The organism is Rhodonellum psychrophilum GCM71 = DSM 17998, assembly GCF_000381545.1.
GTDB lineage: Bacteria > Bacteroidota > Bacteroidia > Cytophagales > Cyclobacteriaceae > Rhodonellum > Rhodonellum psychrophilum.
The window spans coordinates 1-230686 of record NZ_KB906678.1 but is presented as its reverse complement, the minus strand read 5'-3'; the positions used below and the strand labels follow the sequence as shown (position 1 = coordinate 230686).

The following is a 230686-nucleotide window of genomic DNA, read 5'->3' as shown; positions in this document are numbered from 1 at the left end:
CCATTCCTGTGGTGCTCAGGCAAACAGTCCTCAAAGGGTCTTGTGGATCAGAAACTGCCGCGTGTAGCGCGTCCCAAATTTCATTTTCAAGCGAAATCAAAGATTTTTCAATCATTTTAATTCAAGGGGTTTTCCTGGTTGACCAAAGGGGTATAAGCCCTTTGGTTCTTGGAGCTATTTGGTTTCCGCATATCCTTTTGAGGGATGACAGCTATATTGATCCGATTTACAATCGCGTGATGTTTTCCTTTTTCACGTAGCCGATTTTATCTCCCCATTTGATTTCATACCAAATGTCCTTGGAGGACTTGATGATCACTCTATGGCCGGGATCTACATTCACAATCAAATTGCCACCTGCGGTCGGCCTGTCCATTATCAGGGTGGGGCTTCCCGTCACAATTCCCCTTGGTTTTCCCACGAGAAAATTGTTGGACACAAAAACCAGGATCAAAAGGACAGCTGTTGGAAGGTAATATTTAGGTTTATTGGCTTTGCTTTTGAAAATTACCAAAAGTATCAGGGAGATAATCAGCAACAGAGCCAAAGCCGCAGTGATTTCTTCTCGTAGGTCTGTCAGGAATTTAAAAAAGCGATCCCTATCACTGAGATCATAGCCAACCAGATTGGTTTGTTGTGTCAATGATTTGATTTTGGTGATGACTCTTGGGTTGGGATTGACATCATAATATTTGGTCAAAAAGAAACTTGCTTTTGCAAAATCGCCCTTCCCTTCTGAGATAAAAGCCATCTTCAGTAGCATCGCAGAAGAGAAAGATTCGTCTTTTTCAAGGATCTCCTCGTAACCAATCATCGCTTCTTGGTAATTCTTGCTGCTAAACAAAGAATCCGCGTTTTGAAGCTTGGATATATTGGCTTGACAATTAAAGCTTTGTGAAAAAGCGAATAAAAATATTGTAAATTTTGTAAGAAAGATTCGATTTAGGTTTGGCATTTTGAAAATGTAGGCTTAAATTTGCAGTCCAATAACGACAAAGATTAGAAAAAAAACAAGCCTTGTCAAGAAAGAGTATTGGATTGAAAAGTCACCTGAATTAATTTGGAAGGCCTTTTAAGAATGTTAAACTTGAAAATCGAAAGGGTTTTCGCATCGAAATTTCTACTTGATTCCGTAGCTCAGCTGGTAGAGCAATACACTTTTAATGTATGGGTCCTGGGTTCGAATCCCAGCGGGATCACTACAAACTCATAAGGAGTTTGCTCAAAGTATTGGAAAGTAATTGCTCGGGGTGTAGCGTAGCCCGGTATCGCGCCTCGTTTGGGACGAGGAGGTCGTAGGTTCGAATCCTGCCACCCCGACAAAACAATGGCATGGTCCTGTAGCTCAATTGGATAGAGCAACTGCCTTCTAAGCAGTAGGTTTCAGGTTCGATCCCTGACAGGATCACAATTCTTGATCCCCAAATCAAAGAATTTGTATTCCAAACTCTTGTTGAAATACCAAGCACAAATCTATTATAACGATTTGTTTCCAGTTGTCCAATTCAATTGTGAACAATGTTGTAGAATTACAGTTTTTGTTTGGGACGCCAAAAACAATTTTGCCCTAGGCATGTTGTGAGAAGCCAAAGAGTGATTGAAAATCAAAAGGATTTTCAAGTAAATTAATAACTATGATTCCGTAGCTCAGCTGGTAGAGCAATACACTTTTAATGTATGGGTCCTGGGTTCGAATCCCAGCGGGATCACACAAATGAAACGGATGGTTTCAATCACCTATTTCTCCAGATTTTAAAAATCTGGTAATTCATTCAAGTTCAAAAACAAAAAAGCCTTTGATTCGTCAAAGGCTTTTTTGTTTTGCTTTTTTTATTGATTTCATTCCCTCATTTACATTTTTAAATTTGTAATTCTTGATTACTTTCACTTTATTCAATTTTTGAATTTCGGAATAAAATACGAGTGACTGAACGCTAACAAATCCAACAATAAAAGATGAGTTCCCCAAAATCCGTTAACAACAAACTTAAATTCGCCATAGCGCTCACTTTTATTCTAATGCTGATTTTCGGAAAAAATTTTCTGGAGCGCAGGTATTTCAATGAACTTGGAGAAGCTTTTGTGTCCGTCTATGAGGACAGGTTGGTGGTAGAGAGCTATATTTTTTCCATTTCGGAAAATCTTTTTAGGATCAAATTGCTTGTAAATCATTGCCAACAGGAAAGTGATTACAGCAACGTCCTTGCCGAGATTGTGGCATACGAAGAAAACATTCTTAAAACTGTCGATACATTTGAAAAAACAAACCTCACTAAACCTGAGGATGAGTTTTTGACTAGTTTTAGAAGTATTATTGAAAATAACCTAAGAATATCTGATTATAATTTTTTGTATTCAGAAGAGACAGGAATCAACCAGAAAAAAGTGGAGGAATACAATTCCGCTATTGAAAGAGCAATTCTTGACTTGGAAAAGCTATCCCAAATCCAAATTGAAGAAGGAAGGAAATTGGCGATGAATTCATCCAAAGTTGTAAATAAATCGAGGATATGGGCTCAATTTGAAGTGGCTGCTTTGGTTATTCTTTTGATCTTGATCTACCTTCTCATCTATACCACCCGTAAAATCAAGTCCGCCATAGAGGATGAGGAAGAGGAATATTAAGATTTTTAAGGAAGCTGTGAGAAGGTCGCCATTTCGGCCCTAGATATAATAGTCCAGTTGGAATCACCAATGTGTCTCAAAAAGCTTGAGTTTTCCCGACTTCAAGCCCGGGAATGACTGAGAATCCTTAATCAGGAAGAAAAGCTTAGAGTCAGATTTCTAATTTAAAATCCCGCTGACCAAAGTGGCCTTTTGTTCCTTTCCATATGCATGGAGAATAGGGGTTTTTGGACCAAGTATGTCAGCGGGATCTTTGTATCTAAAGAATTCTAGAAAACGAGCGCTTTCATATAATTTGCATTTTTTTCAGCAGCTTCCATTGGATTTGTTCCCTCAAATCGTTCTTGTTCCACGATGAAATATTTCATTCCATTGTCCATGCCTTTTCTCAGGATGTTTGAAAAATCCAAGGTTCCAGTGCCGATGAGCGTGGATCCGTTTGGTGCTGTTAGATCAATACTTCCGTCTTTGTCCTTTACATGTCCCAGAGTAAACCGGTTTGGGTATTTTTGTAAGTACTGGATGGGGTCATAGCCGGCAGTCTTAACCCAATAAATATCCATTTCAAAATCCACCAATTCAGGGTCTGTGTTTTCCAGTAAATAATCCTGAGGAACCTGCCCTTCAAGATCCATAAAGGTGTAGCCATGATTATGGTAAGCGAATCTCAACCCATTGTCCTTGCAGACTTGGCCTATTCTGTTAAAGTCATCCGCGAATTTCTTGAAATCATCCATCTTTTTCTGCGGACCGATGTAGGGACAGATGAGGTACTTCATGCCGATGGCACCAGCTTCTGCGGCTTGTTTTTCCAGGTTTTCAAAGGTGTTCGCATGAGAAGCTATAAAATCCAAGCCAAGGGAATCGGTCATGCTCTTGAACTCGGTGTTTTTCATGCCCCAAAAGATTCCTTTTCCCCCATCGAATCCTTCGATCTGTTTGTATCCATATCCTGCGATGGATTTGATGGTTTCCACGGCATTCTCCGCCATGTTCTCTTTGACCGAATAGAGTTGAAGGCCGAATGCTGACAAGGTCCCCTTTGCCGCACCAATCGCCGGTGTTACTGCGGTGCCCTCATTTTCTTTTTTGGGGGTGCAAAATTGGAAAGGAAGGAAAGCTCCCACACCCAGGGCAGTGCTCAATTGAATGAATTTTCTTCTGTTTTTCATGTTGGGTTAAATTAAAAGAGACTGCTGGAAAAGCAGTCTCTTGATTTTTAAGTTAGCATTAGAGGGCATATGCGCGGTCACCTTTTTTGTAGTCGGCACATCCATCAAACCTGCCAGGCGCTTCCACGTAGCGAAGTTGTTGGGTGGCGCCAATTTCAGAGGTGAAATAACCCAAGATCGTCAGGTCTTTCAACATCCCAATCACTTTTGGCTCATTGTCCTCACTGGTCATCGCTTTTTGGTTAAGCTCATTCAGGTATGCAGTTCTTTCTTCCTGAGTGGCTTCCATGAATTTACTCCCGTTTACTTTTTTGAAGTCGGTTTTGATCATGTTCAATCCAGAGACGAAGGATTCCTGTTGTTCACCGCTGTAGGTTTCTTTTACCATCATCACCATGAATTGACCGATACCAACAGCTTTGGCTCCTGGAGTATCTGTTGCGGGAATGATGGCTTCTCCGACCTCATCCAGGAACGATATGTCCTCTGGGGAGAATTCAAGGCCTACGATTTGATTCTCAGGGGAGCAGCCTGTCAAAAGGACATTTGCACCGACCATCGTTCCGCCCATCATCAAGACAAAGCTTTTCAATGCATCTCTTCTATTCATTGCCATAATAAATTCCTTTTAAGATTATAAATTGCCTTTTTTCATTTCTTCCACAGCAAAGCTTACTGCCCTTGCTGTCAAAGCCATATAAGTCAATGACGGATTCTGTGCTGCCGCAGAAGTCATTGCGGCACCATCTGTCACGAACACGTTCTTGGCGTCCCAAACCTGGTTGTTGCCATTCAACACAGAAGTTTTTGGATCCCTACCCATTCTGGCGGTTCCCATTTCATGGATTCCTTGACCAAAAGTGTAGCCGGCATCAAAGCCCTTCACATTTTTCATTCCAGCAGCTTCCAGCATTTCCACTGCATCGTTCATCATGTCCACACGCATTTTCTTTTCGTTGTCCTTGATTTCCGCATCCATTTCCAAGATGGATAAACCCCATTTGTCCTTTTCTGTAGCACTGAGTTTGATGGTGTTTTCATGGTAAGGTAGGATCTCACCAAATGCAGTTATGCCCATGCTCCAAGGTCCTGGCTCGCTGAGCGCCTCTTTCATAGGGGCTCCAAAGTTGATTTCTGCAACGTTTCTGCTCCATCCGCTTCTGCTGGCGCCACCTTGATAACCAAAACCTCTGATGTAGTCTCGGGGCTGCTCGCCTTCCACATTTCGGAATCTTGGAATGTAGATCCCGTTTGGCCTTCTGCCAAAAAGATATTTATCCTCATAACCTTCCATGGTTCCGTTGGCTCCCAATCTGAAATGGTGATCCATTACATTGTGGCCCAATTCTCCGGAACTACTTCCCAAACCTTCTGGCCAGATGTCTGTGGCAGTCCGCATGAGGATGGCAGTGGAGTTAAAAGCGGAAGCGCAAAGGAATACGATTTTTGCATCGTACTCTACGGTCTGGTTGGTTTCTGAATCCAAAACCTCAACTCCCGTAGCTTTTTTGCTGTCTTTGTCATAGATCAATCTGGTGACAATGGACATTGGTCTTAAAGTCAGATTGCCCGTTTTCATCGCTGCAGGAAGCGTAGAGGATTGGGTGCTGAAATATCCCCCAAATGGGCAGCCTAACCAGCATTTGTTTCTGTATTGACATTGAACCCTTCCTTCCAGGGGTTGGGTCAAATTGGCAACCCTACCGATGGTCATCAGTCTGGCACCTTTGTAATAGTTTTTGATTCTTTCGGCTACATCCTTTTCTACACAGTTCAAGTCCATTGGCGGTTGGAATTCTCCGTCTGGAAGAAGGGCTAGGCCATCCTTGTTTCCGGAAATACCTGCAAATTTCTCCACGTAACTGTACCAGGGAGCCAAATCCTTATATCTCACAGGCCAATCTACGGCAATTCCCTCCTTCAAATTGGCATTGAAGTCAATGTCTGACAAGCGATAGCTTTGGCGTCCCCAAAGCAGGGATCTTCCACCGACTTGGTATCCTCTAAACCAAGTGAATGGCTTTTTTTCAATGTAGGGGGAGTCTGATTCGTGTGCCCACCAGTCCAGATTCAGTTCATTCAAAACATAATCCCTTTTCAGATTGGGATGATTTTCTATCATTTCCACTGTCCTTCTGCCTCTGTGGGGGATTTCCCAAGGGGGAGTGGTGGCTGTCTTGTAATCTTTGACATGCTCCACGTTTGGTCCTCTTTCCAACAATAAGACCTTGAGTCCTTTTTCCGTCAATTCTTTTGCCGCCCAACCTCCACTGATTCCGGAACCGACAACGATTGCATCATACGATTGATTTGCCATAATTATATGTTTGTCTACTTCAAATTAATTTTTATGTTGTTTTAAGAAGGATTTCATTTCTCCATGAAGTCCCATTTGCTGTTTCTGTTGGGAAAGGGTAGGTAAATTATTTCCTTTTTCTCCAAAATCCAAATAGATTTGGATGGAATGACTTAGAGGTGAAAGAAACTTTGGATTTCCTTTTGTCATAGTCAAAGAGGTTTGATTTTTTTGGGATCTTTTTTCAATCCATTCAATCATCCCACGCCTTTTTCTTTAAATGGAGGAACGATCTTGTTTTCCCGGAATAGAAAGAAGAAAAACAGAACGGCCAATACTGCAATGCCAGAAGGAATCATCCAAATCGATTTCCAATCATGAAGTCCATCAACGCCCAGGTATAAGTCAGAAACCTCTCCGGCAATGGCAAAACCAATCAGCATACCCACTCCGTATGTAGCAAGTGTGATCAGCCCTTGGGCCGATGACCTGAATTGAACTCCTGCTTTTGAGTTGGTGTAAATTTGTCCTGCCACAAAGAAAAAATCGTAGCAAAGGCCATGAAGGGCAATCCCGATGATGAGTAAGAACAAGCCTCCTTCTGCATCTCCGATGGCAAACAATGCATAGCGGATTACCCAAGCAATCATGCCTGCCAACAGTGTCTTTTTAAAGCCAAAGCGGCTAAAAAACAAGGGAAGCAGAAGAAGGAACAAAGCCTCTGATATTTGACCGATTGTCATCTTGCCTGTTGGATCGGAAACACCAATCTCGGCAAGGAAAGGATTTGCATTTTGGTAATAGAATGCCAGAGGAATACAGATCAGTATGGATGACACAAAGAATACAGCAAAATTCCTGTCTTTCAGCATTTTTAAGGCATCCAGTCCCAAAAGGGTGGAAAGAGAAACTTTCTCCCCTTTTTTTGCTTTTGGAGGGGTGTTTGGCAGGGAAAAGCTAAACAAGCCCAGCACCAAAGACGCTATGGAAGCCATCAAAAAGGTGTTTTTGAGCATTCCAGAGGCCATGTTGTCAGCACTGTCCCAATAAAAAAGGTAGCTTATCGCCAAACCGGCGGTGATCCAACCAATCGTTCCCCAAACCCGGATTGGAGAAAATTCCTTTTCCGGATCCTTCATCTGGTTGAAAGAGACAGAATTGACCAATGCCAAAGTGGGCATGTACAAAACCATGTAAGTGAACACAAGGGGATAGAAGCTGCCAAAATCAGTGGATTGGTACATCAGATACATGAGTACTGCACCGGATAAATGGAGCAAGCCGAGTATTTTTTCCGCATTGAAATAGCGGTCTGCAATCAAACCTATAATAAAAGGAGCGATGATGGCACCAAAGGATTGGGTCGAGAATGCAGCTCCTGTTTGTGATCCAGTGGCTTGTAAATTGGTTCCTAAAAAAGTCCCTAAAGTAACGAACCAAGCCCCCCAGATAAAAAATTCAAGAAACATCATTAGGGAAAGACGGAATTTGATTCCAAAATTCATTCAAGCAGTTGGTTATAGGGTTAAAATAGGTTTTGAGGTAATCAGAAAGCCAAACTAATTGATTTTAAATTCAATATTAAAGGTTTTTCTATTAAATTTATTTTTTGCAAAATCGCCTGCCAAAACATGCCAAAATATCGCTAGGGTCTTTACCGCTCATAACTGAATACCGCAGTAGGTAAAGTAATCTATTTCGTTTTACAGGGAAATCAAACGATAAATTATCTTTCAGGAAATTTAAGGCGAAATAATAGACTTTTAAACCATTATACCGACAATAAAAATGACAATACACAAAAAACTCAAAATGGGAATGGTGGGAGGAGGTCCGGGATCTTTTATAGGAGCCATCCACAGGAGTGCTTCCCAGATGGATGGGCTTATTGAGCTGTGTGCTGGAGCTTTTAGCAGTTCACCCGAAAAATCCCGACAAAGCGGAGAGGAATTGATGCTGGACCCTTCCAGGGTTTATTCTTCTTACGATGAAATGTTCGAAAAGGAACTGGCTCTTCCTGAATCCGAACGGATAGATATCGTGAGTATCGTGACACCTAACAATGTCCATTTTGATCCCACCAAGAAAGCGTTGGAAAAAGGCTTTCATGTTGTACTGGACAAACCCATGACACTGAATTATGAGGAGGCAATGGAGTTGCATCAAATCATCAAATCCAGTGATAAGCTTTTTTGCCTTACACACACGTATACAGGGTATCCGATGATCAAGCAGGCCAAGCAAATGGTGGCCGATGGAGCGATTGGTGAAATCAGAAAAGTGTACGTAGAGTACCCCCAGGGTTGGTTGTGGAAACTCCTGGAACACGAAGACAACAAACAGGCGGAATGGAGAACTGATCCTTTGAGGAATGGCAAAGCCGGATGCTTTGGAGATATCGGGACCCATGCTTTCAATTTGGCAGAGTACGTGTCCGGGTTGAAAGTGGCCAAAATCTGTGCAGACCTTTCCATTAAGATTCCAGGGAGAATGATCGATGATGACGGAGCCATCCTAATGCGTTTTGAAAATGATGCGTCGGGGATTTTGACCGCTTCACAAGTAGACACGGGGGTGGAGAACAATCTTAAAATTAGGATTTATGGCGACAAAGGGGGCTTGGAATGGCAACAGGAGGATTGTAACTCCCTGATCGCAAGATGGCCGAATCAGCCCAGCCAGATTTTTAGGGCGGGAACAGGCTATCTCACGGCTCTTGCGAATGAAAACATCAGGACTCCAGCTGGACATCCGGAAGGATACATGGAAGCATTTGCCAATATTTACAGGAATTTTGCAAGATGCATTTATGCATTGGAAAAAGGGGAGGAGCCAAAACCAGAATGGAAGGATTTTCCTGGAGCAGAGGATGGAATCAGAGGGATGGCATTCATTGACCATGTCTTGGCATCAAATGTGTCGGAAATGAAATGGACACCCTTGGTGGTGAAATACTGAGACCGAAATTCTATTGAATCCGGGAGGCTCTCAATCAAATAAACATGAAAAAGAAATTCAAATAATAAACCAAATCAACCTATGAAAACCATTAAAGGACCAGCGATATTTTTGGCCCAGTTTGCAGATGACAAAGCACCTTTCAACAGCCTAAAAAGTATTTGCGAGTGGATGGCAGAAATCGGCTATTACGGCGTACAAATCCCCTCTTGGGATGGACGCCTGATCGATCTTCAAAAAGCGGCCGAGAGTCAAACTTATGCAGATGAAATCAAGGGGATAGTAAACGAAGCGGGACTGGAAATCACAGAGCTTTCCACTCACTTACAAGGCCAATTGGTAGCGGTTCATCCTGCTTACAATGAACTGTTTGATGGATTTGCGCCTGCATCACTCAAAGGAGATATCAAAGGCAAGTCCGAATGGGCCACCCAACAACTGAAGTATGCCGCAAAAGCCTCTTCCAACCTAGGATTGACTGCCCACGCGACGTTCAGTGGCGCTTTGATGTGGCAGACGGTCTATCCATGGCCTCAGCGACCTGCTGGATTGGTGGAGACTGGATTTAAAGAATTGGCCAGAAGATGGTTGCCCATTTTGGATACTTTTGAGGACAATGGAGTTGATTTATGTTACGAACTTCATCCAGGAGAAGATTTGCACGATGGCATTACCTTTGAAATGTTTCTGGAGAAAGTCAACAACCATAAAAGAGCGAATATTCTATATGATCCAAGCCATTTCATCCTTCAGTGCCTTGACTATCTCCAATTCATTGACTTATACCATGAAAGGATAAAAATGTTCCATGTAAAAGATGCGGAATTCAACCCCACAGGCAAACAAGGTGTTTACGGAGGCTATCAAAATTGGATAGACCGAGCCGGAAGATTCCGATCCTTAGGTGATGGTCAAGTTGATTTTAGTGGTATCTTTAGCAAACTTTCTCAGTACGATTATGACGGTTGGGCAGTGCTGGAGTGGGAATGTGCGATCAAGCATCCAGAACAGGGAGCAATAGAAGGTGCCCAGTTTATTTCCGACCATATCATCAGGGTAACGGAAAAAGCATTTGACGATTTCGCTTCCGCAGGATCAGATGAGGCTTTCAACAAAAAAATATTAGGAATTTAAACCATCAAACATAAACGAACAACACAAATGAAATTATTAAAAACCTTATCCATCGGCGTAATCGCTTTGTCTGCTTTGACCTATTCCTGCGGTGGCGGTACGGAAAAAACTTCCGAAACCACTGTCTCTACCCCAGCAGCGGCCCCAGCCAAAGTTAGTTTGGAAGACAAACACAAGGATAATCCCATTTATATCAAGGGATTGGCCAAACTTAAAGAATCAGATTGTCTAAGCTGTCACATGGTGGAGCGAAAAATCGTTGGGCCATCTTATGCTGAAGTTGCAGCAAAATATGAGAATACAGAAGAGAATGTGAAAATGTTGGCTGGAACTGTGATCAATGGGAATGTTGGCAACTGGGGTGAAGTGCCTATGCCTGCCCATCCGGCCTTAAGTCAAGAAGATGCGGAAGACATGATCCGTTATGTTTTATTGTTGAAATAAACCAAAATGTACAAACCTTTATATACAATCCTAACCGCATCGGTACTTGCATTTTCTTGCGGAGGCAATCAACAGGAAATCGTGGTCGATGACTCTGAATTTGAAGTTGTGGAAAGTGAATGGATCAGTTTGTTTGATGGTTCGACATTAAACGGTTGGGCCAAATATGGTGGAGGGGAAGTAGGAAAAGCTTGGAAAGTCCAAGATGGATCCATTTACCTCGATGCTACCAACAAAGCGGATTGGCAAACCGGAGACGGTGGAGATATTGTAACGACGGAAGAATTTGACAATTTTCACCTGAAATATGAGTGGAGAATAGCGCCAAATGGAAACAGTGGTTTGATCTTTTTTGTCCATGAAGCCCCTGAGTTCAGTTATCCTTGGCAGACCGGTTTGGAGATGCAAGTCTTGGACAATGATGGTCATCCTGACGCCAAAATCCCTACCCACCGTGCGGGAGATCTTTATGATCTGATCGAATCCAGTGAAGAGACGGTAAAACCTGTTGGTGAATGGAACTTGGCTGAAATCATTGCAGATAATGGAGAATTAGAACTGTATCTAAACGGAGTGATGGTTGTTTCCACCACGATGTGGACTCCGGAATGGGAGGCATTGGTAGCCAAAAGCAAGTTTAAGGACATGCCTGGATTCAGTAAATTCAAAAAGGGTAAAATTTCTTTGCAAGATCATGGTGACGAAGTTTGGTTCAGAAACATAGAAATCAAAAAACTTTAAAAGTACAATAAAGTGAATAGGAGGTAAGTCAGGTTTTGTAAAAAAACCTTTCAATACCGACCAAACCAAAAAAAACACCAAAAGCCATCGGTTTTTGGTGTTTTTTTGGTTTGGGGTGTTGCTCAAACCGAGAAATGAACGTTAATCATAGCGGTTTTTAAAATTCACATCATTTTTATATCCTGAGATTCAGGTTTTGCCAAATGTCACCAATGGAAAAAAAACAGTCGTTTTGTCGTGTTTTTTTATTTCTATTAAGTTTGAAAAATGCAAATAAATATTGTAATTAGAATTGAAAATTGAGATGATCCTTCAATCCATGCGATGATTTAGGACAAAGTTATTGCAGACTTGTTTTCTGTTTGATAAGGAATGTTTTTACCTGACATAATGGATATTGGTTTTTTGAAGGGTCTTTTTGATTTGATTTTTGTGTTCGGATTTATTTAAACTAAAAACTATGCGAAAAATCTACAAATTTCCATTGATTCTGGCGTTGCTGATGATCGTTTCCGGAGTCTCCATGGCGCAGTACACCGTGACCGGTGTGGTGAAAGATGATCGGCGGGGAGAGCCCCTGCTTGGTGCCAACATCCTTGTGAGAAACACGACCAGGGGAACCATTACTGATTTAGAGGGCAGATTTACCATCAGCTTCGACAACAATCAGTCTGCAGTATTGGTGATTTCCTCTTTGGGCTTCCTTAGCCAGACTTTTGCGGTAAGTCCAAGCAATAACAATCTTCAGGTGAGTCTAATCGAAGATGCGACCAGCCTGGAAGAGGTAGTGATCACCGGTTTGGCCTCCTCTGTGAAAAGGTCCAACTTGGCAAACGCCGTTTCTTCCGTGTCCTCAAAAGACCTGATGGGAACGACAACTGTTCAGACCACCGATGGAGCACTGTACGGAAAAGTGGCCGGTGCTACGATCCGGTCAAATGGAGGTGCACCCGGAGGAGGAATTTCCATCCAATTGAGAGGAATTTCCAGCTTGTCGGGGGCATCGCAGCCACTGATCATTCTAGATGGGGTTTATATCAACAACTCTTTTCAAAGAAGTGGAAGAGCAACGGTTTCCGGAGCGGGTGGGGCAAATCAAGATGATGGTGCCAACAGGCTTGCCGATTTGAATCCATCGGATATTGAATCCATAGAGGTATTGAAAGGACCCTCGGCAGCAGCGATTTATGGGACCCGGGCCAATGCAGGGGTAATCATCATTACCACCAAAAGAGGCGCCGAAGGGAAAACAAAAGTCTCCTTCTCCCAGGATATTGGATTTGCACAACCCCTTAGACTATTGGGAGTAGATGACTGGAGTGAGGAGAAAATAAATTTCTTTTTTCCGGAAGCCAGAAGACCTGTGGAATTGGAAAGATTCAGACAAGGGACAAAGATTGATTATGAGGATTATTTCTACAACAACACAGCGCTGCTTTCCAATTCAAGGATTACGATCTCTGGAGGTACTGATAAAACCAAATTCTTTGTTTCCGGAAATATCAATACAGAGGATGGAACGGTGAGAAAAACAGGCTTTGACCGCTACTCCATCAGAACCAACATTGACCATAAAATCTCGGACAAGATCAAATTGGGGGTTTCCTCCAATTATATCAAATCCAATACAGATAGGGGATTCACGGGTAATCAAAACAATTCGGGAGCAAGTATCGGTTACAGCATCGCCTACGTCCCCAATTATTTTGACTTGAGACCCGATGCAAATGGGATATATCCAGTCAATCCCTATTTTTCGGAAAACCCCATTGCGGTCACCGACAATGCCGTCAACAATTCAGAAGTCAACAGATTTATCCAAGCTTTCAACTTGGATATCGATTTGTTGAAAACCAATACCAGTTTTTTGAAGGCATCATTTGCCGGAGGATTGGATTTTCTGCAGAATTCCACCTTGGTGTATTTACCGGAATTTCTCCAATTCCAAAGGGGGCAGGCCAATCCAGGAGATGCTTTTTGGGGAAAGCAGGAAAGTTTCAACACGAATTTTCAGGCAGCTTTGGTTTACAATTGGAATCTGGGAAAAGTGAACATGAACTCTCAGGCAGGCCTGGTTAGATTGGATTTCAAAAACAGCTCTCTTTTCACTAGAGGGCGTGGGCTTACCCCGGGTCAAAGAAATTTGCAGCAGGCCACAGTTCAGGAAATCAACGAACAGTTCAACAGCGAAATACAAGAAGCAGGCGTCTTTTTGCAACAGGAAGCCAATTTTGATGATAAAATCATAGGTACCGTTGGGATCCGTTGGGATAAATCTACCTTAAATGGCAATCCAAATGAGTTTTATGCTTTTCCAAGGGCATCATTGGCTGTAAACATCGCCAATTTTGATTTTTGGAATTCGACAGTGGTCAATCAGCTGAAGCCAAGGATTGCCTATGGTGAGACAGCGGGTCCGGTTGCTTTTGGAAGCACTTTTACGCCACTTGGAGGAGCCAATATTGGAGGATTGCTGGGTTCTGTTGTTTCCACGCAAATAGGGAATACCCAAATAAGACCAGAAACAGCCAAAGAACTTGAATTTGGAGTGGATGTAGGGTTTTTCAGGAACAGGGTTTCCTTAGAAGCTACCTATTACATCAAGACCACCCAAAACAATATCCAAAGCCTTAACCTTGCCCCTTCCACCGGAGTGAACACAACGCCCAGCAATGAAGCGGAACTGGAGAATAAGGGTTTTGAATTTGGCCTTTCAGGAAATGTGATCGACAAGTCCAACTTTAGGTGGTTTTCCAGGGTTTTGTACTGGCAAAACAGAGTAAATTTGACAAGGTTGGGGATTCCGACTTACATTGCCGGTGCATTCGGATCGGGATTGGGTACTTTTTTATATGCACAGGGATATGCGCCGACCACTATCGTTGGTTCTCCAGCTGACCCCAGCAATCCAGGAGGTTTTACCTTCTGGGGCAATGCCCAGCCTAAATTCAACCTCTCCTTTTACAATACCGTCAGCATCGCCAGAAATCTGGAACTCTCCTTCCTTTTGGATTGGAGGCAAGGCGGTGACAATATTAACTTGACTTCTTTTCTGACCGATGGAGGTGGTACGACCAATGGATGGTTCGATGACGATGATGGAGACGGGATTCCAAATGGCAGACAAAGGCCTCCGGCTCCATTCAACAATGCTGGTCGCTGGGTACAAGATGCCTCATTTATGAAAGTACGGGAAATAGGACTTTACTATACTATCCCAAAAACAGCCATTACCAATACATTTGGTAGCTCAGTTGAGAACATCAAAATAGGTGCATCAGCGAACAATGTTTTTCTGTTTACCAAGTATAAGGGATATGACCCAGAGACCTCCACTTTTGGTGCACAGTCCGTGGCAAACAACGTAGATATCGCACCCTACCCAACCCCTAGAAGAATCTTTTTTCATCTAACGGTTGATTTTTAATCACTTAAACCTGATAAGTCATGAAAAGAATAAATATAAATATAGCAATAGCGATACTGTTGGCTTCCGTCGTTTTGTCCTGTAACCCCTTGGATCTGGACCAAATCGATGACCCCAACAATCCTTCAGTATCCAGTGTGACTAACAATGCCTCCAAAGAGCAAATCCAGTTTTTGCTTACAGGATTGGAATCGAGGCACAGAGGATATGTGACCAATATTTCACAAGCTTGGAATACCTTTGGTCGAGAAACCTGGTATTTGAATGCCTCTGATCCTCGGTTTCAAACGGATTGGCTTGGACAAGCAGGAAGGGTGCCGGACAGATCCTATTTTGGTTTTGGGAATACGGGAGGTGGCTCTTGGGCAGCCCCGTACCAAGCCATCAAACAAGCGGATGTTTTGGTGACTTCCGCCGAAAATGCCAGTGTCCTCACAGATGCTGAACGACGGGCAGTATCCGGTTTTGCCAAAATGATCCAAGGTTTCCAATTTATGATACCTGCCAATTTTGTTTATCAAAATGGGATCAGGATAGATGTCAAGGACCCACTTAATCCCGGCCCATTTGTTGGTTATGAAGCAGCAATGGATCACGTGAAGAGTTTGTTGGACCAGGCAGATCAGGAGCTATCCAGCGCAGGGACTGGTAATTTCCCCTTTAGATTGACGCCAGGATTCAGTGGCTTTAACACAGTGGAGGGAATTAGGCAAGTCAACAAGGCAATCACCGCCCGCGCAAATGCTTATAGGGCAGATTGGCAGGGGGTTTTGACTGCCCTTGACGGGTCATTTATAAACTTGACTGGGAATTTAAACGCTGGACCGTCACATCCTTATAACGGGCCGCCAGATGCTTTCAATCCGCTTTTCTATGTCCCAAATGCAGCCATCAATACCATTGTTGTAGTGCATCCGTCCGTCCTGGATGATGCAACCCCGGGTGATTTGCGGGTTGCCAGGAAGTTCTTGCAGAGAACCACTGCGGTCACCATCACCACGGATGCCACACCTTTGGTGGGTACCCATCAGGACGCAAGGTGGGCCAGTAATACAACTCCGATACCCTTTATCAAAAACGAAGAGTTGATTTTGCTGAAAGCCGAAGCCCATGCGAATCTGAACCAAACCGCCCAGGCAGTGGAAGCAATCAATATTATCCGTAGTGCAGCTGGAATAGGGGTTTATTCGGGAAGTACTGCCCAGGCAGCACTGATAGATGAAATCCTGTACCAAAGAAGGTATTCCCTTTGGGCAGAACCTTGGGGCCATCGATGGATAGATGCTAGGCGGTATAACAAACTCAATGAAATCCCAACTTCTTATGATCAAGGCACCATATTCACCCAGTTTCCACATCCACAGGCGGAATTGAGTTGGGATCAATACGTTGGGAATTGATTTTAAATTGAAAGATTAGTCGCGATTGATTTTTTTACCGAGGCTTTCGAATGGGATTTCCCATTCGAAAGCCTCGGTTTTTTTTGCCTATTCGTGGGTCAAAATCATGGCCTCCAGTCTTGAATAGCATTTTTCTGACAAATGCTCCACTGGGTTTTCAGCCTTCAAAGAGGAAGGCAGGATAGGGGCGGAAAAGTAAATTTCGATCACTCCTGGGCGGAGCAATAAAGATCCTTTGGGCAGCAATTTGTCTGCCCCGATCACAGCCATTGGAAGGATGGGTGTTTGGGTGTCGATGGCCAAGCGGAAAGCACCTTTCTGAAAAGGCAGCAAGGTCTTATCGGTGTCATTTCGGGTTCCTTCCGGTGCCACGATGATGGAAATTCCTTGCTGAAGTATTTCCTGCATCTTTGTCAAAGATGCCTTTCTCGATTGGCTGTCTTTGCGGTCCACCCACACAGCGACCCTTGAGATGATCAGTCCAAAAATCGGAATCTTGGAGAGCTCTTTTTTTCCCAGTCCCCGAAGCTCCTGTTTGATGGCCATCGGGATGAGGGGCGCATCCAAAAATGAGCGGTGATTGAAGATGTAGATATAGGCTTGATTGAGATCAATGTGCGCTGTCCCAAAAGTGCGGAATCGAATGCCAATCAAAAATGACCAGAGGATGGCCCAAACCCTTAAGAAAAAAAAGGAGATTTTTCCTCCTCTGGGACTGATCAAAAGTGGAAGGACAATGAACAATCCGAAAACCAACATCAGCAATATAAACAGCAGGACGGCGTACAAAGTGTAAATGGACCTGATTATTTTCATTTTTGAATCTCTTTTGTTATTTTTGAGTAATTTAAATCAATTTACTCACTCTTTGCTTGCAAACAACCCCTGAAAGCGATTTCAGGGGTTTCGTTTTTTGAGGAGGTTGGGGTGGGAATGAGAATTTTTATATAGGTTTCCCTTTAAGATTCGTTTCAAGAGATAAAATAAAATGAACTGCAAATTAAAAATATTATATCTGATTAGGTAAAGCTAATAATCCTAAAATCTAAAAACATCTTTCTTTTTTTTAAAAATGTTGCGAATATTTTGCAGTTCGTTTTTTTTTATTTTTAGTGAACTAATTTATTTTTAACAATTAATAATTAATCTTATGAAAAAGTTCATTTTATCCACCACCTTAGGTTTTGCAATGGTGGTAATGTTGTTTTCTTCAGGGAATGTGCAAAGTCAAGCAGCTTTGCCTGAAGAAGGCTATGAACCAAAACTTGAACCGTGTAGCTATCCTGTAGTTGCTGTTACACTTTGGGTGGTAAAATGCAGGCCAATGGAATATGCATCATGTACAGTTTCTTCTCAAATTTCATGTGGGGAAGGTTTATTTTCTCAAAAATTGTAATATGAAAACAAATTTCTTTTGCATTATATTGTTCGTTTTTCTTAGTTGTACAAAAGAATTCGATAAAGAAAAAATTTCAATTAATTTGAACGATACCAAAGAGTTAAAGTATTCGGATATTTTTGAAAGTTTTGAGTATATTTTTCTCCAAATACCTGATAGTGTACCGCTTATAAATCCATCCAAATTAACAGCAAATGAATTTGGGGTTTTTGTTCAGGATAGAGAACTAAATAATCTATTAATATTTAATAGTTCGGGAAAATTTGAAAAGATAATTAAATCTTCCGGGCCTGGACCAGGTGAATTCTTAAATCTGGAAGATTTCCAAATACTCCAAGGTGAAATTTTAATATTGGACAATAATTTAAAGAAATTAATAAAGTTTGATTTGTTGGGAGCATTCAAAGAGGAAAATAAAATTGAATTTCACCCTTACAACATTCATCAATCAAGCAATCAACTTTTAATGTATTTTGCGAATAGACCTGAGTACGAGAACTTTTCTATTGTAGGAAAAAATAGAAATGATCTTTTAGGGATGAAAAAAGTACAAGAAGAGTTCATAGGGATTAATTATTCTTCAACTTCTGGTTTCATAAAAGATGATCTAAGTAAAAAGATTTTTTTGAAGCTTGACACATCTTACGAAGTTGTTGTATTTGATGAAACTGGGAATATCGAAAATGAGATTGAATTCGATTTTGGACGGTATAATTTTCCAAATCAAAAGAGAATGGAATTTGGACTTTCTCCTGAAAGATATACCTACCTTAGGGAGAACAATATGGTAGAAAATTTATTTTCATTTCTTCCTCTTAAGAATAATTTCTTGGCAACAATTGTTCAAATAGGATTAAAAACCAAATACATTCTTTTAGATGAAGACTTAAAAAGATATACCGTTATTTCAAAATTCATAAATGATTTTGATCATTTTGAAGGAGATTTTTCGCCAATTTCCCAATTCAATGGGAATATTATTTTATTCAAAGATTCAAGAAGTTTTCAAAAAGAGTATCTCAAAAGTTTTGGGGGAAAATCAATCAGTTCCAATATTTTTAATAAACCGGATGGAATTCATCAGTTTTATAAAATAAATGAACATGATTTTCAAAATGATAACTTTGTTGTAATTAAAGCTATTGTGAGAGAATGAACTGTTTTTTGATTTGCAAATAGCTGAATAAACTTATCACCCGTTATTCTCCTTTTCCAAAAATTCCCTACCTTTGCAATCCATTCGATTGAATGGGGTCTCTTTGGCTGACAGTCAGGGACTTTGTTATTTACTAAAAACCTCAACCCGATGATCCTAGGGTGGTTGAAAATCAGGATTGACTTACAATATGTCGAATAAAGAAGAATTTAACTGGGACAATTTTGCCACCAAAGGTTTTGGCGAAGGTTACTCCAAGGAAAAAAGAGCCGAAATGGAGGCCCTTTACACTGGAACCCTGAACGAAATCACAGAAAAGGAAGTCATCAAAGGTACCGTAGTAGGCATCAATGATAAGGACGTGATCATCAATATCGGTTTCAAATCCGATGGATTGGTGCCCGTAAGTGAATTCCGCGATCTTCCAGATCTGAAAATCGGAGATGTAGTGGATTTGTTCATCGAAGAACAAGAAAACTCTCTTGGCCAATTGGTCCTTTCCAGAAAGAAAGCCAGAATGGTTCGTGCATGGCAAGACATCGAAGATGCGCTTGAAAACGACAAGGTGATCGAAGGATTGGTGAAGAGAAGGACAAAAGGTGGATTGATCGTGGATATCTACGGTGTTGAAGCTTTCTTGCCAGGTTCTCAAATCGATGTGAAACCTATCAGGGATTTTGATATCTATGTAGGTAAGAAAATGGAAGTAAAAGTGGTTAAAATCAACCACGCTAACGATAACGTTGTCGTTTCTCATAAAATCCTCATCGAGAAGGATTTGGAGAAACAAAAAGCAGAAATCCTCAACAACCTAGAGAAAGGTCAGATTTTGGAAGGTGTGATCAAAAACATGACCAATTTCGGTGTATTCATCGACTTGGGTGGTGTAGATGGTCTACTTCACATTACAGATATCTCTTGGGGACGTATCAATCATCCGGAAGAAGTGCTTAACCTGGACGACAAAGTTCAGATCGTTGTGCTTGACTTTGATGATGACAAGAAAAGAATTTCTTTGGGCATGAAGCAATTGACTCCACATCCATGGGATTCTCTTTCTGCTAACCTTGAAATCGGTTCTAGAGTCAAAGGTAGGATTGTAAACGTAGCAGATTACGGTGCATTCCTTGAATTGGCTCCAGGTGTTGAAGGTTTGATCCACGTTTCTGAAATGAGCTGGTCTCAGCATTTGAGAAATCCAGCGGATTTCGTAAAAGTAAACGACGAGATCGAAGCAGTTGTCTTGACTTTGGACAAAGACGAAAGAAAAATGTCTTTGGGTATCAAACAATTGACTGAAGATCCTTGGACTAAAGGTGATATGGCTACTAAATACGCCGTAGGTACCAAGCACAAGGGAGTGGTAAGAAACTTGACCAACTTTGGTTTGTTCCTTGAATTGGAAGAAGGAATTGACGGATTGGTTCACGTATCTGATCTTTCTTGGACCAAGAAAATCAAACATCCATCTGAGTTTGTAAAAGTCGGTGATGAATTGAGTGTTGCGGTATTGGAACTTGACGTTGACAACAGAAGGTTGGCATTGGGTCACAAGCAATTGGAAGAAAATCCTTGGGATACTTTCGAAACCGTATTCCCAATCGGTTCTGACCACAAGTGTACCGTTGTTTCCAAAAATGACAAAGGTGCGGTTCTTGAATTGCCATACGGCTTGGAAGGATTCGCAACGATCAAAAACCTTGAAAAAGAAGACGGTTCTTCTGTAGAAGTTGGTGAATCATTGGATTTCAAAGTATCCGAATTCTCCAAAGAAGACAAGAGAATAGTACTTTCCCATACTGCTACTTTCAGAGAGGAAGCAAAAGCTCCAAAGAAAGCCAAGAAGAAAGAAGATGCTCCTTCATCCGCTGCTCCAGCTGAAAAATCCACCCTTGGTGATTTGGATGCTTTGGCAGAATTGAAAGAGAAAATGGAAGGCGGAAAGAAATAAGACACCAGGCGCGAGATGCGTGAGTATCTTATGTCGAAGTGGAAATTTCAAATTTCTTATCCAATACAAAAAGTGGCTGTCGCGAGATGGCCACTTTTTTTATGCCTTGCTTCATCCTATGCTTTGATAGGAGCAGCGAAAGAGTCTATAAATGGGCAAATTTTTTTAAAAAAATGAACTAATAACTCATTATTTAGAGCCAAAAGTTTTTTATATTGGACAATGAAACATCTTCAACTGTGCCTATTCGCAACCCTATTTTTTTATTCCTGTGCGGATCCCAAAGAAAAGGGACAGGAAATTCCAACCGCTTATTCCTTTCAGATTGTAGATTCATTGGATTTGAAGATTTTGGGAAATCCCATGATCACCGATGTCAGTCCAAAGGCAGATCGATTTGCTTTCCATGATTTTGCCAACAAAGAATTTATCATCACCGATAATTCAGGTAGTATTGTCAGCCGATTTTCGAAAAAAGAGGATACACCTGATTCTTATGGGTTTCTTATGGAATTTCCAGGTTTCGTCAATGAAAATCAACTCGCTCTAGTCGGAATGAAGGGGGTTTTTATCTATGATTTGGAAGGCAATATGGTTAAAAGGCTAGCGCATCCTGAGTCTATGGGAGGAGCGGGTTTTATGAGTTTTTCTGGTAAGGGAATTGAAATTGTGTCACTTAATGGAAAGCAGTATTTGCTTAGTAAATCGGTCCGAACACGGGATTCTTTCGCGGGAGAACAAAGATTTTATGACAACTTCAAGGCTCTGGAACTTATCGATATTGAGGAAGAAAAATTCATTGAGATTGTACCCTTTGAGCAGGGAAGCCATTTTTTGGATGGGGGTGGTTATTTTGAAAGTGATTATGCGCCGGCACTAGAGGCTACAGACGAGAAACTTTACATCGCTTTGGGTGCGGAGCAGCGACTGAATGTCTATGACCTAAGTTCTGAAGGAGTTAAGTTGGATACCATTGTCCAACTGAGTATACCTGGTTTTGAGAAATTACCGGTAACTCCAAGAGCAGAATTTTCCAAAGGTTCAATTACGATTAAAGGCAATACTCCAGCCATCAGAAATATTCATATCGTAGATGGAAAGCTACTGATTCATTACTATGGAGGTGTTCCGGAGGAAAAAATGAAAGAATTAGAAGCCCTTTGGATCTCCGGAGATAAAGAAGAATCGGAGAAACTTTACAATCAAGTGGAAAATGAAGTAAAACAGGGTATTTTGATTTTAGATCAAAACACCCTAAATATCATTGGAAATCTTGATTTTCCTGACAAAGTGAATAAGAGTGGTTTTGCTTCAGCAGGAGGGTTTCTATGGATGGAAAAAGCTCCAAATGATGAAGTGGAAGAGGATTTTTTAAGAATTTACAAAGTAAAATTAGTTGAGAAATGATCAGATTTAAAATAATAATACTCGTGATTGGAGCATTGATTTTTGGGTGTTCAGAGCGAAACAAAGATTCCCAAGATATAGCAGATTCAAACGAATGGGAACTTGTGATTTTGGATTCAATTCAAGTGGGTTTTTTAGCTGATATAAGAGAGGGTACATTTTCTAATGGAATAGGTCTAATTAAAGATATTTCAAGTAGCACATTGATTAAGTTTGATTCTTTGGGTAATATCTTGGTGAAGAAGGAATTTCCAAAAGAAGGCCCAGGGTCAGTAACGATGTTAGAGACTTTACTGGAACATAACGGGGGATTCTTTGGAACGACTTCATTTAAAAACATTTATCATTTCGATGCCGATCTTAATTTAAAAGAAAGCTTGGAAATGCCTTTTTTGGGTGAAGCGAGAGGCGGAGCCTACAACAGAAGGAATATAGCAGTTTGGGATGAGAAAATTCTTCTTTGGTATCCCGGCCGTAATGGGATCAGTCCTTATTTAGATTATTTTTATCGAGATTACACGCTTTTGGAATTATATGATCTTAAGACAAAATCATCAATACCAGTTGTTAGAACACCTCCATCTTCTAAATTTAGTGGTGATGACTTTTTTGGTCGACCTTATATAAATTTTACCATAGAAAACGACAGCTTGTACCTTACCTTTTCAAATGAGCCCATTTTGCATATTTATGCCTTAGGAGATAGTGTTTTATGGGAAAGGAGTATTGATATCAATCCTATCGATTTTAAATTATTGCCTGGACAAAAAACTCCTGTGACGTACGAAGAATCAATGAAAATGAATGAAGCCCAGATTCACGGCATTTATTCAGATTCGAACAATATCATTGTCACCTATTATGGCGGAATAGATGAGGATACTTTTGTGAATAACAACTTAAAGGAAAGAGAAAATTTTTTCAGATATCCAGAATTCCGCAAGAATTATCTCAAAATTTACAGGGTTGGAAAAGGTTGGTCAAACGAGGTGATTCTTCCTTCAAAGATTAAATTAATACTCAATATCGAGTCTGTGGATAAATCATTCTATGCCCTCAGAGATGATGATTACCTCGGGGAAGAGCAGGATTACATTACCTTTTACAAACTTCAATTGGTTAAAAAATGAAAATCCATGCAGTTGATGCTTTTTAGTTTATTCAGATTGAAGTTTCGCGTTTTGGAAATGTTTAGCGTTGTCGCATTTCATGTTCATTTTTCGTACAGGTAGAAAGATGATAAATTCCATCAAAATGACTAAAAAACTTCTATTTTTTGCAGGGCTGTTGCTGATCAGTTTTGGAGCTTTTGCTCAAAATGAGAATGAGATTAAAGTGTATGCCGGCACTTCAAAGGCTTTTATACAAAGACAAATCCCGTGGTTTGGAGAAGGGAGTATTGAAGCCAGTAATTTCCGGGAATTGGGAATAGGGTATTCAAGAACTCTTTTAGGAAATCTTGGTGTAAGTTCTGGATTTAATTTCTCTCGGTCAGATATATTGCTCAAGCCTGCCCCTGGAGTGGAAATTCCTACAAGAGATGAAAAATTTGAAATGCTTTCAATCCCCTTGATTTTTGAATATACTTTTTTTAAATATGGATTTCTGGCTGCTGGACCATTGTTGGATTTTCAACTGACAGAAAACAACTTTTCGGACCAAAGTGGAATTGGATATCTGTTGGGTCTGGGAGGGAAATATGAAACAGGGAATCTATCATTTTCCCTTTTCCCAAATCTTAAAAGACATTCGGCCATTCCTTTTAACGGAACAGAGAACTCTAAATATATCCTGACAGAACTGGGTATACAGCTTGGTGTTGGGGTTAAATTTTAAACCATGAAAATGCGATACTTTCCTCTACTGCTAATCTTTGCATTATTAAGTTGTGAAAAGCAATACGAAGATGCCATTCCTGAAGGCGCAATTCTTGGATTCCCCAATTTGGTCGCAAACCTCAATGAGGAAGGAAGGGTTATGTTAATTTGGGATATTTCAAGATTTTGTGCGGGCTGGTCCTGCGATCCAATTGTGGAGGGAAGCAGCTATGAGGTTTTTGTGAAATTACCTGATGAAAGTAATTTTGTCAGAATAGAGCGACTAGGGGAAGAGGAAAATGAATATATGGTTCCCAATACTGAGTATGGTAAGGCTTACGAATTTTATGTGACCTCACGTCGGGCTGGACAAATAGCGACCTCAAATACAGTGATGATAGTTCCCAATCCTTTTCCTGAGTTTGAAACTGTAATGGAATTGGAGAGTTGGAATGCTATGTATTTTCCAAAAGTCAATATTCAAGGGGATAAGGTGGCTTATATTTCAGACTACCGATGGACTCAATCAGGTCAAGAATATGGTGTTTCAAGTCTTTTTCTAAAAGATTTAATAACCGGAGATACTGAGATGATTCGAAAGCGCTGTTATCATCCACAATGGTCAAGGGATGGAAGCCAATTAATATATGGAACTACTGAAGGGATAAGCCAAATAACCCAAGGATATACTCCAATTCATCTTGAAATGTATGATTTGGAGAGCAAGGAAATTAGCTTGTTGAAAGGAGGTATGCATCATAATTATTTCCCAACCTTTGCTAAAGACAATGAATCAATTTTGTTTTTGTCAGATTCCTTGGAGAGAGGAGAATTTGGATTGTGGAGGCTAAACAAAAATGGGAATTCTGAAGTGCTCTTACCACAAATTAAACAAGGTGGCCAAATATCTACTTTGGCATATTTTACCAGTATGGATGCATCCTCTCAAACTGGCTTGGTGTCAATAGATATTCTTAAGGAGGTTGGGAATAGGTTTATTTACAACATATATGGTTTTGATTTGAATTTTGGTGCGCAAATGCGTGACCTTGTGATTTCTCCTTGGAACGATATTTCTCCATTGTTCTCACCTTCTGGAGAAAACTTGTTGGCGTTTGTTTCTGATAGATCAGGGAGACGGCAAGTTTGGGTTTTGGATATTTCTAGCGGTAAACTCAAGCAGGTTTCTTTCCTTAAGGATGATTTGTATATTTCTTCTAATGGAAGTATTAGTTGGGTGGATCAAGGGCGAAGTCTTGCGTTTCCCGTTTCCAGTCCAACAGGAGATCAAAAACTAATTAAAATTCCAAATTGAATATTTGAGTAGGGGGAGGGCTTTTGAAAAAAATAGCATGGAATTCAGAATTCAAAACATGAAAAAATCGCTAGCAATTCTTATAATTACAGTTTTCGTTTTTGGCTGTATTGATGATGATGTAAAGATAGATTTGGATGTAAATCAGGAATTGGCCTTTGATGGAACCTTTCGAACGAGAGGATCTGATGAGAATCTTTCAGAGAAAGTAACCTTGAAAATATCCAATGGATTTTATGAATGCACCACAAGTTTACCCGCTGGGTATGGTGCCGGAAAGCTAGGGGTTTCCGGAAAATCAATATATTTTATAGATACTTTATTTTTTCCAATACCAGCCATATTTGGTCCTTCTTATGTTTTGAGTGGAGAACATCACTATGAGTATAATGGCAAAGAATTGAAAATTTTGCGCAACAAAAACGTTGGAGCTATTGAGTATAATTTAAGTTTAAAGGAGTGAGAAATTGATTTTTATTACACTTCTCTAATTCATACAAAATAATCCTTCAAAGGCAATTCATATACCCTTTTATCTAGAAGTGAAGACAACGCATTGACAATCGCTGCTGCGACAGGACCTTGGGCAGCCTCGCCGGCGCCAAGTGGTTTTTCTTTCGGCCGGTCAATGATATGCACTTCCACTTCAGGGACATCATTTGTCCGCATGATGGGGTAGGAGTTCCAGTCTTTGCTCGTGATTCCATTTGCATCGTATTGCACCGCTTCCATGATCGTCCAACTTGCAGATTGGATCATACCTCCTTCCGTTTGGTTTTTTAAACCATCAGGATTGATGCACTGACCGGAATCGATGACTCCTGTGAGTTTGTGCAACCTGAATTTGCCTCCTGTCGGACTTTTATGGATTTCCGCAACTACAGCAAAATAAGACGCTGAGTTTTTGTATTGGGCAAATGCTAAGCCATAGCCTACACGTCCACTTTGATCTCGATTTTCCCAATTACATTTACTTTTCAGCGTTTTGATAACTTCAATGGCTCTTGGATTATCGAGGTTTTTGATTCTAAACTCGAAAGGATCGATAGCTGCGAGATTGGCCAATTCATCCATGAATGACTCCAAAGCAAAAATATTCCCATAAGCCCCCAATCCACGGAGCGCAGAAGTTCTGAGTGGACCCTTGTAATTGTGGAGGACAATATTTTTGGATGGAATGTTGTAGAGGGGAGATGAATTCCGATAACTTCCGCCCGAAAATCCTCCTGGCTGAAATTCAAATGGTTTTTCCAGATGCCTTGCGGCAATAAAATGTCCTGCTTTTCCTCCAGGCCTTGTGCTATGGGTGTCAGACCAGATTCCACAATCCCATCCCGTGATTTTTCCCGATGCATCCAAGCCTGCTTTGAGCTTTAGGAGCATTGCAGATCCATAAGGTTCCCAAGCATGTTCATCCTCTCGCATCCATTGAACGCGGACCGGCTTTCCCGGAAATGATCTGGCAATGAATGCAGCATCTGCCGAAACGTCGTCGGCACCATTGTGCCCGTAACAGCCAGATCCGGGAAGGCCGATACAGCGAATGTCTTTGGTGTCAATTCCCAAAAAATCCGAGAGGGTGGATCTAAGGGGATACACTCCCTGTGTGGGTGTCCACACGGTCAATTTTCCGTCTTTCCACTCGGCCACCGCACAGGATGGTCCAGCGGAAGCATGCATTTGATAGGGTCTTAGATAGGTAGCTTCAAGGATTTGTGGGGAATTGCCGATGATGGTATTGATATGTTTCGCTTCTTCCACTTGCTGCGGTGGGAGGGATTTTTTTTTCATTTCGGAGAAAAGATCCGCCTGTTGGGGAGAAAGTGGTTCCGTTTGCCATTTTGCGGCTGATTTCAAGAATTCCAATGCCTTGATTGCCTGGTATTCTCTTTTTGCAATTACCGCTATAAATCTGCCATCTACCACCAGTTTCAATACTCCGGGTAGGGCAAGGACACTTTCTTTGTCCAGATCAATTAAAATAGATCCGTAACTGGGTGGTCTCAAAACGCGAGCATGCACCATTTCGGGCAAACGGAGATCATGGACAAAAAATGCCTCTCCCTGTGCCATTTTTCTAATGTCTTCTCTAAGGATACCCTTGCCCACCAATGTATGATCTTTTGGGTTTTTGAGCGGGGCATTTCCTGTGACTTTTCCTTCCAGGAATTTTCCATCCAGTAATTCCCAATAGGAGATTTTGTGTTTTCCATTCTTCGATTGGATCAGCCCGTTTTTTACGGAAAGGTTTTCAGGAGATTCATCCCATTTTTCACTGGCCATATTGACCATGAAAAACTTTGCCTCCGCGGCAGCTTTTCTGATTGATGCCCCACTTCTTTCAATCGTCCCGCTTCCTGCTGTGTATCCTTCATCAGCCGTTTGCCCGGTATCTCCATTGATAATGGTGACGATGTCCATATTGACGTCCAGCTCCTCTGCAGCCATCTGCATCAGTGCAGTTCGGATCCCTTGACCCAGCTCCATTTTCCCGGTCAATACCGTCACCTTTCCCTCAGCATCCAACCGGATCCAAGAATCAATGATGTCAGACCCCATACTTGACCTGACTTGACTTCCAGAGGAAATTCCACCATCAAGGATTTCAGATTTTGATTGACAAAAGGTGAGTGGCAGCAAATTGAAACCGATCAATAATTGTCCGGTATTTTTGAGAAATGATCTCCTGCTGGAATTTGGGGAGTTTGGGGAAGTCATGGATTAGGCGTTTTGGGATTTTTCGGAAGCCAGTTGAACAGCTTTGATAAATCTGGAATGGGTGCCACAGCGGCAAAGTACGCGGTTGAGCGCTTCCTTGATCTCCGATATGGAAGGACTTGGGTTTTCTTCCAAAAGGGAAACTGCCGAAATAAGCATTCCATTGAGGCAATATCCGCACTGGGCAGCCTGAACTTCAAAAAATGCCTCCTGAAGTGGATGGGGATTCCCGTTTTTGGCCAATCCCTCAATGGTTTTGATTTTGGCTTCGTGTAGATTTCCGCATGTCAGCAGACAAGAAGGTTGAGCCCTTCCGTCCACGAGCACCATGCAGGCTCCACACTGTCCCATTCCACATCCATATTTTGGGCCATAAAGGTTGGCGTCTTCTCTAAGGATATAAAGAAGTGGTTCTTCCAAATCGACTTCGAATTCTCGTTTTTTATCGTTTATCAGCAGTTTTATTTTTTCAATCATAGCCAATGGAGTGGGGGAGTTCAATATTCAATCAAAAAAATAAGATACCCATTCAGGCCCAAAAAACCAATCAAACTTATCTTAACGGTTTTGGTTGGATGCTAAATAAGGAGGAGGTCAATTGAGATGTTTTATTCTCAAAGCCTATTATTAAAACGGATATGGGCAAACATAAAAATCCGAAAAATAGATTTTCGCAATGAACAATTAAAAATTTATACCGAACGACTAAAAAAAAATACCATCTCTTTTAGGGAGATGGTATTTATGTAAAGAGAGGTCGAGAGCGGATTCGAACCGCTGTAGAAGGTTTTGCAGACCTCTGCCTAGCCACTCGGCCACTCGACCATTAGTTAACGGAACGCAAATGTAGGGATTATCTAAACTTTACCAAAACCAAAGTTTTAATTTTTTTGATTTTTATTCTTCGAAGTTGGTCTTGTTTGAGATGAAACGAATTGTGCAACATGACTATTCATTTCTTTTTTGGCTGTTTATTATGCCTTTAATCGGAGAAAAATATTGTCTTCAGAAAACAACTGAGGTTGGGAGCGGATTCGAACCACTCTGAAAGATTTTGCGAAACTTTGCCTATCATTCGGCCACTCGACCTTTATTAAATGTATACTTAAATTAAAATAAATTTGGAACGGTTTCAAAAGCGCAAAACGAGATTTCTTGAAATGTTAAAAAAATGGACGTTTTTTTTAACTTAGAGGAATTAATAGGGGCAAGTTTTGAGTGCAAATTTTATTTAGGTTTGATTAATGTCTATAAAGTTTTATTTATAAAGATTCTAAATTAATTATGATTCATTTTAAATGTATTTAAATTCCTGTATTATAGAGTCTTACAATAAAATGCGGTCTGTTTACTGATCTCTGTCCTATATTTTAGTCAAGTTTGAAATATAGAATTGGGGTAGTACATTTGCAGTGTTTATTAAAAACCTCGAAGTAAAACTGTTTAATAAGTAATAAATATATGTCGATCAAACGCTCATTATTAAGTGTTCCCCTGAGAATAAGCACATTGGCTATGGTGTTTTTCCTAATGTTGGGATCACAAGCCTTTGCAGCCAATCCAGATGTTTCTGATAGCGATGAAGCAGTTGCGGCCGGAAAGACCATTTTCAATGCCAATTGTAAATCATGTCACAAGCTGGATCAAAAATATACAGGACCTGCCTTGAGGGGAGTTTCTGACCGAAGATCCATTGATTGGGCAAAAAGCTTTATTAAGAATTCTCAGGCCCTCATCGCCACCGGAGATGCCCAAGCGAACGCGCTTTACAAGGAATACAACAATTTGGCCATGCCTGCCCATGAGTTTTTGTCTGATGATGATGTCATGAATCTGCTTTCTTACATAGAATACGGAGACAAGGCAGAGGCGGTTGTCGAAGGTGCTGCTGGTGAAGGTGCTCAAGTAGGTGGTGGATCGGGTGTTCCAAGTGAATATCTGACAATTATCGTTGCTGTTTTGGTGGTGGTATTGTTGCTGATTCTGATCGTGTTGGGATTGATTATTTCGGTTCTGACCAAATACCTCAACAATCAAAAACTTGATGAGGAAGACGATGAATTCATCAATCAAAAATTCGATGTCAAAAAACTGTTCAAAAGTGATGCTTTTCTAATCATCGTAACGGCCTTGGTCATTGCGTTGGTTGCCAAAACGGCGATTGATGGTTTGTATTCAGTAGGTATTCAGCAAGGTTACCAGCCAAGTCAGCCAATCGCTTTTTCCCATGAGCTTCATGCCGGACAGTATGAAATAGAATGTCAATATTGCCATACAGGCGTTGAAATTGGGAAATCAGCAAATATTCCTTCTGCAAACATTTGTATGAATTGCCACACACATATCCAAAATGTGGGTGGAAAAGAAGGGATCTCTACTGAAATTGCTAAGATATATGCGGCAGTTGACAACAATCAACCCATAGAGTGGGTGAGGGTGCACAATCTTCCCGACCTTGCTTATTTCAATCACTCCCAACACGTGGCTGTAGGGGGTATCGAATGCCAAACCTGTCATGGACCGATACAGGAAATGGAAGTGGTGTATCAACACAGCACCCTGACCATGGGATGGTGTATTGACTGTCACAGACAGACTGAAATAGCCGCACAAGGAAATGAATACTATGACAAATTGATGCAGCTGCATGCTGGATCCAAGGATGCTTTGAAAGTGAAGGATATTGGTGGATTGGAGTGCGCAAAGTGTCATTATTAATTATAAATCAATTAAGAAACTACTTTTCTTGAATATAAAATGAAGGAAAATAAAAAGACATACTGGAAAGGATTGGAGCAATTGACAAACGATCCCGAGTTTGTGAAGCATGCCGATAAAGAATTCCCTGGTTACTTACCAACCAACAATTCTGAAGAAACCGGATCTACCAGAAGGGATTTCCTTAAATTGATGGGATTTAGTCTTGCAGCAGCCTCTTTGGCCTCCTGCGAAGCTCCTATCAGGAAAGCGATCCCATATGTGAACAAGCCGGTGGACATCAATCCATCCATTCCTAATTTCTACGCATCTACATTTTCCTCAGGAGGTGATTATGCTTCCATTGTGGTGAAAACAAGAGAAGGAAGGCCTATCAAAATTGATGGAAATAAGCTCTCGCCCATCAATCAAGGTGGTGTAAATGCGATCGTAGAATCCTCAGTACTTACTTTATACGATAAAGAGCGTCTTTCCGGACCTCATATCAATGGAGAAAAAACCGATTGGACAACATTGGATGCCCAGTTGAAAGCTAAACTTGCCGGTGCTGGTGTAGTCAAAATAGTAACCAATACAGTTCTTTCCCCTTCCACTGAAAAGTCCCTGAAACTATTTTCAGACGCTTTTGGTGGGGCCGAGGTAATTGCCTATGATCCGCTTTCTAGCTATGGCATCACCAAAGCAGCGGAAATAGTTTATGGTACTGCCATTTTGCCTACTTACAATTTTGAGAAAGCAAGTGTTATCGTGAATTTTGGAGCGGACTTTTTGGGAACATGGATTTCTCCAATCGAATTCGCCAAACAATACAGTAAAGGCAGGAAAATAACCAAGGAGAAGCCTGTAATGTCCAGGCATTTTCAGTTTGAGTCCAACCTTTCTTTGACTGGTGCAAATGCTGATTATAGAACTGCTATCAAACCATCCCAAAGTGGATTGGCTATTATGGCTTTATACAATGCAATTGCAAAATCTGCAGGAGCCACCACTTATGCTGCTGCTCCAGTAGCGATCGATCATTTGGAAAAAGCTGCTCAGGAACTTTGGGCCAATAGAGGCAAATCAATCGTGATCTCTGGATCAAATGATCCAAACGTGCAGGTAGTAGTCAACGGAATCAATGATCTTCTCGGAAACAACGGAGTAACCGTTGATTTTTCAAGACCTTCGAATTTTAGAAAAGGCGATGATGCCAAAATGAACCAATTGCTTTTGGATCTTAATGCAGGAAGAGTTGGCGGGATTGTTTTCTACAACTGTAATCCAGTATATGACTTTGCCAATGGAGCCGTCCTTGCAGATGGTATTGCCAAAGCAAAAGTTTCAGTATCTACGAGTGAAACCTTGAACGAAACTGCATCCTTGGTGCAGTATTTGGCACCAGATCATCATTATTTGGAGTCTTGGAATGATTTCAATCCTAGAAAAGGTGAATATAGCTTGGCCCAGCCAACTATTTCCCCACTTTTCGATACCAGACAAGCCCAAGATTCTTTCCTCGCCTGGGCTGGGGCAGCAACGAATTATTATGATTTCTTACAGGCAAACTGGAGAACATCCTTCTTCGAAACACAATCCGAAGTTTCCGATTTCCAGCAGTTTTGGGATGGATCATTGCACAATGGGGTCCTCACTATTGAGACTGAATCTGCACCTATTGCAGGTGTAGCAGACATCTCCTCAGCGGCTTCGGCTGTTGCGGCCGCTTACAAAGGCGATAATGCAGGAACTGAATTGGCGATGTATGCCAAAGTAGGGATTGGAAATGGCGTATTCGCCAACAATCCTTGGCTTCAGGAAATGTCAGATCCAATATCAAAGGCTACTTGGGACAACTACCTGACCGTTTCTCAGAAATGGGCGGTTGAAAACGGACTTAAAATGTCCGAAGGAGCTACCAAAACTGCAAATATTGTCATTGGAGGAAAAACATTGACAGTTCCGGTATTGGTTCAGCCAGGCCAAGCAAACGGCACAGTAGGATTGGCATTGGGTTATGGTCGTACCAAAGGTGGACGTGTAGCCAATGGAATTGGAGTCAATGCATATGAATTGTTAGATGCTTCCAAAGGCTTCGTGAATTTTGACATTACCGAAGGGGTCAGCATTGAGTTGACTTCAGGTTCTTATAAAATAGCACAGACCCAAACGCACCAAACCTATATGGACAGGTCGTTTGTTGTTCAGGAATCAACACTTGGGGAATACAAGGAAGATGCCTTCGCAGGCAGATACCAACCAAAAGTGTACAAAGATGGTGAATTTGTGAAGCCATCTAAAATTTCCCTTTGGAAAGGACACCAATACAGCCAGCACCACTGGGGACTAGCCATTGACATGAATTCTTGTATCGGCTGTGGCGCATGTACAGTCGCTTGTCAGGTGGAAAACAACGTCGCAGTGGTAGGCAAGCAAGAAGTCTTGAACCGACGAGAAATGGCATGGATCAGGATCGACAGATACTATAGCTCCGATGCCGAAGCTGGTGACAACAAAGCATTGGAAATCGCCGCAGAAAATCCTGAGGTTGTTTTCCAGCCCATGATGTGTCAGCATTGTAACAATGCACCTTGTGAGACGGTTTGCCCAGTTTCTGCGACAACCCACTCTTCCGAAGGTCTCAATCAAATGACCTACAACAGGTGTATCGGTACAAGGTATTGTGCAAACAACTGTCCGTATAAAGTGAGGAGATTCAACTGGTTTAAATACCACGACAATAAAGATTTTGCAACCGTAAACGTTGCCCAAAACAATGATTTGGGTAAAATGGTATTGAATCCAGATGTGACCGTAAGGGCAAGAGGTGTGATGGAAAAATGTACAATGTGTGTGCAAAGAATCCAATCAGGTAAACTGACAGCCAAACGTGAAAGCAGAAAAATCGTGGATGGTGAGATCAATGTGGCTTGTGCTGTAGCTTGTCCAACGGATGCACTCGTATTCGGTGACATGAACGACATGGAAAGTAAAGTCTCTCAGATGCTGAAAATTCAGGAAGATTCAATTTCTGCCATAAAGGAGGTCAATGAAGAAAGGGCTTTCCACGTTTTGGAAGAAATCAATGTGAGCCCTAACGTTTGGTATTTTACCAAGATCAGAAATAAGGACAAAAAAGAAGCGTAAATAACAATTTTATAAGATATGCAGGTTACTTCATCCATACGCGAGCCCCTAATTACGGGCGGTAAAACCTTAAAAGACGTTACTCATGATGTTTCGAGACAGGTGGAAGGGAAGCCCAGTTTAGGCTGGATTCTTGGACTTTTGTTTTCGGTGGGTATATTGTTGTTAGGAAGCATTGCGCTTGTTGCCACCCTTTGGGAAGGTATAGGCATGTGGGGACTCAATAAAACCGTAGGTTGGGCTTGGGATATCACCAACTTCGTTTGGTGGGTAGGTATCGGTCACGCCGGAACCCTGATCTCAGCAGTTTTATTGTTGTTCAGACAAAAATGGAGAATGGCCATCAATAGGGCAGCGGAAGCAATGACAATTTTTGCTGTTATTTGTGCCGCCATGTTCCCGGTCATTCACATGGGAAGACCTTGGTTGGGTGCTTATTGGGCACTTCCTCTTCCAAATACTTTCGGTTCACTTTGGGTGAATTTCAATTCACCGCTCCTCTGGGACGTTTTTGCGATCTCTACCTACTTTTCCGTTTCATTGGTTTTCTGGTATATTGGTCTAATTCCTGACTTTGCAACCATCAGAGACAGAGCAAGTGGTTTGAGAAGAACCATTTATGGAGCCTTGGCTTTTGGATGGGATGGAGCTGCCAAAACTTGGTCAAGGTACGAATCTGTGGCTTTGATTCTTGCGGGTCTTGCAACACCATTGGTGCTTTCTGTTCACACGATTGTATCCTTTGATTTTGCAACTTCCGTGATACCTGGATGGCATACGACGATCTTCCCCCCATATTTCGTGGCGGGAGCGATTTTCTCTGGCTTTGCGATGGTGTTGACACTGATGATTGTCACCAGAAAGATGTTCCATTTGGAAGACTACATTACCATCGGGCATATTGAATTGATGAATATTGTCATCATCATCACGGGTTCAATCGTGGGTGTTGCATACATTACTGAGTTTTTCATAGCCTGGTATTCAGGAGTAGCAGCAGAGCAATACGCTTTCATCAACCGAGCAACTGGTCCTTATTGGTGGGCTTATTGGTCCATGATGACTTGTAATGTGATTTCCCCTCAGCTTTTCTGGTTCAAAAAAATCAGAACTTCTATTGTCGCTACTTTCATTTTGTCTTTGGTAGTAAATATCGGGATGTGGTTTGAGCGTTTCGTGATTATTGTAACCTCCTTACATAGGGATTACCTGCCTTCTTCATGGGCAATGTTTTATCCAACTTGGGCGGATGTGGGAATCTACCTCTTTACTTTTGGATTGTTTTTTACCTTGTTCTTGCTGTTTGCCAAGTTCTTCCCGGTAATCAACATGGCAGAGGTTAAATCTATCGTGAAGTCTTCATCACAAAAAGCTAATAAATAATGGAAAGAGATAAGAATTTTGTCCTCGGTGTTTATGATGATGAGGATGTGTTGTTGGATGCTGTTACCAGAGTGAGAGAAAGTGGCGTTAAAATCCACGAAGTTTATTCGCCATTCCCAGTTCACGGTTTGGATGATGTACTTGGCTACAAGAGAAGTAGATTGCCGATAGCTGCCTTTTTCTTTGGGTTATTGGGGACTACTTTGGCCTTGGTGATGCAATTTTATATGATGAAAATTGACTGGCCGATGATTATCGGAGGTAAGGATTATGCTGCAATACCGGATTTTGTTCCTGTGACTTTCGAATTGACGGTCTTATTGGCAGCATTCGGTATGGTTGGCGTATTTATGATCAGTAGTAATTTAAAGCCTTGGGGTCAAGCGAGAATCTTTGATTTGAGAATCACAGATGACAAGCATGTGATGGCCATCGATATTGCCAACAATGCTGGCTTTGGAGAAGAGGCGATTGGAGATGTCCTGAAAGCTACAGGAGCTACTGAAGTGAATAAAAAAAGTTTTGAATAGGTAATATTGAAAATATGAAATTTACACATTCTATAAATTTAGTTGCTTCTTTTGGTTTGGCCTTTGGTCTTTCCTCTTGTGGGGCATCGGGCGAAAAGCCAGGCTATGAATTTGCGCCTCAAATGTATCATTCAATCGCTTACGAGCCACTTTCCCAAATCCGAAATGAAGAAGAAGGAGGTTGGTTGAGTACGAGAGAAGATGAAAAAGGCGAGTTTTACAACAGTAATCCAAACAATCCTCATGGAATGACGATGAGAGAGCCTGTTGCCAATACAGTCCCAAGAAGCAATAATGGAACACTCCCTTACCGTTTAAAGGCATTTGAATTGGAAAAAGCGGCCTTGATTGAAAATCCTGTGGAATTCAATGATCAGGTTTTGGCTGAAGGGCAGCAACTGTATATTCAATATTGTTCCACTTGCCATGGTTTAGGTGGAGAGGGTGATGGCAAAGCCGGTGAGGTGATTGGAGGAGTGGCAAATCTAAAAGGTGGTGCTTACATCAATCTTCCAGAAGGCCATATATTCCACGTAATCACGGCAGGAAAAGGAAGAATGCTTCCTCATGGATCCCAGATTTCCCAAGAAAGAAGATGGAAAATCGTTCACTATGTTAAACAAGAAATCCAGAAGCAATAATCATGGCGCACGTTACAAACTATAACTTAAATCAAAAATTCGATTTCACATCGGCTTTTAAGAAATCCATACTCACCGTCATGGTGATTGGAGCGGTATTGCTTGCCATTGGCGTTGTTTTGGCAATTTTTGGAGGTGGACACGATTCTGCCGAAGAGGGAGCAGGCCATGCCTTTCATTGGTATCAAAGGTTATATGCCAACCTTTGGATCAATAATGTTTATTTTACTGGTATCGCCATCATCGGTGTTTTCTTCTTTGCGCTTCAGTATGCCGCGCAGGCAGGATGGTCTACCGGTTTTTTGAGGGTTCCACTTTCTTTTGGATATTGGCTTCCCTATGCTGGTGTCTTGATGATCGTGACTTTCTTCATTGCCAATCATGATTTGTTTCATTGGACACATAGTTATCTATTCGATAAAAATGATGCTCAATATGATAAAATAATCGATGGAAAAGGCAGCTTCTTTTATTGGCCAATGGACAAGGGAACTTTCCCTGTTTTTTACATTGTAAGGATGTTCTTGTTCTTTGGATTCTGGATCTTTTTCTTCAATAAATTGAAAAATCTATCCTACGCAGAAGATCTGAATGGTGGAAACGATTATTGGTACAACATCAGAAAATGGTCTGCATTTTTCATCATTTTCTTCGCTGTTTCTTCTTCGGTTTCTGCTTGGGATTGGGTAATGTCAATTGATACACATTGGTTTTCCACCATGTTTGGTTGGTATGTATTCTCTTCTTGGTTTGTTTCTGGTCTTGCTGCGATTACCTTGATTACCATTTTCCTGAAAGAAAAGGGATATCTGCCGATGGTCAATGAAAACCATATACATGACCTTGGCAAATTTATATTCGGATTTTCGATCTTCTGGGCTTACATCTGGTTTTCCCAGTTCTTGTTGATCTATTATGCCAACATTCCCGAAGAGTCTGTTTACTTTATTGAGAGACTGTCCAGCGATGTATATGGACCGTTCATTTTTGTAAACCTAGGGTTAAACTTTGTTCTTCCTTTCCTTGTTTTAATGACAAGAGATTCAAAGAGACACGGGATATTTCTGAAACTGATTTGTTCTCTTATTCTATTTGGTCATTGGATGGATTTCTTCTTAATGGTACAACCGGGAACTTTGGGACACAATGGAGGGATTGGATTTATTGAAATTGGAATGCTGTTGGTATATGTTTCAGGTGCTGCTTATGTAGTGTTTGGAGGATTAGCCAAAGCCAATCTGGTTCCAAAAAATCACCCCATGTTGGAGGAAAGTTATCATCATCACATTTAATATTTATCTGATAAAACGATCATTATGTACGGTTTTCTCATCGCAATAGGCATTCTTTTATTACTCTCCATTGTTTGGATGGTATATAGAATCCAAACCCTGGTCACGGTAGTGAAGGGCTCGGATAAAAAAATCGCATCTGGCAGCAATAAAGTTAACGCTTTCTTATTTGTTGCCTTTATGGTGGTATTTGGAGCGTTAATGACTTGGTATTCAATCAAGGAGTTTGACAATTATCAGCTTCCAATTGGTTCTGAACATGGTGTTATCACAGACAGATTGTTTTGGATTACCATGGCAGTCACTGGTGTAGTTTTCATTATTACACACATTCTTTTGTTCTGGTTTCCTTACAAATACCAATACGATGAAAAAAGAAAAGCTGCCTTTTTCCCCCATAACAATAGACTTGAGGTAATATGGACAGTAGTTCCTGCAGTAGTTTTGGCATTGTTGGTCATCAGTGGATGGAAAGCATGGTCTGATATCACTGGCCCAGCGCCAGAAAATGCACACGTTGTTGAAATCATGGGTTATCAGTTTGCTTGGGAGGTTAGATACCCTGGTATGGATAATGTTTTGGGTGAATATGATTATAGGCTGATCAATGCCACTAACGTTTCGGGTGTGGATTTCTCCGATAAAAATTCATTTGATGATTTCAATACGCCGATTGTGGTTATCCCAAAAGGGGAGCCTGTTATTTTCAAAATCAGGGCGCGTGATGTGCTGCATTCTGTTTTTGCCCCTCACATGAGGCTGAAAATGGATGCGGTTCCAGGTATGCCAACCAGATTCTGGTTTACAGCTACCAAAACAACTGAGGAGATGCGTGCAGAACTCAATGATCCAGAATTTGAATATGAGATCGCTTGTACTGAAGTTTGTGGAAGAGGTCATTTTTCTATGAGAAAAGTTATCACGGTGGTAGAGCCGGCAGAATATAAAAAGTGGTTGGCTGAACAGAAGCCTTATATTGTCAACAACCCTTCTTTGGTCGCCGATTTACCTACAGAATTAAAAGAATTGGCTGAAATATCGATCAGCGAAAACAAATAAATAAATTATTAAAATTATGGCAACAGCTCAATCCGCTTTACACAGTGCTACCGCCCATGATGATCATGAGCACCATGATAATTTCATAACGAAATACATCTTTAGTACTGATCATAAAATGATTGGTAAGCAGTTTTTGGTCACCGGTATTTTCTGGGCTTTGATTGGAGGTTTCTTATCTGTTCTTTTCAGGCTTCAGCTAGGGTTTCCAGAGATGGACATGTCCTTCTTAAAACCAATTTTAGGAGGTTGGATAGATGATACCGGAGCATTGAATCCGGAATTCTATCTTGCTTTGGTGACAATGCACGGGACGATCATGGTCTTCTTTGTATTGACAGCTGGCTTGAGTGGGACATTCTCCAATTTCCTTATTCCTCTTCAGATTGGAGCAAGAGATATGGCCTCGGGATTCATGAATATGTTATCCTATTGGTTCTTCTTCATTTCCGGAGTTATCATGTTTATTTCTCTTTTTCTGGAAACAGGTCCAGCAGCAGGTGGATGGGTGGTTTATCCACCTTTGTCCGCACTTGAGCAAGCAATACCTGGTTCAGGAATGGGAATGACACTTTGGTTGATTGCAATGACTTTCTTTATTGCTTCCTCTCTATTGGGTGGTATCAATTACATTACGACTGTGATCAACTTGAGAACAAAGGGAATGTCTTTTTCAAAGCTTCCTTTAACGATATGGTCATTTTTCTTGACTGCAGTGATTGGTTTATTGTCTTTCCCTGTTTTGTTTGCCGCCGCTTTACTGTTGGTGTTTGACAGAAGTTTTGGTACAAGTTTCTACTTATCTGACATCTACATCGGTGGAGAAGCCCTTTCAAACACGGGTGGTAGTGCTGTGCTTTATCAGCATTTATTCTGGTTCTTAGGCCATCCTGAGGTATACATCGTTTTGTTGCCTGCTTTGGGTATCACTTCAGAAGTAATTGCAACCAATTCAAGGAAGCCGATTTTTGGTTACAAAGCCATGATTATTTCCATGTTGGGGATTACTATACTGTCTTTCGTTGTTTGGGCGCATCATATGTTCGTGTCAGGATTAAATCCTTTCTTGGGCTCGATTTTTATGTTCTTGACCTTGATTATTGCGATTCCATCAGCGGTGAAAGTATTCAACTATTTGACTACACTTTGGAGGGGTAACTTGATTTTCACTCCTGCCATGTTGTTCTCAATTGGTCTTGTTTCTTTCTTTATCTCTGGTGGCTTGACGGGTATTTTCTTGGGAAATTCTGCCATTGATATTCAATTGCACGATACTTATTTCGTAGTTGCACATTTTCACTTGGTGATGGGCTCGGCCTCCTTCTTTGGATTGATGGCGGGTGTGTATCATTGGTTCCCGAAAATGTTTGGTAGGATGATGGATGCGAAATTGGGTTATATCCACTTTTGGTTGACTTTCATCGGTGTTTATTTAGTCTTCTTCCCAATGCACTACATTGGTATAGCTGGTTTTCCAAGAAGATATTACACTTGGACCAACTTTGAATTCTCTAGTATGTACACTGACTTGAACATGTTCATTTCCATTGCTGCTATTCTTACCTTTGTCGCTCAATTTATCTTCTTGTTCAACTTCTTCTACAGCATGTACAGAGGAAGAAAAGCTTCCCTTAATCCATGGAGATCCAATACTTTGGAGTGGACTACTCCTTTGCATCCAGGGCATGGTAACTGGCCAGGTGAAATCCCTTCTGTTTACAGATGGCCTTATGATTATTCCAAACCTGGAGCGAAAGAAGACTTTATCATGCAAACTGTTCCATTGTCTGCCACGCCTGAATCCAATCTTCCTCATGAGCAGGAATTGGTGAAGCTTGAAAAAGAAATCATTTCGGAAGAAGAGGAGGTTTTGATAGCGAATGAATCAAGAGAATCTTAAAATCATAAACAGCTTTCGCAGGATCAGTTTGATCACTGTGATTGCTGTTTATTTTCTTATTCTGGTCGGTGGAGTTGTACGCAGTACGGGCTCAGGAATGGGTTGTCCCGATTGGCCAAAATGCTTTGGGAGTTGGGTGCCACCTACAAGTGTTGACCAACTTCCATTAAATTACCAAGAGATCTATTTAGCCAAAAGAGCAGAAAAAAACGAGAATTTCGTTTCAATGCTCCAGAATCTTGGCTTCTCCCAAAAAGCGACTGAAATACAACAAGATAAATCCATCCTGGTAGAAGAGGAATTCAATCCCGTCAAAACTTGGATAGAATACTTGAATAGACTGTTGGGTGCTGTCATAGGACTATTTGTTTTGCTTACACTTTACAGATCCATCAGACTTTGGAATCTTGACAAAGTCATTCCCATATTAGCTGGTTTCAATTTGTTGTTGGTCCTGTTCCAAGCATGGATTGGATCCATTGTTGTCTCCACGAATTTACTGACTTGGATGATCACCCTTCACATGGTGTTGGCACTGGTGATAGTTTGTTTGTTGCTTTACATCCATTATAGGTCCCATAGATTGGCTTACGCTGTTAGGTTCAGTACTGAAAAACCAAACAGGTTATTTCTTGTTTTGGGTTTGGGATTTGTGCTCACCATTATTCAAATCGTTCTGGGTACGCAAGTGAGAGAGGAATTGGACATGGTTGCCTTTACGTTCGGGAATATGCTAAGAGGAGAATGGATTGATCATTTGGGGCTTACCTTTGCTATTCACAGATCATATTCCATATTGCTATTGGCCATCCATTTGTTGTTTATTTATAAGATTTATAAGTATTCACTTAGGCACGCAAGTGTTTTCAAATGGTCTCAAATTTTGGTTATTGTGATCTTGTTTGAAATTATATCAGGAGTAGGGATGGCTTATTTTGGGATTCCGGCTTTTCTTCAACCGATTCATTTACTTCTTGGATCTGTAGTCATAGGTATCCAATTCGTAATTTTGCTTCAATTGAACGATCAAAAAAAAATCACCACTGAAAATTCTGGTTCATGAGAACTGTAGATACAATTGACTATTCCTTCATGTTTGCATTGTCTGTTAGGGCGAAGGCTTATTATGAATTGATTAAATTTAGGCTTTCCGCCTTGGTTACTTTCTCCGCGGTTTTTGGGTTTATATTGGGAGACTCCGGAGCGATGTTTTCTTGGGGAAAGTTTTTTGCGCTGATGGTTGGTGGTTTTTTGATCAGTGGTGCTTCTGGCGCGGCCAACGAAATATGGGAGCGGGATTATGACAAGCTGATGAAGCGGACTCAAAACAGACCCCTTCCATTGAATATCATTTCTTTGACGGAAGCCTATTGGTTTACGTCCATAATAGCCGTTATAGGGATAAGCATACTCTGGATTTTCACGAATCCCTTGACCACTGGATTGGGGATTTTGAGTATGATATTGTATGTTTTCGTCTACACACCCTTGAAGCGTGTCGGTCCTATTGCGGTGTTTGTAGGAGCGATTCCCGGTGCAATGCCTCCTTTATTGGGCTGGACTGCTGCCACTGGAGCGATTTCCTATGAAGCCATGATCATTTTTGGCATCCAGTTTATTTGGCAATTCCCACACTTCTGGGCCATTGCCTGGGTAAGTGATGAAGATTATAAAAAGGCCGGCTTCAAGTTGTTGCCGAGTGGAGGAGGAAAAGATCTCAATACTGCCATTCAAATCATGATTTATACCCTGTTTTTATTGCCATTGGGATTGTTGCCTACTTATTTTGGTTTGACCGGATTGAATTCGGGGATTGTGGCAACTGTTTGTGGCGTCTTGTTTTTGGCACAGACTTTTTCTTTAATGAGGGATTGTTCCAGGAAATCAGCATTGAGAATCATGTTCGGTTCATTCCTTTATCTCCCCATTGTACAGATTTCCTATTTATTGGATAAAATATCGTAATGGAAGAAAAACTCAATTATATCGAGGCGGCTGAGCAGCCCATCGCCATGCACCCTAAGAAATTTGCCCTGTGGCTTTTTATTGTGACTGTGGTGATGATATTTGCGGCGCTTACCAGTGCTTATATTGTCAGACAATCGGAGGGAAATTGGTTGGAATTTGACCTTCCCGAAATTTTCTGGTATTCTTCTGGTATTATTGTCCTGAGTAGTTTAACCTTTCATTGGGCTTATATTTCAGCAAAAAAGGACAATCTTCAGAATTTGAGGATCGGAATGGTCATCACATCTGTTTTGGGAGTCGTTTTTTTGGTGAGTCAATGGTATGGTTGGATCGCCCTAGTGGAAAGAGATGTATACTTCGTAGGTAACCCTGCTGGATCATTTTTGTACGTTTTTACAGGATTACATGGATTACACTTGGTGAGTGGTGTGATATTTCTAATTATTGTACTAATTTCGTCCTTTAGATACAAAGTGCATTCAAAGCAATTGGCTACCTTGGAAATGTGTGTCACTTTCTGGCATTTTCTTGGCGGACTTTGGTTATATTTGTTTATGTTCCTACTTCTTAATCATTAATAATTAATTAAAATATACTTATGTCGACGACTGCTACTGCTGTTGGAGTAAGCTCCAAAAGAGGGATCTGGGGAGGCGGTAATGAGCCGCTAAAAGCTAGTTATGGTAAACTCATGATGTGGTTTTTCCTGCTTTCAGATATCTTTACCTTCGCTGCTTTTTTGATCACCTACGCAGCCATTAGGGTAAGTTACCCTGCATACACCGGTTCTGCGGATAATTTTGTTGGTTCAAATGAATATTGGCCAATTCCTGAATTGGTTTTTGAGGCGATTCCGTTTGTCCATGGCCTGCATGCCCCATTGGTTTTTGTCGGGATAATGACTTTTATTTTGATCTTAAGTTCAGTTACTATGGTGCTGGCTGTTGAAGCTGGTCATAGAAATGATAGAAATGACGTGGTCAAATGGATGCTTTGGACGATCCTCGGTGGTGCTACGTTTTTGAGTTGCCAAGCGTGGGAATGGGGACACTTTATTCATGGAACCGATTCCGGGACAGTTTTGACATATGTAAACAGCCTCAATCAATTGGTCACTGAGACCGTTTTTGGCGCCAATATGTACGTCAATGAATATGGACCAGCTCCTTTCGCACAATTGTTTTTCTTCATTACAGGATTTCACGGTTTTCACGTGACATTGGGAGTGGCTTTGCTGTTCATGGTGTTTTACCAAGCGGCTGTTGGTACCTATGAAGAAAGGGGTCACTACGAAATGGTTGAAAAAATTGGTTTGTATTGGCATTTTGTGGATTTGGTTTGGGTATTTGTTTTTACTTTTTTCTACTTAATTTGAGACTCTAACGTATTAAAGATATGTCATTACAAGAAAATAAATCCGCACTCGAAGTGCTTCCTAGAGATGAGGCGAAGATTAAAAAAATATGGAAGACTGCATTCATCTTATTGGCCATTACGGCAGTTGAGTTTCTTCTTGCTTTCACCATGGATAGGGGCTTGTTTCTCTATTTCATCTTCATTGCACTGACAATTTGGAAAGCCAAATACATCATGATGGAATTTATGCACTTGGGTGAAGAAGCTAAACCTCTGTTTTATTCGATCATTGTTCCGCTGATTTTCTTGGTATGGTTGGTGATCGCCTTGGTAAAAGAGGGGACTGAAATTTTCATCATGAGGTGGTAGTCAATAATTTCAATAAAATTTGAAAAAAGTAGGTTGGAGTTAAGATCTTCAACCTATTTTTTTGTTATAGTGACAAAGGAAAAACATGAGAGGTATCAGATTACTTCAGGGCTTGGTATTGCTGTGCATCCTAATGGTGCCAATTTTGATTATTTTATTTCTGAAAACTTTCGGAAACAACCAGTATGAAATTCCGGTTTTATTTGAAAACGGAATAGACAATCAATTCATGGAATGTGACGTAGAGGAAAATGTTCAACACACCATTCCTGAATTTTCCTTTACTTCCCAAGATGGTCTTCCTATGGGGCGCGCGGAGATGGAGGGAAAAATCACCATAGTAGATTTCTTCTTTACCTCTTGCCCTAGCATTTGTCCAGTGATGTCTACCGAAATGGAAAGAGTCGATGATGTATTTCGGGGAGAAGATCGTGTACAGATTTATTCCATCAGCATTGATCCGGAATATGACAGCCCTGAGGTACTCAAAGAATACGCAGAGAGGCACAATGCCAGTCCAGGGAAGTGGTTTTTCCTAACGGGTGACCAACAGGAAACCTTCAACCTTGCAAGATGCGGTTTTCTTCTTCCAGCTCTTGATGGAAAAGGTGTTCCTGATGATTTTGTGCATTCGGATAAGTTTGTGATCGTTGATGAGCAAGGAAGGATCAGAGGTTTTTACAGTGGTACCACTAGAGAAGATGTTGATTTGTTGATATTGGAAACAAAGATATTATTGTATGGAAAAAAGTAACCCGATTTTAGTGCAGCAGGATTCAGGGATGATCAAATGGATCATAGGAATATCAATCGTGGTCCCGATAGTAGTGGCCATCCTTATTTTCATGCCTGCAAAACTCGATCTCGCCAGTGATTGGGTGTATTTCCTTCCGCATTTGAATGCGGTTATAAATTCTGCTGCCACCGTGGCATTGATTATGGGTTTGGTTTTTATCAAGAAAGGAAATGTCCAGCTTCACAGGGCGGCCATGACCTCTGCTTTCGGCTTGGGAGCAGTCTTTTTGGTTTCTTATATTATTTATCATGCATCTGCAGAAAGCGCTGTTTTTGGTGGCGAGGGTTGGATAAGACCTGTTTATTATTTTATTCTGATCTCGCATATCATTTTGGCGGCAGTTGCTTTGTTCCCCATTTTGCTGGCCTATTATTATGGGCATACTGATCAGTTAGTAAAGCATAGGAAAATCGTGAAATTTGCATTTCCAATATGGTTGTATGTAACCGTTACTGGGGTAGTGGTTTATTTGATGATCAGTCCTTATTACAATTTCTAAACTTATTCTTCGAGACCTTCGTTTTGTCTACTATGAGATATACTGCTAAAATATCGCTCCTCACCCTAGGTTTTCTTTTGTTGCATTTACAATCCTTTGCGCAATGTGCAATGTGTAGAGCCACGATCGAAACCAATGTGAGTAATGGTGATACTTCCATTGGCGCTGGTTTGAATTTAGGCATCATGTATCTATTGGTAATGCCATATTTGATCGCTGCGGTGATTGGATTTTTCTGGTACAGAAATTCAAAAAAAAGAAAGGCGAAATTCACTTTTCAAGGTGAAAAATTTTAAAAAGGGAAAGCAAAGTTGATATTCAAACTTTGCTTTTTTACTTTTATCACCAACATGTTAAAGAAAAGACGTTTTATTCTATTATTGGCTGTTTTAGGAATCGGTATCCTACTTTCGCTAAACTATTTTTTAAACGAGAAAGGTGGCAATGAAAAGTACTTGAAACCCATTGTCAATAAAATTCAAGTAGTTGATAATAATTTCGATCAGGATTTTGTGGAAATCCTGATGAGGAATCGTCCAGATGAACCTCTTTCTTTTACCAAGCTCACGATCGAAGGAAGCCAACCCTATTATATCTATGATGAAGGGGGTAATATTGTTTACTGGTCAGATTTCACCTGGTTACCGGATTTTGATCTCATCAATCCCTTTAAAACTTACCAGCTTTTGGAGGATCAAAAAGGGATCTATTTTACTAAGGTTCGGCGGCTAACCAGAAACGAGAAGGAGTTTTGGTTGCTTCAATTGTATCCACTGTCTTACAAAAGGGATATCAACAATGAATTCCTTATTTCGGGCTTGAATCCTGAATTGTTCGGGAAGGGCAAAGTGAATTTTTCTGAAGAAAAGCAGGAAAAATTCTTTGATGTGGAGAATGTGAAAGGCGAATTCCTTTTTTCAATTGACTTTGAAGCCGGTTACGAACCTGCAGGACAGTCTACTGATGTGACGATTTTAGTGTTTTTCTTTTCACTTTTATTACTCGTATTGATCATAGGTTACGATTTCATCTCCATTATCTGGCGCAAAGGGAAATTTAAAACCGCGATTGTTTATGCGGCGCTTATCCTTGCTTCCATAAGGGGGTTTATGATTTTTTTTAGATTCCCGCAAGACTATTTTGATTTCGAACTGTTTGATGCAAGCAAGTATGCTTCTTCGTGGTTAAATCCCAGCCTCGGAGATCTTCTATTGAACGTATTGTGTTCTCTGATCATTTTCTCGATGTTATTGGGCGTTTTGGGGGGAAAAGTGTTTCATGAAAAATTTAAGGGCTTTAGGGAAAAATATCCGGATTGGCTCTTTTTCCTTTTGGCTTATGTATTGTCAACGGTGCTTTTGTCCCTGTTTTATGGACTATATATCAATATCCTGAGCAATTCTCAGTGGGACTTGAATATTTTCTCCATTCCGACTTTCGATTATTTCAAAGGGATTAGCCTTTTCATCATATTCTTGGGAGGTGCTGGGTATCTGCTGTTTTCAATTCTTGGGATTAGCTTGATTTTAGACAGCAATTCTCCAAAGAAAACCTATGCATTAAAGCTGCTGATTTATTTTTCTTTGCCTGTAATTTTGGTGTTAAGTTTTTTCAATTGGATTTTGTTGCTGGTTTACTTGGCTCATTTCATCATGCTGGTATCCATCGTTAGTTTTGAGCTCTATCGCAATGTTTTTCGCCTGGGGCTGAATACTTTTCTTACCTTCTTCTTTGGTTGCCTTATCGGGGCGATTATCACTGGGATAGCTTCTTACCAAGTTTTACTGCAGCGGCAGCATCAATCCAAAATCCGCTTTGGCACCCAGCAATTGGTGGAAAATGACGTCATGGGAGAGTTTTTCCTGTCCGATGCCATGGACAGGATTCGCAATGATATTTTTGTGAAAAACACGCTTTTGGATCCCTTGCTTTCAAATGAAGCGATCGAGCGCAAAATCCGCAAGATTCACTTGATTAATTATTTCGACCAGTTTTCTCAACAGATCAAGGTCTTCAATCCAGCAGGTGAAAATATCTTGGACCGAAACGACCCAGTACAATTGCAGGACCTTCGGTTCAATTACGTGAAAAGTGATTATGCTACCTCGGTTAGGGATTTATATTTCATTAAGGGAGTAGATGAGGGAAAAGGGAATAGTTTCTTCTCCTTTATTCCGCTTTACAGGGACGATGTTCTTCTGGGAACGGTGTATTTGGAGCTAAGGCAATTGCGGGTACAACCTGGTTCTGTATTCCCCAAATTATTATTGGACAGTAAGTACATGGCCAATTTCAATGAAAAAGATTTCGATTACGCCGTCTACGGAGATAGTGGATTGCTTTATAGCGTTGGGATTTTTAATTATAGGGCAGAGGATATGGAGGGGTTGATAGAAAATCCCAATCTATTTGATTCCGGAGTAAACAGGAAAAAATACCATCATTTAGGTGTCAAAAACCAAGATCAAGTGGTCATTGTGTCCTCGCCTATTTATTCCGTTTACTATATTCTTGCTGATATCTCCTTGTTTTTTGTAGCGTTTATTTTACTCACACTTTTGAGCATTTTATGCTATACCTTGGCAAAAGGGTTTGGGAAATTTAATTTCAACTATGCCGCAAAACTCCAAATGTACTTGAATTTCGCGTTTTTCTTTCCCATTGTGACCATCAGTGTGATCATCATTGGTCTCTTGACCAATTCCTACAGAGAAGAACTTCATCGCCAATATTTTCAAAAGGCTTCCATCATAGGGGGGAATCTCTCGGTGATGTTAGAGCAACAATCCACAGCCGAATTGGGGAGGGAGGATTTTGTGGAGTCCGTGAATATTTTGGCAGGGACCACGAACTCAGACATCAACGTATACAGCCCAGAAGGGGCATTGATCGCCACTTCTCAACCCAATATTTTTGACAAACGGGTATTGGCAAAAATAATCAACCCCAATGCCATCGTTGAGATCGTGGAAGGCCAAAACAATCTGGCTCTGTTGGAGGAAGTGGTGGATAATTTGACCTACAAAACAGTGTATATGGCCATTCGGTCATCGGATAGCCAAAAAATATTGGCCATCGTGTCCATACCCTTCTTTGAATCCCAGACCGAGTTGGATCTATTGATCGCCGATGTATTCAGTAATATCATCAATATTTTTGTACTGATCTTCATCCTCTTTTTGTTTGTTTCCTATTTTGTTTCTCGAAAATTGACCTTACCCTTTAAGTTGCTCACGCAAAAACTCAAGGCGACCAATCTTGACAACAATGAGCTTATGTACTGGCCATCAAATGATGAAATAGGCCTGCTGGTCAATGAATACAACAACATGCTCTTCAAGCTGGAATCAAGTAAAAAGATATTGGCAAACACTGAAAAGGAAACAGCTTGGAGAGAAATGGCCAAGCAGGTTGCCCATGAGATCAAAAATCCTTTGACACCCATGAAACTGACACTCCAGCATCTGCTCAGGTTGCAGTCGGAAGGAAAACTTGATGATCCCCAAATGCTTAAAAAACCGTTGGGGACTTTGATCCAGCAAGTGGATACACTCAGTGACATAGCGACTTCCTTTTCGACTTTTGCAAAAATGCCACTTCCGAAAAACAAACTGATGGATTTCCGAGAGGTCGTCCAAGCTTCCCTGGAGCTTTTCCAAAACAGGGAAAAGGAGAAAATTGTCTTTGAGGACCATACCAAAAGTGTTTCCCTGATGGTAATGGGTGATGATCAACTGTTTGGTCGGGTGATTTCCAATCTCATTATCAATGGGATTCAGGCAAAAGAAAGGGGCAGACAGACAATTATAAATATATCCCTTCGGGAAATTGATAACCAAGTGATTTTGGAAATCCATGATAACGGAAAGGGAATCCCCGAGGATTTATCCGATAAGATTTTCATTCCGAATTTCAGTACCAAATCCGAAGGTTCCGGACTCGGACTTGCTATAGCCAAAAGAGGAGTCGAAACGGCTGGCGGAAAAATTTGGTTTGAAACCGAACTGGGAAAGGGGACTTCCTTTTTTCTTGCATTCGATCTGGTCAAATAAATATCTGAAAGGTTTTTTATTACCTTAGTGATGGCTTGATCGGTAAGTATGCTTTTGTTTCGGTGTTTTCTTTTTATCCTTCTGTTTTCCATTGCGTTTTCCAATATGTCTTTTGCACAATCGGAATCCTGTAAATGGTTGCCTATAGAAAAAACCAAAAGTGATTTTTTGCTTGATTCGCTCAGTGTCTTTTCAGAGAGTATCCAAGTGCGGGATAGGTTCGATAGTGTTTATACCTTTTCCTATCAGCTCAATACCGGTAGGATCAAAATCGATTTGGGAAGGGAAACTTTGCCTGACTCTTTAATTATCTGCTACAAGACCTTCCCTTATAGCCTCCATCATGAGGTGGCCAAAAGAACACTGATGACAGACTACGATTCAGGGGCGATCTTCAAGGACAATAGGGTGAAAGCAATGCCCACTTTTGATTTTCGCGAAGAACTTTTTCCCAGCACCAATCTGTCTAAATCCGGAAATCTTACCCGAGGTGTTTCATTTGGGAATACACAGAACGTTTTTGTCAACTCTTCATTGAATCTTCAAATGAACGGTCAGCTTGCCGAAAACCTCAATATCAGGGCAAGCATCACGGATCAAAATGTGCCCTTCCAACCAGAGGGAAATACCCAACAACTTCAGGATTTTGACAATGTGCTGGTGGAATTGTACAATGACAAATTCAGTTTGTCGGCAGGGGATGTGGTCTTGCAGCAACGCCAATCCGAATTTCTGCGCTATTACAAAAATGTCCAGGGAGCCCAATTGACCACAAATTATAAAATTGGCAAGAAATGGAAGGCATCCACCCAACTTTCTGCATCGGTAGCCAAAGGTAAATTCGCATCCATTCAGCTGGAAATTGCTGAAGGCACTTTGGGTCCCTATCGGATTCAAGGACCTCAAAATGAACGGTTTGTTATCATTATGGCCAATTCAGAGCGTGTTTTCTTGGATGGGAGACTGTTGCAGCGGGGATTTAACTATGATTATGTGATTGATTACAATCAAGGGGAGATCACCTTTACCCCCAAAGTGCTTATTACCCAATATTCAAGAGTACGCATTGATTATGAATATGCCGAGAGGAATTTTTCGAGATCCATTTTGACTGCCAACCATATTCAGGAATCCGACAAAGTCTCCTTTTTCATGAATTTCTATCGGGAAAAGGACAATAGAAACAGACCTCTCTTTTTTGAGTTTTCGGATGCCGATAAAGTATTGCTTTCTTCAGTCGGGGATGACTTGAATGCGGCATCCATTCCCCGGGTGGACAGTGTGTCCTTTGATCCCAACAGGGTTTTGTATCAAAAAATAAATGCAATCGATGATTTTGGAAATCCCATCCAATATTTTGAGTATTCAACTGACCCAGAATTGGCCCGATTTGCGATAGGTTTCAGTGAAGTGGGACAGGGGAATGGAGATTATGTCCGCCAACAGCAATTGACAAATGGACCTGTTTTTGTCTATAGGCCGCAGGTGAATGGTTTGGCCCAGGGAAATTTCTCCATTTCAACACCTTTGCCAGCACCAAATCAAAAGCAAATGTTCACCACAGGTGCGCGTTTAAAAATCAGCCCCTACGAACATGTTTATACTGAAATTGCTTTGTCCAATACAGATCTCAACCTTTTTTCCCCACTGGACAATGAGGACAACAAAGGTTTTGCGATCAAATCAGGGGTTATTTCCGAAAACAGGGTTATTGAAAAGCTGAAGGGCTACAAGTTCAAGGCCTTGACAGAAATGGAATACAACTCCAGCCAATTTTCATTTATCGATCGATTGCGGTATGTTGAGTTTGATCGGGATTGGAGTTTGGGTGCCAAGGAACTATTGGAGTCTGGCAATGAGAGGATTTTTACCGCCCAAGTGGAATTGGAAAAGGATCGGGACAACGGATTGAAATACCGTTTCAATCTCCGGAATCGGGGAGATGTTCTCGCCGGAACCCAGCATTCGGGGAATTGGAACCAGCAGTTCGGCAAAAGATTTTTCCTGAAAAATGATCTTTTTTTGCTCAATGCCGATGTAAATGAACTCAACTCCGATTGGTTGCGGTACACAGGAGATTTCAATTACCGGTCAAAAGTCCTCGTGCCCGGATATCGTTTGATGATGGACAGAAATGCGGTCAGGGATATCGAGCGGGATTCAGTGGTCAGTACTGCGATGAACTTTTTGGAACAGATGGTTTACCTCAAATCCAATGATACTTTGCCCTATTCCTTCTTTGCCGAGGCTTCTTGGCGTCAGGATCAATTTGCGGTCAATGGACTATTGGTTCCCGATACGGAAGCATTTGCAACCAATTTTGGATTGCAGCGCCGATTTGGCAATCATGATTTCAAAGGGACGTTTACCTACCGGAAATTGGAGTTTGTCAGAACCGATCAAAATGCAGAAACCACTGTTTTGGGGAAAATCGATTATCTCAATACGCTGGCAAAAGGAAATGTCAGGAATGAACTCAGCTATGCATTGGGAAATGGGAGGGAGTTTAGACGGGAATATGTGTTCCTGCCCGTACCCGCAGGTGAAGGCACCCACGCTTGGAGAGATGATAACGGAGACGGAATTCAACAACTCAATGAGTTCAATCTCGCCATTAATCCTGAGGAAAAAAGTTATATAAAAGTATTTGTCCCCACTACCGAGTTTATTCAGGCCTATTCTACGATTTTTAATTACCGTTTGAATGCGAAATTTCCGGAGGATTGGAAAAAGCAAAACAAGACACTTCAGTTTCTCCAAAAATTTTCGAATACGACCAGTTTGAGCATTGAGAAAAAAATTACCGCAAATGATTTTTGGGAAAGAATCAATCCCTTTACCGGTGGATTTGCCGATGAGGATTTGGTCTCCGTCCGACAGGTCATTCGATCTTCTTTCTTCTTCAATCGGTCTTCCTCCAAATATGGATTTGACCTTTCGGTTTTCGACAGCCAAAACAAACAGCTCCTGGCTGGTGGATTCGATGATTTGGTCCAAAAAGATTGGCGCCTAAATACCCGATTCAATTTCAGTCCCAACCTCAACTTTCGTTTTGTTCTACAAACAGGGAACCGAGCGGCATCTTCTGATTTTTTAGACAATAGGAATTACGATATCAGCCAGTATGGTTTAGGACCAGAATTGGCATGGCAGCCAAGTAGCCTTTTCCGATCAACTGCCACTTACCAGTTTACTGATAAGCAAAACATAGCCAACCAAGAGGTTCGGGAAACAGCGGTCCTCCACCAAATGGGTTTGGATTTTCGTTTTGCCAGGGTGATCAAGACCACGTTGAATGTCAATCTCAAATACACTTATATTGACTATTCAGGCAATACAAATACACCCGTAGGCTATGAAATGTTACAGGCTTTGACCCCGGGAAGCAATTTGACATGGACAGTCAATTGGCTCCAAAAAATCGGGGAAGGTCTCCAAATGAATATGGTGTATGAAGGTAGAAACTCGGAGGGCTTGGGAAGATTGGTGCACATTGGCAGGATGCAGGTGACGGCTCTTTTTTAAGGTCTTGATTCTGGGATTTGAGAAAAAGAAATGAATTCAATAAAGGGAGAGGATTCAATTCAATTGTGTCAATTCCACTTTCCTGAATTCCACTTCAGCACCTTCCGCTTGCAGGGCTATTTGTCCTTTTTTGGCCGTGGCGGCATATCCTTTGTTGACAAGGTCTCCATTGAGCCAAACAGTGATGTTGTCAGCTTTGCATTCGATCACCATGTGGTTCCATTGGCCCAAAGGCTTTTCTGAATCATCAGTCAGATTTTTGATTCTTCTTTCCTTGCCCTCCGTGATCCCCCAATCTTCTTTTGGCCCACGTCTGACCTCCATATCAGGCACTTGGATATCCTCTACAATACACCAGAAATCCCCAGCGTTTTGATGCATCATTTGTACCTCTATGGATTTTGGGAACATGCCATAAAGTGATCTTGGTGTGGAGGCATGCACCAACACACCGCAATTTCCAGGTTTTCCCGGAAATCTGTACTCTACCTCCAATCGGTAGTTTTCATACTCTTTCTCCGAAATAAGGTGTCCTTGGGGATTGCCCAGACTCACGAGCATCCCTTCCCTGACGATAAAGGGAATTCTAAGACTGCTGTCTTTTTCAAGATCGGGGATATCCATGTACCAGCCTTTTAGGGTTTTCCCGTCGAAAAGTGAGGTGGTCTGGGCGAATCCCTGGAGGGATAGAAAAGAAAAGAATAGAAGAGGAAGAAAGAAATGAGGTTTCATCACGGCTGTTTAGGTGTTTTTGTTATTTGAAGTTACAATAAATAAAGAGTTTCCAAAAATCCATAGGGATAATGGACAAATGTTGAAAGGTCACCTTTTATTGTGTTGATTGTTTCTATGTCCATTAAAAAATTACAGAAGAACCATAAGAGCATCCCCATATTTAAAGATAAAGGCAATATAGAACAGGAGCCAAAATAGAAACATGATTATTATCATATTCCAAGCTTTCCAAAGTCACAGACCGGCATTCCTGCATAGATTAAATTTACAGAAATGTTTGATGCCATGCAGGGGAAAATTGAGAATAGGGTAAACATGTTGATTCCACAAGAAATCATTTTACAACACTATTGTAATAAGCTGCCATTGGGTTTTCCCGAAAACCTGATCAGTGGAAACGCTGGGCTAATCTGCAGCCCCCAAAAAGGACCTACCTTGATTACCGCTCACCTACCAAAGGTTTTGGATTGGTTGCATGAACAAGATAAACCACTTGTTTTGGAGCAGGAACCATGCGGTGTCCCTGTTTTGCTTTATGATCAGGAATTTTCGACCGAAAGGATTTTGTTTCATTATGACGGAACCCCTGCTTCCGCAAATTTGATTCGGAATTTCATTTCACTTTTTTCGGAAAATATCAAAAGAAGTAAAGCCACCATAATCTCACCAAGTTTTATCCCCAAATCCAAGCAAAGAGAGGAACAGGAGCTTATCCAACTTGTCAGCAATGCTACTGCCGAGACTTCCTTTATCAAATTCAATTTCAACAGAATTGGGGATTTTTGGTCCTATGCAGTCAAGAATGAATGTACATTGTTGGTAACCACTAAAAATCACCAGGCGGAATTGGCGAAGGTGCTTTTTCATTTTTACAAGGGCGGGATGTGGTACGATCGATTGTCTTTTTACATCTCTCTTTAAATCATGCTTTTTAATGATATATATCATGTTTTCGCCTATTGATCCTCATTAACTTGCATGAAATGCCCAAACCGCATAAAATATTGACCGATCACGACACTAAACCTTGTTACCATTGTGGGGAGTTTTGTGTGGATGAGATCATACACCATCAGGAGAAGGGTTTTTGCTGCACAGGCTGTAAATTGGTCTATGATGTTCTTTCAGAAAATGACCTTTGTGCCTACTATGACATTGCGGAAAGACCGGGCCAAAGTCAAAAAAAGGCCTCCAAAAAGGAGAATCGATTTGATTATTTATTGGATAGAGACATCATCCGCAAGCTGGTGGATTTCCAAAATGAGGAGGAGACCCACATCACTTTCACCATCCCCCTGATCCATTGTGCTTCTTGTATTTGGCTATTGGAAAACCTACATCATTTGGATACCAATATCATTTCTGGAAGGGTGGATTTTATAAGGAAGAAAGTTCAGGTAAAGTTTAAACATGGTCAGCTCAGCCTCAGGGATTTGGTACTTCTTCTTTCCAAAATAGGCTATGAGCCGAGGTTAAACCTGTCGGATGTGGACAGGAAGCCCATTGCCAAAACTGATAAAAAACTCATCTATAAATTGGCCGTGGCAGGGTTCTGCTTCGGAAACATGATGTTCTTTAGCTTGCCAGAATACTTCTCGGGAGCTGAGCTTCTTGGGGAAAATTTTAAGTGGGCATTCAATTACCTGAACATTTTACTTTCACTTCCGGTGTTTTTTTATTCGGCAACGGACTATTACCGTTCGGCTTGGCTTTCTCTTAAAAACAGAGCCGTGAATATGGACGTGCCAATAGCCATTGGGATATTCACGCTCTTTTTTTACAGTCTTTATGAAATCCTGATTGCTGGGCAGGAGGGATACATGGATACCTTGGGCGGTCTGTTATTCTTTCTGTTGATCGGGAAATTATACCAGCAAAAGACATATGATACCCTTTCATTCGATAGGGATTACAAAGCTTATTTCCCAGTTGCAGTGACCAAATTAACCAAGGATGCGGAAGAGGTGATCCCTCTTACCAAATTGGGGGTTGGGGATATCATTAAAGTAAGGGACCAAGAGTTGGTGCCTGCTGACAGCATACTTTTGGAGGGAGAAGCCTATATAGACTATAGTTTTGTGACAGGTGAGGAAGTACCTGTGGTCAAAAAAAGAGGCGAACTTATTTATGCTGGCGGACGGCAGAAAGGAAAAGCCATTACTCTTACTGTTCAGAAATCTGCTTCTCAAGGATATTTGACCGATTTATGGAACAACGAGGCTTTCCAAAAGGAAAAAGGAACCTCTTTGGAATCCCTGTCAAACCGCATTAGCGGAAAATTCACAGCAGTAGTGCTTTTGATTGCCTTTGCCGCATTGACCTACTGGGCTTTTACAGATTTTTCGGTTGGGATTAAAGCTTTTACAGCAGTGTTGATCATTACCTGTCCTTGTGCTTTGGCCATGTCCACGCCCTTTACCTTGGGCAATACCTTGCGGGTTTTTGGGCAAGGGAAATTTTACTTGAAAAATGCTGGAGTCATCGAGAAATTGGCTTTCATAGATACGGTTGTTTTTGATAAGACTGGCACATTGACCGCAACATCTGATGCATCCTTGGAATATTACCATGTGATGGATGAAAAAGGTGCGGTATCCATGGCTTACTCAATGCCAGGGGAGCTTGATACACTCACCGAAGAAACCAAGTCCGTGATCAAATCTATGGTGAACCAATCCACCCATCCACTGAGCAACAGGATCAATTCCTGGCTGGAGGGTGTAAAGGGAGCCAATATAGGAGACGTAGAAGAGATTCAGGGGAGTGGCTTGAGACTGATTTACAAATCACAGGAAATCAAATTGGGATCGGCGGAATATTCAGGCGCTAAATTCCAGTATATCAAAAAAGGTGGGAATCAGGTTTTTCTGTCTTTGGAGGGGGTTCTATTGGGTTATTTCTTTATCCAAAGTGGCTTGAGAAAAGGCATTGAAACGGTAGTCGATGAAATCGGGAAAACCCGAGAAGTTCATTTTCTCTCAGGAGACCATGACCACGAAAGGGACAATCTGCGCAAAGTTTTCGGTCCGAGGATTCAAATGAATTTTAGCCAAGGGCCAACGGATAAGCTCCTCTATATTCAAAAACTCAGCCGTAATAAAGCCAATATACTGATGGTTGGCGATGGATTGAATGATGCAGGAGCTTTGAGAGAAAGTCAGGTGGGAATCGCGTTGACGGATAGGGTTACCAATTTCTCTCCTGCAAGTGATGCGATAATGGATGCAGCGGTGATCCATAAATTGCCCGCTTACCTGGAGTTTGCCAAGACCAGCAGGAAAATCATCAAGGCGAGTTTTGGATTGAGTTTTACATATAACCTCATCGGGATATTTTTCGCGGTCCAGGGATTGGTCAGCCCAGTTTTCTGTGCCATCCTCATGCCGCTGAGCAGCCTATCCGTGGTGATTTTCACTACGGTCTCGACAAATTATCTCGCTTACAAAAAAGGACTTAAAGACCAAATATTCTAATTATGGAAGTACTCTTCATTCTTATCGGAGTCAGCTTAATCATGGCAGGAGGTTTTTTATTCCTGTTTTTCAGGGCGATGAAAGGCGGTCAGTTTGATGACAACTACACCCCTTCGGTTCGGATCTTATTTGACCAAAAAATAAAAACAAAAGAAAAACAATTACCATCAACTAAATCAAAGTAAAATATGTCAGGAGCAATACTGGAAAAGTTCAGTTACGACAATAAAATCGTAAAGTACTTCGGCGCAGCGACCATGATCTGGGGGCTGGCCGGCATGCTGATCGGGCTGTTAGCAGCACTTCAGCTCTTTCTTCCCGAGGCCAATTTGGGAAATCCATACACCACCTATGGGCGGATCAGGCCATTGCATACCAATGCGGTGATTTTTGCCTTTGTGGGCAATGCCATCTTTGCAGGGATTTACTATTCCATGCCGAGGTTGTTGAAAACCCCCATGTGGAACAAAACCATGAGCTGGTTCCATTTCTGGGGTTGGCAGATCATCATTCTTTCTGCTGTTATTACCCTTCCTTTGGGTCTGACCAGTTCCAAAGAATACGCAGAATTGGAATGGCCGATTGATATCGCCATCACCATCGTATGGTTGGCTTTTGGAGCCAACATGATCGGAACACTTCTTAAAAGAAGAGAAAAACACATGTATGTGGCCATCTGGTTTTACCTGGCTTCGTTCATCACCGTTGCGGTGCTCCATGTTTTCAATTCTTTGGCACTTCCAGTTTCCTTTTTCAAAAGCTATTCAGCTTATGCAGGGGTTCAGGATGCTTTGGTTCAATGGTGGTATGGACACAATGCGGTTGCATTTTTCCTAACGACTCCATTTTTGGGATTGATGTATTACTTCCTTCCCAAAGCTGCCAATCGACCTGTCTATTCCTATAAACTGTCTATTGTCCATTTCTGGTCATTGATTTTCCTTTACATCTGGGCAGGACCTCACCATTTGCTGTATACGGCATTGCCCGAATGGGCACAGATCATTGGCGTCGCTTTCTCGGTGATGTTGATCGCTCCTTCATGGGGTGGTATGGTCAACGGTTTGTTGACACTGAGAGGCGCATGGGATAAAGTTCGGGTGGATCCTGTACTGAAATTCATGGTCGTGGCCGTGACTGCCTATGGCATGTCCACCTTCGAGGGGCCATTGCTTTCACTGAAAAACGTAAATGCGATCGCTCACTATACTGACTGGATAGTCGCCCACGTGCACATTGGCGCATTGGGATGGAATGGTTTCTTGACATTCTCTATGCTGTATTGGCTATGGCCAAGAATGTGGAGAACGGACCTTTATTCTACCAAAATGGCCAATACCCACTTTTGGTTGGGAACCTTGGGTATTTTGTTCTATGCCTTACCGCTTTACGTAGCGGCATTGACGCAAAGTTTGATGTGGAAAGAATTCAGTGAAGCGGGAAGATTGGCTTATCCAAACTTCTTGGAGACTGTGATTCAGATCATTCCGATGTACATGCTGCGTGCTTTTGGTGGCTTCCTTTACTTAAGTGGAGCGATTTTAATGTGTTATAACCTTATCAAAACAGCCAAACAAGGTTCCTTCCTGAAAGAAGAGGCCGATGAAGCGCCAGCCTTGGCCAAGCATGTTGAGGTGAAAGGTGAGTTTTGGCACAGGTCATGGGAGAGAAAACCAGTTTTCTTTTCTGTAATGGCCACTGTTGCAATTCTGATCGGTGGGCTTGTGGAAATCGTCCCAACCATTTTGGTGAAATCAAATGTACCGACCATTTCAAGTGTGATGCCTTATAGCGCACTGGAATTACAAGGCAGGGATTTATACATTTCCCATGGTTGTGTGGGTTGTCACTCCCAAATGATCAGGCCATTTAGATCCGAAACGGAGCGATATGGAGAATATTCCAAAGCGGGTGAATTTGTCTACGACAGGCCATTCCTGTGGGGATCAAAAAGAACCGGTCCTGATTTGCATCGAGAAGGAGGGAAATATCCAGATAGTTGGCATTATCACCACATGATAGATCCCCAAAGCATGTCTCCAGGTTCTGTGATGCCTCCATATTCTTGGATGAACACCACCATGATGGATCATGGCGATGTTCCAGCCAAAATCAGGACGATGCAAAGACTGGGCGTGCCTTATCCAGAAGGATATGACCAACTGGCACTTGGGGACCTAAAGATCCAAGCGGATATGATCGTGGCCAACCTGAAAGAATCAGGGATTGAAGTCCTGCCGGATACTGAGATTGTCGCCATGATCGCTTATCTGCAGCGCCTTGGAACCGATATCAAAAAAACCACAGCTACCAACCCTTAATCACCGAAAATCATGAAAGGAGAAATATTAAGCTCGATAGAAAACATCGAAATCTATCCAATTATCTCACTGACCATCTTTTTCCTGTTTTTTATAGGGATGTTTTGGTGGGTGGTAAGGGTGGATAAAAATTATGTCGATCACATGAAAGAAATGCCTTTGAAAGATGGACCTCAAAATGAGAACAGCTATGAAAAAGTTTAAGTCGTTGCTATTGCTGCTGGGAGGTTTGTTTTTGACCTTTCCAGGATTTGCCCAGAATGCAGATGGAAATTGGATGGAAGCACTCGGTAATATGGAGAGCAGTCAATTGACATTGTTGATCATTTTGGTGGTTGTTTTGGGTGTGATCGTACTGCTGCTTATTTTGATGGTTTATCTGATGTCTTTTTTGTCGTCAGTCTTGAAAAAACAAAACCCAAAATTTGCCTTGTCAGAAGAGCAGGCACCTTCTTGGTTGGAAAGTTTCAAGGTGAAGTATGTGACTGGAAAACGCAAATCCATTGAGGAAGAAAAAGACATTATGCTCGACCACAGCTATGACGGTATCGTAGAGCTGGATAATTTCATGCCGCCCTGGTTGAAGTACGTCTTTTATTTCAGCATTGCCTTCGCCTTTATCTATGTTGGGAACTATCTCGTATTGGGCATCGGGAAAACCCAGTATGAGGAATACGATGAGGAGTTGAGGCTTGCCAGTATCCAAAAAGAGAAGTATCAGGCATTGGCCTTGGGAAGCATTGATGAAACCAACGTGCTTTTTGATAAATCGGGACCTGCTATCAAAAGTGGACAGACGATTTATGAAAACAATTGTGTCGCTTGCCATGCCTCTGATGGAGGTGGTGGAGTAGGACCAAACTTAACGGACGACTATTGGATCCATGGGGGTTCTATTCAAGATGTGTTTAAGGTGATCAAATACGGGGTTCCCGAAAAGGGAATGATCCCTTGGCAGGATCAGCTGAGCCCGGAAGAAATGCAGCAGGTATCAAGTTTTATCTTGACACTTGTAGGCAACACGTCAGCAAACCCCAAAGAACCACAGGGCGAATTGTATGAAGCTGTCATAGAAAAACCCATCGATGCTTTGACAGAAGAGGGTCTTGGGGTCGAAATAGTTGAACAAGATACGGTAGGCAATTAAATCAGACCATTAAAGTATTGTCCGGAAAGTGGGGAAGGCTTATCAAAGCCTCCCCGCATTTTGGATGCTGGTTTTGAATTGCGATTAAAATTTTAGTGAAAGTCAAATATTGACAACCGAGGCGAAGCAATGAAATCCAAATGAGCAAGCAAAATCCGCATATAGATCCTACCAAATTCCGGGATGCATTGGGAACCGTGAAGGAGGATGGAAAAAGGAACTGGGTTTTCCCAAAAAAAGTATCGGGCAAATTCTATCAATGGAGAAGTTACCTTTCTTATCTTTTATTGGGAATCTTGTTTTTGGGTCCTTTTATCAAGGTGAATGGAAAACCCTGGCTGCTCTTCAATATTTTCGAAAGAAAATTCATCATCTTTGGAGCCGTTTTTTGGCCACAGGATACCCATTTGCTCATCTTTCTTCTGCTGATTTTCTTTGTCTTTGTCATTCTGTTTACGGTGGTCTTTGGGCGGGTTTTCTGCGGATGGGCATGTCCACAAACCTTGTTTATGGAAATGGTCTTTCGCAAAATAGAGTATTGGATAGAGGGCGATGCCAACCAACAAAGGCAGCTTGAGGCAATGCCTTGGAACGGGGAGAAGCTCAGAAAGAAAGGTCTGAAAATGACTATTTTCATCCTGATTTCCTTCATGATTTCCCATATCACGATGGCTTATCTCATCGGAATCGACAATGTAAAAGAGATTGTCACCCAGCCACCTGGCGAAAACATGGCTGGATTCATTGGATTGATGGCCTTCACCGGGATCTTCTTGTTTGTCTTTTCCTGGTTTAGGGAGCAAGCATGTATCGTCGTCTGCCCTTATGGAAGATTGCAGGGGGTTTTGCTGGATAACAACTCCATCAACGTCACCTATGATTATGTGAGAGGTGAGCCGAGAGGGCCCATTCGAAAAAATAAGGTGGAGGAAACTCCAAAAGGGGATTGTGTAGAATGTAGTCTTTGCGTACAGGTTTGCCCTACCGGGATCGATATCCGGAATGGTATTCAAATGGAATGTGTCAATTGCACTGCTTGTATTGATGCCTGTGATGAAGTCATGTTGAAAGTGGATAGGCCTGTCGGATTGATTCGATACGCTTCAGAAAACAGTATACAGGAAGGACGACAAAAATTATTGACTGGAAGGGTAAAGGGATATTCCGCAGTGCTTTTGGTTTTGGTCATGGCATTTATAGGTCTTCTGGCCACGAGAGATGATCTTGGGGCAACCATCACCAGATTTAGAGGGATGACCTTTCAGGAAAGGGAAGGGGGATTGGTAAGCAATCTTTATGAAGTCACTTTTATCAACAAGACCTTTGATCAGCAATTGGTGGAGATCAAAGCTGAAGATGACCGGTATAGAATAGAAGTGGTAGGGGATCAAAATTGGTTGTTGGAAGGTCAAACCAAATTTGACGGTCGGTTTTTCATCGTCAAGGATCAAAACGACATCCAAACCAATCAGGAAAACATTACCTTATTGCTCCTTCAAAACGGAGAGGTGATCGATAAAATCAAGACGAGTTTTATGGGGCCGGTCAAGAATTAGCGGGATTTGAAAAGCTGAGTTTTGGTCATTACTCGATTGATGAAATCAGTGAGGAGGCCATTTTCCAAAATATCAATATCGATTTGGGTCTAATTTTAATTAGTTTAACCCGAAAGATGCATTAGGCTTGTTAATGAAGTTGTAAAGGCACGGAAATCAGTCTATTTGGAGAATAAAATTATGTATGGTCCAATAGGGGGAGATTAAAAAAAAAATATTGCAACCTACTGATTGTCAATTTATTTCAGGCTGGGATAGGGTTCATATTGTATAAAACGGGTTTAACAACCTTTAAAAGAAAAATAAAAATGGATTGGGGAAAAGGAATAGTACTCGTATTAATATCTTTTGGAATCTTGATGGGAACGCTGGTGACCATCTGTGTCAGACAAGACGACATGCATTTGGTGACTCAAAATTATTATGCAGAAGAAATCAAATACCAAGAGCATATCGATCGCGTGATCAACACCCATTTGTTAGAACATGAGATTTTGATCTTCGACAGCCAAATGAAAACCGTGGACCTCCATTTGCCAGTAGGAGCCAAAGGAACGCTTCATTTCTTCCGGCCTTCAGATGCGCGCTTGGATAAAAAGCTGGAAGTGAACATCACGGATTCCAAATCAAATGCGATCGATGTCAAAGATCTGAAAGCGGGATACTGGAAAGTAAAACTCACTTGGAGCGAGTCAGGAAAAGATTATTACCAAGAGAAAAACATTACGATCTAAACGCCATGCTCTGGACTGCCTTTTTGCTTGGTTTTTTGGGTTCATTCCACTGTTTGGGAATGTGCGGACCAATTGCTTTGGCCATTTCTGCAAAAGACAACAGCAGGTTTCTGGGAAATAAAATACTTTACAATTTCGGAAGAACAGCGACCTATTCCTTGCTAGGTGCATTGATTGGTTTGGTCGGCTTTTCCTTGGCATTGGCAGGTATTCAGCAGTGGATATCGATAGTGATGGGCATCATTATTTTAGTAATGGCATTTTTTTACAAACGATCCGAACGAATGATTACCCAATCAGGATTGTTTGGCTTGGTGTATAAAGTGAAAAATTCACTTGGGCACTTTCTGAAAAAGGGGGGTCGATTCGCCTTTTTTGGCTCTGGTTTGATCAATGGCTTGTTGCCTTGTGGAATGGTATACATCGCTTTGATCGCCTCACTCGCCCTTCAGAGTCCTTTGCAGGGCGCCTTGTACATGTTCTTTTTTGGAATCGGGACCATTCCCATGCTCCTGGTACTGATGGTCTCAGGGAAAATATTTTCTGTTTCCTTAAGGCAAAAAATGGTGAAAGGGATGCCTTATCTCGCGATGTTTATCGGAATTCTGTTTATCGTAAGAGGCTTGGGTTTGGGGGGGCACTTTGGAAGCCCAAAACTTCACCTTTTTGATTATGGAGCCGAAAAGGTGGAAATCACCATGTGCAAATAAGGGTTGTCCCAGATTTCTTTTGGGATTTAAAAAGACACATTTTAACTGAGATTTTAACCCGTTTTATGCATTACGGACTCAACTCAATAATGTGATTGACTGACAATCTATTTTTGATTTCACCCTGTTGGTGTCAGGAATTATTCTCCCATACTTTGATTTTCTTTCAGTTTCAATCCCATCTGGAAACCTATTGCATATTTCGGGTTGAGTTAGGTGAAACGCATTCCAATTTCCGAAGAATTGAATGCTTTAAGAGGCATGCGAAATGACTGGTCAGATTCAATACCAATTATTTCCAGAAGTGGTTTTCAGATCGCTTTGCTAAAAGTGAATTTTTTCTCGTTTCTAGTCTTCATTCTTTTGTCGAATACCACGCATATATTTCTGATAAAGGGAATTCCCTCCTCTAAGATTTCCATTCCGGAAGTGTCAAATTGAATTAGGCCTTCAAATTGAAATTCTTTCAGTTTTTCCCAAATATCTTTCCCAAGCAAGGTGTAGAAACAAAGGTTCCAGGTGGTTTTTTGATTGCAGATCAATTCCAGAATCAGTTTTTTTATTTGTATGTCCTCTTCAGTCTGCCCATGGGATTTGCTCAAGGCTAGATAGCCAAGTCCCATCTGTTCCTTGTAAAGGTCGATTTCTTTGGTGTTTTGTCCGTAGGCGTAATGCACATCGCTGATGGAACTATTGCCCAATCCCAAAAGGATTTTTGAGGGTGAAGTCGTGTATCCCATGAAATTTCTGTGCAAACTTTTTTCAATCTTTGCCACGTATAAAGCATCCCCAGGGAGTGCAAAATGGTCCATCCCGATTTCCAGATAACCCATTTGGTTTAAAAGTTCCTTTCCTTTTTCGTAGAGGTATCTTTTTTCGGATTCTTTGGGAAGGAATTTTTCAAAACTTTTCTGGGAAGGGAAAGCGGAGGGCAAGTGGGCATAGCTGTAGAAGGCTATTCGGTCAGGTCTCAAGTTGCCCACCTCTCGAAAGGTTTCCTCCATGGTTTCCAAAGTTTGGTGTGGCAGGCCGTAGATCAGGTCAAAATTGACCGATTCATAGCCGATTTCTCTTGCCATATCGCAGGCTTGCTTTACTTTCTCCAATGGTTGAATCCTATGAATGGCTTTTTGTACGGCAAGATCAAAATCCTGAACCCCGTAGCTGACCCTTCGGAATCCTAGATCGAAAAGAGTTTGCAGGTGTTCCCGGGTGGTATTGTTGGGGTGACCCTCAAAACTGAATTCGGCTTCGGGCAATACTTCAGTGCTTTCGTTGATGAATACGAGCATTTCACGAAGGGATTCCGGAGAAAAAAAAGTGGGCGTACCACCACCCAGGTGAATTCCAGCCAGTTTGGGTTTTTCGGGTAAGATGTCCAAATAGGTTTGCCATTCCTTCATTACGGCCATGATGTAGGGCATTTCCACCGCGTGGTTTTTGGTGATGCGCTTGTTGCAGCCGCAATAGGTGCATAGGCTTTCACAATAAGGAAGGTGGATGTACAGCGTGATTCCTTCTTGGTCGCCAAATTCATGATACGCTTTTTTGACCAAACTGATCCATTGATTGCTTTCCAGATTGATTTCCCAAAAAGGTACCGTAGGGTAACTGGTATACCGGGGTGCGGGAACATTGTATTTCTGTAAGAGTTCAGCGGAAATAGGTCTCATCGTATTGCGTTTATGAAACAAAATTCCTCAATCAAGCCCTTAAATAACATGACATCTGTTTTTTGGAAAACTGATAAAAGTCAGTACTTTCCACTTATCCTTTATATGAGGGATTAATCCAAATGAAAAATGGTTTTTTAGTGATTAATTGATATTTTGTAGATCAATTAACCCAAAACCTATGAAAGCCGATAACCATAATCCCTCCAGAAGAAATTTTATTGCAAAAACAGGATCACTCGCCATGGGCTCCATTTTTTTGAATGGAATAGCCGAAGCATTGACGATTTGGGAGAAACCTGACCAAAAGATGAAACTTGCACTTGTAGGGACCGGTGTCAGAGGGGTCAACATGTTTGGAAAAGATGTGACGAGTGTCTATCCGGATAAGATAACCTTCGTGGGCTTGTGTGACAAGAATATTGGTCGTTTGAATTTTGCCAAAGAATATGTCGGGGTGAATTGCCCGGTTTTCACCGATTTTGACAAAATGCTGAAGGAAACCAAGCCTGATGTGGTGATCGTGACAACCATGGACAGTACCCACCATGAATTCATCATCAAAGCACTCGAATTTGGAGCCAATGTGATCACCGAAAAACCAATGACCACGGATGAGTTTAAATGCCAAGCCATCCTCGACGCAGAAAGAAAATCAGGTAAAAGTGTCATCGTCACCTTCAATTACCGCTATTCTCCCCATAGACAAAAAATGTTCGAAATGTTAAGAAACGGGGAGATTGGGGAATTGACTTCGGTTGATTTCCATTGGTACCTGAATACCTCCCATGGAGCGGATTATTTCCGGAGATGGCATGGGTTCAAGGATAAGGGTGGGACACTTTTGGTCCACAAGTCCACCCATCATTTTGACCTGCTCAACTGGTGGATAGATTCCGATCCGGAAGAAGTTTTTGCTTACGGCAAACTGGAGTTTTACGGAAAAAACGGACCTTTTCGATCCACGAACTGCCGACCATGTACGCACAAAAACAATTGTGATTTTTATTGGGACATCACCAAAAGCAAGCACATGGTGGACTTGTATGTCAACAATGAACACCACGATGGCTACCTCCGTGATGGCTGTGTCTTCAGGGAGGAAATCGATATTTATGACAAAATGGCTGTGCAGATCCGTTATATGAATGGGGTTCAGGTCAGTTATTCACTTACGACTTATTCTCCCTATGAGGGTTACAGGATTGCTTTCAACGGGACCAAAGGCCGGATGGAGGCTTGGATCAAGGAAAGTCAGCCATGGGAAGAGGCAAATCAGGATGAAATCAGATTAACCAAAAACTTTGCGGAAACCCAAATCATCATCATTCCCCAAGGCGGGGGAGGTCATGGTGGAGGAGATACCCGTCTCAAGGACAAACTCTTCAAAGATCCCACTCTTGCGGACCCATACAGGCAATCCGCAGGTACTCGGGATGGCGCCATGTCGATTCTAGTCGGGATTGCAGCCAGAAACAGCATTGAAACAGGGAAACCGATCAAGATCCAAGAGCTGACAGACATTGAGCTGAAGGAAAGTGGTAGGGGAGCTTGAGAGCGAAAATCAGGTAAGAACATCCTTTCTTTTTAAATCATCTGGATGGATTTTATTTCGGTAATGATGAAAATTTCCAAAATCCTTTGAAACCTGATGATTGATAAACCAAAAAAACCACCTGCGAAAGGTGGTTTTTTTGGTTTATCTCGATGGCATTCTATGTACATGAAGAGCGTTAAATCCTTATTTTTTATCCAGAAATGACTTTTTACGTACTTGAATATACTGTGAATTTCTGTTTTTTGATATTCCTGGATCAAATCCTCCCATCAAAATCATCCCTGTCCTTTTCGGGAAGCAGTGGAAATTTAATCACAGCATTGTCCCTTGTGGACCGATAGATGGCGGTAAACAATTCGACGGTTTTACGAGCTTGTTCTCCAGTCACCAACGGATCTCTTCCCTTGGAAAGCGCTTCGAGAAAATCTTCAATCTGTCTTTCTATATAATAAACAGTTGGATCGATGGTGTGGAAAAAATCGGTGTCCGCCTTTATCCAATCTTTGAGCATGGCTTCCTCTCCGGGAATGGTCCAAAGTTCATTGACCGGAGGTTCGGCGATGCCAGAAACGCCGGCGATAAACATCGCGCCGCCTTCAGGTTGCACGCCCACGGAAGCGCCGTTGCTGCCATGGATTTGGACTTTTCCGTAGATCCCTGGTTTTTGGGAATTGCTGACAATGATATTCCCAAGGCCTCCATTTTTGAATTTGACGATGGCCAATGCCGTGTCCTCCACTTCGATAAAGGGATGGTTGAGATTGGCCCAAGTGCCATAAACCTCTTGCACATCTCCCATCATCCAAAGCAACAGATCCAATTGATGGGGGGCTTGATTGACCAATACGCCTCCCCCTTCATGTTTCCATGAACCTCTCCAGGGATCGGATTGGTAGTATTTTTCATCTCGCCAGCCCAGCATGTTGATCGTTCCCAATATAGGCTTGCCGATCTTTCCGGCATCAATGGCTTTTTTTACTCTTTGCACGGGAGCATAAAACCTCCTTTGGCTGATCACCGCCAATTTCTTCTGATGGGCTTCCGCAGCATGGATCATGGCATCACAATCTGCCAATGAAGCGGCCAGAGGTTTTTCTACGAGTACGTGGGCACCTGCTTTGAGTGCTTCCAATGTTGGGTCACGGTGATTTGGGTGGGGAGTACAAATGACCACCATGTCCAGTTTTTCATTTTTCACCATTTCGGTGATATTGTCATAGGCTTTTACACCATAGGACGCAGAAAATGAATTGGCCTTGTCGAGGGTTCTGCTAAACACGGCCCTGAAATCCGAATGTGGCAAATGTTGAAGTGCTTTGGCATGCAAATGAGCCACTTTTCCGCAGCCAATGATTCCTGTTTTGTACATGGGATTTTAAGGTTGGAGGACTACTTTATTCAAACCGGGTTCTTTGTCATACAGCCTTTTGAACCATGATGCGCCTTCACTTAGCGGTACTTTGGCACTCAACAATGAATCCACATCAATCAATCCTTTTTCCATCATTTCCAAGACCTTGGCATATTCTCCCGCAATCGCACAACTTCCTTGCAGTCGAATTTCCCTCGTGACCACGGCTTGCAAGGGGAAATCCACTTGCTGGGCAAGATTCCCGACCAAGGTGACAACCCCACCTTTTCGCACATTTTCGATGGCCAATTTTACGGTGGCACTGATTCCGACAGCTTCGAAAACCACGTCTGCACCCCGATTATGGGTCAGTGCCAAGATGGATTCTTGAATATCCTCTGTTTTAGAGTTGAATGTATGATCTGCCCCGAATTTCTTCGCCAGTTCCAGTTTTTTGTCATCCAAATCCACTGCAATGATTTTGCCGGCATTGGAAAGCTTCAGCACCTGAATCAGGAAAAGTCCGATCATGCCGGTTCCAACTACCAATACCGTGTCCCGCAAACTTATGGGAGTCAAATCAATTGCATGTGTCGCTACTGCAACGGGTTCGACCATGGCTGCCTGTTCAAAAGAAACAGAATCCGGCAAACGGTAGAGGATATGTTCCGGTACGACCACATATTCGGCAAATGCGCCGTGCTGCCGATATTCTTTGGGTGATACGCCCAATACTTTTCTGTTGTCACTCAAGTTGTATTTTCCACGCAAGGTGTACCAATCATTGAGGGCATAAATGGTGGAGTCAAAAGTTACCCGATCCCCTTTTGCAAAAGATTGGACCTCATTTCCAACTTCCACAATCAGCCCTGATGCTTCATGGCCCATGATCAAGGGTGGGTTTCTGCGGCCTGTGCTGCCATCCATTCCATGCACATCGCTTCCACAGATTCCGCAGGCTTTTACCTGTACCAACACCTCATTGTTTTTGAAATCTGGTTTGGGTACATCTTTATAGACCAGGTTGTTGTAGGATTCCAAGACGAGTGCTTTCATGGTTGTTTGTTTTTGGGTTACAAACAAAAATACATTGATTTTCGTGAAATGGAAATCAAATTGTGTAGGAAGGCTAAAACGGATATTTGAGGGAAAATCACTAGTTTTGGTTTATTGAACCATTGGTTGATGTTCCAAAAAAAATATTCATGAATTGATACTTTACTACCGCTATTGAAAGCTGCGAAAGCCAGTTGATGCACCATACACCAAGAGTAGGAGGTTTCAGTTTCACATTTAAAACCCCTCCAATTCCGTTTTTATTTCTTGTTTTGATGAGTGGGTGATAGGATCAAAGCTTTTGTTTCTTTTGAAATAATCTCCGCCATCTTACCGTGCTCATCTTCGGGCAGCTGCAGTCTGCGACAATATATTTGGTTCCTCTTTTTGCGCCCACTCGAAGGGTTCTAAATGACGTCCCCAGATTATAATACTCCTCCATTCCATCTTTTGTGTTTATGGGTATTTCGCTATCAGAAGTGTTGATATGAATTTTGTACACCACCTCACCGGAACTGGTTTCTACAAGCGCATAATTCAACAAAGAAGAATTGAGCATTGGTGTTCTGGGAATCGGATAAATGGATGAATTGGGATCTACCTGGTCATAGCCTTCCGATTCTCTCATTTCAGAGACATTGGCTTTGAGAATGTATTTGATGTCCAGATTAAGATTTAGGGCTTTCATGTCCTCAAGCTTATCAATGTTCTTTATTCCGTACTTGAAATATTCGTAATCAAGCTCGTATTTATCAAAAACATTGTTGATTCCCATGTTTTTAAATTCTTTTTGAATAATCTCCTTGACATAATCGTTTTGCGAATTGCTCAGCAAAGCACTTTCAGTATCCAGAATAATACCGTCAGCGGTTTCCAGACAGATTTTACAATATTGGCTTTTGGTGATCCTGGTGGTATGGCATGAACTAAGAAAAATCAACAAAATAAGAGTTGAAGGAATGAGTCTTTTCATATGGATCAAAAATATAAAAAAATAGAAGCCACGCAAAGGCATGTATAGAATCAGCCGCTATTTGTTTAGGTGAATTTCCAGGCCCAATTCAAGCCATAAAGGCGATCATTCAGTTTGATCTGAACTGTCAAAATAAGAATAGGGTCCTAGGACCCTATTTCAAATAATAAAACGGCAATGAGATCAAACCTCCTTCACCCTATCCACAGCATATTCGTCTACCAATGCCACCGCCCCGTGGATGGCTGTTTCGTCCAGTTCGGAAATCAGGATTTTTAAGTTTTGACTAAGGGAGGGGTACTTAAATGTTGCAAGATTGGCATATAAGCTTTCCTTGAAATAGGGGAATGCTTTCCGGATGGATCCACCCAATACGATGGCTTCAGGAGCAAGGGTATAGAGAATGTTTTTGATCAATTCCCCAAGATGGTTGCCATATTCGGCAAAGGCTTTTAGGGCTTCTGGATCACCCGCATGGGCAAGTTTTGAAAGGGATTTGGGCTTTTTTTGATAGTGGTTGAGAAAGAATTTTCCGCTACAATAGTATTCAAAATCTTGGTCAAGATAAGGAACGGAACACCATTCCCCCGCGGCACAGTTGAATCCGCAATAGAGGTGGCGGTTGACGATGATGCCGCAACCCAAACCTGTACCCAAGGTAATGCCGACAATATGTTTGTGTATTTTTGCTTCGCCAAATTTATATTCCCCCAAGGCAAAACAATTGGCATCATTGTTTATAAAAACCGGTTTCCCAAACCTTGCCTGAAGAAATTCCCGGAGATGTACCTTTCGGAAAGAGGGAATGTTTCCCAGATTGAGCACAATTCCATTTTCGGTATCGATCAATCCAGGAATTCCAATGCCGATGGCTTGGATGTCATGATGCAGGTAAGATGCGATCATTTCGGCAATGGCCTCTAAAATAAACTCCTGGCTTTCTTGTGATGGGGTCGGAATGCTCCGGATATCCTGAAGAACATTGCCGATCATCACACCTGCCTTGATGTTGGTTCCCCCGATATCCATTCCCAAAATTGCCTTTTCCGGATTACTCATGTTTGTATTGCTTGGTTAGAGGTTTGTGGAGGTTAAATTGATAAAGAGGAAGGATTAGTTCCCTTCTTCTTTATCAAAGTTGAATTATTTTTAATATTAAATCATTCCCTCGATTGATTTTTCCAAATCCCTTGCATGGGCCAGAAATTCTTCCACATTCATGTCCTTGAAGAAAATCAAACCATGACTGGAACGAACGGTTGCTGTTTCGTGGAGATAGAAGTGGTTTTTCCCAAGTAACAATTGAATGTCATCCAACTGACTCACCCAAATCCTCTTGGCCACGGTGCTGAATTTCCCGTTGTGGGAATAGCTCGGAAAGGAGGCGTTCACCTGACTGAGATAGCAATTGGAGAAGGAATCTTCCATGACAGACATATCTCCCAAGGAAACCGGAACGATGACATTGGCCTCATGGGGCTCAAATTTAAACCAAACATTTCGGTAACCAATGATGCGGAGCTTGCTCAAATCTTTTTCTTCAGCCCATTGGCGGACGGCTTCCGCAGTGGCTTGGAGTACCTTGTAATGCGTATCTGGACCGGAACCTTCCGGATCAAGGGTCAAGCTGAGTTTCGTGGGGTTGATTTTTCTCAGCATTTCCAAAATTGGCTCTACATCCCTTTTTTTCTCAGGTTGCTCTGTAAAGATATCGCCGGTATAAAAGCCAAGACGAAGGTGGTGGACATTTTTCACCTGCACACCGAAATGCGCCCAGACCAACTCCTCCTCAAATTCACGGATCATGCCCTTCAGTTTTTGGATTTTGGAAGGATTTTTTTCACCATCATAGGAATTTTTCAATATACTGATAATGTCATTGATGGTGTCCCGGAGTTCTTGTCTATTTCTAACTTGATGGATGATCACGATCGCCCGCACTACTCTATGACAAAGACCACGCATTCTTTGGTCAGGATCCTCCGAGGCGACATTGGTCAGATAGTGGTACACGTCCTTGTCTGTTTTCAGCTTGTATCCCACAGAAAAGAAATCTTCGTATCTCACCATTTGTATTTGCCCCTCATCCAGGAGTCTCTTGGTGTGCAAAAGTGTGTCAATCACAAAAATATTCGTGACTGCAGTAAATCCCGAAGTCAGCACAGAAAAGTGGGCCTCATTGCTGTTTTCCTGTAATTGGTTCGTGACGTGGGGCAATATTCCCAAAGAAATATCGTCATGGTGGGGCCCCGTATGGAGCAGCACCTCATTTTTTTCTTTGGTTGTCCCCCTCTTTATTTTTTTCAAAACACTTTCCATGACCTGGTTCACGGTATTTTCTGACAAATCCGGAATCAGAGAGGTGTATTTATCATTTTTGAGGTCATCTATTTTTAAACGATGGCCATATTTTTTCAGTTTTTTGCAGAGGTCCATAATGGAACGCTCTGTTTTTTCCCATGTCCAATCCCCATTGGCATAGTAGCTGTCCATGGAATCTGTCAACTTCACAGCAGCTCCTTTTGTCAGATAAAACCGACCGTTTTTTAGTTTTTGAAGGACCGTTGCAGGATAGACATTGTTCATCGGGGTTTCAAGTGAATCTTTTACAATTGGGGCTTTGGCTTCACCTGCTGCGATGATGATGCCGACAGCATCGGGGTTGTAGGTGATCGTTTCCAATCCGATCGTAATGACCAATCGGTTGGCCGATACCTCGATTCCGCCCAAATCCCCAGCGGCGACGGCCTGGGTTTCGAAGTTGGTTTCGGTCAGTCGGGTGACGGAAAACAAATGTGACCCTCTTGTATTGAAGGCGATATGGCCATCAGGACCAATTCCCCCAAGGAAGAAGCCAATGCCTCCTTTGTCTCTGATCTTTTGTTCATACTCCCCGCACCACTGATCGATTTTGTAGATAGATTGCTGTTGGAGTTTTTCCAAAGGGTTTTTTGGGTCCCTAAATCTAAGGGTAAGATCCACTTTCAAATCCGGGAATATTTCTTTGAAATGCTTTCCCTCGGCAAGTATGATTTCATCTGAATTGATCAGAATCGCATTTTCCTTGCTTAAGCCAAAACCCTCCAGATAGAATTTGTTTACATAGTGGAAAAAACTGTTGTTTTGCTGCGAGGAAATGGGGTAAAACTCATCGATCTGAACAAATGTCAGGTCTTTCAGGACCGGTTTCTTTGTTTCCGACATACCGTATTTTGCCCGGATTTCCTTTCCTTTTTTAGAGTCCCAGTTTTCCAAAAGGTATTGAGTCCATTTGATAAAAAATTCAGGGGTTTTTCCCGTCGGAAGACTGATTACCCCTTTTGGGTTTTCGGAAACCCACTCAAGAAACCTACAAGCAGTGATCAATCCCAGTTTTGGGAAATTGTCCACCATAAGGTAGGGAATCAAAGTGCTGATTTTCTGAACTCCTGACTCTTTTAGAAAAGCTTTTTCGACTTCTGAAAGTGGGTATTGTTGAAGCATAATGGTCTTGCGTATAGTGTTAGGTTTTTTTTCTTTTTTGCTGAACTGAACGTTCTCAGTTTTCTAAGAATTTCAAAACCGAATAATCATTTGACAACCCTGATTGGGGAACAACCAAAACTGGAGGCTTCCATCAGTAAGGAAGGGGTCAATTCGATTTTTATTTCCAATACAAAATAAAAAAACTTTTACTATAAATCATATACTTTTATAAAAAAATTAAAAAAGATATTTCGATTCGTTAAAATATGTTCTTTGTAAATTCTATCTTAATTTTTAGTTGAAAGTCTTTGATCACCTTGAAAATCTCCACCAAGGTCACCATTTGTACTTTGGTCAATTGATGCAGACTGATGTGATTCTCAGGCGTTTTGTGGTCTTTGATGATCTGTAAGGATTGGATTTCCAACCTCAAGGCCATCAGGTAGTAATAGGCATGGATAAGTTCTTGGGCCTCCTTACTCGAAAAGACCCCTTTTTCTTGAAGATGTTTGATTCGTTTCCCGGTATTGGTTTCAAAAACCCTGTTTTTGAGGGAGAAAATCCGAACTAAATCCACGATGGGTGTCATGGTCTTTTTGAGGTCAAAAAACTTTTCCCCATCTATTTTGAATGTTCGGATGTTCTTGAAAAAAGTCAGCGGTGGTTCATATTGGAGGGCATTTGTTCCCATATTGATGTAAAACCGTTCGGTTGGGTTTTGGAGCTGGAGATCCATAAATGATTTCAATTCCTCCAATAGGGAAAAATCCCCATATATTCCCCTGCAATCAAAAAATGTGGAATATTTGAGGACCGTTTCTTGGGTGGATTCACGGATCCAGCTCTCATAATTTCTTTTCCAGTGGGAAAGGGAATGGGTCCATTTAGGGTTTTTGGCCATAAATCCGCCCAGACAGAAGCTAAACCCGATGGTGTCCAGAGCCGAGGATATCCTATCGGCAAAATCAAGAAAGTATTCACGGGTTTCCTCCCGGTGTTCGTTGGCTTTGTCTTCGTAAATGATGGCATTGTCTTGGTCCGTTTTTAGTGTCTGTTCGGATCTTCCTTCGCTGCCCAAGACAAAAAATATAAATTTGGCAGGAGGGGAACCGATTTCCGAAATCGTGTTTTCAATTACCCGCAATGTGATCGTATCTGCAATGGTGGTGATGATCTGATTGATGATTTCGGCTTTTAAACCACGGGTGACCAACTGGTGTACGATTTCGGGGACTTGAAGCCATTTTTCCTTCAATTCGTCAATGTCTAACGCTTGTTTTACCGATTGGATGAAAATAAACGGACTTTGGGATTGTTCGGTCAGGATTTTGGTCCGGCTGATCCAACCGACATACTCCGAGCCGTCTTTGACCAATAGATACCGCGTTTTGGTTTGGAACATCATCAACAATGCTTCGTACAGATAAGCGTCTTTGCGAATGTAGATGATATTTCTATCCATGATTTCCCCAATGGCGATATCGTGATTTCGCTTTTTTGCCAATACCTGATCCCGAAGAGTGATGTCGGTCACAAAACCTTTTATTTGCTGGTTGGAGTCGCCTACGAAAAGACATGAAATTTTCTCTTGGGACATCCATTGTGCTGCCTGAAAGATTGGGGTGTTTTCAGGACAGGTACGGAGATTTCTGAAATGGAGATCACCTACCTTTTTTGAATAGAAATGATCGGTGCTGATTTCACTGGTTTGTATCATGGTCGCTCGGCTTCTGATGGTGAAAATAATTAAATTTATTAACTTGGGCTATGATTATAATCGTGACGGGAGTATCTGGCAGTGGAAAAACGACCATAGGTTCGCTTTTGGCCAAAAGATTAAATTTGCCTTTTTATGATGCGGATGATTTTCATCCCGCCGTGAATGTTGAAAAGATGCAACAAGGTATTCCGTTGACCGATCATGATCGGGAACCATGGTTGAATCACCTTGCTGAAAAAATCGAAGAATGGAATTCCAAACAAGGAGCGATCTTGGCCTGTTCTGCCTTGAAAGAAGAATATAGAGAAATTCTTCAGGTAGTCCCTCATATCCATTGGATACATTTAAAAGGAGAAAAACAACTTTTGGCAGCACGCCTTAGCAACCGGAAAAACCATTATATGAACCCTGATTTGCTCACTTCACAAATGGAAACATGGGAAGATCCTTCCTATGGACTTCATTTGGATGTGAAGGAAGATCCAGGGGAGTTGGTGGAGCAAGCCTTTAAATACCTGACATCCAATCCATTTTTGTCTAAAATGGGTGTGATCGGTATGGGGGTGATGGGGAAAAGCCTGGCACTCAACCTGGCCGAAAAAGGTGTTCCCGTATCCGTTTTCAACAGACATGTTCCCCAAAAAGAAGAAAAAATAGCATCAGCATTTGCGTCGGTACATTCCGAATTACATTTGCTGGAAGGATTTGACGAGATGGAAGGGTTTCTGGGGAGTTTAGAAAAGCCCAGAAATATACTGCTGATGATTCCAGCGGGTGCTGCCATTGACCAACAGATTGAACAGCTCATTCCGCTTCTGGAAGAAGGGGATTTGATCATCGATGGAGGAAATTCTTTTTACGAGGATTCCTCAAGACGAAGCCAATACCTCAGGGGGAAAGGATTCCATTTCTTACCGATGGGCGTTTCAGGAGGGGAGGAAGGCGCGAGAAAAGGTCCTTCCATGATGCCCGGTGGTGATCGGGAAGGCTATGTTAGGATCGCCCCATTTTTGGAAAAGATCGGGGCCAAAGACAAGCATGGGAAGCCTTGTGTTACCTATGTTGGTCCAGATGGTTCAGGACACTTTGTCAAGATGGTGCACAACAGCATTGAATATGCAGAAATGCAGGCTTTGGCGGAAACCGTCCACTTAATGAGATATGGATTGAAAATCAATCCCATTGAGATTTCCCAGGTATTGAAAGGGTGGGCTGAAGAAGGGTTGAAAAGTTATTTGTTGGAAATCACGGCAAATATTCTTTTGTTCAAGGAGAATTCAGAGTTCCTGCTTGACCGGATTTTGGATGTGGCGGGTCAGAAGGGAACGGGTGCATGGTCGCTGACCACTGCCTTGAAATACAATGTCCCCTATAGTCCTTTGTCCGAAGCAGTGGCGGCCCGAAATTTATCTGGGTTCAAAAAGGAAAGGGAGGAGCTCGGGGCGGTTTTTGGACATAAATTTTTGGCTTTCAGAGAAGACAAGAATCTCCTGTTGGAGTCTTTAAAAAATGCTTATGCCCTGACACGCATCATCAATCATGAGGTTGGATTTTCATTGATGTCAAAGGTTTCTGAAGATGAAAACTGGGATCTGAACCTCAGTGAAATTGCTAGGATTTGGACGAATGGTTGCATCATCAGGTCAGGTTTGATGGAAGATTTGGTCTTTGTTTTTGAGACAGACCAAGCCATCTTCAGAAACAACAAAATGGTGTTGAAAATCAGAGGTCTGAAAAAAGATCTTACCAGCATGATTGGCTTGGGTTTACAGCATGATTTTGCATTGCCGGTCATGTCTGCGGCCGCAAATTATCTCTTTGGCAGAATCACGGCGAATTCTTCGGCCAACCTTCTCCAAGCGCAGCGAGATTATTTTGGGGCCCATACCTACCAAATCAAAGGGGATCCTTCGGGGGCTTATTTCCACACCGATTGGCTGTTGGCACAGAAAAAAACCAGATGAAATCACAGGTAGACCTTTTAACCCTTTAAAACCTAAAAAACCCGAAATGAAAACCTTGAAAAAAAGAATGCTAACCTTTATTTTGCTTCTTTTGGCGGCTTTTTCCACTGACCTCTTTGCTCAGCAATATGCTGTGACCAATGTCCATATCATCAGCATGGAATCCGATCAAGTCTTGAGTGATCATTTCATCCATGTAAAATCCGGAAAAATCCAAGGCCTATTTCCAATTGCAAAGGGAATTCCCCTTGATGAGGATTTGAAAGTTATTGACGGGAATGGGGCTTATGTTTTTCCGGGACTTGCGGAGATGCATTCTCATATTCCTATTACCGAAACGGATGATTTTTCCTATGTCCAAGATGTCATGTGGCTTTATCTGGCGAATGGGATCTTGAATGTCAGGGGCATGATAGGCCATCCATCCCATCTGGTCTTAAAAAGGAAGATTGCATCAGGTGAAATAAAAGGACCAAGAATTTTTGCAGCAGGCCCTTCCCTGAACGGGACTTCTGTACAAAGCCCTGAAAAAGCCGCCCAAATGGTGAAAGATCAAAAACTTGCTGGGTACGACCATCTCAAGCTTCACCCGGGATTGGATTTGCCAAAATTTCTTGCCATTTCTAAAACAGCAAAGGAAGTAGGGATCATGTTTGGGGGACACATTTCCCTCGATGTGGGATTGCAAAACTCGCTGAACAATGGATACCGTTCAGTGGAGCACATGGATGGCTATATCGAGGCTTTGGTTGCGGATAAGTCTCGGCTGGACCCACAGATCGCCGGCCCTTTCAGTATGCTTTTGGTAGGGGAGGCCGATAAATCAAAAATCCCAGAACTGGTGCAATTGACCTTGGAAAAGAAAGCATGGATTGCCCCAACTCTGACGCTTTTCGAAAGATTTTTCGGGTATGTTCCGGCCGACGAATTCAGGTTGGCTCCCGAAATGAAATACATGCCTGGACTTCAAGTACAGCAATGGGTAAATCAAAAAAAGATGTTGGAAAACCAGGGGCTGCTAAGTGAAGAGAAGGTGGTGCCTTATCTGGAGTTTAGAAAAGAAATGTTGCTGGCATTGCATGAAGGTGGAGTTCCCTTGGTCATGAGCTCCGATTCACCTCAGGTTTTCAATGTGCCGGGATTCTCCATCCACCACGAAATAGCCTCGATGCATGATGCGGGTGTCAGTCCATTCGAAATCCTGAAATCTGGCTCCATCAATGTAGCTGCATATTTTGAAAAGATTGGAGAATTTGGTTCTATAAGGAAAGGAGCAGCAGCGGACTTTGTTCTGGTCAATGGCAACCCGCTGGAGGATTTGAATGCCCTGAAAAATCTTCATGGCATTATGGTCCGTGGAGAGTGGATCCCACGTGAGGAACTGGATACTGAACTTAACCGGATTGAGGAAAAAAACAGGAGGAAATAAAAACGCTATCATTGTTTGAAGACTAAGCGCCGTTCTGCAATGATTGATCATCGTCGGGTTGTTAATTGGGGAAGGAAGTTGAAAAAGTCAAAAACCTTTATAAAAGGCGGCATTTAATTTGAAAAATAAGGGCGGATTTTTAAAGGTATTTGGTTCAATCCAAAAGAAAACAAGCCTATCGAATGAAGGGCTTGTTTTCTTTTGGATATTTTTAAATACTAATTGTATTTTTTGACATTTACCGCATTTGGTCCTTTTTTTCCTTCTTTTAACTCAAACGTAACGTTATCGTTCTGTCCAACTTTGTCTATCAAGCCCGTGGCATGGACAAAAACCTCACTTTGTGATTGATCGTCAACGATAAAACCAAATCCTTTGGCATCATTGTAAAATTTAACTTTTCCAGTAAGCATAATGATTGAATTTAAATGAATATGTGGTTATCTGAATAATAAATGTAAATATTTAATAACTTAAATCAAATAAAAAATTCACTAAATTGGAACCATGAAAAAGCTTGTCATTATTCGCCACGCAAAATCTTCTTGGGAGAGTCCTTATCTTGATGATCATTCTAGACCATTGGCGGAAAGGGGCTTAAGAGATGCACCAAAAATGGCAAAGAGATTGAAAAAGAAGGATATTATTCCAGATGCAATGCTTTCCTCGGATGCAGAAAGGGCAAAAAATACGGCATTGATCACGGCGGAAATCCTGGATTTCCCAAAAGCTAAAATTCATTTTACGTCCAGGCTTTTCCATTCCTTGGCCGATACGATATTCGACGAAATCAAAAAAACTGAGAACAAAGTTCAGACGCTATTTCTTTTTGGGCACAATCCAGGACTCAATGACTTGATCGAGAAGTTCGGAGGGAAAATCGACAATCTTCCTACATGTGGGCAATTCGGGTTGACTTTTGATGTGAATTCTTGGAAAGAAATCAGTCCTCAAAACGCCAAATTATGGTTTTTTGATTTCCCGAAGAATGATTAAAAATCCCTGACATCTTGAAGTACTTCTCCAAATTTTGAGGGATTCTCGATAAGGAACATTATTTTTTCTGCGGTTTGTTTGGGAGTACTCAACTCCTTATTGGCCTTTAATCCTTGGAATTTTGGAAGCGAGGTAAATCCTTCCAGCGGGGCAGAACGGATGTCTTCCTGCATTTTGGTGTCCACCACACCTGGCGATAGGGCAAAAAATAGGATCCCCGAGGATTGGATAAGCGCTTCTTTTTGGGCGATTTCCGTGAGCATGTTCAAGGCTGCTTTGGAGGCGCAATATCCTGACCAACCATCGACAGGCTTTTTAGCTGCTCCCGAACTGATATTGACTACAATTCTTTCAGCTTCTTTGGAACCTCCATATCTTTTGATAAATTCATTCATCAATAGGGCAGGAGCAAGCGTATTGATATTAAAAATATCCAGGATATTTTTTGGATCAAGTTTACCAAAATGATCTACTTGACCAATCCAACCCGCATTGTTGATCATGATGATTTTCTCAAATGTCCCAGCAGGAAAAAATTCATCCCATCGATCACCAAGCACTTCCAAATTCCCAAGATCTAAAACAATGGGATGGTAATTTGGTGAATCCATTTTCATTTCGGACCTGGAAATTCCAATAATTTGGTTTTTCTTATCTTGGGAAAGCATTTCCACCAATGCTTTTCCAATTCCCTTGCTAGACCCAGTGATAATGTATAAATTTGTTGGTTTCATATTGCCTTAGGTTTTGAGTTTAAAGATTCTCATTCATGTTGAGCTGTGATTTAACCCGGGTGATTGATTTCCAATTTTAATACAGCCTTAAATGGTTTAATAATCATTCAGTTACCCATAATTTTTTACATCACCCTGTCGGTACGCTACCTTATACCCCAAATAGTCTGATTTTCTTACAATTTCAATCCCATTTGAGAATCTTTTGCATATTTCGGTTTTAAAAAATAGAAGTTACAACTGTAATGAAATAAAAGAGGGGCATTTTAGCCCCTCTTTTATCAAAGAATATATTGTGATAAATCCCTGTTTTTGACCAAGGAACTCAGCTTTTCCTGAACCATTTCTCTGGTGATCATGATTTTGGAATTGGCTTCTATGGTGTCCGGTACGTCGAAAAGGTAGTCATTGAGCAGGTGACTCATCACGGTATGCAATCTTCTTGCTCCGATGTTTTCCACATCTTCGTTGATTTTAAAGGCAAGTTTGGCAATTTCTTGCAGAGACTCATCATTGAAATCCAGATATACTTCTTCGGCCTCAAAAAGCGCTTGGTATTGTTTGGTCAAGGCATTTTTGGGTTCTTTCAGGATGCGATAAAAATCCTCCTCCGTCAAGCTGCTCAATTCAACGCGAATCGGGAATCTACCCTGCAATTCCGGGATCAGGTCTGAAGGTTTGCTGACATGAAAAGCTCCGGCTGCAATAAATAGCACGTGATCCGTGTTGAGTATGCCGTATTTGGTGCTTACTGCACTTCCTTCCACGATAGGCAACAAATCCCTTTGCACGCCTTCTCGGCTTACATCTGGACCTCCGCCGCCCTTTCCACTTTTGGACGCGATTTTATCAATTTCATCGATGAAGATGATGCCATTGTTTTCAGCCAAACGAATGGCTTCTTCCTTAACCTCATCAAAATCAATCAGTTTTCCGGCTTCCTCTTCCATCAGTACCTTTCTGGCTTCGCCAATGGTAAGCTTGCGTTTCTTGGTGCGTTTGGGCATCATGCCGCTGATCATTTCCTGTATTCCTGCCATACTGGCATCGTCCATCATGCCGTTGCCCATCATCCCAATACCCACTGGGGCAGATTGCTTCACGTTGATTTCTATCTTTCTGTCTTCCAGTTCTCCGTTTTTCAATTTCTCCCGGAAACGTTCTCGGGTTCTTTCGTTCAATTCATCCTCTGATGCATTTTCGGGATTGAAATCACTCGGATTAGAAAGCGTTTGTCGATTGAAGCCCGCAGAAGCTTTTACGGGAGGAATCAAAATATCCAAGATGATTTCCTCTACCGAATGGGCAGCTTTTTCCTTGACCTCTTCATTTTTCTTTTCCCTGACCAAGTGAATGGCTTGCTCAGCCAAATCCCTGACCATGCTTTCTACATCACGGCCCACATAACCCACTTCGGTGAATTTTGAAGCTTCCACTTTTGTGAAGGGTGCATTTGCGACTTTGGCCAACCTTCGGGCAATTTCGGTTTTACCGACACCGGTCGATCCGATCATCAGGATGTTGTTGGGAACGATATCCTTTTGGATGTCTGTTTTGACATTCATCCTCCGGATCCTGTTTCGAAGCGCGATCGCTACATTTCTTTTGGCATCGTGCTGTCCGATAATGTATTTATCCAATTCAGCCACGATTTGCCTTGGTGTCAAATCATTGATTTCGTTTCTCATATCTTATAACGTTAAAACGTTCGTTTTTCATTAATGGTAGTGGACACGCCGAAAATATTCGAACCGCCCGGTACATTGTAAAACATCCTAGAATAGGATAGTTCAAATTTCTTAACCCTAAAAGCAAAACCTCCCGAAAAACCACCTGCACCGGCGCCTGAGGATGTTTCAAACTCTTTTCGAATCAAGTGATTATAACCCAGTCGCAAAGTGAAATGTTCACTGGGCAAAACCTCCATTCCTATTACCACCCTCCTGAAGAATTTGTCCGCCGTACTGACACCTTCCCCATTCAGGAATGGGTCGGGAACAAAAAAATCTACTTCCCTGCTTTGTAAATTTCTCAGCGTCAAATGAAATCGAAATGGGGCAAACTCAGGTTTGTAACTCCCTCCGATCCTTAGATCTGTTGGAAGCTGCATTTTTTCTCCTTCAAAATAGGGGATTACCGTAAATCCGATATTCCGAGCATTGATTCCCAATACAATATCTTGATCGGGATGGACAAAATTGACACCGAAATCCAGTGCAATTGCATAGGCCTGATAACTTTCCAGAATTGAGCCCAATAGTTTGAAATTGGCTCCGTATCGGAATACGCCCTGTCCCATGCCATAGCCAATGGTCAATGCGAATTCACGTGCATTGAAATCTCCAGTCGGTATTCCAGATGGATCAAAACCATCAAATTTACCATAATCAAAATATTGCAAGCCGATCCCAATGGTTCCTTTTTCGTCGTGGTTGAAATTGAATCCTACTGTTGCAACATGTATTCCTTCGGGGAAATTCAGGTAGTGAAAGGCCGGCATTCCTGTAGATCCACTATCGAGCAGTGCTGGATTGGCTAAGAACATCAAAGGATCATTTCCGGCAGTCAGATTTACACCTCCCAAGCCTGCCAATTTGGTGAATGTGGGATTTTCAATGAAATTAAAGGAACGCCTATTGGCTTGTCCCCAGGAAAGATGTTGGGCTGCCATGTAGCAGCCCAACACCATCAGGTAGAGATATGGTTTTGTGTACTTCAAAATGCATTCATTTTGCCGTGCAGATTAGTGCTGGGAAATAATCCCCAAGGGATTTATTCGTTCACGACGGCAACTCTATTGGGACTGTCGAAGGTGAATTTCATTGGGTCATCCACTTTGGTCTTTAAAAGTGCAATTTCCAGAACCTCCTCTACTTTGTCCACAAAATGGAACGTAATTCCCTTGACGTATTGCTCATCAATCTCATCAATATCCCTTTTGTTTTTATGACAAAGCACGATTTCTTTCAATCCGGCTCTCCGGGCAGCAAGGATTTTTTCCTTGATACCTCCCACGGGCATCACTTTTCCGCGGAGGGTGATTTCACCAGTCATGGCCAATTTGGCTTTGACTTTTCTTTGGGAAAATACGGAGGCCATGGCCGTCAGCATCGTGATTCCAGCCGAAGGTCCATCTTTTGGGACAGCACCTGCCGGCACGTGAATGTGAAGGTCGTATTGGTCAAATACCCTATAATCGATTCCGAATTTCTCGGCTTTGGATTTCAGGTAGGAAAGTGCCGTCACTGCAGATTCTTTCATCACTTCCCCAAGCTGACCGGATAGGGTCAACTTGCCTTTTCCCTTGCTCAGCGAGGTTTCGATAAAGAGAATTTCTCCTCCCACAGGTGTCCAGGCAAGGCCCGTGACCACGCCTGCAACGGTATTGTCCTGATACATTTCTTTGTCAAAAATCTCCCCGCCCAAAACTTTTCGGACCTGATCCGGGGTGATTTTCTTGGTGTATTCTTCCTCCATTGCGATGGATTTCGCGACGTTTCGGATCACTTTTCCAACCACCCTTTCGAGACTTCTCACACCGGATTCCCGGGTATAATCTTCAATGAGTTTTACAATGGCACTTCTTTCAAAAGTCACGTCCTTCCCTGTGATCCCATGCTCCTTCCGTTGCTTGGGAATAAGGTGTTTTTTGGCTATTTCAACCTTTTCATCCAAAGTATACCCTGTCACTTCGATGATTTCCATCCTGTCTCTAAGCGCAGGCTGTATGGTGTCTAGCGAATTTGCAGTGGCGATGAAAAGGACTTTGGACAAGTCATACTCCACCTCCAGATAGTTGTCAGTGAAGGTGCTGTTTTGTTCTGGGTCCAACACCTCAAGGAAAGCAGAGGAAGGATCTCCCCTGAAATCGGAACTCAATTTATCGATCTCATCCAATACATAAACAGGATTGGATGTCTTTACTTTTTTCATGTTTTGGATAATCTTACCCGGCATTGCGCCTACGTAAGTCTTCCTGTGTCCTCTGATTTCGGCTTCGTCGTGAAGACCACCAAGGGACATTCTGATGTACTTTCTTCCCAATGCTGTGGCAATGGATTTTCCCAAGGAAGTCTTTCCAACACCTGGAGGTCCATAAAGACAGAGAATCGGACCTTTAAGGTCATTTTTTAATTTCAAAACGGCCAAATACTCAATGATCCGCTCCTTTACTTTCTCCAAACCGTGATGGTCCTTGTCCAAGATGGTTTTGGCTCTTTTGAGGTCAAAATTGTCTTTCGTGAATTCATTCCAAGGCAATTCCACCATAGTCTCTGCATAGTTCAAGGATATTGGATATTCGGCAGCAGATGGATTGATGCGCATGATTTTGTCCAGTTCCTTTGCAAAGTGTATGGCGACTTCTTTTGGCCACTTCTTCTTAGCGGCTTTTTTGCGAAGCTCATCCACTTCCTTTTCGGATCCTTCCTCGCCGAGTTCGGTTTGAAGGACCTTCATTTGTTGCCTCAGGAAGTAATCTCTTTGTTGTTGATCAATATCAGTATGGACCTTCTTCTGGATTTCGCTTTTCAGCTCCAGCATCTGAATGTCTTTCATCATAAATTCGAGCAAAAGCGTTGCCCGCTCGATACCGTCATTGATTTCCAAAAGCCGCTGTTTTGCTTCTACTGGAGCATTGATGTTAGAGGAAAGGAAATGGGTGAGAAATGCCGTGTTGTCGATATTGTCCAAGGCAACCTGGGCTTCCCTTGGTATTTCTGGATTGAGGTGAAGAATTTTTGCCGCAGCATCTTTTAAGGATTCTTCCAAAGCCTGTATTTTCTTGCTGTTTTTCGGGAAATTTTCTTCCAAATAATCTACTTTGGCAATAAAATAGGGATCATCGGTGATGGTTTCCTTGATTTTAAAGCGCTTTTTGCCTTGGATGATGATCGTCGTGTTGCCATCAGGCAATACGATCATCTTGATGATCTTGGCGACTGTACCCACCTGATGGATGTCTTCCCATGAGGGATCATCGTTGTTGGGGTTGATTTGGGCACAAACACCGATATATTTATCTCCCTTTTGGGCTTTTTTGACCAATCTTATGGAGCGTTGCCTTCCCAAAGTGATGGGAATGACCACGCCGGGAAAAAGAACGGTATTTCTTACTGTTAGGATTGGGATTTCTTCTTGGTATTTTTCCAGTTGCAGAGGACTATCATCATCTTCATCCGTAATGAGTTGGATGAGTTCCCCCTCTCCTGAGTAATCCCCTACCATAAGCGCTTGATATAATTGATTTCCGAAATTGTTCATATAGACAATATGACAGTACAAATGTCATGTTAATTTTTATAGAATAGATAATCCCTCAATTTAAGAAGGTTTTTCATTTAATTTCAATGTATATGCCAATGTTGTTTTAGTAACAAATTGGCAGGGTTAGTTGATATTGTTTTATAATTAATCCAGAAGTTGTGTTTTTGTTTTCCAGAGGCCTCATTGCTTCCAATCTATAAGTTTTGTAGATGTCCTTAACTTTCCCATTAGTCCCATTTCGCCAGTAAAAAAATCCATAAAACCGAGAATTTTGGATCTCTTTGGCCTTCAAGCCCGATAGCGAGAAAATTCGTCAAGGGGCAAAAACGGATAGTCAGAGTAGCATTAAAGGAAATGTTTTCCCCAAAATCTCCTTGGTTTTTTGGAAGGAGGGTGGGGTTGGGTCTGATAGGCTACGGGTCACATCAGGAATCCTGTTTACATTCCACCCGAAATATGCATTCGGTATCCAAATGAGAGCGAAACTGCAGGAAAACCAGACTATCGGGAGACTAATTCCTGATACCAATAGGGTGAAGTCAAAATCAATCAACACCTAATTGAATATCAGTTAATTACAATATTGAAATGAGTTCGTAATGCATAAAACGGGTTCAATTTCCCAAAGTGTTTTGGGATAGATCCCCCCTTGATTTTATAGAATCAGGATTAAAACCTGTTTTATGCCTTTCCAATTCCATTGCACCCTGAAATTGATGATTAATCAATCAGTTGTTTGCTGTTTTTGACTTCACCATTTCGGGACCAGGCCTTATTTCCCAAATGGTCTGATTTCCTTGCAGTTTCAACCCCTTTAAGAAACGGAATGCATATTTCCATCTAACTTGATTCAAGTTAGATGCGCTACGTTACTTTTCCAATGTCTTAGAATTCGGATTAAATCTACTTGTGAAACCAACCTCTATTCATGTATTGGATAGAGGGTTTATAAATGAATTCCTGGAAAGCTTTGTTACTCGGAATCGGGACAAATTAAAAAAAGCCGTTGGGATCTACTTCCCAACGGCTTTTTTTAATTATTTGATCAGTTTCTTTTCAAAGATTAAGACCCGGTAAACAATTTTAAAATATCGTTTCCGATGGCGAAGACCATCAAGGCAAGCAATAGGACCATTCCTACTTTTTGGGCATTTTCAAGGAACTTATCGGAAGGCGATCTGCCTGAAATCATTTCATACAAAAGGAACATTACATGCCCGCCATCCAAAGCGGGGATTGGCAAGAGGTTCATAAAGGCGAGGATCATGGAGATCAAACCTGTGATTGTCCAAAATTTGACCCAATCCCACTGATTTCCATAGATTTGAGCCATTCCAATAGGGCCACTGACATTCTTGGCGGAGACTTCTCCTGTAAACATTTTGCCCAGGGCTTTTGCATTCACGATGACCACACCGAAGGCCCTTTGGGTTCCTTTTGCAATCGATTCACCGATTGCATATTTTTTCACAACGGGGGAGAGCAAAGAATTGATCGCAATCCCAATGGTTCCTTCCGCCGAAACGTCTGCGGTTTTCGATAGAATTTCACCGTTTCTTTGGATGGTCAATTCTGCTTTTTCACCTTTCAATTCACCCAATGAAGTTTGGAGTTCATTGAAGTATTCTATCGGACGATCGTTGACCGCAATGATTTTATCGCCTTTTTGAAGTCCGATAGCCTCAGCGGCACTTTTGGGAGCCACCTCTTGAATTTCAAAAGGAAACCTGATGTTGATGAATTTGGACATGCTCTCCTCGTTGGAAAACGAGTTGATGAAGCCTCTTGGAATATCGATTTTGACGACTTCTCCTCCACGATCCACAGAGTAATATCCACCGCTGCTCAATAATGCTTCGCCACCGCTCAGCTCATTGATGCTCACATACGGTTGCCCGTTGATGTCCAATACTTTGTCACCATCTTGGAAGCCAATTTGTTGTCCGATTTCATAGGCGACAATTCCGTTCTCAATCACTTGATCCCTGGAATAGTAGGTTTCTCCTCTTTGGTGAACCAGCACTACAAAGATGATGATACCTGTCACTACGTTGACAATAATACCACCCAGCATGACAATCAATCGCTGCCAAGCTGGTTTTGAGCGGAACTCCCAGGGTTGGGGTTCTGCTGAAAGCTGATCTTTGTCCATGGATTCATCCACCATTCCGGAGATTTTGACAAATCCGCCCAGAGGGATGGCTCCTATGGAATATTCCGTTTCTCCCCATTGGAATCCGATGATTTTTGGAGGGAATCCAATGGAAAATTTTTCTACTCTCATGCCAAACATCTTGGCGGTAAGAAGGTGGCCCAACTCATGCAAGCCGACCAAAATTGACAAACCCAGTAACAACTGGCCCACCATAATCAATGTATCCATTATACTTTACTCTTTATAAATTTCTGTGTGATGATTCTGGACATTTTGTCCGTTTCTATGAAATCTTCCAAGGAAGGTTTCGGTATAAAATCCATCTTTACCATCGTTTCTGCGATAAGATCGGACATTTCCAAGAACCCAACCTCTTCCCTCAAAAATGCGGCCACAGCGATTTCGTTCGCAGCGTTCAAGATGCAAGGTGCATTTCCGCCTTTTTCCATGGCATCAAATGCAAGTTGAAGGTTTTGGAAGGTCTCAAAGTCAGGTTGTTCGAAGGTCAAATTGGGGTATTGGGCAAAATTGAATCGCGGGAAATCCGCCTTCAATCTCTCTGGATAACTCAATGCAAACTGAATGGGAATACGCATATCCGGCAATCCAAGTTGTGCTTTAATGGATCCATCCTCAAATTGGATCAAGGAATGGACGATGGATTGCGGGTGAACGATCACCTCAATCTGCTCGGATCTCAATCCGAAAAGCCATTTGGCCTCTATCACCTCTAGACCCTTGTTCATCATGGATGCCGAATCAATGGTGATTTTGGCGCCCATATCCCAGTTGGGATGTTTGAGGGCTTGAGCCTTCGTGACGGTTTCCAGGAATTTCCGGTCCTTGCCGCGGAAGGGGCCGCCGGAGGCTGTAAGAATGATTTTTTCTATTGGGTTGTGGAATTCCCCCACCAGACATTGAAAAATTGCAGAATGCTCAGAATCAACCGGATAAATATTGACGGCATATTCTTTGGCAAGTTTCGTGATCATTTCGCCGGCGACCACCAAGGTTTCTTTGTTGGCCAAGGCGATTTGTTTGCCGCTTTTGATGGCATGTATGGTCGGGATCAATCCGGAATATCCCACCAAAGCCGTGAGGACCACATCGATGGTGTCCATTTCCACTACCTGATTCAGTGCCTTTTCACCTGTGTAAACCTTTATGTTTATGGGAAGAAGCGCTTCTTTTACCTTTGGATAATGGTCTTCATTGACAATGACCACACAATTGGGGAGAAATTCCCTCGCTTGGGCGATCAGCAAATCCGCATTGTTTTGGGCCGTTAGGACTTCAACCTCAAATTTATCCAGGTGGTTTTTGATCACCTCCAAGGTTTGGGTTCCGATGCTGCCTGTTGAGCCAAGAATGGCAATTCGTTTTTTTTCTGACATGAAATCCTATTGTGTCGATTTGGGCTTATTCTTGAAGGAAAGTGTTTTGAATCCTAAATGTTTTATGCTTTCAAAATGACAAAATTACAACGATCAAAGACTTTTCCTTGCTATTTCCCCTATCATTTCGAAATATCGTATTTTCGGATCAGAAATTTCCCTATTTCGTGTTAACATCAAAATTTAAATTTCGTTATGAAAATTATGATGAAAAATTTAAAATTTGCCATTTTGGCATTTATGTCCGGATTATTGGGTGCTTGGGCTTTCCACCAATTCGCAGATGAATTTTCAGGAAACACCAATATTTCACAAGATCAATTTCCCCAAGCAGAAAATTTCCAGGTAAATTATGCAGATCAAATCCAGCCGAACATTTCAACCATTCCTGTTTCCTTCGTGGAAGCTTCACTGAAAAGCACCCCTTCGGTGGTTTTTATCAAGAATTTTTCGGGCTCGGATACAAGAAGGTATAGTATTTTCGACTATTTTTTTGGGACTGGTCCCACCCAAAGGGTGAGCACTGGTTCCGGTGTGATCATCAGTAAGGATGGATATATCATCACAAATAACCACGTAATAGAACGTGCAGAAACCATTGAAGTGGTACATCAAAAAAGGACGTATCCTGCCAAACTGATAGGGACCGATAAAAACACGGACATAGCAGTACTGAAAGTCGAAACCCAAGACCTGCCAGCCATCACCTTGGGCAGTAGCCGAGAACTCAAAATTGGGGAGTGGGTGATCGCCGTGGGGAATCCATTTAACCTGACGTCCACAGTGACTGCAGGGATTGTCTCGGCGAAGGAAAGACAAATCAACATATTGGGAGGAGAATTTCCTTTGGAATCCTTTATCCAGACAGATGCCCCGATCAATCCGGGAAATTCCGGTGGTGCGCTTGTAAACATCAGGGGAGAATTGGTGGGGATCAACACTGCCATTTTGTCTCGAACAGGGTCTTATACAGGATATGGGTTTGCAGTTCCCGGCGATATTGCGATGAAGATCGCGAATGATCTGATCAAGTTCGGCGAGGTTCAAAAAGCATTTTTGGGAGCGGATGTGGTTGAATTGACTCCGGAACTTGCCGAAGAAATGAAACTTAAGACTTTGGATGGAGTGATTGCCGTTCATGTTTTGGGTGGCGGCTCTGCCGAAAAAGCGGGTATCCGAAAGAATGATTTGATTACCCAAATTGAAAGTGTACCCATCACGGGGAAAGGGAGTTTTGAGGAAGTGCTTTCCTATTACTATCCGGGTAATCAGATAAATGTAAAATTGATTCGAAACAATGAGGTCAAAAATGTATCATTGACTTTGCAGAATTTGGAGGGAGGAACGGGGGTTTTGATCAGGGAGTTTTATACCTCAGAACTTCTCGGTGCAAGGCTTGAATCGGTGAATGCCATTGACCGGGACAGATTGAAAATCAGCTTTGGCATCAAAATCACGGGTTTGACAAGGGGATATTTAAGGGAGTTGGGTTTGAATGAAGGTTTTGTCATTACTAAGGTCAATGGCGAACAAGCCCGTGATCCCAAGGACGTGGGTGTGTTTCTGGAGAAATTCAGTGGCCGATTGCTTTTGGAAGGATTTGCGCCAAATGGACAGCCATTTATGCAGTCGTATAGTGTGAGATAGGTATATTCAGATGATTTATTGTGTTTATAAGCTTGTTTTAGAAAGTGTTTTCTGCCTAATCCCTTGGAATTGGAGGGGTATTTCGTTAAACTCGAAATATGCAACAGGTTTTCAATGAGGTTGAAACGGCAAGAAAATCAAGCTGTTTGGAGGATATGGGATAGTACCGATGTGGTGAAATCAAAAATAGAAAACAGCCCACTGATGAGGAGGTGATTACAGGCTGAAATGGAATTGGAAATGCATTACAGGGGTTGAATTTTATAAAACAAAGAAAAGATGAAGGTATTGCCCAGAAGTGTCGAAAAATGCCTAGCCGATTATAAAGATTCCTTGGAGGAATTAAAGGACATCCGTGATCTGGCAAAATCCAAGGGCTTAAATGAGAAATTGGAACAAAAAATCATCAGGGTTTTTGAAATCACCCATGAATTGGCGCTCACTACAATAGGTGAATATTTCAAAAAAGAAGGGAGAAAGCCATTTTCCGGATCCAGGGATGCGACCGTTGATGCATTTCATGAAGATTTGATCGATGATGGGGAAGGTTGGTTGGATATGATCATCTGTAGGATCAAATACAATCCAATTTACCCAGAGGATTATCAGCCTGTCTTGGTCCAAAACATCCTTGGGAGATACATTAAATTGTTCGAAAATTTTGAGAGAAAGATGTCTGCTAAATTGGGTGATTGAATGGTATCCCATGATTTATTCAGGAGATAATTTTTTTTTCAATTAATTTACAATTGTTTGTAGCGGAATGACAAAATCTTGCGTCATGAATACATAAGCTTTTTATTTTTGAAATTTGACATGCCACAAACTATGAAAAAGACGCTACTTCCTCTCTTCAATTGGCCATTGGGAATTGTTTTTTCCTTGATGCTGATTCTGACCCTTCCCTCCTGTCAAGATCAGGTAGACAGTACATATACTTATCGGACCCAATATCCGGTTTTTATGCAAATGAGCACTTTTCGGGAAGCGGATATCATTATCGGGCCTGGAAAACAACTTGAAAATCCAGGGAAAATTTACATTTATGGCGATTTTCTTCTGATCAATGAACCCCAAAAAGGCATTCATGTCATTGACAACACCAATCCTTCCAACCCGATAGGGATGAATTTTATCAATATTCCCGGAAACGTGGATCTAGCCGTCAATGCCAATATTTTGTATGCGGACAGTTATGTGGATTTATTGGCTTTCGACATCACCAACCCACGGGACATCAAAAAGATCAAAAGGGTGGAGGACGTTTTTGAACACATGTACACTGATTTGGCCACCAGTACTTTTATGACATTCAAGGATACGGTCATGACTTACGAATCAGGATTTATGAGAGGCTGGGGAGGAGGCTGGGGAGCTATGAATGATTCGAGAGCTTTTAGTTCTTCCTCCGGAGGAGGCGAAAGTTATGGGCAGGGTGGATCAATGGCCAGATTTACACTCATGAGTGGACATCTTTATGCCGTGGACGAAACCAAGCTTCGGGTGTTTGATGTCCAAACTGCGACGGATCCAAAATATTTGGAAAACTTTCAGTTGGGTTGGGGAATAGAAACGATTTTCCCTTTCAAAGGAAATCTTTTTATCGGATCCACCACAGGAATGCATATTTATGATGCAAGTGTTCCCTCCAAGCCCAAATTGATGTCGGTATATGCACATCTCACCGCGTGCGACCCCGTTGTGGTCAACGATCAATATGCATTTGTGACTTTAAGATCAGGAATGACCTGCAGACAAGGAGTAGACCAACTCCAGGTTCTCGATATTACAGATCTTTATAATCCTCAATTATTGAAGGCCTATCCGATGGAAAACCCGCATGGATTGGCACTGTCGGGAGATTATCTATATTTGGCAGAAGGTAATTCGGGTTTAAAAAGTTTTCAGGTGGCTGATGTTTTCAAAATTGCCGAGAATCAATTGGAACACCTCAGGTCCATGAAGTCCGTGGATATTATTCCGGGACCCAAATCCCTGATCGTCATCGGTCCGGATGGTGTTTGCCAGTTTGATTATTCCAATCCAAAGAAATTGAAAAGCCTGAGTTGCATCCAAGTCAAAAATCAAATCGTAGTTTAATAAATTTATAAACCCCTTTTGGACAATTCGTTCGAAAGGGGCTTGTTTTTTCAGGTCAAAAACCCCATGGTTAGATATTTCATCCTTACGATTTTTGTCGTTTTTATAGCCTTTGGAGCCCAATCCCAATCACCCGTATATGTCAATCATACCGAGATTGGACCTATGTTCGGGAAAAGCAACGATTACGATTACCGGGTCAATTTTTCCATCCAGACCTTCAATGGTGTAAAAATCAACCCTAACCATGAAGTGGGTTTTTTGGTCGGTTTGGATACTTATTCGGGTTTGAACTTGATGCCTGTAGCACTGGGTTGGCGGGGAATCCGGGAAAAGGGAAAAAGAACATCTCCCTATCTGAGTTTGGATTTGGGTTATGGGTCTGCGTTGTTGGAAAAAAGAGATAGACAGGGCCAAAGGGAATCTTGGTACGAAGGTGGTTCCTTATTTAGCCCAGCGATAGGTCTTAGACGGAAATCAAGAGGTGGGAAATCCGCCTTTTCATGGAGTTTGGGTTTCAAGCGCCAAGGTGCTTCTTTTTATGAGGGCGTCAGAGGGGGAGGGCTTTCCACTGGATTTTCAGAGGGCAGACTTCCGCCGGGATTTATTTCTGTTCGTGAAGAAAATTATGTATTCAACAGTCTTTTGCTGAAGTGGGGTCTCGTTTTTTGAATTTTGGATTTTTTTAACCGTCTGATGCATTGCCAATTCTATTCCAGTCTGAAATTAATTACCAGTCATTTAGTTATTTATAATTTTTGAATTCACGACATCGGTCATTCACGTTATTCCCCAAACAGCCTGATTTTCTTGCGATTTCAATCGAATTAGATTTCCTAATGCCTGTTTCGGATTTAAACCTACACACAAAAGACTTTTTTATATCAATCAAAAAATGGAGAGGGTAAACCATTTCGGCGAACCATTGGATCAAGCCACATTTATGAAAACCAAACATCGAAAAATCATTTGTCCTGGGTGAATAAAAAGAAAAGATCCAACCTTAGTTACATTTTTCTATGTTATTTTTGGTTTCGATAAAAAAGAAAATGCTCGAAGTAAACGGATTGATCAAAAAATACGACAAGCAAAATGCCGTCAACAACATCACTTTTTCCTTGCAAGGCGGGGAAGTCGTAGGGCTTCTTGGTCCCAATGGAGCAGGAAAGAGTACCACGATGAAATGCATCGTCGGTCTTTTGAGAAAGACAGCAGGAGAGGTTTCCATCGGTGGTCATGACCATCTTTCCGTGGAAGCCAAGAAATTGTTTTCTTATATCCCCGAGACCCCAAATATTTATGACTTGCTGACTGTTCGGGAGCATATGCAATTTATCGCCCAAGCATACGGCGTTAAGGATTGGAAGGAGCGAGCGGAGGTCTATTTTGAAATGTATGATCTGGCTGACAAGCAGGACAAACTCGGCAGGGATTTGTCCAAGGGCATGAAGCAGAAGGTTTCCATTTGTTGTGCCTTGCTCCCTGATCCCCGGATTTTGTTTTTTGACGAACCGATGATCGGTTTGGATCCGAAAGCCATCAAAAACACCAAAAAGATTTTTAAAACACTCAAAGAGGAGGGGAAGACCATCCTGGTAAGTACCCATCTGATGGAAAGTGTGGAGGCCATCGCCGACAGGATCATGATCATGAAGGAAGGCAATATTATCGGGAATGATACTTTGTCGAATTTGAAAGCAAATTTTAATGGCGGAAATGATTCCACTTTGGAGGATCTATTTTTAGAATTGACAAAAGATGAATGAGTTCAAATTACTGTTGAGAAAGGATCTCTTTATCCTGATCAACAATCTCAAACTGATCCTGAAAAACCCGGTTAGGCTTTTGCCCTATGCAGCTTTTGTGGGCTATGTTAGTTTTATTTACATTTCACGAAGCCGCAATAGGGTTGAAAATGAATCCGTGAATATGGATGAAGTGAATGATGCTTTGGCCGGTTCGGAGAAGGTGGATTATATCTTCCAGAGTATTACGGGGGGAATCACGCTTTTGGTGCTTGCCTTCTTTATTTTTCAATTGTTCAGGGCGACAAAGAAAAATGTCAGTTTTTTCACCATGGCAGACGTCAACCTCCTCTTTACTTCACCTGTTTCCCCTTCCAATATTTTGATTTATTACATGGTCAGGTCCTTGCTCCCGGCCATCGGTGGAAGTTTGATTTTCTTGGCCTATGGCGGGAGTCAATTGGCTGGGACCTTTGATTTGACCACTTCAAACATTACTTTCATGGCGATTGGGATTGCCTTGTTTTTTTTCATGCTTTCCCCGATCAAGTTTTTGATCTATACCTTAAACACCAAATACGGCATCCTGCCCTCCATTAAAAAAGGAGTATTTTCAATGGCCGTGCTTTTGGGTTTGATGGTGCTGATACCTGGCCTGATGGCCGAAAAATTCTGGAAGGGAATGTTTGCTTGGATTGGTTCGAAATGGTTTGATTTCTTCCCGATTGTGGGTTGGAGCCGAGGGATTTTCACTTTTCTCACGCATGAAAATCCTTGGATTGCTTTGGGTTTTATCCTTTTATATGGAATGGCCTTTTTCTTGATTCTCAAATTGGTCATCCTGCATTCGGGGGCCTACTACGAGGATGTATTGGATTCCACTCAATCCAACGAAGAGGTAAAAGAAAAAGCCAAAGGGAAAAAACAGATGTCTGAGTCGAATTTCAGCCTCAATGCAGGAAAAAAACTGGACTTGCCAGACTTTGGGACAGGCGCAAAAGCTTTGTTTTGGAGAAATTATGTGCATAGCTCCAGGCAAGACTTTCATCCATTGTTTGGTCTTTATAGTTTGATCATGGTGGCTCTGGGGATTGTGTTTGCGGTGTTGTCACTTTTTGAATGGTTTCCGCATCAAGTGATCTATGGATATCTTCTTTTCCTCATTTTCATTTACTTTATTGCAGGAATGGGCAAGACCAATGTTGGGGATTTGAAAAAACCATTTTTCATCCTCATTCCGGCAAGTTGGTCTTCCAAATTTTGGAACATGATCAAACTGGATGTCTATCAAATGCTGCTATTTTCAGTTGTCTTGATCGTCCCCACCATCTTGATTGCTTCTCTGCATTGGGCCCTGATTCCCATTTTCCTGTTTTGTATGGTGGCTTTTTATCTGACGGGTTTTTCGATTAGTCTTTCCACCACGGTGGGTTTTGATGAAGGTTGGGATCGGAAGCTGATCAAGCCATTGATCATCGGTGGTGTGTTGATCTTTGGGATAGTGCCCTCACTTGGCGCAGGCATATTTCTCTTTATCGTTTCCAAGCAGTTTGTTTTTGGGATGTTGGGCATCTCGGTGGGGATGGCAATTGTTGCTGCAGTGATGCTGAATCTCACCTTGGATATCGTCAAGAGAGTGGAATTCAAGGAGGTTTGAGGAATGAAATAGAATTGTTTTGATTTTCAAAAGGCTCCCTCGGTCTGGTAAACTCCAATTGGAGTACAAAATATTATTTGGAAAAAAACAGGGTGCTATTCAAGGCGCTGAAAATATTTGTAACTTGCAGGAAATTAGAACAAGAGATTTATGATTTATAATTCCATAATTGAAACCATTGGAAATACCCCGCTAGTAAGACTTAATAAGGTCAATAAAGGCATTAAAGGTGAGATTCTTGTCAAGGTGGAGTATTTCAATCCAGGAAATTCCATGAAAGACCGAATGGCCATCAAAATGGTGGAGGATGCCGAGATTGCCGGGATTTTGAAGCCTGGAGGGACCATCATTGAGGGTACAAGTGGCAACACCGGAATGGGATTGGCGCTTGCTGCGATCGTCAAAGGATACAAATGTATCTTCACGATGGCCGACAAGCAGTCAAAGGAAAAAATAGATATTCTTAAAGCAGTAGGTGCCGAAGTCATTGTTTGTCCAACCAATGTGGCTTCTGATGATCCAAGGTCCTATTACTCTGTTGCGAAAAAATTGAACCAGGATATTCCAAATTCTTTCTATCCCAATCAATACGACAATCTCTCCAATTGGAAAGCTCATTATGAAACCACGGGTCCTGAAATCTGGAAGGATTCTGAAGGGAAAATCACCCATTACGCAGCTGGAGTGGGCACCGGTGGGTCCATGTCTGGAACGGCCAAATTCTTGAAAGAACAAAACCCCGAGGTCATCACTGTTGGGATCGATACTTACGGATCGGTTTTCAAAAAATATAAGGAAACCGGTGTATTCGACGAAAATGAAATTTATCCTTACCTGACAGAAGGCATCGGAGAAGACATTCTTCCCAAAAACGTTGATTTTTCCTTGATTGACCATTTTGTCAAAGTAACCGATAAGGATGCCGCCATCATGACCCGAAGACTGTCCAGGGAAGAAGGTTTGTTTGTGGGCTGGTCTTGTGGATCTGCAGTTCATGGCGCTTTGGAGTATGCGAAGGAAAACCTGAAGGAGGGCGATCGGATGGTTATCATTTTGCCGGATCATGGCACACGATATCTCGGTAAGGTGTACAATGATGAGTGGATGCGAAACCACGGTTTTCTTGAAAACAAATTCTCTGGAACGGCAAGGGAGATCATCTCATCCAGAAATGGAAGCTACCAACTTGTCGTCAGCAACAAATCAGACAAAGTAAAAGATGCCATCGCATTGATGAACGGCAAAAGTGTTTCCCAAATCCCGGTGATGGAAGATGGGAATGTGGTGGGCAGTATTACCGACAACAAGCTCTTGGCCAAAATTATCCTCAACCCTGAACTTAAAGATGCCAACGTATCGGAAGTGATGGAAGATTCGATGAAGTTCGTGGCATTGGACAGTACTTTGGATGTGCTTTCTTCGATGCTGGACAAAGAAAAAGCCATCTTGGTACGCGATGAAAACCATCAGATTCATATCATCACCAAGCATGATATCTTGGAGGCGATTACCAAATAGAAAATCAAATAGCGAAAAATAGATGGGCAAAGTCTTTTCCTATAGAATTTAACCCCAAGTGTTTTTAGTAAACGATCTGAAATGTGAACGCCGAGGATAATTGGTTTGTAGTATTGACTATAACTTGACTATCCTCGGCGTTTTTTTGTGAAACAAACTGAATTATGAGTAAAGAGAAACTTGACGTTCTGATTGCAAAAGGCTACGATTTTGACATCAAAGAGGCATTTGAAAAAGCATGGCAATTGTTTCTGGCGCAGCCCGTATTGAGTATTTCCTATACTTTGCTCATCCTTTCCATTCAGCTCCTTTTTGTGGTGTATTTGAAGGACTTTACCTTGTTGTACAGTATTCTGTTGGCGCCCCCATTCTTTTCAGGATTCTATTTGGCCGCCAATAAAATCAATCAAAACCAGCCCGTGATCTATCCTGATTTTTTCAGGGGATTTATGTTTTTCTTGCCGGTGGTTTCCATTTGGCTGATCGGTCAGATCCTGACGTTTTTTGGCATTGTGTTGTTGGTGATCCCGGGAATATATCTTATGGTGGCTTATAGCTTTGCTGTATTGATGGCAATATTTGGTGGGTTTGATTTCTGGAATGCCTTGGAGGCCAGCAGAAAGCTGATTACCGTGAGGTGGTGGAAATTCTTTTTGCTGACCTTGATCCTGATTGTCATGAATTTTCTCGGATTGTTGCTTTTTGGGATGGGATTATTGGTTACTGTCCCTATGACTTTCTATGTTACCTATGTGATTTTTGAGGACCTGACCAAAGATGTTTTCTCAGAATAGATTTTCTTTTGCCATTGTTTTATTTTTCGATCTGAAATTCTAAATTGCTGATATGAAGCAATTTAAAAAAATCGGTTTTTACAGCGCATTTATACTGCCTATCCTACTGGTTGCGGGATTTTATTTGGGGGGATTGAATCTGCTTCTGATCCATGTCTTTGTTTTTGTGGTCGTACCCCTGATGGATTTTTTGATCAGCAAAGACAAAGCAAACCTTCCTGCAAACGAAATTTCTCCAGCTTCCAAAGCACGGTTTTACAGATTGGTTACCTATTTCTGGGTCTTTGTTCAAGTGGGGATATTGGTCTGGGGATTTTATGTCGTTTCCCAAATTCCGATGTCATTGGGGAGGTGGATTGCCTTTGTCACTGGAATGGCCTTGGTGACCGGTGGAGTGGGGATTACCGTCGCCCATGAACTCGGCCACAAGCAAGACCCTTTGCAGCAATTCTATGCAAAAATTCTTCTGATGACCGTTTGTTACATGCACTTTATCGTCGAGCACAATCGTGGACATCATGTCCGGGTGGCCACGCCTGCTGACCCCGCAACCAGCAGGTTTGGGGAAAGCTTCTATCGCTTTTGGGGCAGGTCGGTCATTGATGGCTTTCGCAGCGCCATTCAACTGGAGAAGGAGCGTTTGTCCAAAAAGAATTTGTCCGTTTGGTCTGCACAAAACCAAATGTTCCAGTTTGTACTTCTGCCTGTTCTTTTCGTAGGGATTTTTACCCTTGGGTTTTCGGTTTGGCAAGAAAGGTTGCTGTGGGAAATTCCAGTATTTTTCTTTGCCCAGAGCTTTTTTGCATTCAGCCTGCTGGAGTTGGTCAACTATATCGAGCACTATGGGATGGAAAGAAAAATCCTGGAAAATGGTCGCTATGAAAGAGTAACGGCCTTGCATTCCTGGAACGCAAGCCATGTCGTGAGCAATTTCCTGTTGTTTCAGCTGCAGCGGCACTCCGACCACCATGCCAATGCTTATAAACCCTATCAGATTCTCAATCATTACGAGGAAAGCCCCCAATTGCCCAGTGGCTATTCCGCAATGATCATCTTGGCCTTGTTTCCTCCATTATGGTTCAGAGTAATGGACAGACGCTTGGTGGATTGGAAGGAGAAAATTGGGGTTTGATTTTTTTTTAATCCAACAGGAAATTGTTCAGAAAACTGCTTTTTAAGGTCATCCAAACAAAGAAAAACAACAATCCCCAAAAGAGGTACGAGCGGTAATAGTCCACTGTTTCCTTGTATCGGGATTCTATGATTTCTGCTTTCTCCAGATTGTTGATTTGCGAAAAAATCTGGTCCAAAGCATCGTCATCCGATGCCCTGAAGAAGTCACCTTTTCCGATTTTTGAAATCTCACGGAGGGTGGTCTCATCGAGATAACTCTCGATCATCTGCGTTCTTCCAAAGAAATCAACTCCATAAGGCACCATACCGTCTTTACCGACCGCAATGGTGTAGATTTTGATGTCCATTGCCGCTGCCAGATCAGCTGCGAAAATAGGGTCCACGTTCCCGGCATTGTTTTCCCCATCACTGAGAAGGATCATTACCTTTGATTTGGATTCCGATTCCCGCATTCTGTTGGTGCCAGCGGCAATCGCACTTCCGATGGCAGTACCCTTGGCATCCATCATGTTGAAAGAGACTTCCTTGATCAGATCAGTGAGCAGGGCGTAATCTGTCGTCAAAGGAGCCAACGAATAGGCTTCTCCCGAAAAAATCACCATGCCGATTCTATCTCCAAATCGCCCGTTGATAAATTGAATGGCCGTTTCCTTGGCGGCCTCCAAGCGATTTGGTTTGAAATCCTGAAGGTCCATGGACTCTGAAATATCCAACACAATCATGATATCTATTCCCTCCGTGTATTGCTCCACTTTTTCGTTGGTGCGCTGTGGCCTTGCCAGAGCGATGACCACCATCCAAAGCGAGAGTATGAAAAATAAGGTTGGGATCAGGCGGAGGTAAGTCCAAGGATTGTTTTGAGACACACTTCCGGGAAGTGAAAGTTCCAGAACTGGGTTCTTAAGGAATTTGATGAATTTCCGGAGTACCAAGAGCAATGGGACTGCCCACAGCAAATGGAGCGCCCATAAATTTTCCCAATCAAAGGATTTCAAAGTTTCAGGAAGGAACCAATACAAAGAAAAAAAATCTAGAATATCACTTCCTCTCATCGCGTTCCACTATTTTTTGTTGGTAGGTTTGGGTACAGATCCCCTTTAGGTTTTTGCAGGCTTCCTCTATGTTTTGGCCGCCTTTTCCTGCATAGATGATCATTTCTATTTCCCTGAAATCTTTGATGATTTCTTTATTTTCCAAGAAATCAGAAATTTCTACAGTTGTCCATTCTCTGAAAGGCTTGTTTTTCAGATGTTCCATATAGGTTTTCCAAAGACTCAAGAGTTCATCCGCATGGCTCATGTCGGAATGGGAAGCAAACGATTTTTCCGCGTTTTCCCATCTTTTAAGGAAACGTTTGTACTTTCTTTTCTCCATCCAAATGACCCATTGTCTCCGGATCGGTTTTCTCAAAAACAACAAAGAGACGATAGCCAAAGCTAGCACGATGGCCAAAATCAGAAATAAAACTGGATAGTTGAAATCAGTAGCGATAGGTTGATACACATTGTTGTCCTGAAATGCCAATTGTTCAGGCAAAGGAGCAATCATGAGTTTCAAAGCAAGTCCTGCTTCTTCTGGATAGTGGGCTACGCTGTCATATTTAAGGACTTCAAAGACAGGCAGGGAAAATTTTCTGATCGGGTCCAACGAGAAGTTGGAAACAAAATACACGGCGCTGTCTACTGTGACATTGTTTTTGGTGTGTGAAATGTATGTTTTCTTCTCCAAAAAGGCCATGGAGCCGAAATCAAAAGTAGAGTCGGGAAATATCAAATTTGTTTGTTGGCTGTAGGAAGCTTTGAGGACATAGGCCACACGCTCGCCGAGTTTTGCAGAATCCTGCATAAAATAGCCTTCCACTTTCAATTCCTGTGCAGGAGCCAAATTGGAAATCAGAAGAAATGCGAAACTTATTATTATAAATTGGAGCTTAGCCACGTTTCATCGATTTGTTACGGTACTTGAACATTTCTATCAAAGGACCGACGATATCCTGCTGGGTGTCGATGGCGAGATAGTTGATCTGGTTCTTTTTGCAAAGTTCTTTTAAATGTTCCCTTTCCGTGGTAAAGGTCTGGGATATTTTTTTGGAGAAACCTCCAAATGCAGTGTTGACCCAAGTGGTCCGGCCTTCCTCTTTGTCATAGACGGGGATAATCCCCAAAGAAGGGAGCAGCGATTCCCTGGGATCGGTCAATTGGATGGCCACCAAATCGTGTTTTTCGGCTAAGGCCTTGAAAGGGCGCTCGTATCCCTCATCAATGAAATCGGAAATGACGATGATGATGCTTCTCTTTTTGATCAGGTTGAGACCAAAGGTAAACATTTCTTTGAGGTTGGTTTTAAGGGATTTGTTTTGGTGGTTAAATATTCCCTGGATCATCTTCACACCTTGTTTTGGACCTTTTCCGGGGAGCAAAATATTTTCTTTCTGATCAGAATAAGAAATGAGGCCCACTTGGCTTCCTTCAAAAATGGCAGCCAAAGTCAACACTCCCGCAATTTCCTTTCCCAAGTCAATCTTCTTCCTTCCGTCTTCCCCAATGTTTTGTGAACCACTGATATCCAGTAAAAAATAGACCGATTGGTCCTTGTCTTCCTTGAAGGTTTTTACAAATGTGCCGTGGCCTTTTGCGGATACTTTCCACTCAATTGTCCTCACATCATCCCCATATTGGTAGGGTCTCAAATCATCGAATTCCAAACCTGCGCCCTTAAAAATGGATTGGTAATCTCCCTGAAGGTGATTATTGGCCACCTTTCGGATCATGATTTCGTATTTTCGCAGTTTTTTGAGGAGTTGATTCATTGGTTTGGTTTTCGGATGCGTAATTTAGCAGGATAGGTCGAATAATAAAAAGAGTAATGGTGAAGGCTTGTCTTTTATTTCACGGAATTGGCTAATTTTGGAACGTGAAAAATCTCAAAATCATATTCATATGCATCTTCTTTCTCGTCGGTTGTGGAAAAAACCGACCACCCGTAGGAATCTTGGGGGAGGATAAAATGGTCGAAATCATGATCGATATCCATTTGGCCGAAGGGCTCGTGAGTACTTTCCCCATTCCTTATGATTCCTCCAGAAAGCTCTACCCATATTTGGAAACCGAAGTTTTTTCCAAACATCAGGTCCCGGATAGTGTTTTCACACAAAGTTTGGAATACTATATGAGGGATCCTGCAATTATGGACAGATTGTATGCAAGGACCATTGATTCCTTGAACGTTTACGAAAAAGTAGGAAATCTAAAATCGAGCGATGCTTTACCCGAATAACTTAGAAGAGAAGATTAATTTTTCGAAAATAAAAGAGCTGATCAAAAACGATTGTACCAGTTCTTTGGGAAGGGGTTTTGTCGACAAGATGAATTTCTCCAAGGATTTCAACTTGGTCACCAAGCTGCTCGATCAAACCCAAGAATTCAAAAAAATACTCCTGTCGGGAGAAGCTTTCCCTTCCTCCAACTATACAGATGTTTATCCCTATTTGGAAAAAGCCAAGATTGAGGGGACTTTCCTGTACGAAGATGAATTCCATGAGATTAAACTTTCCCTTTTCACCCTAAAAGGATGCATGGACTTTTTCAACAAGCATGCGGAGGAGTACCCAAACCTCTTTCAGCTTCTTGGCTTGGTCAATATGGATCAAACGCTTTTAAAAGCCATTGAGCGTATCATTGACGAAAAGGGGAAAATCAGGAACAATGCTTCCAAGGAATTGTCCCTGATCAGGGCACAGATCATTTACGAGGAGAGTCGTTTAAGAAAAGTATTGGACAGCATCTTTAGGGATGCACGGTCCAAAGGATACACGCCTGAAGACGCCTCCGTCACCATCAGGGGCGGCAGAATGGTGATCCCGGTATTGGCCGAGAGCAAAAGGAAAATCAAGGGTTTTATCCATGATGAATCCGCCACCGGACAAACTGTCTATATGGAACCGGCCGAAGTGCTCGACATCAACAATGAGCTCAAGGACTTGGAATACATGGAAAAGCGGGAGATCCAAAGGATCCTCATGGCGCTCACAGATACGCTCAGGCCTTTCATTCCGGAATTGAGAAGGGCTTTTTATTTCTTGGGAATGGTGGATTTTATCCGTGCCAAAGCAAAATTCGCCATTAAAACCGATTCACACAGGCCTATTTTGGAAAAGGCCAAGCTGATCGATTGGTACAATGCAAGGCACCCACTCTTGGAGTTTGCGCTGAAAGAGCAGGAAAAAAAAATTGTTCCATTGAATGTTCAACTGGATCACAACAGACGTTTGCTGGTGATTTCGGGGCCAAATGCGGGAGGGAAGTCAGTGACGCTCAAGACCGTTTCCATCATCCAATTCATGCTGCAGTGTGGCCTATTGATCCCCGTTGATCCGCATTCCAAATGCACCTTGTTCGATAATTTCTTCATTGATATTGGAGATGAACAAAACATCGAGAATGACCTGAGTACCTACAGTTCTCATTTGATGAGCATGAAGTATTTCACTCAGTTTGCCGATAAAAAAACGATTTTCTTCATCGATGAATTTGGTACCGGTACCGAGCCGCTTTTCGGTGGGGCCATCGCGGAAGCAATTCTGTTGGCTTTGAATAAATTGGGGGCTTATGGTATCGTGACCACCCACTATGGGAATCTCAAGGAAATCGCCTCAAAAAACCAGGGTTTGGTCAATGGCGCGATGCGTTACGATGTGGATAAATTGGAGCCGCTCTATCAACTCGACATTGGCAAACCGGGCAGTTCCTTTGCCTTGGAAATTGCTTCCAAAATCGGAATCTCCAAAGATATCATTGCCTATGCCAAGGAAAATATTGGAGAAGAAAGGGTGCGGTATGACAAAATGCTCAACAAACTTGAAAATGAAAAGACCAAGTACGAACAGTTGGTCATCGAAAACGAGAAAAAGGAAAGACTGCTCCAGCAGCGGATGAAAGAGTACCATCAGCTGAAGGAAACTATCGAGACCAATAAAAAGCAATATATCCAAGAAGCGAAAGCCGAAGCCAAGGCACTCTTGGATGATGTCAACAAACAGATCGAGGCGACCATCCGAACCATCAAGGAAAACAAAGCGGACAAGGAAGCAACCAAAAAGGCCAGGCTTGAGCTGGAGGAACTGAAAGTCAAAATCAAACCTGAAAAAACCGTGGTGCTTACGCCCGAGATCAAGGTGATAGGCGGAGAAATCAATGTTGGTGATTTTGTTAGGCTAAAGGACAACGGCGCCGTGGCGGAAGTTTTGGCACTGAAAAACAAGGAGGTGGAAATCAGCATTGGGGAATTGAAGTCAAACGTAAAGTTGAGCCGTTTAGAGAAAATTTCGCACGCGGAGGTTAAAAAGGAGAAGAAAGCTTATTCGAAGCGAATTGGCTATGATACCAACGAAAAGATGATGGCGTATTCCACCAATTTGGATATCCGTGGGAAAAGAGTGGAGGAAATACTCCCCATCATCCAGACTTTCATTGATGAAGGATACATGCTGGGGATGAAAGAACTCAGAATAGTCCATGGGAAGGGCAATGGCGTGCTCAAGGACATTACGCGCAATCTATTGCGCAATATGAATCAAGTCAGTAGGATGGACGATGAACATGCCGACAGGGGAGGTGCAGGGGTCACAGTGGTACAGATGAAATAAAAAAAGGAGCCATCAGCTCCTTTTTTTTATTTCGATATATTGTCTTTTCTGCATATCCGCAATACTACCGGTAGATGCTGAAATTCAGATGATCCTTTGCAGAAACCTTAATTAGAGGTTTCTTCCGGCTTCCGGCTTCCATCCCTTTTATTAAAAAATTGATTTTACTGGCACAATCGCGGATGATCAAAATGTCTTTTATTTTCTCTTCAGGGTAAATGTATACGACCCAGCAACGGCATTGCTGCGTAAATTTCTTCCGCTTGGTACAGCGATACTGAAATTCAAAATCAAATCATTTCCCGTTCGGGTAAAGGATATTTCATTTCCAGCCACTGGCTGGCTTCCGCTCAGTCGGATTTTATCAAAATTATCTCCTACAAAAGTCCAGTTTCCATTGTTGTCAAAAAGACTGTTGTTGTTGACTGTTGCGTAGGTTTTACTGCTTGCATTTGTTGTAAATTGGATTTCGAAGGTTTGATAGATGTTTGTCTCTGACCTGCCATCCCTTACCACGGATCCACCCCCAGCAATCGTCCAAGCAATGGAGGATGTTCCTGCGAGATCTTCGATTGCCAATTGTTCGGTGGTTTTGCTCGGGGTAGGCTCATCCTTTTTTTCTTTGCAGGAAATCATTCCAATTCCTAACACAGCAATCAATAATAAACCAAGGATGGACTTTTGCATTTTGGGTGAAATTTGGTATCTGGTAAATTTAAACAATAGGTTGAATAATCAAATACTTTGTTTGATCTTATACTCTTCAACATTGATGTGGTTTTGGCAGAAAGTATATTCTTTGGCATCATTGGAACAAACGAGGATGGTTCTTTCTTTTCCAAATTCCTTCACCATATCCAAATACCAATTTATCCCTCTTTCATCTAGGTTGGAGGTGGGTTCATCCAACAAAACGAAAGGAGCATCCGAGAAAAAACAAAGCCCGATTTTGAGTCTTTGTTTCATGCCTGATGAAAACTGGCTGATCGGCTTGTTTTGATGCTCTTTCAGGAACATGTTCTCCATCATTTTATCGAAGCTGATGTTTTCAATGATTTTTTTGAATTTGAAGTGGAACCTTAAAAGTTCTATCAAAGTAAATTCTTCAGGGAGTTCCAAATAGGGTGCGCTGAGGACCAAATGCCGATAAATTTCAGCATCCGGAATTTGGATTCCCTTCAAAAAATAGGTGATTTTGCCTTCAGTGGTTGGGATCAATCCTGAAATGCATTTTAACAAGGTGGATTTACCCGAACCATTGCTCCCTCTGATAGCGGTTTTTGATCCAGCAGCGAGATCCAAAGTGATGTTTTTGAAAATCCATTCGTATTGGAATCTTTTGGATGCTTCCTGCATCTTGATTTCCAACATGTCTTAATTGATGTATCCTTTCATAACACCTCTTTCGGATGAACGGATGAAGTTCACGATTTCATCTCTTTCCTTGGTAGCGGGCAGATTGACTTCTATTTCCTCTAAGGCGCGACTGTTGTTTAGGCTGTTTAGGAAAAGATACCTGTAAACCTCCTGGATATGGCTGATGGATTCATTGGAAAACCCTCTTCTTCTCAATCCCAAACTGTTGACACCGGCATAGCTTAATGGCTCTCTTGCAGCCTTGGTGAAGGGTGGTACGTCTTTTCGGACCAAGGATCCACCTGATATCATGGAGTGCATGCCTACCTTTACAAATTGATGAATGGCACTGCTGCCACCTACAATTGCCCAGTCATCCACGGTGACGTGTCCAGCTACCTGCACTGCATTTGCAATGATCACATTGTTTCCGATCAAACAATCGTGTGCGATGTGTACATAGGCCATCAAAAGACAGTTGGCTCCTATTTTGGTCGTTCTTTTGTCAATGGTGCCACGACTAATAGTGACACACTCACGGATGGTGGTATTGTCCCCGATTTCGACAGTAGAATCCTCACCTTGGAATTTTAAATCCTGAGGTATGGCAGAAATGACTGATCCAGGAAAAATTTTACAGTTTTTACCGATTCGGGCTCCTGGATAGATGGTCACGTTCGAGCCAATCCAAGTTCCTTCGCCGATCACGACATTGTCATGGATCATGGTGAAAGGATCTATTTGGACTCCGTTTTCCAAAATTGCGCCTTCATGGACATGTGAGAGTTTGTTGATCATGATTCTTTTCTAACGATACTTGCTGTCATAACGGCTTCGCAAACAAGAGTATTGCCGACGTATGCTTCTCCTTTCATTTTAGCGATACCTCTTCTAATGGGAGCCAATAGTTCGCATTTGAATACCAATGTGTCTCCCGGAAGTACCATTTTCCTGAATTTGCAATTTTCAATTCCCAGAAAATAAGTCCAATAATTTTCAGGATCCGGAACGGTGCTCAACACCAATATACCACCGGTCTGGGCCATTGCCTCTACCTGCAAAACGCCGGGCATAATCGGGTTATTGGGAAAGTGCCCCATGAAAAAGGGTTCATTGATGGTGACGTTTTTTACTCCAGCCACCACGGTCTCATCTAAATAGATGATTTTATCCAAAAGCTGAAAAGGGTATCTATGCGGTAAAATCTCGCTGATCTGGTTGATATCCATCACAGGAGGCAACTTGGGGTCATAATGTGGAATATGGCTTGGTCCTGCCTTTTCCATTGCTCTTTTGATTTTTTTGGCAAAGGCCACGTTTGCGGCATGTCCTGGTCTGGCAGCCAAAATCTGGGCCTTCAGCGGTCTTCCGACCAAGGCCAAATCTCCAACCACATCCAATAATTTATGTCTTGCAGGTTCGTTTTTGTAACGGAGTTCGACATTGTTTAGGATTCCTTCTTTGCGGACTTCAACTTTTTCTTTGTTGAACATTTTGGCCAAATGGGCCAATTCTTTTTCCTCGACGACTCGGTCCACGACCACGATGGCATTGTTGAGGTCTCCACCCCGAATGAGGTTTTGGTTGTAGAGCATCTCCAATTCATGGAGAAAACAAAAAGTGCGGCAGGAGGAGATTTCCGATTTGAATTGACTGATGTCGGTAATGGAAGCATGCTGACTTCCCAAAACTGGTGAATTGTAATCGACCATCACGGTGACTCTGTAATCGTCCAAGGGCAATGCGGCCATTTCCACCTCTCTTGCTGCATCTCTATACGTGATGCTTTCGGGAACTTCAAAAAATCGCCTCAGGGCATTTTGTTCTTCCAGTTCGGCTTCCTCCAAAATCTCAATGAATTTTATGGAGGATCCATCCAAAATTGGAGGTTCTGGCCCATCCAGCTGAATCAATACATTGTCAATCTCCATGCCGACCAAAGCCGCCAAGACATGTTCTACAGTGAATACCCTTGCTCCACTTTGTTCTAAAGTAGTCCCTCTGGAGACATCGACCACATTGTCTACATCGGCATCAATGATTGGCCGACCTTCTAAATCTATCCTTTGGAATTTATAGCCGTGATTGGGGGGGGCAGGCATAAAAGTCATATTGGAAATTACCCCGGTATGGAGGCCTACGCCCGATAAAGTGACTTGTTTTTTAATGGTATGTTGTTTTACCCTCATAGGTATGCAATTCTTACAGAAAATTTTGAAAACGTAAATTTATAGTTTTTTTTCCAGTTCTTTTAATTTGTCTTGAAGCTGGGGCAGATTTTTGAAAACTGCATAGGACTTCAGGAAGCTTTTGAAGTCAAAACCCATGTATCCCAAAATGGTCTGTCCGCTCTTTTCGATGGATTTGCTGATGCCTGTGTTGGCACCGATGTTGGTGTGATCCGCAATTTTTAAATGCCCGACGATTCCGGCTTTACCTCCGATCATACAGTTTTTTCCGATTTCGGTAGAGCCAGAGATTCCTGCCTGTGCGGCGATGACGGTATTTTCTCCGATGATCACATTGTGCGCTATCTGCACCATGTTGTCGATTTTGGCTCCTTTTTTTATGATTGTCGAACCCATGGTGGCCCGGTCTATGGTGGAATTGGCCCCAACACTGACATTGTCCTCTATAATGACATTTCCGATTTGGGGAATTGCTTTGAAGGTGCCGTCTTCCATTGGAGCAAAGCCAAAACCATCCGAACCGATCACCACTCCTGGGTGGAATTCACAATTATTCCCTACTTGACTGTCATTGCAAATCTTTACGCCGGGGTGAAAAATACAATTGTCACCGATGGTGACATTGTCTCCAATATATACTTGGGAATGTATTTTGACATTGTTTCCAATCTTGGAATTCTTTCCAATAGACGAAAAAGCACCTCTGTAAAAACCCTCCCCGATTGTGCTGCTTTCATCCATGTAACAGGGTTGGGTAGTGCCTGTCAGCTGCATTTTTGTGATTTGGGAATAGGCTTCCAATAATTGAGTAAAACCCACATAGGCATTTTTAACCCTGATTAATGTCGGTTTAATGGCTTTATTGGGAGTGAAGTTTTCTGAGACGATGATCGCTGAACAATCTGTCTCGTAAACGTAATTTTCGTATTTCTCATTTGAAAAAAAACTGATTCCACCTGGCTTTCCTTCTTGGATCTTGTCCAGCCTGTTTACTTTTATATTTCCTTCTCCTTCTACCTTTCCATTTATGAGTAAAGCAACCTGATCGATGGTGAATTCCATATTCAATAATATTATTTATAGTCTACAAAGTTAAATTTTTAGCGCGACAGACATAATGTTTTTTGACAATTTTACTCATTGCCTTGATATTTGGAAGGTCGGCGGCTTGGGCCAAATCTATGATTTGACCCTTCTTGGTCAGTATCAAAATCCGTTCCTTGGCCACGTAGGCATGGTTGCTGATGGATCCGTGATTGAAAAAATAGGGAAGATCTGATTCATCAATGTTAAGATTTTTTAAGGTTTTTTCCCTCATTCCCTCCAGCTCTTCCTCTTGGAAGGCATCGTTGCTCAGGTTGATTTTAAATAAATTCCTGTGCAGAAACATCTGGGAAATATTCTTGATTACATAATCATCGTTGTTTTTCCACAGTTTGATCGCACCCCAAATGTCGAAATCATCAAGCGCCAAAAACATCTTGAGAAGTGCGTCTGAGTTTTTGAAATCTTCCAAGGTATAATCATGGTCCAAGAAATGGGTGAATTCCTCGGTTCCCGAAAGCCTAGTTCCAGCTTGTTGCACATGTTTTCCTCGTTTGATCAAATTGATCAGCATTTTTTCGGCGCTGACGGTGGTTTTGTGGAGATAAACCTGCCAATACATCAGCCTTCGGGCATTCAGGAAATTCTCAATGCTGTAAATACCCTTTTCTTCGACCACCAGTTGATCGTTTTTGATATCCATCATTTTGATGATTCTGTCAGCCCCAATGGTGCCTTCAGAAACGCCCGTAAAAAAACAATCACGCTGGAGATAATCCAGTCGATCAATGTCCAGCTGGCTGGAAACGAGCTGATGAAAGAATTTTCTTTCATAAAGATTCTTAAAAATCCGCAGGGCCAAGTCAAGTTGGCCATTGAATTGCCTGTTGAGTAGATCGATCACCAAAAGGGAAAGGGACTCATGTGGAATGTCCTTGAGAAGGCTGAATTCCAGTGCGTGGGAAAATGGACCATGTCCAATATCATGGAGCAAAATGGCAATAAGTGCAGCTTCGTATTCTTTGTCGCTGATTTCGTTACCTTTATTCCTGAGGTTGTCCAAAGTGATGCTCATCAGGTGCATGGCACCGATGGCGTGGTGAAATCTGGTGTGAAGCGCGCCTGGATAGACGAAATCAGTTAAACCCAGTTGTTTGATCCGACGTAACCTTTGAAAGTAGGGATGATCGATGATTGAAAAAATCAATTCACTGGGAATGGTAATGAACCCATAAACAGGATCATTCAATATTTTAGTGCTTTTCAATGTCTTCGACATTTGATTGAATTCAAAAGTAATTATAATTTTAAGAGAAATAAACCAAATTTTATGCAAAAATATAAAATCCTGTGGGCGGACGACGAAATTGATCTTCTAAAGCCCCATATACTTTTTCTCGAGCAGCGAGGCTATGAGATCACGACCGTCAACAGCGGTCTTGATGCCATAGAAATGGTTGAAAATGAAAATTATGACGTAATATTTTTGGATGAAATGATGCCGGGCATGACAGGCCTGGAGACTCTTCAACAAATCAAACTGACAAAGGCGCATATTCCAGTCGTGATGATCACCAAAAGTGAGGAAGAACACATTATGGAAGATGCCATTGGAGGTAAAATAGCAGATTACCTCATCAAACCGATAAATCCCAACCAAATACTTTTGTCGGTTAAAAAAATCCTTCAAAACAAACAGCTGATCTCCGAAAAGACCAACCTTTCCTACCGACAGGATTTCAGGAACATCAGCATGGCCTGTGATGAAGCCACCTCCCATCAGGAATGGACGGATATCTACAAAAAGATAACGTATTGGGAATTGGAGATCGATAAGACCGAAAACAAAAGTATGCGGGAGGTTTTGGAAACCCAAAAAATCGAGGCAAACGCTGCATTTGCAAAGTTTATCAAGGCCAATTACATCGATTGGATCAATGATCCAAAGGTGGACAAACCCATTTTGTCCCATAAATTGATGAAAGAAAAGGTTTTCCCACACATTGTTCCGGGTAAACCCCTGTTTTTTGTAGTGATTGATAACCTCAGATTGGACCAATGGGAGGTTCTGGAGCCTCTGATAAATGAATATTTCATTACCAAAGAGGAAGGTACTTATTTCAGTATTTTGCCAACGACCACAGCATTTTCAAGGAATGCATTGTTTAGCGGCATGATGCCTTCGGATATGGCGAGGTTTCACCCAGATCTTTGGGAAGGCGAGGACACCGACGAAGGAAAAAACAACAATGAGGAGGAGTTTTTGGGAGAGAATCTTCACAAAAATAAATTGAATATCAAGTTTAGTTACCATAAAGTGCTTCAGGTCCATCAGGGAAAAGTAATTTTAGACCAGTTTCACAATTTATTGACCAACGACCTGAATGTGGTGGTCTATAATTTTGTGGACATGATGTCACATGCCCGGACCGACATGAAGATGATCCGAGAATTGGCACCTGACGAATCCGCTTACCGTTCCTTGACCAAAAGTTGGTTTGAGCATTCCACTCTTTTTGACCTCTTCAAAAAAATCCATGATGTGGGAGCAGAAGTGATCGTGACCACCGATCACGGCACGAAGAGAGTAAATCGACCCTACAAAATCATCGGGGATAAGAACATCACCACGAACCTGAGATACAAACAAGGCAAAAATCTAAACTTTGAAAGTGGTAAGGTCTTCGAGATCCATAGACCGGAAGATGCCAAACTCCCAAAATTTAATGTCTCGACAAGTTATGTTTTTGCCGTAGAAGATTATTTCTTTGCATATCCAAACAATTACAATTATTACGTAAATTACTACAAGGATACATTTCAGCACGGCGGTGTATCTTTGGAAGAAATCATTTTACCGGTAGTCCACTTGGTGCCAAAGAAAAATTAATTTGAAAAATATTTATTGTCAAGATATTGAAGACCTTCCTGAGGTTGCCAAAAAGCTCGTTGAAATTTGTAAAAATCAACCGATCTGGGTGTTTAAGGGAAGAATGGGGGCAGGCAAAACCACGCTCATCAAGGCAGTCGGAGAAGTTTTTGGGATACATGAATTGATCTCAAGCCCAACTTTTTCGCTTGTCAATGAATATCAAAATGATCTGGGTGAGATTTTCTATCATTTCGATTTTTACAGAATCGAGGATCCTACCGATATTTTGGAGGTTGGGATCGATGAATATTTCTTTAGTGGACATTATTGTTGGATAGAATGGGCGGAAAGAATTCCTGAATATATTCCAGAATCTTTTATGCTGATCAATATTGAGACGGAAGAGGAAGGCGGGAGAAAAATTACCATACATCAAATAGAAAATGGGAAAGATCATGGTTGAGGTGACCGAAGCGGTAGGGGTATATCCAAAAGAAGCAGTGGCAAAAGTGAAAAAATCCAAAAATTCACTCCTCATCGGATTGCCCAGAGAGACAGCTGCCCAAGAAAAGCGGGTACTGTTGACCCCTGAAGCGGTCGCACTCCTGGTGAACAACGGCCTTCAGGTGGTGGTCGAAACACTTGCCGGCAAACAATCCAAATTTACGGATCAGGAATATTCTGATGCAGGGGCAAAGGTCGTCTATGCAGCAAAGGAAGCTTTTGATGTGGAAATAGTCCTTAAGGTAGAACCGCCTACTTTAGAGGAAATCGGATTTATGCAAGTCGGTTCCTGCCTGATTTCGGCCTTGCAGCTTGGAAAGCAAAATGCTGAATATATCCATGCCTTAAATGGGAAAAGGATTACTGCAATCGCATTCGAAAATCTGGAAGATAAAGTCGGAGGTATGCCAGTGGTCAGGGCGATGAGTGAAATTGCAGGAAGTACAGTGATGCTGATTGCCGCCGAATACCTCAGCAGCGTGAGTGATGGAAAGGGACTGATTTTGGGAGGGATTACTGGAGTCCCGCCCACCCAAGTAGTCATCATCGGGGCCGGTACAGTAGCCGAGTATGCTGCCAGGACGGCAATTGGACTTGGTGCCAATATCAAGGTATTTGACAACCATATTTATAAATTAAGAAGAATCAAGCAGTTGTTGGGGCAGCAAGTTTACACTTCTACCATTGACAATTATACGCTTGGACAGGCATTGAAAGAAGCGGATGTCGTGATTGGGGCTTTGCGTGCCGAAAAAGGCAGGAATAAAATCGTGGTCAGCGAGGAAATGGTTGCAGCGATGATGCCCGGAAGTATCATCATCGACGTCAGCATCGATCAGGGTGGTTGCGTCGAAACCGCCGAGATGACTTTTCATGACAATCCCACCTATCTCAAGTATGATATCATCCATTATTGCGTCCCCAACATTGCGTCTAGGGTATCAAGGACAGCTTCGGTTGCGCTAAGCAATATTTTTACACCTATACTCCTTCAGATGGCCGATTTGGGTGGAGCAGAAGAAATGATTTTTAATTACAAGTGGTTTATGAAAGGGGTTTATACCTACAGGGGAAGTTTGACCAACGCCTATTTGGCCAGGAAATTCATGATGACCCACAAAGAACTCCAATTGTTATTGGCTGCCAGATACTAAGAAAGCAGGTTTTGTCTTAGCAGAAATTCCAACTGATCGTTTGATTTTAATAGATCATCGGTCAGTTTTTTATTTTCTTTTCGAAGGGACAGTACTTCATAAGCATTTTTGATCACAGTCCTCATGTAATCTTCTTCCCACGGCTTGGTGAGGTAATGGTAAACTTGACCCTTGTTGATAGCGTCGATAACTGCCTGGATATCAGTGTAACCGGTTAGGAGGATTCGCATCGGCTCTGGATAAAGTGGGATCACAGATGCCAAAAAATCAACACCAACCTCTTCCGGCATTCTTTGGTCGGTGATAATGATGTCTACATCTTGAGTTTTTAACAATTCCCTACCCTCCTGTGCTGAAATGGCCAAAAATATTTTATAGTCCCGTCTAAAAGTCGCCTTAAATGCCTGAAGATTGTTTTCCTCGTCATCGACATATAAGATTCTAATTTTCTCTTCCTTAGGTTCTATCATTTGGCGCATTTTTTTAAAGTAGGGTTATTGGATTGCCTGGCCAAATAATTGGCTATTAATATTATTGAATAGGGGATTTACACCTAAAACAACTCGTTATTCCAGCGATTCACCAAATATCTAAATAAAAATCATTTTGAGGAATATTTTTTACCTTTTTAATATGAATCTTGAATCAAAAATATAACTTTACCTCTACCATCCACCCTATTAGTTTTCCATGAATTTTAATTTAAAGTCTGATTCGGTTCAGAATTCAAATCATCTGTTGCTTAATCCCAGTGTGCCAAAGGATTCCGATTTTATAAAAGAACTGAGAGAGAATTCTTTATTGCAGGTTATGGATGAACTCGAAAGTCAAGTAAGTGATCTTATAAAGCTTCAAAACCCAAGTCTCAAATTTACCTCTTTTGAGTTAAAAAAACAGGTAGAGGAATTTTTTGATGTTGAGGATAGGCTCACTTATGGAAACTGGGTTTATTATCCCTGGAAAAATGCCCTGGTCCGGATATTACCGGAAGAGGAATTTATAGCCGTCAGGACAGCTAGAAACAAGTTCAAAATCACGCAGGAAGAACAGGATCTTTTGTCCACAAAAAAAATAGGCGTCATAGGGCTGTCAGTTGGACAAAGCGTAGCCATCGCCCTGGCAATGGAAAGGTCTTTTGGAGAATTGAGAATTGCTGATTTTGATACTTTGGAGCTTTCCAATTTAAATAGAATCAGAACGGGGCTTTATAATTTAGGATTAAAAAAAACAACAATAGTAGCAAGAGAAATCGCGGAGATAGATCCTTATTTAAAGGTGACAATATTCGAAAACGGCGTTTCTTCAGAGTCGATGGATGATTTTTTCACGGAAAATGGTACATTAGATTTAGTTATTGAAGAGTGTGATAGTTTAGAAATTAAAATAGAGACGAGAATCAAGGCGAAAAATCTAGGCATCCCAGTATTAATGGATACGAGCGATAGAGGAATGATTGATATTGAACGATTTGATCTAGAGCCAAATAGAATGATTTTCCACGGTTTTTTGGAAAAATTCGGATCTGAGTCTGAAATTCTGGGTCTTTTTGCAGAAAAAAAAGTTGAAATTCTTATGAGTATTCTGGATTTCGAAAACATTTCTTCAGCAGGGAAGTATAGCATGTCTCAAATAGGCTTAACCATTACCAATTGGCCTCAACCAGCGACAACTGTAATGCTGGGAGGTGCCGCTTGTGCATATTACTGTAGGATGGTCCTGACCAAAAAAAATCAATTTTCGGGTCGAATTTATGTTGATCTGGATCAATATTTAGAAATTCCCCATGAAAGTTAGAGTAAGAGTTGTCAAGGCCATTTCTGAAAGATTGATTACAGAAAAATATGTCCAGGGACATTATAAGGTCTTAGAAACCTATGGTGTGACAAAAGTGACTTCTGCAGACACCTCTTGGACAGATAATCCAAATGTCTATTTAATTGTGGTTGAAGCGGTTGATGATCAAAGGTTATTGGGCGGTGCAAGGATTCAATTGAATTCAGAAAACACTCCTTTGCCTTTAGAGACGGCAATTAGAGAATTTGATAGACATATTATTGACTACATGGGGGACTATAAACCCCTTGATGTAGCTGAATTCTGTGGCTTGTGGAATAGTATAGAAGTTGCTGGTTATGGCATAGGAAGTATATATTTGGGTAGAGTAGGTGTTGCGATTTGCTCCCAACTAGGAATAAAAAAGCTACTTGCTTTGGCTTCTCCCGCAACCCTTAGAAATTGCAAAAAAGTGGGTTTTGATATCATTAGAAGTCTTGGGAATGAAGGGAAGTTTTTTTATCCAAAAGAAGGATTGATCGCTACAGTATTGGAAATAAGTGATCTTGAAAATCTTCCGACAGCAAGTGAAGAAGATCGAGATTATATTTTCAGCCTAAGAAATAATGTACAACTTCAATCCAGCGAATCGGGTCCTAAGGGTTCTTTAGAAATAGCGTTTGAACTTCAAATTCAGAAATTACATGAAGCTAATTCAAAACCATAAGGGCCTTTCCATTATTGCAGCTGTTGGGTTGTTTTTTATTTTATCAATCGTTGTGATTTATTACTCTGATTTGATGAAGATAGAGAAAGGTGTATTTGTAGAAAATTTCATCTTGCTGGAGGAAACGGACATTGAGAGCATTTCAAATATAAATGAAATTGAAATTCAAGACCCTATGTTTATTCCTGAAAATATTGGTTTTCACAAAGGAGATCTTTTAATTCGGTTTAGCGGGAAGAATTTGGCTTCAAATCCCGAGGATATCTATTTTCTTGAATTTTCGAATCCACTTATAAATGAAATTTTTTTATATAAAATCTTGCATGACGGTAGTCTTGAAGTATATAAAAAGGCTGGAATAAATTTAAGAGATGTCAATATTTTTTCAAATCCAAGGCCAGTATTTGAGTTTAGTTATGAAGATTTAAATAGCTCAGATTTTTTATTGAAAGTAAATTCAAAAGATAAGTTAGGCTTCACCCTTGAATTAGTAGAAAGAAACGAGTATTTAAGCAAGTTTTCCACTATTGCAAATTTGGTGAATGTTTATATTGGTATAATGTTGTCTTTGTTTTTATACAACATTATTATTTTTTTAATGATTAAAGATAGAGTTTATTTATTTTACTCATTTTATGTTATGTTTATAGCTTTGGCGCAATTGTCATTACTAGGCTATTCTTATTTTTATTTTTTAGGGCAAAATGCGGATATATATAGTTTTAGTGTGATTGCATTTCCTTCCATGGCAGGAATATTTGCAATTGGATTTATTAAATTGTTTTTAAAAACAAGTTTTCATGTTCCAAAGCTAGACAAATATCTCGTTGTAGTCGTAATATTGTATTCAATAGCTATTGGGTTAAGATTGCTTGGCTTTGTGGAGTTAAGTTACCGAATGGTAGATATTGCGGGACTCGTAGGGGTGATTTTCTTTGTGACAACTGGTGTGATTGTGGCAAAATTGGGGTATCGACCAGCTATTTATTTTCTAGTTGCTTGGGGGGTTTTCTTAATTGGTCTAGTTTTTTATATCATGCAAAACCAAGGGGTTTTAAATTTGAATATATATGCCAATTTCCCCATGCTTCTTGGGACTGCCATGGAAGCAATCCTTCTATCTTTGGCTTTGGCTGACAGAATAAATATCCTGAAAAAGGAGAAGGAAGACGAACAGCACGAAAAACTTGAGATATTAAAGGATAACGAGCGTCTCATCAAGGAGCAAAATACAAGCCTCGAGCAAAAAGTGAAAATACGCACTGAAGAACTCGAGGAAACGCTCCGGAATCTCCAAAACACACAAATCCAGTTGATCAATCAAGAAAAAATGGCTTCCCTGGGTCAGCTGACTGCCGGAATCGCCCATGAGATCAACAATCCCATCAATTTTGTGAGTTCCAATATCTCCCCGCTCAAAAGGGATATAGCCGACCTGTTGGAAATTGTCGGAGTCTACAGGGAAAAAGGCGGAGAGGAATTTTCGGAAGCAACCAAAAAGGAAATCACTGGACTCGAAGAGGATCTTGAATTGGATTACATCCTTACAGAAATCAACCAGTTACTGAAAGGGATGGAGGATGGAGCGAAACGTACTGTTGAAATCGTGAAAGGGTTGCGCCTGTTCTCCAGAGTGGATGAGCAGGATGTCAAGAAGGTGGATCTTCACGATGGAATCAACAGCACTTTGGTCCTATTGAACAGCTCGATGTCGGGAAGAATTAAAATCATCAGGGAATTTGGTGAACTTCCTATGGTCGAATGTCTGGCTGGAAAGATCAATCAGGTTTTCATGAATATCATCACCAATTCCATTCATGCCTTGACCGATCATCTTGAGGACAACCCCAATCCTGAAATTACCATTTCCACTAGAAATCTTGGGGATTCCGTAAGGATAGAAATCGGAGACAACGGCCCAGGAATGCCGGAGCATGTCAAGCAGCGCATATTTGAGCCTTTTTTCACCACCAAAGAAGTGGGGCAAGGTACGGGCTTGGGTTTATCCATCGTCTACACAATTATTGAAAACCATAAAGGCAAACTTGAAGTTTTGACCGAAATTAATAAAGGCACCAGTTTTATTATTATTTTGCCCCATTATCAAAAATTACCACAAAATGAGTGAAAAGATTCGTGTATTGTATTTAGATGATGAGGACAATAACCTGAATTCATTTAAGGCCAGTTTGAGAAAAGATTTTAAAATCATCACTGCAATCGATGCCCTAGAAGGGTTGAAAATAGCAGAGACTGAGGATTTTCACGTGGTCATCGCTGATCAAAGAATGCCGGGTATATCCGGTGTGGAGTTTTTTGAAAAATTGATGAAAATCAAGCCTGATCCCATCAGAATCCTACTTACGGGCTACTCGGATATTGCCAGCGTCATCGATGCAATCAACAAGGGTGAAGTTTATCGATTCATTGACAAACCTTGGAATCTTGACCAAATTAAAAATGCCATCATCAATGCTGCTGAAATCTATTTCACAAAAAAAGAGCTGAAAGATAAAAACGAAAGGCTTGTAAAAGTCCATTCCGAGATGAACCAATTTGTGTACAGTTTGTCTCATGAATTGAGGGGGCCTTTGATGAGTATTTCGGGTGTGTCCAAACTTGCCAAGATGGAAGTGAAAGATCCGGAAATCATTGAGTATTTTGAGATGATTGATTCAGCTACCATTAAGCTGGATGATTTCATTTATAAAATGCTGGATTTTTACCGCTCTACGAAAATCGAAAACAAGGTTACTGAAATCAATTTTAAGGACATTGTGGAATCCCAATTGGACAGCTACAAAAGTAAATGGGGATTGGATGGGATTACCCTGTCGGTCAATATCAATCAACCTGAACTTTTTCATTCTGATGATGCCAAAATCAGAGTGATTTTGAACAATCTTTTCAGCAATGCATTTAAGTTTCAGAAAGACGGATTAACATCAAAATTCATCAATTTATCGATTTCAGTCGAAAACAAAAAAGCAATTATTTGCATTGAGGACAATGGAATAGGAATAGATGAAAAATACCACACTTCGATTTTTGATTTGTTTCAACGCGCAACGCAGAAAAATGTAGGATCTGGACTTGGATTGTATATGGTGAAAGAATCTGTTGCGCAAATGGGGGGCCAGATCAAACTGATTTCTGAAATGGACCATGGATCAGAATTCACCGTCATCTTACCCTCCTTGCCCCCAAATTGAATTCTCAAGGACTTTTTTCTTTGGGATTTTTATCATTTTTGAGATTGTTTGGAATTCATCACAATTTCATTTCCTCTTCAAAATACGAAGGTTTTCTTTGTTGAAAAGGGATTTGGGCTTAATTTGCGCTCATATATTTATATACAGTTAAAAGTTTTTAGTTATGATCAATCCATGGCACGATGTGCAAATAGGTGAAGAAGCTCCCGATGTTGTGATGGGAGTAATTGAAATTCCCAAAGGAAGCAAGGGGAAATATGAGCTTGACAAAAAAACCGGGATGTTGTTGTTGGACAGGGTTTTGTTTTCAGCCGTCCATTACCCGGCTAATTATGGATTTATTCCACAGACTTTTTGTGAGGATCATGATCCTTTGGATATTCTTATTATTTCCCAGATCGATATCCCTTCGATGACTTTGGTGAAAGCCAAGGTGATCGGTGTGATGAGAATGGTTGATGGTGGTGAGGCGGATGACAAGATCATCGCTGTGGCCGCAGATGATCAATCCGTGAATTATATCGAAGATATTGATGAATTGCCTCCGCATTTGATGAAGGAAGTACACAGGTTTTTTGAAGACTATAAAAAATTAGAAAACAAGGAAGTTAAAGTTGAGGATTTTCTTGGCAAAGAAGATGCTTTCAGAATTATTCGCGAAAGCATTGATTTGTACGACAAAACTTTCCGTACTGAAAAATAAAGAAAAAGACCCGGTTGAATTCATCCGGGTCTTTTTTTTACACAATCCTTTTTTTGATTTTGTCCCGAAACCTGTGCGTGGAGGAAGACTTTTTTATTTTGAAGCCGAAATATGCATTAGGCTTTCTTAGAATATTGAAACCGAAAGAAAATCAGACAATTGGGTGACCAATTCCTGAAACCGGTATGGTGTAGTCAATAAAAGTCAGCAACAGGCTAATTATCAGATAAATACAGTGTTGAATGATATTCGCAATAAATGAAACGGGTTGAATAGGTTTTTTTAGTCTTTTGTTTTCTCAAGGACTTTTTTCTTTGGAATTTTTTTATTGAGGTACTGAAATAGCTCAGGATAGGAACTGTGCTCATGATTGCTGACGGAAAAAGCGGTTTTGTCGTCAAAAATGATTGTCAGCTGTCTAAAATCCCTTTTGTTAGCCAGCATCCGCTCTTCCTCCCAAGCCAAGACCTGATTGAGATGATAGGATTTTGTTTGCCTCCGTAGCGGAAGTCGGGTGATTATTTTTCCCTGGCCAAAGGAAATGAATTTATATCCAGCCATCATTTTGACAAGTAGAATAAGCGCCAATAAAGTTAGCAGGGAGCTACTGAACAGATAAAAAATCAACCCATAGCTTCTTTCTGTTGCAAATTCATGTAATAAAAACACCAATCCGCTCAAAATAATGGCCAATACGATGCTAAGGGAGAAATAGGTGTTTTTTTTGGGTTTGCACTCGGTCATTTTTCCGCTCTTAATTCTTCCAGTCTTTTTTTGGAATACGCCACAAGGTCCTCAAAAAAATCACCAAAATGAAGCCTCAAATATTCATGATGATTGTCCAGGAAGAGGTGGGCAGTTTCCATTTTGGAATCAAATCGCGTTCTTTTTGACATTCCTGTCATGGCGCGCCTGATTCCGTCAAGCTCTCCATATCCCGCTAACCAATTGTAATGCTTCATGTATTCGAAGGCCTTTAAGAAGTTTTCGGGAAGAATTTCCCTATGGGCCTCAATCGTCGCATAAACCTCCTGGGCAAATTCCTCTAAGGGTTGATGGTGGTAGTTGTTCCAATATTTCCCCAGAAAATAATCAAAATACATGTCGGTGATCACTGAAGAATATCTCCCATATTCGGGCTTGAGTATGCTTTGCGCTTCTTTCACCACTGGATGATGGTCCGTGAAATAATCGATATCTCTATGGAGCCTGATTCCTATCACAATATCTTTTACATAAACGGTGTCTATCGGTCCTCTTACGAAGTCACCAATAAAATTCCCAATGAGTACCTTTGGGTCCCCGAAGGATAAATATGCATGTGCTAGAAAATTCACCTTTATAAAAATCTTAAAACAATTTACTAAACACCAATGATAATATATTAGTTTTGAATTAAAAATTAATTGATGCCCGACATTCAGGAAGAGTTAAAATATTCGTTGAAATTGATCAAGCAGGAGTGGGAGGAAGACCTACAACAATATAAGAAAAAGTTTTTGTACACCTCCTTGTCCGATAGGAAAAAGGAAGGGATTTGCTGGTATCCCGTCCAGGTCAAAAATGTCAAATCAGGTTATGGGGATAAGTTTTTGATTGAATTGGAAAGATATGACTTGACCCAATCACATGTTTTTCAATCCGGGAAATCTGTCTCTGTTTTTTCCAACAACGAGAGTTTTCAGGGTCAGGAACACAGGGTGAATGGAGTGGTCAATATGGTCAAGAAAGAGAGTATGATCATCACCCTTCTTGAGGATGATTTGCCTGAGTGGCTTACAGATGGAAAAATCGGCATAGATCTTTTGTTTGATGAGGGAAGCTATCGGGAAATGGAGGCTACGCTCAAGGCCCTGATAAAATCGGAAAAAGGTAGGCTGAGTGAATTGAAAGAAATATTGCTTGGATACAAAAGTCCTGATTTTGACAATAAAATTCACCAAAACCAGCCAAATTTAAACCCCGTCCAAAATGAGGCGCTTGCGCTGATCCATCGCGCCAAAGATGTTGCCATTATCCATGGGCCGCCGGGCACAGGTAAAACCACCACCTTGATCGCGGCGATCGCCCAAACACTTCAAAGCTATGCCCAGGTATTGGTCTGTGCACCCAGCAATGCCGCGGTGGATTTGTTGGTGGAAAAATTGATCGATAATGACATCACAACACTTAGAATTGGCCATCCTGCCAGGGTGGATGATAAAATCCTTTCCCAAACATTGGACGCAAAGGTTGCGCTGCACGAAAGTTATAAAGACCTCAGAAAACTCCGAAAATCTGCGGATGAATACAGGAAAATAGCGCGGAAACACAAACGCAATTTTGGTCCAGAGGAACGGATGCAGCGAAAACGACTCCTCGATGAAGTCACAAGATTGAGAAATGACGCCGAAAATCTGGAAAATTACATTCAATATGATATTTTTCAGAAAACGCAGGTCATTGCATCCACTTTGGTTGGCGCGAGCAACAAATCCTTGAAAGGGATCAATTTCCCGGTGGTATTCATAGATGAGGCTGGACAGGGGTTGGAAGCGGCCACCTGGATTCCGATTTTGAAGGCCGAAAAAGTAGTGATGGCAGGGGATCATTGCCAATTGCCTCCAACCATCAAGTCCTATGAGGCAGCAAAAAACGGTTTGAGTGAGACCCTTTTCGAGAAAGTGATCAAGAGGCAAGCCCAAGCTTCCGTGATGCTCAGGCTGCAATATCGAATGCCTGAAAAAATAATGGGCTTTTCCAGCAAGTATTTTTACAGAAACGAATTGGAAGCTGCGGAGAACACAAAAAGCCACTTTTTGTTGGAGGATGAACCCGTTTTGACCTTCATCGATACGGCGGGAAGTGGCTACAGCGAGCATCAAGAAAATGAGTCTTTGAGTACCATGAACCTTCAGGAGGCGAGGTTTACCTTACAATACCTCGAGTCTTTGATCAAAAGGATCGGTATCTCCAATTTGAAAATGAAAGAATGGAACATTGGGCTGATTTCTCCCTATCGGGCACAAGTCAGGAAATTCCAGGAATTGATTTTCGAAAGTTTCGAATTCCCAAACCTTAGGTCTTTTTCCGAGCTACTCACCATCAATTCAATAGATGGTTTTCAAGGCCAGGAAAGGGATATTATCGTGATCAGTTTGGTCCGATCCAATGAAACAGGCGAAATTGGGTTTTTATCGGATACCCGAAGAATGAATGTGGCCCTTACCCGTGCCAAAAGGAAATTGGTGGTGATCGGGGACAGCGCAACCCTCAGCAGCAATCCCTTTTACGCGTCTTTTTTGGATTATGTGGACAAAAACGGAAGCTACCACAGCGTTTACGAGTTTTGAAAAGAGGGAGATCAATTCTCCCTTATTTTTTTGCCAAGGGATTCAAAATAGCTGTAATTCAAATAGCTCAAAACATCTCCAAAGGCAATCGTAGCATCCAACATTTCTTTTGGAACATCCCTGCTTCTCAACCTCGCAAGAAGCAACCCATAAATGCCATTGACGCAAACCTGGATTTCGTGTTTAGGGGATTTCTCTCCCGCTTCAAGGATCATTCTGATCACATGTGGTTTTGCTTTGGTATAAATGTCAAAATACGTCTGGTCTGACTTCAAAAGTTCCCAATGGATTTTTGCCAGTGCTTCCACACTTTCTTGGGTGGCCTCCAAATGTCCTTCATTCAATTTTCCTTCGGCTTTCATTGAAGCGATCAGTCCTTCGAACCAATCATAAGTTTCGTTTTTTTGCTCCTCGGAAATCGGATAATGGGCAATTACATATTGTTTGATGTCGACCATTTCAAATGCATATGCCCGCAAAAGATCCTCCATCTGGTACATGTAAATGATGTATTCCCCTATATTTTTGGTTTTTTTGTTTTCGGCAACTTCTTTCATAAAGCTTTAATTTTGGGCAAAGATAGTGAAAACTAATTTTTTGACCTTTTACAGTCAAACATATCTCAAGAGGAGGAGTTTTGATTTTATGCAGGGCAAAATGGTTTAATAATCCGATTTTTACCTATTTTTGCCCACAGAATGGATATGCAAAAAATTAGGAATTTCTGTATCATTGCCCACATTGATCATGGCAAGAGTACACTGGCCGATCGCCTCCTTGAATTTACCAACACGGTAACAGGCAGGGAAATGCAGGCTCAATTGTTGGACAATATGGATCTTGAGCGTGAGCGTGGCATCACCATCAAGTCTCATGCGATCCAAATGAAATACATGTATAAGGATGAAGAGTACACCCTCAATCTGATCGATACCCCAGGTCATGTGGATTTTTCTTATGAAGTCTCTCGATCAATTGCTGCCTGTGAAGGTGCATTGTTGATCGTGGATGCTTCTCAGGGGGTCGAGGCCCAAACAATTTCCAATCTTTATTTGGCAATGGGCCATGACTTGGAAATCATCCCGGTTTTGAACAAAATTGACCTTCCTGGAGCAGACCCTGAGGCTGTCGCGGATGAAGTGATTGAATTGATCGGCTGTGATCGGGAAGATATTGTTTTGGCCTCCGGAAAGGAAGGAATTGGCATAGAAGATATCCTTCATGCGGTGATCCACCGGATTCCAGCGCCCAAAGGAGATCCAGAAGCGCCTCTTCAAGCCATGATTTTTGATTCTGTCTACAATCCCTTCAGGGGAGTGGAAGTTATTTTCAGGATATTCAATGGAACCATTCACAAAGGAGATAGAATCAAATTTGTCAATACGGGCCAGGAATATTTTGCCGATGAAATCGGAATCTTGGGGGTAAAACAAATCCCCCAAAAAACCTTGAGTGCCGGTGATGTAGGTTATCTGATTTCGGGAATCAAAGTTGCAAAAGAAGTGAAAGTGGGGGATACAATCACCCATATCAAACGTCCCTGCAGCGTCGCCATCAAAGGGTTTGAAAATGTCAAACCAATGGTTTTTGCGGGTATCTATCCTGTAGAGACAACCGAGTTTGAGGAATTGAGAGCTTCCATGGAGAAACTCCAGTTGAATGATGCCTCCTTGGTTTGGGAACCGGAGACTTCAGCTGCACTGGGATTTGGTTTTCGTTGTGGATTTTTGGGGATGCTCCACATGGAGATCGTCCAGGAAAGACTCGAAAGGGAATTCAACATGACCGTGATCACTACGGTGCCATCGGTTCAGTTCAGGGCTTTGATGCAGAATGATGTCTTCAAAATTGTCAATGCGCCGTCGGATATGCCTGACCCAACGCTTTTCAAGCACATTGAGGAGCCTTTTGTAAAAGCTTCCATCATTACGGCCGCTGAATATGTTGGTCCAGTGATTCAGCTTTGTATGGACAAAAGGGGTCAGATCAAAAACCAGGTGTATTTGACTTCCGAAAGGGTTGAATTGACTTTTGACATGCCTTTGGCTGAAATTGTTTTTGACTTCTTCGATAAGCTAAAAACCATCTCTAGGGGCTATGCTTCCTTGGATTATGAAATGAAAGGCTACCAACAATCTCATATGGTTCGGTTGGACGTCATGCTCAATGGGGAAGTGGTAGATGCTTTGTCTGCCATTGTGCATCGGGATAAAGCGTATGATTGGGGCAAAAGACTGTGTGAAAAATTGAAGGAGTTGGTGCCGAGACAAATGTTTGAAATCGCAATTCAAGCGGCTATAGGCTCCAAAATCATCGCCCGAGAAACGGTAAAAGCCCTTCGTAAAAACGTATTGGCGAAGTGTTACGGTGGTGATATTTCCAGAAAGCGAAAGTTGTTGGAAAAACAGAAGAAAGGTAAAAAGAGAATGAGACAGGTTGGCAACGTGGAAATTCCACAGGAGGCTTTCATGGCCGTGCTGAAACTTGATTGATTTTCATTTCTTAAAAAACATAAAATAACCATGCCCTTAATTATAGACGGTAAGAAAACATCCGAGGATATCAAGCAGGAAATCGCTGCTCGCGTCAAAGAAATCAAGATCGAAGGAGGTAAAATCCCACACTTGGCTGCGGTTTTGGTCGGAAATGATGGTGCAAGCCAAACCTATGTGGGGGCAAAAGTAAAATCCTGTGAGCAAGTCGGGTTTCAATCTACCTTGGTTAGACTGAATGAAGATGTCACTGAAGATGAATTGTTGAGGGTGGTGGACGAAATCAATGACAATCCCGACATTGACGGACTCATCGTCCAGTTGCCATTGCCCAATCATATTTCCATCCAAAAAGTAACCAATAAGATCAGACCTGAAAAGGATGTGGACGGTTTTACACCTGCCAATGTCGGAAGAATGGCCTTGGGATGGCCTACTTATGTTTCAGCGACGCCCTACGGCATTGTGGAATTATTGAAGAGGTACGAAATAGAAACTTCGGGTAAACATTGTGTGGTGATAGGGAGAAGCCATATCGTGGGTTCCCCGATGAGCATATTGATGGCCCGGAATGAATATCCGGGAAACTGTACCGTGACACTCACCCACAGTCGGACCAAAAATCTGGCTGAAATTGCGAAGACTGCCGATATTTTGATTGTGGCTTTGGGAAAACCTGGATTCGTAACCGCTGACATGGTCAAAGAAGGCGCTGTCGTGATTGATGTTGGGATTCATAGGATTGCCGACGCAACAAAAAAATCAGGCTTTAGATTGGTCGGGGACGTTAAATTTGAGGAAGTCTCCCAAAAAGCTTCCGCCATCACGCCCGTTCCGGGTGGAGTAGGTCCCATGACGATTGCATCCCTGCTTTACAATACCTTGTTGGCGGCCGAAAAGAAGGTGTATTAAGTCCAATTTTTGGGCTGAGGATATTGCGGGATCGATTCTTCCTTTGTGAAGTTTAAGGTTCAACAATGTACTGACCCTAATAGTCAGCAGTTTCCGTACCGACTTGGCTGCGTCCGGATTATTTGCTTAAAAAATCCTCATTTCTACTTGCAGGGAATGGCAAACCTTTCTACTTTTGCTGACCCTAATTGCGCACGTGGTGAAATTGGTAGACACGCCACTTTGAGGGGGTGGTGCCCGTTTGGGTATGGAAGTTCGACTCTTCTCGTGCGCACAAAAAGCCCCGAATTTCGGGGCTTTTTTTATTTGCGGTTGTTTGAATGCTGGGATTTTTGTTTACTTTTTCAATCGATTCAATTCTCACATCAAATGACACAAATCACCAAAATCTCTGTCTTGGCAGGAATGTTTTTTTTCTTACTGGCCCAAGCTTCATTCAGTCAAAATGCTCAATTTCCAATTGTAAAAGGACATGGTGGAATTTATGAAATTCCAGATGCAACCGAAAATCCGGATCCAAATGCGGTCTACAAGATAATTGTTGACCTGACATTTTCGGCAGAGGATCCTACCAAGGTGAATCGAATGGTTGACAACATCGCCAGAATGATCAACCTACATGGATTGGCGGGGACTCCCAAGGAAAACATCAAGGTAAAAGTGGTCGTCCATGGAGGCGCGATCTTTACTGTCTTGAAAGATGAAGCCTATGAGAAGCTCTATGGAGTCAAAAACCCCAATTTGGATGTGTTTAAGGCTTTGCAGGAAAGTGGGGTGGAAGTTTACATATGTGGTCAATCTTTGGTAGCAAGAGCATTACGCACTTCTGACGTTTGGGAAGGGACCCAAATTGCTTTGTCTGCTTTGACTACGCTTACTACCTATATCCCTCAGGGATATGTTTATTTTAAGTTTTAAAAAAAAATAAATCTAAAGGGAGATTTCGTCCGGTAAATGTTTGAAATGTTTTCTGTGGATGGGTGTCAATCCCAATGTCCTGATTCCATCCCTGTGTCTCTTTGTTGGATAACCAGCATTGGATTCCCAACCATAACCAGGATAGGTTTTGGCGTATTCGGCCATTAAATGATCGCGATAGACTTTTGCCAAAATAGAAGCAGCGGCGATGGAAGCAAAATTCTCATCTCCTTTGATCACACAACTGTAAGAATAAGGAAGGTGGGTATTGAAACGGTTGCCATCGATAAGCAGGTGTTCCGGCTGGATGATAAGGCCCTCTATCGCCCTGTTCATGGCCAAAAAAGAGGCGTGGAGGATGTTGATTGTGTCAATCTCCTCCACGCTTGCTTCCGCGACTGCCCAAGCAATTGCATTTGATTTTATCTCCAAAATCAGGCTTTCGCGATTGGTTTTTGTTAATTTTTTGGAATCGTTGATCAACGCATTCGCATACTGCGCAGGAAGAATGACGGCCGCTGCCACCACCGGCCCACAGAGACAACCTCGCCCAACTTCATCGCAGCCTGCCTCCAACCGATTAGATTCTAAATAAGGTCGTAGCATTTGTCGTTGGTGCATCTTCCTCTTCTCCCTTCTCTTTGTAATACTTATGGATCATCTCTGCTACCAGTCCCGTCCAGCCTGTTTGGTGCGAAGCACCCAATCCACGTCCATCCTCACCATGGAAATACTCATAAAAGAGAATGTAATCCTTGAAATGTGGATCCTCCTGCATCTTTTTACAGTTGCCATAGACAGGACGATACCCATGTTCATTTTTCATGAAGATTTTCATGTTTCTTAGGGAAAGTTCTTTTGCGATCAGATCCATGGTCAGGTAGTTTCCTGATCCTGTGGGATATTCGATGGAAAATTCACCCCCGTAGTAGAAGTCAAACTTTTTCAAGGACTCAATGATCAGGAAATTAATCGGGAACCAAATGGGGCCCCTCCAATTTGAATTTCCTCCGAACATGAGTGAATCCGATTCTCCTGGAGTATACCTCACGGTCAAAACATCACCATTCATCCGCATGCTGTAGGGATGTTTTTCATGTGCTTTTGACAATGACCTGATGCCGAATTCACTGAGGAATTCTTGGGGATTCAGCATTTTTTGCAAAATACTTTTCATTCTATGTCCCCTTAGCAATGAAAACAGTCTTCGCTTTTCATTCCCGGGTTGAATCCAGCTGGAAACCAAGGCTGCCAATTTTGGCTTTTCCCGCATGAAGAAATCCATTCTTCGCCTAAACTCAGGCAGTCCTTCAAACATTTCTTCACGAATAGGCTCAACAGCAAACAATGGGATGATTCCCACGATTGACTTCACTTTCATCACCTTCGGCTCTTTTCCTGGGAGATGCAATACATCGTAGAAGAAATTGTCTTCGTCATCCCAAAGACTGATGTTTTCTCCAGAAATGTTGCTCATCGCTCCTGCGATGTATAGAAAATGTTCCAGGAATTTGGTCGCTGTGAATTGATAAACTTTGTTGAAAGCGCAGAGGTCAAGGGATATCCGCAGCATGTTGAGGGAAAACATGGCCATCCATGAGGTCGCATCTGCCTGCTCCAGTTTTCCGCTGTATTTGTGGGCATGACTCCTGTCAAATACCGAGATATTGTCCAAGCCTAAGAAACCGCCTTCGAATATATTCTTTCCGTCATTGTCTTTCTGGTTGATCCACCAAGTGAAATTGAGCATGAGCTTATGGAATGCCCTTTCAAGGAATTCCTGGTCCCCTTTGCCGCCATTCATCTTTTTGTCAATTTGATAAACGCGTTGGACAGCATAGGCATGAACAGGTGGGTTGACATCGCTAAAATTCCACTCATAAGCAGGAATCTGCCCGTTGGGATGCATGTACCATTCATTGAGCAGGAGGACCAATTGGTTTTTGGCAAAATCGGGGTCTATTCTGGCTATGGGGATACAATGGAAGGCCAAATCCCAAGCGGCATACCATGGATATTCCCATTTGTCGGGCATGGAAATGATGTCATAATTCTGTAAATGTCGCCACTTATTATTTCTCCCTTTTTTTCTTGCGACAGGTGGAACGTATCTTCCTGTATCACCTTCCAGCCAGCGCTCCACATTATAATAGTAGAATTGTTTGCTCCACATCATTCCTGCGTAGGCTTGCCGCTGGATATTGAGATGGTCTGCGTCCTTTACTCTTTTTTGGATTTCCAGATAAAATTCATCGGCTTCATTGTGCCGATTTTCCATGATTTCCTCAGCAGTGACCGTTTCGTCGGTCATGCTTTGATGGGTCATTCTAAATTTCACTACCTCTTTTCCTCCGGCAGGAATGGTTAATTTATAGATGGCAGCGGCCTTGGTTCCGAAATCATCCGGATTAAGGTGGTTGTCATTTCCATCAATCAGGTAATCATTGATGGCATCCTTTAGGAATTTTTTTTCGTTTTTGATCCCGTAAAGTTTTTCTCGATTGGTTTCGTTGTCACAAAACTTTAATTCTGGAGTACCTTCAAAATTGAAAAAATAATTTCCTGATTTGGGAGAAAAGGCTGTTATGTTGTTTTCATCTGTTTTGTGAAGTTTGGGCATAAAAGGCTCATGGCCCGTGAACCAAGTTTTTCTGAACCACATAGTGGGCATTACCCAGATTTCGGCATCCTCACTCCCCCTATTGTGAATGGTGGCGATGCCTACCAAATCCTCTATATCTTGCTTGGCATACTCTAGGAAAATATCGAAATAAGCGTCGTCATCAAAAATACCTGTATCGATCAGTTCATATTCCTTGTCCGCCTTGGTCCTTCTTCTGTTTTCATCTATCAAGTCACTGTAAGGAAATTCGCGCTGAGGATACTTGTAAAGCATCTTCATGTAGCTGTGGGTGGGTGTGGAGTCAAGATAGTAATAGATTTCCTTCACATCTTCCCCGTGGTTTCCCTGATTTCCGGTAAGTCCAAAGAGCCTTTCCTTGATCAAGGGATCTTTTCCGTTCCAAAATGCCCACGCAATGCAAAGCTTTTGCTTGTAATCACAGACGCCACCAATTCCTTCTTCCCCCCAACGGTAAGCCTTGCTCCGCGCTTCTTCATGGGTCACGTTTTCCCAAGCCGAGCCATCAAGACTGTAATCTTCGCGTACCGTTCCCCATTGTCTTTCCGTAAGATAAGGTCCCCATTTTTTCCAATGCTTCTTCCTATCGCGGTCCTCTTCCAGCCTTATTTTTTCTATATTCATTGATGTAATTCACAAATAAACAATCACGAATTTATCGAATTTTGGATTAAGGATGATGCGAATGCACTTTTGGGGGGCGATTTTTTTTAAAATTAATATTCCGCAACCGATTGAAATCTCTCAAATGGGCATTTATGAAAAAAAATAAAAGAGGGAATTATTACCTAGATTTGGATTATCAAAACTTTTTTTGGGCAAAATAAAAAATCAGGAATGGTTGATTACCCGAACATAGCCTTATTTATGGGGTTCGGACCTAGGGTGGTTTCGCCAGAAGTAGATGTCTTATTGGACAAAACTCCTTTAAATATTGACTTAAATTGGGAAACCCAAGATGCGTGGTTTTCGGCTTCCGAAAGGTCTGATCGAAGATGCTTGTCAAACGCGCCAAAATCGAAGGATTTTGCAATGGTCCCAACTCCCGCCAGAGAGGCATCCAGCGCATTGCAAGTTTGTTCAAAATGCTTTTTGACAGGAACCATCATCACAGGTTTTCCGAGGTACATCGCTTCACAGATGGATTCAAATCCAGCAGTGCTGACAAAACCCCTGCATTTTGCCATTTTTGTTAAAAACAATCGGTCATTTACCTGGTGGAAGACCACGTTTGGAAGTGGACAGTATCGTTCCGGCATTCCCATTTTGTCCCAAAAAGCTTCAATTTTTAGCTCGGGATTGTTTTTGGCATAGTGGAGCACTTCTTCGCTGTATCCAGAATTCACCATGTAAGTGAGTATATAATCTCCTTTTTCCGGTTGTAAATCAAAAATTGATTTTCTTAACAATGGGGGCAGAACATGTAAATTACTTCTTTTGCTTTTTGGGAGATTTCGAAAAGAAAGTGCGAAAAATTCGTCTGCCCCCAAGGCGGTGATGTGGGTGTTCAGCTGGAAAAGTATTTTTGGGAGGATATTCCCACTGGGGAAAGGGAAATCAGGATGTAAGCTGAGGTATTGATGGCCAATGACCCATAATCTACAGGAGGGTCTGTATCTTGCATTGTAAAGACCACCAAGCAAATCATAAAAATTCAGGAGAATGTCGGGTTGATGCTTGGAAACCAATTCGTGGATTTTCCGCAAGCTCCTTTGGAATGTTGGTAAATTCCGAAGGTTTTTCCGAATTGTTTTTCCCAACAATACTCCCTTGTGATTTTTGTCAGTGACGAAATTTGGACTTTCTACCAGAAGAAGTGGGCAAGTCAATTTCTCCTTCACAAAATCCGGGATTTCCCTTCTCTGGCTGGTCCCAATGCAGACTGCCGCAACTTCATGTCCCATTTCATCAAGCATTTCAAAAAGTGAGATGGCCTGGGTCATGTGTCCCCTTCCTTCTCCCTGGACAATAAACACGAATTTCATGTCAGAACTGAAAGGGGTGGATAATCTCTGAGTTCAGTAATCCTTGGAACGCTACCGTTTTCAATTCCCTGTGGATCTCCAATGGAGCGATCTCATTTTCAGGTTTTTGCTTGAAATCAATCTCGTTGTAATAGATCAATTGCCAATTCCCGTCGTGGTCTTCGGCCAATGCGCTCATTGTCTCCACCCAATCGCCGGAATTTAAATAGTGAATTCCGTCGATCATTCTGTTTTCGGGATGGTGAATATGCCCACAAATTATTCCGTCGCATCCTTTGGCTTTGGCCATTTTGGAAAGTTCTTCCTCATATTGGTCAATGTAGGAAACAGCTGATTTTACCTTGCCTTTTACATACTGGCTGAGGGAAAAATAGGGGAGACCTCTTTTTCTTCTCTGAAAATTGACCATCCTGTTGATCCAAAGTAAAAAAGTGTAGCCAATATCACCCAAATATGCAATCCAACGAAGATTGGTTGTGATGCTGTCAAAAATATCTCCGTGGGTAATGAAATATTTTTTTCCGTGGCTTTCATAAACCATGTCTGTTTGGATAGACAGATTTCCGATCTTTAGGGGTAAAATCTGATCCAAGAAATCATCATGATTGCCCCGAAGGTAAAAAACCTTGGTATTGTCCTGCTCCATCATTTTGAGCATTCTATTGAAAAACCGGGTGTGTTTTCTTTTCCAGGAGCCGGATTTTTTGAGTTGCCATCCATCGATGATATCCCCGTTCAGGATCAGATTTTCACATCGGTAAGTCTTGAGAAACCTGCTTACCTCCTTTGCTTTTGATCCCTTGGTGCCCAAGTGGACATCTGAGATCACGATGGTTTTGAAATGAGTTTTCAAATGCTATCTGTTTTGCTTGCAAGCTACAACAGCAGTTTGAACTGGTCATGACGTGATTGTTATGAAAACAATATCCTTTTAGAATTTGAGTTGGGCATTGTCAAGAGAAAGTTAAGGGAAAGCAAATAAAAAAAAGAATCATGAATGTAGGGGAGAGTCAACGGCCTTATTCCGGGAATTGCACCGCTTACCAGTTGATTGGGGAATCCCTATTTTATCCGTTGAATATCAACTTGAAAGTTGTCCCCTCACCGAGTGTTGACCGGACTTGGATGTTTCCTTTGTGTCTCCTCATGATCTGCTTGGAAAGACTGAGTCCGATGCCGGAGCCGGTCTTTTTGGTGGTGAAAAAAGGGATGAAGATTTTCGACAATGCTTCTTCTTCTATGCCTTTCCCGGAGTCTTTGACTTCCAAGATGATTTTGCCTGCCTCGTCGATGAAGGCTTCCAAGGTAATGATCCGGAAAGGGGAATCCTCAACGGCATGGATGGCATTCTGGATCAGATTAATCAGGACTTGTTCGATTAAATTTTGGTCCCCAAAAAGAATGAGGTCTTCTGGGTTGATATGTTTTTTTAGAAGGATTTGATTTCTTTCAAACTGGTTTTGAAGTAGGGTCTCCATTTGATCAAATAGATTTTGGATTGAAATCGCTCGGAATTTTGGAGTAGGGATATGGGCGAGGCTTCTAAAATCGCTCACAAAATTGATCATCCCCTCACTCCGCTTTTCTATCGTGCTGATTGCCATAAGGTAATCCTCCAGGTCTTGGGGTGGCACGGGAATGTTGTCCTCGATTTTGGACTCCAATTCACCTTTGATCGTCGCGGCAAGTGATGATATGGGGGCAATGGAATTCATGATTTCATGGGTGAGCACCTTGACCAGGTTTTGCCAAGCCTCCATTTCTTTTTCCTCCAATTCACTTTGGATATTTTGAAGCGAGACCAATTTGAATTTCACGTCCCTCATGACCAACTCAATCACGTACACCGAAAGCTGCATGATTCCGTCCGGATGGGCGATTTTGATCAGTTCGCTTCCTCCAGTACGCAGACTATGAATGGCTTGGTAGAGCTCTTTGTTGATTTTGTCGACTTCATTGATGTTGATCAACTGACCGATGTCCAACATCCTTTTTGCGGCGGTGTTGATGATTTGGACTTTTCCTTCTTCGTCGAAGGTGATCAAACCAATGCTCAAGTGTTGGAAAACTGAGCGGAAGTACTGGTAGTTCGCCTCTTTCTCCGCCTGATCTTCCTGGAGCTTGGCCAGGATGGCATTGAATTCGATGTGGAGATCATCAGTTTCTGTCCCATCAAATTTGACCGGATAAAGCGTGGTATAATTGTCTTGTTTGATATTGTTGAGAAACTGACGCACTTTTTTAAAGGAGCTTTCGGCATAGCCCAATAAAAAAATGATCTGCGCCGACACCAGAATGACAAAAAGGGAAATCGCAAAGACTCCCGTACCGCTGAAAATGGTGTAGGCGAGTAGAAATAGAGAAATGGCGAGAAGGATAATCCTTCCCAACAAACCAACTTTATAATCCATATTTTTCTAATCTTCTATACAAAGATGCTCGGGTTAGCCCGAGTTCTTTGGCTGCTTTAGAAATATTTCCCCCATTTTTATCAATGGCTTTTTGGATGACATTCTTCTCGACCTCATCCAAATTGAAGCTTGCAGGGGCGGAGACTTTTTCATTTGTTGGTTTGGCTGACAAAAAGAAAAAATCACGACTGTCCAGCTCATCGCTTTCTGCCATGATGATGGCCCTTTCTATCGCATGTTGCAGTTCCCGTATGTTTCCCGGCCAATTGTACCGCTGGAGGAGTTGCATTGCCGCAGGTTTGAAGCCACGGAATTCCTTCCTGTACTTTTGTGAATAGATTTTCAGGAAATGTTCTGCCAAAACAGGGATGTCATCCTGCCTTTCCCTTAAGGGTGGAAGAAAAATTTCCACGGTATTGATCCGATAGAGTAAATCCTGTCGGAAGCCATTTTCCATTACCATCTCATGCACATGCATGTTGGTGGCACAGATGAGTCGAATGTCCACGGGAATGGCCTTGTTGGTACCAATGCGGGTAACCTCCCTTTTCTGAAGAACGGTGAGAAGTTTGGATTGAAGAGGCATGCTGAGGTTGCCAATTTCATCCAAAAAAAGCGTTCCCTGATCAGCAATCTCAAACCTTCCTGCCCGGTCTTCTTTTGCGTCTGTGAATGCACCTCTTTTGTGACCAAACAATTCGCTCTCAAATAGCGATTCCGTGATCGAACCCATGTCTACTCCCACAAATATTTCATCCTTACGAAGGGATCTGTCATGGATTGCTCTGGCAATCAATTCTTTTCCAGTTCCGTTTTCTCCCAAAATCAAAATATTCGCATCCGTCTTGGCTACTTTGTCGATGATGGAAAAAATGTTTTTCATGGAGGCACTGTGGCCGATAATGTCTGTATAAGGTTTCTTTAGATCCGATTGAAGCTGTTTCTGCTTTTTGGAGAGTTTGTCCACTGTGTCATAACTCTCTTTAAGCCGAGAAGCGGAAGTCAATGTGGCCAAGAGTTTCTCATTTTGCCAAGGTTTAAGGATAAAGTCAGATGCTCCTTCTTTCAATGCCCGAACGGCCATTTCCACATCTCCAAATGCTGTGATCAAGATGACGACAGCTTTAGGATCTATTTCTTTGATTTGTTTTAACCAATGGAAACCCTCTTTGCCGGAGGTGGTGTCTTCCGTAAAGTTCATGTCCAAAAGGATCACATCATAACTGTTGTTGTTGACCAAAAAGGGGATTCTCCGTGGATCTTTTTCGATGCTTACTTCCTTTGCATGTTTTTTCAACAGCATTTTAGCGGCAAACAATAAGTCTTCATTGTCATCAATGATCAGGATTTTTCCGAGTGTTTGGTTTTCCATAATATTCTTTTTTTAAATACCAGTCAAAATGGTGCCATTTCCATAAATGCCTAAATACCCATTGGTTAGACAAATTTATTGATTTTTTTGTTCATAATCGAACACAATTATCGCAAAATCGCACACTTTTCCAAACTACTTCTGCAATGGTTTTTATCCCTTTCAAAAATTATTAACTTTGTGTCATTACAAAATCTAAAAAAATATTATGTCAGTAGCAAGCAAAGGAAATTCAGTAAAAGTTCACTACACAGGAAAGTTAACCGACGGAACGGTTTTCGACTCATCCGAGAATAGGGAGCCGCTTCAATTTACCCTTGGTGATGGAAATATGATCAAAGGATTTGATGCAGCTGTTTACGGCATGGCAATCGGTGACGACAAGAGCATCACGATTCCTTCTGTAGAGGCCTATGGTGAAAAGAGAGAAGATATGATGGTGGAGATACCTTTGACAGAGGTTCCTGAGCATATCAAGCCAGAAGTTGGAATGGAGTTAAGTCTTCAGGGCCAAAACGGTCAACCGATGCCTGTAAAGGTGGTGAACGTGGATGCCGAAAAAATAACATTGGATGCAAACCATCCTTTGGCAGGTCAGGACTTGATATTTGACATCAAACTGGTTGAAATTATATAATCAATCTCAATGATATTCAAAAAATACCCGGGAAACTGTTTTTCAGCTTTTCCGGGTATTTTTCATTTGTTGCGAAGTGGCGTATCTTCTTTTTTGTAGATGGATATTTGGCCTGGGTCGAATAGCAGCACCGAATTTGGGTTGACCAAAATATTTTTAGAGTTTGAGTTTGCCGGAAGAGGAATTTTTTCTTGTATCCCCGACTGGAAATTCATGAGGATTATTTCTCCTTTTGAAATAAATACCAGATTGTTTTTCCAAAAAGATAATTTTAGATCCAACACAATCGGAAGGGACCGAATAAAATTTGCTTGATTATCAAAAATATATACTCCTTCGTTTTTGATATTCAAGAAAACCATGTTTTGGTATTCTTTGATTTCGATGATTTCAAGGTCCGAATTTTTCAGAACAAGGTTTAAAGGTTGCTGTTGGATGACCAGGTTGCGTCGGTAATCCAATTGTTTCAGAGAAAAATCGGACTCGTCAAAGACCCAAATGATATTGTTATTGCCCAATGTGGCAGCCTTGGCTAAAAAAATATTATCCTGTTGGATTTTGTTTTCGGTGATGGGATTGAGAAAGCGATCTAGAATTCGATATTCCTGAAGATCAGTAGAAAAAGTAAAGATGTTAACTGTCCAAGAAGCCTCTAATTGAGACAATCGGCCTTGCCTGCTTGGAGAGAAAATATTTTGGAAGTTCCCATCTCTGTCGAATTGGGAAATATTCCCCTCTAGATTGGCAACGAAGATAAACCCTTGGTTATCCATAGAAACCTGATGGATTCTTTCCAACGGGATATTGGCATGTTGATTCCATGTTGATGTCTGTGCAAATCCTCCAAATGTGAGGAGCATGGAAGTCAAAACCAGGAACATCCTTGTCATCATTGAAAGGTTTTGATTTTAAATTCCTTGCCGTCAAATTCACCATAGGTAAAGTGATTTACCCATTCTCCCAAATTGAAATATCGCGATGATTTGCCAACGGGAAGATCCAGTGGGAGATGGCGGTGGCCAAATATATAATAATCAAAATGGCGGTGTTCTTGAATGGTTTTGCAATACTGCCATAGCCATTCATCTTCACCTTTGAATTCGTTTTCGTTTTTCAGGTCATTGGTGATGCGGCTGCTGCCTGACCATTTTTGGGCAAACTTTATCCCAAGATCTGGATGTACCCATTTGAAAAGCCATTGGCATGCACTGTTGGTGAAGATTTTTTTCAGGATTTTATACCTGTTGTCCCCAGGTCCTAATCCATCACCATGTCCAATCAAAAACTTTTTGTTTTCGATCTGAAGTTCTATTGGGTTTTGATGTACGGGTATCCCAAGTTCATCGGTAAAATAATTTTTCATCCACAGGTCATGGTTTCCCGTGAAAAAACAAATTGGGATATTTTTATCCCTTAGTTGCGCGATTTTACCTAGAAACCGAATAAATCCTTTTGGAACGACTTTTTCATATTCAAACCAAAAATCAAATATGTCCCCAACCAAAAAGATGGCAGCGGCTTCGTCTTCGATTGAATTCAGCCATTGAATGATTTTATCTTCGCGAATCTTGCTGCTTTTTTCATCAGGTGCCCCCAAATGGAAATCCGAGGCGAAAAAAACTTTCTTTTGATGAAGTTGAATGTTCATGTTTTGGGAATGATTTTTCAAAGATAAAAAAATACAGGTAACAGAAATGAAAAAGCCTCCCGATTGTGGGAGGCTTTTATGCTTTTACTGATAATATCAATCTTTGTTTTCACTGATGTTTTGAACTTCCGCTTCAGCAGGATCTTCAGGTTTTTCGTCTTTAGCGACTTCTTTTTCTGAAACCTCAACTTTAACAGGTACTTTCTTGGTATAGGCCTCATAAGTGGTCTCCTTGGCAAAGGGTCTCTTTCCAATCAACCTTTCCAAATCAGATTGGAATATGATTTCTTTCTCGAGAAGTTCTTGGGCCAAAGTTTCTACCTCAGCCTTTTTGCTGTTCAATAAAGCTTTCGTCCTTTCATATGCCTGAGAGATAAGTTTTCGGACTTCCTCATCGATGGTTTCAGCAGTGGTTTCGGAATAGGGCTTTGTCATCTTGTAGTCGTTTCCTTTGCTTTCGTAGAAAGAAACGTTTCCGATCTTGTCATTCATACCATAAACAGTGACCATGGAATAGGCAACTTTGGTTACTCTTTCCAAATCACTCAAGGCTCCGGTGGAGATCTTGCCAAAGATAATCTCTTCTGCAGCTCTTCCTCCCAATGTCATACAGATTTCATCCAAAAGTTGTTCGGTTTGATAAAGGAACTGTTCTTTTGGAAGATACTGCGCATAGCCCAAGGCTGCGATTCCCCTAGGAACAATACTTACTTTCACCAATGGATCCGCATGCTCAAGGAACCAACCCGCCACTGCATGACCTGCCTCATGGTAAGCCACAATTCTCTTTTCTTCAGGAGAAATGATTTTGGTTTTCTTTTCCAATCCACCAATGACACGGTCAACGGCATCTTGGAAATCCTGCATGTCCACCGCAGATTTGTTTCTCCTTGCGGCGATCAACGCGGCTTCGTTGCACACGTTGGCAATTTCTGCTCCCGCAAAACCCGGGGTTTGGGCCGCCAGTTTCTTCGGGTCAATGTCATCTGCCACTTTTATGGGTGCCAAATGCACCTTGAAGATGGCTTCCCTTCCCACGATATCCGGTTTGTCAATGCTGATTTGTCTGTCAAATCGTCCAGCTCTCAACAAAGCGCTGTCCAATACGTCAGGTCTGTTGGTCGCAGCCAAGACGATAACACCTGAATCTGTGCCAAAACCATCCATTTCCACCAAAAGGGAATTCAATGTGTTTTCACGCTCATCGTTTGAACCAGGCATTTGACCTTTGCCCCGAGACCTACCAATGGCATCAATTTCATCGATAAATATAATACAAGGGGCTTTTTCCTTGGCTTGTTTGAACAGATCCCTTACACGTGCAGCACCAACTCCGACAAACATCTCTACGAAATCAGAACCTGACAAAGTAAAGAATGGAACGCCAGCTTCGCCTGCAACAGCTTTCGCCAAAAGAGTTTTACCTGTCCCTGGAGGTCCTACCAACAATGCACCCTTAGGAATTTTACCTCCCAATTTGGTGAATTTTGCAGGGGTCTTCAGAAATTCAACGATTTCTTGAACTTCTTCCTTGGCCTCATCCAATCCAGCCACGTTATCAAAAGTAATTTTGATTTTGGTATCTGCATCAAATAATTGCGCTTTGGATTTACCCACATTGAATATTTGGCCACCTGGTCCGCTTGGTCCGGACATTCTTCGCATCATGATCCAAAACAGTAGGAACAAAAGTATGAGGAAGCCGAAGCTTGAGAACCAATTGGTCCAGCTTTCTTGGGTTTTTGCGGTATATCCAATCCTGGAATCAATCGGCATATCCGCCTCCAAGGCATCGAAATATTCAATGAACTTATCTACGGATGCGATTCTGACCTGATAATGCGGGCCTGTTGGATTGAAAAACGGGCTATTGGCTTCCAGTTCATCTTTGTATTTGTTGTTCTGTAGAGACTCTGGTCTAAGTGTGACTTCTACGGAGTTTTGATTGTAGATGACCACCACTTTTGACACATCGTTCGCCAGATACATGTCCTCAAACTTTTTTAGCGTGACGTCAATCACAGCACTCCGCTGATTGAACCACGTGACGCCTATCAAGACGATGACCGCGGTGATGATCAACCAGAGCTGAAAATTCGGCTTTTGAGGTGTTTTTGGTAAGAAACTTTTATTTTTAGTCTTCTCGCTCATTGCTTGCTTGTTATTCTTTTAACTTGTAGTAAAACGAATTTGGAAAGTGAAAGTTCAAATCGATTTTCAATCAATATGCTTCACTTCGGCATCGCCCCACAATTCTTCGAGTCCATAGAACTGTCTTTTGTCCTTCAGGAAAATATGAACTACAACATTCACATAGTCCATTAGGATCCATTCTTTGTTATTCTTCCCTTCACTTCTCCAAGGCTTTTCCTTATTGGTTTTTTGAACCTCTGCTTCTACGGATTCGGAAATGGCTTCAATCTGGGTGTCAGAATTTCCTGAACAAATCACAAAAAAATCAGTGAATGAATTTTTCAAGCCTCTCAGGTCCATTACGACAATGTCGGAAGCTTTTCTTTCTTCCATTCCTTTTACAATTACTTTACTCAGCGCTTCTGCTGTCATATATTTTTTTATTTAACGTATATTTCGGATTCCGCTTTACAGAATTTAAATATCCAAATTGAAAGACAAATTAACTAATTACAATGTATAAATTCCTTGCCAATACGATTTTTTTGGGGAAAGATATTATTTCTCTGACAGAGTGTCATTCGACCAATGACCTTGCCATGGAAAGAGTCAAGGCAAAGGTGGCTGCCGAAGGAAGTATCATCATTTCTGAAAAACAAACCAAAGGTAGGGGACAAAGAGGGAACCAATGGCAAAGCGAGGCGGGTAAAAATTTGACTTTTTCCATAATACTGAGGCCTGATTTCCTCGATCCCACTGAACAGTTTGACATGAATATAGCCGTATCCCTTGCGATTTGGGAAGTTTTGAATGATTATGCCAATGGTTTGAAGGTCAAATGGCCCAATGATCTTTATCATGAATCCGAAGGGAAAATCGGTGGTATCCTGATCGAAAACAGTATTGGAAGCAGAGGAATTGATTTTTCTGTGATTGGCATTGGTTTGAACATCAATCAAAAAGATTTCGCGATTTCAGGTGCCAGTTCCCTGTACAACCTGTCAGGTTTGGAATTTGACAGGTGGGAGGTTTTTAAACTGCTCATTCAGGCTTTGGAAAAAAAATACATGATGCTCAAAAAAGGGGGAAGGGAATTCCTCCGTGCTTCTTATATCCAAAACCTGTATCAATTTGGGGAATTGAAAAGCTATGAGGATGGTGAGAAATTCCTGGGTAGAATTACCGGAATCACTCAGGAAGGAAAGCTAATCATCGAAAAAGAAAACGGAACCAAGAACCATTATGGCTTTAAAGAAGTTACCTTTTTGTGAAAATCAGGTTTTCTTTTTGTGTCAAAATGCTGTAAATTTGAATTTTAATTCTTGAAATAAACTCTTTAAAATCTTAAATATGTCCGAAATAAAATCAGATAAATTCATCAACTTCAAAGTGAAAGACATTTCACTGGCTGAGTGGGGAAGAAAAGAAATCAGGCTTGCCGAGGCAGAAATGCCAGGATTAATGTCACTTAGGGAAGAATTTGGGCCGACACAACCTTTGAAAGGTGCCAGAATCGCTGGTTGTCTCCACATGACAATCCAAACAGCAGTTTTGATAGAAACCCTTGCTGCCTTAGGTGCAGAGGTAACTTGGTCCTCCTGCAATATTTTTTCAACACAGGATCATGCAGCTGCAGCCATTGCAGCCGCCGGAATTTCAGTTTATGCTTGGAAAGGCATGACTGCCGAAGAATTTGATTGGTGCATTGAGCAAACTATCTTCTTTGGCGAGGATAGAAATCCATTGAACATGATTTTGGATGATGGTGGTGATTTGACCAATATGGTGTTGGATCATTTTCCGGAATTGGTATCTGGAATCAAAGGACTTTCGGAAGAAACCACCACAGGTGTTCATAGATTGTATGAAAGGATGAAAAATGGCACTTTGCCAATGCCTGCGATCAACGTGAATGATTCTGTGACGAAATCCAAATTTGACAACAAATATGGCTGTAAGGAATCTTTGGTGGATGCCATCAGAAGAGCGACAGACGTGATGATGGCAGGTAAAGTTGCTGTAGTCGCAGGTTATGGTGATGTAGGGAAAGGATCTGCGGCTTCTCTCAAAGGAGCAGGTGCAAGGGTGATTGTTACTGAAATAGACCCAATTTGTGCCCTTCAGGCGGCCATGGACGGATTTGCCGTGAAAAAGATGGTCAATGCCATCAGTGAAGCGGATATTGTGGTGACTGCAACAGGGAATATGAATATTATTTCTGAAGTGCATTTTCGCGCCATGAAAGACAAGGCCATTCTTTGTAATATCGGACATTTCGACAATGAAATCGATATGGCTTGGTTGAACAAAAACTACGGACAAACCAAGGATGTCATCAAACCACAGGTGGATCTTTATACGATTGATGGAAAAGAAATCATTGTTCTTGCCGAAGGCAGATTGGTGAACTTGGGTTGCGGTACGGGACATCCTTCTTTTGTGATGTCCAATTCCTTCACGAATCAGACTTTGGCCCAACTTGAGTTGTGGACCAATACGGATCAATATGAGCCAGGCGTTTATGTATTGCCAAAGCATCTTGATGAGAAGGTTGCTGCTTTGCACCTTTCAAAATTGGGTGTTGAATTGGATTTGCTTTCCGCAGATCAAGCCGAGTACATCGGCGTGACTCCACAAGGACCATTCAAGCCAGAATATTACAGATACTAAGATTCAGTGTAAATCACCATAAGTAAAAAGCCTTTGAAGTCTAAAAGATTTCAAAGGTTTTTTTGTGTTCATGCCTCTGCCAATCAATTCCAAATAAAATGGTGTGCCTGATCAATATAAAATAATAGACTGTTATTTTCGGTATTCAAAATCCTGTCCAAAAACAGGGCGAATTGTGGGGTTAAATGGAAGGGGAATCTCCCCGGGAATTATTTCTGTTGCCTCCAATAATCACTTTCCTAATTCTGTTCCCTCTTGCCTAAATACCAAAGTCCGCCCATCGGACAAGGCAATGACAGCTTTTGGTTCACAGGCGCCTTCTTGTTGATATTCAAGATTGTGTCGCAAGGATTGGGTTGGGGTTCTGAATATTTCCCAGTTTTCAAGTCCTTCAGAGGCAAGAACAATTCCCTGTTTCACGCAATTTGTTTTGTAAATACGGGGATTGGTTTGGGTCATCTTGATTTTTCTTCCAGTCAAATTCCTTCCTTCCAGATTTCCCGATGTTTTATATTCCAATAGAGTGCCGTTTTGAAAAGATAACTGATGGCCAAAACTACCAGATATTTTTGTGGAGGAGCCAAATTCATCAATGATCAACATGTCCTCAAAAAGCTCAGTCCTTCTACTCTGAGGGAAGACTCCACGCGTTTGCTTAAAAACCCGGGTTCCTTCTATTTTTGTAGTTCCGATGCTGTATTGATCATATACCATCAGCACATTGCTTTCCAAAACATTGGGTGATAGAAATTGAAGTGTGATCTTTCCGACTCGTTTCAGTTTTTGACTTGAACAATCCACTTGTTTCGAGAAAGTCAATGTAACCAATTTGAGGGTTTCATCTATACCGATAAGCGGGCATCCAGGGACGATAGGGACTTTTGGCAGCGAATCATTTGATTTTAATGTGTCGTTCTTCGCAGTCCTGTATTGGTCCAAAGTCAGGAACGCATAATACAAAGGCTCCTCAAGTGCCAGCGAAACATTGAAAATCTCCTTTCCTTCTACCTGGAGATCGGTGGTGATGTTTCGGTCGATGTCATTCGAACAGGCGGTCGCCGAAACGAGAAGTAAGAGAAAGAGAATGTATTTTAACATATTGGCTCAGTTCAAATGCCAAAGTTAATTCCTTTGAATTATAAAAAAAATGAAGCGGTCTTACCAGACACCATAGTTTTTTTTACCCATTGGATTAACTATCTTACCTTTTTATAAATCCAAAATAATTTGAATTGACAAGATGCTATATACTGAAGGAATGTTAAAAGAAGGCGCTTTGAAGGGCAAGACGATCCTGGTCACAGGGGGAGGAACCGGTTTGGGAAAATCCATGGGCTCGTACTTCTTGAAATTAGGGGCGAATCTGGTAATCACCAGTAGGAAACTGGATGTGTTGCAAGCAACAGCAAAGGAAATGGAAGCCGAATCTGGGGGGAAGGTTTTGGCCTTGGCCTGCGATGTCCGTGAAATCGATCAGGTGGAGAAGATGTGGGCAGACGCAAATGCTCATTTTGGTCAGGTTCATGCCGTCTTGAACAATGCTGCGGGAAATTTTATCAGTCCCACAGAAAGACTTTCCACCAATGCATTCAATACCGTATTGGACATTGTTTTGAAAGGAACTTCCCAGGTGACCTTGACTGCCGGAAAACATTGGATCAAGGAAAAACAATCCGGGACCTTCTTGAATATCGTGACCACTTATGCTTGGACGGGTTCCGGTTATGTCGTGCCCAGTGCTGCGGCCAAGGCAGGGGTTTTGGCAATGACCAGGTCTCTGGCGGTTGAGTGGGCCAAGTATAAAATCCGATCGAATGCCATCGCGCCAGGCCCATTTCCGACGGAGGGTGCTTGGAGCCGATTGCTTCCAGGTGATTTGGTAAAGAAATTTGACCCTGCCAAAAAAGTACCTGTTGGAAGGGTAGGGGAGCATCAGGAATTGGCCAATTTGGCAGCCTATCTCCTGTCTGATTTTTCGGCTTATGTCAATGGTGAAGTCATAACCATTGATGGTGGTGAATGGCTTCAAGGCGCTGGTGAATTTAATAATCTGGATGCAATACCTCAGGAAATGTGGGATATGATGGAGGCTTCCAGGGGAAAAAAGCCATGAGCCCCAAGGTCGTTTGGGGATATTTGAAATCGAAATGGAAGATCAGGAATTTGTAATCCTTCCATTGATCCAAGTCATCGGTCGCCTAGTTTTTGCTGGGTAAGGCGATGGCTTGGTGTTTGTTTCATGCCGCCTTCAGGAATGCTGTCGGGTTTCACTGATTTTTTTTTTGTCGCTTTTAGGTTGTTGAATGAATTCAATATTTATGCAAATGGACTTGAATTGGATAAAAAAACAAATTTCCATAAGAGATTCATTTTGCGGAAAATGAGGCGATTATAATTTTCAACAAAAATTCTATACATTTATCATCACGAACATCATTACCTTTGTTTCGTAAATACATCCATTGAAACAATTTATAAAAATAGCGCTTCTCCTTCTTTTTGTGTTTTTCAACGCAGGACTGAGTTATTCTATGCATTATTGTGGGGAGGATTTTCAGCTTATCAATCTTTACGCAGAAAGCAAGACCTGTTGCCCAAGTGAGGAACCCATGCCAGGTTGTTGTGATGATGTTTCCAATTTAGATCTCCCCAATACAGATCAGCAACAAATCGATTTACTGGATTTCCAGACTTTGCCCATTGCTAGTATCGTCCCGGAGTTTTTTGAATTTCAAATACCTACATCCATAAAGGAGAAAGTTTTGGGTTTTTCTAACTCCTCTCCACCATATCTTCACAAAACACCGATTTATATTTCCATTCAAGTTTTTTTGATCTGATTTTTTCCTTTTCTCTTAAGGATATCTCTTAATTCAATGCATTGAGATTTTCCAACATCGTTTATTCCCTACTACAAGCCCATCGGTTTTCACAACCGAAAAAACCAGGGGAGGCGAGATTCCAAATGAATTTACAGCATAACGGTAAACCATCATGGCTTTGAGGATAAATACCCAATCTGCTTATGGTTACGATTTCTTCTTACATTTCCAAAGTTCAAAGAAATCCCTTGGAATTGCTTTCTTATTTTATCCTTGTTGTTAAAAGCATATGCTAAACGCCATTATCAAATTTTTCCTCGTAAACAAGCTGGTGACAGTGATCCTCTTGGTACTCATTGTGCTTTGGGGAATCGTCGTTGCGCCATTTAAATGGGATACAGGCTTCCTTCCCAATGACCCTGTTCCTGTGGATGCGATCCCGGATATCGGAGAAAACCAACAGATTGTCTTCACTGAATGGATGGGGCGTTCCCCCCAAGATGTGGAGGATCAGATTACCTATCCAATGACCACCGCCCTTTTGGGAATGCCTGGTGTCAAATCCATCAGAAGCACCTCCATGTTCGGGTTCAGTTCCATTTATCTCATTTTCGAGGAGGATATAGAGTTTTACTGGAGTCGGTCGAGGATTTTAGAAAAGCTAAACTCACTTCCTTCTGGCTTGCTGCCTGACGGTGTCCAGCCCAAATTGGGGCCAGATGCTACAGGGTTGGGGCAAGTTTATTTCTATACCCTGGAAGGCCGGGATGAAAAAGGAAATCCCGCAGGAGGCTGGGATTTACATGAGCTTCGAAGCATTCAGGATTTTTATGTCCGCTATGGACTTGCCGGAACCAAAGGCGTAGCAGAAGTGGCCAGTATCGGTGGTCAGGTAAAGGAATACCAAGTCGATCTGGATCCCAGCGCCATGAAGGCCAATAATGTAACGATGATGGAGGTCATGAATGCCATTCGCCAATCCAATTTGGATGTCGGTGCCAACACCATGGAAATCAATCAGGTCGAATACATTGTGCGTGGCTTGGGTTATGTGAAGTCATTGGAGGACATTGAATCCGCCGTGGTCAAGGTCACCGAAAACGTTCCGCTCAAAATCAGGGACATCGCCAAAGTGAATATTGGCCCTGCCAGTAGGGCAGAGCGGGCAATTTTGGACAAAGGGGGAGCAGAAACCGTAGGGGGTGTGGTTGTCGCCCGCTATGGGGACAATCCATTGGAAGTCATCGAGGCGATCAAATCCAAAATCGAGGAAATTTCTCCCGGTCTTCCACGCAAAATTTTGGAAGATGGGACCATTTCCAAGGTTACGATCGTGCCTTTTTATGATCGATCGGGATTGATTAAGGAAACATTGAATACCTTAAGTGAGGCGATCAGCCTTCAAATTCTCATCACGATCATCGTCATCATGGTGATGGTCTTTAACCTTCGTGCTTCGTTATTGATTTCGGCATTGCTTCCCTTGGCGGTTTTGATGTGTTTCATCATGATGAAATATGTTGGTGTGGATGCCAATATTGTTGCGCTTTCCGGTATTGCGATCGCCATTGGGACGATGGTGGATCTGGGGATTATCCTCAGTGAAAATATTCTGCGCCATCTGGAAGAAGCCTATCCCGGCAAATCCAAGATGGAAGTCATTTACGAGGCCACCACCGAAGTTGCCTCCGCCATTGTCACGGCTGTGATGACTACTATTGTTAGTTTTCTCCCGGTATTCACCCTTCAAGCTGCCGAAGGGAAGCTATTTGGGCCTTTGGCCTTCACAAAAACCTTTGCCTTGGTCGCTGCCTTGATTTTTACTTTGGTGATTATGCCGGCTTTTGCCCACTGGTTGTTTTCTTCTCGGATCAAATCCGACAAGCTCAAAGGCAGTTTGAATGGCCTCATGGTTTTGGCGGGAGGTATTCTTTTGTTCTTTTTTCCTTGGGCTGGATTGGTCTTGATCGCCTTTGGTCTGAACTATTTGATCCATGCTTATTTTCCAGAAAAAACCTATAATGGCAGATACAAAGCTTGGGTGGCCGTAGCGATTTCGGTTGTGGCGGTTGCGTTTCTGCTGGCCTATGAATGGAGGCCTTTGGGATTGAGTCAATCTGCATTCACCAATTTTGTTTTCATTGGTCTTGTCATTGGTTTGGTCCTCGGAATATTTAGTCTTTTTATCCGATTTTATGAAAATATTCTAGCATGGTGCCTGGACAATGCCAAAATATTCCTTGCCATTCCTGTATTGATCATTTTTATAGGCTTGAACATTTGGCTGGGATTTGGAAAAATATTTGGATTTGTAGCCACTGGTTTTGACCAAGTTGGAACGAATATTAGAACTACATCGGGATGGTCGAATTTATCCCATTCTTTTCCCGGAATGGGGAAAGAATTCATGCCGGCCTTAAATGAGGGTTCCTTTTTACTGATGCCCACGACGATGCCCCATTCCGGTGTGGAGGCCAACATGCAGACCTTGAAGCAATTGGACATGTTGGTGCAGGCGATCCCGGAAGTGGAGATGGTCGTCGGCAAAGCCGGACGTGCAGAAAGCCCCTTGGATCCGGCCCCGATGTCCATGTATGAAAATATCATCAATTACAAGACCGAATACATCCAGGATACGGAAGCGCGAAAACTCCGGTTCAAAGTCAACCGAGAGGGGTACTATCATTTGAATCTGGAAGGAGAGGAATGGTTTTATGATCGAAAAAATGGTGTCATCATGGATGCCGAAAATTCACCGATGGCTGAATCAACGACCAAATCTATTCTGAGAAAAATAGAAAACCATCTTTTACCCGACCCCAAAAAAGGTCAGTATTTTAGGCAATGGAGGGATCAAATTCAATCTCCCAACGACATCTGGGATGAAATTCAAGCGAAGACTTCCAATCTTCCGGGAGTGACTTCCGCTCCGAAGCTTCAGCCCATAGAGACCCGGCTGGTCATGTTGCAAACAGGTATGCGTGCACCCATGGGGATGAAGGTATATGGTCCCGATTTGGAAACCATTGAGCAATTCAGTTTGAAACTGGAAAATATTTTGAAAGAGGTGCCTTCGGTCAAGGCTGAGGCGGTATTTGCGGACCGTTCTCTAGGCAAGCCTTATCTGGAAATTGAATTGGACAGGGATGCCTTGGGAAGGTATGGACTCAATGTGGCCGATGTTCAAGAATTTATCGAAGTAGCTGTTGGCGGTATGGCCTTGAGTACTACTGTGGAAGGAAGGGAACGCTACGTGATCAGGGCGCGATATGCAAGGGAATTCCGGGATGATCCCGAAACACTGAAACAGATTTTGGTCAATACCCCTATGGGATCCCAGATTCCTCTTGGCCAAATCGCCGAAATCACCTACAGGCCCGGTCCGATGATGATCCGGGGAGAAAATACTTTCCTGCTTGGCTATGTGCTATTTGACAAAAGGGATGGTTTTGCTGAAGTTACCGTGGTGGAAGATGCCCAAAGAATGATCAAGTATGAAATTGAAAATGGTGGATTGGAAGTTCCGGCAGGAGTCAGTTATGTGTTTTCCGGAAGTTATGAAAATCAGGTGCGCGCAGAGAAGCGATTGGCTGTGGTCGTTCCCCTTTGCTTGATTATCATCTTCCTGATCTTGTATTTCCAGTTCAAATCAACTGCATTGGCGCTGATGATTTTCACGGCCATCGCCATGGCATTTTCTGGAGGGTTTTTGATGCTTTGGCTTTATGGACAAGGTTGGTTCTTTGACTTCAATATTTTAGGGACCAACATGCGGGAGCTTTTTCAAATGAAATCCTACAACCTAAGCGTGGCCGTTTGGGTAGGGTTTATCGCCCTTTTTGGGATTGCGACCGATGATGGAGTGGTGATGGGGACCTATTTGAAACAGAGTTTCGACAAAAGACAACCGGAGAATAAATCAGAAATCAAAAAGGCGGTCATTGCCGCAGGTTTAAAAAGAGTAAGACCCTGTTTGATGACCACCGCAACGACTATTCTTGCCCTCTTGCCTATCTTGACGAGTACTGGAAGGGGTTCTGATATCATGATCCCAATGGCGATCCCTGCATTTGGCGGGATGTCAATTGCCTTGGTTTCACTATTCATTGTCCCAGTGCTGTTTGGAAAGTACATGGAGTTCAAATTAAAAAAAGAAGAGTTATGAGACGAATAAAACCAAACGCAATGAAATCCTTCGGTTACTTTGGACTTGCATGGGTCATTTTCCTTTTCGGCTTTAACATACCCGTCGTTGGTCAAACCAAACTGGATACTTATATCCAGTTGGCGTCCGACCAAAATCCTGCAGTGAAAGCTTCCTTTACCCAATATCAGGCGGCTTTGGAAAAAGTGAATCAGGTAGGAAGCTTGTCAAACCCGGAACTGACCATGGGAGTTTTTTTAAAGCCTATGGAAACTTTGATGGGAAATCAGAGGACGGAAATTTCATTGATGCAGATGTTTCCCTGGTTTGGAATGCTGAGGACCCAAAAAGATGAAGCTACGCTGATGGCGCAGGCCAAATACGAGGAATTTAGAACCGGAAGAAATTTGCTGGTTTACCAGGTGAAAGCTACGTATTACCAAATTCACCAATTGGAATTTGAAATGAAGGCCAATAGGGACAATTTGGAAATCCTTCAAACCATGGAGCGCTTGGCCATCATCAAATATCAAGGAGGGAATGTGGGACAAGCCGCCGCATCGGTTTCTGGGGCGGTCAAGAAAGCAGATTCCAGCGTGGGCAGCACTTCCGGATCTGGAATGGGGATGGGTGGTGGTGCGGCAAATGCCCCTGCCTCCAGCTCATCCTCCTCTACGGGAATGACAAGCATGGGGGCGAGCAGTGGTTCGGGGAAGTTGACGGATGTCCTTCGGCTGCAGATCCAGATCAAGGCATTGGAAAGTGAGTTGAGACAGTTGGAAGCCAATCGCCCTCCTTTGATCTCCAGGTTCAATTCTCTCCTCAATCAGGCGCCCAAGACGGTAGTTGAGCTGGAAAGCGAGATGTTAGCCAAGGTTTTGTCTCTCGATGCGGAAGCCTTTCTGGATAGTGTCTTGGTGAATAATCCGATGGTGAAAATGCTTGAGGCCGAAGGTCTGGCTTATCGCAAGCAAGCGGAAATGGCTAAATTGGAGGGAAAGCCAATGTTTGGTTTAGGGGTCAATTATATGGTTTTTACACCCCGACCCGAATCGGGAACAATAGGGGGGATGGATGGAATGGGATATATGCCCAGTGGAATGGGCCAAAACATGGTCATGCCAATGGTTACCTTAAGTCTTCCCATCTATAGGAAAAAATTCAAGGCAATGGAAAAGGAAGCTATTATTTGGAGGGAATCCAATGCGCTTCAAAAGGAAGATATCGAAAATACCTTGACGGTACAGGTGGAAGAAATCACCAAGGATATTCGGAATACGGAACTGAGGGTGGAATTGCTAATGGAGCAGATAGCATTGACCCAACAAACACTGGAAATCATGATCACCGCCTATGCGACCGAAAGCAGTTCCTTTGAGGAAATTCTTACGGTCCAGAGGGAACTGCTGGATTATCGGTTGAGCCTCGCCAATACGATCATCGAACAGTATATGGGCTATGCAGAAATCGAACAATTATTGGGCTATTGATTGAATAAATATTATTAAAAACCGAAATCATGGTAAATCAAAAAAATATTATAGTGATTGTCCTGGGCTGCCTTTTTTTTGGCGGAGTTATTGGCTGGATGATCCGGGGAAATGGTGGGGCCGAAACCCACGAGCATATCGCAGAAGATGGAACAGTATATACTTGTTCGATGCATCCACAGATCCGCCAGAATGAACCCGGCCAATGCCCGATTTGTGGAATGGCGCTTACTCCTTTAAGTCAAGGAGCATCAGGAGGAGATCCTTACATTTTTGAAATGACAGCTGAAGCAGCGGCCCTCTCCAACGTGATGACTACTCGGGTAAAATCGGGGAATGCGGAAAATCAAATTCGTTTGACCGGTAAAATCAAAGCGGATGAACAGCGCATCTATAATCTCGCCGCAAACTATTCCGGACGCATCGATCAATTGTATGTGAATTTTACCGGTCAGGAAATCAAGAAGGGGCAGAAACTGGCCACAATCTATTCCCCTGACTTGGTGAATGCCCAGAAAGAACTACTGGAAACCGCCAAAATGAAAGCTTCCAATCCGCTGCTTTATGAAGCGGCGAAAGAGAAATTGAGATTATGGAAAATGTCTGATGCACAGATATCAGCGATGGAGCAAAAAAACGAGGTTCAGACCCAATTCGATATTTTTTCTGAGGCTTCCGGAGTGGTTGTTTCCAGAAATATCTCCATGGGGGATTTTGTCAACAGAGGGACAGTTTTGTTTGAGATTGTGGATTTGAGCAGTGTTTGGGTTTTGCTGGATGCTTATGAATCGGATTTGGCGGCGATCAAGGTGGGAGACAATGTGATCTTCACATTACAGGCAATTCCGGGAAGGGAATTTCCAGCCAAGGTTTCCTACATTGATCCTATGTTGAATCCCAACACCCGAACGTTGTCCATCAGGGCAGAAGCAAAAAATACGGGGATGTTGCTTAAACCCGAAATGTTTGTCAATGGATTGATCAAAACTTCTGGCGTGGAAACAATGGGCGGATTGATAGTGCCCAAATCAGCGATCCTCTGGACAGGGAAGCGGTCGGTGGTGTATATCCAAAAAGGAAACAAAGAAGCGCCCGCTTTTGAAATGAGGGAAGTGACTTTGGGACCGAGGGCTGGAGAAAGTTATCTGATTGCTGCGGGATTGGAAGAAGGCGAGGAGGTAGTGACCAATGGTGTTTTTTCCATTGATGCGGCAGCGCAATTGGGAGGGAATTACAGCATGATGGGCAAGCCTGTTTCTAAAACAATTCAGGTTCCTGAGGCTTTCAAAAATCAATTGGGGGAGGTTTTGAAAACTTATATTCTTCTAAAGGATGTCTTGATCCAATCGGATCCTAGAGCAACGCAGACCCAAGCGGACAAGTTTTTGACAAATTTGCTCAAAGTGGAGATGTCCTTGTTGGAAAAAAATGCGCATGATGTTTGGATGCCGCTTTTTGGTGGGTTGAAAACCAATTTGGAAAATTTGAAAAAAAGTGATGATTTGGCAACCCAAAGAATTTTTTTTCAAAAAATATCGGATGGCATGATTGAATCCGTCGATTATTTCGGGGTAACTGAGGCTTCAGTCTACAAGCAATATTGTCCGATGGCAGACAATGACAAAGGTGCTTATTGGTTGAGTTTGGAAAAAGAAATCAAAAACCCATATTTTGGCGCGGCAATGCTGACCTGTGGGGAAGTGAAGGGGGAGTATAAGGCGGAAATGGATCGGGCAAAACCCAAAAATGTGGCGCCAATTCATCTACATTAAATTATTTCATCCCTATTGAAAGAACTGGAGCTGTAGATACTTTTTTTAAGTACCTCATCCAGTTTTTTCGCTTCTTCTTGGATGAGGTGAAGGTATCCAGAATTTTCATCGTTTTGCATTTTGGGGTCCATCACTTCTAAAATCCCCATAATATTGGCAAGTTTGGAGCGCATCATGTGTGACTGGTTGAAGGTGAGGTCCTTTAGGAATTTGCTTTGCTTTTCCAATAGCTCTTCGGATTTTTTCTTCTCGGAGGTATCCAGAAAGCATCCAATCATGGTGAGTGGCTTTCCATCAAGAGTCCATTTGATGACTTTTCCATAACCTATCACCCAGAAATCTTTCAAATCCAATGATCGGACCCGAAATTCACAATGAAAGGGGGTTTTGCCAAAACTTTCGAAATGCACCTTAAGCCGTTCTCGGACCTTTCTTTTATCAGATGGATGGATATGTTTTTGCCATTTGATGTCACTAAGGCTATCCGTTCCTTGTTCATATCCCAGCATGGATTTGAGGGAATAACTGAGGTGATCTTGGGAATCCTTTAAGTTCCAAATCCAAAAACCCATCAGGTTGTCTTCGAACAAACCTTCCATAATTTCATTTTTGACCTGATGCTCATGAATGAAATTCGGGAAATCTATATTTTTTTCGTTCGTTTTTTGAATATCGTGCCCAATTCCCAATACTTCAAAGGTGCCTAACTCATTTTTAGAAATAGAAAATTCCCAATGGGTCCAGTGAAAATCAATCCCCTCGGAATTGATTTTCCTTAAATCAAGGTTAAATCTGGTTTTGTTATTTTCTTTGGCTTCATTCAGCAGCAACTGAAAGTTTGAAAAATCCTTATGAAAAATGTATTCTGAAATGCAATGCCCTTCAAATGAATCAGTGAGGAAGGATAATTGATTTCTCCATTTGTCATTGGATAAAATTATTTTATCTTCTCCATTCAATTGGACAAAGTAAAAATAATCAGAACCCATCAAGGGTTTTAGGTTTGAAGCCAAAAGAGTTGAATTATTCTCCACCAGGCAAAATTATAAATAATTTTGCAAAAATTTCCATAAAATGCGTATTAAATAATTTGTAATACATAAAAATGGGTTTAAAATAAAAACACCTTGTCAAATATGGAATTTAGCCATGCATTGAACCGAAAGGAATTCGGTTCGGAAGAAAATCTCGGAAATGTATTGAATGATGCAGAAAGCATGTCATTACTGACCGATTGGGTGAAAAATGAGAAGTTGGTTTTTCACATGAAGCAAGTTGGGCATCTCATGAAGGCCTATGCAATATTCAAGGGATACGATGCTGAGACGCAACACATGTGGTATTTGTCCGGATTGCTGCATGATGCCGATTGGGATCAATGGCCGGATCATCATTGTCGAAAAATCATTGAGGAATTGGAGGCACGGAAAATTGATCCCCGGATCATCAAGGCGATCGCAAGTCATGGTCCGCGATATTTTGGTGTTGATCCCACTACGGAAATGGACAAGATGTTGTATGCCTTTGACGAATTGTCAGGATTTGTCCATGCTTATTCTATCATGCGCCCTCAGGGGTATGAGGAAATGGAAGTAAAGGGAGTTAAAAAAAGGCTGAAGGATAAGGCTTTTGCCGCCCAGGTAAGCCGGGAAGATATTGCCGATGCAAGCGAAAGGGCCGGGATTTCGGTCGATGAACTGATAGAATTTGTGGTCAAAAACCAGTTGAGAAAGTAGCTTGTCCTCCCAAAAACATTTTCCTTTCTTAAATTGAATGGGAAAGAAAAGGAGGGCTTGGTAATCCAAGCCCTCCTTCTGTCTAAAACTCGTCTTCTTCGTCTTCTTCAGATCTTTGGGCGACTTCCAAATCATCCTCATCTTCTGCTTCCGATTCTTTTTGGAGTCTGGCACTTTCCAATTCAGCCCTGTTTTGGTCTCTTCTCTCTTGCTCAGCTTTAACCTCACTCACTGGACGGAGATTGGCGCCTGGAGGCGGCAATAATTCTTCGTCCTCCTTCTCATAAGGGAAAATTTCCACAATTGGGCTTTCCGCGATTTCCGGCACACGGAAAGTCACCAACATATTGTTCAAGCTCTCAAAAATCCTTTCATGGGCTTCTTTTACATCATGGGCAGTGACCAACATAAATTGTGTTACTTTTTTCTCTTTGCCGCTGTCAGCATCTGTCACCAAATAGGTGATTTTGCATTTGTGCCAAACATCGATATCTTCATAATAGAAAACGTCCACAATATTGCTTTTGCTGATATTGGTCACTTGGAAGTCTCCGCGAATGACCGATCCCAGCATGTCGTATATTCTTGCTTCTGCTTCCGTGAAGGATACGGCATCTACAAGATATTGCTCGGAAACATTTTTGAGCAGGCCTTGCTCATTTTCTTTGGCATATTTTACCTTACACAAAAACCAGGTTCTCATTATTGTCTTTATTTAAATTTATCCTTGCGAAGGTAACGACTATTGGCAAAAGTGCCAATGCATTTTATTATTTAAGGAAATTGTTCGCAATCATAGCCTTTGGCTTCCGACTTGGCAAAAATGGAGCAAGAATCTTTTTAGTTTCTGAAAATCTTGTATATTATCCAAGAAATATTTACAGATGTGGTTTAAGATCTTTTATTCTTTTCCAGTGCAATTGCTCCTCCTTCATTTAAGAAAGGATTTGCTCCTAATTCTTCCTTGGGCATTGCTGACATTGATTGTCATCCAAAAATTCGGGACCGTTCTGGGTATTCCGTACTTGATGTTGGATCCGGAATACTTAAACAGCGTTTCCTGGAAGGGCTTTTTTTTGGTAGGAATCGGTTTGGGTATTTTTACCATGTCCTTTCATATGACCACTTATATCCTCCATGGAGCCAAATTCAAGTTTCTGGCCGTAGTGCCGAGACCTTTTATCCAATACACGATCAATAATTTCATTATCCCGCTTTTATTTTATGTTCTGTACCTCTATTGTTTTATAGATTTTCAGCTGGACAATGCGCCGGAGAGCAACTGGCATGTCTTCCAGTATTTTCTTGGATTTGCAGGAGGCACGCTGCTTACCTTTTCCTTGATCTTTCTTTATTTCGGCATAACCAATAAAAACTTCTTTGTGCTTTTTGCCGATTCACTTGAAAAGCAACTCCGCAAGACCAAGATTCCAAGGGCGCACATGTTGCGGCAAATAAAAGACAGTAAGAAAATCCAAGACAAAGTGGAGAACTATCTGTGTTATGACTTTACTGTCAGGGAGGTTCGGAAGGATCTTTCAAGGTTTCAAGGACAACAATTGTTGCGGGTTTTTGACCAAAACCATCTGAATTTGTTCATTATTCAAACTACTTTGATCGGGGTAATCTTGTTCTTGGGTTTCTTCAGAGAAAATACATTTTTACAAATCCCCGCTGCGGCAAGCGGAATCTTGCTTTTTTCGGTAATGACCATGTTGGTAGGTGCACTGGTCTTTTGGCTTCGGGAATGGTCGATTCCCGTCGTGATTTTAGGTGCTTTGGTTATTAATTTTCTGTCAAATTCCGATTTGTTCAATAGGCCCCACACCGCTTTTGGTTTAAATTACGATACGATTCCAACAACTTATAACCTCAACCATCTCAATGAACTTCTTCACCCAGACACGGTGAAAAAGGATAGAGAATATACCATTCAAATTTTGGACAATTGGCGGAAAAAATTTCCTGAAAACCAAAAGCCAAAAATGGTCATGCTGACCACCAGCGGAGGGGGGCAAAGGGCCGCACTGTGGACACTTAAAGTGCTTCAAAAACTCGAGGAAACGACCAATGGGGAATTGTTTAACCATACCCAGCTTATCACAGGTGCTTCAGGAGGGATTATAGGCGCCGCGTTTTTCAGGGAACTTTACCTCTTGTCAAAGGAAGACGATTCCATCGATATCCTCGATCCAATCTACCTGGATCAAATGTCTTCCGATAATTTGAACCCCATTATATTCACTCTTTTGGTCAATGACCTTTTGATAAGAAATCAATATTTTGAATACAATGGCAGGAGATATTTGAAAGACCGAGGTTATGCCTTTGAGAACCAATTGAACATCAATACCAAGGGGATTTTGGAAAAACCCATTTCTGCTTATTTAGAACCAGAATACAAAAGCCAGATTCCCATGATGCTGATCACTCCTCTGATTATCAATGATGGGAGGAAATTGATCATATCTCCCCAATCCATGAGCTATATGGGTGTATCTCACCTGCCAGAAAGAGAGGGTAGTGAAAAAAGCCAATCGATAGATTTTCAGCGCTTTTTTTATGATCAAGACGCCCTAAACCTAAGGTTTATCAGCGCCCTTCGGATGGGTGCGACTTTCCCTTTCTTCACGCCTAATATACAGCTGCCTTCCATTCCGACCATGGAAACCATGGATGCTGGATTATCAGACAATTTTGGGATTCAGGATGCATTGCGTTTTATGTACGTTTTTGAGGATTGGATCAAGGAAAACACGTCTGGTGTCACCATGATTTCCATTAGGGATTCTGAAAAAGCCAAGGAAATCGACCCCAAATTGAACCCGACCATTATCCAGAAAATTTTCACACCCCTAAAAAATATTTACATCAACTGGGACAAAGTACAGACCATCAACAATGAAACCTTGTACAATTACCTTCGTGAAACACTTGATTTTGAATTGAATAGAGTTGAGTTTGAATATTCTACCATTCCTTTTCTGAAACAAAGTAAGCCTGTCGAATCATCCACTGATGTTAGCCTGAAGGATTATGAATCCCAAAGAGCATCACTCAACTGGCGCTTGACGGCCAAGGAAAAGAAAACCATCCTTGACAACATAAACAGCTCCAAAAACACAATTTCCCTTCAGAAAATAAAGGAAATAAAATGGCTGGTGCCAAAGGAATAACAACTTGCTATTCAAATCCCATTTCGTCACGAAAGGATTCCAAGGCATCCGGTTTTCCAACTACGTAAATCAAATCACCCAGCTTCAACTTGTGGTCGCCATTGATCTCCGTAATCGTAGTATCATCCCTTTTTATGGCGACTAAGTTAATTCCTGCCAGTTCTCTTAAACGTACGTCTTTGATGGCTTTATTGATGAATCTTCCAGAGTCTTTTTCAATTTTCAGGCTGATAAAATTGATTTCGGGCAGATCAAATTTGAGTTTGGATTCTTCTTCCGTGGAAGTACTCCTGAACATCTCATAGTTTCTCGATCTGACCTCTTCGGTAAAGGCTTCGATGTCAAGTTTTGGGACCAAATACTTGGTCAAAACCCTGGTGAATATTTCTATGGAAGTTTCAAATTCTTCAGGGATCACCTCATCGGCGCCCAATTTGAAGTGTTCTTCCATCTCATTCACATACCGGGTCCTGACGATTACAAAGGGGTTTTGGGTGATCCTGTTGATGTTTGAAATGATCCTTTTCGTCGCGTCCGCATTGGAAATGGCAATCACGGCCACCCTTGCCTTGTGAATGTTCACATGTTCCAGAATGGCATCGATGGATGCATCTCCAAAAATAATGGGTTCCCCTTTGGCGGATTCTGTTCGCACAGTTTCGGGATTCATCTCGATGATCGCATAGGGGATTTTTGCTGATTTCGCGGCTTTGGCAAGATTTCTACCGTTGAGCCCATAGCCAATGATGACCAAATGATCTTTCAATCCTTCCTTTTCTAAAGTGATTTCAGGGACATTTTCATTCCCGTACTTTTTATTCAATTTACTGGGGATAGGGAGGTTCAGGATGCCACAGGCAAGTGTTTCCCGTTTCTTCAACACAAAAGGGGTAATGGCCATCGTCAGAATCGAAATCGCCAAAAAATACTGATAGGTGTCAGCATCCAACAGCTCAAATTTCAATCCCTCTTTGGCCAACAAAAGCGAAAATTCTCCGACTTGAAAAATTGAAAAACTTACAATAAATGCTTCTTTAAATCCCTGACCTATGGCTCTGACCGAAATGGCAACCAAAATAAATTTCACAAAGATCGTCAAGGCAGTAAGGGAAAGGATGACCAAGATATTGGAAAAAAGAAAGCCGATATCGAAGAGCATTCCGACGGATACAAAAAAGAAGCTGAGGAAAATCTCTCGGAAGGGGAGTATTTTGCCGGTGGCGTGGTGGCTGTAATCCGATTCGCTGATGATCAAACCGGCCAGGAAAGCACCGAGCCCCAAGGAAAGCCCCAGTAAGGAGGTAAGATAGGCGACCGCAAAACAAGTGACAATGATGCTCAAGAGGAACAATTCCTCACTCTTGGTTTTAGCCACCCGATAGAGCAAAGTGGGAATCAGGTATTTTGCGCTTACGATGGTAATCAAAATGACCAATCCAGCCTTCAGCGCCATGAATAACAAGGAAAGTGCAATATTGTCGGATTGCCCAGCAAGCATTGGGGTGAAGAGCATCAAGGGTACGATGATCACATCCTGAAATATCAGGATCGCAAGCGTTGTCCTTCCCGAAATGGTATTCACTTGCCCGGCTTCCTGAAGGAGTTTAAGGACGATTGCTGTGCTGCTCAAGGCAAACAAAAAGCCCATAAAAACGGCAATATTCCAATCAAAACCCAATAAATTGGCAAGCAGGGAAGTAACTATAATGGTGAGAAAGACCTGAAGACTTCCCCCAATAAAAACGGCTTTTTTGATTGCCATCAAGCTTTTCAACGAGAATTCCATCCCGATGACAAACAACAAGAGAATCACACCGATTTCCGATAGCACATCCACCGCCGTGGAGGCCTTCACAAATGAAAGCCCATATGGGCCTGCCAAAGCCCCGGTAAACAGAAAGCCGATGATGGTCGGAATCTTCATTCGCATAAACAAAAGAATCACCAAAGTGGCCAGCCCAAAAATGACTACAATATCGGAAAGTAAAGGAAATTCAACCGAAGCAAGGGAATAGAAATGCATAAATCTGCTTGATACCAATGATGAAACGATCCTAAAAATACAATATTAGGCGCTATTCATTTGGTTTTATTTATAGAACTGTTCTGGGAAATGGATTTTTGGAAAGGAAACGATCGCTTAGATACAGTGTAAGTGCCTGAATTCAATTGGTTTTGGTATTGTTTTGTTCAATTCATTTTTTTCAATATGCAAACCCAAATCTTTTGTAAATGAAATGCATGAGCCAAGCTGGACCGATCAGTAAAAATTGGATATCTTTTAAAAAGGAAGGTTTTTTTCCTTCAATCTTATGACCATAAAATTGAAAAATCCATGCGACTGCAAAAATTGATAAGCTTACAGTCCATAACGGAATGGGTGAAATCAGGTCAATCAAATTGGCCATTGCCAGACAAACGGCAGAAAACAGCAACATACCCAATGCCAATGGAGGAGATAGCGTGGCATAATAAATCAAGACCAATACCAACACAACGGTCGCCCAATTTGCAAAGTTGTGCAAAAATGGAGAAAGCGAATCAAGGATTCCTGCAGGGATGCTAAAGATAAGACCAACAATGCTAAAAAAAATCGCAGGGACACATATCCAATGAATGGCCTTGTTGGTTTCATTCTGGTGGCTTAAGCCGTATTCGTAAAGCAAGGCGTCAATTTTTCTCATTGTTCTTTTGGGTGTTTAATTGGATTCCCAGCTTTAATTTAATAAATAGTCTTCGTATTTATTGAACAGGCAGGAAAAATGTTGAGCTATTGGGAAAAGAAAAATTTTCTAAAATATGATTTGATTGTCATTGGCGGAGGAATCGTTGGGCTTTCTACAGCTATTCAATATAAATGGAAATTTCCGGAAAGCACGGTATTGGTTTTGGAGAGAGGAGTTTTTCCAAGCGGGGCAAGCACGAGGAACGCAGGGTTTGCCTGTTTTGGGAGTGTTACGGAAATACTGGACGATCTTGAACAGTTGAGTCAGGAGGATGTTTTGGATTTGGTGGAACGCCGATACAAGGGTTTACTGGCTATCAGAAAGGTCTTCGGAGACAAAGCTCTTGATTATGTGTCGAATCATGGTTATGAATTGATTACCGAAAGGGAGCTTCCTGCATTGGAGCACCTTTCTCGAATCAACGAGCTGCTAATGCCCATCTTCAAACAAAAGGTATTTGAGACAGTGGGGAAAGTGGGGGATTTCGGTTTTGGCAAAAAGGTTTTGGCAGTAATTGAGAATAAATTTGAAGGAGAATTAGACAGTGGCAAATTCATTGATTCCCTTTGGCGTAAATGTGGGGAATTGGGGGTCAAAATTTTGACGGGATCGGAAGTGGGAGAAGTGATTGTGGAGGAAAAATTGGTGATTGTCCGCCATTCAGTGATGGATACATCCATCACGTTTGAAGCGCGGCATTTGGCACTTTGTACCAATGCTTTTTCAAAAACATTGTTCCCGGAACTCGATATCCAACCGGGAAGGGGACTCATTTTGGTTACAAAACCCTTTTCCATGGCAATTCCCTGGAAAGGAGCATTTCATTTTGACAAAGGATATGTTTATTTCAGAAATGTTGACAATAGATTATTGATCGGTGGAGGGAGAAATATGGCTTTCGATATTGAAAACACCACTTCCTTTGGGACAAATGAAAATATCAAAAATTATTTGAAAGGAATTGTGGAGGAATTTCTGTTTCCCGGTCAAGTCCCTGAAATAGAAATGGAATGGAGTGGGATAATGGGTTTTGGGCCCAATAAAACCCCGATTGTCTCTATGCCTTTTCCCGGAGTAGGCATTGCAGTGAGATTGGGAGGAATGGGAGTAGCCATTGGTTGGCAAACCGCAGGAGAGCTTGTTTGCTATTTTAATGAAGTGTAAAGTTCAAGAATTTTATTAATTTCAGTCTTCAAAAGTTTTCAAAGAAATATTTAATGATTAAACACCACAAAGAACCGGCTCTCTTCGAAGCTCTGTTTCCCATTTTTTTTCTAATCGTTTTACTGGTTGTCAATATATGGGTTTTTGGAACCGATGGTCTCTTAGGCTCCAATCAGATCGTTTTGATCTTATCGGCTGCTGTTGCGGGTTTGGTGGCTGTTTTCAGGTTGGATTTCCAGTGGGAAATCCTTCAGGACGGGATTGTCAAAAGCATCAGCTCGGCCATGTCCAGCATATTGATCCTGTTACTGATCGGATCACTTGCCGGAACTTGGATGCTTAGCGGAATCGTCCCAGCCATGATTTATTATGGTCTTCAACTTCTCAATCCCACCATCTTCCTGTTGGCAGCCTGTGTGATCAGCGGCATCGTTTCTGTTGCCACCGGAAGCAGCTGGACAACGGTTGCCACCGTGGGTGTGGCGCTTTTGGGGATTGGCAAGGCATTGGGTTTTAGTGAGGGGATTATTGCTGGAGCAATCCTCTCAGGTGCCTATTTTGGCGATAAAATGTCCCCACTTTCCGATACGACCAACCTTGCGCCAGCCATGGCGGGAACGGATTTGTTTACCCATATCAGGCACATGGCAAAAACTACGATTCCTTCAATTTTGATTACAATGATTATTTTTGGAATTATTGGCTTCACCAATAGTGTTGAAGGGTCAGTGGAACAGGTGAAGGAAATATCTACAGTGATTTTGGAAAAATTCAATATCAATGGCTGGTTGTTTATCGTGCCGGTGTTGGTGCTGGTGATGATCGTCAAAAAAGTGTCCGCGGTGCCGGCATTGCTGGCTGGCGCTTTGCTTGGGGGTGTTTTCGCCATCATCTTCCAACCCCAGATTATCCAACTGGTCGCAAATCAGGAAGGGGGATTTGCCCTAAATGCATTCAAAGCGGTAATGATGTCTTTGTACGGTGAGATCAGCATTGTCACATCCAATGAAGTGGTCAACGAATTGCTGATTACAAGAGGAATGTCAGGAATGCTGAATACTATTTGGCTGATCATCTGTGCGATGATATTTGGGGGGATCATGGAAGAAAGCGGAATGCTTCGCGTAATTGCAGAAGCGGTCATCAGAAAAGTACATACGGTAGGTTCATTGATCGCCTCGACGGCCGCGACCTGTATGTTTTTCAACGTTACCGCTTCGGATCAATATTTGGCAATTTTGGTTCCAGGAAGAATGTATGCTGATATTTACAGAAAAAGGGGCTTAAAACCCGAAAATCTCAGCCGGACCTTGGAAGACAGTGCTACGGTTACTTCCGTTTTGATTCCTTGGAATACCTGTGGCGCAACACAGGCGTCTGTACTCGGGGTGGCGACACTTACTTACGCACCTTATTGTTTTTTTAACATCATCAGTCCGATAATGACGATTTTGTTCGGATACCTTAAATTGGGTATCAATTTTTACTCCAAAGAGGAGATGAGAGAAATTAAAAAAGAATTGGTAGCATGATTCTCAAAAGAATAACAAAAACAGAAATCAATGAATTGCCTTTGGGACAATTTGAAGGTGAAATCATCCTTGTCGATAACTTGGATCAAATCAGAGAAGCCCGAAATGAACTTTCCAAACACAAACTGATTGGGTTTGACACGGAAACGAAGCCTTCTTTTTCCAAGGGGACGCAGCACTATGTCTCCCTACTTCAGTTGTCTACGGATGAGGTCGCTTATCTGATCAGGCTCAATCATATTGGGCTTCCCGGAAGCATTAGAGAAATATTGGAAGATCCCGGGACGATCAAGATAGGTGCTGCAGTTTTGGACGATTTGAGAGCGCTTCGAAAAGTAAGTGTCGGATTCAATCCGGGAGGTTTTTTTGACCTGAATGACGAACTCAAAAAGGTAGGCTTTCACAATGTAGGCGTCAGGAATCTATCCGCCATGGTCTTGAACATGCGCATATCCAAAACCGAGCAAGTGTCCAATTGGGAAGCTCCCACATTGACCAAAAAACAAATGATTTATGCTGCCACGGATGCTTGGGCTTGCCTCGAAATTTTCAAGAAGCTGGAATACCAAGGTTACCTCGATGAGATTTTCAATCGTTGAGTATTTCAACTTGTTCCAAACTTTCGATTTTATCGGTCAATTCAGAAAAAAGGGCTTCCCTTACGCGTAAATGGATTTGGCAAATGTTGTCAAAAGTCTGGTCCAATATCTCTAAATCATAATCCTTGATCATTTTCATCACGTCGTTCATCGCGATATAATCAAACTTGAGTAAAAGTCTCTTTTTCACAATGGCAATAATGATTTCATTGTTGAGGATTGCCTCTGAGGCTGCTGCTTTGTAAGCTTGAATCAATCCGCCGACGCCCAATTTGGTCCCCCCAAAATAGCGCACCACGACAATCAAAACATTCGTCAATTGGTGGGATCGTATTTGTCCAAGTATGGGATCGCCCGCCGAATGATTGGGCTCCCCATCGTCATTGGCCCGGAAAATCTCTTGCTCTTTCCCCAGCATATATCCGTAACAGTGGTGTCTGGCGTCGAAATACTTTTTTCTTAAAAAATCCAATTTTATTTTAACCTCCTCTTCATCCGCAACCGGATAAGCAAAAGCGAAAAATTTACTCCCTTTTTCTTTGAATAACCCTTCGGAATCATGTTTTAAGGTCAAAAATGTATCCTCCATCTAAATTGATTTTTTTGTTTTGGGACGGGCGTAAACGCAGATGAACAACAGCCAATTCCCTTCGTTCTTCCAAAAATAGCGAAATAGGATTTTGGAGCAGGTGATAATCCTTAAATTAGTTTTATTTTTAGGCAAAGAAACATGGAGGAAATGCAAATTATGAAAAAAATAAGGCCTGAAATCATCCTCTTGGATGGGATCCAAAGTGCATCGGGTTTGCTGACCTTCATGGACAAACCGGAAGATTTCCCCATTCAGATCAAGAGGACTTTTTGGATCAGCAGAGTGCCTGAAGGAGGGGTGAGGGGTGTTCATGCACACTTGGAAGAAAACCAGGTACTGGTTTGTCTTCAGGGGCGTTTGAAGGTTTTTTTGGAAGATTTGAGAGGGGAAAAGTTCCAATTTGAGTTGACAGAACCCAATCAGGCCTTGGTTTTGCCGGCGTTGGTGTGGTCAGAGGTGACTTTCCATGATGCGGCCATCTTATTGGTTTTGTCCAATAAATTCTTCTCTGAAAAGGATTACATCAGAAAAAAACAAGATTTTGAAAGACTTCAGCAAGAATACAAAGTCAGACTTTAAATTTTCATTGGAGGAATCTGACTTACCAGATCATGATTACTTTTTGATGAATTTTCATCCGGAAAATGCCGTTCAATATCTCCGTGCAACTTTGGTCAAAAAGGGCCAGTTAAAAGCTGAAATGTTCCTTTCCGTCAATGATGCCCATGAAGCGATTTCAATTCCCAATGCTCCGTTTGGCGGTTTTTGGATCCATGAATCTACTTCCTCCGAATCTATTTCCTTTTTTATTGAAACACTTATTATTTCCCTAAAGCAGAGAAATGTAACCAGTATCACGGCGATCCAAGCCCCGCTTATGTATTGTCACCATTCGGACTTGGTGGGTTATTTGTTGAACTCGGCAGGGTTTGAAGCCAAAAGAATATTAAACCATCAGTTTTTTGAAGGGAAAAAGAAACTGAAAAAGTTCTCACTTGAATTGGTGCTGAAGTACCAAAAAAAGACAAAATCACTAGGTCTTCAAGTGATGGTCGGAAATATCCAGAATTTTGGGTTTCTAAAGGAAATAAGGTCTTGGAATCAATACCGGGGATATGTATCCAATATTTCGGAAAGTCGGTTGGTACAGCAGGTTTCAAGTTTTCCCGAGCGCTATTTCGTAATCACCATTTGGGAGGAAGGAAAAGCAATTGCGCATGCATTGGCCGTTAAATTGACGTCCGATAGTCTTTATTATTACCTTTCTGCCATCGATCCAAAATCGCAATCCAAAATTGCGGGAGAATTGATCATGGTTCACTTACTCAAATTGGCAGCGGAACAGAAAGTTTCCTTTTTGGATTTGGGTTCCTCGGATCTGGAAGGGCAGCCGAACCACTCCCTTATGTTTTTCAAATCCAAGTTTTCCAATGCTTCTGAGAATAAAATCTTCTGGCACAAAACAATTTGAGGATGCAGGATTTTCCGCTAGTTTCAGTCATTTGCACCGCTTACAACCACGAGGAATATATAGAAGAGGCTCTGGAAAGTGTCCTGTTGCAGTCATATTTAAATATTGAACTGATTGTCATTGATAACGGGAGCGATGACGAGACGGCTCATAAAATCCATAATTGGCTACATCGGCAAAAAGGGAGTGCGACAATCATATCCATTTTCAGAAAACAATCCCTGCCTTATTGTACCTCCTTCAATGTTGCCTTTTTGCAAAGTCAGGGAAAATATTTGATTGACCTTTCCGGAGATGATGCTTTGCTTCCCGAACATGTTTCGCAAAGTGTGCAAAGACTTTCCCATTCCGAAAATGCGGGTTTTTGTTTTTCGGATGTTTGGTTGGAAAAGGAGGGGAGCCCGAGCAAAACATTTTTCAAAAGGGATGATACAGGGCGATTGCTTGAAAGTGTAAGAGAAGGTGATCGGTACTGCGATTTGGTATCGAGACATTGCTTGATGTCTGTTTCTTTGGTAATCGATGCGCAAAAATTCAGAGACGAGGGGGGGTATGATGAAAGCTTGTCTTACGAGGATTTTGACATCATGGTGAGGCTGTCCAGAAAATTCCCAGTTGTCTTTTCCAATCATATCGGGGTCAAGAAAAAAATCTTACCGGACTCCTTTTCGGCCAAGCAATATTTTCCAAAAAGCACAAGTATGCTGAATTCGACTTTGATTGTTTGTCGGAAAATACAAGCCATGAACCAAACCAAAGCAGAAAACCAAGCCTTGTTGAACAGGGTGAATTTTGAATCAAAGCATGCTTTGGCCTCTTCAAATTTTGAGGTGGCCAAAGGATTTTTGAATTTGGCCAGAGAACTCGGTGAAAAGGGACCTCTCCATCAAATTTTCCGGCTTTGGGCCAAGTGGAGATTGGATTTGTCGTGGTTTTATCTCAGAATGACGAAAGACTAACCAACGATCACCTCGACCATATTTTCCTTTTTCAAATATTTCTTTCCGACAGCCCGGATCTCTTCAGGATTGAAGCTGCGGATAAAGTCAAGTTGACGCTGAAAAAACCCAAAATCAAGCCCCGCCTGATGGATGGATTTGAATCGGTCTATTAAGTCAAAGGCGGAACTAAAATTGGAAAGGAAATTTCCGATCATATAGTTTCTCACCACTTCCAATTCCTGATCGGAAATCAACTCGCTTTGAAGCAAGTCCAGCTCTTTGTAGATTTCTCCAATGACCTCCTCCAAAAATTGTTTTTGAACATCGGCCATGACCACCCAATAATCCGCATCTTTTAGGCTGCCAATGCTGCTGTAGATGCCATAAGTATGTCCTTTTTCTTCTCGGATGTTTTTGATCAATCGGGATCCGAAATAACCACCGAGGAATGTATTGAAAACGTAAAGCGCAAAATAGTCGGGATGGTTTTTGGGTATCAGATGACAACCAATCCTCAAACTGGACTGAAGGGATTTCTCCCTGTTTTCATAAATTCTTGCTTTTGCCTTGTTGCTGAATACTGGGGACTCAATTTCTTTGAAGGTCACGGGCAAAGATTCAAAGGTTTGGGCAATCAAATCCAAAGCTGTTTCATTCAGATTCCCAGTCACGAATATTTCCGGATTGATCCAAAGTGAGTCCTTATAAAAAGCAAGGAGGTCTTCCCTTACAATTGCATCAACATCTTCTTCTGTGACAATCTGTCCATAGGAATGACCTTGATCAAACAATTGGTTGCGAAAGAGTTGGCTGGCTTGGACGCTGTTTTTTTCTCTTTGTATGGTGATGCTTAGGGATTTTTGGGATTTTCTTTTGACCAATTCCTTCTCCGGAAATATTGCTTCGGTGAAAAGCGATCTAAAAACCGGCAGCACCTTGGCGAAATGTTTTGTGGTTGTCAAAAGGGAAAGACCATTGTGCTCAAAATTGGAGATCACATCCACCTCACTGGCATAGGTGTCAAAAAAGTCATCCAATACCTCTGAATTTTTCGTTTTGGTTCCTTCCAATGTTAGGTGCAGGGTGAAATAGGCAACCAATTTTTTTTCCAAATCCCCGACCATGGATTGGGTATCGGTATTGATTTCCAGTTTTACTGCATCGACCGCTGTGGTGGGAATGAAAAACAAAGGGACTCCATTTTTGAGAGTCCTTTTTGTTGGTTTTGGTAAAGAAATGTCCTCTGGAATTTTAAATTCAGGGGCGAGAGATCTGTTCAATGTCATTTACTGGAGATATTATAAGCCAATGAAAAACGCAAGGTTTCTGCTAAAGGATGATTTTGAGTCTGCGGGACGAGATAGGAAAAGTCAAAACCCAATTGTTTGTAATTGAATCCAACGCCCATGGTGAAATATCTTCTTCCGCCCTTGTTGGGGTTTTCATAGAAGTACCCTGTTCTTAAGGAAAAGGCATTGTTGTACGTATATTCTATTCCAGCTGAAATCATGAGTTCCTTGATCTCTTCACTGAAACCTCCAGGTGCATCAGCAAATGAACCAAACATTCCAGATATCAAGGGTCTGTTCGGGTCTTTTCCTCCATTTGGAGCAATGATCAGGTTTCCATTGTCATCTCTAGCCAAACTACCATCTTCATTGGTTTGGTAAATGGGCGGGGTGGGCACCATCAATTTGTTTAGATCCAAAGCAAAGGTAATTTTATTGAATTCGTCCAAATTGACGGAATAGGCTGTACCGATTCTGAAATTGGTTGGGATGTAATCAAGATCATCTGCACTGTTGTAGGTGATCTTGGGTCCAATGTTGGTAATCGAAACTCCCCAAGACCACAAGCCTTGCCTGTTCCCTGGAAAAACCTCTTTTTTGTAGTATAGGCCAACATCGGTTCCGACAGTCACACCAGGCCTGCTTTCACTCCCACTGACCGAAGAGATACTTCCGGAAAGGTTGGAATGGATGAATCTTGCAGAAATACCAAGCCCTAAATTCTCAGAGAGTTTTCTTGAATAAGTACCTCCAATCGCAATGTCACGTGGAGTGAATTCTCCCAATTCGTTTCCCCGTCCATCGGTAAGTTGGATGTCTCCCATATTGAAATACCGCAAATCGACACCAAAAGCAGAAACGTCATCTATTTTTTTGTAGAAAGTCAGGTAACTGAGGGACATGTCGTTTACCAATTTCCCCAGCCAAGGAGAATAGGATAGTGAAAATCCCATTTCGTTCTCCACAAAAACCAATTTTCCAGCATTCCAATGCGCTGAATTTCCGTCCGGAGAAGTGGCAACTCCCACATCTCCCATACCGGAATGCCTGCTGTCTGGGGCGAAATTCAAAAAAGGGAGTGCGGTAGTGATGACCCTCCTGTTGGGGTCTTGTCCCGAGATAATGGTGGAGTTTTGGGCAACAGCATTAAAGGATAATAAACTTACCAAAATCAAAAAAAATGATTTTCCTGACGAATGATTGAATGATTTCTTCATTGAATAATTATTTTTCCACCCATGCTGTCCGAACTGCCATCCAATTCTGACAAGAGCTGTATCTCGTAAATATAAGTTCCTTTTGCCGGATATTTTGTTTTGTCATGCAAAAAAATCCATTCCAAATCTTCCAAAATTGACGCAGCTTTCACATAACGCTTTTGTGCGGTATATATTTTCTGACCGCCAGTGGTGAAAACACTCAAGTTGAGCAAGATGTTTTCATTGGGCCGATTGTGCTCAATCGTAAAGTGGCTTTTTTCCGTCGCGGGATTGGGATAGGTTAGGTGTTTTATAATCTTGATCTCCAAACTTCCTTTTATGGTTATTTCTCGGGTTAGGGTCGAGCTATTCCCGACATTGTCCCATGCCTCGATGGTGATTATGTTTCCACCTTCTCTCAAGCCCTCCAAAAGCGTTTCTACCTTGCCGTTTTTATATCCACTATTAAGGGCAAGGTAATGGTAGTTCAATACTATTGGTGTGCCTCCATTGACGATCAGGCTGAGATCCTGCCCGATATTGTTGGGTGATATATTAATGCCGCTGATGTCTTCCAAATGCACCAAAAGGGGTAGGGTAGTGGTGTTGAAGGTGTTGGCATTTGTTGTGCTGTCTCCGAAAAAAAGTTGAATTTTTGGGCCTTCCTTATCTTCAGTACTGTTGCCTGAAGTTCCGCCGATGACGATTGTTTCTGCTCCCATAGCTTCTTGGGTGCCACGGTCCAACTTTGCGAATACCCTTATTTTCCCTTTTCCAAAACTATAATCAATGTTTTTTGGGATAAAAATCTCTGCCGCAAAAGTTCCCCCTGTGATGTTCCCCGAACCTTTGAAAAGGATATTGGTGTCCTCAAAAAAATCAGCGGGGTTACTTTCATCACCGAGTGTTCGGCTTTTTGATGGTTTGTCCGTGATGAGCAATTCGAAAATCCCGTTTGCATTGGCCAAAAAACCACCGGATAGTGGATCTATGATTTCCCCTTCGATTTTAAGGATTTGACTTGCCTTTAGGGTGTCGGCAGGAACGTCCAACAGGATGTCGAACACGTTTTCGATTTTGGTTTTTAATTCCGGGAGGGCCAGTTTCATGGAGGGATCGCCAAGTAAGGAGAAATTTCTATTAAAAGCACCGTTCAGGCTGTTGTTTTTGGTCAGTCTGTAAATAGCCCCCAAATCCAGATATTCCCCGTTTTCCTGATTGAAAACCGCCTCGATAAAAGCTTTGTTTAGTGCAAAATTGAGACTGCTGAATACTGGTCTTCCCGTGGTGAGCAAACCAATTGCGCCCTTTTTTCTCGCAAATAACAATTCCTCGGCTCCGGATCTTACGAATGGACTGTCATGTCGTCCAAATTCACAAGTAGCGGTGACGAACAAGGGAAGCAATGGATTGTCGGGCCAATTGGCAAGGTCACTCACTGTAAATACCTGTTCGGCTGTCAAAGTTGTTTCGTTGCCATGACCGATATAGTTCAAAAAAAGAAGGCCCTCTTCAATTGTTTTGGATAATGCAGCCTTGGCAACAGGTGAAAATTGACGAGTAGAGGTCCTTAATTGTTCGAATTTGTCCAAATAGAGCTTCTCTATTTGGAATTCAGGGTGGTTTTCAGACAGGTAGGCAGCATGGCTTTCGGCATCATTGAGATGGATATTGTTGTCGGCATCGTCGGCAAAGAAGGCTATTTTTCGCTTCCAATCCCCAGCGGTATTGACCCTGTTTTCATAGGCAATAAGCTTGTCCACCATTACGGTCGCTTCAGCAAAGTTGGTGGCAGGAATCCGTCCTACCCCAATCTGTAATCTTTCGTCACCCGAGGTTGATTCCTCCCATTCGCCCTGTCCCCAATCCAGAAAACCGAAAAAATCATCCGAACTGTAAGTGGTCAAAGGGTTGAGGCTATTCCTTGAACTGTATGTAGGGACCAAATTGGGCCTTCCTCCGACAATGGTTTTGTAATCAAAAGTTCCTTTCCCGAAAAACAGGACATTTTTTAATTGTTTTTCTTTGTGGAAATGAAAGGCCAGAAAATTCCTGATGGCAGAGACATCTTTGGTCCCGTAACCAAAGCCATCATAAATTTCCTTCAGGCGAACCACCTTGGTCTGAATTCCCAATCCATTTTTATGGGAAGCCAGTCTGTTGGCCTGTGAAATCAAATGGTCTGAAGTGATTATAATGAGGGGTTCCCTGATCGCATTCTCCCTAATTGTCATATTTACGGGTTCCGGTCGGGAAATATCGACGATTTGGGTTGGGTCAAAAATAAGTATTTTGCCTCCCTTGTTCAGGACATGGGTTTTTTGGCTTTCCCAGATTTGATAGGGATTTGAAACATTCCAAACCTTGAAGTCCCCAGAGGTGGAAAAGATGGCAGGGTTCTCGTCCAAATGGTAATAAATCCCCGCAGAAAGATTTGCCGTGTTGAACGCTGAAACCAGAAGGGCATAATCCAAATATCCATTTCCATTCAAATCAGTGGTTTGATAAGCTATATTTAGGGAAATATTATTCGCATTACCAACAGAAAACCCGCTTTTCAATACGGCTTCCCTTCCCTTGATTCCATACGTTGAATTTGGAATGGAGGGCAGGGTGATGGTCTCGGTCAATTGTCCATTTGCAGTCAGTTTGAATTCATTTTCACTGAGGGATTGACCCATCAAGTTTATCTTTAGGAATAAATCTGAATCAGACCCGATGGGTTTTTGAAATGAAATGTCTTTTGACTGTCCCCTGAAAATGGGTTTGGAATACCAATTCCTTCCTGAAGATAAAATATTGTTTTCCTCCCATTTTTGGGAGTTTATTTGATAAAGGCGGGTGCTGTTTGGATTTTGGATTGGATTGGATTGGAGTGCGATCTTGTTGCTGCTTACTTTTTTCCCGATCAAATAATACAGGGTATCTACATAGTGATGATGTTGGTATTGGATTTCATCTTCCACTATCCCAATTTGATGGGGTCCTGGGGTGAAAAAATAAAGCGATTCCCCAATTTTTTGGGTAGGAATTTCCCTGAGCGTAAGTGACAAGCTGTCCAGCTTTTGCGGGATCATACCGGGATTTCCAAATAACGAAATTTCATCCAAATCACCGACTCCCAGAGAGGATACTTGGCTCAGGGATATTTTGTAAACTCCTTCTTTGGTAATGGGGAATTTAAGGTAAGCAGTTTGGGATTTTGAAATAAGAGGGAAAGCCAATGGAAACAAAAGCAATATTCCTATTTTCCATAACCTGAACTTCAACTCCAAATCATTCATTTTTCACCCAACCATTTTCCAAAACAGAAAGCACAATATAGGAAATAATCACTAAGGGAATCCCAGTGATACCCAGTAAAACAATGCATACCAATCCAATCAAAAGCGTGATGTAGCGGAAAATGTTTGGTTTGATCTGGTAGTTTTTGAATTTGAGGGCAATCAAAGGGAGTTCCGCAACCAAAAGGAAAGACATTACCAAGCTGATCAAAACCAAAGTGATCGGTGTGGCAATAAAGGATTCCAATGCTGGGAATTTCTGGATCAAAAATGGCAGTCCGCTGATGAAAAGTGCATTTGCGGGTGTAGGGACGCCGATAAACCGATCCGACTGCCTTTCATCAACGTTGAATTTTGCCAAACGAAGGGCGGAAAATATTCCGACAATCAATGCGATATAAGGCAAATATGGCAGGTCGGAAATCTGCCTGATCCATTCAAAAAGGATAAAAGCAGGCAGTACACCGAAGGTCACCAAGTCCGCCAAAGAATCCAGTTGTTTGCCGATTTCACTGTGGACATGAAGCAGTCTGGCCACAAAGCCATCCAGAAAGTCAAAAACCGCCGCGATCAAAATAAAATAAGCACCGTATGTGATGTTTCCCTCCAGTACAAAATAAATCCCAACCATTCCACTGAAAAGGTTCAGGGAGGTTAAGGCATTGGGAATGTGTTTTTTTATGTTCAAAATCTTGCGTTTTTACCAACAAAAGGATTGTGGCTTTTTTCATCACCAATGGTAGTGGCCGGACCATGGCCTGGGTAAACCTTTACCTCATCGGGCAAAACAAACATTTGATCCTTGATCGCACGCAATAAAGTAGCATGATCCCCACCCGGAAGGTCGGTTCTCCCGATACTTCCTTGAAAAAGGGTGTCCCCGGCGATGCAGGTGGATGTCTCGGGATGGTAAAAAATCAGATGACCAGGCGCATGGCCCGGGACAAAAAAGATTTCCAATGTTGTGTTTCCGAAAGTGATGCTGTCTTTTTCGTCAATAAATTTATCCCCCTCAGTTTCCTCATACCCCGGGAAGCCATAATTGGAGGCGTAGGCTGAAACCGCTTTTAGAACCTGGACTTCGTTTTTGTGCATCCAAAGGGGGACCTGATATTTTCTTTTCACAAAAGCATTTCCCAAGACATGATCAATGTGGCAATGGGTGTTGATCAAATACTTTACCTTCAATCCCTCCTTCTCAATAAAGCCATTCAACAATCCCTGTTCTTCTTTTTCATAACAACCTGGATCGATGATGATTGCTTCCTTGGTCTCGTCATAGAGTACATAGGTGTTTTCTTGGAAAGGGTTAAATGTGAAGTGTCTTAGTTGCATCATATTGGAAACATTTTCTTTATTCCATCAAAATAACGAATAAAGAATTTATTTTTGGACATGGAAGTAGATTTTTTACTCATTGGTCAGGGATTGGCGGGTACGGTTTTGTCGTATCGGCTGTTGAAAGAGGGTAAATCCGTCCTTGTCATTGATCTGCCGGAAGGCAATAAAAGTAGCCGGGTAGCAGCGGGACTTTATAATCCAATAACTGGAAGGAGACTGGTGAAAACTTGGAATGCCGATCTTTTGTTCCCTGAAATTGAGCCGTTATATTCTTCCCTCGAAGAGGAATTGGGTACAGTTTTGTTACACGAAAAGCCAATTTACATTCCTTTCTTAAGTGTCGAGGAACAAAACGAGTGGATGGGCAAAAGCGGAGATGTCGAATTCGAGCCCTATCTGGAAAGGATTCAAATCCAAGGGCTATATTCCGAAGTGAATGATCCCTACGGAGGGATTTTGCTGAAGATGACCGGTTACCTGGACATCAATACCTTGTTGGACCATTATTCTACCTACCTGAAAAACAAAGCAGCTCTGATTGAAGGTGTTTTTGAAGAGAAGCAATTGCAACTCGATCCCGAAGGTATTCGCTATGGCAATATCAAAGCAAAAGCCATTGTCTATTGCAATGGTTTAGGGGCAATGGAAAGCAAGTTTTTCGAAACTCTTCCCTTTGTGCCGGTAAAGGGGGAGATTTTGGATATTCAACAGGGTTTTAAGCCACAGGAAATCATCAATAGGGGCGTATTTCGGGTGGTTTTGCCTGATGGATCGATTAGGCTGGGGTCGACATACAGTTGGAGCGATACCGATTATGGGCCTACTGAAGGCGCCAAGATCGAGCTTTTCGAAAAATCCGACAAATTGATTTTGGTGGAAGGAAAAAGGGTAATTCATCATAAAACTGGCATTCGGCCCACTACCCGAGATAGAAAACCAATTTTGGGTAAACATCCTGAATATGAAAGCGTTTATATTTTCAACGGTTTTGGGCCCAAGGGTGTTTCTTTGGTACCATACTACAGTAAAATGATGGTGGAATTGCTGATTCATGGCAATCGACCTGAAAAAGAGGTGGATATTAGTCGTTTTTTTAATTATATTTAAGATCTAAGTTGACGTCATCGAATGAAGAAAAACATTTTATTCATTGTCTTTACGCTGGGAATGCTCCTGGGGTCAAATGTGCTCCATGCGCAATTTGATAAGGAAAGGTTTGGGAAGAACAGGATCCAGCACAAGGAAATGGATTGGTACCTGTACAGCTCAAATAACTTTGAAGTTTATTATTATGGAGGGGGTATGGCCAATGCCAAGATGGCCATCGATTATCTGGAGGGAGAGTTTGACCGGCTCACCCAATTGATCGGCTATGTGGCATATACCAAGCCCAAAATTTTCATCTACAATTCCCCTGAGGAATTGCTCCAGAGTAATCTGAATTTGAACAAAGACGAGTACACTATAGATGGACAGACATTTTTTAGCAGATTGCTGGCAGAAGTGGCTTTTCCAGGGAATTGGGAAGCCTTCAAAAAAGACTTGATCTATGGCACTTCCAAAGTGATCATTGAGGAAATGCTTTATGGTTCTACCATTGCCGATGCATTTCAGTCCAATTTAATCAACAGTTTCCCTGAATGGTATATCGAAGGTGCTGCCATGTACCTTGCACACGGTTGGAGCAGGGAGATGGATGATTATGTACGTCATTATTTTAGAGAAGATAAGAAGGCGAGGCTCCATAGACTTCAAGAAAAAGAGGCGGTTTTAGTCGGTCAATCGGTCTGGAATTTCATTGTGGAGAAATACGGCAGAAGATATATTTCGAGCGTTCTTAATCTGAGTAGGATAAACAGAAACGAAGAAAACAGCATTGCAAATACCATAGGGGTCAATTATAATGCCTTTATGGATCAGTGGCGTCAGTTTTATGTTGGGAGTAACCAACAGGTTTTGGCCAATTTTAAGGACATTCCCACGACGAACCAAATCGCATCCACTTCCTCATCAGTTCTTGGAGGAATCAATGACATTAAATTTAGCCCAGATGCAAAAAACCTTGCGTATGTGGTCAATAGTGGTGGGAAATTCAAAGTTCAGGTAAGAGAAATTTCAACAGGCAGGGAAAGGACGATTTACTCCGGTGGGTCGGTTTCCATCGATCAACCTGTAAACCTTACCACTCCGGTCATTGCCTGGAAGGACACCTTAAATTTAGCCATTGCAACTTTCAAAAGAGGAACAACCACCTTGAGGTCAAGGGCCATTGATGGATCTTCCCAAGACAAAATATTTCTTAGGAATATCACCCAGATTCTGAGCTTGGACTTCAATTCCACAGGGAGAAATATGGTGCTTTCCGCCATCTCCAATGGAAAAACAGATATATTTTCACTGAATGTAAGAGGGCAGGGCAGAAGGATTACCAACGATTTTTTTGACAATCTTTCACCGATTTTTTTGAATGATTCTACGATTATATATGTGTCCAATTTCACTGATTTGCCAGATTCGGTTTTGACCAAATCGCCGGATGTGAAAATATTGCCTGATTATTTCAACATTTTCAAAATCGATCTTGGGGATACCTTGGTCACCACGAAATTGACAAATGTCAACAACCAGAATACGCGCCCTAGGGTGATGAATGGGAACAATATTTTGCATTTAAGTGACCAAAGTGGGATCACGAACCTGATGCGCTTGAGTATTTCCAATGGGATTTCCAGTCAAGTATCTGCTTTCAACAAAAGCCTGGAAAGTTTTGACTATTCTTCCAAGCTTAATAGGGTAGCCTATTCCTACAGAGATGGAAACCAGAGCAAATTGGTGGTGGAGGCCTTTTCCAATACAGATCAATTCACTCCCAGTACCCCAAGAATCCAACTGTCGCAAGCCAAAAGCCTGAATGAGAGAATCGCGGCGAGAAGGGCAGAACAACCTGATTCCATTAAAACGGCCCCTTTTAGAGGGGAAAATGACCGAACTCGCGATGCCATTATCCGGGATACCCTTGTTAACCAAAATATTGAGGATTTAAGGGTGGAGGGTTTTTCTCGAAGCAATATTGTGCCAGTGCTTTCGGATACAATTCCGACTACCGAAAAGCTTACCGGAAGGATCAATACTGACAGGTTGCAATTTCAAAGGAAGGGCGGAATAGATACCGAAAATTATGTTTTCGATACGATCCCAGACCTGACGATGAACCAGCAGCGGCAATCGTTGATTTCAGCATCCCGCAGCAGCCTTCTTGACAATTTCCGGAAACAAGGAATGCAAAAACAAGTGGTTGGACCTAGAAATATGATCCCACAATTCATCACCAGTAGCCTCAAAACGTTTTTTGTTGTGGATCCCCTTCGGGGTTTTGGCATCAGTTTGAATGGAAAGATGACGGATTTGCTAGACAATCATTCTTTTCAGGGTGGCTTGATGACTACCTTGGATTTTAGATCCGGAGCTGATATTTATTTTGAATACGAATACCTTAAACATAGAATTGATTTCAGAGGAAGGTTTGATAGGAAAACGCTTCAAATATCAGAAGGAGACCTTACTTTCCAAAAATATGCGCTCACCAAAACAGAAATCGCTGTTTCCTATCCCTTGACTGTTCACAGTAGGTTTAGCCTATCCCCATTTGTTGCCAAGACGCAATATTTCAATCTTAATACAGATTCTATCCTGAGAGGCGTTCAGCCCGATCAAAACTATTTCAACGTCAATTATGCTGGAGGAAAAGCTGAATTTGTCATAGACAAAACACAGCAATTGGGTTTATACATGCAGCAGGGTATGAAAGGAAAGATTGGAGCTGTCCACTACCAGGGATTGAACAATGGGGAAAGGTCCTTTTCCAATATTTATCTTGATTTCAGGAATTATCAAAAAATACATAAAAACATCACCTTTGCCACCAGACTTTATGCAGGATCCTTTTTTGGTAAAAACCCACAATCCTATCTTTTGGGAGGCATGAACAATTGGTTGTTCAATCAATTTTATAGACCACCCACGAATCGACCGGAACAATCCCCAGTTAGAAATGATGGTGGGTTTGAGAATTCCAATATACTTTTTGCGGAATTCGTTGATTTGAGGGGATATGATTATGATGAAATACGGGGCAGGAACATGGTTACCTTCACAGCGGAGCTAAGATTCCCATTATTCTCCTATTTGTCACGGGGGAACATTACCTCCAACTTCATCAAAAATTTCCAAATGGTAGCTTTTTATGATGCAGGATCATCTTGGGATGATGCCGCACCTTGGGAAAAGGTGAATGACCAAAACACCGAAGTCATCAATACCAATGGTTCCCCATTTGTGATCACACTCAACAATTTCAATAATCCTTGGCTTCAAAGTTATGGAGCTGGATTAAGGACGGTATTGTTGAATTATTATGTGAAATTTGATCTGGCCCGACCCGTAAGAAACTACCAAAATAAAGATCTTAAATTTTATGTTACCTTAGGGTATAATTTCTAATCCCAAATTTTCTTTAAATATGATAAAATCCATGACAGGCTATGGTCTGGCAGGTTTTGAAGATGATAATTTCATCGTTAGTGTGGAGGTAAAAACCTTAAACTCTAAATTCCTTGACCTTTCCATTCGCAGTCCAAGACAATTTTCCGAAAAGGAATTTGATATCCGTAACCTTGTAAGCGGGGTCTTGGAAAGGGGAAAAGTGAATATATCCATTGATTTTGCCAATAAGAAAGGTGCGGAACTGCCCGTAAGTATCAACGAAGACCTTTTCCATTCATTTTATCAGAAATATCAGTCGCTTGCCTTGCATGTAGGCGCTGATTCGCCAGATCTTTTCAAACTAGCCCTGCAATCTCCCAGTGTCATCTCCAATGTAGTGGAAAAGACATCCGGAGTAGAAGAATGGGAGGCAGTGAAAAACGTATTGATCGAAGCACTTGAGCATTGCAATGCCTTTAGAGAGGATGAGGGTGAAGTGTTGGGTCGCAAGTTCAAGGAGAATCTAGGTGTGATAAGACAGGGATTGGATCGGATCATTATTGAAGACCCAATTCGAAAATCAAGAATCAGAGACAGGATCAAAAACAATTTTAAGGAATGGTTGGAGGAAAATAGTTTTGACGCCAATAGGTTCGAGCAGGAATTGATCTACTATTTTGAAAAAGTTGATATTACCGAAGAAATTGTCAGACTCGGAACACATCTTGATTACTTTGAGAAAAATCTGGAAGATGAATTCAATCAAGGTAAAAAGCTTGGTTTCATCAGTCAGGAAATCGGGCGGGAAATCAACACCATCGGGTCAAAAGCCAATGATGCAAGCATCCAAAAACATGTCATTGTCATGAAAGATGAATTGGAAAAAATCAAGGAACAAGCTTTGAATATCCTTTAAACCGTGTGACACATTGCCAATTCTTTTTGAGCATGAAATTGTTTAATAATCATTCAGTTGTTTCCTGTTATTGACACCACCACATCGGTAAGCCGTTTTGTTCTGCCAATAAATAGTCTGATTATTTACCAGTTCAACTCCAACAGGAAACCCAATGCCTAATTCGGGATGAAACAGCGAAAAAAACAGCACATAAAAAAAGGACCTTTAAGGTCCTTTTTTTATGTGCTGTTGGTATGATTAACCTAGTTTGAATCGAATAGGAAGTCTCATCCTTACTCTAACTGGGCGACCTCTTTGCTTTCCAGGCTCCCATTTGGGGGCGTTGGCGACTACTCTAAGGGCTTCTTCATCACAACCCCCACCGATACCTCTAAGTATTGCGGCATCTTGAATAGATCCATCCGTATTGACTACGAATACCACATATACAGTGCCTTCAATCCCCATACGTCTCGCTTGGGTTGGGTATTTTAAGTTTTTGCTTAGGTATTGATTCCAACCTTCCATACCTCCTGGAGGCATTGGTGCGTTTTCCACAACATCAAAGATCTCATCTGCTTTTTCCACAACTGGAGCATCTGCGATGATTACCTCTTTGATAACCATATCCTCTTTTACATCCAAATCAAAATTAACCTCAATTTTCTCTTCGATTTCTACCTCATCAGGGATTTCTTGAATGATTGGCTGCTCAATTGGTGGCGGCGGTGGTGGTGGCTGTTCTGTAATAGGAATATCCAATAGTTCTTCAAAAGTGTCGGTTACTTGCCCTAAGTCTTTCAAATCACCCCTGTCATAGGATTTGTATTCGAAAGCAAATAGAACCAATCCGACACTTATGGCTAGACCAAAATTCATGAACATTCCTGTTTTTTTGGTCAAATCAGCCGCTGGTGTTTTTTTAGCTTCCATTGATTTACGCTTTATAATGGTTATTGTCTGATTACAATTTAAAGTTAACAATTTTAGCCATTTATTTTTATTTATACAAGTTTGGAATCCCTCTTGTACAAAATATAAAAACAAATTACGCCAATGGTTCCTCCAATGATGTTGGCGGCAATGTCCCAAAGATCAAAAGATCTGTTGGGTACATACTTTTGCAAATACTCTAGTAAGATAGCAAGAATTATCCCAAAGACTAAGTAGTTAGTAAAAAAATTCAGTTTTTTTAACTTTTTCCTTGCATCCAAAGTCCCTACCCTACTCCAAAGAAATGTCAACATCCCAAATATCAGAAAGTGAATGACTTTGTCTTTTTGTGGAAACAAGGGGGTTGAGGGGAGGTTGTCACCAGGGGTAAACAAAGCCACGCACATAAGTAGCAGCCACAATACCGCAGGAATGAATCTGAATTTTAACAAAACCAATTAGGCGCCGATCAATTCGGTATATTCTTCTACAGACAAAAGATCAGATGGGATTTCTCCTTCAAACTTCACTTTGATCATCCAGCCGGTGGAGTAAGGGGATTCATTGACCAATTCAGGGGATGATTCCAATTCTTCATTGAATTCAATGATTTCTCCAGTCAGGGGCATGAAAAGATCGGAGACTGTTTTAACCGCTTCTACTGTTCCAAATACTTCACCGGAAGCAATGCTTTCACCGACAGTTTCAACCTCAACATAAACGATATCTCCCAATTCTTTCTGGGCAAATTCGGTTATGCCAATCGTAGCAATTCCATTTTCAAATCTTACCCACTCGTGGTCTTTTGTGTACTTTAATTCTTCAGGAAAATCCATATTTGTTTTTAATTAAGGAGTTCAAAAATACGAGGTTTAACCAAATGATAAAACCTATTGCGATAAATTAAATCTCAATTGTCCACCAAAAGCGGTAGAACTTCTCCTAAAGGCGGTTGTAACCCTTGGATCATTGATGGTCCTGTCAAAATACAATTGGATATTGAGATTTTGATTGATGACATAACCGACAGTAGGACGAATTTGAATGTTAATGTTGCCATTGGTGATGGTACTTTCTTCACCGATTTTTCTTTGGACTTGCTGGGTATCGACTACCCGGGTGTTGATTCTGATTTGAAGGTCGTTGTTGAGGACCTCTTGTCTTCCTTGGATCTTGAAAGGGATCTTCACCCCAGCTTTGGTGTATCCGAGATCAAATCCAAAGTCCCGGCTTTTTTGTTCCGTTACCTGAGCATTGGAGAAATTCAAACCAATATTTCTTTCGGAATTGTATTCCATCGAAATGTTCAATCTCGATTTCGTCAAAAAGTTGACACCTACCAGTGGTGCAAATCGCTCGGTTAGAATCACTTGATTGAGGATGAAAATGGGGATGTATTGACCGAATTCATTGGTGAGGGAAGCCCCTGGGATGCTTTGAATATTGTTGTACAATTCCAAACCTTTCTGATATAGAAGTGAGTTTGAAAAATTACTTACTTCAAACGTGGAGGCATACCCATGTGTAATATTGATACTTGAAAAATACTCACGCAGGGCAGGGATTTGTGAAAGCCCCTTATAATCCAGCCTCCAATTTGGCAAGGGGATTTTGGGGAAAGGGTTTAGCTCCAATGACTCGGGATCTCGGCCACCATAAGCGGCAAGAAAGGAAAGGGCCAACACATCCTGACCATTTATCGAATATTCTCCCCCAGGGTTTTGGGTATTGAGTCGGGATTGGATGATAGATCTGTACCCTTCAAAATTCGTGAATAAAGGAGAGTTGTTGTTCTGGTCATCTCTGGCAAATGTAGTGCGCATCATCGAATAGGTAATGCTGTAGGAGCCCATTCTATTCGGACTGAGCGATCCGAACTCTCCCGGAATTTGGTCAGAATTTCTGAAAATTTCGCTGTATTCCCCGTTTTCCCTTTTTCTAGCCTCTAGGGTAATGTTGAAATCACGCATAGGACTTGCCAAAGCATTGATTTGAAGGTTTCTGGATTGGTTCTGTCGGAACAATTGGGTCATTTCGGCACTTGGTGCCATTAGGCCTTGATTGGCCAAGTCAAACCGAATATTTGGATTTTGGCTTCCGGTGATAAATCCCAGACCTGGATTCATAAAGCTTCTGTCCAATCCAAGCAAATTTGTGTTTTCCATATATCCGGGCAGGAACGTGCCCTCAATGATGGAATACCTAAAATTGATATCCTTGACCATCGTCAGCAATTTCAAAAGTTTGTTCGTGAATGGAGTGCCTATGGTATCTTGTGCATTGATAGTGGTTCTTCCGGGGATGCTTGGCCGCCTTGGTGCACTCAAGGCCTTTAGCTTGGCGCTTTTGTTATACAACCTGACAAAATCCAGTTTGCCGTTGAAGGCTCGGTCTCTGGTGTTTTGGATCACATTCCCCAAAGTGTCTTTTTGTCCAATGGCACCAGTCAGCCATGAATAATTTGCCGAATATCGCATGTCTGCCCTAATCCAATCCAGACTTGGAACTTTGTCCAAGGGCAGGGTATAGTTCACCATCAATTGATGGGTGTAATTGGTGGTTCTTCCCAAGTTTCTGATGTTGGTCCTTAGGGAATCCCTTTTCACCTCCGAATCGAGGTCTCCTTCAGGCTCATCGATCACTGATAGGACTCTGCTCATGAAATCCACACGGAGGTTTTTGGTAAGATCCCAATTCAGGTTGTAAGATCGATTCAGGAAGAAGCTTTTTTGGAAGAATGGATCCACACCCTCAATTCCCAATTGGTCATTCCTGTACTGGGTACGCATAAAACGCCGGTCCAAGTCCAGTCGGGCAGTGAACAGGGTGGGGGAGAAATTGAAATTTATATCTTTGATTAGTTTTAGATGTTTTCCACTGAGTTTTTCGGAATTCTTGAATGGCTCAAAAACCAATGGTTTGGGTTGGTAATTATAGCTGACATTTCCCACGTATGTCTCATAATTGTAGCTCTCGGTATTGATGTTGCTTTGTTTTACCGAGCCATAAGCATACGAAAAGGAGAAATTGCTCAAATCATAAACATGTGTTTTTTCCTTTTCGGGGTTCCTGTTTTTCCTGACATTGGTAAAACCGATATTTTTTCTTTTTACCTGATCTACGACCTGTTTTCTATAAAATTCCCTTTCTGAGTCGGTACTGAATTTCCCTAAGGCGACTTCAAAAGGCACATCTGGATTCAAGGGGTCAAATTCTGGCCTAATGGAAGCATTTTCAAAGCTGACATACATTGGGATATTCACGTTCAGGGCTTCCGGTAGCAATTTGTCCACATTGATGTTGGCTGAAATATCATATTGGGTGCTCGCCTGTCTTGCCCTTTGTGACAAGCGGGTTTCCAATCCTCCAAAACCTATTGCGTTGTGTCTGATGGAAGTCGAAATGACAGCTACATCTGCAATTTTTGCATTCAATATGGCATTGGCTGCCCAGCCTGAGGACTCGTTGAATCCAGTGACGCGCAATTCATTTGCCCAAAGACAAACAGATCTTGCCGCGGTTCCGCTGTTCCCAGGATTTCTGATTCCAATCATCATGCCCTGGATCATACTCAATTCTGGCCTACCGACGACTGTAACCTTGTATTGACGAATGTCTTGGCTAAAGGCGAGGTTCAAAGGAACCCGTTGATTGTCTCTTGCTACTTTTACCCCCACGATTTCGCTGATCGCCACATCGATTTCATTTTCAAGAGGCCAAATCTGACTTGGATCCCTCGTTCCTTTCGGAGTGATCAATAATGGAACTTCTATTTCGTAGTAATTGTCCGTGTAATCTGTGCCGATTCTCAAAAATGCTGTAAGCTCGCCATCGCGTGCATCCTCACTGTCTGCATGAAAAAACATCTTCAATCTTTTGAATTGGACCATGTCCAGACCATTCATGTTTTTGAACACTGCTCGGGCATCTCGGGCCTGCAAATCTTCCACACAAAGTTTGAGGGATTGCTCATTGAGCTGTCTTTCCACTGTGGACAGGTTGTCTCTGTCTCGGGTGATTCCCGGAGGCAGTACGTAGGGGCTCTGGGTGGGGCTTCCCTGACTGTTTTCTTCAATGTTTACTACACCCACAGTCAAATTTGAATTGTCAGGTTCTGGAATCTCAAAAAAGCCACGTTCAAAAAGCGATTCTTGGAATACCCTCCATTGGGAACCTACCAGCCGAAAATTCGCCATCCTGAGCACAACAGGTTGTTCAAATCCAGTCAAATAAGTTCTCATAAACCGAATGGATTTAAAGCCGCTGATATCTCCTTCTGTTCTATCCGGAGTCCTTACAGGAATCCTAAACAAATACCAAGAAACTTCATCACCGCTTTGATTGCTCGTAACCTTATCCACAATGTAATTGCTCCCTACTTCCAATTCATTGGGTTTTAGGTCAATTTCATACTCATAATAATTTTCAAGTTCGTTGATGGTATTGTCATTGTTCAAATCTTCATTATCGGGAAGATTGGAGCCAGAAGGGATATAGGGCAAATTGACATTGGAGGTGATAGGGGTGTTTCCCTCCATCCCGTTGAATTTCTTGTATCTTTCCAAGATTTTGGTGTCACTTCGATCAAATGTTTCATCCAGATAATATTGAAAATTATCGGAAGATACGTCTTCTAAAATCTGGGCAAGTGCAGGAGGGTTGACATTCAGTCGATTGAGGAATCGGTCCCTGAAAAAAGCAACTTCATCTTCACTTTTGAGACCATCAAGACCTACATCCTGGTTTGCCCTTGCCGTAGGAGAGTTGTCGAAAGCAGGAATGAGAAATTGTTGTCTCGTAATCCTACCCCATTCGGTCATTGTTGTCTGGTTCGGATCTCCATCTACGGGAAGACCGTTTTCAAAACCGTGTCTTCCATCCTTGATAATGTCTTCAGAAATATCCCCCAAGTTGAATCTTAGCTTTCCTCCCGTGGTGTTGTTCTGATTAAAAACCCCATCCAGCACCCGGCCATTTTCACCTTGGATGAATGGATCCAGCAACCAAAATTCCAAGTATTCAATATTTGTCCTGTCAAAATCCACTTCCGTTGTAATGGCTCGGGTGACACCACCATAATTGCTTTTTGGATCTGGGAGAAGTCCATCGGGCGTAAGTGCTGGATTGTAATTGTACATTCCTCTTTCAGCAGGGAAATAGGCCAATTCGAAAAGTGGCTCTGGTACCACGATTACATCACGATCCCTTCTGGGGAAAATTTCTTGGGGGATAACTCTCCTCACATAATGATTGTTTCGGTCTACCCTGCTGATGTTGGAAGGGACACCTTGGCCCTGTTCCCTATAGAAGATGTTGTCGATATTGTACCAAGCGACCCGAGCCCTTTTGTAGGCGTTTCCGAGTTTGTCTTCGGTCATCAGGCTCAAATCAAAAGCATCATTCTCGGTTTTGGGCGTAGCCGCCAACTTCCAAGTCTGGGCAGCAGCACCACCCAAATTGGATGGGATAATGGCAGATTCAAAGTCATCGATATAGGATGCAGCCTCTCCATTGACCTTGTTTGAGGTTCCCGGAAGGAGTTGTGCGAATTCACCGCTGATTTGCACCATGGATTCTTCCTTGGTGTTGGTGAAAGGCAATGCATCAGCAAATTTCGTCAAAAACCTTGACTCGTCGCTGAAATTGGCATCCAAGCCCCACATACTGTTTCTCAAAGTCTCGCTTCCTGTGGCTATTCTGGTGATATTGGGTCTTTCGTTGAGGAAAAGGAAAGTGCCTCCCACGTTGAATTTGTCACTGTGCAAATAATCGATTCTGGTGCCCAAAAGACTCCTGGTCTGAAAAGAAACCAAATCGGCCTTTTCAAAACTGATGGAAATTCTTTTTCCAGATTGTAAAATTCCTTCATTGATGATATTGACCCTTCCGATGTTGTAATCGATGGTGAAATCAACCCCTTCGGTAAGGGGGATGTTTCCTGCCATGACGATGACGGATCCGGGAGAAATATTAAGACCTGGGAGGAGTATCTCAGAGGAGGAACCGGCATTGAGCCTTCCTTTTAAGAAAAATTTGTTGAGTCTGGTGACCAATTCCGCATCCGCTTGGGTTGTTCGGTAAAGGGTGTCATAGACATATTTGTCTTGCAGCACCGCTTCATTGGGGAGAAAGAGTTTTTCCAAGGTTTTCCCGAAGGGTTCCAAAACAGGGAAAACCAAATAACCTCTGTCAGGGAAAATAGTGACCCCCGGAATGAAATCGAAATTTCCGTCAGGGGAAGGGTCATTCTGGGGATTCAGGTTATCCAAACCTGTCAATCGGATTAAGGGCTGATTTTTTAAATTCGCACCTTCCAACAAGCTGGGATTGTCCAATCCCGTCCGGTCATCCCGATAGATGATCTGGAGTTGGAAACCGTCTTGCTTTATTTGGGCTGCATTCAGGTTGTATATATTCTTCATCATCAGGTCCCAAGTTGGAATCCTGGTATTGATCCTTGCGGGCCTAAGGAGTTTCATGAAAATGATCTCATTTTCGGGCCTGTTTTGATAGTCTTCCGATAATTCACCAACCTTGAAAACATTGCCGTTGAAGGTGTATTCATAGGAAACGGCAAGTACTTCATCATTTTGGAGCTTCCTAGACAGTGAAATATATCCAAGTTCCCGATTGAAAATAAATTCGGTGGGAGCCAACTTTCTCGAACCATTGATCTGCTCAAAATCAACTCCTTTCACTAGTCCAAGAGCGTTCTCTATTGCATTTGATCCAGTATCAAAGGGTCTGAAGGAGGGATTGCCGTTGAGGTTGGCATAGAGAAGGTTGGCCGCGTTTCCTGCAGGGGCTCCGGGAGATCCCGGTCCAACATTGGGGTTTCCTGGCTTGAAAACCCGTTGGCCTTCTCCAAGATCTATAAATGCGGCAAAGTTCCGGAGGGTTTCGGTGTTGTTTGCCCGGTTCATGATGTAAACTTCCACTCTGGTGACATTTACCCCTGAAAGAATCTGAGGCAAACCTCTTAACCATCTTTCGTAATTTTCCCTGAAAAAATGTCCCAGAAAGAAATGCCTGTTTTCATCATAATCGGAGCCTTGGATCTCAAAACTTCTCCCCTGACCTCCTCCTTCGATGACCAGTTCATCCCTTCTTCCCCTTTGGGTAGAAGCAACACCGGTGACCATCAATTTCCCGAATTGAAGCTGTGTTTTGACACCGAAAAGATTTTGAGCACCTTGAATCAAGCTGTTTTGGATCGGCATGCTGACATTTCCGATTTCGATGCTTTTGATGATGTCTTCCTGAAACCCTGTGTATTCTACCTTAAGTTGATTTTGAAAATCAAAAGAATTGTTTGAGTCAAAATTGGCGCCCAGCTTCATCTTTTGACCCAAAGTTCCATTCACACTCATTTGGATCTGTTGGTCGAAATTGAACCCGCCATTCTGTTGTTGTCGGATGGGTATCGAGGGATTGTCTATTCTTCGAAAGATAGCACCAAGATCCAAGTTGACATAGCCGGTGGGGGTAATGTTGATCTCGCTTCCCCCAAAAATCCGGTCAAAAGTTGGGCTTACCGTAATAGGGGGGATAAGTGATCTACCACTTACGGCACTTTCTCCATCCATTCCCCTGGATCGGTTGCGCCAATACTCCTGCCTGATTCGGAATTCTTGGAGTTTTGAGAAATCCTCAAAATCATAGACATAACCTGATTCCACATCTGTTGAATCCAACTGATCTTGAATTCTATACTTCAAAACAGAATCCAGCTCAACTTGTATTTTTTGTTCTTTGGCCCCATTGAGATAAAATGGCGAATACCGTTTGCTGAAGGGGTTTTGGCTTGGGTATAATGGATTTGTGTTCAGGTTTTGCCACAAAAGAAAAGAGGGGAGCATCCTTCTTTTATTGAGGGAGTCCATTCTTGTGTTTAGTGTATCAATATTTGTTTGTTGGGCCTTGGCTTTCGCTATAGGGAATAATGAAAAATTCAAGAGCAGGAGCGCTATTGTCGGGAAGAAGAAGACTGAACGCTTTTCCAAAAAAAAACAGCTACAGCAAAAGTCCAATTGGTTTTTCTATTAATTAAGAAGTTTTTAAAGATGCTTTAATTAAATCTTCTAAGGAAATTTCGTTCCCTGTTTTTTTCAAAACTGTCGCTATATTTTTCTCGGCGGCTGCTTTTGGAAAACCCAAAGTAATCAATGCTTGCAACGCTTCTTCCCGGGTTTTATTACTTTGTTTCATAAAGCCTTGTGGGGCAGTAGCATTGTCCAAAAGGGAATCCTTTCTCACCTTGTCCTTCAATTCCAAGATTATTCTTTGGGCAGTTTTTATTCCAACGCCTTTTACATTTTGGATGGTTTTGTCATCTCCTTGGATAATGGCCTGCTCAAGTTCTTCGGTACTTAGGGAGGATAAAATCATCAATCCAGTGTTCGGACCCACTCCTGAAATGGAGATCAGGTTTAAAAATAATTTTTTCTCAGATTCTTCTTTGAATCCATATAGGGTATGGGCATCCTCTTTGATGTGTAAAAAGGTGAGGAGCATTACCTGCTCCTCATCTTTTATTTTTGAATATGTTTGAAGGGATATTTTGACTTGATAGCCAATCCCACTTATGTCAATGATGACATAAGTGGGGTCTTTAAAGACAAGTTTGCCTTTTAGATATACGATCATAGAGCACTTTGCGTTTGGGCATCGACCACTGCAATCGCTACCATATTGACGATTTCCCGGATGGAACTTCCTAATTGTAGGATGTGCACGGGCTTGTTCATCCCCAAAAGAATCGGGCCGATAGCCTCGGCATTTCCGATTTCTGAAAGGAGTTTGTAAGCGATGTTACCAGAGCTTAGGTCGGGGAAAATCAAAGTGTTGGCTTTTTTTCCAATCAAGGCACTGAATGGATAATTCTCTTTTTGAATTTCCTCATTCAATGCGACATTGGCCTGCATTTCACCCTCAATCACCAAGTTAGGGAATTTGGCTTTTGCAATCTCTGTGGCTTTGGCAGTTTTTGAAGCGACTTCTCCCTTGGCTGAGCCAAAGTTTGAATAGGAGAGGACCGCGATTCTTGGCTCAATGTCAAAGAATTTGACTCCACTGGCAGTCAATCCAATGATTTCCGCCAATTCTTCAGCAGTTGGATTGAGATTAACGGTCGTATCGGCAAAGAAATAGGGGCCTTTTGCGGTATTCATGATGTACATTCCCGCAACCCTGTCCACTCCGGGTTTGATCCCGATAACTTGAAGGGAAGGAAGAATTGTTTTGGGATAATCCTTGGTAAGACCCGAAATCAGCGCATCTGCTTCACCCAATTGTACCATCATCGCGCCAAAATAATTTCTGTCCCTCATCAACCTGTAACACTCAGGTGCAGTTAAACCCTTTCTTTTTCTCTTCTCAAAAAGAACGCTGCCAAAGTGGCTTAACTTGTCTTCATTTTCATAAGGATTGATGATGGTGACACCACTCAAATCCAACTTGTTCTCCTCAATTAGGTTCTTGATTTTGTCGGTGTTGCCCAGCAAGATTGGAATGGCAATTTTTTCATCCCGAATGATTTGAGCAGCTTTCAATATTTTGATATTGTCAGCTTCTGCAAACACGACTCTTTTTGGATTCTTTTTCGCTCTGGAGATCACTCTTGACATCAGGCGTTGGTCAATTCCAATACGCTCCTGAAGTTCAAGTTCATAGGCTTCCCAGTCAGTAATGACGGTTTTGGCGACACCGGATTCCATGGCTGCTCTTGCTACTGCAGGTGCAATAGTAGTGATGAGTCTTGGGTCAAGTGGTTTTGGAATCAGATAAAATCTACCGAAAGCCAATTTGCTGTCTCCATAGGCTTTGTTAACTATCTCGGGTACGGCTTCTTTGGCAAGTTTGGCAATCGCTTTGGTGGCTGCCAATTTCATCTCTTCATTGATCGAGGTTGCTCGGACATCCAATGCTCCCCTAAAAATGTATGGGAATCCCAAAACGTTATTCACTTGGTTGGGATAGTCAGATCTGCCTGTAGCCATGATAAGATCTTCGCGGGAAGACATTGCCAATTCATAGGAAATTTCAGGATCTGGATTGGCCAATGCAAAAACAATTGGATTGGGTCCCATTAACTGGATTTGTTCGGCTGTCACTACATTCCCAGCGGACAAGCCCAAGAATACATCCGCGCCAGTCAAGGCATCGGAAAGGGTATGGATATCCCTATTGGTAGCAAAAGCCCTCTTGATATCATCAAGATCGTGTCTGTCCGCACGTATTACACCTTCTTTGTCACAGATGACAATGTTTTCAGGATTGACACCCAAACTGATGTAAAACCTCGTACAGGAAACTGCAGCAGCTCCAGCTCCCAAAACCACAAGCTTGATATTTTCAAGTTTTTTGTCCACCACTTCCAGCGCATTGATCAATGCCGCTCCAGAAATAATTGCCGTCCCATGCTGGTCATCGTGCATGACAGGGATATTCATCTCTTTTTTCAGCGTGGTTTCAATTAAAAAGCATTCCGGTGCTTTGATATCTTCCAAATTTATTCCGCCAAAAGTGGGCTCAAGCGATTTTATGATTTGGATTAGTTTGAGAGGATCTTTCTCGTCGATTTCTATGTCAAAAACATCGATACCTGCAAATTTCTTGAAAAGGACACCTTTTCCTTCCATAACGGGTTTTGATGCTTCTGGTCCGATGTCACCAAGTCCTAATACTGCTGTGCCATTGGTAATCACTGCGACAAGATTTCCTTTTGCCGTGTATTTGTAGACATTTTCTTTATCAGCAGCTATTTCCTTACAGGGTTCAGCCACACCGGGTGAGTAGGCCAATGCAAGGTCAATTTGACTTGAGAGGGGTTTGGTCGGAACCACTTCGATTTTACCTGGTTTGCCTTGGGTATGATAATTTAATGCGTCTTCTCTTCTGATTTTAATCGCCATAAAGGTGTATTGTGTGTTTAATTAGCTTTCCTTTTCACCTTTTGGGGCTACTTCTGTCGCTAGCAATAGGGTTTCAATTTCTCTTATAGATTCACGGTGGGATTCATTTGGGTAGTATAGAAAGCCTTCCATATAATACAGTTTTCCTTCCTTGCTATCTACGATCGCATAAGCCAAAAAGGAACCTCCCATACTCAGGTTGTTTGTTTTCCAACCGCCCCTGATTTCGACAGCGTAATTGTTATTGATCATAAAATTTTTGAATACGGGGGCGGGATCCACCGTCTCAATCACCAAGTAAGAATTTCTGTTGTTGGGATCCCCATAAATATGCTTCCGGGTGATTTCAGTTCTCAGTTCAATAATGGATTCCGGCGAGACTTGATCCTCGGAGACATAGTCGGTTTCGTAAAAGAAAAGACTGATATCTGGCCGATTCCCTGTTGGTGTAGGTTGTCTTAACCATAAAAAATCATTCTCTTGTTTGGCGATCTGATAAGAAGCAGGGACATTTATTTTCAACCCTAGGGGTTCTCCTGCCACACTTGCAGAGGAGCTTTTTCTGGCAAGCAGCAATTTAGCCAATCGGTCCCTTTCTCTGACCGCGAATAAGTTTTGAATCTTACCTTTATTGATTTCAAGATTTTGGATAAGTTCCTGCTCACTGTTTCCGAAAAGGTAGATTACTTCTTGGCCAAGTGCAAATTCATCAACCTTTCTCAGTAAATAGAGCGAGGGGTCAGACAGTGCTTTTTCTTTTGATTCTTTCGTAAACTGGGAATTGATGTTTTGACTGCCTGCTTTTCTGTCATCGAAGGTGGTGACATAGACGATGTTGGTAGCCATGCGAAGGATTCGTGACATGGCTCTCGGATCGACTCTCCTGATGGTAAATATGCTTTCATCCCGAATGAGTCCTTGGAGATCCTCTTGGAAGACCTCTCTCAAGGCAACGCCGACAGGGCCTTGCCATTTGACGGAATCGATGGCCAAAACTATTTCTCCAATAGCCCCTCTGGCTTTGGGTTTCATAGAGGAAGCCGTCTCTGAATTTTCTTCACAGCTCCAAAGTACCATACTTGCCATAAATAGGGCAAGTACCAATAGGGATTTGTTTTTTATGGACATAACTTTGAATTTTTAATGGATCAAACGCTCACAATTTATTAAATGGAGGAATAATAAAAAAAATAAATACCAATAATTTAGTTTATCCTATGATTAATTTTTGCCCTGGCTTGATTTGATTTGAATTCAGGTTATTGAGTTTTTTGATTTGATCAATATGAATTCCATTCAATTTTTTTGAAATCAACCAGAGCGAGTCACCCGGCTGGACGATATAGACTTTTGGGTTTTCGATTGACGAAGGTGATCGTTGGGTGTTTTGGGCAATGTTTTGATCTGGGGATTTTTGCGAGGCAAAAATGTAGAGTGTTTGCCCAATCTTAATGGTGTTGGAAGTCAGGTTGTTCCAACTTTTGATGTTGTCCACTGTGGTCCCATGTTTTTGGGCGATTTTCCCCAACGCATCACCTGATTTTACTTTATAAGGGATCCTTTCTTGGTTGGCGGTAGAAACGTTGGTTGTGGCCGCAACTGCGGGTTTGTTGGTGTTGATGCTATTGGGTTGCCGAAGGGCGACATACCTGTCCGAAGTCAACTTCACGGCATTTGAAAACTCGTTAAGATTTTCTGTTACGTAGTCGGATTTTGATTTTGGGATACGTAGGGCAAGATTTTGATGTGAGGCGGGAATCAATCTATTTTGGATGGAAGGATTGAGCTGTTCCAAATCGGCGATGCAAATGTCCGTCATTTTGGCGAATTTCTCCAAATCCAATTCTTGGTTGAAGAGGATTTTGTCATATGCAATGGGGTAGGAGGGATGTTCCAAGACAAGATTGTGTTCCTCGGCATATCTCAAAACATACATCATTGCCTGAAATTGGGGGACATAGCTTCTGGTTTCTTTCGGAAGATGATCATATATTCCCTCAAAAGTCTTCTTCCCACCGGATTTCCTGATGGCTTTTCTGACGTTTCCAGGGCCACAGTTATAGGCAGCAAGAGCAACTTCCCAATCCCCAAACATTCTGTAAAGGGATTTTAAATACTTTGCTGCGGCATCTGTTGCCATTTCCGGATCCATTCTGTCATCGATATCACTGTTGGCGTGCAGGTTATACATTCTTCCAGTAGCAGGCATAAACTGCCATAGTCCCATTGCGCCTACCCTTGATTTTGCTTTTGGATTCAGTCCGGACTCGATGATGGCCAAAAACTTTATATCATCTGGCATGTCGTGCCTTGCCAATGTTTCTTCAAAAAGAGGAAAGAAAATATCCTTTCTTTCCAAGACCATTCTCGAATATTCCCTATTTCTGACCGCAAAATAATTGATGAAGGAAAAAATCCTTTCATTCAAATTGAAGGACATTTCCGTCTCCATTGCACCCACTCTTGTGGCTACTTGCTGGTAGGTGAAATCAGGGATGTAATCAAATTGATATTTTGGAGAAATCGTCTCCTCCTCAATGGAGACATTGTTGACTAAAAAAAGTTCCTGACCATGAACAAGTGGACCCCCTATCAAACCTAAAATAAGGGATAAAAAGAAAGGCGGGATGAATTTTTTCATGGTCAGGTATTTTGATTTCAATTGCTGTTAAACGCTGACAAATAATTTGCAAAAGCATAAAGTTCTGCTTCCTTGAAAGAGTTGGTAATGATCTGCAATCCGATCGGAAGTCCCAATTTGTCTTTGCCATTTGGGATGGACAATGCGGGAACTCCTGAGACGGAGGCTTGTACGGTGAAGAGGTCTTCAAGGTACATGGCCACGGGATCGTTACTGTGCTCTCCAAACTTAAACGCCGTAGATGGCGTGGTCGGCATGATAATATAGTCAAATTTATTCAATAAATCCTCAGTGGATTCCTTGATCATTCTTCTTACTTTTTGTGCTTTGGTGAAATAAGCATCATAATAGCTGGCGCTAAGGACAAAAGTGCCAAGCATGATTCTTCTCTTTACCTCTTCGCCAAAACCTTCGGATCGCGTAAGCTTGTACATGCTCTCCAGATTATGGGCATTGGGAGTACGGTACCCATATTTAACGCCATCAAATCGTGAAAGATTTGAACTCGCTTCGGCAGTGGTCAAAATATAATAGGTGGGAAGCGTATATTTTAGCAAGGGGAAATCAACTTCCTCAACTTGATGCCCTTCGTTTTTGAGTTTCTCCAATACGGCCAAGGTGTTGGCCTTGATCTCTGGCTGCAATGCCGGGGATTCAATTGTTTCCTTGATATAGGCGATTTTCACACGTTTATCAAAGTGGAGCAGTTCGCTGTATTTTGGGACAGGTTTTCTAGATGCGGTACTGTCAAAATTATCATGGCCAGCCATGATTTCCATCACAAGGGCATTGTCCTTTACCGTTTTTGAAAACACACCAATGGTGTCAAAAGAGGATGCATAGGCGATCAATCCCCATCTTGAAACCCTGGAATAGGTAGGTTTGATACCCACTATACCAGTGAATGCTGCAGGTTGTCTGACTGATCCGCCTGTGTCCGTTCCCAGGGAAACGGTGCAAAGGTTGGCTTGAACAGCTACAGCCGACCCGCCCGAAGAACCACCGGGTACTCGGGTTTCGTCAGCGGCATTTAGGACACGTCCATGAACTGAGTTTTCGTTTGAGCTTCCCATTCCGAATTCGTCACAATTCAATCTTCCGATTACAATTGCATCTTCGTCGATCAATCTTTGTACCGCTGTGCCGGTGAATTGGGACTCAAAACCTTGTAGGATTTTGCTTGAAGCATTGGCTTCATGCGCATCATAACAGAGAACGTCCTTAATACCAATGACCATCCCGGCAAGTCTACCCGCTTTGCCACTGGCGATTTTTTCATTGATGAGTTCGGCCTGAGCCAAAGCAGACTGCTCATAAACTTCAACGAAGGCGTTTAGATGCGCCTTCGTTTGAATATTTTGGAGGTAGTATTTAACAATCGCTGAACAATCAGTTTCTCTGTTTTCAAGCGATTTTTTTATTTCATCGAAGGAAATGAATTTTTCCAAGGTTTGATTTTTTTAGTCTTTTTTCTTTTTTTCCTTTAAACCCTCTTCCAAGTCATCTTGAATTTCTTTGGTGGCGTCTTTGAATTCTCTTATTCCTCTACCTAACCCTCTAGCCAATTCGGGAATCCTTTTGGCACCAAAAAGAAGGACAATTACCAAGATGATCAATACTATTGATCCACCTCCCATATTTTGTATGAATCCCAATGTTGTCATGACGTTGTTGTTTAATGATTATGTTTTACAAAGATATAACTGTACCACTCTAACGCAAAGGATTGCATGGTCGTTATCTTTCTTTTTTATAAAGATACACTTTTTTTATTTCTATCTGCCTGTAAGCCAAATGGACGGGTCCATAGGCTGAAGTCCCTTCCAAGATTCGAAATGGACTTCAGCCACGCCTTCCTTATTGGTGAAAACATGACCGAGCAATTGTTTGGCTTTCACAGTTTGTCCGGATTTAACTGAAATTACCTTTAGTTTGCTGTACATGGTGTAATATTCACCGTGCTTGACTACAATGGTGCCACCATATCCGGGAATCGTGAAGATTTTCGTCACCACTCCGTCAAATACGGATCTCACGCCCGCGTCTGGGTTGGTTTGAATGTCTATGCCGTCATTGTCTTCCGAAATCCCTTTCAAAGTAGGATGTGGGTGTGTTCCGAATCTTTTGGAAATAAATCCGCTTTCAACCGGCCAAGGGAGTTTCCCCTTGTTTCCCGCAAAGGAACTTGACAAGGCCGCTGCCTCTGGGGTTAGTGGAATGGAGCTTCCCGATGCGGTAGTGGTTTTTGTGTTTTTCTTTTTGGCTTCTGCTTCCGCACGTCTGATCTCTTCTTCGATAATCTGTTTGATCATTCGGTTGAGACCTTCTTGTTGTTTTTTCGCAGCGGCTATTTGTTTCCGAAGATCTTTTTCCTGCTGGGTCAGGTTATTGACAATTCCCTGTTGTTCCTTTTTGGCGACATCCAGTTGTTGCTTTTGTCGCTGCTCCTGATTGATGACTTGTTGTTTTTCTACCCGCTTGTCTTCCAGTTTTTTTCGCTGGGAGGCAAGGTCGGCTGTCACGAGTTCTATTTGTTCAACCTGTTTTTTTCTGGCGTCAGTATATTGCTTGAGGTATTTCAATCTCATGTAAAACTGCTTGAACGTAGTAGAGCTAAAAACGAATGCAGTCATCGTCAAGCCGCCATTCAGCTTGGACGCAGTATAGATCATTTTGGAATACTCAGCCTTGAGATTTTTCAGGTCATTTTCCAGATTGAGGATCATTTTTTCCGTTCCGGAAATCTCCTTGTCGATCAGGACTACCTCACGGCTGAGTGTGTTGATATAGGTGATTCGGGTTTGAAGCTGTTTGTTGACGACATTGAGCTGCCCGATGGAAGTCTTTTTGGTTTCAGCTGTTTTTTTGAGGATGTTATCAAACTCCATCAGTCGCTTTTGAATATCCGCTTTTTCGTTTTCCAACTGCTCCCTTGATTTTTTGGTTTGGGCAAATCCTGCCTGCCATGGAAGGGCTCCCAAAACAAAAATCAGGCAAAGCACCATTATTTGTTGCTTCATATTCTAAAATTGAAAGGGAAAAGAGAGTGAATTTTCCTGGGTGTCAATTTTTGTCATTTCCACAAGAATAATGAAATTTTGGATTTCCTCCGGAATTTTAAAGGAAAGTTTGACCAGCATTTTGCTTGGGAAAGGTTGTTTGTTTACGGTTTCAAATGAGGGATAACTGGCCAATAAAGCACCAAGATTGTTGAGTGAATTGCTAGTCAACTCCTCGACTTTCCCATGTGTGGTACTGACTTTTGAATGATACCTCACGCCATCCCTGACTTGTGTGAGTTCAAAAGACTTTCCGATCCGCAGTAATCTGTCCCTATAGCTGAATTCATTTGGGATGTTTGCAAACACGAGGTTTTGGAAAGTTTCTAAGGAAAGTTTCAAGCCAAATCTGTCTTCAAATTCGGCAAAGTTCATGTTGATGTCTTCACCGTTCATTCTGTCTTTGATCCTGATTTTGTCCCTTGTCACCATGCCTCGCACCGCTTCAATGCCCAACCCTGGTGTAATGCTGAACCATAAGACACTGTCTTTTTTTGCACGGATATTCAGGGTTCCCCGAGTAGTTTTTCCCGAAGACTCTTCAATAACGATCCTAGCCCTAGCACTAAGGTATTTGTATTCAAAATAATTCGGTATGAACTCCTCCATGATCTCATCTGAGGAATACAGGATCGGTTTTTTGGCACAGCCCGAAATGAACAAGGAAAAAATCATCAATCCACCTAAAAGTATTTTATTCATAATATTTTTTGTCTTGTATTTTTTTATTCAGTTGGTTCGATGTTTCGTCTCCGCCTTGGGCTTTTTTCCAATAAGCAATTGCTTCGTTTCTGTTCCCAAGATGATACAAAATGTCGCCAAAGTGTTCCAGCATTACGCCGCTCGGAGTCTCCTCAATTAACAAGGCCTTTTCCATGTATTTCTTTGCCCCTTCATAGTCTTTCAGTTGAAACAACACCCATGCATGCGTATCCAGGTAGGTTGTGTTTTCTGGAAATTTAAGGATCAATTTCCCTGACATGGTCTTTGCTTTTTCCAGGTCTTTTTTGGCCAAGGAGAGAAAATAGGCATAATTGTTCAGGACGTGCTCATCTTCAGGGTTGGTTTTGAGAACCTTTTCGTAGGCATCATATGCTTCCTGCTTCTTGCCAATGCTGTGAAAGGTATCTCCCAATTGCCCATAGACTAGGGTTTCCAATTGCTTGTTTTTGGATTGATTTACCTCCAAGGCTTTGACCAAAGATTCCTCAGCTTCCAAGGATTTCTTTTGTGCAGATTTGGCCGTGCCGTCAAAGAACCAGAAATCGGCCCTTGCAGGGAATTCCTCAACAGCGATGCTGGTATATTTTTCTATTTTATCAAAATCCTTTCCCGTCTCAAACATCATCGTAATGATTCCCTGAAGGACCTGATCGTTGGCGGAATTGATGGAGATGGATTTTTTGTAGCTTTCCAAGGCACTTACTTTGTTGCCGGCCATCATTTTCCTGTCTCCCAAGACGGTGTAGATTTCAGCATCGTTTGGGTTGTTTTCCAGCATCAGTGCTTCCAATTGATCCAAGAGCTTTTCTCTTTTTTCAGTTTTGATTTCCTGAAGGACATCAGAAAAAGCCTGTGCTTTCACTTGTGCTTCCAAATCTGGATTGCCAAATGCTTTCAATATCAGGGCCTCTGCGGTTTCCAAATCCGATTTTTCCTTATACAGTGCATATGCGGCAAGTTGGAGATCAGGCTGATTGGGGTAATTTGCCAGAGATTGTTGAATGACTAACAGCGCATCATCTGTTCTTCCGTTGTTGAAAAGAATTTCCACCAAGGAAAGTACATACTGGGAATTTCCAGGATGTGCTTCTATCAGGTTTTGGCCTTCTCGGATAGCACCGCTGAGATCATTTTTTCTCAAATAAATCCTTTGTTTTTGGATGGTGAGTTGCTCTGCAACTCCGTAATATTCTTCTGCTCGATTGAAGGCTTCCAAGGCTTTGTCGAAATCACCACTTCCCATATACAGGGAGGCAAGATCCAGAATGTAGTTTTGGTTTTCCTCCGAATTGCTCATCAGGTTTTCAAGAATATCAGCGGCTTTTTGGGGTTCGTTTTTTTTGCTGTAAACTTCCGCCATCGCCAAATTATAGTATTTGTTTTCGGGGTTTGCCGCCACAGCTTTTAAGCCGTAGGGCAATGCCTCATCAACCCGATTGGCTTTTAATAGTATTTCGGCCAATTTAAAGTTGATAGCGCCTTCATTTGGCTTGATTTCAAGCGCTTTTCGGAAATAAAAATAAGCTTTTTCATAATCCTCCAGCATCAGGTTTTTTTGACCCTCAATAAAAAGTCGGTCTGCCTTGATGTTTTGGGTTTTCTCCTTTTTCCCTATTTTGTGGGATTTATCAACTTGGGCATTGACTGTCTGGCAAAACAGCAACAGCATTGATAAACCGGCAATTATTATCCTTTCTATTTTCACACGATCAAATTTAAACTTTTGAATCCACCACTTTGGGAAATTAACGGATGGCCTTGACAAGGGTTGGATTGGGATTTTCTTAATCGAAAGTACGCTTTGGTACCTTTTCTGTTTGTGGTAACCCAATTCCACGCAAACTTAATGCCTTTTATTGTAAAGGCAGCTTATCAAATTGGATAAACGATAGGAATGGAAATAATGTGCAAGGGAATTCAAAAAGATTTGAATTTATTCCTTACCGGTACTCCCGTATCCACCCGATCCCCGCTCTGTTTCCGATAATATAGAAGAGGTTTCCCATTCTATTCGTTCGTGTTTGGCAATGATCATCTGGGCAATTCTTTCCCCATCATTGATCAGAAAGGTTTCATTGGAAAGATTGACAAGAAGGACTTTAATTTCCCCTCTATAATCCGCATCGATGGTACCTGGAGAGTTTAGGACCGTCAAGCCGTGTTTGAAGGCCAAGCCACTCCTAGGTCGAATTTGGGCTTCAAAACCTGGCACCAATTCCAGAAACAATCCAGTGTTCACCAATTTTCTTTCCAGTGGTTCCAATGGAATGGATTCCTCAAGGTTGGCCCTTAAGTCCATCCCTGCGGAAAGTGGCGTTTGATATTCGGGAAGAGGGTGCTTGGAATGGTTGATGACTTTGACTTTCATGGACGGGATACCTTGTGTAAAGTTTGGATAGCCAAGATTTCAAATGGCTTTTTTATGATTTTGGAACAAAATCTAAGCGGCCGATCAAATTTTAGGAAAGCGGTAGCTATTTGATTCCGGATTTTTAGATACTGTTGTATACTTGAATTGTTCAGAATCTGATTTACAGTCTTTTTGGTTTTTGTCTTGCCAAAAGCTTTTTGATTTCCTCTTTTTCAATCAACAAAACTACGAGAACAAATATTAAGACCAGTATATTTCTTCCTAAAAATTGTAATACCACCTGATCTACCTCCAGAAAAAAACCGCCATAGCTTAGTCCAAATGCCAACGCAAGGTAAAAAAGGCTCTTCCCAGTTTGGTATGGGATAAAGAAATATTTCTGCCCATAAAAATAGCAAATCGCTGACATGGTCAGATAGCAGGCCAAGGTGCTTAAGGCTCCACCCATATAGCCAATGAGTGGCACCAAAGTGAAGATTACCAGAATGGTGACAATTGCACCTACCAAAGTGATGTAAAAACTGTACTTGGTCTGATCGGTCAATTTAAACCAGATGCTGAGATTAAAATAGATGCCGAGGAATAAATATCCCAAAAGTAAAACTGGGACCATCACCATGGCTTCGATATAATCGGCTTTGATCAGGATCAGTTTTCCTATGATGTCGAGATTGACCGAGACGACAATCATCAAGGTGCAGCAGAAAATCACAAAGGCATGCATTACTCGAGCAAAGAGTTCAGGGCTGTTTTTTTCGGTTGATTGGTTGAAGAAAAAGGGCTCAGCAGCAAATTTGAATGCCTGAATGATCAAACTCATGAAGATGGCAAGTCTAAAATTGGCACCAAATATACCCCCGGCCTCCCTTGGTGTAAGCCCGGGATAGAAATTTTCGGGGATAACGTATTCGAAAAGCCATCTTGAAAAAACCTCATTGGTCACACCCGCAAGTCCCATGAAGAAAAGGGGGATGGCGTATTGCCACATCGGGGCTATGAATTTCTTGTCAAATCCCAATTTGAATTTCCCCCCAAAATAAAAAAGGATTGGGATCATGAGGGCATTGGCAATTAGATTGGAAAGCAGGATGTACTCAAATCCCCATTCTGGATTGTAAAAACCAATTACCAAAGGCCGTAATTCCGTGAGAAATTCACCCTTCCAGATGTGGAAGCAGATGGCGATGAAGAAAATATTGAACCCTATATTGAACAGGATATTGCCAAGTTTTGACAGTGCAAATGTGAGGGACTTGTTCTCTACCCTGAGTTTTGCGTAGGGAATGGCCAACACTGCATCAATGGCCAATATCCAAGCCATCCATCTAAACAGGAATTCCTGTCCTTCATAGCCCAGCCAAATACTCAATTGTGGCGCGCTGAAGTAGATCAATGCGCCCAAGACAAGAGAAGTCGTCATTAATAAGGACTGGACTTGGCCATAGACTTTTTTTGGATCCAACCCTTTTCCAGTAGAAAACCGAAAAAAGGCAGTCTCCATGCCATAGGTGAAAACAATATTCAGAAAAGCGATAAATGCATAGAAGTTGGTGAATGAGCCTAGTGCCTCCTTGTCCAAATAAACAATATACAGTGGCAGCAATAAAAAATTAATGGTTTTGCCCAGAATGCTGCTGATTCCGTAGACCGCCGTCTGTCCTGCAAGTTTTTTGAGTTGACTCATTTCAAAAAATCAAAGGGTACTATTCCCCTTTGAAAACCGGTTTTCTTTTTTCCAAGAAAGCAGAAGTACCTTCTTTGTAATCCCCCGATTTAACACACCTTGCAAAACTGTTGGCTTCCGTCTGATAACCGTTTTCTTCGGCGATGAACACCGAATTGACACAATCCACAATCATTCCGATGGCCAAGGGTGCTTTGGACATGATTTTTTTCATGATATCTTCAGCCTTCTCCATTGCCTCATCTTTTGTTGGCAAGACATGGTTGACCAATCCCAGTGCTTTTGCTTCATCTGCACCGATCATGTCTCCGGTCATCATGAGTTCATTGGCTTTTCCTCTACCGACGAGATAAGTAAGCCTTTGTGTACCACCATAGCCAGGAATAATTCCAAGATTGACTTCAGGTTGACCAAATTTCGCATTGGCAACAGCGATTCTCATGTGGCAGGCCATCGCCAGCTCACAACCTCCGCCCAAGGCAAAACCGTTGACAACCGCAATGGTTGGTTTTTGGCAATTCTCAATCAGGCTAAAAATTTCCTGACCGTTTTCAGCAAATTTTCTGGCATTCAGTTCATTGAGTTTTGCGATCTCGCTGATATCTGCCCCAGCGATGAAAGCTTTTTCACCAGACCCCGTTATAATTACAGCCTTGATTTCTTTGTTGTCAACCACCTCATTAAAAATGTTCCGGAGTTCTTCAAGTGTGGCTGCATTGAGTGCATTGAGCTTGGATTCCCGATTGATGGTAAGGTAAAGGATACCACCTTTATTTTCACAGAGAATATTTTTTGATTCGGACATATTTATTGAACAGTATTAAAAATCAAATATACCATTCAGAGATCCAATCCCAAAGGATTTCTTAGAAAAATCCAATAGGTTAGGGGAAAAGCAAAGTGGTTTTTATTTTTCCTGTCATACAAAAGTTCAGAGATGTTGCTAATTTATAATAGGTTTACTCCTGCCGTCAATCAAATTTCCTTATTTTTGTAACAAAACTAAGTTTTATCCAAATCTGAAATATACATGTCATTAAAAAGAAAAATCACCGTGGCTTATGGAGACGGGATCGGTCCCGAAATCATGAAAGCCACTCTTAATATTCTACATGCGGCTGATGCTCAGATCGATATCGATGTTATTGAAATTGGCGAACAAGTATATCTTAAAGGAATAAGCTCTGGGATGGAACCTGGCGCATTCGAATCGCTCAAAGAAACCAAGGTGTTTTTAAAGTCACCCATCACCACTCCCCAAGGAGGTGGATTCAAAAGTTTGAATGTAACCACCCGAACTTCCTTCGGTCTTTTTGCCAATGTCAGGCCTTGCAAAGCCTATTCACCCTATATCAAAACCCATTACCCTAAAACCGATTTGGTCATCATCAGGGAAAATGAGGAAGATCTCTATGCAGGAATCGAACACAGACAAACAGATGAAGTTTTTCAATGTCTTAAATTGATCTCCCGCCCAGGGTCAGAAAAAATCGTACGGTATGCTTTTGAGTATGCCAAAAAATACGGTCGGAAGAAAGTAACCTGCATGACCAAAGACAATATCATGAAGTTGGCTGATGGCTTGTTTCACAAGGTTTTTGATGAAATCGCAAAAGAATACCCAACGATTCAGACGGATCATAAGATCATTGATATCGGGACAGCATTGATTGCAGAGAGACCGGATACTTTTGATGTAATCGTAACGCTAAATCTATACGGTGACATTATATCCGACGTGGCTGCTCAAGTGACGGGATCTGTAGGTCTTGGAGGATCCGCAAATGTCGGTGAGGAAGTGGCGATGTTTGAAGCAATTCATGGATCTGCACCCGACATCGCGGGCATGGATATGGCCAATCCATCCGGATTGCTCAATGGCGCCATCATGATGCTCGTCCATATCGGACAGCCAGAGGTGGCTGAAAAAATCTCAAATGCTTGGATGAGGACCTTGGAAGATGGCATTCACACCGGGGATATTTTTCAGGAAGGCCTGTCGTCCAAAAAAGTGGGGACGCAGGAATTTGCACAGGCAGTGATCGAAAGACTGGGCCAAAGCCCGATCCATATGGTTCCTGCGCATTTTGACAAATCCGACACGACTCCGATGCAGATAAAATTGAAGCCGGCAGTTCCTGTTAAGAAAACTTTGATCGGTGTGGATGTTTTCGTTGATTGGAAAGAAGGGGATAGAGACCCAAATACAATCGGGGAAAAACTAAGGGAAATCAATGCGAACGGATTGACCCTCCAGTTGATCACCAATAGGGGAGTGAAGGTGTTCCCAGGAGGAATGAGAGAGACTTTTTGTACCGATCATTGGAGATGCAGGTTCCAAACCGCGGATCAATCCGTAGTTTCGCATCGAGATATCTTGGATTTGCTTTCCCAGGTTGAGAAGTTAGGCTTTGATTTTATCAAAACCGAGCAGCTTTATGCATTTGATGGTGTACGTGCATATTCCTTGACACAAGGGGAATAAGGTATATAATTGAAAATTGATAAAAAAAAACCGGGCAGAGATGTCCGGTTTTTTTGTTGCTCTCCCTGAGAGGAGGTTTATTTGATTTCAATAAACCAATTTTTCTGTATTATGACAATGGATATTTGAAATGAATGTTTAATCCCGGTCATTTACTTTGAATTTGCGATTTTGATGGCCATTGCAACTTTAGGGTCTTTTTCAGAAAACAAGGTGTAGTTGTAAATGGTTTTTCCGTCACGTTCCATCAATACGACCATTTCCTCATTGGAATTGACCACTTTCAGTTCGTTTCCTTTTGTCCTAATTCCTTTGGTTTGTACATACAATCCCCCGTCTCGAATGACCACATTTTCAAAATCAACCAAAATTAATTCTCCCTTTGCATTGTGTGTTTCTGGATATTGTAAATTCACATCCCAAGCATTTCTGTTGAGCTTTGCCGATTGAAAATACTGAAATCTGTTGTTTTCAAGTTTTTCTTTAAGTGATGTGAAATCGGTTTTTTCTGTGCTGTAGGCGATTCCGGAAAGGGTGGTCATGGTTGCGTTGGAAGGGATGTTTTCATTTCCATATTGGTTGCCTCTCTGAAAGGTGTCTCCGATCAGGATCACATTTGCACCCAACATGGCCGCCTCAATCTTTATTTTCCTAACAGCCCTGTTTTTCACATTGTTGATGCTTGCAAGCGCCGTTACGCCAGTGGCCTTGGAAAAGACATCACCCATTGCCTTCAAGCCTTCCACATCTTGCGGAATATAGGAGATGTACACTTTTTCGGAATCTTCAAGGGATTTGACTGGTTTGAATGGAGATTCGAAAACTTCTTCACGACCACTCGAAAATTCAATTTTGTCGACTTGATGCTTGCTGATGATATAGGAAGTGGCTTCATCTTTATGTCTGTATTTGATCGTATTGATACCGACCTCTTCTATCACCACCATCCTGATTTCGTCCTTAAGAAAAATTTTATCCAAAGCCTGTTGGGCAAAAATGGTTGTCGTAAACAAAATACAAATTGCTACTAGAATTGCTTTTTTCATTTTATGCTGTTTTTTTTTACTTACTTAATCGTTCGGTAATTTAACAATAGAAAATTAACTAACAAAAAAACCATAGAAATTAATGGAATTCTCTAAGTTCCCCGATTGGTTGAACCCGATATATGCATGAGACTTACTCATGGGGAGGTAACGACATGAAAATCAGTCTATTTGGGGAGTAATGTATGGTCCAATATGGGGAGATCAAAAACAGGAGACAAGCAACTGATTATTAGGTGACTTTAGGTTGGTGTAGAATTGATTATGTATAAAACGGGTGGAAGAGGGATTGATTTGCTTTCTCAGAATATTTTGATACCGAAAGGAAGGGTGTCTGATGGGCTAGCTCGCGGGAAGCGAACAATCTAGAGTTGGCCGGAAGCAAAAAAACTCCCCTCAATTTACTTGAGGGGAGTTTTTATAAATCAATGCCTCCGAAAAGACATTCATGAAATTTAGTATTAGTCCTTTTTGGCCATTCTACCTCTTTCACCTTCATCCAGGTAGATTTTTCTCATCCTGATACTTTTTGGCGTAATTTCAAGGTATTCATCCTTCTGGATATATTCCATTCCTTCTTCCAAAGAGAATTTCTTGGCAGGAGTGATTTTTACGTTGTCATCAGATCCTGATGCACGCATGTTGGTCAGTTTTTTTCCTTTTTGAACATTGACGACGATATCACTGTCCCTGGAATTTTCACCGATTACCTGTCCTCCATAAAGTTCGTCTCCTGGCTCGATAAAGAAAGATCCTCTGTCCTGAAGCTTGTCAATGGCATAAGCAGTACAAGGACCGCTATCCATAGAAATCAAAGAACCATTACTTCTGCTTGGGATAGGACCTTTGAAAGGCTCATAAGCAGTGAATCTATGGTTCATGATCGCTTCACCTTGCGTGGCGGTAAGCACGTTGTTTCTCAAACCGATCAAACCTCTTGAAGGGATTTTGAATTCCAAATGCTGCATGTCACCTTTTGGTTCCATGATCAAAAGTTCACCTTTTCTTTGTGTCGCCAATTCAATCACTTTACCAGCGCTTGAATCCGGTACATCTACAACCAAGGTTTCGATTGGTTCGTTTTTGACTCCGTCTATTTCTTTGAAAATCACCTGCGGTTGACCCACTTGCAATTCATAACCTTCTCTTCTCATGGTTTCGATCAAAACCGACAAGTGAAGGATACCACGGCCAAACACCAAGAATTTATCTTCGTTGTCTGTAGTTTCAACTCTCAAGGCAAGGTTTTTTTCCATTTCCTTGAAAAGTCTGTCTCTCAGGTGACGGGAAGTAACAAACTTACCTTCTTTACCAAAAAATGGAGAGTTATTGATAGTGAAGAGCATGTTCATCGTTGGCTCATCGATCGAAATTCTTTTCAATGCTTCAGGGTTTTCCAAGTCAGCAAGTGTATCACCGATTTCGAAATCTTCAATACCGGTTACAGCACAGATGTCACCAGCTCCAACTTCAGGCACTCTTACTTTTCCAAGTCCTTCAAAAACATGAAGTTCTTTCACTTTCACTTTTTTGATGACGCCATCAGCTTTGCAAAGTGACAATTGAGATCCTTCTTTGATTGTTCCTCTTTTTACCCTTCCGATGGCAATACGGCCTACGAAATTGGAATAATCCAAAGAGGTGATTTGCATTTGAAGAGTTCCTTCTTCGATCACTGGTGCAGGGATATGCTCAACAATGGCATCTAAAAGTGGGATGATGGAATCCGTAGGATTTTTCCAATCTGGACCCATCCAATTTTCCTTTGCCGAACCGTAAAGCGTTTGGAAATCCAATTGCTCTTCGGTAGCGTCCAAGTTGAACATCAAATCGAATACCGATTCGTAAACTTCGTCTGGACGACAGTTTGGCTTATCTACTTTATTGACGATTACGATTGGTCGAAGACCAAGTGCAAGTGCCTTACCCAATACGAAACGGGTTTGTGGCATAGGACCTTCGAAAGCATCGACCAATAGGATTACACCATCGGCCATTTTCAATACACGCTCCACTTCACCACCGAAATCGGCGTGACCAGGGGTGTCAATAATGTTGATTTTGGTGCCTTTATATCTTACTGAAACGTTTTTGGAAAGAATGGTAATACCCCTTTCTCTTTCCAAGTCATTGCTGTCCAGGATTAAATCTTCAAACTGTTGGTTTTCACGGAAGATTTTAGAAACGTGAATGATTTTATCCACCAAGGTGGTCTTACCGTGGTCAACGTGTGCGATAATCGCGATATTCCGAATACTTTGCATGATGATGTTAAATTGAGGTGCAAATGTAAGAATAAAATTCGGAATTATCCTTTGTCACATCAAGTTAGCAATCAAAAGATAATATTGTAAGGAGAAAAAGGGGGATCTGTTTCAAAAAAGAGCTTCCCGATTTTTTTAAGTTTAAAAAATAAATGGGTCTTTTTGGTGGACGAAATCGGGAAATTAAGCATTCATTTCCTATACAATGTCGAGGCAAGATTTTTGGTTTTGCCATTGGTTTTTGCTTCTCTAAAAACCTTTTAAATAAAAGACTTTTAGACCAAACTGTAGAGCTGTTCCAATTTTTTGGTGTCATCCAAAGCTCTTTTGAGAACAGCCGGAAGAATGTTCAGAATGGTAAAGCTTAATAAAACCAATAGAATTATAAAGATCTGCCAGAACCCCAAAGCAAATGGATGCAGCAAATTGAAGGTTCCGATGTACCTATATCCCTGAAACATGAATTGTAGGGGAACATATGCGAACATCAATATCCCTTGGTTTCCTTTCCATGAAGCATAGTTTTTGTATTTCTTGAAATCCTTGCCAAAGGCAAAATACCACCAAAAGATAACTGATATCATGAAAACAAATCCCACCAGCACGAGAGCTCCATACCCGAAAGAGATAGATGTTTCCTGTACATAAGCACTTTGGATAAAAACAAAGGTCAAAGCCATGGGAATCAAAATCCCCGCACTCAAGATTTTTTTCTTAAGTTCTTTCAGGAAATAGTTTCTCAGCCTTTTATCGATTGTTTTTTTGTATGAAAGCTCCAAATCACTGAATCCAAAAATCCCAAATTCTGAATGGACTTTCTGGAAGGCATCCTCCATGGAAAGTTTTGGATGGTGGTCCAGCATCGATTCCACTTTACAGGCTACATGGTCGAGTATTTCATATTGCACATCGATTTCTGGATATCCTTTTTTGGAGATCAGGGCTTTGAGTTGGTCGATTTGTGGTTTACTTAACTTCATTTGAAAGCAAGATTGATTTTTTTATAGGTTTTGCTAATTAACCTGATACCAATAAGCATCTGTCCACTTAATATTCCTATCAATATTGGCAGGAAAATTTCCTTTGGAAGATTGAAATTTTCAATTGCTAAGTCAAATAAAAAAGACATCGATACATAAATAAGAAACAGGCTATTGATGTTTGATAAAAATTCACTGTGATAAAGCATTTGCTTTTTGAAAATTCCATTAAGAAAAGGTGCGGTAATGACAATCGACATTACAATACTGAAAGACAAATATGTTTGGTTGGGTGCTATCACTCCAATCTGGATCAAAAAGAATGATACACAAATCACAAGCAAAACCCAACATATATGCGAAGGCAGAAGCCAACCAATAAATAGATTTTTGATAGAAGAAAGGTGTTGGGAAAACAATATTTGACTTTGGGATTTGTTCAGATCCAAGTTTGCCATTGCTTTTTCTAAGGTGATTTTAAACGAATCATCATTTTCAGAAATTTCATGTTCTATACTGGATGCTAGATGGTCTACCAATTCTGATCGAATGTCATAATAATATATTTTTGTTTTAATGGCTAGGTTAATTTCTTCAATCTGCAGTTTGCTGAGTTTCATTGTTTGTTCAGTTTAAAGCTTTTGAGATTGATTGTATTGTAAATTGTCCAAGTAAAAGCGAATATCACGGCACCAAGCGCTAGGTAAATGATAGCGCTAAAATCCTCGTAGGGGGAATTGATCAGAATCTTGGGAAGTAAAATCGCGAGAAAATGTATCAGATTGAAGACCAAAACAGAAATACTTATTAGGGCCGTGGCCAGAACTTTTTTTGGACGATGTTTTTCCGGAGCGATTGACCAGGTAAGATTCAGGTTTTTTCTATTGAAAAATAAGATAAGGAAAATAATTCCACCAAATGAGCCAAGAGCAAGGGCATAAAAATAATCAGGCCCAAAAAGATGAAACGTGAATGACAACACTATAAGGGATAGGATCAAAACCCCGATTTTCTTTACCCCTAGATTCCAGAGTTTATCGCTCGATTTGGATGCAATTCCGATTTCTCTCCAAGCTGTTTTAAGCAATTCCTTCTCCATCTTCTTCACCACCGACCAGGCAAATTCTTCATCCAAAGCCTCTTTTTTGGTTTTAAATTCCTCAGAATTTACCTGCTCCAAGGCTGTGATATAATGATCCAGAAGTTCATCGTAGATTTCCAAATAGGAAAGGCTCAGACTATCGAGCCGGTACTTGATGGCTTGGAGTTCTGTTTCTGTCAATTTCCTCATACCAGTGTCGTTTTTGATTTGATTTTCCAAACTTCCAGTAGGGACAAAACATAGATCACCATCACGACGGTAAACATTGCCGCTAGGGCAGGAAGGATGTTGCCAAACAGCAGATTATCCTCCCATAATTTTGGGAAATAAAAAACCATCTGAACCGTGAAAATTGTAAAATACATCCGCTCAGAAATCGGCAAGGCTAAGGAAGAATGGATAGGGATTCCGTTGCCCTTGAATGCCTTTTTGATGGGGCGAAGTTTTTTGAAGGATTGAAAATGGAACGCGATAAGGGAAATCAGCAATAAAAGCATGGGAGAAAACATCATGATTCCCAATTCCCGATCACTGCTTGTTTGACTGCTGATGAAAAAAACGACTGCCAATATCCCAGCCAAATACAGCCATCTGGAGAAACAAAAATATTTGCGAATCACGCTCCATTGGGTTTTGCTGATGTCTTGCTTGGCTTGTTTGTTGAATTTTGCCTGCAAGACATGACAGTAGGCGTAAGTGAACTTCTGCTCCAGTTCAAAAAGCTGTTCTTCAAATTTCTCCTCCGAAAATTCCTGTAAATGACTGATATAATGGTCATATACCTCCATCAGTATTTCTGCCGAGGAAATTTCCTTCGTCATGATCACTTTTTGGATTCTTTCTATTTCTATGTCAGTAAGTGGGCGCATTATGCTGTAACCTTGATGCTGTCTTTTGTGAGAATTAAAAGCGGATGTGTTTGGATTAACTCTTCTATAAGCTTCCAGTTTTTTCTAAAATATGATCTTAACTCTCTGAGTCTTACATTTCCGAGTTTCACCAATATTAATTTTGGAGGCTTGCCTGTTAATAAAAAAGAGTCGTAAAAGTCAGTATCTTTTGTAATCAAAACACATTCATTTTCGAACGAAAAATCATTGATTTCTTTGTCCTTCGTAGCTGTGCCTTCAGTTAAAGATTGTACATGTATCACTTGATGCTCAAGGATGTCCTCTTGGAGTGAGGGTGGGATATTTGCATCCAATAGGAATATCATGCTGCAGAAACCCTAAAATCCTTGAAATTTACAGTCTGAGCTGCATAGGCAAGACAAGCCAAAACATCCTCTTTTTCTAGGTCCTTGAATTCTTCCAACAAATCTTCAATACTATCACCACCTGCTAAGTATTCAAGGATATAGCTCACCGCGTATCGCGTATTCCTAATGGTTGGTTTTCCGTGTGCGATTTCTGGGTCGATTGTGATTCTTTTAATCAGGTTTTCCATGATTTTTTTCATTAATTTAATTATGTAGAACTTTTCCTAAGCCAATCCCGGTTTCCACCCCGGATCCAGTATCCTGTGCAGATTGTTGACAAAACCCTGCAGCTCAGACATCTTTGCGCTGACTTCCTTTTGCCCGTCCTTTGTTAGGCTGTAGTACTTTCTGACCCTATTGTCCACTTGCTGGATTTCGGTGCTCAGCATCCCTTCCGCCTCCAGCTTGTGCAGGGCAGGATAGAGGGCACCTTCGGTGATTTTGATTTCGCCGGCAGTGAGTTCCTTCACCTTTTGGGTGATTTCATAGCCGTACATTCTTTCATTCTCCTCCAGGAGTTTGAGGATAATGGTCTGCAGGCTGCCTTTGATCAGGTTATTGTTTGACATGGCTTCTTTGATGCATCAGTAACTCAAATATATAAAAAATGATATACATAAGAAACTTGGGTATATGAATTTTAAATTTCTCTTATAAAAAAGTATCCCTTTCATATTGGGTTTTAACCAATGCTTAAATTTTCAATTATTTTTTATCGGGAAGAAAACTGTTTATGGCGACCAATCAAAATAATTTAACGTAATTAGTAGTATGTTATATGTCTTGATTCTATTGGGATGAAAAATTCAATCTTGATTGCCATGGTTGCTTTCTTCACCATGGCTTTTCAGTGCCAAAGAACTTATGTTGACCATAGTTTTGTGACCATGAAGGGAGTGCTTGTGGATGCTACTGGTCAGCCATTGGCTGATCAACAGTTGATTTTTGGACAGACGCAGGGAATGGATCCTGGGTATGGACTGGATCTGACCATAGAAGAAGTCAATCCCCTGAGGATTCGTGCAATTCGGACCAATCAAGATGGAAGTTTTAGAATCATTCACCCTGATAAAACTGCCTATTTCGTTATTTACAGTCGAGAGTCAACACAGTTTCATTTCTTGGGTGACAGTGGAACTTTGGTTAAAAAAAACTATCTGTACTTCAATAGGGGAAAAGTAGACACTAAAAACGTGTTCGATTTCGGCATAGTGAAACTCATTGAGCCATGAAAGAAAAAGTATTTTTGTTGATCTTATTCCTTTTTCAATCCATCCCTTCCCTCTGGGGCCAAGAAAAAATCTCCAATTCATTTGAAGAAAGAGGGGGCAACAGTTTTATGTTTGGCGTAGATTTTCAAGGCTATCAACCCTTGTTTCTCGGGCACAATTTTTTGGCAAAAAGTTACCGGCACCATCCTGGATTTTTGATCGATTCGCGGATGGGTATTCAAGACTTTGTAGGTGTAGGGTTAAGCCTCGGAAAGAATGTGTCCAAGGTGGAGGAATTCGAAATACTGGGAAATGATTTTGAATTGGCCAGGTTCAGGCAGTCAAGTGTCTATATTTATTACCAGCACCTGATTGGCCGAAGAATGAATGTGGAACCAAGGATTGGTTATGGTCTTCTATCCATCAAACACAGTGGACCGGATGATTTCTATAGGCTTCGTTTTGAACAGTTCTTGTCAGGGGTGAATGTCAACCTTGGTGCCAATTCAGCAAAATCGCTCATTTTTCATGGAGGGATACAGTATGCCCTTCTTTCAGGTGCCGATATCGTCATCAACCCGGAGGATAAGAAATACATCACTAAATCCAATGGTTTGCAATTCTCTTTTGGGATGCGCTTGGAGTTTCATGGGTTTTGGAAATAGTGTAGGGAGAAAAAAAGAAGAGCTGCCCTCCATGAAAAAAAGCGCAAATGGTAAATAAGAAGTTTTTTTCGAGTCTTTTTTTGATTTTGATTACCGCATCAGTCGGATTGGCACAGGGATATTCCTCCAACCAAAAAAAAGCACTTCGATGGGAAAACAAGGAGAAACATCATGCGGCTGCGATGGAGGATGGGCGTTATTTGCTCCTCAACGGGGGATTGAGAAGGCACAAGGATTTCGATCAATTAACCCATCCCTCATTCGGGAACTATAGCAACATCAATGGGAATTATGGATTGCACTTTGGAGAAAGAAGGAAAAATTTCTCCTATGATTTAGGTGTCAATTACTACTATCATTCCCAAGTTTTGAGCCAAACCCTTCCGCCGTTGGACGGCAAACTGATCCTCAGTAGCCGCATGAATACTTTTGTGATGCCTGTTTCTTTAAAATATGACATTCCGGTTGGAAATAAGGAGAAGGTGAGATTTGGCGCAAATTTCGCGACCAATTGGATCATGTTCCATATTTTCGAACACCGAAGCAGCGAGGGTACATCTTCTTTTTCTTGGAACAATTCCACCGGAGAATCGGAGAAAATAAATAACACTTGGCGTACAGCGGATAGAAAAGGGCGGTTTTTTTTCAAATCAGGGATCCATGGAGAGATTCTTATCCTGAATTCATCTTTTTTACTGATTCAGGTGTCTCGGGCATTTGTGCTAAGGCCTACCAGAACATTGATTTTTAATTGGGAATCTCAGGGATTCGAAGGGGAGTTTAGGGACGATAGGAAAATCGACGGTTATCTGTTGGAAATTTCTTACAAACTTCCCATCAATGTCTTGCGTCAAAAAATAAGCAGGTAATCTTGTATAGGGCTTACCAATAGATGCCCGAAGTATTTTCGTCAAGGCAAAGGAGTTCCACTCTAAAGGAGTTTTTTCTCGGCCCCAACCTTTGCCTATTTCTTCAGGATTTTTTTATTTGGGAATTTTTTTTTCATTAGTGATTTAGGGGAGAGAACTATTTAGGTTTTATTAACTATGTTTTTAACAGAATTTAATATTGCGGAATTATTATCTAAAAGAGGAGTTTTTATCTTTGTTTCAACCTTTAAACATAATGACATGAAAAACAAATACAAAATTTTTGTCTTGTCCCTTTTTGGTCTTGCGGCAATTCCTTCATTCGGACAACACAATTTTGACATTGAGTTGTATGGTGGACCATCCTATTCTTATTTCAAAACCCAAGCGGTCTCCGCAGAGTCGGATATCAAATTCTCCAATTTGATCCAACCACATATTGGAATCAATTTTTTGAAAAAAATTGCACCCAATTATCAAATGTCATTACAAGGGGAATATTTGGCACGTAGAGTTGGCTTCAGGGAAAGTGGTGCAGGTTATTCCTATGAGAATAACAGTTCCATATTCAACAATAATTTCATGAATTTGTCGGTAGGGGTAAGGCGTATTTGGGAAAAATCCAATTATAACCTCTTCCTACAAGGTTCCGTAGGAGGGATCTTTGACAGGGAGTTGAATGATTATTCCTTCAGCCAACCTACGGACATAAGGACCAAGGTGTCCATGATGGGCCGAGTGGAAGCGGGGGTACAATTCCCCATCAAAAACAATTATTTGGTATTGGGTGTCAGGCACCAACAAGGATTTAGGGAGTTTGAAAATTTGAATTTTTCAAATGATAACGTTCAACTTTCCCTAAATGGAAGCGGCTCTTTCACGGGATTATTTGTGGGATTTGGCATCAATACGGATATGTGGTCCAAAGAAAACCGGAAACCCAAAGATTCAAAAAAAGCCAGTCTAGATAATCCTTGGAGTGATGGATTGTATGTCATGGGGGCTGCATCGCTTAGAAAAAAAGACAATCCTATAAATGACCCAACAGACGATTTTCAAAACGTAAGCACCTCATCAAGTTTAGGGCTGGGGTATAGATGGAAAGATTTTTCTATGGAGGCTGGATATTCGAAATTCCGGGGGAGAAATGTCTTTGAGATGATCAGTGAAGAGGGAATTCCTGTCTCAGCCTATCACCGAAAGTTTCAAGTTTCTACCATTCCATTGACCTTGAGATATGACAGACATTTGCCATTTTCCGAAAAAATCAGGTTCGGGATTTCATTTACGACCCATGTACCCGTAAACAGCAATAATGAGGGTGAAAATACAATGGGTGTCTCTGGGGTCAGGACCATAGATGGAGTGGGTTATCCATATTCTTCGGAAATAAAAGGAATAAAAACCAATTCTAAAGGTGTCTTTTTTAACAGTGGTTTCTATGCTGAAATGCCCCTGTTCAGGACAAGCTTGATCGCATTCAAAGCCTCCAGGAACTACGGAAGTCCTGCTTTTGATAGAGCATCAGTGAATTACCAAGTAAACGGTTTGCCAAAATCCTTTGAAAACAATGGCACTCTCAACGGATGGCTTTTGGAATTGGAGTATAGACTTCCGATAAACAATTTATTAAAAAAGTAATGGTGCTTTTGATTTTCAGGACGTGGTTTCCTTCCAAGTTTTAAATCTGCCATTTAACAAAAGAGGGCTTTTTTCATGTTGGCATCACAACGGTTTGGATGTGTTACCAACATGAAAAACAGATGAAATTTTTGGTTTAGGAATCTGAAATAGCTCAAGGACTCTTGGAAAGCCGGGAAAATTTCAGGGTATTTTGTGGGATTTGATGATATTATTAAGAGGATTGTTTTCAGTCCTAATTTAAATCGGCAATTTTGATCATGGATTACCAAGAACTCATCGAAGAGGTTTATCACGAGGTGAACAAATTAGAATTAAAGGGGAAAGTCGCTGACTATATCCCGGAACTTGCCAAAGTCAATCCCGATCAATTTGGAATTGCATTGGTAGATTTGGAAGGGAAGGTATATGGAGTGGGCGATTATAAGACCCCTTTTTCCATCCAAAGTATTTCCAAAGTCCATACCCTGACGATGGTTTTTCATGTTTTCAATTCAAAACTTTGGACCCGGGTCAACGTTGAGCCGAGTGGCAATCCCTTCAATTCAATCGCCCAGTTGGAATTTGAAAAAGGGATTCCCAGAAATCCCTTCATCAATGCCGGGGCTTTGGTCATAGCGGATGCACTGACCAGTAAATTTGAGGATCCCAAAACCCAAATCATCAATTTCATCAATGATATTTCCGGTGACAAGTGCGTTAGTATCAACGAAGAAGTCAGGATCTCTGAATTGAAGCATTCGGAAAGAAACATCGCCATGGCTTATTTTTTGAAGGCTTATGACAATTTTGACAATGATGTCCAAGAAGTTTTGGAAACTTACGTTTCACAATGTGCCATCGAAATGAGCTGCGTCGATCTGGCAAAATCATTTTCATTTCTGGCCAATGACGGCTATTCCATCTTTGCGAAGCGGAATATCGTCACAGAAAGCAATGCCCGTAGAATCAATGCATTGATGTTGACTTGTGGATTCTATGATGAATCAGGAGAGTTTGCCTATCGGGTTGGATTGCCAGGGAAAAGTGGTGTCGGCGGTGGTGTTGGGGCGGTTATGCCACACAAATTCAGCGTAGCGGTTTGGAGTCCTGAGTTGAACGAAAAAGGCAATTCCGTCAAATCCATCAAGGCCTTGGAGTTGCTGACGGACAAGCTTAAGTTTTCGCTTTTCTAAAAATCCAAAATTCCTCTATCTAGAAAGAAAAATGGGGGTTTGCACAAATCAAAGGCGTGAATACCCATCAAAATTCAAAGGGCGAAAATGAAGAGATCCGGAAATCTCTCCATTTTCGCCCTTTCATGATTTTACAATGAGAATTTAAGCTGTGAAAATCCTTTTGAGTCGAACGTTTTTTACTGTTTTTTCCAACCCGTTTTATGCACTTCCAATTCCATTCCAGCCTGAAATTGATTATTAATAAATCATTTTCGTGCGGTGTTTGACTTCGCCATTTTCGGGACCGGACCTTATTCTCCAAATGGTCTGATTTTCTTGCAGTTTCGATCCCATTTGAAAACGGAATACATATTTCGGGTTCAATCCTTCAAAACCACACGCACTTCAACTTTCCTGTCATTGTCATTTGCACTTCGGTTTGCACTTCGGACCACTTGACCACCGATTTCGGTCTGAATTTGATTTTCCCCTAAGCCATATTGATCCAGCAGAAAAACCAAAACCGAATTTATCCTAGTTTGAATCAATTTGAGATTGTATGCCAAGTTCCCGGTATTGTCTGCAAATCCTGTAAGGGACAAGGAATACTCCGGATTGTCTTTGACAAAATCAACCAAGGGCGCCAATTTTATGATTTGGTCTTCATCAGGCACTTTTTGATTGCTTTTGAAGAATACTTCCACCTTTGATTTTAAAAGCGTGATTTTGGGGTCAGCATCCAAAAACACAGTATCACGAATCACTTGGGGTGCCCGAACATCAACATCCGAAAATGCGCTTTTGAAGGAAGGTTCGGAAATCCTTGACAGACTGTCCTCGATGATCATTTTCGGTGCGAAAGGCATCTTATTCACCGAATCATATTCCAAGGGAGGTAACAAATCGCCTGAAACACTGTCCAGTTTTATTTTCCCCACAGACAAGCTATCCGGAACTGCAACTTGATCTGGTGTGGGATCTTTTGTCAATGCTTTGGTGGCTGCCGCACCACCAAAAAGACCGCCAAGAAGCCACCACTTTCTTTGGCCGCGTTCGCGTCTTACCAAATCTTCGTCAGCTTGTACCCCAACGCTGGTTTGGAGAGGAGTCCTTTGTTGGGATCTATCGGCTCTGGAAACATCCCTATAGGTATTGTTGAGGTAAATGGTTTCTCTTGGCAACGTACGGAGACTGTCCCTTTCAGACTGAAGCCTTCGGGTTTCACGTTCCAAGGCATCTATCCTGTTCTGAAAATCGGTATTTGTCCTAAGGCCGGTTTCTGAATCGGATTGTTTGAATATCCTCCCTTCTTCATAGACCAAAGTATTTTCCTTGCTGACAATGCCCGCTTCTTTTGTAGGCTCTGCGCCTTCTTCGGTCTTTTGAATTTCGACTAATTTTGATCCGGAAATGTCAGAGGTTTTTTTAGTGACTGGAAGACGAAATAAAGTGTCCACAGAAGTGCTCCAATTGAATAAGCTATCCATTTTTGAATCCGATAGGTTAGGACTTCCAACAACCCGGAAATTTTTTTTCAATTCCGTGATACTGTCAATCTCCAATTGTAAGCCACGGTCTGATTTCCCTAAACTATCCAGCGAATATCGCAGATCAAAAAGGATGTTTTCGGAAGCCTTGACCAAACTATCCCTTTCATTTTGCCTTAATAAAGTGTCGGCTTTTAGCAATTCGTATTGTTCTTGGATTTTGGATTGAATCTGCTGAAGCTTATTTTCCTCCATTTTGCCGGATAGGATTTGGGATTTTCTGGCAGTGATCTGCTGGTCCCAAGTAAGCATTTGCGTTTTATAAATCAAGCTGTCCATTCTGGCCTGATCTACCAGTTGGATATTGGTATAATAGGTATAATTGTTCCCGGTCGGGAGGGGTTTAAGGGTGTCGGGCTCCGGTGTTGGGATTTGTGCCAAGGGAATTTCCTTTATCACAGGATTGTAATCCGGATAAACTGTGCTGAGCCTTGGTGCCTTGTAGGATTTTTTGTTGGATCCAAAATTGAATTTCAATCCCAGGCCGTGGTAGATGATCCAGTCATTCCCGCTTTTTCCATCCCCTCTGAGTGGGTTGGCTGGATCGACGATGTTCGTGCCCGGTTTGGCTGCGTATGCCTGAAAATCATTTTCGTATTCGGTCCTGTAGTTTCCGCTGACATCATCCAGGTGATCGGAAAAGGTGTAGATGAAATCACTTTGAGCAAACAACTCTACCCTAGGCCCTAATCTCAAGCGGATTCCAAGCCCAACATTGGTGTAGAAAGCACCCAAATCATAGCCCTTGTCCGATTCGGTTTTCAGCGCATAAAGATTGGTCTCATAAATCCCATCATTGACCACGTTTCCTGAAGCATAATCATACCGATTGCCATTACCGTCCAAAAGATCCCCACTGACTTCGAAATCGACCAGTCCAAATCCCAATGTGAAATAGGGCGCGAGCAATGAAGTCGCAGGCAATAGCCGGTCATTGTCTGTCTTGAAAACAAAAGCCAAACCCATGTCCCTGCTTTGGTTTTGAAAGTTGAGCGCCCTGTCAAAATTCCGGTTTGTTCCCAATAAAGCGCCATCCCGTTTCACATAGCGATCACTCATCGAAAATTCATACTGCCCATAGCTGAACATCAACCCGATCGTTGGGCTCAGCTGTTTTTCTATGGAAATCTTGAATGAATACTGATCGACATAGTTGTCATTGAAATAAAGCAATTGCTTGATGGCATTCCAATTGGAGAGTCCTTGAACTTTATATGGGCTTAAGTCGCCATAATAGTTGGTGTATCCACCGCTGACTCCGATTCTCCATTCATAATCCTTTTGCTGGGCAGAGGAGAGAATCGGGAGAAACAAAATGGTGAAAGAAAGAAAGAAGATTAGTTTTTTCATCCTTTACCTCCTGTCATTTAAACCCATCCAAAGGTTGATCTCGAGGCTGACACCTACATAAGGTTGGATATAATTTGTTTTCAATTTGGTGTCGGCTTCTTCAAAATTCAAAAGAACTGCGCCCGCATTCAATCTCAAAACCCTGAACATTTTATAGCCCAAACCTGCATGGATGGGTAAATTGACCAAAGGGCCCGTGATTCTGTCCCCTTGACTGGAGTTGAAATTATTTAGGAAAACCCCTGTGGAAAAGGATGCATTGCCCAAAAACTTCTGAAAAACCTTATTTCCCAAAGGAAAGGAAAGTCCCAAATAGGGCCCATTGAAATACTCGGTATCTGCAAGGGATCGTTTGATGGCGAATGCCCCGTAACCAAAATTGATCGGTAAAGTACCAGGCTTTTTTTCCGTGGGATAATTGGTGATCGTTCTGACATCCACCAAAGCCATCAGGCTTTTTGCCAAATATTGGTCCGCTTCTGCGGTGACAGTTTCCACGAGTTCCTCCAAATATTGCTCTGCATAGACCGCTTTGGAATTGTCGTCTTTGTTTTTGCCGAGAATATTGAATTTGGCTCTTCGGAGTTTCATTTTGTCTTTTTGGGCAAGTTTTTGCCTTACCAAGTCACTGAATCCACTGAAATCTCTTCCAAGAAAATGCCGGTAATCTTCCAATGCGTCTTTCAGGATTTGATTCATTTGCGTAATCATGACTTGATCGGAACGAAAGGATTTGATTCCACTTCCGGTCACCTCAAAACTTGATCGGATGTAAGAAGCAAGATTCATGTTCACGGCTGACTTTACGCTTTCCATTTGGGCTTCATCAGCTTTCTGGAAATATTGAAACTCCAGATCATAAGAATCGTTGCTTTTAAGCGGTTTGGAAACAAACAACTCATATTGGTTCACTTTGAATTCAAAGGCTGTCTTCCAAGAATATTCATCGCCTTTCGAGGGGCTTTTTCCAGACTCAAAAACTTTGACTTTGACAAATTCAATTCCCTGCGGCAAAGTACCTTTAATGTAAAAAGGTTCTTCGGCAGGCATGGGATTCCCCTCATTTACGGTGTTGCCGACCACGTCGAAGTTGACATATTTGATTTGGGCAAAAGCACTTGCGGCACCGAAAAATACAATCAGCGTGAGTGTAAAGATTTTATTCATAATGATTTGATTTTGTTAATTGCCTTGATGAAACTTATTACTTGGAAGAATACTGAAAATAAGAAGAGAATCGAATAATAAGTACTAGAGAGAATTCAATCTATATGTAGTTATACGTAAAAACATTCGTTATAAAGGCCAAATGCATGAAATTATCCAGATTTCCTTAAATAATAAATTTCAATGTTTCCGGATTTAACCCGTTTTATGCATTACCAATTAAATCCCAATCTGAAATTACCCAGTATTCAGTCAGCGCTTTGCACTGAACCCTATCGGTTCTATACCTTATCCTTATAATCCAAATAGTCTGGTTTTTTTGCGGTTTCAAGCGCTATTGCGAAATCTAATGCGTATTTCAGGTTAAATCATATAATACATAAAAAATAGACTAAGAAATTTTATTTTTGTTTAAAATCAGGGGGAGAACACATTATTTTGATCTGTACTTGCCGATTTTATCATCAATGTATACATCGGCATTTTTTCTGATTTGCATGCGGTAATATACCAGGACTTCATCTGCACCAGCAGCCAAGACAGCTTCTTGGGCCCTTTGTGCAATCTCCAACAATGCTTCTTGTGGACCTTCCATGACGGTTTCAAATGGAGTGACCACATGTTTTACCCCCGATGCTTGAATGACTTCGATGGCTTTGTCCACAAGCGCATAGCTGTCCAATGTTTTGCTTTTGGGGATGATTTGTATGCCTAGATTGATCGTGTTCATGTTTTTTGTTTTTTAGGATTTGATTCAAATTCAATAAAAAGAAAGTCGTCTTAACCCCTAATATGAAATGGGTTTCCAAACGGGATGGAAACTGGAAGAAAATCAGGTACTTGGGACAATAATTTATGACACCAATAAGAGGGATTCATTCGCAGTCAAAACGAATTGATTTTCTGTCAATTACAATAGTGAATTGAGTTGGTCTTGCATAAAACGAGTTTAAAGTAGAATGTGCGGTTCAAAAACCCTTTGCCATATTTCGTACCCTTTTTCATTCATGTGGAGGTTGTCTTTAATGAACAATTCCGCTTTGGGATCCCCGTTTTGATCCAACATGACCGTCCAGGTATCAATAAAAGTAAATGCAGGATTTGATTCTGCGTAATTCTTCAAGGCCGTGTTGAATGCCAGATATTGATTTTTCAAATGCCATCTGGATGGGCTTGGTTTTGCTCCGATCAAATACAGGTTTGCATTGGGAAGTTTTTCAAGGATTTTAGTAGTTAAGGATTCGAAATCCCCCATGATTTCTGAAGTGGATTTGCCGGCATTGACATCGTTGTCTCCTTCGTAAATGAAGATTTTTTCAGGTTCAAACTCCAAAACCAATTCTTCCAGATACCGAAGCAGGTCCTCAGTTTCTGAGCCGCCGAATCCGGTGTTGATTATTTTTGCTTCGGGAAAATGCTTGTCCAATTCTTTCCACATCCGGATGCTTGAACTGCCGGTAAAGACAATTCCACCCTTTTGCCAATCGCTCTCCTGGTGTTTCTCGACAAGGGAGGCGACTTCTTCCTGGAAAGGAAAAACCACTTGTGCATCAGCTGGCTGGAAATGGAAGAGGGATAAAGCCAGAACAAAAAATAATCCCTGAATATTGAATTTTAAATTGGACATCCGAATATGCTTTTTGAATGTACAAGATAGTGGATATTGGACAAATGCCCAAAATTGAACAGTTATTGACCGTTTTTGAAGATATTCTGTGGGAGAAAAATTGACTTGTAATTTTCTTTTGATTGAATTTTTCAATCTTTGAATCCCAAAATCACCTTTCTGAACCTGAGATGCTTGTTTTGGTCCCACTATTTTTTTTCAAATCCCCAAGCATGATAATTTCATAAATTATTGCTCGTTTTTTGAGGAGCAAAAACATTCATTCATATCCTTCAGCGCCAATGCAAGTTATTTCCCGATTCTTGGTTTTTTGCAGTGGCGTACATGCGTCCCTACTCAAAAAAGCACCCACTGAAACCCAAAAATACATGGGGATAGGGGGAACGGTATTGTTCACCGGAATCCTTGCGGCTTTGTCTGCTGGATATGCCCTCTACACCATTTTTCAATCCCTTGCCCCTGCAATTTCCTTTGGCTTGTTGTGGGGATTGATGATATTTAATCTGGACAGGTTTATCGTCTCCAGCATGCGGAAGCGAGGCAAGGCTTGGGCAGAATGGAAAATGGCCATTCCCAGATTGGTTTTTGCCGTTTTGCTTGCGGTGGTGATCTCTAAGCCACTGGAGTTGAAGATCTTTGAAAGGGAAATCAACAGGAAGCTGGACGAAAAAAAGACTGCTTTCATTGTCAAAAGCAAGGAGGATCTGAAAGCAGGCTTCACCGAAATCACGGAGCTGGAAACCAAAATAGATACCCTGAAATCGGAAATTCTCCAGGCGAGAGGATTCAGGGATTTGCTTCAGCAACAGTATGACCAAGAAAGATTTGGCGCCAAAACCGATGGGACCAGTGGAATAGTGGGGCTTGGTACCAACGCCAAAAAGAAAGAGGAACAGCTGGATGCTGCGCAGAAAAGCTTGGATGAAATCAGCATTGCTCACCAAGCAAGAATTGATTTGCTTGAGGGAGAAATCAGAAATTTCATGGCTTTAAGACAGGCGGAATTCGAAAAACAACAACCCGGTATAGCGGGATTTGATGGCATGGCGGCCAGAATCGATGCTTTGCATCAACTTACAGAGGAAAGTCAGGCCATGAACCAAGCCAATATTTTCATCATTTTGCTCTTTATCGCAGTAGAAACCGCACCGATTTTCGTGAAACTGATATCCGCAAGAGGGCCTTATGACGAGCTTTTGGATCTCCATGAAGCGCATGTTAAAGTGTACACGCAGGAAGAATTGATCAAGTTGACAGAAAAAAGTGAGGGGAGAATCCAGGTTTTTAGAGCAACGCACGCGGTTTCCAATGACTTAAAAATCAAAAAAACCAATGCGTTAAATCAGCAAAGTTTTGGAACTTCCTGAAGGGATATTGCCAAAAAAGGGTTGAAACTGCGCTGATTGGCTGTTTTGTAGTCGCCGGTTTCAAAATTCATATTTTCTCCCATTCTTTGAATAGTCGAAAATCAAAGGCATAGCATCCCTTTTGGTCCATTATCTCTTTTCTTCGAACCAGGTTTTGTGGACGATTTTCCATTTTTCATCGATTTTGATGAGGGTCAGGTAATCGAAATAGTAGATTCCAGGCCAAAAGAGTTCTGTCTTGACCATGGCTGTATATCCTTTGATCTCGATCGCCAAGATCCTGTTCTCAAACAATTCCTGCGCTCTTGGACTTCCGATGGCAGTCCCTTTTGCCCAGGACTCAAAATCGGTTACGGTGAAATTCTCTCCCCTGTAACCGATCAATCTGGCCGATGGATCAAATGCCGCTTCCAATTTGCTTTTGTCCCTTTCCATCATCCCTTCGAAGTAGAGATGGATGGTTTTTTCGATTTGCAATATCTCGGAATCGCTCTCCTGGGCATGGCAGAACAGCGTGGAAAGCAGAAGGACGATCAGTAGGTAAGAAATTTTCATGTCCTTAAATTAGTGAATAAAAGAATTTGAATCGATGCCCAATCCGAGAATAAGCCGATAAAATGGAGCTTATTTATTTCCCGGAGAAAAACCAATCCTGTATTTAAACCCGAATTGTAAGACATTGAAAAAGTAACGTAAAGCATCTAGCTTGATAAGTTAGATGGAAATATGCTTTGGGTATTCCAATGGTATTGAAAATGCAAGGAAACCAGACTGTTTGGAGAATAAGCCGTGGCATTAAGATGGTGAAGTCAAAAACAATCAACAAAGACTGATCATTAGGAAATTTTAGGCTGGAATTCAATTGGCAATGCATAAAACGGGTCAAATGGATTTTAACGCTGATTTTTCATCCAATTCAATCGGATTTGTCCTAATATTGAATGAAAATCAATTGCTGTTTCCGGAAAATTACTGAAATCCATGACATACTTTAAAAAAGTCCTTATTTATACTGCGCTTATTTTCTTCGGAATCATCTTGGTTGATTTCGTGATTGAAGTTGGCTTCAGGCGCACCGATATCCAAACTTGGCTTAGCTATGTGACGCATCCCCGTGTCTGGTTGACAAGGCTGTTCATTTCCGTTGGGCTCGCGCTCTACAATGTCTGGAAATTCAAAAAAAGGGCAGAGGACAATGATAAAGTAAGCTAAGTTTTTTCGATTTTATTTGATTGAACCTTCCTCCAAAACCTCCTCCCCAGTTTTGGTTGGAATTAGGTTTTCGAGTTCCTCCATAGTGAATAATCTGGATCGGATCATAAATCGGATTCCCATGGGGATCTCTATCGAAAAACTGCTTCCCCTTCCAGGTGTTACATCCAAGGTCAGTTCGGTATGTTTCCAGTATTCAAATTGGTCACTGTTCATGAAAAAGTCGCATCCATAGACTTCCCCCAGCCAGATATCACTTCCCCCGACTTTAAAATCCCCTTTCTCGAAACACATGGGAGATGAACCATCACAACAGCCACCGCTTTGGTGAAACATGAGTTCGGAGCCAAAGCGTTTTCTCAAAGTATCGATGGTGTCCATTGCGGCTTCGGTGATCAATACTCTGGGGATGAAGGTTTTTTTGTCAGGTGACATATCAAGAGGGGTTTATTGTTATTTGATCCTTTGGAGGATCTTATTCGCATGCCAAAATTCTTTTTCCGGACTTTGCGAAAGGTAAATTAACGATTCCTGATCAAACCAAGAGCAGGTTTTTTTCAAAAAAGACCAAATACTTCACATTGCATCCAAGCCCATTTAAAATCAAAGAAACCCCCGATTTTCGAGGGCTCCTTTGAAGGATGTTCTAAAAGAATCCTAATTTATTTTTGTCATATGAAATCAGCATGTTCTTGGTCTGACGGTAATGACCCAGCATCATCAGGTGGTTTTCCCTTCCGAATCCTGATTTTTTGTATCCGCCAAAAGGTGCATGTGCAGGGTAATTGTGGTAGCAATTCACCCAAACACGACCTGCCTGGATCGCTCTCGGTACTTGATAGAGTTCGTGGGCATCTCTGGACCAAAGTCCGGCCCCCAGACCATACATGGTGTCATTGGCAATGGCGATTGCTTCTTCCGTGGTTTTGAAAGTAGTCACGGAGACTACCGGGCCGAAGATTTCCTCCTGAAAGACCCTCATTTTGTTGTGGCCTTTGAAAATGGTAGGTTGAATGTAAAAACCTGTTTCAAGACCGGAGTTCAATTCGGCTTTGTCTCCACCGCAAAGGACTTCGGCGCCTTCTTGTTTTCCAATATCGATATAGGAAAGGATTTTTTCATATTGATCATTGGATGCCTGGGCGCCCATCATGGTGTCTTCGGCTAGGGGATGACCCATTTTGATGGCTTTGGTTCTGGCGATTACCCTTTCCATAAACACATCATAAATGTCTTCGTGGACCAAGATCCTTGAAGGACAGGTGCAGATTTCACCTTGGTTGAGGGCAAACATCACTGCTCCTTCCACTGCTTTGTCGAAGAATTCATCATCGGCATCGGCAACGGACTTCATGAAGATGTTTGGAGATTTACCACCCAGTTCCATGGTTACTGGAATAAGGTTTTCGGAAGCATATTGCATAATCAATCTGCCAGTCGTCGTTTCTCCGGTAAAGGATACTTTGGCAATCCGTGGTGAGGAAGCCAATGGCTTACCTGCCTCGGGTCCAAAACCTGTAACTACATTCAATACGCCCGGAGGAAGGACATGACCGATCAGCTCCATCAGTACCATGATACTGGTTGGAGTTTGTTCTGCTGGTTTTACGATTGCGCAGCAACCTGCCGCGAGTGCAGGTGCCATTTTCCATGTAGCCATCAGCAAGGGGAAATTCCAAGGGATGATCTGACCGACCACACCCAAAGGCTCGTGCAAAGCGATACTGACCGTATGTTCGTCGTGCTCAGAAATAGAACTTTCATCTGCCCTGATCACGCCTGCAAAATACCTGAAGTGATCGATCACCAATGGCAAATCCGCAGCACGGGTTTCCCTGAGTGCTTTGCCATTGTCGATGGTCTCAATTCTTGCGAGCATTTCCAGATTTTCCTCGATGATGTCCGCGATTTTGTTCAGCAATTTACTTCTTTGTGCGGCAGAGGTCTTGGACCAGGTTGGAAATGCTGCGTGCGCCGCATCAAGAGCCAATTCGATGTCTTGCTTGTTGCCACGGGCAGCCTTGGAAAAAACTTTCCCGTCGATGGGGGAAATGTTGTCAAAATACTCGCCCGAGGTGGGTGCAACCCATTTTCCTCCTATAAAATGGTCATACTTTTCTTTGATCTCCGGCCTTTCGACGGGCTTGGATTGAGATAAGGTTAATGTCGTCATGATTTTTGTTTATTTTGGATTTTATCAAATTTGCCAATAAATAAATTTAAAAAATCCACTTATCCCATCATCCCATCCACCTGAATTGCTATTTACAAGTACAGGTTGTTTTCGAAAAACCCAAAATTCCGGATATTCTGTCAAATTCTTTGCTTGAATTCTCTTTCGACAAGGCAAAAAATGGAGGATTGATTTCCGTTTCCGATTCCGGCTTTTATCGCCAAAACAATAATATTTTTCGCCTAGGGCGTCATTTTTCCGTAAATGAGTGGAGGGCTTTTTGAAATCCTACGAAATTACTATCTTTAGCAATACCCAAAATAACGATGATGCACCAAAATTTTATTGCAGGAGTGCCTTGGAGAAACGAAAAGGACTTGAGGTCGCTGGTGGAGAACAGGACCACTTACACGCTGGATGCATGCGAGTTGAATATTTTTGAAACCCATCAGGAGGCGAAAGACGTCAACCTTGTCTTTGGGGATTTGGTGTTGACCACCATGCTGAAAGGCAAAAAGGTCATGCAGCTTTTCGACAAGCCGGCTTTCGATTACCTGCCGGGGGAATCCGTAATCGTTCCTCCAAACGAAATGATGAAAATTGATTTTCCCGAGGCCAATTGGGAGAATCCGACCCAATGCATTGCGCTTTCCATTTCCAAGGAAATGATCGAAAACACTTTTAATCTCTTGAATGAGCGATTTCCTGACAAGATGCTCACGGAGGACTGGGGATTGGATCTATCTTGTTTTCACCTGATCAATACCCAGGATTTATCCGAAATCATCAATCGCTTTATCAAAATCGGGGTGAAGGAGCGGTCCAAGGACAAGGATGTGATTGCCTCACTGGCCCTCAAGGAATTGCTGATCCGACTGACCCAGACCCAAGCCAGGGAGATGCTCGAAAAAACCTACAAGCAGCTTTCTTCCAACAACCGACTTGCCCATGTCATTGATTTTATCAAGTCCAACATCAGGGAAAATATCAACCTTGATCAGCTCAGCGAAAAAGCCTGCATGAGTAAAGCTCATTTTTCGAGGATATTTAAAATCGAGTTGGGCATGACACCTATGGAATATGTCCTGAAGGAAAGGTTAAAGATGGCCAAGCAATATCTTAAAATTGGCGCCTTTCAGATACAGGAAGTTTGTTTTATGGCTGGCTTTAACAACATCACCTATTTCATAAGGGCGTTTAAGAATGAGTTTGGGCTTACGCCTAAGGTATATCAAGGTATGGGGAAATAGACAAATAATCCTTGGCTATTTAATATACCTGAAAAAAATTTCAAAGGTGAATATGGCGCTTATCCAGAAACTATCTTCATTGGATTTGGTACAAAATCTTTATTTAGGTCCAAAAGAAACCTTTTTTTGATTTTGTCCACTTTCAATAAAATCAAAATTCAACATTCCATCAGGAAAAATCAGTTTTCAAGCCAATTTTTGATTCAAAATAGAGGAGTAAAAGCTGTTTTCATCCAATCTGGCTTTTTATGAAAAGTCCAAGAGGTGTAGGTTGTGGATGCTTCTGAAAATGAAAGATCATAGGAGTAAAACAAAGAGTGTGCGCCATGAAGCTGCCTTAAAAGACACCATTCAGCCCCAGCCAATCTTTATCAGTCCAGATTTCACGGGCTGATTCTGCTTTGTTAACATCCCCGTCTTGATGGTAGGGGAAAAGAGATTCCAAACATGATTGTAAATGAGGGCCTTATTCTTGATTTTTTTCATTTCACTCCATTGTCTTCTTTTTTTTGGAGTATTTTCTGTAAATGATAAAGGTGAAGAAGATAAAAACTCCTAGAAATATAACTTTTAAGATTTTGTTGCTGTCGAATCCTGAGATGATTTCAGGCATGATATCGAGTTTCGAAACGACTCTGAAAATGATCATGAGCGAGAGTGAAAGCAAGAAAAACCATTTAACTGGAGAATTTTCCATCTAATTTGACCCTATTTGAAATTTATTCCTTTTGGCAATGGTTGAAATTACGAATTGGAAAACAGTTGAAGGTGACACAGATCACTTTTTTGAGGAAAAAAAATGGAGAATCACAAGGAAATTGAGTTG

At 41.8% G+C, this 230686-nt stretch carries 187 protein-coding genes and 6 tRNA genes (1 of these 193 cut by a window edge); 102 read left to right on the top strand and 91 right to left on the bottom strand.

Features of this window, described 5'->3' with window-relative positions; translation table 11 throughout:
• Together F824_RS26805 and F824_RS0111665 are read right to left on the bottom strand one after the other, a co-directional pair.
• Nucleotides 1–115, bottom strand: the start of a protein-coding gene (locus F824_RS26805; protein WP_019598073.1) for a pyridoxamine 5'-phosphate oxidase family protein. It extends 461 nt beyond the left edge of the window; 115 of the gene's 576 nt are visible here — the first part of the coding sequence; its start codon is at nucleotides 113–115; its stop codon lies off the left edge, out of view.
• 111 nt (nucleotides 116–226) lie between these two features.
• The gene (locus tag F824_RS0111665) at nucleotides 227–955 is read right to left on the bottom strand and encodes an SH3 domain-containing protein (protein WP_019598072.1); all 729 of its coding nucleotides are present in this window, start codon (nucleotides 953–955) and stop codon (nucleotides 227–229) included.
• 171 nt (nucleotides 956–1126) lie between these two features.
• On the opposite strand from F824_RS0111665, the gene F824_RS0111660 reads away from it, so the two are divergent.
• The 5 genes from F824_RS0111660 to F824_RS0111635 all read left to right on the top strand — a co-directional run bounded on the left by F824_RS0111660 (nucleotide 1127) and on the right by F824_RS0111635 (nucleotide 2625).
• Nucleotides 1127–1199 (top strand) — tRNA-Lys (locus F824_RS0111660).
• A gap of 47 nt (nucleotides 1200–1246) precedes the next feature.
• Nucleotides 1247–1320, top strand: a tRNA-Pro gene (locus F824_RS0111655).
• Between the two features lie 14 nt (nucleotides 1321–1334).
• A tRNA-Arg gene (locus tag F824_RS0111650) sits at nucleotides 1335–1408 on the top strand.
• Between the two features lie 228 nt (nucleotides 1409–1636).
• Nucleotides 1637–1709, top strand: a tRNA-Lys gene (locus tag F824_RS0111645).
• 247 nt (nucleotides 1710–1956) lie between these two features.
• Nucleotides 1957–2625 (top strand): MCP four helix bundle domain-containing protein, encoded by a 669-nt coding sequence (locus F824_RS0111635; RefSeq protein WP_026333662.1) that lies wholly within the window; start codon nucleotides 1957–1959, stop codon nucleotides 2623–2625.
• 269 nt (nucleotides 2626–2894) lie between these two features.
• Here the strand turns inward: F824_RS0111635 and F824_RS0111630 are convergent, their stop codons facing one another.
• The 4 genes from F824_RS0111630 to F824_RS0111610 form a co-directional block, all read right to left on the bottom strand.
• On the bottom strand, nucleotides 2895–3797 hold the full coding sequence (locus F824_RS0111630; protein WP_019598069.1) for a sugar phosphate isomerase/epimerase family protein: 903 nt from the start codon (nucleotides 3795–3797) through the stop codon (nucleotides 2895–2897).
• Nucleotides 3798–3855: 58 nt separating this feature from the next.
• Complete coding sequence (locus F824_RS0111625) at nucleotides 3856–4413, bottom strand: gluconate 2-dehydrogenase subunit 3 family protein (protein WP_019598068.1); 558 nt, start codon at nucleotides 4411–4413, stop codon at nucleotides 3856–3858.
• A gap of 18 nt (nucleotides 4414–4431) precedes the next feature.
• Nucleotides 4432–6114, bottom strand: coding sequence for a GMC oxidoreductase (locus F824_RS0111620; RefSeq protein WP_019598067.1), 1683 nt, complete (start codon nucleotides 6112–6114; stop codon nucleotides 4432–4434).
• Between the two features lie 236 nt (nucleotides 6115–6350).
• The gene (locus F824_RS0111610) at nucleotides 6351–7598 is read right to left on the bottom strand and encodes a nucleoside permease (RefSeq protein WP_019598065.1); all 1248 of its coding nucleotides are present in this window, start codon (nucleotides 7596–7598) and stop codon (nucleotides 6351–6353) included.
• A 283-nt stretch (nucleotides 7599–7881) separates the two neighbouring features.
• Here F824_RS0111610 and F824_RS0111605 point away from each other — a divergent pair, with 283 nt between their 5' ends.
• From F824_RS0111605 to F824_RS0111580, 6 genes are all read left to right on the top strand, one after another.
• The gene (locus F824_RS0111605) at nucleotides 7882–9051 is read left to right on the top strand and encodes a Gfo/Idh/MocA family protein (RefSeq protein WP_019598064.1); all 1170 of its coding nucleotides are present in this window, start codon (nucleotides 7882–7884) and stop codon (nucleotides 9049–9051) included.
• Nucleotides 9052–9132: 81 nt separating this feature from the next.
• Nucleotides 9133–10185: a sugar phosphate isomerase/epimerase family protein gene (locus F824_RS0111600; protein WP_019598063.1), complete on the top strand. Its 1053-nt coding sequence runs from the start codon at nucleotides 9133–9135 to the stop codon at nucleotides 10183–10185.
• A gap of 27 nt (nucleotides 10186–10212) precedes the next feature.
• Entirely contained in the window at nucleotides 10213–10629 is a 417-nt protein-coding gene (locus F824_RS0111595) for a c-type cytochrome (protein ID WP_019598062.1), read from the top strand.
• Nucleotides 10630–10635: 6 nt separating this feature from the next.
• Nucleotides 10636–11370 (top strand): 3-keto-disaccharide hydrolase, encoded by a 735-nt coding sequence (locus F824_RS0111590; RefSeq protein WP_019598061.1) that lies wholly within the window; start codon nucleotides 10636–10638, stop codon nucleotides 11368–11370.
• Between the two features lie 460 nt (nucleotides 11371–11830).
• Complete coding sequence (locus F824_RS0111585; protein ID WP_019598060.1) at nucleotides 11831–14797, top strand: SusC/RagA family TonB-linked outer membrane protein; 2967 nt, start codon at nucleotides 11831–11833, stop codon at nucleotides 14795–14797.
• 20 nt (nucleotides 14798–14817) lie between these two features.
• Nucleotides 14818–16197: a RagB/SusD family nutrient uptake outer membrane protein gene (locus F824_RS0111580; protein WP_019598059.1), complete on the top strand. Its 1380-nt coding sequence runs from the start codon at nucleotides 14818–14820 to the stop codon at nucleotides 16195–16197.
• Nucleotides 16198–16284: 87 nt separating this feature from the next.
• Here the strand turns inward: F824_RS0111580 and F824_RS0111575 are convergent, their stop codons facing one another.
• The gene (locus F824_RS0111575) at nucleotides 16285–17013 is read right to left on the bottom strand and encodes a lysophospholipid acyltransferase family protein (RefSeq protein ID WP_019598058.1); all 729 of its coding nucleotides are present in this window, start codon (nucleotides 17011–17013) and stop codon (nucleotides 16285–16287) included.
• A 334-nt stretch (nucleotides 17014–17347) separates the two neighbouring features.
• Here F824_RS0111575 and F824_RS27715 point away from each other — a divergent pair, with 334 nt between their 5' ends.
• From F824_RS27715 to F824_RS0111535, 8 genes are all read left to right on the top strand, one after another.
• Entirely contained in the window at nucleotides 17348–17593 is a 246-nt protein-coding gene (locus tag F824_RS27715; protein ID WP_019598057.1) for a hypothetical protein, read from the top strand.
• Between the two features lies 1 nt (nucleotide 17594).
• Complete coding sequence (locus F824_RS0111565) at nucleotides 17595–18752, top strand: 6-bladed beta-propeller (protein ID WP_019598056.1); 1158 nt, start codon at nucleotides 17595–17597, stop codon at nucleotides 18750–18752.
• A 190-nt stretch (nucleotides 18753–18942) separates the two neighbouring features.
• A complete protein-coding gene (rpsA, locus tag F824_RS0111560; RefSeq protein WP_019598055.1) occupies nucleotides 18943–20703 on the top strand; it encodes a 30S ribosomal protein S1 in 1761 nt (586 codons plus the stop codon).
• Between the two features lie 222 nt (nucleotides 20704–20925).
• Entirely contained in the window at nucleotides 20926–22110 is a 1185-nt protein-coding gene (locus F824_RS0111555; RefSeq protein WP_019598054.1) for a hypothetical protein, read from the top strand.
• Complete coding sequence (locus F824_RS0111550; protein ID WP_019598053.1) at nucleotides 22107–23240, top strand: hypothetical protein; 1134 nt, start codon at nucleotides 22107–22109, stop codon at nucleotides 23238–23240. The genes F824_RS0111555 and F824_RS0111550 overlap by 4 nt, the downstream gene beginning before the upstream one ends.
• A 124-nt stretch (nucleotides 23241–23364) precedes the next feature.
• Nucleotides 23365–23946, top strand: coding sequence for a hypothetical protein (locus F824_RS0111545; RefSeq protein ID WP_139189693.1), 582 nt, complete (start codon nucleotides 23365–23367; stop codon nucleotides 23944–23946).
• A 3-nt stretch (nucleotides 23947–23949) separates the two neighbouring features.
• Nucleotides 23950–25242, top strand: coding sequence for a TolB family protein (locus F824_RS0111540; RefSeq protein WP_019598051.1), 1293 nt, complete (start codon nucleotides 23950–23952; stop codon nucleotides 25240–25242).
• Between the two features lie 37 nt (nucleotides 25243–25279).
• The gene (locus F824_RS0111535) at nucleotides 25280–25705 is read left to right on the top strand and encodes a hypothetical protein (protein WP_019598050.1); all 426 of its coding nucleotides are present in this window, start codon (nucleotides 25280–25282) and stop codon (nucleotides 25703–25705) included.
• A gap of 29 nt (nucleotides 25706–25734) precedes the next feature.
• Here the strand turns inward: F824_RS0111535 and F824_RS0111530 are convergent, their stop codons facing one another.
• The 3 genes from F824_RS0111530 to F824_RS0111515 form a co-directional block, all read right to left on the bottom strand.
• Nucleotides 25735–27960: a xanthine dehydrogenase family protein molybdopterin-binding subunit gene (locus tag F824_RS0111530; RefSeq protein ID WP_019598049.1), complete on the bottom strand. Its 2226-nt coding sequence runs from the start codon at nucleotides 27958–27960 to the stop codon at nucleotides 25735–25737.
• Between the two features lie 3 nt (nucleotides 27961–27963).
• The gene (locus F824_RS0111525) at nucleotides 27964–28437 is read right to left on the bottom strand and encodes a (2Fe-2S)-binding protein (protein ID WP_019598048.1); all 474 of its coding nucleotides are present in this window, start codon (nucleotides 28435–28437) and stop codon (nucleotides 27964–27966) included.
• A 277-nt stretch (nucleotides 28438–28714) separates the two neighbouring features.
• A tRNA-Cys gene (locus F824_RS0111515) sits at nucleotides 28715–28785 on the bottom strand.
• Nucleotides 28786–29475: 690 nt separating this feature from the next.
• Here F824_RS0111515 and F824_RS0111510 point away from each other — a divergent pair.
• The 18 genes from F824_RS0111510 (at nucleotide 29476) to F824_RS0111425 (ending at nucleotide 53174) form a co-directional block, all read left to right on the top strand.
• A complete protein-coding gene (locus tag F824_RS0111510) occupies nucleotides 29476–30678 on the top strand; it encodes a c-type cytochrome (protein WP_394330221.1) in 1203 nt (400 codons plus the stop codon).
• A gap of 39 nt (nucleotides 30679–30717) precedes the next feature.
• Complete coding sequence (locus F824_RS0111505) at nucleotides 30718–33804, top strand: TAT-variant-translocated molybdopterin oxidoreductase (protein ID WP_019598045.1); 3087 nt, start codon at nucleotides 30718–30720, stop codon at nucleotides 33802–33804.
• A gap of 18 nt (nucleotides 33805–33822) precedes the next feature.
• Nucleotides 33823–35187, top strand: a complete 1365-nt coding sequence (nrfD, locus tag F824_RS0111500) for an NrfD/PsrC family molybdoenzyme membrane anchor subunit (protein ID WP_019598044.1) — start codon at nucleotides 33823–33825, stop codon at nucleotides 35185–35187.
• Complete coding sequence (locus F824_RS0111495; protein WP_019598043.1) at nucleotides 35187–35717, top strand: DUF3341 domain-containing protein; 531 nt, start codon at nucleotides 35187–35189, stop codon at nucleotides 35715–35717. The genes nrfD and F824_RS0111495 overlap by 1 nt, the downstream gene beginning before the upstream one ends.
• 14 nt (nucleotides 35718–35731) lie before the next feature.
• On the top strand, nucleotides 35732–36358 hold the full coding sequence (locus F824_RS0111490; RefSeq protein ID WP_019598042.1) for a c-type cytochrome: 627 nt from the start codon (nucleotides 35732–35734) through the stop codon (nucleotides 36356–36358).
• Between the two features lie 2 nt (nucleotides 36359–36360).
• Nucleotides 36361–37650: a hypothetical protein gene (locus F824_RS0111485; protein WP_026333660.1), complete on the top strand. Its 1290-nt coding sequence runs from the start codon at nucleotides 36361–36363 to the stop codon at nucleotides 37648–37650.
• 24 nt (nucleotides 37651–37674) lie between these two features.
• Nucleotides 37675–38709 carry a cytochrome c oxidase subunit II gene (locus tag F824_RS0111480; RefSeq protein ID WP_019598040.1) on the top strand — a complete coding sequence of 345 codons (1035 nt, stop codon included), beginning with the start codon at nucleotides 37675–37677 and terminating at the stop codon, nucleotides 38707–38709.
• Nucleotides 38710–38725: 16 nt separating this feature from the next.
• Nucleotides 38726–40609: a cytochrome c oxidase subunit I gene (locus F824_RS0111475; protein ID WP_026333659.1), complete on the top strand. Its 1884-nt coding sequence runs from the start codon at nucleotides 38726–38728 to the stop codon at nucleotides 40607–40609.
• The gene (locus F824_RS0111470) at nucleotides 40590–41672 is read left to right on the top strand and encodes a COX15/CtaA family protein (protein ID WP_019598038.1); all 1083 of its coding nucleotides are present in this window, start codon (nucleotides 40590–40592) and stop codon (nucleotides 41670–41672) included. The genes F824_RS0111475 and F824_RS0111470 overlap by 20 nt, the downstream gene beginning before the upstream one ends.
• Entirely contained in the window at nucleotides 41669–42574 is a 906-nt protein-coding gene (gene cyoE / locus F824_RS0111465) for a heme o synthase (protein WP_019598037.1), read from the top strand. The genes F824_RS0111470 and cyoE overlap by 4 nt, the downstream gene beginning before the upstream one ends.
• Nucleotides 42574–43155, top strand: coding sequence for a cytochrome c oxidase subunit 3 (locus F824_RS0111460; RefSeq protein ID WP_019598036.1), 582 nt, complete (start codon nucleotides 42574–42576; stop codon nucleotides 43153–43155). Before cyoE ends, F824_RS0111460 begins: the two co-directional genes overlap by 1 nt.
• 20 nt (nucleotides 43156–43175) lie before the next feature.
• Entirely contained in the window at nucleotides 43176–43952 is a 777-nt protein-coding gene (locus tag F824_RS0111455; protein WP_019598035.1) for a cytochrome c oxidase subunit 3, read from the top strand.
• A 20-nt stretch (nucleotides 43953–43972) separates the two neighbouring features.
• Complete coding sequence (locus F824_RS0111450) at nucleotides 43973–44302, top strand: cytochrome C oxidase subunit IV family protein (RefSeq protein ID WP_019598034.1); 330 nt, start codon at nucleotides 43973–43975, stop codon at nucleotides 44300–44302.
• Between the two features lie 85 nt (nucleotides 44303–44387).
• A complete protein-coding gene (locus F824_RS0111445) occupies nucleotides 44388–45056 on the top strand; it encodes an SCO family protein (RefSeq protein ID WP_019598033.1) in 669 nt (222 codons plus the stop codon).
• Nucleotides 45043–45597, top strand: coding sequence for a DUF420 domain-containing protein (locus tag F824_RS0111440; RefSeq protein ID WP_019598032.1), 555 nt, complete (start codon nucleotides 45043–45045; stop codon nucleotides 45595–45597). The genes F824_RS0111445 and F824_RS0111440 overlap by 14 nt, the downstream gene beginning before the upstream one ends.
• A gap of 32 nt (nucleotides 45598–45629) precedes the next feature.
• Nucleotides 45630–45893 carry a hypothetical protein gene (locus F824_RS0111435; RefSeq protein WP_026333658.1) on the top strand — a complete coding sequence of 88 codons (264 nt, stop codon included), beginning with the start codon at nucleotides 45630–45632 and terminating at the stop codon, nucleotides 45891–45893.
• A 54-nt stretch (nucleotides 45894–45947) separates the two neighbouring features.
• Nucleotides 45948–49649, top strand: a complete 3702-nt coding sequence (locus tag F824_RS0111430; RefSeq protein WP_019598030.1) for a sensor histidine kinase — start codon at nucleotides 45948–45950, stop codon at nucleotides 49647–49649.
• Nucleotides 49650–49697: 48 nt separating this feature from the next.
• Nucleotides 49698–53174 carry a hypothetical protein gene (locus tag F824_RS0111425; protein WP_019598029.1) on the top strand — a complete coding sequence of 1159 codons (3477 nt, stop codon included), beginning with the start codon at nucleotides 49698–49700 and terminating at the stop codon, nucleotides 53172–53174.
• 54 nt (nucleotides 53175–53228) lie between these two features.
• Here the strand turns inward: F824_RS0111425 and F824_RS0111420 are convergent, their stop codons facing one another.
• On the bottom strand, nucleotides 53229–53906 hold the full coding sequence (locus F824_RS0111420; protein ID WP_019598028.1) for a 3-keto-disaccharide hydrolase: 678 nt from the start codon (nucleotides 53904–53906) through the stop codon (nucleotides 53229–53231).
• Between the two features lie 288 nt (nucleotides 53907–54194).
• Between F824_RS0111420 and F824_RS0111410 the strand changes: the two genes are divergently transcribed.
• The 9 genes from F824_RS0111410 to F824_RS0111370 all read left to right on the top strand — a co-directional run bounded on the left by F824_RS0111410 (nucleotide 54195) and on the right by F824_RS0111370 (nucleotide 63850).
• Nucleotides 54195–54830, top strand: a complete 636-nt coding sequence (locus F824_RS0111410; RefSeq protein WP_026333657.1) for a hypothetical protein — start codon at nucleotides 54195–54197, stop codon at nucleotides 54828–54830.
• A 62-nt stretch (nucleotides 54831–54892) separates the two neighbouring features.
• A complete protein-coding gene (locus F824_RS0111405; protein WP_019598025.1) occupies nucleotides 54893–57382 on the top strand; it encodes a heavy metal translocating P-type ATPase in 2490 nt (829 codons plus the stop codon).
• Nucleotides 57383–57384: 2 nt separating this feature from the next.
• Nucleotides 57385–57567: a cbb3-type cytochrome oxidase assembly protein CcoS gene (gene ccoS, locus F824_RS0111400; protein WP_019598024.1), complete on the top strand. Its 183-nt coding sequence runs from the start codon at nucleotides 57385–57387 to the stop codon at nucleotides 57565–57567.
• A gap of 3 nt (nucleotides 57568–57570) precedes the next feature.
• On the top strand, nucleotides 57571–59703 hold the full coding sequence (gene ccoN, locus F824_RS0111395; protein ID WP_019598023.1) for a cytochrome-c oxidase, cbb3-type subunit I: 2133 nt from the start codon (nucleotides 57571–57573) through the stop codon (nucleotides 59701–59703).
• Between the two features lie 12 nt (nucleotides 59704–59715).
• Entirely contained in the window at nucleotides 59716–59907 is a 192-nt protein-coding gene (locus F824_RS0111390) for a hypothetical protein (protein ID WP_019598022.1), read from the top strand.
• Nucleotides 59894–60850, top strand: a complete 957-nt coding sequence (locus F824_RS0111385) for a cbb3-type cytochrome c oxidase N-terminal domain-containing protein (RefSeq protein WP_019598021.1) — start codon at nucleotides 59894–59896, stop codon at nucleotides 60848–60850. The genes F824_RS0111390 and F824_RS0111385 overlap by 14 nt, the downstream gene beginning before the upstream one ends.
• Before the next feature lie 140 nt (nucleotides 60851–60990).
• Nucleotides 60991–62406 carry a cytochrome c oxidase accessory protein CcoG gene (gene ccoG, locus F824_RS0111380; RefSeq protein WP_019598020.1) on the top strand — a complete coding sequence of 472 codons (1416 nt, stop codon included), beginning with the start codon at nucleotides 60991–60993 and terminating at the stop codon, nucleotides 62404–62406.
• Nucleotides 62407–62714: 308 nt separating this feature from the next.
• Entirely contained in the window at nucleotides 62715–63140 is a 426-nt protein-coding gene (locus tag F824_RS0111375; RefSeq protein WP_019598019.1) for a FixH family protein, read from the top strand.
• 5 nt (nucleotides 63141–63145) lie between these two features.
• A complete protein-coding gene (locus F824_RS0111370) occupies nucleotides 63146–63850 on the top strand; it encodes a sulfite exporter TauE/SafE family protein (protein WP_019598018.1) in 705 nt (234 codons plus the stop codon).
• Between the two features lie 311 nt (nucleotides 63851–64161).
• Here F824_RS0111370 and hemN read toward each other — a convergent pair whose 3' ends face one another.
• Entirely contained in the window at nucleotides 64162–65523 is a 1362-nt protein-coding gene (gene hemN / locus F824_RS0111365) for an oxygen-independent coproporphyrinogen III oxidase (protein ID WP_019598017.1), read from the bottom strand.
• Nucleotides 65524–65704: 181 nt separating this feature from the next.
• Here hemN and F824_RS0111360 point away from each other — a divergent pair, with 181 nt between their 5' ends.
• Entirely contained in the window at nucleotides 65705–67078 is a 1374-nt protein-coding gene (locus F824_RS0111360) for a Gfo/Idh/MocA family protein (protein WP_019598016.1), read from the top strand.
• A gap of 259 nt (nucleotides 67079–67337) precedes the next feature.
• On the opposite strand, the gene F824_RS25775 is transcribed toward F824_RS0111360, so the two are convergent.
• From F824_RS25775 to F824_RS0111320, 6 genes are all read right to left on the bottom strand, one after another.
• The gene (locus tag F824_RS25775) at nucleotides 67338–68450 is read right to left on the bottom strand and encodes a Gfo/Idh/MocA family protein (RefSeq protein ID WP_019598014.1); all 1113 of its coding nucleotides are present in this window, start codon (nucleotides 68448–68450) and stop codon (nucleotides 67338–67340) included.
• Between the two features lie 6 nt (nucleotides 68451–68456).
• Nucleotides 68457–69488, bottom strand: a complete 1032-nt coding sequence (locus tag F824_RS0111345) for a galactitol-1-phosphate 5-dehydrogenase (protein ID WP_026333656.1) — start codon at nucleotides 69486–69488, stop codon at nucleotides 68457–68459.
• A 292-nt stretch (nucleotides 69489–69780) separates the two neighbouring features.
• On the bottom strand, nucleotides 69781–70461 hold the full coding sequence (locus tag F824_RS0111340) for a hypothetical protein (protein WP_139189695.1): 681 nt from the start codon (nucleotides 70459–70461) through the stop codon (nucleotides 69781–69783).
• Nucleotides 70462–70644: 183 nt separating this feature from the next.
• Entirely contained in the window at nucleotides 70645–71520 is an 876-nt protein-coding gene (locus F824_RS0111335; protein WP_019598010.1) for an ROK family protein, read from the bottom strand.
• Between the two features lie 96 nt (nucleotides 71521–71616).
• Nucleotides 71617–73944 (bottom strand): glucosamine-6-phosphate isomerase, encoded by a 2328-nt coding sequence (locus F824_RS0111330; RefSeq protein ID WP_022582210.1) that lies wholly within the window; start codon nucleotides 73942–73944, stop codon nucleotides 71617–71619.
• A 241-nt stretch (nucleotides 73945–74185) separates the two neighbouring features.
• Nucleotides 74186–75643: a DUF294 nucleotidyltransferase-like domain-containing protein gene (locus tag F824_RS0111320; RefSeq protein WP_019598007.1), complete on the bottom strand. Its 1458-nt coding sequence runs from the start codon at nucleotides 75641–75643 to the stop codon at nucleotides 74186–74188.
• 50 nt (nucleotides 75644–75693) lie between these two features.
• On the opposite strand from F824_RS0111320, the gene gndA reads away from it, so the two are divergent.
• Both gndA and F824_RS0111310 read left to right on the top strand, forming a co-directional pair.
• Entirely contained in the window at nucleotides 75694–77610 is a 1917-nt protein-coding gene (gndA, locus tag F824_RS0111315) for an NADP-dependent phosphogluconate dehydrogenase (protein WP_019598006.1), read from the top strand.
• A gap of 46 nt (nucleotides 77611–77656) precedes the next feature.
• Nucleotides 77657–79039: an amidohydrolase family protein gene (locus tag F824_RS0111310; RefSeq protein ID WP_019598005.1), complete on the top strand. Its 1383-nt coding sequence runs from the start codon at nucleotides 77657–77659 to the stop codon at nucleotides 79037–79039.
• A 218-nt stretch (nucleotides 79040–79257) separates the two neighbouring features.
• Here F824_RS0111310 and F824_RS0111305 read toward each other — a convergent pair whose 3' ends face one another.
• Nucleotides 79258–79452, bottom strand: coding sequence for a cold-shock protein (locus F824_RS0111305; RefSeq protein ID WP_019598004.1), 195 nt, complete (start codon nucleotides 79450–79452; stop codon nucleotides 79258–79260).
• Between the two features lie 94 nt (nucleotides 79453–79546).
• Between F824_RS0111305 and F824_RS0111300 the strand changes: the two genes are divergently transcribed.
• Nucleotides 79547–80035 (top strand): SixA phosphatase family protein, encoded by a 489-nt coding sequence (locus F824_RS0111300; protein WP_019598003.1) that lies wholly within the window; start codon nucleotides 79547–79549, stop codon nucleotides 80033–80035.
• On the opposite strand, the gene F824_RS0111295 is transcribed toward F824_RS0111300, so the two are convergent.
• The 6 genes from F824_RS0111295 to F824_RS0111260 all read right to left on the bottom strand — a co-directional run bounded on the left by F824_RS0111295 (nucleotide 80032) and on the right by F824_RS0111260 (nucleotide 89583).
• Nucleotides 80032–80769 carry an SDR family NAD(P)-dependent oxidoreductase gene (locus tag F824_RS0111295; protein ID WP_019598002.1) on the bottom strand — a complete coding sequence of 246 codons (738 nt, stop codon included), beginning with the start codon at nucleotides 80767–80769 and terminating at the stop codon, nucleotides 80032–80034. The two genes, F824_RS0111300 and F824_RS0111295, sit on opposite strands and share 4 nt — an antisense overlap.
• Nucleotides 80770–81050: 281 nt before the next feature.
• The gene (gene hslU, locus F824_RS0111290) at nucleotides 81051–82457 is read right to left on the bottom strand and encodes an ATP-dependent protease ATPase subunit HslU (protein ID WP_019598001.1); all 1407 of its coding nucleotides are present in this window, start codon (nucleotides 82455–82457) and stop codon (nucleotides 81051–81053) included.
• An 11-nt stretch (nucleotides 82458–82468) separates the two neighbouring features.
• Nucleotides 82469–83488, bottom strand: a complete 1020-nt coding sequence (gene porQ / locus F824_RS0111285; protein ID WP_236613189.1) for a type IX secretion system protein PorQ — start codon at nucleotides 83486–83488, stop codon at nucleotides 82469–82471.
• 53 nt (nucleotides 83489–83541) lie between these two features.
• Nucleotides 83542–86031 carry an endopeptidase La gene (lon, locus tag F824_RS0111280; protein WP_019597999.1) on the bottom strand — a complete coding sequence of 830 codons (2490 nt, stop codon included), beginning with the start codon at nucleotides 86029–86031 and terminating at the stop codon, nucleotides 83542–83544.
• Between the two features lie 1066 nt (nucleotides 86032–87097).
• Complete coding sequence (gene rseP / locus F824_RS0111265; protein ID WP_019597996.1) at nucleotides 87098–88417, bottom strand: RIP metalloprotease RseP; 1320 nt, start codon at nucleotides 88415–88417, stop codon at nucleotides 87098–87100.
• On the bottom strand, nucleotides 88417–89583 hold the full coding sequence (locus F824_RS0111260) for a 1-deoxy-D-xylulose-5-phosphate reductoisomerase (RefSeq protein ID WP_019597995.1): 1167 nt from the start codon (nucleotides 89581–89583) through the stop codon (nucleotides 88417–88419). The genes rseP and F824_RS0111260 overlap by 1 nt, the downstream gene beginning before the upstream one ends.
• Nucleotides 89584–89790: 207 nt before the next feature.
• Between F824_RS0111260 and F824_RS0111255 the strand changes: the two genes are divergently transcribed.
• From F824_RS0111255 to F824_RS0111210, 9 genes are all read left to right on the top strand, one after another.
• Nucleotides 89791–91230: a S1C family serine protease gene (locus F824_RS0111255; RefSeq protein ID WP_394330220.1), complete on the top strand. Its 1440-nt coding sequence runs from the start codon at nucleotides 89791–89793 to the stop codon at nucleotides 91228–91230.
• Nucleotides 91231–91509: 279 nt separating this feature from the next.
• Nucleotides 91510–91926: a nucleotidyltransferase substrate binding protein gene (locus F824_RS0111250; RefSeq protein WP_019597993.1), complete on the top strand. Its 417-nt coding sequence runs from the start codon at nucleotides 91510–91512 to the stop codon at nucleotides 91924–91926.
• A gap of 132 nt (nucleotides 91927–92058) precedes the next feature.
• Nucleotides 92059–93330 carry an LVIVD repeat-containing protein gene (locus F824_RS0111245; protein ID WP_019597992.1) on the top strand — a complete coding sequence of 424 codons (1272 nt, stop codon included), beginning with the start codon at nucleotides 92059–92061 and terminating at the stop codon, nucleotides 93328–93330.
• A gap of 66 nt (nucleotides 93331–93396) precedes the next feature.
• The gene (locus tag F824_RS0111240) at nucleotides 93397–94002 is read left to right on the top strand and encodes a hypothetical protein (protein WP_026333653.1); all 606 of its coding nucleotides are present in this window, start codon (nucleotides 93397–93399) and stop codon (nucleotides 94000–94002) included.
• A 377-nt stretch (nucleotides 94003–94379) separates the two neighbouring features.
• Nucleotides 94380–95096 carry an ABC transporter ATP-binding protein gene (locus tag F824_RS0111230; RefSeq protein WP_026333652.1) on the top strand — a complete coding sequence of 239 codons (717 nt, stop codon included), beginning with the start codon at nucleotides 94380–94382 and terminating at the stop codon, nucleotides 95094–95096.
• Nucleotides 95089–96732 (top strand): putative ABC exporter domain-containing protein, encoded by a 1644-nt coding sequence (locus F824_RS0111225; protein ID WP_019597988.1) that lies wholly within the window; start codon nucleotides 95089–95091, stop codon nucleotides 96730–96732. Before F824_RS0111230 ends, F824_RS0111225 begins: the two co-directional genes overlap by 8 nt.
• Nucleotides 96733–96882: 150 nt before the next feature.
• Complete coding sequence (locus tag F824_RS0111220) at nucleotides 96883–98250, top strand: cystathionine beta-synthase (RefSeq protein WP_019597987.1); 1368 nt, start codon at nucleotides 96883–96885, stop codon at nucleotides 98248–98250.
• A 164-nt stretch (nucleotides 98251–98414) separates the two neighbouring features.
• Complete coding sequence (locus F824_RS0111215) at nucleotides 98415–99044, top strand: hypothetical protein (protein WP_019597986.1); 630 nt, start codon at nucleotides 98415–98417, stop codon at nucleotides 99042–99044.
• Nucleotides 99045–99096: 52 nt separating this feature from the next.
• Nucleotides 99097–100176: an alkane 1-monooxygenase gene (locus F824_RS0111210; protein ID WP_019597985.1), complete on the top strand. Its 1080-nt coding sequence runs from the start codon at nucleotides 99097–99099 to the stop codon at nucleotides 100174–100176.
• 7 nt (nucleotides 100177–100183) lie between these two features.
• Here F824_RS0111210 and F824_RS0111205 read toward each other — a convergent pair whose 3' ends face one another.
• From F824_RS0111205 to F824_RS0111195, 3 genes are read right to left on the bottom strand one after another with little or no spacing between them, the layout of a single operon-like run.
• Nucleotides 100184–101230 (bottom strand): vWA domain-containing protein, encoded by a 1047-nt coding sequence (locus tag F824_RS0111205; RefSeq protein WP_019597984.1) that lies wholly within the window; start codon nucleotides 101228–101230, stop codon nucleotides 100184–100186.
• Nucleotides 101217–102116: a hypothetical protein gene (locus F824_RS0111200; protein WP_026333651.1), complete on the bottom strand. Its 900-nt coding sequence runs from the start codon at nucleotides 102114–102116 to the stop codon at nucleotides 101217–101219. The genes F824_RS0111205 and F824_RS0111200 overlap by 14 nt, the downstream gene beginning before the upstream one ends.
• Nucleotides 102109–102987 carry a DUF58 domain-containing protein gene (locus F824_RS0111195; protein ID WP_019597982.1) on the bottom strand — a complete coding sequence of 293 codons (879 nt, stop codon included), beginning with the start codon at nucleotides 102985–102987 and terminating at the stop codon, nucleotides 102109–102111. The genes F824_RS0111200 and F824_RS0111195 overlap by 8 nt, the downstream gene beginning before the upstream one ends.
• 104 nt (nucleotides 102988–103091) lie before the next feature.
• On the opposite strand from F824_RS0111195, the gene F824_RS0111190 reads away from it, so the two are divergent.
• Both F824_RS0111190 and F824_RS0111185 read left to right on the top strand, forming a co-directional pair.
• Nucleotides 103092–103454 (top strand): DUF4296 domain-containing protein, encoded by a 363-nt coding sequence (locus tag F824_RS0111190; protein ID WP_019597981.1) that lies wholly within the window; start codon nucleotides 103092–103094, stop codon nucleotides 103452–103454.
• Nucleotides 103438–105822 (top strand): endonuclease MutS2, encoded by a 2385-nt coding sequence (locus F824_RS0111185; RefSeq protein ID WP_019597980.1) that lies wholly within the window; start codon nucleotides 103438–103440, stop codon nucleotides 105820–105822. The genes F824_RS0111190 and F824_RS0111185 overlap by 17 nt, the downstream gene beginning before the upstream one ends.
• Before the next feature lie 198 nt (nucleotides 105823–106020).
• Here the strand turns inward: F824_RS0111185 and F824_RS0111180 are convergent, their stop codons facing one another.
• The 6 genes from F824_RS0111180 to F824_RS0111155 are packed head-to-tail and all read right to left on the bottom strand — an operon-like array spanning nucleotide 106021 to nucleotide 111690.
• A complete protein-coding gene (locus F824_RS0111180; protein WP_026333650.1) occupies nucleotides 106021–106509 on the bottom strand; it encodes a hypothetical protein in 489 nt (162 codons plus the stop codon).
• 48 nt (nucleotides 106510–106557) lie between these two features.
• Complete coding sequence (locus tag F824_RS0111175) at nucleotides 106558–107193, bottom strand: ABC transporter ATP-binding protein (protein ID WP_019597978.1); 636 nt, start codon at nucleotides 107191–107193, stop codon at nucleotides 106558–106560.
• A 3-nt stretch (nucleotides 107194–107196) separates the two neighbouring features.
• Nucleotides 107197–107976, bottom strand: coding sequence for an acyl-ACP--UDP-N-acetylglucosamine O-acyltransferase (lpxA, locus tag F824_RS0111170; protein WP_019597977.1), 780 nt, complete (start codon nucleotides 107974–107976; stop codon nucleotides 107197–107199).
• Nucleotides 107973–109367, bottom strand: a complete 1395-nt coding sequence (locus tag F824_RS0111165; RefSeq protein WP_019597976.1) for a bifunctional UDP-3-O-[3-hydroxymyristoyl] N-acetylglucosamine deacetylase/3-hydroxyacyl-ACP dehydratase — start codon at nucleotides 109365–109367, stop codon at nucleotides 107973–107975. The genes lpxA and F824_RS0111165 overlap by 4 nt, the downstream gene beginning before the upstream one ends.
• A 39-nt stretch (nucleotides 109368–109406) precedes the next feature.
• On the bottom strand, nucleotides 109407–110429 hold the full coding sequence (gene lpxD, locus F824_RS0111160; protein ID WP_019597975.1) for a UDP-3-O-(3-hydroxymyristoyl)glucosamine N-acyltransferase: 1023 nt from the start codon (nucleotides 110427–110429) through the stop codon (nucleotides 109407–109409).
• A 22-nt stretch (nucleotides 110430–110451) separates the two neighbouring features.
• Complete coding sequence (locus tag F824_RS0111155) at nucleotides 110452–111690, bottom strand: HD domain-containing protein (protein ID WP_019597974.1); 1239 nt, start codon at nucleotides 111688–111690, stop codon at nucleotides 110452–110454.
• A 51-nt stretch (nucleotides 111691–111741) separates the two neighbouring features.
• Here F824_RS0111155 and porX point away from each other — a divergent pair, with 51 nt between their 5' ends.
• From porX to F824_RS0111140, 3 genes are read left to right on the top strand one after another with little or no spacing between them, the layout of a single operon-like run.
• Nucleotides 111742–113301: a T9SS response regulator signal transducer PorX gene (gene porX / locus F824_RS0111150; protein WP_019597973.1), complete on the top strand. Its 1560-nt coding sequence runs from the start codon at nucleotides 111742–111744 to the stop codon at nucleotides 113299–113301.
• 1 nt (nucleotide 113302) lies between these two features.
• Complete coding sequence (locus tag F824_RS0111145; protein ID WP_019597972.1) at nucleotides 113303–113746, top strand: bifunctional tRNA (adenosine(37)-N6)-threonylcarbamoyltransferase complex ATPase subunit type 1 TsaE/phosphotransferase; 444 nt, start codon at nucleotides 113303–113305, stop codon at nucleotides 113744–113746.
• Nucleotides 113727–114941 carry an alanine dehydrogenase gene (locus F824_RS0111140; RefSeq protein ID WP_019597971.1) on the top strand — a complete coding sequence of 405 codons (1215 nt, stop codon included), beginning with the start codon at nucleotides 113727–113729 and terminating at the stop codon, nucleotides 114939–114941. The genes F824_RS0111145 and F824_RS0111140 overlap by 20 nt, the downstream gene beginning before the upstream one ends.
• Here the strand turns inward: F824_RS0111140 and F824_RS0111135 are convergent.
• Complete coding sequence (locus F824_RS0111135; RefSeq protein WP_026333648.1) at nucleotides 114938–115411, bottom strand: response regulator; 474 nt, start codon at nucleotides 115409–115411, stop codon at nucleotides 114938–114940. The genes F824_RS0111140 and F824_RS0111135 overlap by 4 nt on opposite strands.
• A 220-nt stretch (nucleotides 115412–115631) precedes the next feature.
• Between F824_RS0111135 and F824_RS0111130 the strand changes: the two genes are divergently transcribed.
• The 5 genes from F824_RS0111130 to F824_RS0111110 all read left to right on the top strand — a co-directional run bounded on the left by F824_RS0111130 (nucleotide 115632) and on the right by F824_RS0111110 (nucleotide 121356).
• Nucleotides 115632–116735, top strand: coding sequence for a ThiF family adenylyltransferase (locus F824_RS0111130; protein WP_019597969.1), 1104 nt, complete (start codon nucleotides 115632–115634; stop codon nucleotides 116733–116735).
• Nucleotides 116725–117441, top strand: coding sequence for a hypothetical protein (locus tag F824_RS0111125; protein WP_019597968.1), 717 nt, complete (start codon nucleotides 116725–116727; stop codon nucleotides 117439–117441). The genes F824_RS0111130 and F824_RS0111125 overlap by 11 nt, the downstream gene beginning before the upstream one ends.
• Nucleotides 117419–119569, top strand: a complete 2151-nt coding sequence (locus F824_RS0111120) for a 7TM diverse intracellular signaling domain-containing protein (RefSeq protein ID WP_019597967.1) — start codon at nucleotides 117419–117421, stop codon at nucleotides 119567–119569. The genes F824_RS0111125 and F824_RS0111120 overlap by 23 nt, the downstream gene beginning before the upstream one ends.
• Nucleotides 119562–120653 carry a hybrid sensor histidine kinase/response regulator gene (locus F824_RS0111115; protein ID WP_019597966.1) on the top strand — a complete coding sequence of 364 codons (1092 nt, stop codon included), beginning with the start codon at nucleotides 119562–119564 and terminating at the stop codon, nucleotides 120651–120653. Before F824_RS0111120 ends, F824_RS0111115 begins: the two co-directional genes overlap by 8 nt.
• Nucleotides 120654–120816: 163 nt before the next feature.
• Complete coding sequence (locus tag F824_RS0111110; RefSeq protein ID WP_019597965.1) at nucleotides 120817–121356, top strand: inorganic diphosphatase; 540 nt, start codon at nucleotides 120817–120819, stop codon at nucleotides 121354–121356.
• Between the two features lie 282 nt (nucleotides 121357–121638).
• Here the strand turns inward: F824_RS0111110 and F824_RS0111100 are convergent, their stop codons facing one another.
• Nucleotides 121639–122100 carry a hypothetical protein gene (locus tag F824_RS0111100; RefSeq protein WP_019597963.1) on the bottom strand — a complete coding sequence of 154 codons (462 nt, stop codon included), beginning with the start codon at nucleotides 122098–122100 and terminating at the stop codon, nucleotides 121639–121641.
• Nucleotides 122097–122693 carry an acyl carrier protein phosphodiesterase gene (locus F824_RS0111095; RefSeq protein ID WP_019597962.1) on the bottom strand — a complete coding sequence of 199 codons (597 nt, stop codon included), beginning with the start codon at nucleotides 122691–122693 and terminating at the stop codon, nucleotides 122097–122099. The genes F824_RS0111100 and F824_RS0111095 overlap by 4 nt, the downstream gene beginning before the upstream one ends.
• 72 nt (nucleotides 122694–122765) lie before the next feature.
• Between F824_RS0111095 and F824_RS0111090 the strand changes: the two genes are divergently transcribed.
• The gene (locus F824_RS0111090) at nucleotides 122766–124688 is read left to right on the top strand and encodes an AAA domain-containing protein (RefSeq protein ID WP_019597961.1); all 1923 of its coding nucleotides are present in this window, start codon (nucleotides 122766–122768) and stop codon (nucleotides 124686–124688) included.
• A gap of 11 nt (nucleotides 124689–124699) precedes the next feature.
• On the opposite strand, the gene F824_RS0111085 is transcribed toward F824_RS0111090, so the two are convergent.
• A complete protein-coding gene (locus F824_RS0111085; protein WP_019597960.1) occupies nucleotides 124700–125245 on the bottom strand; it encodes a DUF4924 family protein in 546 nt (181 codons plus the stop codon).
• Nucleotides 125246–125386: 141 nt separating this feature from the next.
• Here F824_RS0111085 and lepA point away from each other — a divergent pair, with 141 nt between their 5' ends.
• The 4 genes from lepA to F824_RS0111065 all read left to right on the top strand — a co-directional run bounded on the left by lepA (nucleotide 125387) and on the right by F824_RS0111065 (nucleotide 129010).
• Nucleotides 125387–127180 (top strand): translation elongation factor 4, encoded by a 1794-nt coding sequence (gene lepA, locus F824_RS0111080; RefSeq protein WP_019597959.1) that lies wholly within the window; start codon nucleotides 125387–125389, stop codon nucleotides 127178–127180.
• A gap of 30 nt (nucleotides 127181–127210) precedes the next feature.
• The gene (locus F824_RS0111075) at nucleotides 127211–128092 is read left to right on the top strand and encodes a bifunctional 5,10-methylenetetrahydrofolate dehydrogenase/5,10-methenyltetrahydrofolate cyclohydrolase (protein WP_019597958.1); all 882 of its coding nucleotides are present in this window, start codon (nucleotides 127211–127213) and stop codon (nucleotides 128090–128092) included.
• A 190-nt stretch (nucleotides 128093–128282) separates the two neighbouring features.
• A tRNA-Leu gene (locus F824_RS0111070) sits at nucleotides 128283–128366 on the top strand.
• A 95-nt stretch (nucleotides 128367–128461) separates the two neighbouring features.
• Nucleotides 128462–129010 carry a DsrE family protein gene (locus F824_RS0111065; protein ID WP_026333646.1) on the top strand — a complete coding sequence of 183 codons (549 nt, stop codon included), beginning with the start codon at nucleotides 128462–128464 and terminating at the stop codon, nucleotides 129008–129010.
• A gap of 12 nt (nucleotides 129011–129022) precedes the next feature.
• On the opposite strand, the gene F824_RS0111060 is transcribed toward F824_RS0111065, so the two are convergent.
• From F824_RS0111060 to F824_RS0111030, 6 genes are all read right to left on the bottom strand, one after another.
• Nucleotides 129023–129616, bottom strand: coding sequence for a ribonuclease HII (locus F824_RS0111060; protein ID WP_026333645.1), 594 nt, complete (start codon nucleotides 129614–129616; stop codon nucleotides 129023–129025).
• The gene (locus tag F824_RS0111055) at nucleotides 129591–132275 is read right to left on the bottom strand and encodes an MGH1-like glycoside hydrolase domain-containing protein (protein ID WP_019597956.1); all 2685 of its coding nucleotides are present in this window, start codon (nucleotides 132273–132275) and stop codon (nucleotides 129591–129593) included. The genes F824_RS0111060 and F824_RS0111055 overlap by 26 nt, the downstream gene beginning before the upstream one ends.
• Before the next feature lie 221 nt (nucleotides 132276–132496).
• Complete coding sequence (locus F824_RS25765) at nucleotides 132497–133636, bottom strand: glycosyltransferase family protein (protein WP_019597954.1); 1140 nt, start codon at nucleotides 133634–133636, stop codon at nucleotides 132497–132499.
• Between the two features lies 1 nt (nucleotide 133637).
• On the bottom strand, nucleotides 133638–134489 hold the full coding sequence (locus F824_RS0111040) for a UDP-2,3-diacylglucosamine diphosphatase (RefSeq protein ID WP_019597953.1): 852 nt from the start codon (nucleotides 134487–134489) through the stop codon (nucleotides 133638–133640).
• Between the two features lie 214 nt (nucleotides 134490–134703).
• The gene (locus F824_RS0111035) at nucleotides 134704–136047 is read right to left on the bottom strand and encodes a sensor histidine kinase (protein WP_019597952.1); all 1344 of its coding nucleotides are present in this window, start codon (nucleotides 136045–136047) and stop codon (nucleotides 134704–134706) included.
• Nucleotides 136037–137419, bottom strand: coding sequence for a sigma-54-dependent transcriptional regulator (locus F824_RS0111030; protein ID WP_019597951.1), 1383 nt, complete (start codon nucleotides 137417–137419; stop codon nucleotides 136037–136039). The genes F824_RS0111035 and F824_RS0111030 overlap by 11 nt, the downstream gene beginning before the upstream one ends.
• 208 nt (nucleotides 137420–137627) lie before the next feature.
• Here F824_RS0111030 and F824_RS0111025 point away from each other — a divergent pair, with 208 nt between their 5' ends.
• Nucleotides 137628–138056: an FKBP-type peptidyl-prolyl cis-trans isomerase gene (locus F824_RS0111025; protein WP_019597950.1), complete on the top strand. Its 429-nt coding sequence runs from the start codon at nucleotides 137628–137630 to the stop codon at nucleotides 138054–138056.
• A gap of 62 nt (nucleotides 138057–138118) precedes the next feature.
• Here F824_RS0111025 and F824_RS0111020 read toward each other — a convergent pair whose 3' ends face one another.
• From F824_RS0111020 to rsfS, 4 genes are all read right to left on the bottom strand, one after another.
• Nucleotides 138119–138949, bottom strand: coding sequence for a hypothetical protein (locus F824_RS0111020; RefSeq protein ID WP_019597949.1), 831 nt, complete (start codon nucleotides 138947–138949; stop codon nucleotides 138119–138121).
• A complete protein-coding gene (locus F824_RS0111015; RefSeq protein WP_019597948.1) occupies nucleotides 138946–139704 on the bottom strand; it encodes a UDP-2,3-diacylglucosamine diphosphatase in 759 nt (252 codons plus the stop codon). The genes F824_RS0111020 and F824_RS0111015 overlap by 4 nt, the downstream gene beginning before the upstream one ends.
• Before the next feature lie 96 nt (nucleotides 139705–139800).
• Nucleotides 139801–141855 carry an ATP-dependent zinc metalloprotease FtsH gene (ftsH, locus tag F824_RS0111010; protein WP_019597947.1) on the bottom strand — a complete coding sequence of 685 codons (2055 nt, stop codon included), beginning with the start codon at nucleotides 141853–141855 and terminating at the stop codon, nucleotides 139801–139803.
• Nucleotides 141856–141921: 66 nt separating this feature from the next.
• A complete protein-coding gene (gene rsfS, locus F824_RS0111005; RefSeq protein WP_022582133.1) occupies nucleotides 141922–142269 on the bottom strand; it encodes a ribosome silencing factor in 348 nt (115 codons plus the stop codon).
• An 83-nt stretch (nucleotides 142270–142352) separates the two neighbouring features.
• On the opposite strand from rsfS, the gene F824_RS0111000 reads away from it, so the two are divergent.
• On the top strand, nucleotides 142353–143108 hold the full coding sequence (locus F824_RS0111000; RefSeq protein WP_019597945.1) for a biotin--[acetyl-CoA-carboxylase] ligase: 756 nt from the start codon (nucleotides 142353–142355) through the stop codon (nucleotides 143106–143108).
• Between the two features lie 79 nt (nucleotides 143109–143187).
• Nucleotides 143188–144507, top strand: coding sequence for an adenosylhomocysteinase (ahcY, locus tag F824_RS0110995; RefSeq protein ID WP_019597944.1), 1320 nt, complete (start codon nucleotides 143188–143190; stop codon nucleotides 144505–144507).
• 231 nt (nucleotides 144508–144738) lie between these two features.
• On the opposite strand, the gene F824_RS0110990 is transcribed toward ahcY, so the two are convergent.
• Nucleotides 144739–145605, bottom strand: a complete 867-nt coding sequence (locus F824_RS0110990; protein WP_019597943.1) for a hypothetical protein — start codon at nucleotides 145603–145605, stop codon at nucleotides 144739–144741.
• A gap of 142 nt (nucleotides 145606–145747) precedes the next feature.
• On the opposite strand from F824_RS0110990, the gene F824_RS0110985 reads away from it, so the two are divergent.
• The 5 genes from F824_RS0110985 to F824_RS0110955 all read left to right on the top strand — a co-directional run bounded on the left by F824_RS0110985 (nucleotide 145748) and on the right by F824_RS0110955 (nucleotide 154735).
• Nucleotides 145748–146620, top strand: a complete 873-nt coding sequence (locus tag F824_RS0110985; RefSeq protein ID WP_026333644.1) for an SDR family oxidoreductase — start codon at nucleotides 145748–145750, stop codon at nucleotides 146618–146620.
• Between the two features lie 349 nt (nucleotides 146621–146969).
• Entirely contained in the window at nucleotides 146970–147347 is a 378-nt protein-coding gene (locus tag F824_RS0110975) for an HYC_CC_PP family protein (RefSeq protein WP_026333643.1), read from the top strand.
• Between the two features lie 271 nt (nucleotides 147348–147618).
• On the top strand, nucleotides 147619–151494 hold the full coding sequence (locus F824_RS0110965; RefSeq protein ID WP_019597938.1) for an efflux RND transporter permease subunit: 3876 nt from the start codon (nucleotides 147619–147621) through the stop codon (nucleotides 151492–151494).
• A complete protein-coding gene (locus F824_RS0110960; RefSeq protein WP_019597937.1) occupies nucleotides 151491–152963 on the top strand; it encodes a TolC family protein in 1473 nt (490 codons plus the stop codon). Before F824_RS0110965 ends, F824_RS0110960 begins: the two co-directional genes overlap by 4 nt.
• A gap of 29 nt (nucleotides 152964–152992) precedes the next feature.
• Nucleotides 152993–154735 carry an efflux RND transporter periplasmic adaptor subunit gene (locus F824_RS0110955; protein ID WP_019597936.1) on the top strand — a complete coding sequence of 581 codons (1743 nt, stop codon included), beginning with the start codon at nucleotides 152993–152995 and terminating at the stop codon, nucleotides 154733–154735.
• Here F824_RS0110955 and F824_RS0110950 read toward each other — a convergent pair.
• Complete coding sequence (locus F824_RS0110950) at nucleotides 154732–155748, bottom strand: PAS domain-containing protein (RefSeq protein ID WP_236613159.1); 1017 nt, start codon at nucleotides 155746–155748, stop codon at nucleotides 154732–154734. The genes F824_RS0110955 and F824_RS0110950 overlap by 4 nt on opposite strands.
• A gap of 123 nt (nucleotides 155749–155871) precedes the next feature.
• Between F824_RS0110950 and F824_RS0110945 the strand changes: the two genes are divergently transcribed.
• Nucleotides 155872–156471, top strand: coding sequence for a hydrolase (locus F824_RS0110945; RefSeq protein WP_019597934.1), 600 nt, complete (start codon nucleotides 155872–155874; stop codon nucleotides 156469–156471).
• A gap of 82 nt (nucleotides 156472–156553) precedes the next feature.
• On the opposite strand, the gene F824_RS0110940 is transcribed toward F824_RS0110945, so the two are convergent.
• The gene (locus F824_RS0110940; RefSeq protein ID WP_019597933.1) at nucleotides 156554–157174 is read right to left on the bottom strand and encodes a DUF4494 domain-containing protein; all 621 of its coding nucleotides are present in this window, start codon (nucleotides 157172–157174) and stop codon (nucleotides 156554–156556) included.
• A gap of 181 nt (nucleotides 157175–157355) precedes the next feature.
• Here F824_RS0110940 and F824_RS0110935 point away from each other — a divergent pair, with 181 nt between their 5' ends.
• Nucleotides 157356–159647: a patatin-like phospholipase family protein gene (locus F824_RS0110935; RefSeq protein WP_019597932.1), complete on the top strand. Its 2292-nt coding sequence runs from the start codon at nucleotides 157356–157358 to the stop codon at nucleotides 159645–159647.
• 7 nt (nucleotides 159648–159654) lie between these two features.
• Here F824_RS0110935 and F824_RS0110930 read toward each other — a convergent pair whose 3' ends face one another.
• Together F824_RS0110930 and F824_RS0110925 are read right to left on the bottom strand one after the other, a co-directional pair.
• A complete protein-coding gene (locus F824_RS0110930) occupies nucleotides 159655–161670 on the bottom strand; it encodes a cation:proton antiporter domain-containing protein (protein WP_019597931.1) in 2016 nt (671 codons plus the stop codon).
• 181 nt (nucleotides 161671–161851) lie between these two features.
• Entirely contained in the window at nucleotides 161852–162331 is a 480-nt protein-coding gene (locus F824_RS0110925; protein WP_019597930.1) for an Mpo1 family 2-hydroxy fatty acid dioxygenase, read from the bottom strand.
• Nucleotides 162332–162409: 78 nt separating this feature from the next.
• On the opposite strand from F824_RS0110925, the gene F824_RS0110920 reads away from it, so the two are divergent.
• Genes F824_RS0110920 through F824_RS0110910 form a run of 3 tightly spaced genes read left to right on the top strand, consistent with a single transcriptional unit; the run spans nucleotide 162410 to nucleotide 165668 of the window.
• Complete coding sequence (locus F824_RS0110920) at nucleotides 162410–163537, top strand: NAD(P)/FAD-dependent oxidoreductase (RefSeq protein ID WP_019597929.1); 1128 nt, start codon at nucleotides 162410–162412, stop codon at nucleotides 163535–163537.
• A 53-nt stretch (nucleotides 163538–163590) separates the two neighbouring features.
• On the top strand, nucleotides 163591–165069 hold the full coding sequence (gene nhaC / locus F824_RS0110915; RefSeq protein ID WP_019597928.1) for a Na+/H+ antiporter NhaC: 1479 nt from the start codon (nucleotides 163591–163593) through the stop codon (nucleotides 165067–165069).
• Complete coding sequence (locus F824_RS0110910; protein WP_019597927.1) at nucleotides 165066–165668, top strand: 3'-5' exonuclease; 603 nt, start codon at nucleotides 165066–165068, stop codon at nucleotides 165666–165668. Before nhaC ends, F824_RS0110910 begins: the two co-directional genes overlap by 4 nt.
• On the opposite strand, the gene F824_RS0110905 is transcribed toward F824_RS0110910, so the two are convergent.
• Nucleotides 165658–166257, bottom strand: coding sequence for an IMPACT family protein (locus tag F824_RS0110905; RefSeq protein WP_019597926.1), 600 nt, complete (start codon nucleotides 166255–166257; stop codon nucleotides 165658–165660). The two genes, F824_RS0110910 and F824_RS0110905, sit on opposite strands and share 11 nt — an antisense overlap.
• A 159-nt stretch (nucleotides 166258–166416) precedes the next feature.
• On the opposite strand from F824_RS0110905, the gene F824_RS0110900 reads away from it, so the two are divergent.
• Genes F824_RS0110900 through F824_RS0110890 form a run of 3 tightly spaced genes read left to right on the top strand, consistent with a single transcriptional unit; the run spans nucleotide 166417 to nucleotide 168690 of the window.
• Nucleotides 166417–166839 (top strand): sugar 3,4-ketoisomerase, encoded by a 423-nt coding sequence (locus F824_RS0110900; RefSeq protein ID WP_139189697.1) that lies wholly within the window; start codon nucleotides 166417–166419, stop codon nucleotides 166837–166839.
• A 46-nt stretch (nucleotides 166840–166885) separates the two neighbouring features.
• Nucleotides 166886–167731 (top strand): GNAT family protein, encoded by an 846-nt coding sequence (locus F824_RS0110895; RefSeq protein WP_019597924.1) that lies wholly within the window; start codon nucleotides 166886–166888, stop codon nucleotides 167729–167731.
• A 2-nt stretch (nucleotides 167732–167733) separates the two neighbouring features.
• Complete coding sequence (locus F824_RS0110890; RefSeq protein WP_019597923.1) at nucleotides 167734–168690, top strand: glycosyltransferase family 2 protein; 957 nt, start codon at nucleotides 167734–167736, stop codon at nucleotides 168688–168690.
• Here the strand turns inward: F824_RS0110890 and F824_RS0110885 are convergent.
• Genes F824_RS0110885 through F824_RS0110865 form a run of 5 tightly spaced genes read right to left on the bottom strand, consistent with a single transcriptional unit; the run spans nucleotide 168687 to nucleotide 175782 of the window.
• Nucleotides 168687–169958 (bottom strand): M16 family metallopeptidase, encoded by a 1272-nt coding sequence (locus F824_RS0110885; RefSeq protein WP_019597922.1) that lies wholly within the window; start codon nucleotides 169956–169958, stop codon nucleotides 168687–168689. The genes F824_RS0110890 and F824_RS0110885 overlap by 4 nt on opposite strands.
• Nucleotides 169955–171178 carry a type IX secretion system outer membrane channel protein PorV gene (gene porV, locus F824_RS0110880; protein WP_019597921.1) on the bottom strand — a complete coding sequence of 408 codons (1224 nt, stop codon included), beginning with the start codon at nucleotides 171176–171178 and terminating at the stop codon, nucleotides 169955–169957. Before porV ends, F824_RS0110885 begins: the two co-directional genes overlap by 4 nt.
• Complete coding sequence (gene porU / locus F824_RS0110875; protein ID WP_019597920.1) at nucleotides 171175–174444, bottom strand: type IX secretion system sortase PorU; 3270 nt, start codon at nucleotides 174442–174444, stop codon at nucleotides 171175–171177. The genes porV and porU overlap by 4 nt, the downstream gene beginning before the upstream one ends.
• The gene (gene pssA / locus F824_RS0110870; protein ID WP_019597919.1) at nucleotides 174437–175132 is read right to left on the bottom strand and encodes a CDP-diacylglycerol--serine O-phosphatidyltransferase; all 696 of its coding nucleotides are present in this window, start codon (nucleotides 175130–175132) and stop codon (nucleotides 174437–174439) included. The genes porU and pssA overlap by 8 nt, the downstream gene beginning before the upstream one ends.
• Nucleotides 175129–175782, bottom strand: a complete 654-nt coding sequence (locus F824_RS0110865) for an MBL fold metallo-hydrolase (protein WP_019597918.1) — start codon at nucleotides 175780–175782, stop codon at nucleotides 175129–175131. The genes pssA and F824_RS0110865 overlap by 4 nt, the downstream gene beginning before the upstream one ends.
• Before the next feature lie 57 nt (nucleotides 175783–175839).
• On the opposite strand from F824_RS0110865, the gene F824_RS0110860 reads away from it, so the two are divergent.
• Genes F824_RS0110860 through F824_RS0110850 form a run of 3 tightly spaced genes read left to right on the top strand, consistent with a single transcriptional unit; the run spans nucleotide 175840 to nucleotide 181183 of the window.
• Nucleotides 175840–176892: an NAD(P)/FAD-dependent oxidoreductase gene (locus tag F824_RS0110860; protein ID WP_019597917.1), complete on the top strand. Its 1053-nt coding sequence runs from the start codon at nucleotides 175840–175842 to the stop codon at nucleotides 176890–176892.
• A 21-nt stretch (nucleotides 176893–176913) separates the two neighbouring features.
• Complete coding sequence (locus tag F824_RS0110855) at nucleotides 176914–180285, top strand: biopolymer transporter Tol (RefSeq protein ID WP_019597916.1); 3372 nt, start codon at nucleotides 176914–176916, stop codon at nucleotides 180283–180285.
• A gap of 19 nt (nucleotides 180286–180304) precedes the next feature.
• Nucleotides 180305–181183, top strand: a complete 879-nt coding sequence (locus tag F824_RS0110850; RefSeq protein WP_019597915.1) for a YicC/YloC family endoribonuclease — start codon at nucleotides 180305–180307, stop codon at nucleotides 181181–181183.
• A gap of 240 nt (nucleotides 181184–181423) precedes the next feature.
• Here the strand turns inward: F824_RS0110850 and F824_RS0110845 are convergent, their stop codons facing one another.
• The 16 genes from F824_RS0110845 to F824_RS0110765 all read right to left on the bottom strand — a co-directional run bounded on the left by F824_RS0110845 (nucleotide 181424) and on the right by F824_RS0110765 (nucleotide 204294).
• Nucleotides 181424–182098, bottom strand: coding sequence for an energy transducer TonB (locus F824_RS0110845; RefSeq protein WP_019597914.1), 675 nt, complete (start codon nucleotides 182096–182098; stop codon nucleotides 181424–181426).
• A 71-nt stretch (nucleotides 182099–182169) separates the two neighbouring features.
• Nucleotides 182170–182505, bottom strand: coding sequence for a VanZ family protein (locus F824_RS0110840; RefSeq protein WP_019597913.1), 336 nt, complete (start codon nucleotides 182503–182505; stop codon nucleotides 182170–182172).
• A gap of 51 nt (nucleotides 182506–182556) precedes the next feature.
• Nucleotides 182557–182934: a glycine cleavage system protein GcvH gene (gene gcvH / locus F824_RS0110835; protein ID WP_019597912.1), complete on the bottom strand. Its 378-nt coding sequence runs from the start codon at nucleotides 182932–182934 to the stop codon at nucleotides 182557–182559.
• Between the two features lie 54 nt (nucleotides 182935–182988).
• On the bottom strand, nucleotides 182989–189981 hold the full coding sequence (gene sov / locus F824_RS0110830; RefSeq protein WP_019597911.1) for a T9SS outer membrane translocon Sov/SprA: 6993 nt from the start codon (nucleotides 189979–189981) through the stop codon (nucleotides 182989–182991).
• Nucleotides 189982–190144: 163 nt separating this feature from the next.
• Complete coding sequence (ruvA, locus tag F824_RS0110820; RefSeq protein WP_019597909.1) at nucleotides 190145–190744, bottom strand: Holliday junction branch migration protein RuvA; 600 nt, start codon at nucleotides 190742–190744, stop codon at nucleotides 190145–190147.
• On the bottom strand, nucleotides 190741–193011 hold the full coding sequence (locus tag F824_RS0110815) for an NADP-dependent malic enzyme (RefSeq protein WP_019597908.1): 2271 nt from the start codon (nucleotides 193009–193011) through the stop codon (nucleotides 190741–190743). Before F824_RS0110815 ends, ruvA begins: the two co-directional genes overlap by 4 nt.
• Nucleotides 193012–193032: 21 nt before the next feature.
• A complete protein-coding gene (locus tag F824_RS0110810) occupies nucleotides 193033–194139 on the bottom strand; it encodes a DUF4837 family protein (protein ID WP_019597907.1) in 1107 nt (368 codons plus the stop codon).
• An 82-nt stretch (nucleotides 194140–194221) separates the two neighbouring features.
• Nucleotides 194222–195652: a lytic transglycosylase domain-containing protein gene (locus F824_RS0110805; RefSeq protein WP_026333642.1), complete on the bottom strand. Its 1431-nt coding sequence runs from the start codon at nucleotides 195650–195652 to the stop codon at nucleotides 194222–194224.
• Nucleotides 195653–195669: 17 nt separating this feature from the next.
• Entirely contained in the window at nucleotides 195670–197100 is a 1431-nt protein-coding gene (gene gatA / locus F824_RS0110800) for an Asp-tRNA(Asn)/Glu-tRNA(Gln) amidotransferase subunit GatA (RefSeq protein ID WP_019597905.1), read from the bottom strand.
• Between the two features lie 12 nt (nucleotides 197101–197112).
• The gene (gene tatA, locus F824_RS0110795; RefSeq protein WP_019597904.1) at nucleotides 197113–197316 is read right to left on the bottom strand and encodes a twin-arginine translocase TatA/TatE family subunit; all 204 of its coding nucleotides are present in this window, start codon (nucleotides 197314–197316) and stop codon (nucleotides 197113–197115) included.
• A gap of 111 nt (nucleotides 197317–197427) precedes the next feature.
• Nucleotides 197428–198657 (bottom strand): murein hydrolase activator EnvC family protein, encoded by a 1230-nt coding sequence (locus F824_RS0110790; RefSeq protein ID WP_019597903.1) that lies wholly within the window; start codon nucleotides 198655–198657, stop codon nucleotides 197428–197430.
• A gap of 18 nt (nucleotides 198658–198675) precedes the next feature.
• Nucleotides 198676–199413, bottom strand: a complete 738-nt coding sequence (locus F824_RS0110785) for a DUF4292 domain-containing protein (protein WP_026333640.1) — start codon at nucleotides 199411–199413, stop codon at nucleotides 198676–198678.
• On the bottom strand, nucleotides 199406–201139 hold the full coding sequence (locus F824_RS0110780) for a tetratricopeptide repeat protein (RefSeq protein ID WP_026333639.1): 1734 nt from the start codon (nucleotides 201137–201139) through the stop codon (nucleotides 199406–199408). Before F824_RS0110780 ends, F824_RS0110785 begins: the two co-directional genes overlap by 8 nt.
• A gap of 228 nt (nucleotides 201140–201367) precedes the next feature.
• Nucleotides 201368–201802 carry a dUTP diphosphatase gene (dut, locus tag F824_RS0110775; RefSeq protein WP_019597900.1) on the bottom strand — a complete coding sequence of 145 codons (435 nt, stop codon included), beginning with the start codon at nucleotides 201800–201802 and terminating at the stop codon, nucleotides 201368–201370.
• A 163-nt stretch (nucleotides 201803–201965) separates the two neighbouring features.
• The gene (locus tag F824_RS0110770) at nucleotides 201966–203489 is read right to left on the bottom strand and encodes a lipopolysaccharide biosynthesis protein (protein WP_019597899.1); all 1524 of its coding nucleotides are present in this window, start codon (nucleotides 203487–203489) and stop codon (nucleotides 201966–201968) included.
• Between the two features lie 19 nt (nucleotides 203490–203508).
• On the bottom strand, nucleotides 203509–204294 hold the full coding sequence (locus F824_RS0110765) for an enoyl-CoA hydratase/isomerase family protein (RefSeq protein WP_019597898.1): 786 nt from the start codon (nucleotides 204292–204294) through the stop codon (nucleotides 203509–203511).
• A gap of 225 nt (nucleotides 204295–204519) precedes the next feature.
• Between F824_RS0110765 and F824_RS0110760 the strand changes: the two genes are divergently transcribed.
• Nucleotides 204520–205974, top strand: a complete 1455-nt coding sequence (locus F824_RS0110760; protein WP_019597897.1) for an NADP-dependent isocitrate dehydrogenase — start codon at nucleotides 204520–204522, stop codon at nucleotides 205972–205974.
• Nucleotides 205975–206126: 152 nt separating this feature from the next.
• On the opposite strand, the gene F824_RS0110755 is transcribed toward F824_RS0110760, so the two are convergent.
• The 9 genes from F824_RS0110755 to F824_RS0110710 all read right to left on the bottom strand — a co-directional run bounded on the left by F824_RS0110755 (nucleotide 206127) and on the right by F824_RS0110710 (nucleotide 213193).
• A complete protein-coding gene (locus tag F824_RS0110755; protein ID WP_019597896.1) occupies nucleotides 206127–207020 on the bottom strand; it encodes a hypothetical protein in 894 nt (297 codons plus the stop codon).
• A 461-nt stretch (nucleotides 207021–207481) separates the two neighbouring features.
• On the bottom strand, nucleotides 207482–209284 hold the full coding sequence (typA, locus tag F824_RS0110750) for a translational GTPase TypA (protein ID WP_019597895.1): 1803 nt from the start codon (nucleotides 209282–209284) through the stop codon (nucleotides 207482–207484).
• Between the two features lie 275 nt (nucleotides 209285–209559).
• Entirely contained in the window at nucleotides 209560–210264 is a 705-nt protein-coding gene (locus F824_RS0110740) for a hypothetical protein (RefSeq protein ID WP_019597893.1), read from the bottom strand.
• A complete protein-coding gene (locus F824_RS0110735) occupies nucleotides 210261–210884 on the bottom strand; it encodes a hypothetical protein (RefSeq protein ID WP_019597892.1) in 624 nt (207 codons plus the stop codon). Before F824_RS0110735 ends, F824_RS0110740 begins: the two co-directional genes overlap by 4 nt.
• The gene (locus F824_RS0110730; protein ID WP_019597891.1) at nucleotides 210881–211555 is read right to left on the bottom strand and encodes a DUF1129 domain-containing protein; all 675 of its coding nucleotides are present in this window, start codon (nucleotides 211553–211555) and stop codon (nucleotides 210881–210883) included. The genes F824_RS0110735 and F824_RS0110730 overlap by 4 nt, the downstream gene beginning before the upstream one ends.
• On the bottom strand, nucleotides 211552–212187 hold the full coding sequence (locus F824_RS0110725; protein ID WP_248691069.1) for a hypothetical protein: 636 nt from the start codon (nucleotides 212185–212187) through the stop codon (nucleotides 211552–211554). Before F824_RS0110725 ends, F824_RS0110730 begins: the two co-directional genes overlap by 4 nt.
• 47 nt (nucleotides 212188–212234) lie before the next feature.
• The gene (locus F824_RS28180) at nucleotides 212235–212582 is read right to left on the bottom strand and encodes a DUF5615 family PIN-like protein (RefSeq protein WP_019597889.1); all 348 of its coding nucleotides are present in this window, start codon (nucleotides 212580–212582) and stop codon (nucleotides 212235–212237) included.
• The gene (locus tag F824_RS0110715) at nucleotides 212579–212824 is read right to left on the bottom strand and encodes a DUF433 domain-containing protein (RefSeq protein WP_019597888.1); all 246 of its coding nucleotides are present in this window, start codon (nucleotides 212822–212824) and stop codon (nucleotides 212579–212581) included. Before F824_RS0110715 ends, F824_RS28180 begins: the two co-directional genes overlap by 4 nt.
• Nucleotides 212825–212848: 24 nt before the next feature.
• The gene (locus F824_RS0110710) at nucleotides 212849–213193 is read right to left on the bottom strand and encodes a PadR family transcriptional regulator (protein ID WP_019597887.1); all 345 of its coding nucleotides are present in this window, start codon (nucleotides 213191–213193) and stop codon (nucleotides 212849–212851) included.
• A 228-nt stretch (nucleotides 213194–213421) separates the two neighbouring features.
• Here F824_RS0110710 and F824_RS0110705 point away from each other — a divergent pair, with 228 nt between their 5' ends.
• The 5 genes from F824_RS0110705 (at nucleotide 213422) to F824_RS0110680 (ending at nucleotide 218185) form a co-directional block, all read left to right on the top strand.
• Complete coding sequence (locus F824_RS0110705) at nucleotides 213422–213856, top strand: hypothetical protein (RefSeq protein ID WP_019597886.1); 435 nt, start codon at nucleotides 213422–213424, stop codon at nucleotides 213854–213856.
• Complete coding sequence (locus F824_RS0110700; RefSeq protein ID WP_019597885.1) at nucleotides 213853–214500, top strand: hypothetical protein; 648 nt, start codon at nucleotides 213853–213855, stop codon at nucleotides 214498–214500. Before F824_RS0110705 ends, F824_RS0110700 begins: the two co-directional genes overlap by 4 nt.
• A gap of 47 nt (nucleotides 214501–214547) precedes the next feature.
• Nucleotides 214548–215369, top strand: a complete 822-nt coding sequence (locus F824_RS0110695; protein WP_139189699.1) for a hypothetical protein — start codon at nucleotides 214548–214550, stop codon at nucleotides 215367–215369.
• 261 nt (nucleotides 215370–215630) lie between these two features.
• A complete protein-coding gene (locus F824_RS0110690; protein ID WP_022582137.1) occupies nucleotides 215631–217010 on the top strand; it encodes a hypothetical protein in 1380 nt (459 codons plus the stop codon).
• A gap of 260 nt (nucleotides 217011–217270) precedes the next feature.
• Complete coding sequence (locus F824_RS0110680; RefSeq protein ID WP_019597882.1) at nucleotides 217271–218185, top strand: glutaminase; 915 nt, start codon at nucleotides 217271–217273, stop codon at nucleotides 218183–218185.
• Between the two features lie 362 nt (nucleotides 218186–218547).
• Here the strand turns inward: F824_RS0110680 and F824_RS0110675 are convergent, their stop codons facing one another.
• From F824_RS0110675 to F824_RS0110655, 4 genes are all read right to left on the bottom strand, one after another.
• Nucleotides 218548–221064 (bottom strand): OmpA family protein, encoded by a 2517-nt coding sequence (locus F824_RS0110675; protein ID WP_019597880.1) that lies wholly within the window; start codon nucleotides 221062–221064, stop codon nucleotides 218548–218550.
• Between the two features lie 3 nt (nucleotides 221065–221067).
• Complete coding sequence (locus F824_RS0110670) at nucleotides 221068–222231, bottom strand: hypothetical protein (RefSeq protein ID WP_019597879.1); 1164 nt, start codon at nucleotides 222229–222231, stop codon at nucleotides 221068–221070.
• A gap of 433 nt (nucleotides 222232–222664) precedes the next feature.
• Nucleotides 222665–222961 carry a thiamine-binding protein gene (locus F824_RS0110665; RefSeq protein ID WP_019597878.1) on the bottom strand — a complete coding sequence of 99 codons (297 nt, stop codon included), beginning with the start codon at nucleotides 222959–222961 and terminating at the stop codon, nucleotides 222665–222667.
• Between the two features lie 219 nt (nucleotides 222962–223180).
• Complete coding sequence (locus F824_RS0110655; protein ID WP_139189700.1) at nucleotides 223181–223858, bottom strand: GDSL-type esterase/lipase family protein; 678 nt, start codon at nucleotides 223856–223858, stop codon at nucleotides 223181–223183.
• A 281-nt stretch (nucleotides 223859–224139) separates the two neighbouring features.
• On the opposite strand from F824_RS0110655, the gene F824_RS0110645 reads away from it, so the two are divergent.
• Nucleotides 224140–225225 carry a DUF4407 domain-containing protein gene (locus tag F824_RS0110645; RefSeq protein ID WP_019597875.1) on the top strand — a complete coding sequence of 362 codons (1086 nt, stop codon included), beginning with the start codon at nucleotides 224140–224142 and terminating at the stop codon, nucleotides 225223–225225.
• A 129-nt stretch (nucleotides 225226–225354) separates the two neighbouring features.
• On the opposite strand, the gene F824_RS0110635 is transcribed toward F824_RS0110645, so the two are convergent.
• Nucleotides 225355–225780 carry a nuclear transport factor 2 family protein gene (locus tag F824_RS0110635; RefSeq protein ID WP_019597873.1) on the bottom strand — a complete coding sequence of 142 codons (426 nt, stop codon included), beginning with the start codon at nucleotides 225778–225780 and terminating at the stop codon, nucleotides 225355–225357.
• A gap of 426 nt (nucleotides 225781–226206) precedes the next feature.
• Between F824_RS0110635 and F824_RS0110625 the strand changes: the two genes are divergently transcribed.
• Nucleotides 226207–226437: a hypothetical protein gene (locus F824_RS0110625; protein ID WP_019597871.1), complete on the top strand. Its 231-nt coding sequence runs from the start codon at nucleotides 226207–226209 to the stop codon at nucleotides 226435–226437.
• A gap of 12 nt (nucleotides 226438–226449) precedes the next feature.
• Here F824_RS0110625 and F824_RS0110620 read toward each other — a convergent pair whose 3' ends face one another.
• Both F824_RS0110620 and F824_RS0110610 read right to left on the bottom strand, forming a co-directional pair.
• Nucleotides 226450–226872 carry a DUF779 domain-containing protein gene (locus F824_RS0110620; protein ID WP_019597870.1) on the bottom strand — a complete coding sequence of 141 codons (423 nt, stop codon included), beginning with the start codon at nucleotides 226870–226872 and terminating at the stop codon, nucleotides 226450–226452.
• A 211-nt stretch (nucleotides 226873–227083) separates the two neighbouring features.
• Nucleotides 227084–228610 (bottom strand): aldehyde dehydrogenase family protein, encoded by a 1527-nt coding sequence (locus F824_RS0110610; RefSeq protein ID WP_019597868.1) that lies wholly within the window; start codon nucleotides 228608–228610, stop codon nucleotides 227084–227086.
• 329 nt (nucleotides 228611–228939) lie between these two features.
• Here F824_RS0110610 and F824_RS0110595 point away from each other — a divergent pair, with 329 nt between their 5' ends.
• Entirely contained in the window at nucleotides 228940–229860 is a 921-nt protein-coding gene (locus F824_RS0110595; RefSeq protein WP_019597866.1) for an AraC family transcriptional regulator, read from the top strand.
• Nucleotides 229861–230686 lie beyond the last annotated feature (826 nt).

Bases quoted from the DNA above. Each gene is read 5' to 3' on its own strand.
- F824_RS0111665 (WP_019598072.1), bottom strand. From the start codon at position 955: ATGCCAAACCTAAATCGAATCTTTCTTACAAAATTTACAATATTTTTA.
- F824_RS0111635 (WP_026333662.1), top strand. From the start codon at position 1,957: ATGAGTTCCCCAAAATCCGTTAACAACAAACTTAAATTCGCCATAGCG.
- F824_RS0111630 (WP_019598069.1), bottom strand. From the start codon at position 3,797: ATGAAAAACAGAAGAAAATTCATTCAATTGAGCACTGCCCTGGGTGTG.
- F824_RS0111625 (WP_019598068.1), bottom strand. From the start codon at position 4,413: ATGGCAATGAATAGAAGAGATGCATTGAAAAGCTTTGTCTTGATGATG.
- F824_RS0111620 (WP_019598067.1), bottom strand. From the start codon at position 6,114: ATGGCAAATCAATCGTATGATGCAATCGTTGTCGGTTCCGGAATCAGT.
- F824_RS0111610 (WP_019598065.1), bottom strand. From the start codon at position 7,598: ATGAATTTTGGAATCAAATTCCGTCTTTCCCTAATGATGTTTCTTGAA.
- F824_RS0111605 (WP_019598064.1), top strand. From the start codon at position 7,882: ATGACAATACACAAAAAACTCAAAATGGGAATGGTGGGAGGAGGTCCG.
- F824_RS0111600 (WP_019598063.1), top strand. From the start codon at position 9,133: ATGAAAACCATTAAAGGACCAGCGATATTTTTGGCCCAGTTTGCAGAT.
- F824_RS0111595 (WP_019598062.1), top strand. From the start codon at position 10,213: ATGAAATTATTAAAAACCTTATCCATCGGCGTAATCGCTTTGTCTGCT.
- F824_RS0111590 (WP_019598061.1), top strand. From the start codon at position 10,636: ATGTACAAACCTTTATATACAATCCTAACCGCATCGGTACTTGCATTT.
- F824_RS0111585 (WP_019598060.1), top strand. From the start codon at position 11,831: ATGCGAAAAATCTACAAATTTCCATTGATTCTGGCGTTGCTGATGATC.
- F824_RS0111580 (WP_019598059.1), top strand. From the start codon at position 14,818: ATGAAAAGAATAAATATAAATATAGCAATAGCGATACTGTTGGCTTCC.
- F824_RS0111575 (WP_019598058.1), bottom strand. From the start codon at position 17,013: ATGAAAATAATCAGGTCCATTTACACTTTGTACGCCGTCCTGCTGTTT.
- F824_RS27715 (WP_019598057.1), top strand. From the start codon at position 17,348: ATGAAAAAGTTCATTTTATCCACCACCTTAGGTTTTGCAATGGTGGTA.
- F824_RS0111565 (WP_019598056.1), top strand. From the start codon at position 17,595: ATGAAAACAAATTTCTTTTGCATTATATTGTTCGTTTTTCTTAGTTGT.
- rpsA (WP_019598055.1), top strand. From the start codon at position 18,943: ATGTCGAATAAAGAAGAATTTAACTGGGACAATTTTGCCACCAAAGGT.
- F824_RS0111555 (WP_019598054.1), top strand. From the start codon at position 20,926: ATGAAACATCTTCAACTGTGCCTATTCGCAACCCTATTTTTTTATTCC.
- F824_RS0111550 (WP_019598053.1), top strand. From the start codon at position 22,107: ATGATCAGATTTAAAATAATAATACTCGTGATTGGAGCATTGATTTTT.
- F824_RS0111545 (WP_139189693.1), top strand. From the start codon at position 23,365: ATGACTAAAAAACTTCTATTTTTTGCAGGGCTGTTGCTGATCAGTTTT.
- F824_RS0111540 (WP_019598051.1), top strand. From the start codon at position 23,950: ATGAAAATGCGATACTTTCCTCTACTGCTAATCTTTGCATTATTAAGT.
- F824_RS0111535 (WP_019598050.1), top strand. From the start codon at position 25,280: ATGGAATTCAGAATTCAAAACATGAAAAAATCGCTAGCAATTCTTATA.
- F824_RS0111530 (WP_019598049.1), bottom strand. From the start codon at position 27,960: ATGACTTCCCCAAACTCCCCAAATTCCAGCAGGAGATCATTTCTCAAA.
- F824_RS0111525 (WP_019598048.1), bottom strand. From the start codon at position 28,437: ATGATTGAAAAAATAAAACTGCTGATAAACGATAAAAAACGAGAATTC.
- F824_RS0111510 (WP_394330221.1), top strand. From the start codon at position 29,476: ATGGTGTTTTTCCTAATGTTGGGATCACAAGCCTTTGCAGCCAATCCA.
- F824_RS0111505 (WP_019598045.1), top strand. From the start codon at position 30,718: ATGAAGGAAAATAAAAAGACATACTGGAAAGGATTGGAGCAATTGACA.
- nrfD (WP_019598044.1), top strand. From the start codon at position 33,823: ATGCAGGTTACTTCATCCATACGCGAGCCCCTAATTACGGGCGGTAAA.
- F824_RS0111495 (WP_019598043.1), top strand. From the start codon at position 35,187: ATGGAAAGAGATAAGAATTTTGTCCTCGGTGTTTATGATGATGAGGAT.
- F824_RS0111490 (WP_019598042.1), top strand. From the start codon at position 35,732: ATGAAATTTACACATTCTATAAATTTAGTTGCTTCTTTTGGTTTGGCC.
- F824_RS0111485 (WP_026333660.1), top strand. From the start codon at position 36,361: ATGGCGCACGTTACAAACTATAACTTAAATCAAAAATTCGATTTCACA.
- F824_RS0111480 (WP_019598040.1), top strand. From the start codon at position 37,675: ATGTACGGTTTTCTCATCGCAATAGGCATTCTTTTATTACTCTCCATT.
- F824_RS0111475 (WP_026333659.1), top strand. From the start codon at position 38,726: ATGGCAACAGCTCAATCCGCTTTACACAGTGCTACCGCCCATGATGAT.
- F824_RS0111470 (WP_019598038.1), top strand. From the start codon at position 40,590: ATGAATCAAGAGAATCTTAAAATCATAAACAGCTTTCGCAGGATCAGT.
- cyoE (WP_019598037.1), top strand. From the start codon at position 41,669: ATGAGAACTGTAGATACAATTGACTATTCCTTCATGTTTGCATTGTCT.
- F824_RS0111460 (WP_019598036.1), top strand. From the start codon at position 42,574: ATGGAAGAAAAACTCAATTATATCGAGGCGGCTGAGCAGCCCATCGCC.
- F824_RS0111455 (WP_019598035.1), top strand. From the start codon at position 43,176: ATGTCGACGACTGCTACTGCTGTTGGAGTAAGCTCCAAAAGAGGGATC.
- F824_RS0111450 (WP_019598034.1), top strand. From the start codon at position 43,973: ATGTCATTACAAGAAAATAAATCCGCACTCGAAGTGCTTCCTAGAGAT.
- F824_RS0111445 (WP_019598033.1), top strand. From the start codon at position 44,388: ATGAGAGGTATCAGATTACTTCAGGGCTTGGTATTGCTGTGCATCCTA.
- F824_RS0111440 (WP_019598032.1), top strand. From the start codon at position 45,043: ATGGAAAAAAGTAACCCGATTTTAGTGCAGCAGGATTCAGGGATGATC.
- F824_RS0111435 (WP_026333658.1), top strand. From the start codon at position 45,630: ATGAGATATACTGCTAAAATATCGCTCCTCACCCTAGGTTTTCTTTTG.
- F824_RS0111430 (WP_019598030.1), top strand. From the start codon at position 45,948: ATGTTAAAGAAAAGACGTTTTATTCTATTATTGGCTGTTTTAGGAATC.
- F824_RS0111425 (WP_019598029.1), top strand. From the start codon at position 49,698: ATGCTTTTGTTTCGGTGTTTTCTTTTTATCCTTCTGTTTTCCATTGCG.
- F824_RS0111420 (WP_019598028.1), bottom strand. From the start codon at position 53,906: ATGAAACCTCATTTCTTTCTTCCTCTTCTATTCTTTTCTTTTCTATCC.
- F824_RS0111410 (WP_026333657.1), top strand. From the start codon at position 54,195: ATGCAGGGGAAAATTGAGAATAGGGTAAACATGTTGATTCCACAAGAA.
- F824_RS0111405 (WP_019598025.1), top strand. From the start codon at position 54,893: ATGCCCAAACCGCATAAAATATTGACCGATCACGACACTAAACCTTGT.
- ccoS (WP_019598024.1), top strand. From the start codon at position 57,385: ATGGAAGTACTCTTCATTCTTATCGGAGTCAGCTTAATCATGGCAGGA.
- ccoN (WP_019598023.1), top strand. From the start codon at position 57,571: ATGTCAGGAGCAATACTGGAAAAGTTCAGTTACGACAATAAAATCGTA.
- F824_RS0111390 (WP_019598022.1), top strand. From the start codon at position 59,716: ATGAAAGGAGAAATATTAAGCTCGATAGAAAACATCGAAATCTATCCA.
- F824_RS0111385 (WP_019598021.1), top strand. From the start codon at position 59,894: ATGAAAAAGTTTAAGTCGTTGCTATTGCTGCTGGGAGGTTTGTTTTTG.
- ccoG (WP_019598020.1), top strand. From the start codon at position 60,991: ATGAGCAAGCAAAATCCGCATATAGATCCTACCAAATTCCGGGATGCA.
- F824_RS0111375 (WP_019598019.1), top strand. From the start codon at position 62,715: ATGGATTGGGGAAAAGGAATAGTACTCGTATTAATATCTTTTGGAATC.
- F824_RS0111370 (WP_019598018.1), top strand. From the start codon at position 63,146: ATGCTCTGGACTGCCTTTTTGCTTGGTTTTTTGGGTTCATTCCACTGT.
- hemN (WP_019598017.1), bottom strand. From the start codon at position 65,523: ATGAGACCTATTTCCGCTGAACTCTTACAGAAATACAATGTTCCCGCA.
- F824_RS0111360 (WP_019598016.1), top strand. From the start codon at position 65,705: ATGAAAGCCGATAACCATAATCCCTCCAGAAGAAATTTTATTGCAAAA.
- F824_RS25775 (WP_019598014.1), bottom strand. From the start codon at position 68,450: ATGTACAAAACAGGAATCATTGGCTGCGGAAAAGTGGCTCATTTGCAT.
- F824_RS0111345 (WP_026333656.1), bottom strand. From the start codon at position 69,488: ATGAAAGCACTCGTCTTGGAATCCTACAACAACCTGGTCTATAAAGAT.
- F824_RS0111340 (WP_139189695.1), bottom strand. From the start codon at position 70,461: ATGAAAAGACTCATTCCTTCAACTCTTATTTTGTTGATTTTTCTTAGT.
- F824_RS0111335 (WP_019598010.1), bottom strand. From the start codon at position 71,520: ATGAGTAATCCGGAAAAGGCAATTTTGGGAATGGATATCGGGGGAACC.
- F824_RS0111330 (WP_022582210.1), bottom strand. From the start codon at position 73,944: ATGCTTCAACAATACCCACTTTCAGAAGTCGAAAAAGCTTTTCTAAAA.
- F824_RS0111320 (WP_019598007.1), bottom strand. From the start codon at position 75,643: ATGATACAAACCAGTGAAATCAGCACCGATCATTTCTATTCAAAAAAG.
- gndA (WP_019598006.1), top strand. From the start codon at position 75,694: ATGATTATAATCGTGACGGGAGTATCTGGCAGTGGAAAAACGACCATA.
- F824_RS0111310 (WP_019598005.1), top strand. From the start codon at position 77,657: ATGAAAACCTTGAAAAAAAGAATGCTAACCTTTATTTTGCTTCTTTTG.
- F824_RS0111305 (WP_019598004.1), bottom strand. From the start codon at position 79,452: ATGCTTACTGGAAAAGTTAAATTTTACAATGATGCCAAAGGATTTGGT.
- F824_RS0111300 (WP_019598003.1), top strand. From the start codon at position 79,547: ATGAAAAAGCTTGTCATTATTCGCCACGCAAAATCTTCTTGGGAGAGT.
- F824_RS0111295 (WP_019598002.1), bottom strand. From the start codon at position 80,769: ATGAAACCAACAAATTTATACATTATCACTGGGTCTAGCAAGGGAATT.
- hslU (WP_019598001.1), bottom strand. From the start codon at position 82,457: ATGAGAAACGAAATCAATGATTTGACACCAAGGCAAATCGTGGCTGAA.
- lon (WP_019597999.1), bottom strand. From the start codon at position 86,031: ATGAACAATTTCGGAAATCAATTATATCAAGCGCTTATGGTAGGGGAT.
- rseP (WP_019597996.1), bottom strand. From the start codon at position 88,417: ATGGATACATTGATTATGGTGGGCCAGTTGTTACTGGGTTTGTCAATT.
- F824_RS0111260 (WP_019597995.1), bottom strand. From the start codon at position 89,583: ATGTCAGAAAAAAAACGAATTGCCATTCTTGGCTCAACAGGCAGCATC.
- F824_RS0111255 (WP_394330220.1), top strand. From the start codon at position 89,791: ATGAAAAATTTAAAATTTGCCATTTTGGCATTTATGTCCGGATTATTG.
- F824_RS0111250 (WP_019597993.1), top strand. From the start codon at position 91,510: ATGAAGGTATTGCCCAGAAGTGTCGAAAAATGCCTAGCCGATTATAAA.
- F824_RS0111245 (WP_019597992.1), top strand. From the start codon at position 92,059: ATGAAAAAGACGCTACTTCCTCTCTTCAATTGGCCATTGGGAATTGTT.
- F824_RS0111240 (WP_026333653.1), top strand. From the start codon at position 93,397: ATGGTTAGATATTTCATCCTTACGATTTTTGTCGTTTTTATAGCCTTT.
- F824_RS0111230 (WP_026333652.1), top strand. From the start codon at position 94,380: ATGCTCGAAGTAAACGGATTGATCAAAAAATACGACAAGCAAAATGCC.
- F824_RS0111225 (WP_019597988.1), top strand. From the start codon at position 95,089: ATGAATGAGTTCAAATTACTGTTGAGAAAGGATCTCTTTATCCTGATC.
- F824_RS0111220 (WP_019597987.1), top strand. From the start codon at position 96,883: ATGATTTATAATTCCATAATTGAAACCATTGGAAATACCCCGCTAGTA.
- F824_RS0111215 (WP_019597986.1), top strand. From the start codon at position 98,415: ATGAGTAAAGAGAAACTTGACGTTCTGATTGCAAAAGGCTACGATTTT.
- F824_RS0111210 (WP_019597985.1), top strand. From the start codon at position 99,097: ATGAAGCAATTTAAAAAAATCGGTTTTTACAGCGCATTTATACTGCCT.
- F824_RS0111205 (WP_019597984.1), bottom strand. From the start codon at position 101,230: ATGAGAGGAAGTGATATTCTAGATTTTTTTTCTTTGTATTGGTTCCTT.
- F824_RS0111195 (WP_019597982.1), bottom strand. From the start codon at position 102,987: ATGAATCAACTCCTCAAAAAACTGCGAAAATACGAAATCATGATCCGA.
- F824_RS0111185 (WP_019597980.1), top strand. From the start codon at position 103,438: ATGCTTTACCCGAATAACTTAGAAGAGAAGATTAATTTTTCGAAAATA.
- F824_RS0111180 (WP_026333650.1), bottom strand. From the start codon at position 106,509: ATGCAAAAGTCCATCCTTGGTTTATTATTGATTGCTGTGTTAGGAATT.
- F824_RS0111175 (WP_019597978.1), bottom strand. From the start codon at position 107,193: ATGTTGGAAATCAAGATGCAGGAAGCATCCAAAAGATTCCAATACGAA.
- lpxA (WP_019597977.1), bottom strand. From the start codon at position 107,976: ATGATCAACAAACTCTCACATGTCCATGAAGGCGCAATTTTGGAAAAC.
- F824_RS0111165 (WP_019597976.1), bottom strand. From the start codon at position 109,367: ATGAGGGTAAAACAACATACCATTAAAAAACAAGTCACTTTATCGGGC.
- lpxD (WP_019597975.1), bottom strand. From the start codon at position 110,429: ATGGAATTCACCATCGATCAGGTTGCTTTACTCATAAATGGAAAGGTA.
- F824_RS0111155 (WP_019597974.1), bottom strand. From the start codon at position 111,690: ATGTCGAAGACATTGAAAAGCACTAAAATATTGAATGATCCTGTTTAT.
- porX (WP_019597973.1), top strand. From the start codon at position 111,742: ATGCAAAAATATAAAATCCTGTGGGCGGACGACGAAATTGATCTTCTA.
- F824_RS0111140 (WP_019597971.1), top strand. From the start codon at position 113,727: ATGGGAAAGATCATGGTTGAGGTGACCGAAGCGGTAGGGGTATATCCA.
- F824_RS0111135 (WP_026333648.1), bottom strand. From the start codon at position 115,411: ATGATAGAACCTAAGGAAGAGAAAATTAGAATCTTATATGTCGATGAC.
- F824_RS0111130 (WP_019597969.1), top strand. From the start codon at position 115,632: ATGAATTTTAATTTAAAGTCTGATTCGGTTCAGAATTCAAATCATCTG.
- F824_RS0111125 (WP_019597968.1), top strand. From the start codon at position 116,725: ATGAAAGTTAGAGTAAGAGTTGTCAAGGCCATTTCTGAAAGATTGATT.
- F824_RS0111120 (WP_019597967.1), top strand. From the start codon at position 117,419: ATGAAGCTAATTCAAAACCATAAGGGCCTTTCCATTATTGCAGCTGTT.
- F824_RS0111115 (WP_019597966.1), top strand. From the start codon at position 119,562: ATGAGTGAAAAGATTCGTGTATTGTATTTAGATGATGAGGACAATAAC.
- F824_RS0111110 (WP_019597965.1), top strand. From the start codon at position 120,817: ATGATCAATCCATGGCACGATGTGCAAATAGGTGAAGAAGCTCCCGAT.
- F824_RS0111100 (WP_019597963.1), bottom strand. From the start codon at position 122,100: ATGACCGAGTGCAAACCCAAAAAAAACACCTATTTCTCCCTTAGCATC.
- F824_RS0111090 (WP_019597961.1), top strand. From the start codon at position 122,766: ATGCCCGACATTCAGGAAGAGTTAAAATATTCGTTGAAATTGATCAAG.
- F824_RS0111085 (WP_019597960.1), bottom strand. From the start codon at position 125,245: ATGAAAGAAGTTGCCGAAAACAAAAAAACCAAAAATATAGGGGAATAC.
- lepA (WP_019597959.1), top strand. From the start codon at position 125,387: ATGGATATGCAAAAAATTAGGAATTTCTGTATCATTGCCCACATTGAT.
- F824_RS0111075 (WP_019597958.1), top strand. From the start codon at position 127,211: ATGCCCTTAATTATAGACGGTAAGAAAACATCCGAGGATATCAAGCAG.
- F824_RS0111065 (WP_026333646.1), top strand. From the start codon at position 128,462: ATGACACAAATCACCAAAATCTCTGTCTTGGCAGGAATGTTTTTTTTC.
- F824_RS0111060 (WP_026333645.1), bottom strand. From the start codon at position 129,616: ATGCTACGACCTTATTTAGAATCTAATCGGTTGGAGGCAGGCTGCGAT.
- F824_RS0111055 (WP_019597956.1), bottom strand. From the start codon at position 132,275: ATGAATATAGAAAAAATAAGGCTGGAAGAGGACCGCGATAGGAAGAAG.
- F824_RS25765 (WP_019597954.1), bottom strand. From the start codon at position 133,636: ATGAAATTCGTGTTTATTGTCCAGGGAGAAGGAAGGGGACACATGACC.
- F824_RS0111035 (WP_019597952.1), bottom strand. From the start codon at position 136,047: ATGGATTATAAAGTTGGTTTGTTGGGAAGGATTATCCTTCTCGCCATT.
- F824_RS0111030 (WP_019597951.1), bottom strand. From the start codon at position 137,419: ATGGAAAACCAAACACTCGGAAAAATCCTGATCATTGATGACAATGAA.
- F824_RS0111025 (WP_019597950.1), top strand. From the start codon at position 137,628: ATGTCAGTAGCAAGCAAAGGAAATTCAGTAAAAGTTCACTACACAGGA.
- F824_RS0111020 (WP_019597949.1), bottom strand. From the start codon at position 138,949: ATGATGACAAGGATGTTCCTGGTTTTGACTTCCATGCTCCTCACATTT.
- F824_RS0111015 (WP_019597948.1), bottom strand. From the start codon at position 139,704: ATGAACATTCAACTTCATCAAAAGAAAGTTTTTTTCGCCTCGGATTTC.
- ftsH (WP_019597947.1), bottom strand. From the start codon at position 141,855: ATGAGCGAGAAGACTAAAAATAAAAGTTTCTTACCAAAAACACCTCAA.
- rsfS (WP_022582133.1), bottom strand. From the start codon at position 142,269: ATGACAGCAGAAGCGCTGAGTAAAGTAATTGTAAAAGGAATGGAAGAA.
- F824_RS0111000 (WP_019597945.1), top strand. From the start codon at position 142,353: ATGTATAAATTCCTTGCCAATACGATTTTTTTGGGGAAAGATATTATT.
- ahcY (WP_019597944.1), top strand. From the start codon at position 143,188: ATGTCCGAAATAAAATCAGATAAATTCATCAACTTCAAAGTGAAAGAC.
- F824_RS0110990 (WP_019597943.1), bottom strand. From the start codon at position 145,605: ATGTTAAAATACATTCTCTTTCTCTTACTTCTCGTTTCGGCGACCGCC.
- F824_RS0110985 (WP_026333644.1), top strand. From the start codon at position 145,748: ATGCTATATACTGAAGGAATGTTAAAAGAAGGCGCTTTGAAGGGCAAG.
- F824_RS0110965 (WP_019597938.1), top strand. From the start codon at position 147,619: ATGCTAAACGCCATTATCAAATTTTTCCTCGTAAACAAGCTGGTGACA.
- F824_RS0110960 (WP_019597937.1), top strand. From the start codon at position 151,491: ATGAGACGAATAAAACCAAACGCAATGAAATCCTTCGGTTACTTTGGA.
- F824_RS0110955 (WP_019597936.1), top strand. From the start codon at position 152,993: ATGGTAAATCAAAAAAATATTATAGTGATTGTCCTGGGCTGCCTTTTT.
- F824_RS0110945 (WP_019597934.1), top strand. From the start codon at position 155,872: ATGGAATTTAGCCATGCATTGAACCGAAAGGAATTCGGTTCGGAAGAA.
- F824_RS0110940 (WP_019597933.1), bottom strand. From the start codon at position 157,174: ATGAGAACCTGGTTTTTGTGTAAGGTAAAATATGCCAAAGAAAATGAG.
- F824_RS0110935 (WP_019597932.1), top strand. From the start codon at position 157,356: ATGTGGTTTAAGATCTTTTATTCTTTTCCAGTGCAATTGCTCCTCCTT.
- F824_RS0110930 (WP_019597931.1), bottom strand. From the start codon at position 161,670: ATGCATTTCTATTCCCTTGCTTCGGTTGAATTTCCTTTACTTTCCGAT.
- F824_RS0110925 (WP_019597930.1), bottom strand. From the start codon at position 162,331: ATGAGAAAAATTGACGCCTTGCTTTACGAATACGGCTTAAGCCACCAG.
- F824_RS0110920 (WP_019597929.1), top strand. From the start codon at position 162,410: ATGTTGAGCTATTGGGAAAAGAAAAATTTTCTAAAATATGATTTGATT.
- nhaC (WP_019597928.1), top strand. From the start codon at position 163,591: ATGATTAAACACCACAAAGAACCGGCTCTCTTCGAAGCTCTGTTTCCC.
- F824_RS0110910 (WP_019597927.1), top strand. From the start codon at position 165,066: ATGATTCTCAAAAGAATAACAAAAACAGAAATCAATGAATTGCCTTTG.
- F824_RS0110905 (WP_019597926.1), bottom strand. From the start codon at position 166,257: ATGGAGGATACATTTTTGACCTTAAAACATGATTCCGAAGGGTTATTC.
- F824_RS0110900 (WP_139189697.1), top strand. From the start codon at position 166,417: ATGAAAAAAATAAGGCCTGAAATCATCCTCTTGGATGGGATCCAAAGT.
- F824_RS0110895 (WP_019597924.1), top strand. From the start codon at position 166,886: ATGAATTTTCATCCGGAAAATGCCGTTCAATATCTCCGTGCAACTTTG.
- F824_RS0110890 (WP_019597923.1), top strand. From the start codon at position 167,734: ATGCAGGATTTTCCGCTAGTTTCAGTCATTTGCACCGCTTACAACCAC.
- F824_RS0110885 (WP_019597922.1), bottom strand. From the start codon at position 169,958: ATGACATTGAACAGATCTCTCGCCCCTGAATTTAAAATTCCAGAGGAC.
- porV (WP_019597921.1), bottom strand. From the start codon at position 171,178: ATGAAGAAATCATTCAATCATTCGTCAGGAAAATCATTTTTTTTGATT.
- porU (WP_019597920.1), bottom strand. From the start codon at position 174,444: ATGAATGATTTGGAGTTGAAGTTCAGGTTATGGAAAATAGGAATATTG.
- F824_RS0110865 (WP_019597918.1), bottom strand. From the start codon at position 175,782: ATGATGCAACTAAGACACTTCACATTTAACCCTTTCCAAGAAAACACC.
- F824_RS0110860 (WP_019597917.1), top strand. From the start codon at position 175,840: ATGGAAGTAGATTTTTTACTCATTGGTCAGGGATTGGCGGGTACGGTT.
- F824_RS0110855 (WP_019597916.1), top strand. From the start codon at position 176,914: ATGAAGAAAAACATTTTATTCATTGTCTTTACGCTGGGAATGCTCCTG.
- F824_RS0110850 (WP_019597915.1), top strand. From the start codon at position 180,305: ATGATAAAATCCATGACAGGCTATGGTCTGGCAGGTTTTGAAGATGAT.
- F824_RS0110845 (WP_019597914.1), bottom strand. From the start codon at position 182,098: ATGGAAGCTAAAAAAACACCAGCGGCTGATTTGACCAAAAAAACAGGA.
- F824_RS0110840 (WP_019597913.1), bottom strand. From the start codon at position 182,505: ATGTGCGTGGCTTTGTTTACCCCTGGTGACAACCTCCCCTCAACCCCC.
- gcvH (WP_019597912.1), bottom strand. From the start codon at position 182,934: ATGGATTTTCCTGAAGAATTAAAGTACACAAAAGACCACGAGTGGGTA.
- sov (WP_019597911.1), bottom strand. From the start codon at position 189,981: ATGGACTCCCTCAATAAAAGAAGGATGCTCCCCTCTTTTCTTTTGTGG.
- ruvA (WP_019597909.1), bottom strand. From the start codon at position 190,744: ATGATCGTATATCTAAAAGGCAAACTTGTCTTTAAAGACCCCACTTAT.
- F824_RS0110815 (WP_019597908.1), bottom strand. From the start codon at position 193,011: ATGGCGATTAAAATCAGAAGAGAAGACGCATTAAATTATCATACCCAA.
- F824_RS0110810 (WP_019597907.1), bottom strand. From the start codon at position 194,139: ATGTCCATAAAAAACAAATCCCTATTGGTACTTGCCCTATTTATGGCA.
- F824_RS0110805 (WP_026333642.1), bottom strand. From the start codon at position 195,652: ATGAAAAAATTCATCCCGCCTTTCTTTTTATCCCTTATTTTAGGTTTG.
- tatA (WP_019597904.1), bottom strand. From the start codon at position 197,316: ATGACAACATTGGGATTCATACAAAATATGGGAGGTGGATCAATAGTA.
- F824_RS0110790 (WP_019597903.1), bottom strand. From the start codon at position 198,657: ATGGTGCTTTGCCTGATTTTTGTTTTGGGAGCCCTTCCATGGCAGGCA.
- F824_RS0110785 (WP_026333640.1), bottom strand. From the start codon at position 199,413: ATGAATAAAATACTTTTAGGTGGATTGATGATTTTTTCCTTGTTCATT.
- dut (WP_019597900.1), bottom strand. From the start codon at position 201,802: ATGAAAGTCAAAGTCATCAACCATTCCAAGCACCCTCTTCCCGAATAT.
- F824_RS0110770 (WP_019597899.1), bottom strand. From the start codon at position 203,489: ATGAGTCAACTCAAAAAACTTGCAGGACAGACGGCGGTCTACGGAATC.
- F824_RS0110765 (WP_019597898.1), bottom strand. From the start codon at position 204,294: ATGTCCGAATCAAAAAATATTCTCTGTGAAAATAAAGGTGGTATCCTT.
- F824_RS0110760 (WP_019597897.1), top strand. From the start codon at position 204,520: ATGTCATTAAAAAGAAAAATCACCGTGGCTTATGGAGACGGGATCGGT.
- F824_RS0110755 (WP_019597896.1), bottom strand. From the start codon at position 207,020: ATGAAAAAAGCAATTCTAGTAGCAATTTGTATTTTGTTTACGACAACC.
- typA (WP_019597895.1), bottom strand. From the start codon at position 209,284: ATGCAAAGTATTCGGAATATCGCGATTATCGCACACGTTGACCACGGT.
- F824_RS0110740 (WP_019597893.1), bottom strand. From the start codon at position 210,264: ATGAAGTTAAGTAAACCACAAATCGACCAACTCAAAGCCCTGATCTCC.
- F824_RS0110735 (WP_019597892.1), bottom strand. From the start codon at position 210,884: ATGAAACTCAGCAAACTGCAGATTGAAGAAATTAACCTAGCCATTAAA.
- F824_RS0110730 (WP_019597891.1), bottom strand. From the start codon at position 211,555: ATGAGGAAATTGACAGAAACAGAACTCCAAGCCATCAAGTACCGGCTC.
- F824_RS0110725 (WP_248691069.1), bottom strand. From the start codon at position 212,187: ATGACGAAGGAAATTTCCTCGGCAGAAATACTGATGGAGGTATATGAC.
- F824_RS28180 (WP_019597889.1), bottom strand. From the start codon at position 212,582: ATGATATTCCTATTGGATGCAAATATCCCACCCTCACTCCAAGAGGAC.
- F824_RS0110715 (WP_019597888.1), bottom strand. From the start codon at position 212,824: ATGAAAAAAATCATGGAAAACCTGATTAAAAGAATCACAATCGACCCA.
- F824_RS0110710 (WP_019597887.1), bottom strand. From the start codon at position 213,193: ATGTCAAACAATAACCTGATCAAAGGCAGCCTGCAGACCATTATCCTC.
- F824_RS0110705 (WP_019597886.1), top strand. From the start codon at position 213,422: ATGAAAAATTCAATCTTGATTGCCATGGTTGCTTTCTTCACCATGGCT.
- F824_RS0110700 (WP_019597885.1), top strand. From the start codon at position 213,853: ATGAAAGAAAAAGTATTTTTGTTGATCTTATTCCTTTTTCAATCCATC.
- F824_RS0110695 (WP_139189699.1), top strand. From the start codon at position 214,548: ATGGTAAATAAGAAGTTTTTTTCGAGTCTTTTTTTGATTTTGATTACC.
- F824_RS0110690 (WP_022582137.1), top strand. From the start codon at position 215,631: ATGAAAAACAAATACAAAATTTTTGTCTTGTCCCTTTTTGGTCTTGCG.
- F824_RS0110680 (WP_019597882.1), top strand. From the start codon at position 217,271: ATGGATTACCAAGAACTCATCGAAGAGGTTTATCACGAGGTGAACAAA.
- F824_RS0110675 (WP_019597880.1), bottom strand. From the start codon at position 221,064: ATGAAAAAACTAATCTTCTTTCTTTCTTTCACCATTTTGTTTCTCCCG.
- F824_RS0110670 (WP_019597879.1), bottom strand. From the start codon at position 222,231: ATGAATAAAATCTTTACACTCACGCTGATTGTATTTTTCGGTGCCGCA.
- F824_RS0110665 (WP_019597878.1), bottom strand. From the start codon at position 222,961: ATGAACACGATCAATCTAGGCATACAAATCATCCCCAAAAGCAAAACA.
- F824_RS0110655 (WP_139189700.1), bottom strand. From the start codon at position 223,858: ATGTCCAATTTAAAATTCAATATTCAGGGATTATTTTTTGTTCTGGCT.
- F824_RS0110645 (WP_019597875.1), top strand. From the start codon at position 224,140: ATGCAAGTTATTTCCCGATTCTTGGTTTTTTGCAGTGGCGTACATGCG.
- F824_RS0110635 (WP_019597873.1), bottom strand. From the start codon at position 225,780: ATGAAAATTTCTTACCTACTGATCGTCCTTCTGCTTTCCACGCTGTTC.
- F824_RS0110625 (WP_019597871.1), top strand. From the start codon at position 226,207: ATGACATACTTTAAAAAAGTCCTTATTTATACTGCGCTTATTTTCTTC.
- F824_RS0110620 (WP_019597870.1), bottom strand. From the start codon at position 226,872: ATGTCACCTGACAAAAAAACCTTCATCCCCAGAGTATTGATCACCGAA.
- F824_RS0110610 (WP_019597868.1), bottom strand. From the start codon at position 228,610: ATGACGACATTAACCTTATCTCAATCCAAGCCCGTCGAAAGGCCGGAG.
- F824_RS0110595 (WP_019597866.1), top strand. From the start codon at position 228,940: ATGCACCAAAATTTTATTGCAGGAGTGCCTTGGAGAAACGAAAAGGAC.